The 226064-nt window shown below is 71.1% G+C and carries 214 protein-coding genes, 1 tRNA gene, 3 pseudogenes and 1 riboswitch (1 of these 219 running past the window's edge); of the genes and pseudogenes, 93 read left to right on the top strand and 125 right to left on the bottom strand.

Annotated features, from left to right (window positions below):
- Positions 1 to 182: transposase (locus ACZ7CF_RS00005; protein WP_470368386.1), on the top strand; the 182-nt coding region annotated here is incomplete at its 5' end.
- A 30-nt stretch (positions 183 to 212) separates the two neighbouring features.
- Positions 213 to 893 (top strand): fatty acid desaturase family protein, encoded by a 681-nt coding sequence (locus ACZ7CF_RS00010; protein ID WP_360388174.1) that lies wholly within the window; start codon positions 213 to 215, stop codon positions 891 to 893.
- Here the strand turns inward: ACZ7CF_RS00010 and ACZ7CF_RS00015 are convergent.
- The 5 genes from ACZ7CF_RS00015 to ACZ7CF_RS00035 all read right to left on the bottom strand — a co-directional run bounded on the left by ACZ7CF_RS00015 (position 816) and on the right by ACZ7CF_RS00035 (position 5276).
- Positions 816 to 2324, bottom strand: a complete 1509-nt coding sequence (locus tag ACZ7CF_RS00015; protein ID WP_470368387.1) for a glycoside hydrolase family 130 protein — start codon at positions 2322 to 2324, stop codon at positions 816 to 818. The genes ACZ7CF_RS00010 and ACZ7CF_RS00015 overlap by 78 nt on opposite strands.
- Entirely contained in the window at positions 2321 to 3331 is a 1011-nt protein-coding gene (locus tag ACZ7CF_RS00020; RefSeq protein ID WP_470368388.1) for a hypothetical protein, read from the bottom strand. The genes ACZ7CF_RS00015 and ACZ7CF_RS00020 overlap by 4 nt, the downstream gene beginning before the upstream one ends.
- Positions 3328 to 4275, bottom strand: coding sequence for a glycosyltransferase (locus ACZ7CF_RS00025; RefSeq protein WP_360388166.1), 948 nt, complete (start codon positions 4273 to 4275; stop codon positions 3328 to 3330). The genes ACZ7CF_RS00020 and ACZ7CF_RS00025 overlap by 4 nt, the downstream gene beginning before the upstream one ends.
- 282 nt (positions 4276 to 4557) lie before the next feature.
- A complete protein-coding gene (locus tag ACZ7CF_RS00030; RefSeq protein WP_360388164.1) occupies positions 4558 to 4713 on the bottom strand; it encodes a DUF6307 family protein in 156 nt (51 codons plus the stop codon).
- Entirely contained in the window at positions 4710 to 5276 is a 567-nt protein-coding gene (locus tag ACZ7CF_RS00035) for a DUF5994 family protein (RefSeq protein WP_360388161.1), read from the bottom strand. Before ACZ7CF_RS00035 ends, ACZ7CF_RS00030 begins: the two co-directional genes overlap by 4 nt.
- A gap of 429 nt (positions 5277 to 5705) precedes the next feature.
- Here ACZ7CF_RS00035 and ACZ7CF_RS00040 point away from each other — a divergent pair, with 429 nt between their 5' ends.
- From ACZ7CF_RS00040 to ACZ7CF_RS00085, 10 genes and pseudogenes are all read left to right on the top strand, one after another.
- On the top strand, positions 5706 to 6299 hold the full coding sequence (locus ACZ7CF_RS00040) for a GNAT family N-acetyltransferase (RefSeq protein WP_470368389.1): 594 nt from the start codon (positions 5706 to 5708) through the stop codon (positions 6297 to 6299).
- 529 nt (positions 6300 to 6828) lie between these two features.
- Entirely contained in the window at positions 6829 to 7002 is a 174-nt protein-coding gene (locus tag ACZ7CF_RS00045; RefSeq protein WP_458433053.1) for an RGCVC family protein, read from the top strand.
- Between the two features lie 223 nt (positions 7003 to 7225).
- A complete protein-coding gene (locus ACZ7CF_RS00050) occupies positions 7226 to 7426 on the top strand; it encodes a cold-shock protein (RefSeq protein WP_360388152.1) in 201 nt (66 codons plus the stop codon).
- A gap of 298 nt (positions 7427 to 7724) precedes the next feature.
- Positions 7725 to 8625: pseudogene (locus ACZ7CF_RS00055) on the top strand (acyl-CoA desaturase).
- A 216-nt stretch (positions 8626 to 8841) separates the two neighbouring features.
- A complete protein-coding gene (locus ACZ7CF_RS00060; RefSeq protein WP_360388151.1) occupies positions 8842 to 9879 on the top strand; it encodes a transcriptional regulator in 1038 nt (345 codons plus the stop codon).
- Between the two features lie 123 nt (positions 9880 to 10002).
- Positions 10003 to 10941, top strand: coding sequence for a hypothetical protein (locus ACZ7CF_RS00065; protein WP_470368390.1), 939 nt, complete (start codon positions 10003 to 10005; stop codon positions 10939 to 10941).
- 429 nt (positions 10942 to 11370) lie between these two features.
- Positions 11371 to 11754, top strand: coding sequence for an HPF/RaiA family ribosome-associated protein (locus ACZ7CF_RS00070; protein ID WP_360388145.1), 384 nt, complete (start codon positions 11371 to 11373; stop codon positions 11752 to 11754).
- A gap of 148 nt (positions 11755 to 11902) precedes the next feature.
- Positions 11903 to 12631, top strand: coding sequence for a GAF and ANTAR domain-containing protein (locus tag ACZ7CF_RS00075; protein ID WP_360388387.1), 729 nt, complete (start codon positions 11903 to 11905; stop codon positions 12629 to 12631).
- Complete coding sequence (locus ACZ7CF_RS00080) at positions 12628 to 13365, top strand: GAF and ANTAR domain-containing protein (RefSeq protein ID WP_470368391.1); 738 nt, start codon at positions 12628 to 12630, stop codon at positions 13363 to 13365. Before ACZ7CF_RS00075 ends, ACZ7CF_RS00080 begins: the two co-directional genes overlap by 4 nt.
- 135 nt (positions 13366 to 13500) lie before the next feature.
- Positions 13501 to 14616: an AI-2E family transporter gene (locus tag ACZ7CF_RS00085; protein ID WP_470368392.1), complete on the top strand. Its 1116-nt coding sequence runs from the start codon at positions 13501 to 13503 to the stop codon at positions 14614 to 14616.
- Between the two features lie 40 nt (positions 14617 to 14656).
- On the opposite strand, the gene ACZ7CF_RS00090 is transcribed toward ACZ7CF_RS00085, so the two are convergent.
- Both ACZ7CF_RS00090 and ACZ7CF_RS00095 read right to left on the bottom strand, forming a co-directional pair.
- Entirely contained in the window at positions 14657 to 15688 is a 1032-nt protein-coding gene (locus ACZ7CF_RS00090; RefSeq protein WP_470368393.1) for a magnesium and cobalt transport protein CorA, read from the bottom strand.
- Positions 15685 to 16200, bottom strand: coding sequence for an STAS domain-containing protein (locus ACZ7CF_RS00095; RefSeq protein WP_470368394.1), 516 nt, complete (start codon positions 16198 to 16200; stop codon positions 15685 to 15687). Before ACZ7CF_RS00095 ends, ACZ7CF_RS00090 begins: the two co-directional genes overlap by 4 nt.
- A 695-nt stretch (positions 16201 to 16895) precedes the next feature.
- Here ACZ7CF_RS00095 and ACZ7CF_RS00100 point away from each other — a divergent pair.
- The 3 genes from ACZ7CF_RS00100 to ACZ7CF_RS00110 all read left to right on the top strand — a co-directional run bounded on the left by ACZ7CF_RS00100 (position 16896) and on the right by ACZ7CF_RS00110 (position 18123).
- A complete protein-coding gene (locus ACZ7CF_RS00100) occupies positions 16896 to 17177 on the top strand; it encodes a DUF5994 family protein (RefSeq protein WP_458434427.1) in 282 nt (93 codons plus the stop codon).
- A 112-nt stretch (positions 17178 to 17289) separates the two neighbouring features.
- A complete protein-coding gene (locus ACZ7CF_RS00105) occupies positions 17290 to 17628 on the top strand; it encodes a hypothetical protein (RefSeq protein WP_360388392.1) in 339 nt (112 codons plus the stop codon).
- 69 nt (positions 17629 to 17697) lie between these two features.
- On the top strand, positions 17698 to 18123 hold the full coding sequence (locus ACZ7CF_RS00110) for a hypothetical protein (RefSeq protein ID WP_470368395.1): 426 nt from the start codon (positions 17698 to 17700) through the stop codon (positions 18121 to 18123).
- Between the two features lie 278 nt (positions 18124 to 18401).
- On the opposite strand, the gene ACZ7CF_RS00115 is transcribed toward ACZ7CF_RS00110, so the two are convergent.
- Together ACZ7CF_RS00115 and ACZ7CF_RS00120 are read right to left on the bottom strand one after the other, a co-directional pair.
- A complete protein-coding gene (locus ACZ7CF_RS00115) occupies positions 18402 to 18581 on the bottom strand; it encodes a hypothetical protein (RefSeq protein WP_470368396.1) in 180 nt (59 codons plus the stop codon).
- Complete coding sequence (locus tag ACZ7CF_RS00120; protein WP_470368397.1) at positions 18578 to 18886, bottom strand: transposase; 309 nt, start codon at positions 18884 to 18886, stop codon at positions 18578 to 18580. The genes ACZ7CF_RS00115 and ACZ7CF_RS00120 overlap by 4 nt, the downstream gene beginning before the upstream one ends.
- A 361-nt stretch (positions 18887 to 19247) precedes the next feature.
- Here ACZ7CF_RS00120 and ACZ7CF_RS00125 point away from each other — a divergent pair, with 361 nt between their 5' ends.
- The gene (locus ACZ7CF_RS00125) at positions 19248 to 19817 is read left to right on the top strand and encodes a VanZ family protein (protein ID WP_360388123.1); all 570 of its coding nucleotides are present in this window, start codon (positions 19248 to 19250) and stop codon (positions 19815 to 19817) included.
- On the opposite strand, the gene ACZ7CF_RS00130 is transcribed toward ACZ7CF_RS00125, so the two are convergent.
- The 9 genes from ACZ7CF_RS00130 to ACZ7CF_RS00170 form a co-directional block, all read right to left on the bottom strand.
- A complete protein-coding gene (locus tag ACZ7CF_RS00130) occupies positions 19806 to 20351 on the bottom strand; it encodes an RICIN domain-containing protein (protein WP_470368879.1) in 546 nt (181 codons plus the stop codon). The two genes, ACZ7CF_RS00125 and ACZ7CF_RS00130, sit on opposite strands and share 12 nt — an antisense overlap.
- A gap of 242 nt (positions 20352 to 20593) precedes the next feature.
- The gene (locus ACZ7CF_RS00135) at positions 20594 to 21598 is read right to left on the bottom strand and encodes a ketoacyl-ACP synthase III family protein (RefSeq protein WP_470368398.1); all 1005 of its coding nucleotides are present in this window, start codon (positions 21596 to 21598) and stop codon (positions 20594 to 20596) included.
- Entirely contained in the window at positions 21595 to 22821 is a 1227-nt protein-coding gene (locus ACZ7CF_RS00140) for a cytochrome P450 (RefSeq protein ID WP_470368399.1), read from the bottom strand. The genes ACZ7CF_RS00135 and ACZ7CF_RS00140 overlap by 4 nt, the downstream gene beginning before the upstream one ends.
- 4 nt (positions 22822 to 22825) lie before the next feature.
- Positions 22826 to 24448: an AMP-binding protein gene (locus tag ACZ7CF_RS00145; protein ID WP_470368400.1), complete on the bottom strand. Its 1623-nt coding sequence runs from the start codon at positions 24446 to 24448 to the stop codon at positions 22826 to 22828.
- Between the two features lie 247 nt (positions 24449 to 24695).
- Positions 24696 to 24956: an acyl carrier protein gene (locus ACZ7CF_RS00150; RefSeq protein ID WP_360388099.1), complete on the bottom strand. Its 261-nt coding sequence runs from the start codon at positions 24954 to 24956 to the stop codon at positions 24696 to 24698.
- 215 nt (positions 24957 to 25171) lie between these two features.
- Positions 25172 to 26260 (bottom strand): GRAS family protein, encoded by a 1089-nt coding sequence (locus ACZ7CF_RS00155; protein ID WP_470368401.1) that lies wholly within the window; start codon positions 26258 to 26260, stop codon positions 25172 to 25174.
- Positions 26261 to 26345: 85 nt separating this feature from the next.
- A complete protein-coding gene (locus tag ACZ7CF_RS00160) occupies positions 26346 to 27482 on the bottom strand; it encodes a 2-oxo acid dehydrogenase subunit E2 (protein ID WP_470368402.1) in 1137 nt (378 codons plus the stop codon).
- The gene (locus tag ACZ7CF_RS00165; protein ID WP_360388090.1) at positions 27479 to 28492 is read right to left on the bottom strand and encodes an alpha-ketoacid dehydrogenase subunit beta; all 1014 of its coding nucleotides are present in this window, start codon (positions 28490 to 28492) and stop codon (positions 27479 to 27481) included. The genes ACZ7CF_RS00160 and ACZ7CF_RS00165 overlap by 4 nt, the downstream gene beginning before the upstream one ends.
- The gene (locus tag ACZ7CF_RS00170; RefSeq protein ID WP_470368403.1) at positions 28489 to 29457 is read right to left on the bottom strand and encodes a thiamine pyrophosphate-dependent dehydrogenase E1 component subunit alpha; all 969 of its coding nucleotides are present in this window, start codon (positions 29455 to 29457) and stop codon (positions 28489 to 28491) included. Before ACZ7CF_RS00170 ends, ACZ7CF_RS00165 begins: the two co-directional genes overlap by 4 nt.
- Positions 29458 to 29772: 315 nt before the next feature.
- Here ACZ7CF_RS00170 and ACZ7CF_RS00175 point away from each other — a divergent pair, with 315 nt between their 5' ends.
- Entirely contained in the window at positions 29773 to 30162 is a 390-nt protein-coding gene (locus tag ACZ7CF_RS00175) for a hypothetical protein (protein ID WP_360388084.1), read from the top strand.
- Between the two features lie 103 nt (positions 30163 to 30265).
- On the opposite strand, the gene ACZ7CF_RS00180 is transcribed toward ACZ7CF_RS00175, so the two are convergent.
- Together ACZ7CF_RS00180 and ACZ7CF_RS00185 are read right to left on the bottom strand one after the other, a co-directional pair.
- Entirely contained in the window at positions 30266 to 31459 is a 1194-nt protein-coding gene (locus ACZ7CF_RS00180; RefSeq protein ID WP_360388081.1) for a cytochrome P450 family protein, read from the bottom strand.
- Positions 31460 to 31464: 5 nt separating this feature from the next.
- Positions 31465 to 32295: a TauD/TfdA dioxygenase family protein gene (locus ACZ7CF_RS00185; RefSeq protein WP_360388078.1), complete on the bottom strand. Its 831-nt coding sequence runs from the start codon at positions 32293 to 32295 to the stop codon at positions 31465 to 31467.
- 139 nt (positions 32296 to 32434) lie between these two features.
- On the opposite strand from ACZ7CF_RS00185, the gene ACZ7CF_RS00190 reads away from it, so the two are divergent.
- Positions 32435 to 33439, top strand: a complete 1005-nt coding sequence (locus ACZ7CF_RS00190; RefSeq protein WP_470368404.1) for a methyltransferase — start codon at positions 32435 to 32437, stop codon at positions 33437 to 33439.
- A 2-nt stretch (positions 33440 to 33441) separates the two neighbouring features.
- On the opposite strand, the gene ACZ7CF_RS00195 is transcribed toward ACZ7CF_RS00190, so the two are convergent.
- The 8 genes from ACZ7CF_RS00195 to tatA all read right to left on the bottom strand — a co-directional run bounded on the left by ACZ7CF_RS00195 (position 33442) and on the right by tatA (position 41654).
- Entirely contained in the window at positions 33442 to 34707 is a 1266-nt protein-coding gene (locus tag ACZ7CF_RS00195; RefSeq protein WP_470368405.1) for an FAD-dependent oxidoreductase, read from the bottom strand.
- Positions 34704 to 36371 carry a prenyltransferase/squalene oxidase repeat-containing protein gene (locus ACZ7CF_RS00200; RefSeq protein WP_470368406.1) on the bottom strand — a complete coding sequence of 556 codons (1668 nt, stop codon included), beginning with the start codon at positions 36369 to 36371 and terminating at the stop codon, positions 34704 to 34706. Before ACZ7CF_RS00200 ends, ACZ7CF_RS00195 begins: the two co-directional genes overlap by 4 nt.
- The gene (locus ACZ7CF_RS00205) at positions 36368 to 37372 is read right to left on the bottom strand and encodes a UbiA family prenyltransferase (RefSeq protein ID WP_470368407.1); all 1005 of its coding nucleotides are present in this window, start codon (positions 37370 to 37372) and stop codon (positions 36368 to 36370) included. The genes ACZ7CF_RS00200 and ACZ7CF_RS00205 overlap by 4 nt, the downstream gene beginning before the upstream one ends.
- A complete protein-coding gene (locus tag ACZ7CF_RS00210) occupies positions 37362 to 38363 on the bottom strand; it encodes a polyprenyl synthetase family protein (protein WP_470368408.1) in 1002 nt (333 codons plus the stop codon). Before ACZ7CF_RS00210 ends, ACZ7CF_RS00205 begins: the two co-directional genes overlap by 11 nt.
- On the bottom strand, positions 38360 to 39343 hold the full coding sequence (locus ACZ7CF_RS00215) for an aminotransferase class I/II-fold pyridoxal phosphate-dependent enzyme (RefSeq protein ID WP_470368409.1): 984 nt from the start codon (positions 39341 to 39343) through the stop codon (positions 38360 to 38362). The genes ACZ7CF_RS00210 and ACZ7CF_RS00215 overlap by 4 nt, the downstream gene beginning before the upstream one ends.
- A gap of 498 nt (positions 39344 to 39841) precedes the next feature.
- Entirely contained in the window at positions 39842 to 40624 is a 783-nt protein-coding gene (locus ACZ7CF_RS00220; protein ID WP_360388061.1) for an isocitrate lyase/PEP mutase family protein, read from the bottom strand.
- Positions 40625 to 40644: 20 nt separating this feature from the next.
- Positions 40645 to 41247 carry a flavodoxin family protein gene (locus ACZ7CF_RS00225; protein ID WP_360388059.1) on the bottom strand — a complete coding sequence of 201 codons (603 nt, stop codon included), beginning with the start codon at positions 41245 to 41247 and terminating at the stop codon, positions 40645 to 40647.
- A 107-nt stretch (positions 41248 to 41354) separates the two neighbouring features.
- The gene (tatA, locus tag ACZ7CF_RS00230; protein ID WP_470368410.1) at positions 41355 to 41654 is read right to left on the bottom strand and encodes a Sec-independent protein translocase subunit TatA; all 300 of its coding nucleotides are present in this window, start codon (positions 41652 to 41654) and stop codon (positions 41355 to 41357) included.
- Positions 41655 to 41817: 163 nt separating this feature from the next.
- Between tatA and ACZ7CF_RS00235 the strand changes: the two genes are divergently transcribed.
- Positions 41818 to 42546: a hypothetical protein gene (locus tag ACZ7CF_RS00235; RefSeq protein WP_470368411.1), complete on the top strand. Its 729-nt coding sequence runs from the start codon at positions 41818 to 41820 to the stop codon at positions 42544 to 42546.
- 15 nt (positions 42547 to 42561) lie between these two features.
- Here ACZ7CF_RS00235 and ACZ7CF_RS00240 read toward each other — a convergent pair whose 3' ends face one another.
- Positions 42562 to 43458 carry a DMT family transporter gene (locus ACZ7CF_RS00240; protein ID WP_470368412.1) on the bottom strand — a complete coding sequence of 299 codons (897 nt, stop codon included), beginning with the start codon at positions 43456 to 43458 and terminating at the stop codon, positions 42562 to 42564.
- 70 nt (positions 43459 to 43528) lie between these two features.
- Between ACZ7CF_RS00240 and ACZ7CF_RS00245 the strand changes: the two genes are divergently transcribed.
- From ACZ7CF_RS00245 to ACZ7CF_RS00265, 5 genes are all read left to right on the top strand, one after another.
- Positions 43529 to 44386 carry a LysR family transcriptional regulator gene (locus tag ACZ7CF_RS00245; protein WP_470368413.1) on the top strand — a complete coding sequence of 286 codons (858 nt, stop codon included), beginning with the start codon at positions 43529 to 43531 and terminating at the stop codon, positions 44384 to 44386.
- Positions 44387 to 44519: 133 nt separating this feature from the next.
- Positions 44520 to 45104 carry a DUF4232 domain-containing protein gene (locus tag ACZ7CF_RS00250; protein WP_470368414.1) on the top strand — a complete coding sequence of 195 codons (585 nt, stop codon included), beginning with the start codon at positions 44520 to 44522 and terminating at the stop codon, positions 45102 to 45104.
- Between the two features lie 295 nt (positions 45105 to 45399).
- On the top strand, positions 45400 to 45570 hold the full coding sequence (locus ACZ7CF_RS00255) for a CsbD family protein (protein WP_360388041.1): 171 nt from the start codon (positions 45400 to 45402) through the stop codon (positions 45568 to 45570).
- 82 nt (positions 45571 to 45652) lie between these two features.
- Complete coding sequence (locus ACZ7CF_RS00260; protein ID WP_470368415.1) at positions 45653 to 46747, top strand: alpha/beta hydrolase fold domain-containing protein; 1095 nt, start codon at positions 45653 to 45655, stop codon at positions 46745 to 46747.
- A 286-nt stretch (positions 46748 to 47033) separates the two neighbouring features.
- Positions 47034 to 48722 carry an RICIN domain-containing protein gene (locus tag ACZ7CF_RS00265; protein ID WP_470368416.1) on the top strand — a complete coding sequence of 563 codons (1689 nt, stop codon included), beginning with the start codon at positions 47034 to 47036 and terminating at the stop codon, positions 48720 to 48722.
- A gap of 111 nt (positions 48723 to 48833) precedes the next feature.
- Here ACZ7CF_RS00265 and ACZ7CF_RS00270 read toward each other — a convergent pair whose 3' ends face one another.
- Positions 48834 to 50252: an amidase gene (locus tag ACZ7CF_RS00270; protein ID WP_470368417.1), complete on the bottom strand. Its 1419-nt coding sequence runs from the start codon at positions 50250 to 50252 to the stop codon at positions 48834 to 48836.
- A gap of 79 nt (positions 50253 to 50331) precedes the next feature.
- Between ACZ7CF_RS00270 and ACZ7CF_RS00275 the strand changes: the two genes are divergently transcribed.
- Together ACZ7CF_RS00275 and ACZ7CF_RS00280 are read left to right on the top strand one after the other, a co-directional pair.
- Positions 50332 to 51030, top strand: a complete 699-nt coding sequence (locus tag ACZ7CF_RS00275; protein WP_470368418.1) for a hypothetical protein — start codon at positions 50332 to 50334, stop codon at positions 51028 to 51030.
- 22 nt (positions 51031 to 51052) lie between these two features.
- Positions 51053 to 51637 (top strand): hypothetical protein, encoded by a 585-nt coding sequence (locus ACZ7CF_RS00280; protein ID WP_360388018.1) that lies wholly within the window; start codon positions 51053 to 51055, stop codon positions 51635 to 51637.
- Here ACZ7CF_RS00280 and ACZ7CF_RS00285 read toward each other — a convergent pair.
- The gene (locus ACZ7CF_RS00285) at positions 51628 to 53208 is read right to left on the bottom strand and encodes a GTP-binding protein (RefSeq protein ID WP_470368419.1); all 1581 of its coding nucleotides are present in this window, start codon (positions 53206 to 53208) and stop codon (positions 51628 to 51630) included. The two genes, ACZ7CF_RS00280 and ACZ7CF_RS00285, sit on opposite strands and share 10 nt — an antisense overlap.
- Positions 53209 to 53367: 159 nt before the next feature.
- Between ACZ7CF_RS00285 and ACZ7CF_RS00290 the strand changes: the two genes are divergently transcribed.
- Together ACZ7CF_RS00290 and ACZ7CF_RS00295 are read left to right on the top strand one after the other, a co-directional pair.
- The gene (locus ACZ7CF_RS00290; protein ID WP_470368420.1) at positions 53368 to 54318 is read left to right on the top strand and encodes a threonine ammonia-lyase; all 951 of its coding nucleotides are present in this window, start codon (positions 53368 to 53370) and stop codon (positions 54316 to 54318) included.
- A gap of 1 nt (position 54319) precedes the next feature.
- Positions 54320 to 55279, top strand: a complete 960-nt coding sequence (locus ACZ7CF_RS00295; protein WP_470368421.1) for a hypothetical protein — start codon at positions 54320 to 54322, stop codon at positions 55277 to 55279.
- Positions 55280 to 55360: 81 nt separating this feature from the next.
- Here the strand turns inward: ACZ7CF_RS00295 and ACZ7CF_RS00300 are convergent, their stop codons facing one another.
- The gene (locus ACZ7CF_RS00300; RefSeq protein ID WP_470368422.1) at positions 55361 to 57229 is read right to left on the bottom strand and encodes a DUF1996 domain-containing protein; all 1869 of its coding nucleotides are present in this window, start codon (positions 57227 to 57229) and stop codon (positions 55361 to 55363) included.
- A gap of 428 nt (positions 57230 to 57657) precedes the next feature.
- Between ACZ7CF_RS00300 and ACZ7CF_RS00305 the strand changes: the two are divergent.
- Positions 57658 to 57825 (top strand): annotated as a pseudogene (locus tag ACZ7CF_RS00305) (hypothetical protein); the annotation flags it as partial.
- Positions 57826 to 57974: 149 nt separating this feature from the next.
- Here ACZ7CF_RS00305 and ACZ7CF_RS00310 read toward each other — a convergent pair.
- Positions 57975 to 58613 carry an NAD(P)-dependent oxidoreductase gene (locus tag ACZ7CF_RS00310; protein WP_470368423.1) on the bottom strand — a complete coding sequence of 213 codons (639 nt, stop codon included), beginning with the start codon at positions 58611 to 58613 and terminating at the stop codon, positions 57975 to 57977.
- A gap of 23 nt (positions 58614 to 58636) precedes the next feature.
- The gene (locus ACZ7CF_RS00315) at positions 58637 to 60001 is read right to left on the bottom strand and encodes an MFS transporter (protein WP_470368424.1); all 1365 of its coding nucleotides are present in this window, start codon (positions 59999 to 60001) and stop codon (positions 58637 to 58639) included.
- Positions 60002 to 60149: 148 nt separating this feature from the next.
- Here ACZ7CF_RS00315 and ACZ7CF_RS00320 point away from each other — a divergent pair, with 148 nt between their 5' ends.
- Entirely contained in the window at positions 60150 to 60839 is a 690-nt protein-coding gene (locus ACZ7CF_RS00320; protein ID WP_360387999.1) for a TetR/AcrR family transcriptional regulator, read from the top strand.
- Between the two features lie 47 nt (positions 60840 to 60886).
- On the opposite strand, the gene ACZ7CF_RS00325 is transcribed toward ACZ7CF_RS00320, so the two are convergent.
- Both ACZ7CF_RS00325 and ACZ7CF_RS00330 read right to left on the bottom strand, forming a co-directional pair.
- Positions 60887 to 62614 carry an alpha/beta hydrolase gene (locus ACZ7CF_RS00325; protein WP_470368425.1) on the bottom strand — a complete coding sequence of 576 codons (1728 nt, stop codon included), beginning with the start codon at positions 62612 to 62614 and terminating at the stop codon, positions 60887 to 60889.
- Positions 62615 to 62705: 91 nt separating this feature from the next.
- Entirely contained in the window at positions 62706 to 64793 is a 2088-nt protein-coding gene (locus ACZ7CF_RS00330; protein WP_470368426.1) for a putative bifunctional diguanylate cyclase/phosphodiesterase, read from the bottom strand.
- Between the two features lie 145 nt (positions 64794 to 64938).
- Here ACZ7CF_RS00330 and ACZ7CF_RS00335 point away from each other — a divergent pair, with 145 nt between their 5' ends.
- Complete coding sequence (locus ACZ7CF_RS00335; RefSeq protein ID WP_458434429.1) at positions 64939 to 65463, top strand: mycothiol transferase; 525 nt, start codon at positions 64939 to 64941, stop codon at positions 65461 to 65463.
- On the opposite strand, the gene ACZ7CF_RS00340 is transcribed toward ACZ7CF_RS00335, so the two are convergent.
- Genes ACZ7CF_RS00340 through ACZ7CF_RS00360 form a run of 5 tightly spaced genes read right to left on the bottom strand, consistent with a single transcriptional unit; the run spans position 65442 to position 69764 of the window.
- Positions 65442 to 66242, bottom strand: coding sequence for an NAD(P)H-dependent oxidoreductase (locus ACZ7CF_RS00340; RefSeq protein WP_470368427.1), 801 nt, complete (start codon positions 66240 to 66242; stop codon positions 65442 to 65444). The genes ACZ7CF_RS00335 and ACZ7CF_RS00340 overlap by 22 nt on opposite strands.
- Before the next feature lie 54 nt (positions 66243 to 66296).
- On the bottom strand, positions 66297 to 67151 hold the full coding sequence (locus ACZ7CF_RS00345; RefSeq protein ID WP_360387988.1) for a TauD/TfdA dioxygenase family protein: 855 nt from the start codon (positions 67149 to 67151) through the stop codon (positions 66297 to 66299).
- On the bottom strand, positions 67148 to 67942 hold the full coding sequence (locus ACZ7CF_RS00350; protein WP_470368428.1) for an ABC transporter ATP-binding protein: 795 nt from the start codon (positions 67940 to 67942) through the stop codon (positions 67148 to 67150). Before ACZ7CF_RS00350 ends, ACZ7CF_RS00345 begins: the two co-directional genes overlap by 4 nt.
- Positions 67935 to 68954 carry a taurine ABC transporter substrate-binding protein gene (locus ACZ7CF_RS00355; RefSeq protein ID WP_470368429.1) on the bottom strand — a complete coding sequence of 340 codons (1020 nt, stop codon included), beginning with the start codon at positions 68952 to 68954 and terminating at the stop codon, positions 67935 to 67937. The genes ACZ7CF_RS00350 and ACZ7CF_RS00355 overlap by 8 nt, the downstream gene beginning before the upstream one ends.
- Before the next feature lie 15 nt (positions 68955 to 68969).
- Positions 68970 to 69764 carry an ABC transporter permease gene (locus tag ACZ7CF_RS00360; protein WP_458433111.1) on the bottom strand — a complete coding sequence of 265 codons (795 nt, stop codon included), beginning with the start codon at positions 69762 to 69764 and terminating at the stop codon, positions 68970 to 68972.
- A 107-nt stretch (positions 69765 to 69871) separates the two neighbouring features.
- Between ACZ7CF_RS00360 and ACZ7CF_RS00365 the strand changes: the two genes are divergently transcribed.
- Positions 69872 to 70408, top strand: coding sequence for a TetR/AcrR family transcriptional regulator (locus tag ACZ7CF_RS00365; RefSeq protein WP_470368430.1), 537 nt, complete (start codon positions 69872 to 69874; stop codon positions 70406 to 70408).
- A 9-nt stretch (positions 70409 to 70417) separates the two neighbouring features.
- Here ACZ7CF_RS00365 and ACZ7CF_RS00370 read toward each other — a convergent pair whose 3' ends face one another.
- The 9 genes from ACZ7CF_RS00370 to ACZ7CF_RS00410 form a co-directional block, all read right to left on the bottom strand.
- Positions 70418 to 70879 carry a hypothetical protein gene (locus ACZ7CF_RS00370; protein WP_360387974.1) on the bottom strand — a complete coding sequence of 154 codons (462 nt, stop codon included), beginning with the start codon at positions 70877 to 70879 and terminating at the stop codon, positions 70418 to 70420.
- 23 nt (positions 70880 to 70902) lie between these two features.
- The gene (locus ACZ7CF_RS00375; RefSeq protein WP_360387972.1) at positions 70903 to 71580 is read right to left on the bottom strand and encodes a response regulator; all 678 of its coding nucleotides are present in this window, start codon (positions 71578 to 71580) and stop codon (positions 70903 to 70905) included.
- Positions 71577 to 74075 carry a DUF4118 domain-containing protein gene (locus ACZ7CF_RS00380; RefSeq protein WP_470368431.1) on the bottom strand — a complete coding sequence of 833 codons (2499 nt, stop codon included), beginning with the start codon at positions 74073 to 74075 and terminating at the stop codon, positions 71577 to 71579. The genes ACZ7CF_RS00375 and ACZ7CF_RS00380 overlap by 4 nt, the downstream gene beginning before the upstream one ends.
- Positions 74050 to 74580 carry a potassium-transporting ATPase subunit C gene (locus ACZ7CF_RS00385; protein ID WP_470368432.1) on the bottom strand — a complete coding sequence of 177 codons (531 nt, stop codon included), beginning with the start codon at positions 74578 to 74580 and terminating at the stop codon, positions 74050 to 74052. Before ACZ7CF_RS00385 ends, ACZ7CF_RS00380 begins: the two co-directional genes overlap by 26 nt.
- A gap of 2 nt (positions 74581 to 74582) precedes the next feature.
- Positions 74583 to 76532 (bottom strand): potassium-transporting ATPase subunit KdpB, encoded by a 1950-nt coding sequence (kdpB, locus tag ACZ7CF_RS00390; protein ID WP_470368433.1) that lies wholly within the window; start codon positions 76530 to 76532, stop codon positions 74583 to 74585.
- Positions 76529 to 78151, bottom strand: a complete 1623-nt coding sequence (gene kdpA / locus ACZ7CF_RS00395) for a potassium-transporting ATPase subunit KdpA (RefSeq protein WP_470368434.1) — start codon at positions 78149 to 78151, stop codon at positions 76529 to 76531. The genes kdpB and kdpA overlap by 4 nt, the downstream gene beginning before the upstream one ends.
- A complete protein-coding gene (kdpF, locus tag ACZ7CF_RS00400; RefSeq protein ID WP_065920105.1) occupies positions 78151 to 78249 on the bottom strand; it encodes a K(+)-transporting ATPase subunit F in 99 nt (32 codons plus the stop codon). The genes kdpA and kdpF overlap by 1 nt, the downstream gene beginning before the upstream one ends.
- Before the next feature lie 431 nt (positions 78250 to 78680).
- Positions 78681 to 79799 (bottom strand): winged helix DNA-binding domain-containing protein, encoded by a 1119-nt coding sequence (locus tag ACZ7CF_RS00405; protein WP_470368435.1) that lies wholly within the window; start codon positions 79797 to 79799, stop codon positions 78681 to 78683.
- On the bottom strand, positions 79800 to 81782 hold the full coding sequence (locus ACZ7CF_RS00410; protein ID WP_360387954.1) for an MMPL family transporter: 1983 nt from the start codon (positions 81780 to 81782) through the stop codon (positions 79800 to 79802).
- Positions 81783 to 81839: 57 nt separating this feature from the next.
- Here ACZ7CF_RS00410 and ACZ7CF_RS00415 point away from each other — a divergent pair, with 57 nt between their 5' ends.
- A complete protein-coding gene (locus tag ACZ7CF_RS00415; protein ID WP_360387951.1) occupies positions 81840 to 82301 on the top strand; it encodes a MarR family winged helix-turn-helix transcriptional regulator in 462 nt (153 codons plus the stop codon).
- 3 nt (positions 82302 to 82304) lie between these two features.
- On the opposite strand, the gene ACZ7CF_RS00420 is transcribed toward ACZ7CF_RS00415, so the two are convergent.
- Complete coding sequence (locus ACZ7CF_RS00420; protein WP_360387948.1) at positions 82305 to 82877, bottom strand: maleylpyruvate isomerase family mycothiol-dependent enzyme; 573 nt, start codon at positions 82875 to 82877, stop codon at positions 82305 to 82307.
- A 55-nt stretch (positions 82878 to 82932) separates the two neighbouring features.
- On the opposite strand from ACZ7CF_RS00420, the gene ACZ7CF_RS00425 reads away from it, so the two are divergent.
- The 3 genes from ACZ7CF_RS00425 (at position 82933) to ACZ7CF_RS00435 (ending at position 84589) form a co-directional block, all read left to right on the top strand.
- Complete coding sequence (locus ACZ7CF_RS00425) at positions 82933 to 83859, top strand: RNA polymerase subunit sigma-70 (RefSeq protein WP_470368436.1); 927 nt, start codon at positions 82933 to 82935, stop codon at positions 83857 to 83859.
- Positions 83860 to 83878: 19 nt separating this feature from the next.
- The gene (locus tag ACZ7CF_RS00430; RefSeq protein ID WP_458433121.1) at positions 83879 to 84232 is read left to right on the top strand and encodes a VOC family protein; all 354 of its coding nucleotides are present in this window, start codon (positions 83879 to 83881) and stop codon (positions 84230 to 84232) included.
- A 216-nt stretch (positions 84233 to 84448) separates the two neighbouring features.
- Positions 84449 to 84589 carry a hypothetical protein gene (locus ACZ7CF_RS00435; protein ID WP_360387941.1) on the top strand — a complete coding sequence of 47 codons (141 nt, stop codon included), beginning with the start codon at positions 84449 to 84451 and terminating at the stop codon, positions 84587 to 84589.
- Between the two features lie 6 nt (positions 84590 to 84595).
- Here ACZ7CF_RS00435 and ACZ7CF_RS00440 read toward each other — a convergent pair whose 3' ends face one another.
- The 9 genes from ACZ7CF_RS00440 to ACZ7CF_RS00480 form a co-directional block, all read right to left on the bottom strand.
- A complete protein-coding gene (locus tag ACZ7CF_RS00440) occupies positions 84596 to 85141 on the bottom strand; it encodes a hypothetical protein (RefSeq protein WP_470368437.1) in 546 nt (181 codons plus the stop codon).
- 123 nt (positions 85142 to 85264) lie between these two features.
- A complete protein-coding gene (locus tag ACZ7CF_RS00445) occupies positions 85265 to 86359 on the bottom strand; it encodes a winged helix DNA-binding domain-containing protein (protein ID WP_360387937.1) in 1095 nt (364 codons plus the stop codon).
- 34 nt (positions 86360 to 86393) lie between these two features.
- Positions 86394 to 87569 carry a 4-hydroxybenzoate 3-monooxygenase gene (locus ACZ7CF_RS00450; protein ID WP_470368438.1) on the bottom strand — a complete coding sequence of 392 codons (1176 nt, stop codon included), beginning with the start codon at positions 87567 to 87569 and terminating at the stop codon, positions 86394 to 86396.
- Positions 87566 to 87910 (bottom strand): carboxymuconolactone decarboxylase family protein, encoded by a 345-nt coding sequence (locus ACZ7CF_RS00455; RefSeq protein ID WP_470368880.1) that lies wholly within the window; start codon positions 87908 to 87910, stop codon positions 87566 to 87568. The genes ACZ7CF_RS00450 and ACZ7CF_RS00455 overlap by 4 nt, the downstream gene beginning before the upstream one ends.
- 14 nt (positions 87911 to 87924) lie before the next feature.
- Positions 87925 to 88656, bottom strand: coding sequence for an alpha/beta fold hydrolase (locus ACZ7CF_RS00460; RefSeq protein ID WP_470368439.1), 732 nt, complete (start codon positions 88654 to 88656; stop codon positions 87925 to 87927).
- The gene (locus tag ACZ7CF_RS00465) at positions 88646 to 90292 is read right to left on the bottom strand and encodes a lyase family protein (RefSeq protein WP_470368440.1); all 1647 of its coding nucleotides are present in this window, start codon (positions 90290 to 90292) and stop codon (positions 88646 to 88648) included. Before ACZ7CF_RS00465 ends, ACZ7CF_RS00460 begins: the two co-directional genes overlap by 11 nt.
- A 3-nt stretch (positions 90293 to 90295) precedes the next feature.
- A complete protein-coding gene (pcaG, locus tag ACZ7CF_RS00470) occupies positions 90296 to 90802 on the bottom strand; it encodes a protocatechuate 3,4-dioxygenase subunit alpha (protein ID WP_470368441.1) in 507 nt (168 codons plus the stop codon).
- Positions 90795 to 91532, bottom strand: a complete 738-nt coding sequence (pcaH, locus tag ACZ7CF_RS00475) for a protocatechuate 3,4-dioxygenase subunit beta (RefSeq protein WP_470368442.1) — start codon at positions 91530 to 91532, stop codon at positions 90795 to 90797. The genes pcaG and pcaH overlap by 8 nt, the downstream gene beginning before the upstream one ends.
- 109 nt (positions 91533 to 91641) lie before the next feature.
- Positions 91642 to 92475, bottom strand: a complete 834-nt coding sequence (locus tag ACZ7CF_RS00480) for a cellulose binding domain-containing protein (RefSeq protein WP_470368443.1) — start codon at positions 92473 to 92475, stop codon at positions 91642 to 91644.
- 175 nt (positions 92476 to 92650) lie between these two features.
- Between ACZ7CF_RS00480 and ACZ7CF_RS00485 the strand changes: the two genes are divergently transcribed.
- Positions 92651 to 93055: a ribonuclease domain-containing protein gene (locus ACZ7CF_RS00485; RefSeq protein WP_470368444.1), complete on the top strand. Its 405-nt coding sequence runs from the start codon at positions 92651 to 92653 to the stop codon at positions 93053 to 93055.
- A gap of 794 nt (positions 93056 to 93849) precedes the next feature.
- On the top strand, positions 93850 to 96273 hold the full coding sequence (locus tag ACZ7CF_RS00490) for an NACHT domain-containing protein (protein ID WP_470368445.1): 2424 nt from the start codon (positions 93850 to 93852) through the stop codon (positions 96271 to 96273).
- A 276-nt stretch (positions 96274 to 96549) separates the two neighbouring features.
- Here the strand turns inward: ACZ7CF_RS00490 and ACZ7CF_RS00495 are convergent, their stop codons facing one another.
- Together ACZ7CF_RS00495 and ACZ7CF_RS00500 are read right to left on the bottom strand one after the other, a co-directional pair.
- Positions 96550 to 97104 (bottom strand): P-loop nucleotide/nucleoside kinase family protein, encoded by a 555-nt coding sequence (locus tag ACZ7CF_RS00495; protein WP_470368446.1) that lies wholly within the window; start codon positions 97102 to 97104, stop codon positions 96550 to 96552.
- A gap of 9 nt (positions 97105 to 97113) precedes the next feature.
- Positions 97114 to 99039, bottom strand: a complete 1926-nt coding sequence (locus tag ACZ7CF_RS00500) for a potassium transporter Kup (protein WP_470368447.1) — start codon at positions 99037 to 99039, stop codon at positions 97114 to 97116.
- Between the two features lie 143 nt (positions 99040 to 99182).
- Between ACZ7CF_RS00500 and ACZ7CF_RS00505 the strand changes: the two genes are divergently transcribed.
- The 5 genes from ACZ7CF_RS00505 to ACZ7CF_RS00525 are packed head-to-tail and all read left to right on the top strand — an operon-like array spanning position 99183 to position 103687.
- The gene (locus ACZ7CF_RS00505; RefSeq protein WP_360387911.1) at positions 99183 to 99464 is read left to right on the top strand and encodes a metal-sensitive transcriptional regulator; all 282 of its coding nucleotides are present in this window, start codon (positions 99183 to 99185) and stop codon (positions 99462 to 99464) included.
- A 19-nt stretch (positions 99465 to 99483) separates the two neighbouring features.
- On the top strand, positions 99484 to 99699 hold the full coding sequence (locus ACZ7CF_RS00510; RefSeq protein WP_360387909.1) for a heavy-metal-associated domain-containing protein: 216 nt from the start codon (positions 99484 to 99486) through the stop codon (positions 99697 to 99699).
- A complete protein-coding gene (locus ACZ7CF_RS00515; protein ID WP_470368448.1) occupies positions 99699 to 100598 on the top strand; it encodes a hypothetical protein in 900 nt (299 codons plus the stop codon). Before ACZ7CF_RS00510 ends, ACZ7CF_RS00515 begins: the two co-directional genes overlap by 1 nt.
- Positions 100582 to 102795, top strand: coding sequence for a heavy metal translocating P-type ATPase (locus tag ACZ7CF_RS00520; protein ID WP_470368449.1), 2214 nt, complete (start codon positions 100582 to 100584; stop codon positions 102793 to 102795). The genes ACZ7CF_RS00515 and ACZ7CF_RS00520 overlap by 17 nt, the downstream gene beginning before the upstream one ends.
- Before the next feature lie 34 nt (positions 102796 to 102829).
- The gene (locus tag ACZ7CF_RS00525) at positions 102830 to 103687 is read left to right on the top strand and encodes an SGNH/GDSL hydrolase family protein (protein ID WP_470368450.1); all 858 of its coding nucleotides are present in this window, start codon (positions 102830 to 102832) and stop codon (positions 103685 to 103687) included.
- Positions 103688 to 103729: 42 nt separating this feature from the next.
- Here ACZ7CF_RS00525 and ACZ7CF_RS00530 read toward each other — a convergent pair whose 3' ends face one another.
- The 3 genes from ACZ7CF_RS00530 to ACZ7CF_RS00540 all read right to left on the bottom strand — a co-directional run bounded on the left by ACZ7CF_RS00530 (position 103730) and on the right by ACZ7CF_RS00540 (position 111639).
- Positions 103730 to 105091 (bottom strand): hypothetical protein, encoded by a 1362-nt coding sequence (locus ACZ7CF_RS00530; RefSeq protein WP_360387900.1) that lies wholly within the window; start codon positions 105089 to 105091, stop codon positions 103730 to 103732.
- Positions 105088 to 110535, bottom strand: a complete 5448-nt coding sequence (locus ACZ7CF_RS00535; protein WP_470368451.1) for a hypothetical protein — start codon at positions 110533 to 110535, stop codon at positions 105088 to 105090. The genes ACZ7CF_RS00530 and ACZ7CF_RS00535 overlap by 4 nt, the downstream gene beginning before the upstream one ends.
- Before the next feature lie 492 nt (positions 110536 to 111027).
- Positions 111028 to 111639, bottom strand: coding sequence for a TetR/AcrR family transcriptional regulator (locus tag ACZ7CF_RS00540; RefSeq protein WP_458433138.1), 612 nt, complete (start codon positions 111637 to 111639; stop codon positions 111028 to 111030).
- Positions 111640 to 111817: 178 nt separating this feature from the next.
- Here ACZ7CF_RS00540 and ACZ7CF_RS00545 point away from each other — a divergent pair, with 178 nt between their 5' ends.
- The 3 genes from ACZ7CF_RS00545 to ACZ7CF_RS00555 all read left to right on the top strand — a co-directional run bounded on the left by ACZ7CF_RS00545 (position 111818) and on the right by ACZ7CF_RS00555 (position 114292).
- Positions 111818 to 113437 carry an SDR family oxidoreductase gene (locus tag ACZ7CF_RS00545; RefSeq protein ID WP_470368452.1) on the top strand — a complete coding sequence of 540 codons (1620 nt, stop codon included), beginning with the start codon at positions 111818 to 111820 and terminating at the stop codon, positions 113435 to 113437.
- A 168-nt stretch (positions 113438 to 113605) separates the two neighbouring features.
- Entirely contained in the window at positions 113606 to 113728 is a 123-nt protein-coding gene (locus tag ACZ7CF_RS00550; protein WP_360387889.1) for a hypothetical protein, read from the top strand.
- A 27-nt stretch (positions 113729 to 113755) separates the two neighbouring features.
- Positions 113756 to 114292, top strand: coding sequence for a hypothetical protein (locus ACZ7CF_RS00555; protein ID WP_470368453.1), 537 nt, complete (start codon positions 113756 to 113758; stop codon positions 114290 to 114292).
- Between the two features lie 45 nt (positions 114293 to 114337).
- Here the strand turns inward: ACZ7CF_RS00555 and ACZ7CF_RS00560 are convergent, their stop codons facing one another.
- Positions 114338 to 114751, bottom strand: coding sequence for a tetratricopeptide repeat protein (locus ACZ7CF_RS00560; RefSeq protein ID WP_458433141.1), 414 nt, complete (start codon positions 114749 to 114751; stop codon positions 114338 to 114340).
- Positions 114752 to 114838: 87 nt separating this feature from the next.
- Complete coding sequence (locus tag ACZ7CF_RS00565; protein ID WP_360387881.1) at positions 114839 to 115357, bottom strand: DUF4231 domain-containing protein; 519 nt, start codon at positions 115355 to 115357, stop codon at positions 114839 to 114841.
- A gap of 121 nt (positions 115358 to 115478) precedes the next feature.
- On the opposite strand from ACZ7CF_RS00565, the gene ACZ7CF_RS00570 reads away from it, so the two are divergent.
- Positions 115479 to 116012: a hypothetical protein gene (locus ACZ7CF_RS00570; protein ID WP_360387879.1), complete on the top strand. Its 534-nt coding sequence runs from the start codon at positions 115479 to 115481 to the stop codon at positions 116010 to 116012.
- Between the two features lie 46 nt (positions 116013 to 116058).
- Here ACZ7CF_RS00570 and ACZ7CF_RS00575 read toward each other — a convergent pair whose 3' ends face one another.
- Positions 116059 to 117462, bottom strand: a complete 1404-nt coding sequence (locus tag ACZ7CF_RS00575) for a DNA-3-methyladenine glycosylase 2 family protein (RefSeq protein ID WP_360387876.1) — start codon at positions 117460 to 117462, stop codon at positions 116059 to 116061.
- 122 nt (positions 117463 to 117584) lie between these two features.
- Here ACZ7CF_RS00575 and ACZ7CF_RS00580 point away from each other — a divergent pair, with 122 nt between their 5' ends.
- The 6 genes from ACZ7CF_RS00580 to ACZ7CF_RS00605 all read left to right on the top strand — a co-directional run bounded on the left by ACZ7CF_RS00580 (position 117585) and on the right by ACZ7CF_RS00605 (position 123839).
- Positions 117585 to 118274 carry an SGNH/GDSL hydrolase family protein gene (locus tag ACZ7CF_RS00580; protein WP_360387873.1) on the top strand — a complete coding sequence of 230 codons (690 nt, stop codon included), beginning with the start codon at positions 117585 to 117587 and terminating at the stop codon, positions 118272 to 118274.
- A gap of 137 nt (positions 118275 to 118411) precedes the next feature.
- On the top strand, positions 118412 to 120181 hold the full coding sequence (locus ACZ7CF_RS00585; protein WP_470368454.1) for a carbamoyltransferase family protein: 1770 nt from the start codon (positions 118412 to 118414) through the stop codon (positions 120179 to 120181).
- A 6-nt stretch (positions 120182 to 120187) separates the two neighbouring features.
- Positions 120188 to 120466, top strand: a complete 279-nt coding sequence (locus ACZ7CF_RS00590; protein WP_360387868.1) for a hypothetical protein — start codon at positions 120188 to 120190, stop codon at positions 120464 to 120466.
- Positions 120456 to 121928 (top strand): MmgE/PrpD family protein, encoded by a 1473-nt coding sequence (locus ACZ7CF_RS00595; protein ID WP_360387865.1) that lies wholly within the window; start codon positions 120456 to 120458, stop codon positions 121926 to 121928. Before ACZ7CF_RS00590 ends, ACZ7CF_RS00595 begins: the two co-directional genes overlap by 11 nt.
- A gap of 16 nt (positions 121929 to 121944) precedes the next feature.
- Positions 121945 to 123150: a cytochrome P450 gene (locus tag ACZ7CF_RS00600; RefSeq protein ID WP_470368455.1), complete on the top strand. Its 1206-nt coding sequence runs from the start codon at positions 121945 to 121947 to the stop codon at positions 123148 to 123150.
- On the top strand, positions 123141 to 123839 hold the full coding sequence (locus tag ACZ7CF_RS00605; RefSeq protein WP_470368456.1) for an HAD family hydrolase: 699 nt from the start codon (positions 123141 to 123143) through the stop codon (positions 123837 to 123839). The genes ACZ7CF_RS00600 and ACZ7CF_RS00605 overlap by 10 nt, the downstream gene beginning before the upstream one ends.
- Here the strand turns inward: ACZ7CF_RS00605 and ACZ7CF_RS00610 are convergent.
- The gene (locus ACZ7CF_RS00610; RefSeq protein ID WP_360387858.1) at positions 123785 to 124309 is read right to left on the bottom strand and encodes a methylated-DNA--[protein]-cysteine S-methyltransferase; all 525 of its coding nucleotides are present in this window, start codon (positions 124307 to 124309) and stop codon (positions 123785 to 123787) included. The two genes, ACZ7CF_RS00605 and ACZ7CF_RS00610, sit on opposite strands and share 55 nt — an antisense overlap.
- Positions 124306 to 124431, bottom strand: a complete 126-nt coding sequence (locus ACZ7CF_RS00615; protein ID WP_360387855.1) for a hypothetical protein — start codon at positions 124429 to 124431, stop codon at positions 124306 to 124308. The genes ACZ7CF_RS00610 and ACZ7CF_RS00615 overlap by 4 nt, the downstream gene beginning before the upstream one ends.
- Before the next feature lie 10 nt (positions 124432 to 124441).
- Here ACZ7CF_RS00615 and ACZ7CF_RS00620 point away from each other — a divergent pair, with 10 nt between their 5' ends.
- The 5 genes from ACZ7CF_RS00620 (at position 124442) to ACZ7CF_RS00640 (ending at position 129006) form a co-directional block, all read left to right on the top strand.
- The gene (locus ACZ7CF_RS00620; RefSeq protein ID WP_360387852.1) at positions 124442 to 125830 is read left to right on the top strand and encodes an MFS transporter; all 1389 of its coding nucleotides are present in this window, start codon (positions 124442 to 124444) and stop codon (positions 125828 to 125830) included.
- A 46-nt stretch (positions 125831 to 125876) separates the two neighbouring features.
- A tRNA-OTHER gene (locus ACZ7CF_RS00625) sits at positions 125877 to 125965 on the top strand.
- A 22-nt stretch (positions 125966 to 125987) separates the two neighbouring features.
- Entirely contained in the window at positions 125988 to 126878 is an 891-nt protein-coding gene (locus tag ACZ7CF_RS00630; protein WP_360387850.1) for a diacylglycerol/lipid kinase family protein, read from the top strand.
- On the top strand, positions 126878 to 127948 hold the full coding sequence (locus tag ACZ7CF_RS00635; RefSeq protein ID WP_360387847.1) for a ferritin-like domain-containing protein: 1071 nt from the start codon (positions 126878 to 126880) through the stop codon (positions 127946 to 127948). Before ACZ7CF_RS00630 ends, ACZ7CF_RS00635 begins: the two co-directional genes overlap by 1 nt.
- Complete coding sequence (locus ACZ7CF_RS00640) at positions 127948 to 129006, top strand: Zn-dependent alcohol dehydrogenase (RefSeq protein ID WP_458433147.1); 1059 nt, start codon at positions 127948 to 127950, stop codon at positions 129004 to 129006. Before ACZ7CF_RS00635 ends, ACZ7CF_RS00640 begins: the two co-directional genes overlap by 1 nt.
- A 56-nt stretch (positions 129007 to 129062) precedes the next feature.
- On the opposite strand, the gene ACZ7CF_RS00645 is transcribed toward ACZ7CF_RS00640, so the two are convergent.
- The 11 genes from ACZ7CF_RS00645 to ACZ7CF_RS00695 are packed head-to-tail and all read right to left on the bottom strand — an operon-like array spanning position 129063 to position 138947.
- Positions 129063 to 130295, bottom strand: a complete 1233-nt coding sequence (locus ACZ7CF_RS00645; protein WP_360387842.1) for a beta-ketoacyl-[acyl-carrier-protein] synthase family protein — start codon at positions 130293 to 130295, stop codon at positions 129063 to 129065.
- A complete protein-coding gene (locus tag ACZ7CF_RS00650) occupies positions 130292 to 130531 on the bottom strand; it encodes an acyl carrier protein (protein ID WP_360387840.1) in 240 nt (79 codons plus the stop codon). Before ACZ7CF_RS00650 ends, ACZ7CF_RS00645 begins: the two co-directional genes overlap by 4 nt.
- 16 nt (positions 130532 to 130547) lie before the next feature.
- Positions 130548 to 131507 (bottom strand): beta-ketoacyl-ACP synthase III, encoded by a 960-nt coding sequence (locus ACZ7CF_RS00655; protein WP_360387837.1) that lies wholly within the window; start codon positions 131505 to 131507, stop codon positions 130548 to 130550.
- Positions 131504 to 132535, bottom strand: a complete 1032-nt coding sequence (locus ACZ7CF_RS00660) for a fatty acid desaturase family protein (RefSeq protein ID WP_470368457.1) — start codon at positions 132533 to 132535, stop codon at positions 131504 to 131506. The genes ACZ7CF_RS00655 and ACZ7CF_RS00660 overlap by 4 nt, the downstream gene beginning before the upstream one ends.
- Complete coding sequence (locus tag ACZ7CF_RS00665; RefSeq protein ID WP_360387831.1) at positions 132532 to 133497, bottom strand: VlmB-like protein; 966 nt, start codon at positions 133495 to 133497, stop codon at positions 132532 to 132534. Before ACZ7CF_RS00665 ends, ACZ7CF_RS00660 begins: the two co-directional genes overlap by 4 nt.
- A gap of 2 nt (positions 133498 to 133499) precedes the next feature.
- Positions 133500 to 133943 carry a flavin reductase family protein gene (locus ACZ7CF_RS00670; protein WP_360387828.1) on the bottom strand — a complete coding sequence of 148 codons (444 nt, stop codon included), beginning with the start codon at positions 133941 to 133943 and terminating at the stop codon, positions 133500 to 133502.
- A gap of 11 nt (positions 133944 to 133954) precedes the next feature.
- Complete coding sequence (locus ACZ7CF_RS00675) at positions 133955 to 134431, bottom strand: hypothetical protein (RefSeq protein ID WP_360387826.1); 477 nt, start codon at positions 134429 to 134431, stop codon at positions 133955 to 133957.
- The gene (locus ACZ7CF_RS00680) at positions 134431 to 134910 is read right to left on the bottom strand and encodes a type II toxin-antitoxin system RatA family toxin (RefSeq protein ID WP_470368458.1); all 480 of its coding nucleotides are present in this window, start codon (positions 134908 to 134910) and stop codon (positions 134431 to 134433) included. The genes ACZ7CF_RS00675 and ACZ7CF_RS00680 overlap by 1 nt, the downstream gene beginning before the upstream one ends.
- A complete protein-coding gene (locus tag ACZ7CF_RS00685; RefSeq protein ID WP_360387820.1) occupies positions 134903 to 136183 on the bottom strand; it encodes an aspartate aminotransferase family protein in 1281 nt (426 codons plus the stop codon). The genes ACZ7CF_RS00680 and ACZ7CF_RS00685 overlap by 8 nt, the downstream gene beginning before the upstream one ends.
- Positions 136180 to 137322: an acyl-CoA dehydrogenase family protein gene (locus ACZ7CF_RS00690; RefSeq protein WP_360387818.1), complete on the bottom strand. Its 1143-nt coding sequence runs from the start codon at positions 137320 to 137322 to the stop codon at positions 136180 to 136182. The genes ACZ7CF_RS00685 and ACZ7CF_RS00690 overlap by 4 nt, the downstream gene beginning before the upstream one ends.
- An 11-nt stretch (positions 137323 to 137333) precedes the next feature.
- Positions 137334 to 138947, bottom strand: coding sequence for an aldehyde dehydrogenase family protein (locus ACZ7CF_RS00695; RefSeq protein WP_360387816.1), 1614 nt, complete (start codon positions 138945 to 138947; stop codon positions 137334 to 137336).
- Positions 138948 to 139099: 152 nt separating this feature from the next.
- On the opposite strand from ACZ7CF_RS00695, the gene ACZ7CF_RS00700 reads away from it, so the two are divergent.
- Positions 139100 to 140098, top strand: a complete 999-nt coding sequence (locus ACZ7CF_RS00700) for a bifunctional lysylphosphatidylglycerol flippase/synthetase MprF (RefSeq protein WP_470368459.1) — start codon at positions 139100 to 139102, stop codon at positions 140096 to 140098.
- 4 nt (positions 140099 to 140102) lie between these two features.
- Here the strand turns inward: ACZ7CF_RS00700 and ACZ7CF_RS00705 are convergent, their stop codons facing one another.
- Complete coding sequence (locus ACZ7CF_RS00705; RefSeq protein WP_360387810.1) at positions 140103 to 140867, bottom strand: AfsR/SARP family transcriptional regulator; 765 nt, start codon at positions 140865 to 140867, stop codon at positions 140103 to 140105.
- A 249-nt stretch (positions 140868 to 141116) separates the two neighbouring features.
- On the opposite strand from ACZ7CF_RS00705, the gene ACZ7CF_RS00710 reads away from it, so the two are divergent.
- Positions 141117 to 141632 carry an SGNH/GDSL hydrolase family protein gene (locus tag ACZ7CF_RS00710; protein WP_470368460.1) on the top strand — a complete coding sequence of 172 codons (516 nt, stop codon included), beginning with the start codon at positions 141117 to 141119 and terminating at the stop codon, positions 141630 to 141632.
- Between the two features lie 60 nt (positions 141633 to 141692).
- Here the strand turns inward: ACZ7CF_RS00710 and ACZ7CF_RS00715 are convergent, their stop codons facing one another.
- The gene (locus ACZ7CF_RS00715; protein ID WP_360387805.1) at positions 141693 to 142439 is read right to left on the bottom strand and encodes an SDR family oxidoreductase; all 747 of its coding nucleotides are present in this window, start codon (positions 142437 to 142439) and stop codon (positions 141693 to 141695) included.
- A gap of 91 nt (positions 142440 to 142530) precedes the next feature.
- Complete coding sequence (locus ACZ7CF_RS00720) at positions 142531 to 143394, bottom strand: RNA polymerase sigma-70 factor (RefSeq protein WP_470368461.1); 864 nt, start codon at positions 143392 to 143394, stop codon at positions 142531 to 142533.
- Between the two features lie 86 nt (positions 143395 to 143480).
- Here ACZ7CF_RS00720 and ACZ7CF_RS00725 point away from each other — a divergent pair, with 86 nt between their 5' ends.
- Positions 143481 to 143984 (top strand): DinB family protein, encoded by a 504-nt coding sequence (locus ACZ7CF_RS00725; RefSeq protein WP_470368462.1) that lies wholly within the window; start codon positions 143481 to 143483, stop codon positions 143982 to 143984.
- Positions 143985 to 144157: 173 nt separating this feature from the next.
- Here ACZ7CF_RS00725 and ACZ7CF_RS00730 read toward each other — a convergent pair whose 3' ends face one another.
- Positions 144158 to 144586: a hypothetical protein gene (locus ACZ7CF_RS00730; protein WP_470368463.1), complete on the bottom strand. Its 429-nt coding sequence runs from the start codon at positions 144584 to 144586 to the stop codon at positions 144158 to 144160.
- 156 nt (positions 144587 to 144742) lie between these two features.
- Here ACZ7CF_RS00730 and ACZ7CF_RS00735 point away from each other — a divergent pair, with 156 nt between their 5' ends.
- Positions 144743 to 145030, top strand: coding sequence for a muconolactone Delta-isomerase (locus ACZ7CF_RS00735; protein WP_470368464.1), 288 nt, complete (start codon positions 144743 to 144745; stop codon positions 145028 to 145030).
- Here ACZ7CF_RS00735 and ACZ7CF_RS00740 read toward each other — a convergent pair.
- Both ACZ7CF_RS00740 and ACZ7CF_RS00745 read right to left on the bottom strand, forming a co-directional pair.
- Complete coding sequence (locus ACZ7CF_RS00740; protein ID WP_470368465.1) at positions 145027 to 145653, bottom strand: DUF2238 domain-containing protein; 627 nt, start codon at positions 145651 to 145653, stop codon at positions 145027 to 145029. The two genes, ACZ7CF_RS00735 and ACZ7CF_RS00740, sit on opposite strands and share 4 nt — an antisense overlap.
- A gap of 6 nt (positions 145654 to 145659) precedes the next feature.
- On the bottom strand, positions 145660 to 146793 hold the full coding sequence (locus tag ACZ7CF_RS00745; RefSeq protein WP_470368466.1) for an MFS transporter: 1134 nt from the start codon (positions 146791 to 146793) through the stop codon (positions 145660 to 145662).
- A 45-nt stretch (positions 146794 to 146838) separates the two neighbouring features.
- Here ACZ7CF_RS00745 and ACZ7CF_RS00750 point away from each other — a divergent pair, with 45 nt between their 5' ends.
- Positions 146839 to 147390, top strand: coding sequence for a TetR/AcrR family transcriptional regulator (locus tag ACZ7CF_RS00750; protein WP_470368467.1), 552 nt, complete (start codon positions 146839 to 146841; stop codon positions 147388 to 147390).
- Between the two features lie 10 nt (positions 147391 to 147400).
- Here the strand turns inward: ACZ7CF_RS00750 and ACZ7CF_RS00755 are convergent, their stop codons facing one another.
- Complete coding sequence (locus ACZ7CF_RS00755) at positions 147401 to 147790, bottom strand: VOC family protein (protein ID WP_470368468.1); 390 nt, start codon at positions 147788 to 147790, stop codon at positions 147401 to 147403.
- A 354-nt stretch (positions 147791 to 148144) separates the two neighbouring features.
- Between ACZ7CF_RS00755 and ACZ7CF_RS00760 the strand changes: the two genes are divergently transcribed.
- The gene (locus ACZ7CF_RS00760; RefSeq protein ID WP_360387784.1) at positions 148145 to 149941 is read left to right on the top strand and encodes a S8 family serine peptidase; all 1797 of its coding nucleotides are present in this window, start codon (positions 148145 to 148147) and stop codon (positions 149939 to 149941) included.
- Between the two features lie 74 nt (positions 149942 to 150015).
- Here the strand turns inward: ACZ7CF_RS00760 and ACZ7CF_RS00765 are convergent, their stop codons facing one another.
- Both ACZ7CF_RS00765 and ACZ7CF_RS00770 read right to left on the bottom strand, forming a co-directional pair.
- Positions 150016 to 152862 (bottom strand): helix-turn-helix transcriptional regulator, encoded by a 2847-nt coding sequence (locus ACZ7CF_RS00765; protein ID WP_470368469.1) that lies wholly within the window; start codon positions 152860 to 152862, stop codon positions 150016 to 150018.
- Between the two features lie 582 nt (positions 152863 to 153444).
- A complete protein-coding gene (locus ACZ7CF_RS00770) occupies positions 153445 to 153819 on the bottom strand; it encodes a winged helix-turn-helix transcriptional regulator (protein ID WP_360387778.1) in 375 nt (124 codons plus the stop codon).
- A 96-nt stretch (positions 153820 to 153915) separates the two neighbouring features.
- On the opposite strand from ACZ7CF_RS00770, the gene ACZ7CF_RS00775 reads away from it, so the two are divergent.
- Complete coding sequence (locus tag ACZ7CF_RS00775) at positions 153916 to 154299, top strand: RidA family protein (protein ID WP_360387775.1); 384 nt, start codon at positions 153916 to 153918, stop codon at positions 154297 to 154299.
- 11 nt (positions 154300 to 154310) lie between these two features.
- On the opposite strand, the gene ACZ7CF_RS00780 is transcribed toward ACZ7CF_RS00775, so the two are convergent.
- The gene (locus ACZ7CF_RS00780; RefSeq protein ID WP_470368470.1) at positions 154311 to 154676 is read right to left on the bottom strand and encodes a hypothetical protein; all 366 of its coding nucleotides are present in this window, start codon (positions 154674 to 154676) and stop codon (positions 154311 to 154313) included.
- A 128-nt stretch (positions 154677 to 154804) separates the two neighbouring features.
- On the opposite strand from ACZ7CF_RS00780, the gene ACZ7CF_RS00785 reads away from it, so the two are divergent.
- A complete protein-coding gene (locus tag ACZ7CF_RS00785) occupies positions 154805 to 155836 on the top strand; it encodes an FAD-dependent oxidoreductase (protein ID WP_470368471.1) in 1032 nt (343 codons plus the stop codon).
- Positions 155837 to 155854: 18 nt separating this feature from the next.
- On the opposite strand, the gene ACZ7CF_RS00790 is transcribed toward ACZ7CF_RS00785, so the two are convergent.
- Genes ACZ7CF_RS00790 through ACZ7CF_RS00815 form a run of 6 tightly spaced genes read right to left on the bottom strand, consistent with a single transcriptional unit; the run spans position 155855 to position 164054 of the window.
- Positions 155855 to 156928: a S1 family peptidase gene (locus ACZ7CF_RS00790; protein WP_470368472.1), complete on the bottom strand. Its 1074-nt coding sequence runs from the start codon at positions 156926 to 156928 to the stop codon at positions 155855 to 155857.
- Positions 156929 to 156936: 8 nt separating this feature from the next.
- Positions 156937 to 159648 (bottom strand): AbfB domain-containing protein, encoded by a 2712-nt coding sequence (locus tag ACZ7CF_RS00795; RefSeq protein ID WP_470368473.1) that lies wholly within the window; start codon positions 159646 to 159648, stop codon positions 156937 to 156939.
- Between the two features lie 7 nt (positions 159649 to 159655).
- Positions 159656 to 160606, bottom strand: coding sequence for an ABC transporter permease (locus ACZ7CF_RS00800; RefSeq protein WP_360387761.1), 951 nt, complete (start codon positions 160604 to 160606; stop codon positions 159656 to 159658).
- On the bottom strand, positions 160603 to 161535 hold the full coding sequence (locus tag ACZ7CF_RS00805; protein WP_470368474.1) for an ABC transporter permease: 933 nt from the start codon (positions 161533 to 161535) through the stop codon (positions 160603 to 160605). The genes ACZ7CF_RS00800 and ACZ7CF_RS00805 overlap by 4 nt, the downstream gene beginning before the upstream one ends.
- On the bottom strand, positions 161516 to 163018 hold the full coding sequence (locus ACZ7CF_RS00810) for a sugar ABC transporter ATP-binding protein (protein ID WP_470368475.1): 1503 nt from the start codon (positions 163016 to 163018) through the stop codon (positions 161516 to 161518). Before ACZ7CF_RS00810 ends, ACZ7CF_RS00805 begins: the two co-directional genes overlap by 20 nt.
- Positions 163008 to 164054: an ABC transporter substrate-binding protein gene (locus ACZ7CF_RS00815; RefSeq protein ID WP_360387752.1), complete on the bottom strand. Its 1047-nt coding sequence runs from the start codon at positions 164052 to 164054 to the stop codon at positions 163008 to 163010. Before ACZ7CF_RS00815 ends, ACZ7CF_RS00810 begins: the two co-directional genes overlap by 11 nt.
- A gap of 128 nt (positions 164055 to 164182) precedes the next feature.
- On the opposite strand from ACZ7CF_RS00815, the gene ACZ7CF_RS00820 reads away from it, so the two are divergent.
- Positions 164183 to 165163 (top strand): LacI family DNA-binding transcriptional regulator, encoded by a 981-nt coding sequence (locus ACZ7CF_RS00820; protein ID WP_470368476.1) that lies wholly within the window; start codon positions 164183 to 164185, stop codon positions 165161 to 165163.
- Between the two features lie 21 nt (positions 165164 to 165184).
- On the opposite strand, the gene ACZ7CF_RS00825 is transcribed toward ACZ7CF_RS00820, so the two are convergent.
- From ACZ7CF_RS00825 to ACZ7CF_RS00845, 5 genes are all read right to left on the bottom strand, one after another.
- Positions 165185 to 165682 carry an O-acetyl-ADP-ribose deacetylase gene (locus ACZ7CF_RS00825; protein WP_470368477.1) on the bottom strand — a complete coding sequence of 166 codons (498 nt, stop codon included), beginning with the start codon at positions 165680 to 165682 and terminating at the stop codon, positions 165185 to 165187.
- A 7-nt stretch (positions 165683 to 165689) separates the two neighbouring features.
- A complete protein-coding gene (locus ACZ7CF_RS00830; RefSeq protein WP_470368478.1) occupies positions 165690 to 166940 on the bottom strand; it encodes a prolyl oligopeptidase family serine peptidase in 1251 nt (416 codons plus the stop codon).
- Positions 166941 to 166951: 11 nt separating this feature from the next.
- Complete coding sequence (locus tag ACZ7CF_RS00835; RefSeq protein ID WP_360387743.1) at positions 166952 to 167326, bottom strand: STAS domain-containing protein; 375 nt, start codon at positions 167324 to 167326, stop codon at positions 166952 to 166954.
- An 87-nt stretch (positions 167327 to 167413) separates the two neighbouring features.
- Positions 167414 to 168313, bottom strand: coding sequence for a helix-turn-helix transcriptional regulator (locus ACZ7CF_RS00840; RefSeq protein WP_470368479.1), 900 nt, complete (start codon positions 168311 to 168313; stop codon positions 167414 to 167416).
- Positions 168314 to 168442: 129 nt separating this feature from the next.
- Positions 168443 to 168577: a hypothetical protein gene (locus ACZ7CF_RS00845; RefSeq protein ID WP_470368480.1), complete on the bottom strand. Its 135-nt coding sequence runs from the start codon at positions 168575 to 168577 to the stop codon at positions 168443 to 168445.
- Positions 168578 to 168819: 242 nt separating this feature from the next.
- Between ACZ7CF_RS00845 and ACZ7CF_RS00850 the strand changes: the two are divergent.
- A pseudogene (locus tag ACZ7CF_RS00850) lies at positions 168820 to 168888 on the top strand (nucleotidyltransferase domain-containing protein); the annotation flags it as partial.
- 141 nt (positions 168889 to 169029) lie between these two features.
- On the opposite strand, the gene ACZ7CF_RS00855 reads toward ACZ7CF_RS00850, so the two are convergent.
- Positions 169030 to 169416, bottom strand: a complete 387-nt coding sequence (locus ACZ7CF_RS00855) for a nuclear transport factor 2 family protein (protein WP_458433167.1) — start codon at positions 169414 to 169416, stop codon at positions 169030 to 169032.
- Between the two features lie 68 nt (positions 169417 to 169484).
- Here ACZ7CF_RS00855 and ACZ7CF_RS00860 point away from each other — a divergent pair, with 68 nt between their 5' ends.
- On the top strand, positions 169485 to 169793 hold the full coding sequence (locus ACZ7CF_RS00860; protein WP_360387734.1) for a hypothetical protein: 309 nt from the start codon (positions 169485 to 169487) through the stop codon (positions 169791 to 169793).
- Between the two features lie 12 nt (positions 169794 to 169805).
- Here the strand turns inward: ACZ7CF_RS00860 and ACZ7CF_RS00865 are convergent, their stop codons facing one another.
- Positions 169806 to 170201 carry a GNAT family N-acetyltransferase gene (locus ACZ7CF_RS00865; protein ID WP_360387731.1) on the bottom strand — a complete coding sequence of 132 codons (396 nt, stop codon included), beginning with the start codon at positions 170199 to 170201 and terminating at the stop codon, positions 169806 to 169808.
- Between the two features lie 405 nt (positions 170202 to 170606).
- On the opposite strand from ACZ7CF_RS00865, the gene ACZ7CF_RS00870 reads away from it, so the two are divergent.
- From ACZ7CF_RS00870 to ACZ7CF_RS00890, 5 genes are all read left to right on the top strand, one after another.
- Complete coding sequence (locus ACZ7CF_RS00870; protein WP_470368481.1) at positions 170607 to 173459, top strand: helix-turn-helix transcriptional regulator; 2853 nt, start codon at positions 170607 to 170609, stop codon at positions 173457 to 173459.
- A gap of 208 nt (positions 173460 to 173667) precedes the next feature.
- Positions 173668 to 174192, top strand: coding sequence for a hypothetical protein (locus ACZ7CF_RS00875; protein ID WP_470368482.1), 525 nt, complete (start codon positions 173668 to 173670; stop codon positions 174190 to 174192).
- Between the two features lie 74 nt (positions 174193 to 174266).
- The gene (locus tag ACZ7CF_RS00880) at positions 174267 to 175580 is read left to right on the top strand and encodes a PepSY-associated TM helix domain-containing protein (RefSeq protein ID WP_470368483.1); all 1314 of its coding nucleotides are present in this window, start codon (positions 174267 to 174269) and stop codon (positions 175578 to 175580) included.
- 164 nt (positions 175581 to 175744) lie between these two features.
- A complete protein-coding gene (locus tag ACZ7CF_RS00885) occupies positions 175745 to 176731 on the top strand; it encodes a YbaB/EbfC family nucleoid-associated protein (RefSeq protein ID WP_470368484.1) in 987 nt (328 codons plus the stop codon).
- Between the two features lie 78 nt (positions 176732 to 176809).
- Positions 176810 to 178138 (top strand): M28 family peptidase, encoded by a 1329-nt coding sequence (locus ACZ7CF_RS00890; RefSeq protein WP_470368485.1) that lies wholly within the window; start codon positions 176810 to 176812, stop codon positions 178136 to 178138.
- Between the two features lie 61 nt (positions 178139 to 178199).
- Here the strand turns inward: ACZ7CF_RS00890 and ACZ7CF_RS00895 are convergent, their stop codons facing one another.
- Positions 178200 to 180164: a putative bifunctional diguanylate cyclase/phosphodiesterase gene (locus ACZ7CF_RS00895; protein ID WP_360388371.1), complete on the bottom strand. Its 1965-nt coding sequence runs from the start codon at positions 180162 to 180164 to the stop codon at positions 178200 to 178202.
- Positions 180165 to 180373: 209 nt separating this feature from the next.
- Here ACZ7CF_RS00895 and ACZ7CF_RS00900 point away from each other — a divergent pair, with 209 nt between their 5' ends.
- The gene (locus tag ACZ7CF_RS00900) at positions 180374 to 181378 is read left to right on the top strand and encodes a sugar ABC transporter substrate-binding protein (RefSeq protein ID WP_360387714.1); all 1005 of its coding nucleotides are present in this window, start codon (positions 180374 to 180376) and stop codon (positions 181376 to 181378) included.
- Between the two features lie 132 nt (positions 181379 to 181510).
- Positions 181511 to 182974 (top strand): amidohydrolase family protein, encoded by a 1464-nt coding sequence (locus tag ACZ7CF_RS00905; protein ID WP_360387712.1) that lies wholly within the window; start codon positions 181511 to 181513, stop codon positions 182972 to 182974.
- 192 nt (positions 182975 to 183166) lie between these two features.
- Here ACZ7CF_RS00905 and ACZ7CF_RS00910 read toward each other — a convergent pair whose 3' ends face one another.
- A complete protein-coding gene (locus tag ACZ7CF_RS00910) occupies positions 183167 to 184690 on the bottom strand; it encodes a non-reducing end alpha-L-arabinofuranosidase family hydrolase (RefSeq protein WP_458433176.1) in 1524 nt (507 codons plus the stop codon).
- A 344-nt stretch (positions 184691 to 185034) separates the two neighbouring features.
- The gene (locus tag ACZ7CF_RS00915) at positions 185035 to 185814 is read right to left on the bottom strand and encodes an SDR family NAD(P)-dependent oxidoreductase (RefSeq protein ID WP_360387709.1); all 780 of its coding nucleotides are present in this window, start codon (positions 185812 to 185814) and stop codon (positions 185035 to 185037) included.
- 85 nt (positions 185815 to 185899) lie between these two features.
- Here ACZ7CF_RS00915 and ACZ7CF_RS00920 point away from each other — a divergent pair, with 85 nt between their 5' ends.
- On the top strand, positions 185900 to 186748 hold the full coding sequence (locus ACZ7CF_RS00920; protein WP_458433177.1) for a helix-turn-helix transcriptional regulator: 849 nt from the start codon (positions 185900 to 185902) through the stop codon (positions 186746 to 186748).
- A 4-nt stretch (positions 186749 to 186752) separates the two neighbouring features.
- Here ACZ7CF_RS00920 and ACZ7CF_RS00925 read toward each other — a convergent pair whose 3' ends face one another.
- A complete protein-coding gene (locus ACZ7CF_RS00925) occupies positions 186753 to 187445 on the bottom strand; it encodes a class I SAM-dependent methyltransferase (protein WP_458433178.1) in 693 nt (230 codons plus the stop codon).
- A gap of 85 nt (positions 187446 to 187530) precedes the next feature.
- Positions 187531 to 189135: an FAD-dependent monooxygenase gene (locus ACZ7CF_RS00930; protein ID WP_470368486.1), complete on the bottom strand. Its 1605-nt coding sequence runs from the start codon at positions 189133 to 189135 to the stop codon at positions 187531 to 187533.
- A gap of 203 nt (positions 189136 to 189338) precedes the next feature.
- On the opposite strand from ACZ7CF_RS00930, the gene ACZ7CF_RS00935 reads away from it, so the two are divergent.
- Genes ACZ7CF_RS00935 through ACZ7CF_RS00965 form a run of 7 tightly spaced genes read left to right on the top strand, consistent with a single transcriptional unit; the run spans position 189339 to position 198613 of the window.
- On the top strand, positions 189339 to 190031 hold the full coding sequence (locus tag ACZ7CF_RS00935; RefSeq protein ID WP_360387699.1) for a class I SAM-dependent methyltransferase: 693 nt from the start codon (positions 189339 to 189341) through the stop codon (positions 190029 to 190031).
- Positions 190028 to 193075, top strand: a complete 3048-nt coding sequence (locus tag ACZ7CF_RS00940) for a ferritin-like domain-containing protein (protein ID WP_470368487.1) — start codon at positions 190028 to 190030, stop codon at positions 193073 to 193075. Before ACZ7CF_RS00935 ends, ACZ7CF_RS00940 begins: the two co-directional genes overlap by 4 nt.
- Positions 193075 to 194313 (top strand): FAD-dependent oxidoreductase, encoded by a 1239-nt coding sequence (locus tag ACZ7CF_RS00945; protein WP_360387693.1) that lies wholly within the window; start codon positions 193075 to 193077, stop codon positions 194311 to 194313. The genes ACZ7CF_RS00940 and ACZ7CF_RS00945 overlap by 1 nt, the downstream gene beginning before the upstream one ends.
- Complete coding sequence (locus ACZ7CF_RS00950; protein WP_470368488.1) at positions 194310 to 195320, top strand: methyltransferase; 1011 nt, start codon at positions 194310 to 194312, stop codon at positions 195318 to 195320. Before ACZ7CF_RS00945 ends, ACZ7CF_RS00950 begins: the two co-directional genes overlap by 4 nt.
- A 25-nt stretch (positions 195321 to 195345) precedes the next feature.
- On the top strand, positions 195346 to 196893 hold the full coding sequence (locus ACZ7CF_RS00955; protein WP_360387689.1) for a tryptophan halogenase family protein: 1548 nt from the start codon (positions 195346 to 195348) through the stop codon (positions 196891 to 196893).
- A 5-nt stretch (positions 196894 to 196898) separates the two neighbouring features.
- Positions 196899 to 198134, top strand: coding sequence for a cation:proton antiporter (locus tag ACZ7CF_RS00960; protein WP_470368489.1), 1236 nt, complete (start codon positions 196899 to 196901; stop codon positions 198132 to 198134).
- A complete protein-coding gene (locus ACZ7CF_RS00965) occupies positions 198131 to 198613 on the top strand; it encodes a flavin reductase family protein (RefSeq protein ID WP_360387684.1) in 483 nt (160 codons plus the stop codon). The genes ACZ7CF_RS00960 and ACZ7CF_RS00965 overlap by 4 nt, the downstream gene beginning before the upstream one ends.
- A 42-nt stretch (positions 198614 to 198655) precedes the next feature.
- On the opposite strand, the gene ACZ7CF_RS00970 is transcribed toward ACZ7CF_RS00965, so the two are convergent.
- Positions 198656 to 199450 (bottom strand): alpha/beta hydrolase, encoded by a 795-nt coding sequence (locus tag ACZ7CF_RS00970; RefSeq protein WP_360387681.1) that lies wholly within the window; start codon positions 199448 to 199450, stop codon positions 198656 to 198658.
- A 166-nt stretch (positions 199451 to 199616) separates the two neighbouring features.
- On the opposite strand from ACZ7CF_RS00970, the gene ACZ7CF_RS00975 reads away from it, so the two are divergent.
- Genes ACZ7CF_RS00975 through ACZ7CF_RS00985 form a run of 3 tightly spaced genes read left to right on the top strand, consistent with a single transcriptional unit; the run spans position 199617 to position 204006 of the window.
- Entirely contained in the window at positions 199617 to 201113 is a 1497-nt protein-coding gene (locus tag ACZ7CF_RS00975) for a flavin monoamine oxidase family protein (RefSeq protein ID WP_360387679.1), read from the top strand.
- On the top strand, positions 201110 to 202831 hold the full coding sequence (locus ACZ7CF_RS00980) for an FAD-dependent monooxygenase (protein ID WP_470368490.1): 1722 nt from the start codon (positions 201110 to 201112) through the stop codon (positions 202829 to 202831). Before ACZ7CF_RS00975 ends, ACZ7CF_RS00980 begins: the two co-directional genes overlap by 4 nt.
- A complete protein-coding gene (locus tag ACZ7CF_RS00985) occupies positions 202828 to 204006 on the top strand; it encodes a cytochrome P450 (protein ID WP_470368491.1) in 1179 nt (392 codons plus the stop codon). The genes ACZ7CF_RS00980 and ACZ7CF_RS00985 overlap by 4 nt, the downstream gene beginning before the upstream one ends.
- On the opposite strand, the gene ACZ7CF_RS00990 is transcribed toward ACZ7CF_RS00985, so the two are convergent.
- From ACZ7CF_RS00990 to ACZ7CF_RS01000, 3 genes are all read right to left on the bottom strand, one after another.
- Entirely contained in the window at positions 204007 to 204186 is a 180-nt protein-coding gene (locus ACZ7CF_RS00990) for a hypothetical protein (protein ID WP_360387671.1), read from the bottom strand. It lies immediately after the preceding gene.
- 76 nt (positions 204187 to 204262) lie between these two features.
- Positions 204263 to 204898, bottom strand: coding sequence for a TVP38/TMEM64 family protein (locus ACZ7CF_RS00995; RefSeq protein WP_470368492.1), 636 nt, complete (start codon positions 204896 to 204898; stop codon positions 204263 to 204265).
- A gap of 110 nt (positions 204899 to 205008) precedes the next feature.
- Positions 205009 to 205893: a DUF5829 family protein gene (locus ACZ7CF_RS01000; RefSeq protein ID WP_470368493.1), complete on the bottom strand. Its 885-nt coding sequence runs from the start codon at positions 205891 to 205893 to the stop codon at positions 205009 to 205011.
- A gap of 58 nt (positions 205894 to 205951) precedes the next feature.
- On the opposite strand from ACZ7CF_RS01000, the gene ACZ7CF_RS01005 reads away from it, so the two are divergent.
- Complete coding sequence (locus ACZ7CF_RS01005; RefSeq protein ID WP_470368494.1) at positions 205952 to 207019, top strand: methyltransferase domain-containing protein; 1068 nt, start codon at positions 205952 to 205954, stop codon at positions 207017 to 207019.
- Positions 207020 to 207050: 31 nt separating this feature from the next.
- On the opposite strand, the gene ACZ7CF_RS01010 is transcribed toward ACZ7CF_RS01005, so the two are convergent.
- From ACZ7CF_RS01010 to ACZ7CF_RS01020, 3 genes are all read right to left on the bottom strand, one after another.
- Positions 207051 to 207377, bottom strand: coding sequence for a hypothetical protein (locus ACZ7CF_RS01010; RefSeq protein ID WP_470368495.1), 327 nt, complete (start codon positions 207375 to 207377; stop codon positions 207051 to 207053).
- A gap of 19 nt (positions 207378 to 207396) precedes the next feature.
- The gene (locus ACZ7CF_RS01015) at positions 207397 to 209088 is read right to left on the bottom strand and encodes a glycosyl hydrolase family 8 (protein WP_470368496.1); all 1692 of its coding nucleotides are present in this window, start codon (positions 209086 to 209088) and stop codon (positions 207397 to 207399) included.
- Positions 209089 to 209316: 228 nt separating this feature from the next.
- The gene (locus tag ACZ7CF_RS01020; protein WP_470368497.1) at positions 209317 to 210150 is read right to left on the bottom strand and encodes a patatin-like phospholipase family protein; all 834 of its coding nucleotides are present in this window, start codon (positions 210148 to 210150) and stop codon (positions 209317 to 209319) included.
- Positions 210151 to 210212: 62 nt separating this feature from the next.
- Positions 210213 to 210294: riboswitch (S-adenosyl-L-homocysteine riboswitch) on the top strand.
- 13 nt (positions 210295 to 210307) lie between these two features.
- On the opposite strand from ACZ7CF_RS01020, the gene metH reads away from it, so the two are divergent.
- The 3 genes from metH to ACZ7CF_RS01035 all read left to right on the top strand — a co-directional run bounded on the left by metH (position 210308) and on the right by ACZ7CF_RS01035 (position 217003).
- Positions 210308 to 213889: a methionine synthase gene (gene metH, locus ACZ7CF_RS01025; protein ID WP_470368498.1), complete on the top strand. Its 3582-nt coding sequence runs from the start codon at positions 210308 to 210310 to the stop codon at positions 213887 to 213889.
- 133 nt (positions 213890 to 214022) lie between these two features.
- Positions 214023 to 215081 (top strand): sugar ABC transporter substrate-binding protein, encoded by a 1059-nt coding sequence (locus ACZ7CF_RS01030; protein WP_470368499.1) that lies wholly within the window; start codon positions 214023 to 214025, stop codon positions 215079 to 215081.
- Positions 215078 to 217003, top strand: coding sequence for a putative bifunctional diguanylate cyclase/phosphodiesterase (locus ACZ7CF_RS01035; RefSeq protein WP_360387648.1), 1926 nt, complete (start codon positions 215078 to 215080; stop codon positions 217001 to 217003). The genes ACZ7CF_RS01030 and ACZ7CF_RS01035 overlap by 4 nt, the downstream gene beginning before the upstream one ends.
- 134 nt (positions 217004 to 217137) lie before the next feature.
- On the opposite strand, the gene ACZ7CF_RS01040 is transcribed toward ACZ7CF_RS01035, so the two are convergent.
- Positions 217138 to 218067, bottom strand: a complete 930-nt coding sequence (locus ACZ7CF_RS01040; RefSeq protein WP_470368500.1) for a phosphotransferase — start codon at positions 218065 to 218067, stop codon at positions 217138 to 217140.
- Positions 218068 to 218131: 64 nt separating this feature from the next.
- Between ACZ7CF_RS01040 and ACZ7CF_RS01045 the strand changes: the two genes are divergently transcribed.
- Positions 218132 to 218572 carry an NUDIX hydrolase gene (locus ACZ7CF_RS01045; RefSeq protein ID WP_470368501.1) on the top strand — a complete coding sequence of 147 codons (441 nt, stop codon included), beginning with the start codon at positions 218132 to 218134 and terminating at the stop codon, positions 218570 to 218572.
- Here the strand turns inward: ACZ7CF_RS01045 and ACZ7CF_RS01050 are convergent.
- The 7 genes from ACZ7CF_RS01050 to ACZ7CF_RS01080 all read right to left on the bottom strand — a co-directional run bounded on the left by ACZ7CF_RS01050 (position 218566) and on the right by ACZ7CF_RS01080 (position 225435).
- A complete protein-coding gene (locus ACZ7CF_RS01050) occupies positions 218566 to 221565 on the bottom strand; it encodes a DPP IV N-terminal domain-containing protein (protein WP_470368502.1) in 3000 nt (999 codons plus the stop codon). The two genes, ACZ7CF_RS01045 and ACZ7CF_RS01050, sit on opposite strands and share 7 nt — an antisense overlap.
- An 81-nt stretch (positions 221566 to 221646) precedes the next feature.
- Positions 221647 to 221811, bottom strand: a complete 165-nt coding sequence (locus ACZ7CF_RS01055) for a hypothetical protein (protein ID WP_360387640.1) — start codon at positions 221809 to 221811, stop codon at positions 221647 to 221649.
- Positions 221812 to 221841: 30 nt separating this feature from the next.
- Complete coding sequence (locus ACZ7CF_RS01060; protein WP_470368503.1) at positions 221842 to 222135, bottom strand: hypothetical protein; 294 nt, start codon at positions 222133 to 222135, stop codon at positions 221842 to 221844.
- Positions 222132 to 223313, bottom strand: a complete 1182-nt coding sequence (locus tag ACZ7CF_RS01065) for a cation:proton antiporter (protein ID WP_360387635.1) — start codon at positions 223311 to 223313, stop codon at positions 222132 to 222134. Before ACZ7CF_RS01065 ends, ACZ7CF_RS01060 begins: the two co-directional genes overlap by 4 nt.
- Before the next feature lie 5 nt (positions 223314 to 223318).
- On the bottom strand, positions 223319 to 223792 hold the full coding sequence (locus ACZ7CF_RS01070) for a cation:proton antiporter regulatory subunit (RefSeq protein WP_360387633.1): 474 nt from the start codon (positions 223790 to 223792) through the stop codon (positions 223319 to 223321).
- A gap of 33 nt (positions 223793 to 223825) precedes the next feature.
- Complete coding sequence (locus ACZ7CF_RS01075) at positions 223826 to 224473, bottom strand: response regulator transcription factor (protein ID WP_360387631.1); 648 nt, start codon at positions 224471 to 224473, stop codon at positions 223826 to 223828.
- On the bottom strand, positions 224470 to 225435 hold the full coding sequence (locus ACZ7CF_RS01080; protein WP_470368504.1) for a HAMP domain-containing sensor histidine kinase: 966 nt from the start codon (positions 225433 to 225435) through the stop codon (positions 224470 to 224472). The genes ACZ7CF_RS01075 and ACZ7CF_RS01080 overlap by 4 nt, the downstream gene beginning before the upstream one ends.
- 66 nt (positions 225436 to 225501) lie before the next feature.
- On the opposite strand from ACZ7CF_RS01080, the gene ACZ7CF_RS01085 reads away from it, so the two are divergent.
- The gene (locus ACZ7CF_RS01085) at positions 225502 to 225768 is read left to right on the top strand and encodes a hypothetical protein (protein WP_470368505.1); all 267 of its coding nucleotides are present in this window, start codon (positions 225502 to 225504) and stop codon (positions 225766 to 225768) included.
- A gap of 136 nt (positions 225769 to 225904) precedes the next feature.
- Here ACZ7CF_RS01085 and ACZ7CF_RS01090 read toward each other — a convergent pair whose 3' ends face one another.
- Positions 225905 to 226064, bottom strand: partial view of a hypothetical protein gene (locus ACZ7CF_RS01090; protein WP_458433200.1) — the 3' portion only. 230 nt of this gene lie beyond the right edge of the window; 160 of the gene's 390 nt are visible here — the last part of the coding sequence; its start codon lies beyond the right edge, outside the window; it ends in the stop codon at positions 225905 to 225907.

The following is a 226064-nucleotide window of genomic DNA, read 5'->3' on the forward strand; positions in this document are numbered from 1 at the left end:
GCGGCGAGTCCCACGGCTCCGGCCTGGGGACAGTCCGCTGGGTCGTGGAGCGCACGATCGCCTGGTACCACGGCATGAAACGCCTGCGCATCCGCCGGGAACGCCGCGACGACATCCACGAAGCCTTCCTCGGCCTCGCTACCTGCATCATCTGCTACCGCCACGTCCAACGATTCTGTTAGGACCTCTTAAGCCCCTGTCCACCGTTCGGGGTGAACCTCAACATCGGCTACAGCGCGCTGCGCATCCACCCGGAACAACCGTGGCACCCGATCTACCTGGCGCAGCCGTTCTACAACATGGCGCTCGCGATGTTCTTCGAGTGGGGCATCACGATCTACGACGTCGAGCTGGAACGTGCCTGGCGTGGCGAGAAGAGCTGGCGCGAGGCGCTGACGCAGCTGCGCGGTGTCCTCGGCAAGGCCGGCCGTCAGGTGATCAAGGACTACGTCGCGTTCCCACTGCTGTCAGGCCCGTCGTTCCTGCCGACGTTGCTCGCGAACCTGACCGCGAACACGATCCGCAACGTGTGGACGCACACGATCATCTTCTGCGGCCACTTTCCTGACGGCACGGTGGTCTTCACCGAGGACCAACTCGACGGCGAGACCCGCGGTGAGTGGTACCTGCGTCAACTGGCCGGTTCGGCGAACATCGACGGCGGCACGCTGTTCCACCTCATGACCGGAAACCTCAGCCACCAGATCGAGCATCACCGGTTCCCGGACCTGCCGAGCAACCGGTACGCCGAGATCGCGCCGCGCGTACGTGCGCTCTGCGAACGATTCGGCCTGCCCTACACCACTGGCCCGTTGCTACAACAGACCGCCAGCGTGTGGAAACGCGTGCTGAGGCTCGCTTTCCCCGGTCAGGGCGGCCAGCAGGCCACGTAGTGACGTGGTCGCCAGCCCGATGGAGGCGTCGCTGGCACCGTAGGGGATCACCAGCGTGTCGTCGTGCAACAGGGGACCGCAGGAGTAGACGACGTTGGGTACGTAGCCGTCGCGTTCGGCGGCGGTGGGCAGCAGCAGCGGTTGAGGCAGGGTCGCCAGCACCCGTTCGGGGTGGTCGAGGTCGAGCAGGATCGCGCCCATCGAGTAGACGCGCATCGGGCCGACTCCGTGGGTCAGCACGAGCCAGCCCTCGGAAGTCTCGATGGGCGAACCGCAGTTGCCGACCTGGACGAGGTCCCAGTCCCTGGCGGGCACCTCCACCGGTCGTGGCTCGTTCCAGGTCCTGATGTCGTCGGAGGTCGCCACGGCCGTGCTCTCCCCGTCGCCGCGCGACAACGCCGCGTACCGGCCGCCGATCTTCCTGGGGAACAGGGCCATGCCCTTGTTGCGAGCGGCCGACCCCGTCGTCTGTGTGACGTGGAAGGTGCGGAAATCCTTGGACTGCAACAACTGTGGTGCGACGTCCACACCGTCGTAGGCGGTGTAGGTGGCGTAGTAGGTCTGGTCGCCATCATCGTCGGTGAAGCGCACGAACCTGGCGTCTTCCATGCCCTGGCGTTCGGACGGGCCGGTCGGCCAGAGCACCCGGCCGCTGATGACGGTGTCGTCGGGAAACTCCGAGGTGTAGTTGCACGCGGCGATCCACCGGATCAGCTCCACGGTCCGGTGTGCCTCCTGGCGGGCGACCAGACTCGGGTGCAGATCGGCCAGCACGAGATTCAGGTCGGCGTCGGTGAACCGCTCGGGCAGCCACCGGTTCAGCACGGCGGAGACCTCGTCGTCGTGGCCGAGCTCGGCGAGTTTGCCCAGGAAGAGGCTCTTCTCGTACACCGCCTCCCGATGGAGGCCGGTGGTGATGACGTTCGGGGGCGCGTCGACGGTGAGCACACCGTCAGGACCGACCACCCCGGTCCGGAAACCGATCGACGACAGATGGCCCTCACCGATGCCGCGGACACTCAACGCGAACCGCAGATGTCCCGGTGCCAGCCCGCTCTGATCGGGGTGCGCGACCATGGACGGGTTGCACAGCGCGGCGCCTTCGATAGCGTACTCATGCGTGAAGTACGCGCCGATGAGCAGCCGGCGGGACTCGGACAGCTCGACGCCCTCGGGGAAGCGGTGGCTGACGCTCGCGAAGTGGTCGGCGAAAGTCACGCGGACGTCCCTGTGGCGTCCCGCGAACAGGCCGATGGTGCGGTCGAGCGTGGCGCACGCGGTTTCCTCGTCCAGCGCCATCACTCGCCGGATCACGGCCGCGGACCGCGACTCGTGTTCGGGCCGTTCCTCTCCCGGCACGAACCGTTTGGTGATGACCCGGCGCAGATCCGGCCGCAGCCGCAGCGAGGCGCGAGTGACACGGGCGTTCATCCGGTGCTCCCCAGCAGAGTGCGGCCGTGTTGCAGGGTGGAGATCAGCGCCAGGGTCGACTCGGCGCCCTGGTTGCGGTTGGGTCCTCCGTGCGTGAGTCCGTCGTAGCCGCCGCAGGTCTCCTTGTCGTGCATGGGCACGCCGAGGTCGTTGTCGCCGTCGAACCACGCGACCGCGCGGCGGACACCGGTGAGCCACATCAGGTCGCCGGTGACCTGGTAGGCGCGGGCGCAGGCGTCGGCCAGCGCCGCCACCTCGATGGGTTGCTGGTCGAACGCCGGGCGAGGCTCGCCGAGGTGCCAGCCGCCGGCCGGGGTCGGCGAGAGATGGATCTCGGCGGACTCGACGGTCAGCAGCCAGTCCAGCAGCCGCAGCCCGTCGTCGCGGATCTTGCGTTCCGAGAGGAGATGACCTGCGGCGATCAGCGCCTCGGGCAGCACCGCGTTGGCGTAGAAGAGTCGTGTCTCCGGCCACGGCCAGGTCGGTACGTCGCCGGGTTCGCCGACGTACGAGGCGATGTCACCGAGCAGCTTGGCCGCTAGGGCGTGCTCGGAGTCGGCGCTGAGCACCTCGGCGGCGCCGAGCGCGGCGAAGGCCATCGACCGCACCGACGGAGGCCTGTGGTGGGCGCTTGCCTCGAAGCGGTCCAGAGCAGCCGTGCGCATCCAGGGCACCGGGCAGCGGGCAGCCGCGGTGCCCAGTCCCCACAACGCGCGTCCCCACCAGTCACCCAGCCCCGGCTCGTCCCGCCAGCCGCGGTCGGGTACGAGCCGGTTGTGGAACCGCCCGTCGTCGGCCTGCGCGTGGGCGGTGAAGGCGAGATAGCGCTCCAGCAGGATGACCAGATCGGCGGACAGCTCCGGTTCGCGGCTCAGGACGACCAAGCCTCGGGCGACGTCGTCCAGGCAGTAGCCGTGCTCCCGGCGAGGCAACGGCCCGTCGGCGTGCTCGTACAGGCCCGTGTCGTCGCTGAGCCGGGCCAGGTGGGTGAAACTCGGGCCGGTCACGTCGTCACGGCGACTCGGGCGGCGAGCAGGTGCTCCGCCAGGTCTCGATACCGGCTCGCGACCGCCGGCCAGTTCAGTGCCGGGGCGAGGCTCGCCGAGCGGTCGCTCATCCCGGCCGCGAGTCCCGGTTCGGTCAGCACCCGCCGCAACGCCGCGGTGATGGCGGCAGGGTCGCGGTGGGGCACCAGCAGCCCGGCCCCGTTCGCCAGCAGCTCGGCGGCGTGAGGGAACTCGGTCGCGACCACCGGTTTGCGAGCGGCCAGGGCTTCGACGAGCACACCGGACGTGACCTGCTCGGACGAGTCGTAGGGCAGGAGGATGACGTCGGCCTGGCCGACCAGCTCCGCCAGTGCGTCCACTTCGAGGTAGGTCGAATCGAACTCGACCAGGTCCGCGACGCCGAACGCGGCGGCGCGGTTGCGCAGGTTCCTGCGGTAGGCCTCACCCTCGTGCGCCAGCACCTTGGGATGGGTCTGGCCGGCCACCAGGTAACGCGGCTTCAGATCGCGCAACGCACCCAGTGCGGAGATGCCCCACTCGATGCCCTTGCCACGCCCTAGCAAGCCCCAGGTGAGGATCATCGGCCTGTCTGCGGACGGATCGCGGGCGGGTGGCTCGACGGGGAGCGCGCCGTGCGGAATCACGACGACCTCATCGGGCCGTCCGACGGCGTAGCCGTCCACGAGCCGGCGCCGCGCGGCTTCGGACATGGTCACCACGGCGTCGGCGTAGCCGACTACCTCCTCGAGCACCTGCCGCTGGCCAGGGGTGGGCGTGGTGAGCACCGTGTGCAGCACGATGATCACCGGGACCCGCAGCCGGGCGAGCACACCGAGCACGTCCGCACCATCACGGCCGGCGTAGATCCCGTACTCGTGCTGCACCACCACCATGTCGCAGCGGTTGAGCACGTCGGCCGCGGCCTCGACCGCGCCGGGGATCATCTCGTGCACCACTGATGTTCCCGCTACGGCGGCGGGTTCGTGATCCGGCTCCGCGAGAACACGGACCACCTTGCCCTTGCTGTCCGGCGTCACCGCGGTCAGATGGCTCAGCAGAGAAGCGGTGAACGTGGCGAGTCCGCATTGCGTGGGTGGATACGTACTCAGGAAACCGTACGTGCGAAGCACAAAGGACCTTCCGGGTCGGCTGGAACGTGGGACCGGTGACCACCGGCGCTGAGTCCTCCCGGGGCGCCCGGGCTGTTGGAACGCGCCGGTCGGCGATCAGCGGACGTGCTCCGGGATGTGGTCCAACGCGCCCAGCACGTGCACGGCAAGACCCTGTGCGTCTTTCGCGCTGAGTTCGGTGTGCGCAGCCAGGACTTCTTGGACCAGCTTGACTCTGCGCTCGTACAAGGACAGGTAGGTCGATGTCGTCATGGGGTGTGCTTCCTGTTCTGCTCCGGGATTCGGCCGCCGTCTGCTTCCCAGCCCGCGAGAGCGATCCGGGACAGGTCGGCCGTGCGTTGCGTCGACGCGGTCATGCTGACGCCCGCAGCGAGCAGGTCGTCGACAGTCTGGGTGTTGCCGCGATCGGCGGTGATCATCATGGTCTGCTGCGCGGCGGCCGGGTCGGTGTTCGACGGCACGACGAGCAGCGTGAGCCGGTGCTTGTCCGCCGCGAGCACGTCCACGGTGTGCGGGGGCCTGGAGATGAACCCGTCGAGCCGGATCTGGCGGCCGTCGCCGATGATGCGGCGCGGCGCGGAGTTCCACTCGGTCATGTTGTAGCTCACCCGCAGGATGTCGCCCAGGCGAGCTCCCAGCGCTGCGAGCAACGAGGGCAGCTCGGCGGCGAGGTCGCGGGAACGTGGCCACCAGGCCCCGTCGACGTGTCCCGTCGTGGGCGCCTTCGGCCGCAGCCGCAGTCGTTGCGAGAGCTGAGACTGCTCGGGGATCGCAGTGGCAGGTGAGGCTTCGGAAAGGTGGGGTGCTGACGTCATGTCAGGACTCCCGTCCCCGGCCGGAAAAACAGCCGGTCTAGTTTCGCCGAGCACGGCATGAACTCGATTGCCCATATACGCGCTGTTCTCGGCAACTTCACTCTACACCGATTCAGTCATGATCGACCGAAATGTCGCCAAATTTCTGGATCACCCACCCGCATGTCAGATCGAAGTACGGAAAACGCCTTCAGTGACCCAAACCTGCAGGTCAGATACTCACAGCTGACTCTCAGGATGACGTAGGCCGGATTTTCTGATCACACAGGGCTCGACCACTTGTGCCAGTGGTGCGTGTAGCGTGGAGGAAAAAGTGCCGCTTTTCAACGGCCTCCTCGATCCTTCCCGAAATGGCCTGGCGATCCATATCGGACCATTTGCTCGAACATCACCCGGCCAGCTCGCGCAACCGGGGGACGGAGTACCGATATGAGCACGTCGACATGGACGACCCACCCGCTGACCACAGAGCGCCTGACCTTGCGGCCCTGGCTGGTCGACGACGCGCAGGCCGCGCTGGACGTCTACGGCCACGCCGAGGTGACACGCTGGCTCAGTCCCGACATGGACCGGGTGCCCGACCTCGCGGCCATGCGGCTGTTGCTGCAGCAGTGGAGCGCTGAAGGCGCCCGGTTGCCCGCTCCGGCCGGCCGATGGGCCATCCAGCGCAACACGGACGATCGTGTGATCGGCGGCGCCGTCCTGCTTCCGCTGCCGCCAGGCGACGAGGATCTGGAGATCGGCTGGCAGCTGTGCCCCGACGCCTGGGGCAACGGCTACGCCACCGAGACCACCCACGCGCTGGCCAGCTGGGCGTTCAGCCAGAACGTCCAGGAGATCTTCGCCGTCGTCCGCCCCGGCAACGCCCGCGCCGCGGCCACCGTCCGCAACAACGGCATGCACTGGGTCGGCGAGACCACCAAGTACTTCGGCGTCGAGCTGCAGGTGTTCCGTCTCCGTGCGGCTGACCTCGATCGGGCGGCACCCACGGCGCTGCAGCCACCCAACCTCAGTGGCGACTGACTCTCTGCCGCACAGCGGCCCGTTCGGCGCAGCGTCGACCTGTCTTCGTGAGCCGCGCGGGTCCGCCACCACGGACAGGAGACACGTGGAACAGCTCAGCCTCGGAGTGATCGCGCAGTCCCGCAAGGAGAACGGACCCGGCTTTCCCCGCATCCGTTACACCTGGCCAGGATCCACGCGGACCTCCTCGCAAAACGACAATCTGTCCACTTTGGCCACTGGCGCCCTGGTCGTCGGCGTCTCCTGCGACGCGGGCATGGCTTCGGATGGGCACGCCCACCTCGTTCACGGAGCAGGACTTCCTGGTGGGCGACCACGTGCCTTACCACGGCGAGGACCACAGCCCGTCCTGTCCTGTGGAGCTCGGCGACCTGGGGGATCAGCGAAGCGCTGCTCCCGCACCTGCGTCCGGTGCTCACCGGCGCCTGGGACTCCAGCGAGATCATCCGGCGTGCCATCGAGGTCCGCGAAGGAACCATCCTGAACACCCGCATCCTCTTCTTCCAACACCGATCATCGGAGTACCCGCATGCCCGTGTCTGAGCTGCAAACCGCCGTACTGGCCGACCACTCCGAGCACTCAGGCACCGCAGGCATCTGTGTCGTGTGCCCGCACCCGTGGCACGAGCACGACCCGATCGGTGTTCGCTACTGCACCGCGACCACCGCCTCCGCGCTGTCCCGAGGCTGCATCTGCCGGTGACGTGCGACACCTGATGCCACCACGGGAACTAATTTGCCCGCGGCGGTGTTGCACGAGGTGGTCGTAGAGTTTTGTGTTCGTGGTTCATCACGCTCGCGGAAACGGTGTTGCGGGCGCTTCTTTCTTTTTCCTGCAGGACAAGCTGGAGAAGTCGCCGTCTGAAGCCCGGCCTGGGAATCGCATTCCGCGGTGCCCACCCCAGCCCCTGACAAGGAGAAGGACAATGACACGGGGAACCGTGAAGTGGTTCAACGCGGAGAAGGGCTTCGGCTTCCTCTCCCGCGAGAACGGGCCAGACGTCTTCGTGCACTACTCGGAGATCGACGGTCACGGCTACCGCAGCCTCGAGGACGACCAGCGCGTCGAGTTCGAGGTGACCCAGGGCCCCAAGGGCCCGCAGGCCACCGCCGTCCGCGCCATCTGACCTCACATCGTGCTCCTACCAGCTGACACACGCTGACGGAGACACCAACCCGATGCCCCTCGACCATCCCCCGATCGAGGGGCATCGGCCTCAGCACATCGGTTTTGCCACCGCCACACCACGGGTATCCAGGCGGTGTGACGACCTGACGCGGGTCGCCTGACATCCGGCACCTGCCAAATCCCACACCGATCGCCCTGAACCCCGGCGACGGAGAACGTATGCCGTCCCCGGAGGTACGAGCGTGAGTGCGCAAGTCGAATCGAACGTCCGTCAAGCCGACGCCGCGCCGCAGCCCATGCTGGCCGGAGAGAAGTCCCCGGCCGAGGTGTTCCTGGTCAAGTTGTTCGCCGTCATACCAGCGCTGGCACTGGCGGCAGCGGTTCCGCTGGCGTGGGGCTGGGGTCTGGGCTGGGTCGACGTCGGTCTCGCCGTTTCTTCCACACCCTCACGTGTCTCGGCGTGACGATCGGATTCCACCGCTACTTCACGCACGGTGCTTTCAAAGCCAACCGCGCACTGCGGATCGGGCTCGCGGTGACCGGCAGCATGGCCATGCAGGGCCCGATCATCGGCTGGGTCGCCGACCACCGCCGCCACCACGCCTACGCTGACCGCGAAGGGGACCCGCACTCCCCCTGGTTGTTCGGCACCTCGGCCACCGCGCTGGCCAAGGGGTTCTGGCACGCCCACCTGGGCTGGATGTTCCGCCGGGAACTGACCAATGCCGCACGCTTCGCCCCGACCTGCTCGCCGACCCGGACATCCAGCGCGTCAACCGCTGGTTCCCCGCACTGACCGCCGTGACACTGCTCGCACCCGCGCTGATCGGCGGGCTGGCCACCTGGAGCTGGTGGGGAGCGCTGACCGCGTTCTTCTGGGCCGGTCTCGTCCGCGTCGCCGTGCTGCACCACGTCACCTGGTCGGTCAACTCGATCTGCCACATGATCGGCGACCGGCCGTTCGAGGCGCGCGACAAGTCCGCGAACTTCTGGCCCCTGGCGATCCTGTCCATGGGTGAGTCCTGGCACAACTCCCACCACGCCGATCCCACCTGCGCCCGTCACGGCGTCCGCCGCGGCCAGATCGACATCTCCGCGCGACTGATCTGGGTCTTCGAGAAGCTCGGCTGGGCCACCAAAGTCCGCTGGCCGAGGCCGGAACGACTGGCCCGCAACCTCAAGACCACCACTTCCTGACCCTCACACCCGTTTGGCGTCATCCGCAGCCACACCATTCGGTGGCAGCATTCACGACGCAGCTCGGTTATTTTCGAAAGCAGCCGAGTCCCTTCGGCGAAGGCACAGGTCAAGCTCCAGGCCCGGTGATGACCCGGTCATCGGCGAGAGGGCTGCGTTATCCGCTCCGGCCCCCGGCGGCGCCCACTTCTCAGTCGCGCTGTCAGGAGTGCCGCCATGGCCATCCCGGATTCCTCCCCTGCTCACGAACGTTCACCGCGATCGATTGACGTCTCCGACGTCGTTCGGCTGGAGGCGGACACGCACGCTCTGCGCGCGCTGGACTACCGGCAAGGCGGTGACTCCTGTCTCGACGCGGTCCGCACCCGGATGCGGGAAGGGCTGCTGATGCTCGACGCGTCAGCCACCGAGAAAGTGCGGCGGCGGCTGCATGTCGCGCTGGCCGACCTGCACAACCTCGCCGGCTGGGTGTGCTTCGACGCCGGTCTGGTCAGCAACGCCCGCGTGCAGTTCACCCGAGCACTTGTGTTCGCCGGGTGGGGCCGGCACGACGGGCTGGTCGCCAACATCTGCTATCGGCTCGGCCGCGTGTGCCTGCACCACGAGAGCCTTGACGAGGCGTTGGACTACTTCCGGCTCGGCCAGCTCGCGGCGACGCGGCCGGGCAACGAGATCGCGGCCAGCATTCTGTCGGTGAACTCGGCGTGGACCCATGCCAAGCACGGGGCCGGCGACCAGGCGCTCGCCGAGCTCGACCGTGGCCGGGACCAGTTCGCGGCCGCCGACCACACCCAGGTGCCCGACTGGGCCAGGTTCTTCACAACGACCGATCTGTCAGCCGTCGCCGGCGCCGTGCACACAGATCTCGCCCGAACAGTGAGCCCTCGCCACACCCGAATCGCGATTCCGTTGCTCATCGAAGCGACCGACGACTACGACGACGACATGACCCGCAGCCGTGCGTTCAGCCTCGTCCTGCTGTCGATCAACCACCTGCTCGACCGAGACCTCGACATCGGCGTCGACATCGGATTCCGCGCGCTGGCGTCCGCCGAGACCCTGGCCTCGGCACGAGTCCGCGATCGCATCCGTCCGCTCGGCCGGCAAGCGGAACGGCACGCCTCCCACGCCGGCGCGCAGGAACTAGCCGCGAGCATTGCCACTTACGCCACCACCGGTCCGTCAGCACCACTGCGGTCCGCGCCGACGCCGACCGCCCAGCCACGAGCCCCGCACGACAACGACAAGTACTGATCGACGCGGTCCGTTCACGTATTTTACGCCATGGGGAATCGGTAGGAGATTTTCAAGAGACCGCAATTCACGACAGAACCGTTCGAGTCACCGAGGTGTACAGGAACATCTCGGAGGAGTAGGTTGTGGGTTGTTGCTCAAGACCTCGGTAGCGTGTCAGACGCGAGCCGAGGTTTTTTCGTACAACAATTTGCCCCAGGAATAGAAGTAGTCATGCGAAAGCTCTGCACGACCATCCACGCCCTGATTGGAACCATCGTCGTCATCGGGGGTTTGACAGTCGTCACCCCGGTGGCACAGGCCATCACCATCCCCGTGGCGTGCAGCGAGAACGCTCTCGTTGACGCGGTGAGCCTCGCCAACTCCACGACCGCGACGGACACCCTCGTCCTGACGAGCGGCTGCACCTACGGTCTGACCTCGCCCCATGGCGGCCTGGCCAACGGACTGCCGGTGATCACCACTCGGATCGAGATGATCGGCCCTGCGACGATCACCCGCTCCTCACTGCTGCTCTTCCGCATCGCCGAGGTCAGCACCACCGGCAACCTCACCCTCACCACGTCGGTCGCGATCACCAACGGCAGCGTCGTAGGCCATGGTGGCGGCATCCTCAACCGCGGCGCGGTGACCTTCACCCGCAGCAGCTTGAGCGGCAACACGGCGACACTCAACGGTGGTGGACTGGCCAACGCTGACACCCCTTCCGGCACAGCGCCAGCCGCAACGTTCACCCGAAGCCCGGTGTTCAACAACACGGCTCTGCTGCGCGGCGGCGGCATTTACAACGGTCTCCGAGGCACGCTGACAACCACCGGCGTCTCCGGCAGCCCGATGCCGATCATCGGCAACACCGGCTCACAGGGTGGCGGCATCGCGGCCGTCAGATCCACCGCGACCACCATGACCCAGACCGCCGTGTCCGGGAACCTCGCGCTGCTGACCGCGGGGGGCGTCTACCGCAACGGCGGAACCATGACCACGACCGACTCGCCGATCAGCGCCAACACGCCGAACAACTGCGTCGGCAGCACCCCGGCAGTGCCCAACTGCACCGGGTAGTCAGATCCGGAAAGGACGTGCGGGCTTCCCTCCGGGAAGGCCCGCACGTCGCCTCACCCGTCCGCGGACCTGCCGAGCGAACCGCAGGAGCGCTGGGCCGAGTGCGGCGCGATGGGCACCACCGCGCCATCCACCCACGTGAGGCGTAGTGTGAGGTGTGCAAGCCCCCTGCCTGAAAGGGGGTGTTCATGACCGATACGTGCGCCATCAGGCCCGTACAGTCACAATCCTCCGACACGGCCCCGTCGGCCACTGCCGAGCTCGCTCCTTCAACGGCCGCCCGTTCCCAACCCGTGGCGTGCCCCCGAGCGGGAGTGATGTGCTCCATCGGACGGTGACAAAGGGAGCAGTCCAGGCCAGGCCGGCGCGAATCTTGCACGCGCCACCGTGTCCGTCGAGCACAACCATCCACAAAGGACTGATAGTCGCATGAACAAAACCCCGGACGACACAGCTGTTGTCGCCCAGCGCCTGCACCTCGCCACCGGCTTCCTCGCGTCAGAACGAGGATGGGTCGTGGAACGCCTCGCCGCCCTCGGTTCGCGACTGCGGTCGTTCCGCGACGACCAGATAGACCTGGAAATCAGCGTGAAGGACCGCAAGGGCGTCGAGCAGCGAGTCACCCTCGAATGCTGGATCAACCGCACTCCTCGCCTGCATCTCGTCGCCACGTCGTCGGAGCGCGACCTGCCAGGGGCGCTCAACGAGGTACGCGACGAACTCGTCCGTCAGGTCGACGAGGCCAAGACCCGGACTGAACCACGCAGCAACCGCGCGCTGAGGTCTGTGCCCCGGCTGCCCGAGCACGAATAGCACCCGCGGTCAGGACGCGTTCCTCCTTCCGAGCGCCGGTATCCGTCGAACCACCTACCTGATCTCGGCGCGCGTCCGCCCGTTTGGCAGGCCACCTGGGGGCTAAGCTTTCGTTCGCACGAGATCACAATGGCGAGGAGTGACCAGCATGGGCACGAATCGGCATCTCGACATCCTCGTGGTGATCAATGAGATCGCCAGAGCGGACCAGGAGCCCACGGGTGTCCGTCATGTTTGTCTTGCCTGCCGGGCAGGCCTGAACGCGGCCGGCGTCGGGGTCTACCTGGCCGGTACCGTGCAACCGCTCGAAGTCATCGGGACGGCGGGCGAGGAGATGGCCGAGCTGCAGGTGACGATGGGTGAGGGGCCCGTATCGGAGGCTCTGCGGCAGAACCAGCCGGTGTTGGTGCCCGACCTGGCGAACGGGTGGAGTGCGCAGCGCTGGCCCGTGTTCGCCCCGGCCGCCGTCGCGGCGGGGGTGGCGGCGGTGTTCGTGATCCCCCTGACGATGGGGGCGATCGCGTTGGGCGCGTTGGAGATCTGCCGGGATGTCGACGGCCCGTTGTCGCCGGATGAGCTCGCGGATGCGCTGCTGTTCGCGGACACCGCGACAGCGCTGTTGCTCGGCCGGTCCGCGGCGCCGGCGGCGCTGGACGGCGGTGATCTGTGGGGTACTGAGCCGGAGCGTCGCTGGGGTGTGGTGCACCAGGCCACCGGCATGGTGTCGGTGCAGCTGGACACCGATCTCGGTGAGGCGTTCCTGCGGCTGCGCGCGCACGCGTACCTCACCGGCCTGCGTCTGTCGGAGGTAGCGGCGGACGTGGTCGCGCGCAGACTGAGATTCACCCCGGATACCGACCATGAGAAACAGAGGTGAGTCACGTGTTGGACCGGCGGATCACTCAGACCTTCGTCGAGCTTGCGGACACGCTCGTGTTGCGGTTCGACGCCATCGACTTCCTGCACACCCTGACCGAACGCTGCGTCGAACTGCTCGAGGTGGACGCGGTCGGAATCCTGCTGGCCGACCAGCGAGGTGCGCTGAACCTGGTGGCGGCGTCCACCGAGCAGGCCCGGATGCTGGAGCTGTTCCAGTTGCAGGACGAGGAGGGCCCGTGCCTGGACTGCTTCCACACCGGGCAGCCGGTGGAGTGCGTGGACCTGGCGCAGGAGCCGCAGCGCTGGCCCCGGTTCGCGGGCGCGGCACGTGAGCAGGGGTTCTCCGCCGTTCACGCGGTGCCGATGCGATTGCGTGAGCAGATCATCGGCGCGCTGAACCTGTTCCGGACCTCGCCCGGCGCCATCCCGGAGGACGCGGTCGAGCTGGCGCAGTCCTTCGCCAACGTGGCGACGATCAGCATGCTCCAGGTTCGCGCGCTCCGGCACAGCGAGATGGTCACCGAACAGCTGCAGAACGCGCTCAACAGCCGCATCGTCATCGAACAGGCCAAGGGCATCCTGACCGAGCGCCTGCAGATCGATGTCGCGGACGCGTTCTCCCTGATGCGCACCCATGCCCGCAACAGCAACCAACTGCTGTCGGACATCGCGCAGCAGGTGATCGCGCGATCGCCGGAGGTCGCCGAACTGATGCGGGTCGACAAAGCCTGACGCCCGTAGAGGGGCGCCGCACAGCCCACGGGCGTAGCTCGACGGTACCGAGAGCACTTCGCGGAAGCCGGACCAGCGCCGTTCTCGGCGTTCCCCGTGAACGGTTGTCCGCCGACCGGGACGGGAGTGGTCGGCATGCTGCCGAACCAGCGCGCATACACGGTTCCCGTGCGGACCATCCTCGCGACCATCGGGCTGATCCTGGCCACGGTTGTGGCCGTGGTGTTCGTCATGCACGTCCAACGAGTGCTCGTGTGGATGCTCATCGCGGTCGTCTTCACCGTCGCGCTCTACCCGGCGGTGAACTGGTTGCAGAACCACGTCAGATGGTGCCGCCGCTCGCTGGCGACGCTGGTCGTGTTCCTCGTGTTCCTCGTGGTCTTCCTGGTCTTCGGCGGTGTGCTCACCCTCTTCGCCATACCGCTGGCCGAGCAGGGCACGCAGCTGGCGACCCGGTTGCCGGACATGATCGCGGACGCACGCGGCGGCAGAGGCCCCATCGGGACTTTGTTGGAGCGCACCAACGCGCTGGAGTTCGCCCGTGACAACGAGGAACGCATCCGGCAGTTCGCGACCGGACTCGGCACGCCGGCGCTGAACCTGCTGCGCAGCGCGGTCACCGGAATCGTCGCGACCATCTCCATCTTCGTCCTGTCCTACCTCGCGGTGCTGCAAGGCCCCGAAGTGATCGACGGGACCCTCGCACTGTTCCCGCCGCACCGCGCGGACCGCATTCACCGCGTAGGCCGCGAGTGCACGAAGACCATCACCGGCCACATCTCCGGCAACCTGCTCATCAGCGTCATCTGCGGCGTGCTCACCTACATCGTGCTAAAGATCTTCGGAGTGCCGTTCGCCGAACTGATCGCGGTCTTCGTCGCGATCGCCGACCTGATCCCACTGGTGGGCGCCACCCTCGGCGCGGTGGTCGCCGGCATCGCCGCCCTCATCCGCTCGCTGCCCGCGGCCATCACCGTGATCATCTTCTTCATCGTCTACCAGCAGCTGGAGAACCACCTCCTGCAACCAGTGATCTTCTCCAGGACGGTCAAGCTCAACCCGCTGACCGTGCTCGTCGCCTTGCTGCTGGCGACCGAACTCGCCGGAATACTCGGCGCACTGCTCGCCATCCCGGTCACCGGCGTCATCCAGGTCGTCCTGCGCGACGTCTGGAACCACCGCGGCGGAGAGCCAGACGCTGGATCTGTTGTGGCAGCGGAGAACACGCATCAAGAACCGCTCGCTGACTGATCCACACAGGACGGTCGGCTCCGGCTGCCCGGCGACTGTGTCAAAGCCAGCCGCGGCGCCGGAAAACCAGGTAGAGGCCGGTGCACACCAGCGCCATGAGCAGCAGTGCGAACGGGTATCCCCACAGCCAGCTCAGCTCGGGCATGTGGTGGAAGTTCATCCCGTAGATCGTGCCGATCAGCGTGGGAGCGAACAGGATCGCCGCCCACGAGGAAATCCTCTTGATCTGCTCGTTCTGTGCGTTGCTGGCTTCGGCCAGAAGCCGCATCTCCTCGTTCTGCGCCTGGGTGACCAGAGTGGTGTTGACGGCGAGGACGTCGGCGAGCATACCGCGGAAGCTGTCGGCCTGCTCGACCACGATGGTGGCGTGGTCGGCCACGTCGCGCAGATGGCGCCGCAGTTCCTCGTCGATGCCGTACTTGGCGAACCCGGCCGAGAGGCTGTCGAGGATCGTGAGCAGCGGTCGGGTGGCGCGTTGGAACTCCATCACCTCACGGGACAGCTCGTAGATTCGCCGGGAGGCGTTCGGGTCGCGGCTGAACACCTCGGACTCGATCTCTTCGATGTCGTTGTGCAGGCCGGACACTACGAGTGCGCAGCCGTCGACCACCGCGTCCAGCACGGCGTACAGCACCGCCTCGGGGCCCAGCCGCAACAGGTGGGGCCGAGCCTCCAACCGGCGCCGCACGCCGGCCAGATCCGGTGTCTCGCCGTGCCGCACGGTGAGCACGAAATTGGGACCCACGAACAGGTGCAGCTCACCGAACTCGACCCGCTCGGTGTCATCGCGGTAGTCGGCCGAGCGCAGTACCACGAACAGGGTGTCGTCGTAGCGTTCCAGTTTCGGGCGCTGGTGGGCTGTGATGGCGTCCTCTACCGCCAGTCCGTGCAGCCCGAGCTGGCCGGCGGCGTCCACCAGCTGTGCCTCGGCCGGTCGGTACAGGCCGATCCAGGCCATGCTGCTGGCTTGCCGCTCCAGCATTCGGAAGGTGTCGGCCAGCGTGATCGGGGACGCGGCATGCCGCCCGTCCAGGTAGACGACGTTGTTGATGATGCTGGTTTCTGAGGTCACACCGGGGATGCTGCACGGTGCCCCGTGCGTGGCCGCGGCAGGATGCCGTCATCGTCAACGGATCGACCGATGATCTGCGCGGCGACCTCGGTCATGCGCAGCCGGGCGTGTTCGACGTCGGGGCAGACGTCGAACACGCTGTCCAGTCCGGTGATCGTCAGTGGCCGCAACACCACGCGTGTACATGCGACCAGACACATCCTGATGCCCGCCGTCTCCGCAGCTTCCCTGGCAGCGACCAGGACGGTGATACCGGCTGCACCGAAGAAGGTCACTTCGGTGAGGTCTACCACCAGTTGTGGGCAAGTGGGTCGCACGTGATCGAGGAGACGATCACGCAGCAGCGGGCTGGTGGACGAGTCCACCTCGCCGCACACCGCGAGTACGACCGCATCGGGCGGGGCAGGGCACACCATGACGGTCAGAACCTCCCCATCTGGCTGGAAGTCTGGCCGGACAGCAGCTGCGCGTGCCGGACGGCCCGTCGACACGTGTTGGAGGAGGGGTGTCATGGGGACATCTCCTTGGTCGGGCAACGTTGCGCCTGCCCGGTTGCTTGTGAGGCGGACGGTCGAGCGCACCACGGAGGCCCAGTCACGCTCGTCGAAGATCCAGATCACTCTGGCTGAAATGTCGATCTGACCGTGCAACACGTCGTGCCGGGCACAAGCGGGAGCGGATCGCCAGCGGCCGGACGTTCGCGGACACAGCAGTCACGTGATTGTTCCATTGGGACTGTCTGGAAAGGCCTGCGCTGTGTCCCTGGTCGTGAGCGCGAGGATCCGGTCGATCATCAGGTCGGCTTCCGCCGCGCTGAACAGGCCCAGCCCGACCGTGTGCTGGACGGACGCGACCGTGCTCCGGCGGGGTTCCGCGATCCCCGCGACCGCGCCGTGGTAGCGGGAAGCTGATCAAGACGCGCCATGGGAATTCCCCCGGTCGGATGTCGTCATGCCGGGGTCCAGGGCACTTTCTGGGAACGATACTCCCTTGTCCGGACAACGTTCGATCATCGCGTGCCCCGGTGCCGGCCGGCCGCACACGCGCAAGACGCCCGGCCGTGTGCACGGCACGTCGTGTTCGCCCCCTTACCGGCGCTGCCTGAGGGTTCTCGGCGTGGGCTGAGGGCACCGGAGGCGAAGGAGGGACGGCGGTGTCGTTGGTGCCGCCTCAGGCGCAGGAGCGATCACCGGCGCCCACTCATCGGGTGAACCGGAGACAGGAGCGTCGCGATGGTCTCGGATCAGCTCAGTCCCCCCGCACGGCACCGGCTGACCGACGCGGTCTCGCGTTGCGCTTGCAGTTGAAACCGCCTGGGGCGGCACTCGGGCCCGTCGACGGCGGCTGGTGGCCGTGGTCGGACGAGCTGGCAGCCGAGCTCCCCGTGCTGGTCACCGCGCTCGGCGCACGGCTCGGTCCGGTCAACCGTGTGTCATACCGTCTCGACACCTGGACCACAGTGGCAAGGAAAACACCCGTCGACGGTTGAATGGTCCGGTTCGAAGGCTTCCGATCGATCGATCGACCCGCACACCGTCTGGTGATCGGGTCCGATCACCGGCGGGTCAGCCTGCTCGTCGTGCCGCCTGGCGTCCCGGAGGGTGCGGCACGCGTCCGCCACCGGCCACGACTCGACCGCGAGCGTCGCGGCCATCCTGGCTGGCAACGGCGTGCCGCTGGACGCCCACCACCTCAGCCCTGTGCTCATCCCCAGGACCCGCCAGGCTGAGCCGGCGGAAGAACGCTGGGAAACCGAAGGCGGACATCTGGTGACCAGGAAGCAGCCAGCCGAGAACCGGACGCTGTTCAGGGTGACGATCGGCGGGACTTCCGCTGCGGACTTCGCTCAGCAGACTCGCACCCTGTCGCCGTGGCGATCAGCGACGCGAAACGGTATCGCTACCAGCGTGCTCGGCGTAGGTTCGAGGGTGACCGGGTGACCTCCCGGCTCCACCAGGTGTTGTTACGTTGGCCCGGACCCCGCTGACACGCGCCAGGGTCGACGGGACGTGGACGCCATGCCGAACGCCTTCAGTGCCGCTGACAGCTCGGACGGCCCGCCGCAGGGTGGGTTCCAGTTGCCGTCCGCTGATCTGCCACGCCTGGAGCTGGAGAAACTGCTCGACGAGGTGTCGGCGCGGGCGCAGGACGTGCTCGCCACTCAGGGCCGGTTGCGGCAGCTGTTGCACGCGCACGCCGTAGTGGCCAGTGACCTGAGCCTGCAAGCGGTGCTGCAGCACGTCGTGACCTCGGCACGGGATTTGCTGGAGGCCCGCTGCGCGGCGCTTGGTGTGATCGGCGAACACGGCCTGCTCGACGAGTTCGTCCATGTCGGCATGGACGAGAACACCGTGGAGCGAATCGGGGAGCTACCCTGCGGCAGGGGGAGCGCGGCGACGGCGAGACGGGACTTCATCCGTGAGTCGATGGAGTAGCCCACGATCCGGTTGGAACAGGCGTCCTTGACCGTGCAGAGATACAGCTTTCCTTCGGCGGTGTGGTGTTCGGTGATGTAGGCCAGCCACAACCGGTTCGGCGCGGTGGCGGTGAAGTCGCGGCGGATCAGGTCGTCGTGGACCGGCGGGCCGGTCTTCTTGCCGTTGCGGCCGCGTTGCTTGCCGAACGCACTCCACCAGCCCATGGACGAGCAGATCCGCCACGCGGTCCGATCCGCTGTCGCCAGGCCGGCGTCGCGGGCTTCGTCGGCCAGGAACTAGTAGCCGAACTCCGGGTCGTCGCGGTGGGCGTCGAACAACGCGTTCGCTCGATACGCCCGATCGAGTTCGGTGGCGGTGACCGGCCGGGCACGCCACCGGCAGCACGGCTGTCGGGCGATCTTCAGGACCCGGCACGTCACCGCGACGGGAATCCCGTCGGCGGCGAGCTCGTTCACGAGCGGGTAGAGCCTTTTCCCGGCAGGTTCGCCTGCGACAGATACGCGGTTGCGCGGCGCAGGACCTCGTTCTCCTGCTCAAGCAGCTTGATCCGCTTGCGCGCCTCCCGCGGCTCCGCTGACTCGGCCCTGCTCGCACCGGGCTTGGTGCCTTCCTCGACCTCGGCTTGCCGCAGCCACGTGAACAAGGTCATCGGGTGAACCCCGAAGCCCTTCGCGATCTGCTCGACGGTCACGCCGGGCTCGCGGTCACGGGCGACCCGCACGACATCGTCGCGGAACTCCCGGGGGTGGGGCTTGGACACAGCGACATCTTCCCAGCTCACCATCACGGCAAGCCAACTCAGATGTCACCTGTCGGTGCAGCAGACCCTGTACTGGTGATGACGGGTTCTGCTGTGGACGGGGAGTCGGTGTGCCGGGCGTCGACATTGCGACGCCAGGGGATCTCGTTCTGGCGCGACCAGCTTTCGCACGTCGGACAGCATTTCGACTCGCAGAAAGCACGCGCAACACGATCGGGTGCCCATTCGAGACGGTGGATTTGCTGAAAGGGAGGAAATTGCGCAATGAGGGAGTCGGTGGCAGGATGCGCGGTCGCCCGCAGGGCGATCGTCGCTGATGATCCAAGGCCGTGCGGTGAATCCTGAAAGGACTTGATGCCGGGTGGACGTGTTCGATCCTGTGCCGGTGCTTCCGGTGGTGGTTCCCTTGGCGGCGGTGGCCTTCCTGGCGTTGCTGTGGGTCCTGCACCGCCGTGGCCGTCTCACGGTGCCGCGTGCCGGTGTCGCTCTCGCGCTCTGCGTGTACGTCGCCGGAGTCGTTGCGAACACGGTGTTCCCGATCTACCTGAGCGCGCCGGCGACGGAAGCGCGATGGAAGGTCTACTTCGGACTGGTCGACGGCTACGACGTGGGTGACGCGGTGACGAACATCCTGGTGTTCATGCCTGTGGGCATGATCGTGCCGCTACTTCTGGCCACACCTTCGTGGTGGCGTGTGCTAGTCGCGTCAACGGCATTCAGCGCGGTGATCGAGTTGAGCCAGTTCTTCACCGGCAACCTCTGGGGCGGTGGCCACCTGGCCGACGTGAACGATCTGCTCTTCAACGTGGTCGGCGGTGTGCTGGGTTACGGCGTGTTCTCCCTGCTGACTCGAGTGCCGGCCCTCGCCGCTTTCATCGACCTGTTCCGCTGGAGCGACCCGCGTCCTGTGGTCAGTTCGTCATCGCGGTGACCGGTCGAACCGGCGGCGGATGTCCAGCAGGTGGTGCCGCAGCTCGTGCAACGTGTGCACCGCCGGCCCAGCGCACAGAATGCTCGACCGCTTCCGGGTGCGAAACGGGGAGCATGCGCTCCCAGTCACCGGGCTCGAGCAGGTCCAGCACCCGCGCGAACATCGCGGTGAAGTCCATGAGCCGGTGTGCGACGTCGCCGGAATCCAAGCCCTGGCGCGGCAGGTCCTGGCCGGGTTGCCCGACGACGACCTCTGCGATGTCCTGCAGGTCATCGCAGAGTTGTTGTTGACCAGCTGGTGGTAGCCGCCGTCCACCGGCTTCAGCCGCCACTGCTGGCTCGCCGCGTCAGGGCTGCGCTGCTCCTGCTGAATCCGGACGCCGTCCGCTCCCGCCACGTCCAGCGCGTTGCCGCTGCGCACCGACACGAACCGGTAGTACGCACCGGCGTCGACGGCCACCGGCTCCGAGTCGCCCCACACCACCCCCAGGTACGCACCGGCCGGCGCCGACACCCCCAGCGCCGCGGTGATCACCGTCAACCGGCCGCGGTGGTGCTTGCGTCCCGCGGTCCACCGGCCCGGCGGTCCGCAGTGGACCCGGTCTTGCTCATAGCAGCGCTCCTTGAGTCTGCCGTGCCTTGGCACGGCACCGAGATCGGTGATCGTCTTCCGACCTACGTGCAAGTTGCCGCTGCTGCGGGAAAGGTTTCCGCCGAATCCGGAATCCTCGTGGACCTGCGCACCACGAGACCGGCCAGTCGGTGTCGCCGTCCCGGCTACTCGCGTTCGACGACGATCGCGCAGGCGGTCGCTCCGGCGCCCGTGCCGATCAGGAGCGCGCACTCACCGGCTCCCAGCAGGTCACCCGCCAGGACGTCAGCCAGGTTCGCCGGCAGGTCCCCGGCCCCGAGGTGCCCGGTGTCCGCCCCGAACGCGCGGTAGCGGTCGCGCAGCGCACGTGGCAGGGCACGTCGCACGACCTGGTCCGTCACCTGCGCACCCAGCCGGTTCGACGAGACGAGTGCGATGCGGTCGCGGGCCGTGTCCTCGTCCCCCAGACCGGCGTCGGTCAGTGCGGTGCCGACGGCCTCCTGGATCACCTCGCGGGAGCCCTTCAGGTTCGCCGCGAACCCGAGCGCGTCCTCCTGGGGACCGGAGACCGGCTCGGGCAGCGGGCGGAACGGGTGGAAGGCCGGGAAGGTCTCCTCGAGCTGCGGGCGGCCCGCCGAGCCGACGGAGCGGATGACCAGCGGGCCCTCGTCGCGGCCCAGCAGAACGGCGGTCGCGCCGTCCCCGAAGACGGTGGCGGGGGCCGTTCGCCACCGGTCGTACGGGAGCGCGCTGAAGTTGCCCGCGGTGGTGCACAACGCGTGCCGGACGCTGTCGTCCGCCTGCATGAAGGTGGTGGCCCAGCCGATTCCCGCGGCACCGCCGTTCGACATCTGCGCCAGCCCGATCGCGACGGCCCGGGACGCGCCGAGCACCCTGGCGAGCCGGTGCGCGGGCGACCAGGGGTCTTCCACTCCCGGAGTCATGCCCGCGTAGGTGACGAGGTCGATCTCCGCGGGATCCACGCCGTGGTCGCCGAGGCACTGCCGAGCCGCCTGCCACCCCATCCACCAGGCGGGCACCGCGGCGCCGACCGGCACCTCGGAGCACGCGGCCCCGGCGGCCTGTTCCGCGGTGACCGCTCCCGCTGCGACGGCACTCGCCGCCGGGTAGCGCTCGTCGGGCAGCCACGTCGTCGCAGCGCTGATCCGGACGGTGCGCTCGACCCTCATGCCGGTCGCTCGTCGGGTCGAAGGCGGACCGGGACGGAGAACAGGGTGCGGTCACCCAGGTTCGTCGTCCAGCGCAGGTCTTCGAGCGGGACGGCGAGGGACAGCTGCGGGAACCGCGCGAACAGCGCGGGGAGCGCGGTGTTCGCCGTGGTCAGCGCCAACGGCGCACCCGCGCAGAAGTGCGGGCCGTGCCCGAAGCCGATGTGACCGGTGTTGCCTGCGCGGGGCACGACGAGCTGATCCGCGTCCGGGTAGGCCGACGGATCGCGGTTGGCGGCGGCGACCACCACGAGAACGGTGGCGTCGCGCGGGATCGTGACCCCGCCCACCTCCACGTCCTCGGCGGCGAACCGCCAGGTCGCGCACGGCGTCGGCGGGTACCGGCGCAAGACCTCCGCGAGCACCGCCGAGCACGACGCCGGACCGGCCGTGATCGCTTCGAGCAGGTCTTCCCTGGTGGACGCCAGAGCGGCGGTGTGAGCCAGCAGCGTCGTGGAGGTCGTGGTCCCGGCGAACACGGTCAGGGCGACCATCGACATCACCTCGGCCAGGCTGAGCCTGCCGCCGGGGTGGTAGTCGCGGAAAGCCAGCTTCAGCAACGTGTCGGTGCCGGGGAACCGGTCGTGGTCGTCGATCGCCTCCAGGATGAGCTGTTGCTGCGCGTCCACGGCTTCCCGCGCCTCCGCGCTCCGCGGATCTGCGTCTGCGACGACTGTTCGCACAGCGGGGAGCAACCGGTCGAGGAGGGACTTCTCGATTCCGATGACCTCGCTCATCACCGACGTCAGCACCGGCCCGGCGAACGCGGTCACCAGGTCGGGCGCGGTCGCGGCGGCCAGGGTGTCGAGGCTGGTCGCGACGATCTCGGCGATCCGCTGACGGCGCCGGTCGACGGCCTTCGGGGCCAGGCACCTGGTGAGCAGCTCCCGCAGGCGGCGGTGGTCGGCTCCGTCGGTGTTCAGCACGTGCCGGCCCAGCACCGCGTAGCTGTCCTCGGGGTGCCTGCCCCCGTCGAACAGGTGGGCGGGATCGGACAGCGTCGCCGGGTCCTTCCTCAGCCGGCTGTCCAGCAGGACGGCTTTCGCCTCGGCGTAGCGGGCCACGACCCAGACCCGGAGCCCGGTCGACAGCACGACCTGCTGAACCGCGTCTCCTCGAACCAGCGCGGCCAGCATCGAGTCGTTGTCGGTCTGGTTCGGACTCAGCGCGAAGACGCGGGACACCGGGTCACACCCCGCTGTCGGCGAAGAGCCGCTCGCGCACCTCACCACGACGCCACTTCCCGCTGCTGGTCCGCGGCAGCCACCCCCGCGCGACGAGCCGGACGTCGACGTCGGCCAGCCCGACCTCATCGGCGATCCGGGCACGGATGCCGGCGACCAAGGCGGCCTGGTCGTCGGTCTGCGTCTCCGCCACGACGACCATGCGCTCACGGGACACGTCCGCCACGACGACCACGTGACGCTGGTAGACGCCGTCGAGGTCGCGGACTGCCGTCTCCACGTCGTGGGCGTGGAAGTTCCGGCCGGCCACCACGATCATGTCACTTCGCCGGCCGGAGACGTAGAGCTCACCGCCGAGCACGAACCCGGTGTCCTGCGTGCGGAACCAGCCGTCCCGGATCGCGGCGTCGGTGGCGGCGCGGTCGTCGAGGTAGCCGCGCAGCATGTTCGCCCCCCGTGCTTCGATCTCACCGAAGTGCCCTTCGCCCAGCACCCCGCCCGCGCCGTCAGTGATCCGGAACTCGACGCCGGGGAAGGCGGGACCCTGCGACACGACGGGCACCGCACCGGGTTCTGGGCCGTCGTGGACCACCACCCGGCCACCGTCCCGCAGTGACGCCCGGTCGACGTGGACGACCTTCGCGACACGGCCGGCGGGTTGCAGCGAGATCCCCACGCAGAACTCCGCCGCACCGTAGCCCGGCGTCATGACGGTCGGGCGGGCGCCGAGCGGGCCGAGCAGTTCGTCGAACCGCCGCAGCGTCGAGGAGGCAACGGGTTCACCGGCGTTGATCGCGGCCTTCCACCCGGTGAGGTCGATGCCGTCGAGCCGCCCGGCCGCGGCCGCGTCGAGGATGCGGTCGTAGGCGAAGTTCGGGCCGGTGAAGAACGCGATGCGCTGGTCGGCGAAGTACCGGAGGGTTTCCGCGGTGCGCCGGACGAACGTCACGGGGCTGAACATGTGCAGGTCGCTGCCGGTCACCAGGTGGGTCAGCAGCGTCACGAGCCCGAAGTCGTGGAACAGCGGCACCCACACCATCGCGGCGTCCCCGTCCTCCACACCGCCCCGCTCCGCTGTGCCCAGCACGCTGGCCACCAGGGCACCGTGTTCGATCATCGCCCCCTTGGGCGAGGAGGTGCTCCCGGAGCTGAACTGCACCACGGCCAGGTCCTGCGGTTTCGGTGTCGCGGACCGCGGGACTTCCGGCTGCGGTGCGCAGTCTGCGATGCGCACCACCGCGACGTCCGGGTACCGCTCCTGCACGGCGGCACCGAACTCGTCGAACGGCGGTCCCACCAGGACGCACCGGAGGTCCGCGCTGCGGACCAGCGCGTCCATCCGCTCCAGAGCGGACTCCAGTCCCCCTGCGAACGACGGCACGGGAATCGGCACCGCCGCGACGTTCGCGGCGAACACCCCGAAGAGCGCGGAGACGAACTCCGGCGACGTCGCGGCGAGGATTCCCACCCGGTGGCCGGGCCGGTCGTCCAGACCCGCGCGGCGCAGTTCCGCAGCGACCCCGTACGCCCGTGCCGGGATCTCCCGGTGGGCCAGCGAGGTGTTCAGCTCCGGGAAGACCAGCTCCCCGGCCGTCCGCTGCGCGAGGACCGGCAGCAGGTCGGCCATGGTGCGGAGCTCCCGGGTTTCGGCGAGCCAGCGGAGTCCCGGCTTTTCGTTCCGTGAACCGGGAGGGGTGGCCGTGTCGACTTCCAGCCCCATTGGACTTTCCTCCACCTGGTCCCGATGTGCCGTCACGACGGTGCGAACGCCGGTTCACCGTAGGAAGGACGCAGGGTGTCGACCATCTCCTGTTCCGATAAACGGAACGACCGCGAAGTCCGGGCCCAGATCACGCACGGCGGCCGCGAACCGGTCAGCGCGCCCCGGAGGAGCGGATCCCGGCTTCGACCAGGTTCGCCAGATCGGCCACGGTCCGCACCCGCACCAGGGTGTCGGGGTCCAGTTCGAGGGCGAACTCGTCCTCGATGGCGGTGACCGCGGTGAGCAGCCGCAGCGAGCTGGCGTTCTCGAGGTGGGTGAGCTGTGCGTCGAGGGCGATCTCGGCGACGGGCACGTCGAGCGCGGCCGACAGGTGGCCGACCACCACTCGCGCGAGGTCATCGGGTGACGTCATTCGGACATCCTCTCGGCTGCAACCGGCCGCGCCTGGAAAGGCGGCATCTCCCGAACGACGCTATCAGCGAGGTTCAGCTGTGCAGCTCCGTTCTTCTCGTGCCGCCCTCCACAGCAGATGGTGAACCGCAGGACCCGCAGCGGCTCTTCTCCGGACGTTCAGGTGGACGGCCCTCACCGTCCACACTGGACATCCCGGTCAGGCGCCGGTGTGCCTCATCCGGCAGGACGCGCGCCGATGACCGAGCAGACCGTGGTGCCGCGATAACCGAGCCGGACCTGCTCGGGCAGGACGCGCACCGTGAAGTCCTCGGGGAGCGGGTGTGCCTGGAGCCCCGGGGCGTCACCGTAGGGCTCGAAGCCGCAGCGGCGCAGCCGGGTGATCCAGGTGGCGGCCGGCTCGTGCCGCTCGAAGCGCTGGTCGTCGGTGCGCGAGCCGACGATGTTCATGATCTCGCGGGCGAAGAACGTCTTCATGTGGTCCTTCTCCTGCTGGGTGGCCGGAGCGGCCTCGATGGCGCGCAGGATGGTGCCGAAGAACCGCCACGAGTTGAAGAACCGCTGCGGGAAGGACACCTCGTGGTGGTCGGTGTCGAACTCGTTCAGCACCAGCCCGCACGGGTTCAGCTCGCGCAACCGCTGGAAGAACTCGTCCCTGGCGTCGTGACCCGGGCTCGGGTCCTGCATGTGGTGCAGCGCGAGAGAAGCGTTGACCACCAAGGGGACGTCGATGTGGGACAGGCCCATCCAGTCGGCGTCGTCGAGGTCCTCCGCCACCTTCGCCACGGGGCGGAAGTCCAGCTCGACACCGTGCTCGGCCGCGACCTGCCGCAGGGTGCGCTCGGCCGTGGCCAGGCTCTCCCGGTCGGGGTCGACACCGATGACCGTGCAGCGGCGCAGTCCCGGGTTGCCGGTCGCGAGACCGCGCAGCAGCGCGCTCTCCTGGCGGCCGTGCCCGATGCCGACCGACATCAGGGCGAAGTCCTCGGCGGTGCCCACCTGCCCGGCGAGCAGCTCGTTGACGACCCGGCTCGTGTCCATGAACGGCAGGTGGGTGGTGAGCAGGTAGTACAGGTCGATCTGCGGCTGGTCGTAGTCCTGCCGGTACAGGTTGGTCTCCGAGGGGCTTCCGTGCTCCTCGACCCGGTTGACCAGTGCGGCCCGGTAGAACTCGTACGCCGCGTCCTGCGGCTGCACCTCGGGCCCGAGCAACTTCTGCAGGGTCTCCAGCGCAGGACGGGCCTGCGCGGAGCGGCCGGCGTGGACGTGGGCGACGGCGTCGCACAGCAGGGCGAACTTCTCCATCGGGCAGCAGCTCCTCGGGACTGACCAGAACTTCTCGGCATGGCTGTCATCACCGGCGGCATCCGAATGCCGCCGACGGGCTTCTTCACGGGGTGGCGGCCGCGAGGGCGGCCGGTGCCTCCAGGGCTCGTTTGAGGTCACCGAGGAAGACCATCGCGTCACGGCCGTTGACCACGCGGTGGTCGTAGACCAGACCGAGGTGGGCGAACCGGCGGGCTTCCGGCCTGCCCTGCTGGTCGAGGACGAGCTGTTCGTCGATGCCGCCCAGGGAGAGCGCGCAGGTCTGGCCGGGGAAGACGATGGGGGTGGCGAAGACCACGCCGTCGGTGGTGTGCGGGGCGATCAGGATGTTGGCGCCGGTGAGCTCGTCGGCCCGGAAGGTGCCGCGGGCGGCCTTGTCGCGGAACTCGGTGATCAGGTCGGCGATCCGGGTGACGCTCAACGCGGCGGTGTTGTGCACGACCGGGGTGTACAGGCCCTTTCCGGCGTCCACGGCCACCGCGACGTGCGCGCTGGCGGCGGGCTGGACGGTGCCGTCGTCGAGGAGCCGGGTGAACAGGCTCGGGTGTGCCGGGAGCTGGTCCGCCACCGCCTTGACGAGCAGGCCGACCAGGGAGACGACGCTGCCGGTGCGCCGGCGCAGTTGCCGGGCGAGGTCCTGGGCCTGGCCGACGTCGACCTTGGCGTAGGCGGCGGCGGCCGGGATGGTGCGCATCGACTCGGTGACCACGGCGCTCACCGCCCGTTGCTGCGCCGACAGCCGTTGGCCGGTGGGGGCATCGGCTCGTGCGGGGCTGGGCAGCAGCGCTTCGACGTCGGCTGCGCGGATCACGGTGCGGCCCAGTCCGCGCAGGTCGTCGTCGGTGAGGCCGTGCTGGTCCGCGAGGGCGCGCGCCGCCTTGGTGAGCGTCAGACCGGCACCGGTGGCCGGCTCCGGCGGTGCCGCGGGGGCGGCGGCCGGTGCGGAGAGGTAGGCGCGGTGCTCGTCCGCGGAGGCGAAGAGGTGGGCGACGGTCTGACCGGGGCGGCAGTCCGCGCCGTCCGCGACGAGGGTGTGGAGGATGCCGTCTGCGGTGCTGTCGATCTCCTCCTGGGCCTTGGAGGTCTCGACCACCACCAGCGGCTGCCCCTTCTCGACGCGTGCGCCGTGCTCGGCGAGCCACTCGACCAGGACGTAGCCCGCGTCGTTGGTGTTGAGGGTGGGCAGCTTGACGCTGATCACTGGGAGGCCTCCGTGAGGGCGCGGCGCAGTGCGGGCGCCTGGAGCAGGACGGTGTGCTCCAGGTGGGCGGCGGTGGGGATGACACTCGGCCGGGCGCTGAGCAGCAGCACGGGCTGGGCCAGCCGGTGCCACAGGTGCTGGTGCAGCTGCTGGGCGAGCATCTCGCCCCAGGTGCCACCGGCTGCGCTGTCCTCGGCGACGCAGATGCGGCGGGCGCGGGACAACGTCTCCAGCAGCGGTTCGACGGTGAACGGGTGGAGCCGGGAGGGCACGAGCAGCTCGCAGGTGACCTCTTCCTCCAGCAGCAGGGTGCGCATGGCGGCGACGGCTCGCTCGGTCAGGCCGCCGGGGGCCAGGATGATCCAGTCCGGGTCGGCGCAGTCCACGGGGAACACGCGCGCGGTCCGGCTCGGGTCGTCGAGCAGCTCGTACCGGAACAGGTCGTCGACGATCCCGCCCTGGTGCATCGTGCGGGCGTAGAGCGTCTTGTCCTCGAACAACATGCAGGGCTGCTCGCTGGAGAGCATGGCGGTGAGGACGTCCGCGTTGTCGTGGAACGGCGACATCTCGTGCAGGCTGAGCGCGGGGATGCCGATGAAGTGCTTCTGCAGGCTCTGGCTGTGGGTCGGCCCGTAGCCCCGGTTGCCGCCGGTGGGACAGCGGACCACCATGCTCATCGGAACGGTGCGGCCGTACATCGACACGGACTTGCTGGCGAAGTTCAGGAGCTGGTCGAAGGCGAGCGCGGCGAAGTCGGAGAACATCATCTCCACGACCGGGTGGTTGCCGGTCAGCGCGAGCCCCGCTGCGACGCCCACGATGCCGCCCTCGCTGATCGGCGAGGAGATCACGCGTTCCGGGTGGCGGTCCGACAGGCCGCGGGTGGCCTTGAAGGCGCCGCCGTACGGGTCGGCGACGTCCTCGCCGATGACGTAGGCGCGGGGGTCGTCGTCGAGGAGCGCGTGCAGGGCCCGGTTGAGGTTGCCGATCACCCGTTCCGGCCTGGTCACGAGTGCTCCCAGCGGGACGCGGGGCGGGCCTGGACCTCGCGCACGACCTCGGCGATCGCCTGTCGCTGGTTCCGGTCGGCCACGGCGAACTGCTCCGGGTGCTGCGCTTCGTACCGGCGGTACCAGTCGTGCTCGGCCGCGTGCCGCATCACCTCGGCGGGGCGGGAGTCGTCTCCCTTGCTGTGCGGGCCCACCCGGTTCGTGCTGAACTCCACCACCAGGGGCTGGTGCCGGGTGCGGACGTCGTCGACCAGGCCGGACAGCTCCCGGCGCACCACGGCAACGTCGTGAGAGGTGACGTGGTGGTGGCGGATGCCGAAGGCCGCCGCACGCGCCTGGATGGTGCCGGCCATCTGCTGCTCGGTCGAGGTGGACTGGGCGATCCTGTTGTTCTCGACCACGACCAGCAGGGGCAGCCCCCACAACTGGGCCATGTTCAGCGCCTCGTACACCGCGCCTTCGCCCCACGTGCCGTCGCCGACGTGCACCACCGCGATGCGTCCTGGCTCGGTCCGCCGCAGGTGCAGGGCGACCCCCGCGGCCACCGGCAGGCTCTCGCCCTGCACGCCGGTGGACAGGTAGCGGTCGCGGAGGATGTGCTGGCTGCCGCCCACGCCGTTGCACACAGCGCCCTCGCGTCCCATGATCTCCGCCAGCAGGCCGTGCGGGTCGCGGAAGCGGGCCAGGTAGTGGCCGTGGCCGCGGTGGTTGCTGAAGACGTGGTCGCCCTCGTCCAGCAGTGCGTAGAGCGCGACGGGGATGTACTCCTGCCCCAGGCAGGTGTGCGTGGTGCCGTGCAGCAGACCTTGCGAGAACAGCTCCAGCAGGGCCAGTTCGAAGTGCCGGATCATCAGCAGGGTGTCGAGGTCCTCGGCCGCCAGCCGCGACAGGGGTTCCGCGCCCGCCCGGGGCTGAGGCAGCACGGTGGTGCTGCCGCCGACGAGCGGGGGTGCTGTGCTGGCCACATTCGTCTCCCAGTGCGATTCAACGAACAACAGCATTCGAACAAAAGTGCGGCGACCTCATTTTGACTCATTTTTTCAATGCGAGTCGGGCCTTTCCTCGCAAAGTCTGGCAGGTCGACCCAATTCCACAGAAGCCATCATTCCAACCCGTGGGACAAGCTTTTCTGAACAGCATCCGCGTGTACGGAGCGTCCACTGCGCGCAGTCCAAGTTCACCCTGGTGGCCGTTGCGGTGCGTACATCCGGGCTATCAGCTCGATGACTGGTGACGTCGAATACATAGTTGTTCAGTCAAACGGAGTCCACTGAGGAGTGATGACCTTGCGTCTGTCGCAGAAGTTCGGGGTGTCCGCTGTCGTCGCGGTGGCGGTTGCCGCCGGCATGGCAACGCCCGCGATGGCCGATTCCAGCAGCAACGTGTACGGAACATGGCCGAACCGGCTCGCGCACGCGACATTCACGAGCTACGGCGACTCGTTCACGGTCTGGGACGACGAGGCCGACGGCCGGGCCGCCGTGGTGTTCTGGCAGGCGGGGGCGAGGACCGGTGAGTGCGTGAACAGCAAGGGCGACAACACGTCCAAGACCTGCAACTACGACTTCACCGAAGGCGTGCGGGTCACGTGGAACCTCACGGCGCAGGGGTGGGCGAACCCGGGGTGCTGCACCGCGGTCGTGGGACCCACGCAGTACGACAAGGCCTGACCCACCGCCGCGCCACCGGTTGCGGATGACCGTGCAACCGATGGGCGTGGTCACGACAGGCCGGTGACCGTCCACAGCCGAGGCAGTGGACGGTCACCGGCCGTCAGGCTCCCGAGGACGGCCCGAGCACCACCGGGAACGTCCTCGGCGCGTGCACGTGGACACTGCGCCGGAACGTCAGCTCCTCCTCCACGGCGGCGGCCCGCAGCTTCGGGAAGCGGCCGAACAGCGCGGTCAGCGCGACCTCCGCCTCCAGTCGCACGAGGGCTGCGCCCAGGCAGCGGTGGATGCCGTGGCCGAACGCGACGTGGCCGGTGGTGTCGCGGTCCGGGTCGAGGCGGGCCGCGTCGGGGAAGCGGGTGGTGTCGCGGTTGGCCGCCCCCGTGGAGAGCATGACGGAGGCGCCGCGCGGGATGGTGGTCCCGGCGATCTCCAGGTCCTCGGTGGCGAACCGCAGCGAGGCGTTGAGGGCGGGTGAGACCCACCGGAGCAGTTCCTCGACCAGCTCGGGCGCCGTGTCCGGCTTCAGCCGCTCCAGTGCCGCGGGGTCGGCGAGCAGGGCGCGCACGCTGTTGGTGACGAACACCGCGGTGGTCTCGTGGCCGGCCATCAGCAGGAGCATCGCCATGGCGACGATTTCCAGGTCGGAGAGGCGTTCGCCGTTCTCGGAGGCGGCGATGAGGCCGGAGAGCAGGGCGTCGTCCGGGTCGGCGCGGCGCAGCGCGACCAGACCGCCGAGGTAGTCGGCGAGCTGGGCCGAGGCGCGGACCAGCTCGGGTTCCGGGCACTCGTCGATCAGCACGGTCGACCAGTGCGCGAAGTCCTCGCGGTCCAGCTCGGGCACGCCGATCAGCTCGCAGATCACCTCCATCGGCAACGGGATCGCGAAGCGCGCGACGAGGTCCACCGGCTCGTCGGTGGGCAGCGCGGACAGCAGGTCGTCGGCGAGGGTCTGCACGCGGGGGCGGAGCTCGGCGATGCGGCGGGCGGTGAACGCCTGGGTGACGAGCCTGCGCAACCGGGTGTGGTCGGGCGGGTCGAGCGAGGTGAGCATGTGCGACATGGGCGCGGGCAGACCCGGTGGCGCGGTGGCGCGTTCGTCGGCGGGCAGCGCGGCGCGGTAGTCCTTGGCCAGCCGCGGGTCGGCGAGTCCTTCGCGCACGTCGGCGTACCGGGTGACGAGCCAGGTCGGTCCCGTCTCGAAGGTCAGCTCGCGCACCGGGGTGTGGTCGCGGGCGTGGCGCAGCGCGGCGTGCGGGTCGCGCCAGTACAGGTCCATGAACTCGGTGTCGTCCACGGCGCTCAGTCCTTCACCGCGGTCGCGCTCATGCCGGTGACCTGGTGGTCCGGCCAGCGCGCCCCGTCGCCCTTGGGCTCGTCACCGAGGACGGTGACGCGGTACCCGACCCTGCGCCCGGTGTAGTCGTTGACGGCGTGGTGCTGGGTCGCGCGGTTGTCCCAGACCGCGACCGCGCCCTCGGTCCACCGGTAGCGGCACACCCGCTGCGGGCTCTCCGACACGGTGAACAGGTGCGGCAGCAGCACCGCGCTCTCCTCGGCGGTGAGCTGCGGGATGCGCTTGGTGAACATGCGGTTGACGTACAGGGAGCGCCGGCCGGTCTCCGGGTGCACGCGCACGACCGGGTGCTCCGCCTCGCTGCGGAAGGACCCGAACTCCAGCACGTGGACGGCGGTGAGACCGTCGCACAGCTCCCGGATCGGCGCCGACAACGCCTCGTAGGCCAGGTACTGGTTGCTCCACATCGTGTCGCCGCCGACGGCGGGCGACTGCGCGATCTGCAGGACCGAGGCGATGGGCGGCGACTGGGCGTAGGTGACGTCGGTGTGCCAGACGTCGGCCTTGGCGCCCTGCTCGGAGTCGAGCACGACGACCTCCTCGTGCTCGGGCAGCTTCGGCAGGAGCTGGTGCACCTCCAGCTGCCCGAACCGCCTGCCGAACGCCTTGTGGTCCTCCGGCGTGAGCCCGGCGGCGTCGGGGAAGAACAGCACCAGGTGTTCGAGCAGCAGCCGGTGGATCCGGTCGAACAGGGCGTCGTCGACGTCGGCGAGCGCGATGCCGCGGATTTCGGCACCGAGTGCGCAGGTGAGCGGGCGCACGTCGAGAGAGGTCATTTTCCACCCATTCCTGATAACCATTCCGCACACACGGAACGGATGTGCAAAAAATCTTCCGAACGCTTGCTTCCAACGCTTTTCAGCGGCAATCTTCAGATCAGCACAGAACCTCCAGGGAATTCCCGAAAGGATCGCCGTGACCAGTGACAGCTCCGGTACCACCGCTCTCGCCGCCCTCGTGGACCTCGCCACCCCGTTCGCCGTGCGGACGGCGGTCGCGCTGAGGCTGCCCGAGCTGGTGCGCGACGGGCACACCACCACGGCCGCCCTGGCGCAGGCGTGCGGCGCCGACCGGGACGCGCTGGCCCGCCTGCTGCGCCACCTCGTGGCGGTCGGCCTGTTCGCCGAGCAGGCGCCCGGTGAGCACGCGCTCACGCCGGTGTCGCGGGCGCTGCTCGACGAGAGCAACGCGCTGCTGCGGTCGTGGCTCGACGCGGGAGGACCCGGGCTGAAGATGGACCTGGCCTACAGCGGGATGCTGCACGCCGTGCGCACCGGCCGGTCGGCCTACGGCGTGGTGCACGGCAAGGACTTCTGGTCGGACTACCGCGACGACGAGGCGCTGCGCGTGTTCTTCGGGGCGACGATGGCCGGGTTCGCCTGGCAGACCGGCCCGGAGGTCGCCGCCCGCTACGACTGGAGCTCCGTGTCGAGCGTGGTCGACGTCGGCGGCGGCACCGGCGCGCTGCTGGGCGCCGTGCTGACCGAGCACCCGCACCTGACCGGTGCAGTGCTGGACCTGCCCGAGGTCAGGCCGGAGGCCGAGGAGTTCCTCGCCGGCCTCGGCGGCAGGGCGAAGTTCGTCGGCGGCAGCTTCCTCGACCCGCTGCCCACCGGCTACGACGTGCTGATCGTGTCCCGCGTGCTGACCGACTGGCCCGACGAGGACGCCACCCGCATCCTGCGCCGGTGCGCCGAGGCCGTCCCGGACGAGGGGCGCGTGCTCGTGGTCGAGGTCCTCGCCGGCGAGGAGCACGCGAAGAACAACTCGTCGTTCGACCTGCAGTCGCTGACCCTGCTCGGCGGGCGGGAACGCCGGCCGGAGGACTTCGACGCGCTCGCCGCGCCCGCCGGTCTCGTGCGGCGAGCGCGGATCGACGGGCCGAACGGCCTGGTGGTGCTGGAGTACGCCCGCGGGTGAGCTCACCGTGCCGCCTCCGCGGAGGCGGCACGCACCCAGTCCGGCAGCCGGGACGCGCGCGGGTCGGGCAGCAGCTCCACCTGGTGCAGCCGGTCGAGCGGCGTGAGCCGGCGCACCCCCAGCCCGGACATGGTGTGCATGACCTCGTGGCGGATGCGGTCGTTGCGGCCGGTGCCGGTGAGCGCGCGGGCACCGACCCACGACCGGGTCGTGATCATCCGTGCGGCGTTGTGGCTGGTCCGGCCGATGTGGGCGAGGTTCTCCCTGCGGGCGGCGTCGTAGCGGCGCAACGCGTGGTCGACCACGTCGGGCGCCAGCGTCCCGCCCTGGCGCAGCACCGTCGCCAGCTCGTGCGCGTCGGCGATCGAGCTGTTCATGCCCTGCGCGGCCATCGGGTGCACCGAGTGGCCGCTCTCCCCGACCAGCGCGAAGCCCGACGCGACGAGAGCAGGGGCCGTCGACCGGGACACCGGCAGCACCTGCCTGCGGTCGAGACCGGCGCGGAACGGCCCTGCCAGCGGCGCGAGCCCGGAGCACCCGGCCAGCACCCGGTCCGCCCATCCGGCGAGCCCGTCCCGGTCGAGCCCGCGCAGCTCGTCCGGCGCGACCTGGACGTAGAGCCGGACCCGCCGGCCGGGCAACGGGTAGTGCAGCCGCAACCCGCCGTCGGTGACGTAGGCGGAGAAGTCCGGTTCCACGTCGTCGACGTCGTGCAGCTCGAACGCCGCCAGGCGGTGCGGGTAGTCGTGCCGCGCAGCGGTGAGCCCGGCGGCGGCGCGCAGCCGTGAGGAGATCCCGTCGGCTGCCACGACGAGCGCGGCGGGGACGTCCCCGTCGTCGCACCGCACGCCGCTCACCCGGCCACCGGTGCGCAGCAGGTCGCGGACGTGCACGCCCCGCCGCACCTCCACCGCGGCCGGCAGCGCGTCGGTGAGCGCGTCGAGGATGGCCTGGTAGTCGTGGGCCAGCAGCCACGGGTGCGCGGCCGGGAGCCGGCCGTAGTCGAGCACCATCCGCGGCGTGCCGTCGGAGGAGCGGGCGACCAGGCGCGACAACCGGGTGGCGCCCGCGCGGTCGAGCCGGTCGGTCACGCCCCAGGCCGCCAGGACCGCCAGTGATCCCGGTTGCAGCACCTCGCCCTTCGCCACGGGCGCGGGCGTGGGCCGCTTCTCCAGCACGAGCACGCGGCGGCCCAGCCGCCCCAGGGCGCAGGCGGTGGCGAGGCCGGCCACCCCGGCTCCGCAGACGACGACGTCCGGCCCGCTCATCGGGCGGCCGTCCGGTAGCGGCCCAGCGCGCGCAACGCCATGCCGTGCGTGAAGCCGGGGTTGGCGTACCGGCTCACCCGCCGCACGTACTCGTGCACGGGTTCCGGTGTCCACCCGCCCTCGGCGGTGCGGGCGTCGAGCAGCCAGCGCACCCCCGTCGCGACGGCGGCCGGCTCCTCCCCTGCCGCGAGCAGCGACGACACCGCCCAGCCGGTCTCCTCGACCGTGCCGGGGGCGCCGTGGCCGTCACCCCACGATCCGTCGGCGTTGCGCGTCCCGAGCAGCCACGACCGCGCGCGGACCGCCGTCTCGTCACCGGTGCGGCCGCTGCGGGCGAAGGCCTCCAGCACCGCGGCGGTGCCCATCGTGTGCTCCCGGTACCAGACCGACTCGAAGCTCCCGTCCGGCAGCTGGGCCCGGCCGAGCCACCGCAGCGCCCTGCGGACGCGGGTGTCGCCGGCGAGCACCCCGGCGTCGAGCAGCGCGTCGACGGCCTGCGCGGTCGTCATCGGGCACGGGCCGCTGTTGGCGACCCTGGTGTTGCGCACGCACAGTCCCCACGAGCCGCGGCTGTCCTGGCGGTCGCGCAGCCAGCCCGCCGCGGTGCGCACCGCGCCGGCCTGCCCGCTGCCAGGGAGCTTCGCCAGCACGGACACGATCTCGCTGGTCTCGAGGACCGCGGGCCAGCCGTGCGCGCCGGACCAGCCCCAGAACCCCGGCGGGCAGCCGAAGGCGAGGAACGGCCGGTGCTGTTGCAGGGCGACGAACAGGTCCCGCGACGCCGCGAGCCTGGGGTCGTCGCGGTAGCCCGCCTCGACCAGGCCGCGCACCGCGTACATCGTCCAGGCGGCGTCCAGCGGTGTCGTCGCCCAAGACCCGTCAGCGTGCATCGTGCGCCGGAACCACCCCACGGCGGCGTCGACCATGTCCTGGCCGAGCCCCGCGCGGGCCAGGCCGGTGCAGACGAGACCGGTCACCCACGCGTCCTCCGACCACGACCCGGCCGACCCCTCGTGCTCGAAGGCCTGCCGGACCACCCGCAGCGCGTTCGGTTCGGCCCTGCGGGCCAGCAGCCGCTGCAGGCGGGTCAGCGGCCGGTGCCGGGTCTGGGCGAGCCCGAGCGCGGAGGCCATCGGCAGCCGCAGGTCGAACAGCCGCCGGTACAGGCCGGGCAGCAGCGCGAGCTCCAGCGGGAACCGCCGCATCTCGTGCGGGGCGAGCCAGCCGGCGAACCCGTAGAACTGGCGGCACCACAGCACGACCTCCGGGTGCGGGATCGCCTCCAGTCCCCCGTAGTCGGCCATCCAGCGCCGTCCTGCGGCGACCTCCGCCGCGTTGGAGACCGGGTCGACGAGGTGCAGCGCCGCCGCGGACACCGCCGTCGGCCCCGGTTCGCTCGGCAGGCCCGGCACCATCGCCCAGCCGCCGTCGTCGTTGCGCGTGCGGCGCAACCGGTCGGCGCCCGCCGCGATCAGGTCGGCGGCACCGCCGGGGTCGGCGAAGTGCAGCGCGGTGATCGCGCCGGCGGTCGCGAGCGTGGAGCGCAGGCTGCTCGCCCCGTAGTCGAACACCCCGTCCTGGCGCTGGGCGGCGAACAGCACCCGCGCACCGTCGGCGATGGCGGTCTCCAGCTCCTCAGCGGTGCCGGTGTCGACCGAGGTCATGACCTCTCCCCTCTGTTGTCCGCCCCGTCGGGGAACTCGTGTCGTGAGCGCATCCGGGCCTGCAGGACGAGCGAGAACGCGAGCGCCGGTGCCACGACCAGCACCGCGGTCCACGGGCCGGCCGCACCCGCCACCACGGCGGCGGCGAGCACCAGCCGTTCCGCGACGAGCAGCTCGTGCGAACGCAGCGCGCGCCTCGGGGTCAGCGCCGCGGGCCGGGCCACCCGCAGCGCGCACCCGCCGAGCACGACGGCGACACCGAACAGGGCGAGCTGGGCGCCGGGCCGTGCGGCGACCAGCGCGCTGAGGCCGACCGCCGCGGTTCCGGCCGCCCACAGCACGGTGGCGAGCCGCACCGCCGCGGGCACGCCGTGGCGCACCGGCACCGACCGGTAGCCGCCCGCGCGGTCCCCGTCGACGTCGCGCACCGTGCCGATGAGGTTGGACGCGGTGTCGTGCAACAGGAACCCGAGCGCCACGGGCAGCAGCTGCGGTGGTGGCCAGGGCACCGCGATCATCGCGCCGATCACCAGTGCGAGCGCCGACAGCACGCCGCGGCTGAGGTTCCCGCTGAACCCGAGGCGTTTGAACACGGCGCTGTAGGCGACGATCCCGCCGACCGCCAGCGCGAAGAACGGCAGCACGCGCCAGTTGAACCCGACGACCACGGCCAGCGAGACGACCGCGCAGCCGATGCCGGTGGCCAGAGCCGCGGCGGGTGACAGCCGCCCGGACGGGATGGGCCGCTGCGGTTTCGCGATGGCGTCGAGGTGCCGGTCGAAGTGGTCGCCGAGGTAGTGACCGGCGAGCCAGCCCAGCACGGGGGCCAGCACTGCGGCGGCGATCTCCGCCGGCCGGTCACCGCCCGCGACCAGCACGCCCGCGAGGCCGAGCAGGGCCGGGTAGCACGTCGTGTAGGGCCGCCAGGTCTGCCAGTGCGCCAGTGCCCGCTCCCGCACCGCGTGCCCGGTGGCCTGGAGCGCGCGCACCTCAGCGGTCACGGTCGACCGCGATCTCGGCGATGGCCGCGAGCCGGTCGGTGGCGGCCGCGCCCGGCAGCCCCCGCAGGCAGGCGAGCGCGAGCCGGGACCGGTCGTGTGCGCCGCGGCGGGCCTCGTCCAGCGCACCGCTGTCGGTCACCGCGAACCGCAACAGCTCCAGCGTCTCCTCCGGTTCGAGCGCACCCGACAGCGCGGTCTCCACGGCCGCGCGGTGCTCCGGCCGGCCCTCGCGGTGCGCGAGCAGCACCGGCCACGTGGGACGGAGGTTGGCCGCGTCGCTCGCGTCGGGTTTGCCCGACGTGCCCGCCCCGAGGTACGGCAGCAGGTCGTCGTGCATCTGGAAGGCCACGCCCGTGTGGTGGCCGTAGTCGCCGAGCTGGTCGACCTGCCCCGCGGAGCCGCCGCCGAGCAGCGCGCCCGCCCGGCACGCGGCCCGGAACAGCGCCCCCGTCTTGGCGGCGGCGACGTCGAGGTAGTCCTCCAGCGCGCTGCCGGGCCGGGTGGCGCCGGGCGACACCATCGTGGACTCCAGCACCTGCCCGCGGCACAGGTCACCGCCCGCGTGGGCGAACTCGGCGACGACCGCCATCACCACCCGCGGCGGCGCGGCGCATTCGGCGACCGAGGCGAACAGGTCGAACAACAAGGCGTCACCGGTCACGATGGCGTCCGCGACGCCGTAGCGCGCGTGCACGGAAGGCCGGCCGCGGCGCAGGTCGTCGCCGTCGATGATGTCGTCGTGCACCAGTGACGCCACGTGCAGGTGCTCGACGGCCACGGCGGCGGGCAGCGCGGTCTCGGCGGTGCCGCCGACCGCCTCCGCCGACGCGACGAGCATCAACGGCCGCAACAGCTTCCCCGGCACGGCCATGGCGTAGTGGGTGAGCTCGCCGAACCGGTCACCGGAGCGGGGACGGCGGCGCGCGAGGGCGGCGCGGATCGCCTCGGCGGGGTCGTCGGTGCGCAGCGCCTCGCTCACCGTGCCCGTCATCGCACGGCCCCCTCGACCGGCCGTCCGCTGAACGCGCGGGCCGCCGTGAGCACGGCGTCGTTGGCCTCCGGCACCCCGGTGCTCACGCGCACGCCGCCCGCGACCTCCCGCACCGCGATCCCGTGCTCGGCGAGGTGGGCGATGAACTCCTGGTTGCGCGGCCCGAGCCGCACCCACAGGTAGTTCCCGCCGCTGGGCGGGACGTCGTAGTCGAGCTCCCGCAGCCCCGCGCGGACCCGGTCCCGTTCCGCGGCCACCGCACGGCACTGCTCGCGCATGCGGGCCCCGGCGTCGAGCGCGGCCAGCGCGGCGGCCTGGGCGACGGTGGGCACTCGGTGGAACGGCGCCACCCGCCGCAGCGGTCCCACCACCTCCTGCGCGCCGACGAGGTAACCGACCCGCAGGCCGATCAGGCCGTGCGACTTGGAGAACGTGCGCACCACCGCGAGCCGCGGATCGGCTGACAACGTTGTCGCGTCGGCGATCTCGGCCTGGTCCGCGAACTCGCGGTAGGCCTCGTCGACCAGGACGAGCACGTGTTGCGGCAAGGCGGCGAGCAGCGAGCGCAGCCACTCCTCGCCGAGCACCTCGCCGGTGGGGTTGTTGGGGTTGCAGACCAGCACCACACGGGTGTCGTCGGTGACGGCGGCCGCGACCGCGCGGAAGTCCTGCTGTTCGCCGGGCACCGCAACCGGTTCGGCACCCGCGTTGCGGATCAGCAGCGGGTAGAGGTCGAAGGACGGCCACGCGTGCACCACGGAGGTGCCGGGGGCGCAGTGCGCGGTCAGGAACTGCTGCAGCAGCGCCCCGGAGCCCGCACCGGCGACGACCCGGTCCGGCGTCGTGCCGAGGTCGGCGGCCAGCCTGCGCTCCAGTCCCGCGGCGAGCGCGTCACCGGTCAGGTTGACGTCGGCGAGCGAGTTCACCAGCGCCTCGCGCACACCCGGCAGCGCAGGCCAATGATTTTCGTTCAACGCCAATTGGTGAATGATTCGACTCAATTCGCAAACCTCCCGGAGAGGGCGTGATTTCGAACCTACAATCGCCCTCCTGGCACGTCAACACCACCACCGGGACAAACGTCCGCTTAACGCCGGTGAAACCTTTACGCGCGCACGCGCTTAGAACTCCGCTTCCTGCCGAGTCAAGTGCAGAAAATGCATCCGGCCGGCTGCGCATTTCTCAATTGGGATTCCGGCGACGTGCCGAAACGCGGTCAGGCGTGCCCGCGCGGGCACCATGCGGTGGCTGCGCGGACACGCCTGACGTCGGAAGGGGAGCCGAATGGCCGCCTATCGAGATTTCGCGGACTACCCGGATGCGGGAGCGGGGCGACTACGGTACCGGCCGGTCCATGCGCGGGTAGCGGCTGGATACCGCCGTCCGAATGACTTCCGTTCCGGTTCTCGTCCCGGTCCGTCACCCGGCCGGGGCGCTGCCGGGCAGCATTCGATGGCTGTTCGTCCCGGTGCGGGCACTCAGTTGAGCGGCCGGGTGTCCTCCGGCACACCGCCGCCCTGGTGCACCGCCTCGACCAGCTTCGCCAGCGCGGTCAGGGCGACCCGCTGGGACAGCGGCCCGTAGGACACGCGGGCCACGCCCAGCTCCTGCAGCCGCGCGAGGGCCGGGAGGCCGGGCAGGCCGATCAGGGTGAGCCGCCGGGGGCCGAACGCCTCGACGAGCGTGCCGATCTGGTCCTCGTCCAGCTTGCCGGGCACGAAGACCACCGGTGCGCCGGCGTCGAGGAACGCCCGCCCGCGTTCGACGGCGTCGGCGAGCACCTCGGCGGGGTCGCGGTCACCCGCCTTCACGAACGCGTCCGTGCGCGCGTTGAGCACGAAGTCGGGAACGCCCTCCGCGTTCGCCGCCCTGATCGCGGCCTCGACGGCCGCCACGGCCTCGGGCAGCGGCTTGAGCTGGTCCTCCAGGTTCGCGCCCACCGCGCCGGCGGCGATGGCGCGGCGCACGGTGTCACCGGGGTCGCCGTAGCCGGCCTCCAGGTCGGCGGTCACCGGCAGCTCCGTCGCGGCGGTGATGCGCCCGACCTCGGCGATCATCTCCTCGACCGGGATCTGCTCGCCGTCGGGGTAGCCGCGGCTCGCGGCGATCGAGTGGCTCGCGGTCGCCAGCGCCTTCGTGCCGGGGACGCCGGCGACGACCTCGGCGGTGATGACGTCCCACACGTTGACCACGGTGAGCAGTTCGGGGTCGGTGTGCAGGCGCAGCAGGCGGGTGGCGAGCTCGGACGGGTCGGCGGGCACGGGTTCCTCTCGGAGGACGGTCAGGACACGGCCGGGTAACCGTCGGCGCGCAGCAGCCTGGCCAGGTGCGCGGCGTTGCGCGCGGCCGTGGCGTTGGTCGACTTCACCTCGTCCGGCGTCTCGTCCAGGTCGTTGTAGTCGACGGTCTGCATGGCCTGGCCGTTCCAGTAGGTGCACCCCTGGGCCGGGATCGAGAACCCGACGTCGTTGAGCGCCTGGAACAGGTCGGCGACGATCTTGTGCGCACCGTCCTCGTTGCCGACGACCGCGACCAGCGCGACCTTGCCGAACATCGCGGGCCGCCCTTCGTCGTCGGTCTCCGACAACGCGGCGTCGAGCCGTTCCAGCACGCGGTGCGCCACGCTGGAAGCATGCCCCATCCAGGTCGGGGTGGCGAGGATCAGCACGTCCGCCGCGCCGATCTTCTCCCGCAGCGCGGGCCACGCGTCCCCGTCGCCCATGTCGGCCTCGACACCCGGCTTGACGTCGTGGTCGACCACCCTGACCACCTCGCCGGTCACGTCGTGCGCCCGCAGCTCCGCCAGCAGCTGGTTCGCGATGAGCTCGCTGCTCGACGGGGCGGGCGAGGGCTTCAGGCTGCAGACGAGGGCCAGTGCACGCATCGAGAACCTCCACGTTGGCGCACCTGGTCACCGACGACCGGCGCGTGCCCGCTGAGTCCCCGTGGGACACCGGTCCGAAACGTCCGCCCACACCCCCGCGCGCACGATCAGCCGGTCGGGTCGGCACTCCTTCGTGCGTTCTTCAGCTGCTGCTGGAGGTCGTCGACCTGCTGCTGGAGCCGGGCGACCTGGTGGGGGTCCGGTGTCGGCTCCTCGTGCCGCAGACCGGTGGACTCGGCCTTGAGGATCTTCGCGGAACGCCCGAGCGAGCGTGCCATCTCCGGCAGTTTCTTGCTGCCGAACAACAGCAGGACGACCGCACCGATGATCAGCAGCTCGGTTGCTCCCAGGTTTCCCATGCGCTTCTGCTCCCTCTCGTCGGACCCGTTGTCGAGAGTACGTTGCACCGCAGGAGCATCTGCGTTCGGCGACCACCGTCACACAGTCCAAAACAGACATTCCGCGGGTAGCGCGGAAAACCGGCGCGTCCTCCCCTCGCGCGGCACGTGATGAGCCGCGCCGGTGTGGGTACCCCTCAGCGCACACCATGTGACGATCGCGGGAGTGACCATGCCGGCAACGGTTTCCGACGAGCACCTGACAGCGGTGCTGCGCACCTTCGTCCGCACCGCCTCGCCGGCCCTGGACGCCGTGCGCAGGTCCGGGCCGCGCGAGGTCGTGGCCGACACACCGCTCAGCCTGCCCAGGCGGGTGCTGCGCCGGGTCGTCGTGCTGCGCGTCCCCGGCACCGCGGCCTGGGCGCGGATGGACACCGCGCGGCGTGTCCGCTGGTGGACCGGCCCGTTCGGCAGGCTCACCGCCGCCGTCACCGCCATCCCCGGCCTGGGCGGTGTGCTCGCCAGCCGGTTGCCCGTGCAGGACCTGCTCGGCAGCGCCGCCCAGGGCCTGATCCTCTGCGCCATCGCGGGAGAGTGCGGCGTCACCGACACCGACACCCGCACGCGCCTGCTCGCCGCGGTCCTGTTCGACCGCACGCTCCCCGCGCAGCTCACGAGCGCGGAGACCACCACGGCTCCGCCCAGCCGCGGCAAGGCGGGGCTCGGCGGCGCCCTGTGGCGGCTCGCCCAGGAGCTGCGCGGCATCGACTCGCTGCTGGGCAGCCGGCCCACCGGCGGCCGGCTCCTCGGCGTGCTGGGTTCCCTGCCGCTGCTGGGCTTCGTCGGTCACTACCTGGCCGAACGGGCTGGCACCCGCACCATCCGCAAGCGTGCGCTGACCTGGCTGACCGCGCACCGCGGGACGGCTCGGCACGCGGGAGCCGTTTCGCCGGAGAAGTGATCCGACCGGTGCCGGTCATCCGGCCGTGGTCACCGCACGGGGCCGCCGCGCGGGTCGCCGGGTGAGCAGGATCGCGCCGATCACCACCGCCCCGCCCACGACGGTGTGCCACCCCACCGGTTCGGCCAGCAGCACCGCACCGAGCGCGGTGGACCACAGCGGCGTCACGTAGGTGACCGAGGCCGCGACCGTGGGACCGGCCGCCCGGATCAGGTCGAGGTTGAGCACGTACGCGTAGCCCGTGCCGGCCGCGCCCAGCACCAGCAGTGCGAGCAGCGCGGACCAGCCGGGCCAGGACGGCGGCCCCGACAGCAGCGGCGCGGCCAGTCCCAGCTGGGCGGTGGCGCAGGTGATCTGCACGGCGGACAGGGCGCTCGCCCGGTGCGGCACGCCGGACAGGAACCGCCGGGTGTAGGCGAACCCGGCGCCGTAGCAGGTGGTGGCGCCCAGGCAGGCGAGGCCGCCGGCCAGCACGTCGCCGTCCAGCCCGCGCCACACCCCGAGCAGCACAAGCACACCCGCGAAACCGAGCAGCAGCCCCGCGAGCCGCGTCCTCGTCACCTGCTCCCCCGGTACGACGAGCAACGCGAAGGCCAGCGTCGTCAACGGTGTCGTCGCGTTCAGCACCCCCGCCAGCACCGAGTCCACTGTGGACTCACCGAGGGCGAGCAGCGTGAACGGCACCGAGTTGAGCAGGACCGCGACCACGGCCGCATGTCCCCAGGTGCGCGCGTCACGCGGTACCGTCGCCTTCTGCACCGCGCAGATCAGCCACAGCGCCAGCGCGCCGAACAGACAGCGCGCCAGCGCGACCTGGACCGGCGGCACCCCCGCGTCCACCGCGACCTTGATCAAGGCGAAGCTGCTGCCCCAGATCGCCGACAGCAGCACGAACTTCCCAGTCGATCCCACGGCGGGAGCATCACCCGGCGGGGCATCATGAGTCCAACAAGTGACGATCAGCCGAGCATGAGAGAGGCTCATGACCCTGAACTTCGCCCAGCTCCGGGCGTTCCTCGCGGTGGCAGACGAGGGCGGGTTCGGTGCGGCCGCCGACGCGCTGGGCATCACGCAGTCGGCGGTCTCGCACGCGGTCGCCTCCCTGGAGCGCTCGCTGGGCCACCCGGTCCTGTCCCGGCGCGGAGGGACCACGCCCACCGCGTTCGGCCAGGAGGTCTTGGCCCACGCCCGTGCCGCGGTGACGGCGTCGACCGCGATCACCGACCTGGCCGAACGCCGTCGCGGCGGGGTGCGCGGCACGGTCCGGCTGGCGGCGCCGCCGACCGTCTGCCAGGGCCTGCTGCCGGACCTGCTGACGCGGTGGCGGGCGGAGTTCCCGCAGGTCGCCGTGCGGGTGTTCGAGGGGGAGGACGACGAGGTGGCGGAGTGGCTCGCCGGCGGCACGGTCGAGGCGGCGGTGCTCGTGGACCCGCCACCCGGCCACGGCGCGCAGGTCGGCGAGGACACCTTCCACGCCCTGCTGCGCACCGACCACCCGTTGGCGGGCCAGTCGCACGTCAGCGTCGCGGACCTGGCCGACGACCCGTTCCTGCTCTCCCGCGGCGGCTGCGAACAGCACGTGCGGCAGGCGCACACCGGCCACCCGTTCACCCCGCGGCACCGGGTGCGGGAGCTGGGCACGCTGCTCGCGATGGTCCGCGCGGGCGTCGGCGTGTCGCTGGTGCCGGGCCTGGTGGCGTCGATGCTGCCGGCGGACCTGGTCATGCTGCCGCTGCGGGAGTCCGTCGTGCGCACCCTCGTCCTCAGCGGCCCGGCCGGTCGCGAGTGGCACCCCGCCGTCACGGCCCTGGTGGACTCCGTCCGCGACCACGCCACCTGAGACGAGCGGTGTCCGTTTCGGCCTGCTCCTCCCCGGACGACCGGTGTGGTTGTGACGAGCTTCAACAAATGTGTGCGGCCGATGGCAGGCAGGGCATGCCCCGGCCGATGCACGAAACCGGGAGGAGCCCACCGTGCGCACCATCGCTTTCGCCACCCTCACCGCGACCGCCGCCCTGCTGGCCGGCTGCACCGGACAGAGCGGCGGCTCGGCAGAACCCGCCCCCACCACGTCCGGCACGCCCTCACCGGACGCCCCGGCCCCGCAGACCACCCAGCAGGCCGTCTCCACCGGCCCGGCCGCGTGCCGGTCAGCCGACCTCGGCCTCGCCCTGAACCCGGACCAGGGCGGTGGTGGCATGAACAAGATGCGCTACCTCCTGGCGTTCACGAACAAGGGCGCCGCCGCGTGCACCCTGCAAGGTTTTCCCGGCGTCTCGTTCGTGACCGGTGACACGGGTACTCAGGTCGGCGCACCTGCGACCCGCGAGGGCGCTGAACCGGCGGCCGTGACGCTGCAACCCGGCGCGAGCGCGTCGAGCCTCGTGACGATCACGAACGCCGGCGTCTACGACCCGGCCGAGTGCGCGCCCACCGACGTGCGCGGTCTGCGGATCTACCCGCCGGGTGAGACCGCGGCCCTGTTCGTGCCGAAGGAGCAGCAGGCCTGTTCCGCCGCGGACAAGGCCACCATGTCCGTCGGCCCGGTCCAGTCCTGACCCGGTCCAGTCCTGACTCGACGGTGGTCCTTGCCAGTCGGGACCGCGTCCGTCAGGCTGGCGTGCAGTCCCGCCGCCGAGCACGGAAGCGACCATGAACCAGCGCTGGATCAGGATCACCGCCGTCGTCATCGCCGCAGCCCTCGTGCTGAGCACGCTGTACTACCTGCTGATGAGCCTCTGACCGGTCCACTGGGGACACTCGACCCGAACCGCAGGTGTTTCAAGTCCCGCGGTGCGGGTATCCCCGGAGAGACGTTCAGACGTGAGCTCAGGCAAGGGAAAGAGGGACCTCATGGGCGCCGATGACAAGCTGGAAGCCAAGGGCGACGAGCTCACCGGCAAGGTGAAGGAAGGCGTCGGCAACGTCACCGACGACGAGGGTCTGCGCGCCGAGGGCAAGGCGGACCAGACCAAGGGCCACCTGAAGGAAGCGGTGGAGAAGGTCAAGGACGCCTTCAAGTAGGCCGATGTGCTCGACTGTGTCCCCCGCACGCACGTGCGGGGGACACAGTCGTTTTCGGGCGACGGCGCAGGAAGGCGTGTCGATGACCTCGGACAGCACAGCGGAACGGCCCGGCCGCCTGGGCGATCCCGCACGGAACCTGCTCACCGACCCCCGCACCGACCCGCGGCTCGTCCGAGCGCTGACGTCGCACGGCATGGGCAGGAACGCCGGCCCTGCGCCGTTCGGCCCCGACGCCCCGCGGGAGCAGCTGCTGGCGTTCGTCGCGGCCGCGGAGGCGGACAACGAGCGGTTCCACGCCGTGCTGTTCGGTGACGGGCAACCGGTGCCGGGGCTGGAACACCACACCGAGACGATCACCGGTCCGGCGGGCGACGAGCTCCGGCTGTACGTGACGCGGCCCGCGCACTCCTCCGGTCCGCTGCCCGGTGTCCTGTACCTGCACGGCGGCGCCATGGTGATGCTGCAGGGCTCGTGGCCCGTCTACACCACGTTCTACGACGACCTGGCCGCCACCGGACTCGTCGTCGTCGCCGTCGAGTTCCGCAACGGCGGCGGTGAGCTCGGTGCGCACCCGTTCCCGGCCGGGCTCGACGACTGCGCCGCGGCGCTCGACTGGATGCACGGGCACCGCGCGGAGCTGGGTGTCTCCGCGCTCACCGTGGCGGGCGAGTCGGGCGGCGGCAACCTCGCGCTGGCCACCGTGATCCGCGCCAAGCGCGAAGGGCGGCTCGCCGCGGTCGACGGCGTCTGCGCGATGGTGCCGTTCATCTCGGGCCGGTACGGCGCCCCCGCGCAGGAACGCGAGGCGGAGCTGCCGTCGCTCGTCGAGAACGACGGGTACCTCATCTCCTGCGAGGGCGCCGCGATCCTCGCCGAGGTGTACGACCCCGGCGCCCGGCACAACACCGATCCCCTGTGCTGGCCCTACCGCGCGACCGCCGGCGACCTGGCCGGGCTGCCGCCGCACGCCGTCGTCGTCAACGAGCTCGACCCGCTGCGTGACGAGGGGCTGGCCTATTACCGCATCCTGGTCGAGGCCGGGGTGGAGTCGGCGGTGCGGACGGTGGCGGGTCTGTGCCACGCGGGTGAGCTGCTGTTCCGCGAGGCCGTTCCGGAGCTGTACGCGGAGGTCGTCGGAAGCGTGCACCGCTTCGCCGCCGGTCTCCGGCCGTGACGCCGCGAGAAAAGAACAACGAAAGCACGCAAGATTCACGGTGGTGAACCGAGGAATCAACCATTCTGTTCACGAGTGTGACCAGCGCATATCCACCCGGCGAACAAAGATGATCCATTCGAACGCCGATGACCTGGCCATTCGACGCATTCGACTGGGACACATCGACCTGACCACGCATTTTTGCCGTTGACCGCGCACGGAGAACGCTCCTAGCATCCGACGGGAAACCCGCCGCGCATTCGACCGAAAAATCTTCCTCTCACCGTTGAGAAGTGGAGTTCCCGTGGGAATTTCGGAACAGCCCGCGCGCTTGGCGCGGCAACGCCGGGTCCGTGCCGGACTGGTGTCGGGTGGCGCCGTCGTCGCGCTGGTGACCGCGCTTGCGGCGTGGCCCACCATCGCGGCGAACGCGAACGCCGCGGGCACCTACGTGCTGAAGAACGCAGGCAGCGGTCAGTGCCTCGACGCCGGCACGAGCCCGGCGAGCGGAACGCAGCTGCGCCAACAGGCCTGCGCCGGTCAGGAGTGGGTGCTGACCGAGGTCAGCGGCGGCGTCCGCATCACCGCAGGCGGCCTGTGCGTGGGCGTGCGCGACGCCTCGACCAGCGCGGGCAAGCCCGTCCAGCTGGAGACGTGCACCGGTGCGGCGAGCCAGACGTGGGCGCTGACGCCGAACGGCACCGATCACCGCCTGGTCAACGCCAACGGCGGCAAGTGCCTGAACGTCAAGGACAACGCCACGACGCCGGGTGCGTTGATCCAGACGAACTCGTGCGACGGCGCCACGACCAAGCAGTGGACGCTCTCCCCGACCAGCGGCGGCCCCACCAGCACCACCACGACCACAACCACGACGACGACCACCACCACTACCGGGACGCCACCGGCCAACGCGCTGTACGTGTCACCGACCGGCCGTGACGGCGCGTCCGGCACGATCTCCGACCCGACCACGCTGACCTCCGCGCTCCCCCGCGTGGCCGCGGGCGGCACCATCTTCCTGCGCGGCGGCACGTACAACTTCGCGCAGACGGTGACCATCCCGCCCACCAACAACGGCACCGCCGGTGCCCGCAAGAAGCTGACGGCCTACCAGGGCGAGACGCCGGTGCTGAACTTCTCGGCGCAGACCGAGGACCCGGCCAACCGCGGCCTGGCGGTGAACGGCTCGTACTGGCACGTGTACGGCGTCGTCGTGGAACGCGCCGGCGACAACGGCATCTTCATCGGCGGCAGCTACAACATCTTCGAGCGCACGGTCACCCGCTTCAACCGCGACACCGGCCTGCAGCTGTCCCGGATGCTGTCGACCACGCCGAAGGACCAGTGGCCGTCCCACAACCTGATCCTCAGCGCCGAGTCGCACGACAACGCCGACTCCGACGGCGAGGACGCGGACGGGTTCGCGGCCAAGCTCACCTCCGGGCCCGGCAACGTGTTCCGCTACTCCGTGGCGCACAACAACATCGACGACGGCTGGGACCTCTACACCAAGTCCGACACCGGCCCGATCGGCGCGGTCACCATCGAGGACTCGCTGGCGTTCAAGAACGGCACGCTGAGCAACGGCGGCCAGGCCGGCAACGGCGACCGCAACGGCTTCAAGCTCGGCGGCGAGGACATCGGCGTCAACCACACCATCAGCCGCACGATCGCCTACGACAACGGCAAGCACGGCTTCACCTACAACCGCAACACCGGCTCCATGGCCGTGTCGAGCAACCTCAGCATCGACAACGACGAGCGCAACTTCTCGTTCGACGCGGGCAGCTCGGTGTTCCGCTCCAACACCTCCTGCCGCAGCGGCAGCGGGAGCAACGACAAGGTCGTCGGCAACGCCGACTCCTCCAACCAGTTCTGGTCGGGCAGCAACGGTTCCCGGTGCTCCGCCTACAGCGGGAGCCTCGGCTGGTCGTTCGCCTCCGACGGCAGGCTCGTCGTCACCCTCGGCGGCAGGCCCGTCGTCCTCTGACGCGCCACTCAGCCGGGCCGCGCACCGCGGACGGGACGATCCAGCTCCCTGCGGTGCGCGGCCCGGCGTGCTTGCCCTTGAACCGGAACGCGCGGTCCACCCTGGGGCTGGTCAGTTCTGCTCAAGGAGTTCGGCCAACCGCAACGGCGTGCGGTCCTCGAACGCCGGCCCGATGAGCTGCACCCCGACCGGCAACCTCTCATCAGACCGCCCCGCCGGCACGGCCGTGGCAGGCAACCCGGGCATCGTCGCCACCCCCGCCCACACCAGCTGGTCGAAGTACGGGTGCAACACGCCGTCGATCTCGATGCGCCGCCCCAGCATGTCAGGGTTGTGGTCGTGCGGGAACGCGGGAGTCGGCGTCACCGGGCACACCACGACGTCGAACTCACCGAACAACTGCCGCCACAGGTGCCGATGCCGTTCCCGGCGGTTGTGTGCCGCCAGCCAGTCGTGGTGGCTGAACACCATGGCACGCAGTCGAGTCGCGTCAAGCCCCTGGTCGTCCGCACGCAACCTGGCAACGCGTGCCCTCAGCTGCTCCACGGGAAACCGCGCCACCGCACTCGAGAACATCAACTCCGTGTAGAGCCGCGCGCCCTCCACCAGATCCGGCAGCAACGCACTGTGCCGCGAAACCCGAGCGCCACCAGCGACAAGCGCGTCAGCGACCCGGCCGACACCGGCCCGCACGGCCGCACCGGTCGGGATGAGCGGATGCTCGTCGAGCACCAGCACCCGGAAGTCGCAGAGCCGTTCGTGCCGTGCGGCGGGCAGTTTCACGGTGTGCGCCTTGCCGGAGGTCAGCGGGTCCGGCCCGGCCATCACGTCGAGCAACAGCCCCAGGTCACCGGCGGTGCGTGCCATCGGCCCCACCACGGCGAGGTCGAGCTCGACCGGCAACGCCGGCTCGCCGGGCGCGACCATGCCGCGACTGGCCACCAGCCCCACGGTCGGCTTGTGCGCGTACACACCGCAGAAGTGCGCGGGGGTGCGCAGGGAGCCGGCGAGGTCGGAACCGATGGACAGCGCACCGAACCCGCACGCCAGCGCCGCCGCCGAACCGCCGGAGGAACCGCCCGAGGTGCGGGTGTGGTCCCAGGGGTTGTTGGTGGTGCCGTGGATGGCGTTGAAGCTCTGGATGTCCTGCAGTCCCAGCGGGACGTTGGTCTTGCCGAGCACCACCGCCCCCGCCGCCTTCAACCGCGACACCTGCACCGCGTCCTCCGCGGGTACGTGGTCCCGGTGCTCGGGCATCCCCCACGTCGTGGGCAGACCGGTGACGTTGAAGCACTCCTTGACCGTCACCGGCACACCGAGCAGTGGCCGGTCCTCGCCGCGGGCACGGGCCTGGTCCGCGGCGTGAGCGGCGGCGCGGGCGCGGTCGAAGTCGGGTGCGCAGATCGCGTTGATCGCCGCGTCGTGCCGCTCGATGCGGGTGATCGCCTCGTCGGTCAGGTGCGCGGAGGTCACGTCACCGGCGCGCAGGGCGGCGAGCATTTCTTCGGCCGATCGCAGGTCCCAATCCATGAATTCGACGCTAACCCTCCGCCGGGAAAGCCATAAAACCGGTTTTCGCGCAACGGGTCGGCCATGACAAAGTGTTCACATGGGATCGAACTGGTCGTGGACTTTGGTTCTGCCTGAAGGGACGTGGGACGAGGCGGCAGTGGAACGGCTGCTGGCCCTCGCCGACGGGTTCGGGCTGTCGCCGCTGCGGCCGGGCGGAGGGATCAACGGCTTCGACAAGTCGCCGGGTCGCGAGGGTGACCACCGCGTCGTGGACCGGGCACAGCTCGTGCAGGGCCTCGTCTCGGGATCATTCGCCACCAACCTGTGGACGGCGTCCGAAGTGGACGTGTGGCTGTCCACCGGGCCGGGTGGTGGAGACGACTCCATGTCGATGTCGTTGGACTCGGTGCACTGCCGGCGGACTCCGGTCGCCGACGCCGACCCGTTCCGCGAGCTGCACCGGGCGCTCACCGAGCTGTGGCTCGCCGTCGCGGCCGAGTTCGGTGGGCGGTTCGGGCGCGTGGAGGACGAGTGGTCGCTGGAGCAGATCTGGTCAGAGCTGCGGAAGCCGCTCGACGACACCATCCCGGTGCCGCAATGGCTGAGCTGGTTCACCTACCTCGGCGCCGAACGCCGCCGGGTGCTGGCGCCCGTCCTGGACCGGCTGGGCGTCGACGTGCTGGAGATGCGCGGTGGAGCAGCGCTGGTCAGGTTGCTGGACGACCCGGCAGCGGTCGACCCCGTGCGGTTCGCTCAGCTGCACCACGAGTACCGGCGTGCGGTACGTCGTGGCTGACGCGCTGCGGCACACTCGCGCAATGCCGGAAGAGCTTGCGCTCAGCGACTACCAGTTGGACCTGCGGGCGAGGGTCCTGGCCGCGCCGACCGTGCCCGCGCCCGCACCGTGGCGACCGGCGGACGACCACATGGTCGCCATCGGCGGGCTGCTCGCCGTGGGGTTCGCCACCCACCCCGGCAACGGCCGCGATCTGCTGCTGGTGGCGTCCTCGACCGGGCTCGGTCTGTTCGACACCACCACCGGCGAACGGCTGGCCCGTGACCGCGACGACGAGTCGGGGTGGGTCGAGGACGACCTGACGTGCCAGGGGATCGGGCCGGTCGCGCACCTCCGCGTGCCGATGGCCGGGCTGGACGGCGGCGGCCTGCACACCGGTGCTCCGGGGTGGGCGGTCGACGTCGTCAGCCCGGACTGGCCGAGCCACCGGGTGCTGCTGTCCACCGGGAGCCCCTTCTTCAGCGGGGCGCACGGCGAGTCGTGGTGGCAGGTCTTCCACGCGAACTACTCCGAGCTGCGCGCGGCCGGTTTCTCGCCCTCCGGCGCGACGCTGGTGGTGGCGACGAGCAGCGACATCGGCCTGTGGACCAGGACTCCTCAGGCGTAGTGGTCGAACTCGCTCTCCAGCACACCCTCCCCACGGGTCAGCGCGGGCAGCCGGCGTTGCAGCTCGTGCACCCTCGCCGCCGGGAGGTGTCCTTCGAGGACGGTCGCGGTCGTCGTCAGCGGAACTCCGCCGACCTTGCCCAGCGCGACGAGCACGGCGGCGAGCGCGTCCGGCGGGACCTCCAGCCGGAAGCGGTGCACCGGTTCGCACGTCACGGTTCCCGCGCGCTCCAACGCCTCCCGCAGCACGATCGGCGCGAGGCTGCGGAAGTCGCCCGCCACGCTCACCGGTGAGCAGTACCCGGAGTGCGTCATCGTGACCGTGCAGCCGTGGACGCGGTCGGCGCGCAACGCGTCCCGCACGGCCTCTTCGGTGGCCCTGAAGAAGGCGAGCGGCAACGAGCCCAGCTCCACCTCCAGCCGGAACTCCTCCGGCCCCGGCGCAACCCGGAACCCGATGGTGGCCGCGTACGGGCTCTCACCGAGCACCCGCACCGCCTCCCCCGTGCCGCGAGGACGTTCCACGCGGATCGTCCTCGTGTCGCGGAACCGGACGGCGACGCCGTGCTCCAGGGCGAGCGTGGCCTCGATGACCTCCTTCTGCACCTCGCCGTACAACGACACCACGACGTCGTCGCCGTCGAGCCGCAGGTTGATCAACGGGTCCTGCTCGGCGAGCTGGTGCAGCGCGGAGTGCAGGGCCACCCGGTCGTCCGCCTCCACGACGGTTTCCAGCGTCGGCGGCGCGAAGTGCCGGACGCGGTCGCGGTGAGCCGTGCCGATCGTGTCACCGATGCGGACGTCGAGGCCCCACAGCTTCGCGATCTGCCCCGCCACGGCGGTGGCGCGGCGCGGCGCCGAACCCCTGTCGAACACCGCGATCGACGTGACTTTCCCTTCACGGTCACCGATCCGCACCCGCTCACGCACGCGCACGGTCCCGGAGAACAGCCGCACGAACGCGACCTTCTCCCCCGCCTTGCCGCGTTCGACCTTGAACACCGTGCCGGACAACGGACCGCCGGCCGCGTCGTCGTCCGGCACCGACGACGTGACGGCGGCGACCAGCTCGGCCACGCCGTCACCGGTGATCGCGGACCCGAAGAAGACCGGCGCGTCGGTGGCCAGCTCCTGCGCCACCTCGCGCGCCACGCGGTCGCCGTCGGCGCCGCGGCGGTCCATCTTGTTCACGAACACGACGGTCGGGATCTCCAGGCGCTGCAACGTGCGCATGAGCACGCGGGTCTGCGCCTGCACGCCTTCCACCGCGGACACCACCAGCACGGCGCGGTCGAGCACGTCGAGCACCCGCTCCACCTCGGCGATGAAGTCCGGGTGGCCGGGCGTGTCGATCAGGTTGACCACGACGTCGCCGACGGCGAACGAGGCGACGGCGGACTTGATCGTGATGCCGCGCTGCCGTTCGAGCGCGAGCGAGTCGGTCTGCGTGTTGCCGGCGTCCACGCTGCCGAGTGCGTCGATGACACCGGCGGTGTGCAGCAACCGCTCGGTGAGACTGGTCTTACCGGCGTCGACGTGGGCCAGAACTCCGAGGTTCAGGGTGCGGGACAAGCGTCATGTCCTCTAGATAGGCAACGAATACCTTCTGGGTGAACACGAACGCCTCGCGCATGTGCCTCTCCTCGTCCGGACGACTGGCCACGCGCAGTGGACCAGTCCGCGGCTCGCGGCGCAACGGAATTTGTCAGTCCTGCTCGATACGATCCCGGTGTGCTCAAGACGCGGCTCGACCTCGACCGGATCCGGGCGGCCCGCCGCAGGATCGACCCGGTCTACCTCGACACGCCGCTGTACCGGTGCGAAGCGCTGGGGCGCCGGCTCGGCTGCGCGGTGAGCATCAAGCTGGAGACGGCGAACCCGGTGCGCAGCTTCAAGGGCCGCGGCACCGAGCTCGTCACCGGCCTGCTCGCCGAACAGGGGCGCACGGCCGTGGTGTGCGCCAGCGCGGGCAACCTCGGCCAGGCGCTGGCCTGGTCCGGTCGCCGCCGCGGCCTCGCCGTGACGGTCGTGGCGTCCGTGCGGGCACCTGCCGCCAAGCTCGACCGCATCCGCGCGCTGGGTGCGGAGCTGGAGCTGGTGGACGGTGACTTCGAGCTGGCCCGCGAACGCGCCGCGCACATCGCGGGCGAACGCGGCATCCGGCTGCTCGAGGACAGCCTGGACGTCGAGACGTGCGAGGGCGCCGCGACGATCGGCCTCGAACTGGGCCGGGAGTTCGACGCCGTCCTGCTCGCCCTGGGCGGTGGTGCGCTGGCCACGGGCGTAGGCCACGTCGTGAAGACGCAGGCGCCCGCTGCCGAGGTGGTCTGCGTGCAGCCCGCGGGCGCCCCGGCACTGACCCGGTCGTGGCACGAACGCCGGGTCGTCACGACCGGCTCGACCGACACGATCGCCGACGGCGTCGCGGGCCGGTTCCCCATCCCCGAGGTCCTCGACGACCTCCTCCAGGTGGCTGACGACGCCGTCCTCGTCCGGGAACCCCCGATCATCGAGGGCATGCGACTGCTCCTGGAGCACGCGGGCCTGGTCGTGGAGCCGTCAGCGGCGCTCGGTGTGGCGGCCGTGCTGGAGGACCGCGAGCGGTTCGCGGGCCGTCACGTCGTCATGGTGATCTGCGGCAGCAACGTCGACCCTGACGCCTACCGGGGCTGGGTGGGCTGACGTGGGAGAGCCGGAGCCGGCCCGCTCGGTGCTGCGCGCCGTGGCGTACTTCTGCGGCGCGGTGGCCGGTTGCCTGCTCATCGTCGCGGTGGTGGTGGCGATCGCGCTCACGAGCGACCGGCTCGGCGGCGGCGTGCTGTACTTCGCCGGCCTCGTCGCGGCCCAGCTGATCGCCCAGCCGATCGGCAGGCACGTCGTCGTCAGGTGCTGGACCGGCTACAAGCGGACCATCGCGGCGGACGGGTGGTCGGCGCTCAGCGCGGACTCCCGGCCACCCGTGCTCTACCTGCGCTCGTTCGCGGTCGACGACGTGCTGGCGCGCACCGGCGACACAGCGCTCGACTACTTCCGCACCGAGGAGGAACGGCTCGCGCGCGCCTTCGCGCCGGTCGGGCCGCTGGTGGCGATCGGGCGGCCAGGCGAGGTCCTCCCGCCGGCCGGCGCGCCCCGCGTCCACGTCGGGGACGGGTGGCGGCAGACGGTGCGCGAGCTCCTCGACCGCGCCCGGCTGGTGCTCGTCGGCGCGGGACGGGGCGCGGGGCTGCGGTGGGAGCTGGAGCAGGTGGTGGCGACGGCCGATCCGCGCCGCGTGGTGGTCCTGCTGCCGTTCGACAACTGGCAGTACGACCACTTCCGCTCCGGGGTGGCCGAGGTGTTCCCGCACCCGTTGCCGGACCTCCCGCCCCTGCCGGAGGCGGACGACCACGCGATCAGGGCGGCGCTGGTCTTCGGCGAGGACTGGACCGCGGCACCGGTGCTGTTCGGGATCGACCGGGCCACCAGCCTGGAAATCGCGCTCCTGCACCACCTCGCGCCCGTTTTCGCGCACCTGGAGGACGAACGCGCGCCGATGCGATTACGGCGGCAACGCGACCTGCGGTGGCTTGCGCTCCGCCTGGCGGGCCTGACCCTCCTGCTGACCGTGGTGTGGGGGCTGGCGCGGGTCTTCGTGCTCCGCTGACAGCACCTGCGAGGCGGGTGGTGCTCCGCGGACGTGAAGTCCGGGGAGCACCACCCGCGCGTGGGCGAGCTCAGCCGGAGGTCACTCCCGGCACTTGCGGCCGTCGTTGACGCACTTCACGATCTTGTTCATCGTCTGCTCGGAGTTGACGTTGGCGAAGTCGTTGTGGTCGGAGAACGGGTTGTGGTTCTCCTCGGGGAACGCGTCGAGCTGGTACTGGCCCTTCTGCTGGACGTCGCGGGAGATGTCGTAGGAGATGCTGATCCGCAGCTGCGGGATGGCCTTGAACCCCTGCGGGCACGCACCGGTCTGCTTGTCGGCGAACCGGACGTGGTCGCGGTGGTTGGCGCTGTCGGCGTTCTGACCGTCCCAGCAGCCCGCGAAGTCGTGCACGCGCATGACCTTGCTGCCCTGCGGGCAGACCACGTACTTGTCGGACAGCCGGTCCTCGAAGCCGCTGCAGGTCCACGTCGCGCGCGCGTTGGCCGGGCCGCGGCTGGTCGGCTTGGCGTCACCGGTGACCATCTTCAGGAACTTCGGCATGCCGGTGACCTTGCTGGTGGCGTTGCCGCGGTACTCGATCTTCACCTGGGCCGGTCGGACGATCTTGCCGACGTTGCCGACGAGCTCCAGGTTGCGGCCGGTGGGAGCGGCGAGGGGCGGGGCGGTCGTGGTGGTGGCACCACCGTTGTTGCCCCCGTTGTTGTTGCCGTTGCCGTTGTTCCCGTTGCCGTTGTTGCCACCGTTGTTGTTGCCGCCGTTGTTACCGCCCTGGTCGCCGCCGTTCAGGCCGCACCGGGCGAGGCGGTCGAGCCCCTGCGGGCGTTCGCCGTTGCGGCCGATCGCGATCGCGATCCGGTCGAGCGTGGCGACGCGCTTGTCCTTCAACGGCCCCAGGATGGCGTTGTCGACGAAGTTCGGGCCGCCCTGGCCCTTGGTGGTCACGATCCGCTGGTTGGCCTCGGCGATCTGCTTGTCCAGCAGCGCGAGGTTGCGGTCCACCTCCTCGATCGCCTGGTCGGGCACGCCGGGCAGCGCACCGCGGACCGACGGGCACTTGATCGTCGGCGTGGCGGCGTCCTGCTCCTGCTGTTGTTGCTGCTGCTGGGACATCCCCTGGCCGGAGAACTTGCGCGGCGCGGTCGAGTGCCCGTTGTGGCCGCCGCCACCGTGGTTGCCGTGGCCGAAGCGCACGTCGCAGTCGGCGAGGTTGACCAGGTTGGGCTTGCGCGCGGACCGGCCGATGGCGATGGCGATGCGGTCGAGGGTGGCCACGCGCTTGCTGCGCAGCGGGCCGAGGATCGCGTTGTTGACGAAGTTCGGGTCGCCGGGGTTGTCGGTGCGCGCGACGCGGTCGTTGGCCTCCTTGAGCTGCTGTTCGAGCAGCTGGAGGTTCTTGGTCACCTCGTCGCGGACCCGCTGCGGCACAGCGGGCAGGCGGTCGGCGACACCGGGGCAGGCGACCTCGCCGGGACCCGTTTCCTTGATCTTGTCCGGGCTGGAGCCGGACGAACCCGGGTTGGCCTTGGGGTTGATGCGCACGACCGGCCAGAAGTAGGACGAGCGGTCACCGTTGCGACAGGTGGTCTCCGCGTCCTCCAGGCTCTCGTCGGACGAGTCGGCGCTGATGGACAGGTTGCCCACGAAGTCGTGGACGTGCTGCGCACCGTGCTGCAGACCCGGCTGGGCGACCGGGTTGTCGGCACTGAACTTGCCGTTCTCGTTCGTGCCGCAGTCCACCGTGAACACACCCGCGGCGCCGTTCTGGCCGACCTTGGGGTTCACCACGTTCTTGTTGACCTGCTCGATGGGCACGAACGCACTGCGCGGCGCCGGGTCACCGTCCTTCGCGGCCAGTGCCACGGTCGCGGTGCCCGCAGCGACCACCGCGACCGCTGACAAAGACGCGATCAGGCGGAACTTCCGTCTGTCGGCTTCACGGTGCGTCATGCGTCCTCCTCGATCATGCGGTGCATGACCAGGCATACGTACGGTGGCCCGTCTTGGCTCAACCGTGATTGAACTTCCACAAGCCGGTGACCCGCACCGGCACCTCGGCCCAGCTGCTCGACGGCGAAGGCGTCCTGACGGTCAAGCAGGTGCGCGACGGCCGCGTGCTCGCGGTCGTGCGCGGCACCGGCGCAGCACCCGTGACCACGACCGCCGTCGCCGCACCGACCACCACGACGACGAGCGCGGGCCAGGCCGTGGGTTCCGGCGACTCGGCCGGCAGGTGGGAGCACGGACCAGGCGACCCGAACGGCGCCCGCCTGTGGGACGTCACCGACCCCGCGCACCCCCGCCGGCTCGGCGACCCGCTCGTGCCGCACAGCACCCTGAGCTCCGTCACGGCGCAGTTCGCGCCGTCCGCCGACATCATGGTGACCGGCGGCGTCTCCGGCGGCGTGTTCCTCTGGGACCTCGGCAACCGCATCCTGCCCCAGCAGCTGGGCCCGGCGCTGACGGACAACGGTGGTGCCGTGCACCACCTGGAGTTCTCGACGTCCGGCGACCTGCTGGCGACGGCCGGTCACAACGGCGCGTTCGTGCTGTGGGACCTCGCGCCGACGTTCGAGTTGCGCGGCAGGGTGGACGAGACCGCGTGTGCTGTCACGGGCGGTGGGCTCGACCGTGAGCTGTGGAGCCGGTACGTGCCGGACCTGGAGTTCCAGGAGACGTGCCGAGAGAACGCCCCTCAGTGCGCCAGGGTGGGCCACCGCCGCGACCACCGGTCCTCGGTGGCCGCTCGCACGACGAACCGGGCGAGGTCGTCACGGTTGATGGTGGTGCCACCCCTGGGGTTCTCGGCGTCGCCGACTCGGTGGTTTCCGGCGAGCGGTGTGTCGACGATCCGCGCGGGGCGCACAGCGGTCCACCTCACCGTGCTGCGTTCCAGAACGGTCTCCATCGCTTGCATGTCACCGTAGAGCTCGCGCATGACGGTGCGTGCGACCGCGCGATACCACAGCGGGTGGTGGGGGTCGTCGTGGCGCACACCGCTGGAGGAGAGCACAACGATCCGGTCGACGTCGTGCGCGGTCATCGCGGCCACGAAGTGACGTGCACCGGCGGAGTACAGGCCGTTGGCCCGGTGCCCGGACGGTCCGATCGCGGAGACGACGGCGTCCTGACCGGAGATCGCGGCGTGCACGTCGTCGTACTTGCGCACGTCACCCCTGACGATCTCCAGTTCTGACGCCGTTCCTCCCAGCGCGAGGCGAAAGGCGCCGGGATCGCGCACGACGCACCGGACGCTGTGGCCGGCGTGACGGGCTTGTTCGACGATGGCACGTCCGGTGGCGCCGTTGGCGCCGAAGACGACGATCTTGCTCATGGCGTTTCCTCGCGGTGGTCGGGTCAGTGCTCGGTGTCGGCAGCGGTGCGGGGCAGCAGCGGCACGGCGGCCAGGCAGGCGACGATGACGCCGCCGACGACGAGGAGCGTCGTGGTCATGGCGGAGGTGCTGCCGCTGGTGGTGATCAGCGCGAGGAAGACGCTGGTGACCGTCGCGGAGCCGATGCCGTTGGCGACCTGCTGGACGGCGCTGAGCGAGCCGCTGGCGGCACCGGCGTCCTGTGCTGCCACGTCCCCGAGGGCGAAGGTGAAGATGGTGCTGAAGCAGATGCCGGCGCCGAGGCCGATCACGGCGGTCGCGATGGCGTTGTGCCACCACGTCGCGTTGCCGTCGGCCACGTTCACCACCAGCAGCAGGATTCCCGTGCCGGCGAGGGTGGTGAGCAGTCCGCCGAAGACGAGCTTGCGGCCCAGCTTGGGCAGCAGCGCGGTGCTGATCCCGGAGCCGCCCATGATGCCCGCGGTGAGCGGGATCAGGTTGACCGACGTCGCGGTCGGCGAGAAGCCCAGGGCCAGCTGGAAGAACAGCGAGATGACGTACATCAGGCCGCTGAACGCCGCGAACACCAGCAGTCCCATCACCAGTCCCGAGGTGAAACCGCGGTTGCGCAGCAACGAGCGGGCCAGGAGCGGCTGCTCACCGCGGGCTTGCAGGCGGCAGAAGACGGCGAAGAGGACGACGCCCGCGGCGGTGGTGCCGATCGCGAGGGCGCTCCAGCCGTCCTCGGACCCGGTGATCAGGCCGAAGAGGAAGGCGAAGAGCGAGACGGCGAGCAGCCCGCTCGCGGCCGGGTCGACCCGGGCGGTGCGGTCGGCCTCGACGGCCGGCAGGAAGCGGAACGCCAGCACGAGCGCCACGCCGCCGACCACGACGTTGATCAGGAAGATGGGCCGCCACCGCAGGCCGAACAGGTCGGCGTCGATGAGGACGCCGCCGAGCAACGGGCCGGCGACCGCGAAGACGCCGAGCATCGGCGCGAAGAGGCCGAAGGCCTTGCGCAGCGCGTCCTTCGGGAAGGTCGCGGCGATGATCGCCATGCCCTGCGGGATGAGCAGCGCGCCGAAGACGCCCTGGGCGACCCGTGCGCCGATGAGCATGCCGGGACCGACGGCGAGCCCCGCCACCGCCGAGGCCAGGACGAACCCGGTCAGGCCGACCAGGAACGTCCGGCGCTGCCCGAAGCGGTCGCCGATGCGGCCCCCGACGACCAGGAGGGCGCCCAGCGCGAGGGCGTAGGACGCGCCGAGCCACTTGATCAGGCTCGGCCCGGCACCGAGGTCCGCGACCACGGACGGCGCCGCGACGTTGGCGATGGTCGCGTCGATCAGGTCCATGGCGTCGGCGAGCAGGACGACGAGGAGCGTCATCGCGAGCGTTCGCCTCGACGCCCTGACGGGCGGTGGGACTGCGGAAACAGACATCGGCGTGCAACTCTCGTTCGCAGCGGTACTGACGAACGCGATCGTAACGAACATGTTCGTCACGATCCAGTTCGGCGGTTGCTATGCTGGTCACATGGCCCGAGAGATGCCGGTCAGCCGCCGTGAGCGGCCGGCGAAACCCGCGTTGACCCGTGACGGCATCGTGGACGCCGCGATGGCGATCCTCGCGGCCGAAGGCGCCCAGGCCGTGACGATGCGCAAGGTCGCGGGAGCGCTCGACACCGGTCCGGCATCGCTCTACGTGTACGTGCGGAACGCCACCGAGCTGAGCTCCCTGCTGATCGACCGGCTGATCGCAGCACTCGACCTGACCTGGGACGGGACCGAGCCGTGGCGCGGGCGGCTGCACCGCGTGCTCGCCGACTACTCGACGATGCTGGCGAGCCACGCGGGCATCGCGCGGTCGGCGTTGTTCGTGTGGCCGGACGGACCGCACTACCTCGACCTGATCGAACTGCTGATGCGCCTGCTCACGGCGGCGGGCGTCGAGCCGGAACCGGCGGCTCGGGCGACCGACCTGCTGCTGCAGCAGGCCACCGCGGCGGCCGCGGAGTGGGACGGCCGCCGGGAGAACGGCGGGCAGGACCTCAGCGACCTCGTGAGCACGCTCGAGTCAGCCGACCGGGAACGGCACCCGATGCTCGCCGCGCTCGGTTCGGCGATCTTCGTGCGCGGCAGCAACGAGGAGCGCAGCGCGTGGATCGTCGACACCATGTTGGACGGGATTCTCGCGTCGCAAGGGGCTGACCGGCCCGCGCGGTAGGCCGGGCAGGGCCGCCTCGGCACCGTCCCGCCACGCGCCCACCGCGGTCAGCGCAACGGCCTGTTGACGTCGCTGATCATCGCGCGCACGGACGCGCGCAGCGCCGGGAGCGACGGCCGGGGAGCTGTCGCCGCGGTGACGGCCGGTGCGGAGCCGACCGGGCCGGGGACCGGGTGGACCTCGGTCTCGTTCGGCAGCGGCACGCCGGGGCAGGTGATGTTCCCCGGCCGGGAGCCGCGCAGCAGGAACACGTTCACCGCGCCGTCGACGCAGGGGTCGTCCTCGAAGCCGTACTGGCCGTGGAACGGGCTGTCCGCCACGGACACCAGACTCACGCCGGGTGCCGCGCGCACCGCGGACCTGGCCTGCTCGTACCCGGTCTGCGGGTCGAGCTCGCCCTGCACGACCAGCACCCGGCCGGCCACCTCCGCCGGGAGCACCGGCAGCGGCTGCTGCGGCGCGTCGGACCAGAAGGCGCACGGTTCGCCCAGGCCGTACTGCCAGCCGAAGAGCGGGTACCGCGGTCCCTGCCGGTCGGACAGGCGCCGGTACCAGGCCGCCGAGCGGGTCGGCTGGTCACCGCACGCCACGGCGTAGCGGGTCGCCGGGACGTGCAGGTAGTCGGACGGGTCGTCGGCGAGTGCCGCTGCCACCACCGCTGGGGTCAGCGACTCCAGCAGTGTGCCGAACACCGCGCGGGACTGCGCGTCCAGCTGCGGTGCGAGAGCGGAACCGGTCGCCGCCGGCGTGGTCTCGCCGTTCGCTCCCCGCACGCCCAGCACGAACACCAGCGCGCCCAGGACCCAGCGCAGCGTCGAGCCCATGCCCGTGAAGATCGCGTCGAACTGGTCGGGGCTGGTGCCGGCGCCGGCGTAGAACCGGCGGGCGCGCTCCCAGTTGGCCGCGGCTTCCGCGGGTGTGGTGCCGGCCTCCGGGAACTGCCGCGTCATCCACGGCAGGAACGAACCCTCGAACATCCGCTGGTTGATCTGCGGCCACGCCTCGAACGCGGCCTGCAGGCGGCCCTGGAAGTCGGTGCTGGAGTCGAGCACGACCTTGCCCGCGCTCTTCGGGAACAGCGACGCGTACTTGGCTCCGAGCCACGTGCCGTAGGAGTAGCCCAGGTAGTCCATCTTGGACTCACCGAGCAGCATGCGGAGCAGTTCGACGTCGTGCGCGGTCTGCCAGGTCGTGATGAACGGTGTGATCGCCTCGCTCTGGCAGGCCTCCGCGACGGCACGCGGCTGCTTCAGGTGCTCGGTGGTGCTGTCCGCCGAACGGTCACGCGCGTCGAGGTCCGTGCGCGGCGACAACCGTCCGATCGGCACGTCGCACGTCTCGGGCAGCTCGTCCGGCGCGGTGCCGCCCTCCCTTCCGGTCCCGCGCGGGTCCATGCCGATCAGCGCGTAGCGCTCGTGCAGCCGGGGTTGCAGGGCCGCCAGCGAACCGGGCAGCGACGTGCCCTGCGCGCCGGGGCCACCGGGGTTGAGCAGCAGTGATCCGAGGTGTTCCCCGGACGCGGCGACCCGGCTGATCGAGACGACCAGGTCCCGGCCGGTGTCCGGCGCCGCCCAGTCCCTGGGCACGGTCATGTGCGCGCACTCGGCGGGTAACGCGTCGGGTTGCGCGGTGAACGCGCATTGTCCCCAGCTCAGTTGTTGTCCGGCGTACCGGGAGAACGGGTCGGGTGCGGCGTCGGCGGGCGCGGTCGTGAGGGTGAGGACGAGGGTGGTGACGACGGCGGGCACCACGGCGGCGGTCGAGCTGCTGCGCACGGCAGTCCTTTCGCGACGGGGATTCGGGCGCCACCCATCCGACCAGTCCCCGCGACGCGGCGTCTACGGCACCTCGTACTTTCGGCCGGGCTCAGCGCGCCGGACCCGGTGCCGCACCAGGTCCGCTGTGCGCGGCGGACGTCCGAGCGTCCCAGTCGGCCACGTCGGCCGGCCTGCCGAACAGGTAGCCCTGCGCGTAGGAGCACCCGGCGTCGCGCAGCCAGTCCGCCTGCTCCGGCGTCTCGATCCCCTCGGCGACGGTCTTCGCGTCCAGCACGCCGGCCAGCGCGATGATGCACCGGATCACGCCCTCGGTGCGGCCGTTGTCGCCCAGCTCCCTGGTGAACGTCCGGTCGATCTTCACGACGTCGAACGGGTAGCGCTGCAGGTAGCTCAGCGACGAGTAGCCGGTGCCGAAGTCGTCCAGCGCCACCCGGATGCCCGCCTCGCGCACCGCGACCAGGCTGCGCATGGCCGGTTCGTCGGCCCAGACGCTCTCGGTCACCTCGATGGTCAGCCGGTCCGGCACCAGCCCCGTCGTGGCGACCACCCGGTGCAGCCGCGGCAGGAACCCGGGGGTCGACAGCTCGCGCGTCGAGACGTTGACCGTCACGCCCAGCGCGCGTCCCTCGGCGTTCCACCGCACGGCCTGGGCGCACGCGGCTTCGAGGACCTTCTGACCGAGCGGCACGATGAGCCCGGTCTCCTCGGCCAGCCCGATGAACGCGTCCGGCCCGAGGAGCCCCTGTCCGGGACGCTGCCACCGGACCAGCGCCTCCGCGCTCGTCACCGCGTTCGTCGCGAGGTCGACGATCGGCTGGTAGTGCACGACCAGCTGGTCCTCGTCCACCGCGGTGCGCAGGTCGGCCTTGTCGCGTTGGCGGGCGAGCGCCTGCTCCCCCATCTCCCGCCGGAAGAGGCGGACCCGGTTCCCGCCCTCCCGTTTCGCGACGTACATGGCGGTGTCGGCGTCCCGCAGCAGCTCGTCCGCACCGGCCTGCGACACCGCGACGCCCACGCTCGCCCCGAACGGTTCCGGGGCGCCGTTCAGACCGGTCAGCACGGCTTTCGCGAGCCGCACGGTGTCGCGCACGCCGAACCCCGGCGCGACCACGGCGAACTCGTCGCCGCCGAGCCGTCCAGCGACGGCCTTGGCGGGCAGGGCGGCGCGTATCCGCGCGGCCGCCGCCTTGAGGTACCGGTCGCCCACCTCGTGCCCGTCGGCGTCGTTGACGTCCTTGAACCTGTCCAGGTCCACGACGAGGAGCCCGACGAGGGCGTTGGCCCGCACCGCCTCGCCCACGAGGTGCAGGAAGTGCGCTCGGCTGGCCAGGCCGGTGAGCTCGTCGCGCTCGGCCCTGTCGCGCAACGCCCGTTCCCACAGCCGGCGTTTGCTCACGTCCACGGCGGCCACGACGGTGTGCTCGGCTCCGTTCTCCTGCTCGACCGGTCCGGTGTGCACGGCGAGCACCAGCCCACCGGCCGTCTCGACCTCGACCGGTCCGGCCGCGGTCGCGCACCCGTCCGCGCACCGGGTGATGCCGGCACCGTGCGGGCAGGGCACCGTGCTGCCGCCATCGTCCCAGCCGAACAGCCGGCGGGCGCTTTCGTTGTGCAGCCGCGGTGTTCCGTGCTCGTCGAGGAGGGCCAGCCCGATCGGGGTGGCCTGGAGCAGCGCGTCCACGGTGCGGTTGGCGGCTTCCTGCGCCCGGACGGCGCGAACGGTCTCGTGCAGGGCGAACGCCCCGATCACCAGCCCCAGCAACGGCAACACCGCGGCCAGCACGACACCCGGCTCGGCCCGGCCGGGCCCGGCGAACGACACGCACACCCCGCCCACGTACCCGCCGAGCCCCAGCAGCGACCTCACCGGGTAGCGCCACGGACCGCCGTGCAACGCGCGCCGTGTCGTCGTGCCGAAGAGGAACGCGAGAACGGGCTGCGGGGCGGGGAGGACCACGGCCGCGCCCGCCGTGACGACCCCTTCCACGACCGCGACCACCCAGCCGTCGCGGTGCGGCCGCAGCCACCACGAGCCCAGCACCAGCACGACCAGCGCGGCCAGGGGGAAGCGCACGGCTCCGTCGCCGGCGAACAGCAGGTTGCCGGCCAGCGCGGCGCCACCCAGCCACGCGAACGCGGTGGTGAGGAGTCGAACCGCGCGCAACGGATCTGTCACGCTTGATGCCCCCAGGGGTTCGACTGCCCAGTCCCAGCGGAATGTGCACTATCGGCGGGAAAAAGCTTACGGTGCAACCGCCGTTCGGGTAACCGGGGACAGGTGGAATCGGGTGCCACCGCGGGTATTCGGGGCCATGACCGAGATCAGCCCGATGGACGTGCTGCTGGACGGGTTCGACCGCGTCGAGCAGGCGGTGGCGCGTGTCCTGGAAGATCTGTCCACCGAAGACCTCGCGCACCGCCTCGGCGGCTCCGCCAACTCGATCGCCTGGCTCGTCTGGCACCTGACGCGCGTGCAGGACGACCACGTCGCCGATCTCGCGGGCACCGAGCAGGTGTGGACCGCGGACGGCTGGGTGGAGCGGTTCGGCCTCCCGCTGCCGGAGGAGGACACCGGCTACGGCCACGACGCCGGCCAGGTCGCCGCGGTGGTCGCGACGGCGGAGCTGCTGCTCGGGTACCACCGAGCCGTGCACGAGCGGACGCGGGCCTACCTGCGCGAGCTGGAGCCGGCGGAGCTGTCCGCGGTGGTCGACGAGTCGTGGGACCCGCCGGTGACCCGTGCGGTGCGGTTGGTCAGCGTGGTCGAGGACGACCTGCAGCACGTCGGTCAGGCGGCCTTCGTGCGCGGGCTGCTGGCCGGTGGTCAGTCGCGATCGGCCAGGTGAATCCCGAGGTCGGTGCGACCAGGCGCCAGGTCCTCGCGCAACGCGCGGGTGCCCGCGTACTCCCCGTCCCGCAGCCGCCGGAACAGCCGCGGCCGTTCGTCCTGCACTCCGCCGAGCCTGGTCACCAACCGCTCGACCTCGCGTTCCACCTGCTCGGCGCCGAACGAGTCGGCGTCGTGCACCACGTGCAGGTCCAGTGCCTCGATCCCGATGTACCAGAGCACCCCGTGGGTGATCGGGAACAGCAGGGAGTCGAGGTCGCCGCTGATCCCGCGCGGCCCGATGGAGCGTTCGTCCTCCCCGGCGGTGACCACGACCAGCGCCTTGCGCCCGCCCAGGCCGCCGTCGCCGTACCTGCGGGGCACGCCGAGCTCGGGATCGAGGTCGCCGTAGGCGAAGCCGCTGGTGAGCACGCGGTCGAACCAGCCCTTGAGGATCGCCGGCGGGCCGTACCACCACAGCGGGAACTGCACGACGAGCAGTTCGGCCGCCGCGACCTTGGCCTGTTCCTCCAGGACGTCCGCGGGCAGCCCGCCGTCGGCGTAGACCTGGCCGACCAGCTCGGAGATGTTGCCCGGCCGGTCGGCCAGGTCGCCGAGGTCGCGGCGGGACAGCACCGGGTCGAAGCCCTGGGCGTAGAGGTCGGAGACGGTCACGTCGTACCGCTGGGACAACGCCTTGGTCCCGGCCTGCAGGAGGTGGTCGTTCAGCGAGTCGCGGCGCGGGTGGGCGTACAGCCACAGGGCGGTGTTCGGCGTCGGCGGGTGAGCGATGGTCATGACAGCCAGTGAAGCCGCGGACGACGGGACGCGGAATAGGCGGGCGTCCGGCGCTCATGCGTGCGCGTTCACCCCGGCGGGCCGGTCGCCGCGGAGGGTGATGCGGTGCATGACGCGGTGCTGGTCGCCGTAGTCGTCCACGGCGAGGTGGGCGGTGCTGCGGTTGTCCCACACCACGACGTCGCCGGGCGCCCAGCGGTGCCGGACGCTGTACTCCTGGCGGCCGATCACGGCGAAGAACAGGTCGAGCAGGGCCCGGCTCTCCGCCTCCGACACGTCCTTGAGGTGCGTGGTGAAGCCGGGGTTCACGAAGAGGCTGCGGCGGCCGGTCTCCGGGTGCACGCGCACGACCGGGTGGGTGACGGGGTCGAGCGAACGGACCCGCTCGCCCTCCCACACGTTGCCCTCGCCGGACTGCCGGACGTGCAGGAGCTCCTCGAAGTCCTTGCGGCCGTCGTGGACCGCTTCGAGCCGGTCGGCCAGCTCGCGCACCGGTGGTGACAGCCGGAGGTAAGCGGCTTCCAGGTCCGTCCAGCAGGTGTCGCCACCGGTGGGCGGCAGGTCCACGGCGCGCAGGACGGAGCCCAGCGGCGGGGTGCGGGTGAACGTGACGTCGGTGTGCCACTCCGGGGCCTTGCCGCCGTCACCGCTGTCGAGCACGTAGATCTCGGGGTGCTCGTCGTCGAGGCCGGGGACCACGGGGTGGGCCGGGGTCAGCTCGCCCAGCGACGCCGCGAACGCGCGGTGCGCGGACGGGGTCAGCCGCTGACCGCGGAACACCAGGACCTTGCGGTCCAGCAGGGCCCGGCGGATCGCGGCCACCTGCCCGGCGGTGAGCTCGTCCGCGAGGTCCACGCCGGTCACCTGCGCGCCGATGGCGATCGTCAGCGGTTCGAACGAGAGCGTCATGACTTCTCCACGAGCTGGTCGGACCGGGAGGACAGGGTCGCCCGCACCGCGGCGGACACCTCACCGCGCAGTGCCGCGAAACGGGGTGAGCCGCGCAGGTCGTCGGCCGGCACGCCGTGGCGGGGCAGGTCGACGGGCAGGCTCAGGGCGATCCGGCCAGGCCGGTCGGTGAGGACGAGGACGCGGCTGCCGAGGAACACGGCCTCGTCCACGCTGTGCGTCACGAACACGACCGACCTGCCGTCACCGGCGAGCGCGCGCACGTCCTCCTGCAGCCGTTCCCTCGTCAGGGCGTCGAGCGCGGCGAACGGCTCGTCCATCAGCAGCAGCAGCGGTCGTGCGGCCAGTGCGCGGGCGATGGCGACGCGCTGCTGCTGGCCGCCGGAGATCTCCCAGGTCCGGCGCGGGCCGAGGCCGTCGAGCCCGACCTGCGACAGCAGTTCCGCCGCCCTCGCCCTGCGGTCGGGCTTCGGGACCTTCGCCCACTTCAGCGCCGTGGTGATGTTGCCGGAGACCGTGCTCCACGGGAACAGCCGGGGCTGCTGGAACACCACCCCGACGTCCCTGCCGGGCACCGGCGGGTGGCCGAGCAGTGCCACGTCCCCCGCGGACGGGCGTTCGAAGCCCGCCAGCAGGCGCAGCAACGTGCTCTTGCCCGACCCGGACGGGCCCACGACGACCAGGAACTCCCCTGGTTCCACCGTCAGGTCCAGCGGGCCGAGCGCCGGCACGGGACCGGCCTTGGTCGGGTAGGCGTGCTCGACCCCGCGCAGTTCGCAGATGTCACGCACGTCCGCCTCCCGGCACGCGCAGCGCGGCCTGGAACGCCGCCAGGTCCGGCACCTGCTCGACCTTCTTCTGCCCGCGCAGGAACTCCGCCGTGTCGCGCAGGCGGTTCGCCAGCTGTCCCGGCGCCTGCGCGGTGCCGAAGTAGTCGGGTCCGCGTTGCTCGTCGTGGTCGAGGTAGAGGTTCTGCTCGAGCTGGGCCAGTGCGTCGGCCTCCCCGATGCCGATCTGCCGGCTGACCGCGGCCGCCACCACCGCCGGGTCGGTCTTGACCTGCTTGAGCGCGTCGTTCGTCGCGGCCAGCCACTTGTCGACGACGTCGGGGTTGGCGTCGAGGAACTCCTTGCGCGCCACGGTGAACGTGAGCGTCGGCTTGCCGGCGGCCGCGAGCTTCGCGCTGTCGGTGAGCGTCACGCCGTCCTGTTGCAGCACGCCCAGCACCGGCGTCCAGACGTAGGCGCCGTCGATGTCACCGCGCTGCCACGCGGCCTGGATGTTCTGCGGTTCGAGGTCGACCAGCGTGACCGTTCCCGCGTCCACCCCGGCCAGCTCCAGCGCGGCGAGCAGGCTGTAGTGGGCGGTGGAGCTGAACGGTGCGGCGATCTTGCGGCCGGCCAGCTCGGAGATCTTCGTTATGCCGGTGGCCTTGCGCACCACGAGCGCTTCGCTGTCGCCGATCACGTTCAGCAGCTCGATCACCTGGTACGGGATGCTGAGCGGCGGGCACAGACCGGCGGCCGCGGGGCTGCTGCCGATCACCGCGAGGTCGATCGCACCGCCCAGGAACGCGGTGTTGATGCTCGCACCGGAGTCGAACGCGGTCCAGGTGATCCGGTGGTCCGGCAAGGCCTTCTCCAGCGCCTGCCGGTCCTTCACCAGCAGCGTGCTGTCGGCGAAGTTCTGGAACGCCACCCGCACGCCCTTGCCGCCGGAGGGCGACGAGCCGCCCACACCGCACGAGGCCAGCACCGGGGCGGCGGCGAGCAGGGCGAGCACGCTCCTGCGCGAGATCGACATCGGGACTCCTCGGTCTCAGGCGCGTCCGCGCCACGGGGACAACGCGCGTTGGGCGGCCACGATCAGCGAGTCGATGACCAGGCCGGTGATGCCGATGACGAAGAGACCGAGGACGACCACCGCGGTCTGGTTGAAGCGCTGGGCGTTGAGCACCATCCCGCCGATGCCGTCCGCGCCGTTCACGGTCTCCGCCGCCACCACGGAGCTGTAGGCGATGCCGACGGCGATCCGGACACCGGTGAGGATCTCCGGCCCCGACGCGGGCAGGACCACCGCGCGGACCACGTCGAACGCGCTGGCGCCCAACGCCTGCGCGGCCTCGACGTACTGCCGGTTGACCCCGCTCACCGCGGCCGCGGCGGCCACGGCCACCGGCGGGAACGCGGCGATCATCAGCAGGTAGACCTTGGGTTCCTCGTCGATGCCGAACCAGATCACCAGCAGGCTCAGGTACGCGAGCGGCGGGAGTGCGCGCAGGAACGCCACGGCGGGCTCGGTCAGCGCTCGGACGACCGGGACCAGCCCCATCGCCAGGCCGAGCACGAGCCCGAGCAGCACGCCGTAGAAGCACCCGTAGCCGACGCGGCGCAGGCTGACGCCGAGCCGTTCGGCCAGCGTCGAACCGGCGTAGCCGCCCTGCCCGTTCGTGAAGTCCGAAGTGGACAGCAGCTGGTCCCACACCTGCACGGGACTCGGCAGCACGGCCGCCGGCCAGAGCTGGGCCAGCGCGACGAGCTGCCACACCAGGAACAGCGCGGCGATGGCGATCAGCCGCACCGGCAACCACTGCGACGTCCGGGTCTTGGGCACGCCGTGAATGTACTGACGTACACATCGCCGGTCAGGACCGTTCCGTATCGTGGTCCTCCGCGAGAATGCCCCTTGCGCACGGGCTCGGCGAACCGGTAGGAGCGAGGATGGCACGGCGGCACGACCCCCACCGCCGCGAGCGGATCATCGAGGCCGCGGTCGAGCTGATCTCCGAGCGCGGCCTGCCGGCACTGACCCACCGGGCCGTCGCGGCCCGCGCCGACGTGCCGCTGGGTTCCACGACCTACCACTTCCTGAGCCTCGACGAGCTGCTCGACGCCGCGGTCCGCACCGTGGCCGACCGCAACGTCGCACGCCTGCGCGAGTGGGCGCTCGCGCTGCCCGACGACGCCGACCTGAGCGCCGAGCTCGCGCGCTTCGTCGTCCTGCTGGCGAGCGAGCACCGGCAGACCAGCGTGCTGGCCTACGAGCTGTACGGCGGTGCCCTGCGGCGGCCGGCGCTCCGTGCGGCCAGCACGTCGTGGGACCGGCTGCTGACCGAGGTCTTCGAGTCCACAGTGGACCCGACGACCGCGCGGGCGCTCACCGCGATGTTCACCGGGTTGCTGTACCAGGCGCTGGTGTCGCCGGGGACGCCGAAACCCGCGGACCTCGAAGAGGTGCTGCGCCGCCTGCTGCGGTAGTGCTGGCCGTCATCCACCGGCCAGCCGCTGCTCCAGCCGGTCCAGACCGCCCCGGATGAGCCGCCCGTAGTCGTCGTCGCCGAGCACGCCGATCGTGTCCCGCGCCTGCCGGAGGTGGTCGCGGGCGCGGTCGAGGTCGCCCAGCCTGCGGTGGCAGTCGGCCAGGTTCAGGTGCAGCGACGGGTACAGCCCGGCCACCGGCAGCGCCACCCCGGCCTCCGCTGTGCGCTCGTCGGAGAGCGAGTCGGCGGCGGCCAGCGCCCGCAGGTCCCAGACCAGCTCCTCGTGCACGTCGTCCTGGACGTCGGCCATCGAGTGGGCGAGGACGCACACGTGCAGCGGGTCGCCCCCGGTGCCGCCGATGTCGTCCCAGATCCGGGCGAACAGCTCGCGGGCGGCCTCCCGTTGACCGCGGCGGTGGTGCAGCTCCACGCCTTCGGCGATGCGGGCCATCGTCGGATCTGTGACCATCCGCCGATTCTCCCGCAACCGCGTCAGAGCTCGAAGCGGTAGCCCATCCCGGGTTCGGTGACCAGGTGCCGGGGGTGGGCGGGGTCGGCTTCGAGCTTGCGGCGCAACTGGGCGAAGTAGACGCGCAGGTACTGCGACTCGGTGAGGTGCTTCGGTCCCCACACCTCCCGCAGCAACTGCTTCTGCGACACGAGCCGGCCGGGGTTGCGGGCCAGAACCTCGACCAGGCCCCACTCGGTGGGCGTCAGGTGCACCTCGTGGCCGTCGCGGCGGACCTTCTTCGCGGCCAGGTCCACGACGAACGACGACGTCTCGACCACCGGGTCGGCGACGTCGCGGGTGAGGCCGCGGCGGACGGCCGCACGCAGGCGGGCGAGGAGCTCGTCCATGCCGAACGGCTTGGTCACGTAGTCGTCGGCGCCGGCGTCGAGGGCCTCGACCTTGGCGGCGGAGTCGGTACGGGCGGACAGGACGATGATCGGGACCGAGGACCAGCCGCGCAGGCCCGCGATCACCTCCACGCCGTCGAGGTCGGGCAGGCCCAGGTCCAGCACGACCACGTCGGGTTTGCCCTCCACGGCCACGCCGAGTGCGGACTTGCCGTCGTACGCGGTCATCACGTCGTAGCCGCGGGCGCTGAGGTTGATCCTCAACGCGCGCACGATCTGCGGTTCGTCGTCGACCACCAGAACGGACGTCATGGCGCCTCCTCGTGGACGGGCAGGGAGATCACGATCGTGAGCCCTCCGCCCGGGGTGTCCTCCGCGCTGATCTCCCCGCCCATGGCGGCGGTGAAGCCCTTGGCGACGCTCAGGCCGAGGCCGGCGCCCGGTGTGGCGACACGGCCGCCGAGGCGCTGGAACGACGCGAACACCGTGTGCCCGGCGTTCTTCGGCAGTCCCGGACCGTGGTCGACGACCCGCAGCTCGACGGAGGAGCCGTGGCGGCTGCCGCGGACCGCCACCGGCGACGGGCTGCCGTGCCGCAGCGCGTTGTCGACGACGTTGACCACCACGCGTTCCAGCAGCCCCGGGTCGGCCAGCACGGGCGGCAGGTCCTCCGCCACCGCGACCGACACCTCGCCGCCGAGGCCGGCGAGCGCCCGTGCCACGACCTCGTCGCAGCCGACCGGCCGCAGCACCGGTTCGACCGAGCCGGTCGCGAGGTGCGACGAGTCGAGCAGGTCGTCCACCAGGCCGGTCAACCGGTCGGCGGACTCCGCCACGGTCTCCACCAGGTCGGCGGTGTCCTGTTCGGACAGTGCCGGCGAGGTGTCCCGCAGGCTCGCGGTCGCCGCCTTGATCGACGTCAACGGCGTGCGGAGGTCGTGGCCGACCGCCGACAGCAGTGCCGTGCGCAGCTCGGACGTCTCGGCTTTCCGCCGTGCTTCCAGGGCGTCAGCGGCCATCCGCTGGTGCCGCAGCGCCACGAACGTCTGCCCGGCCGCCGCCTCCAGCACCCGCTGGTCGCTCGCGGGCAGCACCCGTCCGCTCAGCCGCAACCGCACGTCACCGGTGACCGTCACGTCGGTCACGGGACCGGAGTCCCGCCCGGCGCGGTCGACGCAGCACCACTCCCCGTTTCTGCGCTCCACCAGCGCCACCGAGTCCAGGCCGAAGTTCTCCCGGATCTTCTCCAGCAGCCGCGCCAGCGGGAACGGCGCGGTCAGCACGGTCCGCGAGTACGAGGCCAGCAACGCCGCCTCGGTCCGCGCCCGCGCGCCCTGCTCCCCCAGCCGCGCCGCCCGGTCGACGGTCAGCGCCACGACGGTCGCGACGATCACCATGGCGGCCAGCGTGATCACGTTCTCCGGCGTCTGCACGGCCAGGCTGTGGCAGGGCTCGGTGAAGAAGAAGTTGAGCAGCCCGGCGCCGAGCACCGCGCAGAACAGCGCCGGTCCCAGCCCGCCCGCGATGGCGACGACGCAGGCGACGAGCAGGAACGCCACCAGGTCGGTGGAGAAGTCCAGCTCGTCGCGCCACAGCAGGCCCAGCGCGGTGACGCCGGCGGGCAGCACCAGGGCAAGGCCCCAGCCGGTGAGCCTGCGCCGCACCGGCAACGGGTCGGTGCCGACCTGCCAGCGCAGCCCGCGCCGGGCCTCGTCGTGGGTGACCATGTGCACGTCGATCGCGCCGGACTCCTGCACGACAGCGGCACCGATGCCCTCGTCGAACGCCCGCGCGACCCGTGAGCGCCGTGAGGTCCCCAGCACCAGCTGGGTGGCGTTCACACCGCGGGCGAACTCCAGCAACGCCGTCGGAACGTCGTCGCCCACCACCGAGTGGAACGTCGCGCCGACGTCCTCGGCGGTCTTGCGGGAGCGGGCGATGTGCCCGTGCGTCACGCCGGTCAGCCCGTCGCCGCGCAGGACGTGGACGACCAGCAGCTCCGCACCGGCCCGCACCGCGATCCGGCGAGCGCGCCGGATCAGCGTCTCGCTCTCCGGTCCGCCGGTGATTGCGGCGACCACGCGTTCGCGGGTCTCCCAGGTGTCGGTGATGTCCTTCTCGCTGCGGTAGCGCTGCAACGCCACGTCGACCTGGTCGGCCACCCACAGCAGGGCCAGCTCCCGCAACGCCGTGAGGTTGCCGATCCGGAAGTAGTTGCCCAGTGCGGCGTCGATGCGGTGCGCTGGGTAGACGTTGCCGTGGGCGAGCCGGCGGCGCAGCGCCTCCGGGGTGAGGTCGACGAGCTCGACCTGCTCCGCGCGGCGGACCACCTCGTCGGGTACCGTCTCCCGTTGCCGCACACCGGTGATGCGTTCGACGACGTCGTTCACCGACTCCAGGTGCTGCACGTTCACCGTGGACAGCACGTCGATGCCCGCGTCGAGCAGCTCCTCGACGTCCTGCCAGCGCTTCTCGTTGCGGGAGCCGGGCGCGTTGGTGTGGGCGAGCTCGTCGACGACGGCGACCTCGGGCCTGCGTGCGAGGACCGCGTCGACGTCCATCTCCTCGACGTCGAGGCCGCGGTGCCGCACCCGCGTGCGCGGCACCACCTCCAGCCCGTCGAGCAGGGCGGCGGTCTTCTCCCGGCCGTGGGTCTCCACGAGTCCCACGACCACCTCGGTGCCCCGCCCCCGGCGCCGGTGGGCCTCGCCGAGCACGGCGAAGGTCTTGCCGACACCGGGAGCGGCGCCGAGGTGGATCCTCAGCTGACCCCGGCGGCGGTCACCGGGTGGCGGCGTCGATGGCACGGTTGAGCGCCGTCACGTTGACCGCGGTGGTGAAGGTGCCGGAGGTCCCGGCCGCCACCAGCTCCCGCACCCTCTCCTCGGACAGCCCGGACGCGCGTGCCACCCGAGGCACCTGCAGCGCCGCGTACTCCGGGCTGATGTGCGGGTCGAGGCCGGACGCCGACGCGGTCACCGCGTCCTGCGGCACCCGGTCCTCGGACACGCCTTCGCGCTGCGCCACGGCCGTGCGGCGTTCATCGACCACCTTCGTGTAGTCCTCGTTCAGCTCGCCCTTGTTCGAGCCGCCCGAGGCGGGCAGCGTCGCCGCGGAGGGCCGCGGCTGGAAGTACCGGTCGCCCTCGCGTGCGACGGCGACCAGGGTGGTGCCGGTGGCCTCGGCGTTGGCGTGCAGGCCGGGGACGCGCGAGACGCCCCAGACCGCCAGCGGGTACAGCACGCCGAGGAGCACGGTCAGCGCGAGCAGGATCCGCAGACCCGCCCACGACTGCTTCAGGAAGTTCGTCATCGTCAGCCGATCCCGGGGATGAGTCGCACGAGCAGGTCGATCAGCCAGATCCCGGCGAACGGCGTCACGATGCCGCCGAGGCCGTAGACCAGCAGGTTGCGCCGCAGCAGCGCGGAGGCGCTGGACGGCCGGTAGCGGACGCCCCGCAGGGCCAGCGGGATCAGCGCCACGATGACCACCGCGTTGAAGATCACCGCGGACAGGATGGCCGACTGCGGTGTCGCGAGGCGCATGACGTTGAGCTGCCCCAGCGCCGGGTAGATCGCCGCGAACATCGCGGGCAGGATCGCGAAGTACTTCGCCAGGTCGTTGGCGACGGAGAACGTCGTCAGCGCCCCCCGCGTGATCAGCAGCTGCTTGCCGATCTCCACGATCTCGATCAGCTTGGTCGGGTCCGAGTCGAGGTCGACCATGTTGCCGGCCTCCTTCGCGGCCGACGTGCCGGTGTTCATCGCGACGCCGACGTCGGCCTGGGCCAGCGCCGGTGCGTCGTTGGTGCCGTCACCGGTCATCGCGACCAGCCGGCCGCCCTCCTGCTCCTGGCGGATCAGGGCCATCTTGTCCTCGGGCTTGGCCTCGGCGAGGAAGTCGTCCACGCCCGCCTGTTCGGCGATGGCCTTGGCCGTCAACGGGTTGTCGCCGGTGACCATGACCGTGCGGATGCCCATCGCCCGCAGCTCGGCGAAGCGCTCCTTCATGCCGGGCTTCACGACGTCGGACAGGCGGACGATCCCCAGCACCCGGCCGTTCTCGGCCACGACGAGCGGGGTTCCGCCCTGGGCACTGATCTCGTCCACGATCTCGCGTGCGGTGTCGGTCAGCTCGAACGCGGACGCGGCGCCCTTGCGGATGCTGCGGTCGCCCAGGTCGATGCCGGACATCCTGGTCTGCGCCGTGAACGCGACGAACTCGCCGGTCTTCTCGTGGTCGCTCGCCGGTGCACCGCCGGCGAGCTGGAGGATGCTGCGGCCCTCCGGGGTGTCGTCGGCGAGGCTCGCCAGCCGTGCGGCCGCGACCAGTTCCTCCTCGGACGTCGGGCCGACCGGGATGAACTCGGTCGCGCGCCGGTTGCCCCACGTGATCGTGCCGGTCTTGTCGAGCAGCAACGTGTCGATGTCACCGGCGGCCTCCACGGCCTTGCCCGACGTGGCCAGGACGTTGCGCTGCACCAGCCGGTCCATGCCGGCGATGCCGATCGCGGACAGCAGTGCGCCGATCGTCGTCGGGATCAGGCAGACCAGCAACGCGGTCAGCACGACCACCGACTGCTCGCCGCCGGAGTGGATCGCGAACGGCTGCAGCGCGACGACGGCCAGCAGGAAGATGATCGTCAGCGTCGACAGCAGGATCGTCAGCGCGACCTCGTTCGGCGTCTTCTGCCGTTCCGCGCCTTCGACGAGTGCGATCATCCGGTCCACGAAGGACTCGCCCGGCCTGGTCGTGATCCGCACGACGATCCGGTCCGACAGCACCGTCGTGCCACCGGTGACCGCGCACCGGTCGCCGCCGGACTCGCGGATGACGGGTGCGGACTCGCCGGTGATCGCCGACTCGTCCACGGTCGCGATGCCCTCGACCACGTCACCGTCGCCGGGGATGACCTCACCGGCCTCGACGACGACCAGGTCGCCGACCTCCAGTTCGGTGCCGGGCACGACGCCGCCGCTGACGAGCCTCGCGACGGCGTCTTCCTTCGTCTTCCTGAGCGAGTCCGCCTGCGCCTTGCCGCGGCCTTCCGCGACGGCTTCCGCGAGGTTCGCGAACAGCACGGTGAACCACAGCCACGCGGCGACGGCGGTGGTGAACACGCTCGGCTCGGTCACCGCGAACACGGTGACCAGCACCGAACCCACCCACACGACGAACATGACGGGACTGCGCAACTGGTGCCGCGGGTGGAGCTTCTTCAACGCCTCTGGCAGGGCCGCGGCGAGACCGGGTTTCGTGGTCACAGCAGTGCCTCCGCGACGGGACCGAGAGCGAGAGCGGGAACGAACGTGAGCGCGGCGACCAGGACGATCGAGCCGGCCAGCAGGGTCGCGAACAGCGGCCCGGTGGTGGGCAGCGTGCCCGCGGTGACCGGCACCTTCTTCTGCGCCGCCAGCGATCCGGCCAGCGCCAGCACCGCGACGATCGGGACGAGCCGGCCGAAGAGCATGCACAGGCCCAGCGACGACTGGAACCAGTCGCTGGTGACCGTGATGCCGCCGAACGCGCTGCCGTTGTTGTTGGAGGCCGACGCGTAGGCGTAGAGGATCTCTGACAACCCGTGCGAGCCGGGGTTGTTGAGCGCTGCCCGCGTGCTGGGCAGGACCGCGGCGATGCCGGCGCCGACGAGCAGCACCGTGGGCATCGCGAGGATCGAGACCGCCGCGGCCGTGACCTCCCTGCGCCCCAGCTTCTTGCCGAGGTACTCGGGCGTGCGGCCGACCATCAGGCCCGCGAGGAACATCGCGATGACCGCCATGACGAGGATGCTGTAGAGACCGGTGCCGACACCGCCCGGCGTCATCTCGCCGAACAGCATGTTCAGCAGCGCCCCGCCGCCGCCGAGCCCGGTGTAGCTGTCGTGCAACGAGTTCACCGCACCGGTCGAGGTGCCGGTGGTGGCGTCGGCGAAGATCGCGCTGCCGGGGATGCCGAACCGCAGCTCCTTGCCCTCCAACGGCCGGACGCCGTTCGCCTCGGCACCCCAGATGACCGCGAGCATCGCGGTCCAGATGCCGCCCATGACGCCCAGCAGCACGTACCCCTGCTTCTTCTCCCCCACCAGCACGCCGAACGTGCGGGTCAGCGCGACCGGGACCACCAGGATGAGGAAGACCTCGATCAGGTTCGACCACTCGTTCGGGTTCTCGAACGGGTGCGCGGAGTTGGCGTTGAGGATGCCGCCGCCGTTGGTGCCGAGCTCCTTGATGGCCTCCTGACCGGCAACGGGCGCGTTGGCGACCAGCTGACCGTCAACGTCCACTCCGGACTTGAAGCTCATCGTGACACCGAAGGCGATCAGCACGACGGCGAACAGGAACGCGATCGGCAACAGGATGCGGAGCGTGCCGCGCACGAGGTCGACCCAGAAGTTGCCGAGCCGGTCGGTCCGGCTGCGGACGAACCCGCGGACCAGCGCGACGGCGACCGCGAGGCCGACCGCGGCGGACACGAAGTTCTGCACGGTCAGGCCGATCATCTGGACCGTGTGGCCCATGACCGCTTCCGGCACGTACGACTGCCAGTTCGTGTTGGCCACGAAGCTGATGGCGGTGTTGAACGCCATGCCCGGTCCGACGTTGCCTCGGCCGAAGTCGAACGGCAGCAGGGACTGCACGCGCTGGAGCACGTAGAGGAACACGATGCCGACGAACGAGAAGCCCAGCACGCCGTAGGCGTAGGTGCTCCACCTCTGCTCGGCGTCCGGGTCGATCCGCGCGAAGCGGTAGATCGCCGCCTCGGCCCTGGAATGGCCTTCGCGCTGGAAGACGCGGGCCATGTGGTCGCCGAGTGGCCGGTACACGACCGCCAGTGCCGCGAACAGGATGCCGACCTGGGCCAGGCCGGCCACGAGAGGTGACATCAGAACTTCTCCGGCCTCACGAGCGCGACGAACAGGTAGACGATCAGAGCGAGCGCGAGGACGCCGGCGACGGCGTTCGCGACGAGTCCCGTGCTCACAGCTTCTCCAGTCCGCGCACCGTCAGTCCCAGCACGACGAAACTCCCGATCAGCAGCAACGCGTAGGCCAGGTCGGCCATGACGCCGCTCCCTTCAACGACAGGTTTTTCCATGACGAGCGGGAGCGTGCACGAGGAAACACCTGTTCAGGGGAGGCCTGACAGCGTCCTTACGGGGTGGGGGCCGACCTTTACGCGTTCTTGAGGCCGGGGAGACGTGGGTCTCACCCGTCAGGGCCCTTAGGGGTCACGGTGCGTGAGGTTCTCGCGCGGGAGGCGTCACGGCGCGGCCGACGTTGAACGGAACCGGGCCGCGCCCAGGGTGGACGCGGCCCGGTGTCAGCAGGGTCAGCGACCGCTGCGGTACGCCGTCCAGGCGTTCTGCATGCGGGTGTTCTGACCCAATGGAAGTCCTTTGTAGAGGTTGCCGTTTCACACAGTGCGAACGTCGTGGGCCGGAAGGCCGCTCCACCACCTGCCGTAGCGCTTGTAGACCTGGGGTTCGCGGTCACCGAGGAACTCGCGCACCGCCGACGCTTCCACGGCCAGCGCCGCCCAGTCGTCCTCTTTCAGGGCGTGGAAGGCGGTCATCTCAATAGATCCGTCGGCCAGTGGGCGCCACACGCCCGCCACGTACCCGTCCACGAGCAGGGTGGGCAGCGTGTCGCCGTTGTTGCCGATGACGACCTTGCGGTACTGGGGCGGGATGATCCGGCTGCGGTCGGCGTAGGCGAGCAAAGTGCTGTCCCACATCGCCATCAGCCGCGCGGGAGCGGGCGTGTCCTCGTCCGGGACCGTCCGGTTCGGCACGTCGAGGTGCTCGCCGTGCCGTTCCAGCTCCAGCAGCTCCAGGGCGGCGCGGATCGTGCCGCGCGGCAGCATCGTGAACTGGTTGACGTCGGCGACGGTGGCGGGCCCGAAGCCGGTGAGGTAGCGGCGGACGAGCTCGGCCACGCACTCCAGCTGCTCCCTGCGCCCGGTGCGCGCGGCCAGGTAGGACGGGCGCGGCCCGAACGACCACGGCCCGCCGGTCGGTGCGTGCACGAGCCCGCCGTAGGTGCGCAGCGCCCACCAGACACCGGGCTGGCCGACGTCACCGGCGTGCGAGTGCAGCAACTCCTCGATCTCCGCCTTCGCCCGCGGCACCGAGGCGAAAGCGAGCACGTGCTCCAGCAGTGCGTCGGCCTGGTCCACGGTGATGTCCATGGCCTTGAACCGCTTGTCGTACAACCGTGACGCGCGCAGTGCGGGCAGCATCGCGTGGTGGAACACCTCGTGGTCGGCGGCGGTGACCGCGTGCAGGGTGATCCGCATCAGCGTGGCCTTGCGGACCGCGCCGCCGACGAACGCGGCGTCCAGGTCGGCCGGGTCGAAGCCGGCGACGCGGTTCCACAGGGCCAGGTAGGGCGAGGCCGGTTCCTGGGCCTGGATCGCCACGACCCGCTCGACCGCGCTGGGCACGTCCACCGGTTCCCGCCGCAGCAGCAGCTGGCGGTCGAGCGTCGCGCGGTTGAGCTGTCGTGGCGTCGGGGTCATGCGGGTGATCCTCACCTACCTCAGCTTCGAGGGCCACCAGATCCGGCCGCCGATGTCCACCGACAGCGCGGGCACCAGCAGCGACCGCACCAGCAGCGTGTCGAGCAGGACGCCGAACGCCACGATGAACGCGATCTGGGTGAGGAACAGGATCGGCAGCACCGCGAGCGCCGCGAACGTGGCCGCCAGCACCACCCCCGCAGACGTGATCACGCCACCGGTCAGGCTGAGGCCCCTGATGGTGCCCTCGACCGTGCCGAGCTGCTGCGTCTCCTCGCGGACGCGGGTCATGAGGAAGATGTTGTAGTCGATGCCCAGCGCCACCAGGAACACGAACCCGAACAGCGGCACCACCGGGTCCGCGCCGGGGAAGTCGAACAGGTGGTTGAACACCAGCGCCGACACGCCCATGGTGGCCGCGAACGACAGCACGACCGTCCCGATCAGCAGCAACGGCGCCAGCACCGACCGCAGCAGCAGCGCCAGCACCAGGAAGATCACGACGAGCACGATCGGGATGATCAGCAGCCGGTCGCGTTCTGAGGTCGTCCTGGTGTCGAGCAACGTCGCCGTCTGCCCGCCGACCTTCGCGTCCGCGCCCTCGACGCCGTGCACCGCCGCACGGATGCGTTCGACCGTGGCGACCGCCGCGTCGGAGTCCGGCGCGTCGGCGAGCGTGGCCTCGATCCGCACCAGGCCGTCGGCGGTCCCGCTGGGCCGGACGTTCGCCACACCGTCCACAGCGGCCTTCGCGACGACGTCGGCGGTCTTGCCCTCGTTGGCGATGATGACGGTCGGCGAGCCGGTGCCGCCGGGGAAGTGCCGTGACAGCACCTCCTGGCCGGCCACGGACTCGACCTCGGTGAGGAACACGTCGGACTGCGCCGTGCCGGAGGCCTTGAGCTGCGGCAGGAACGCCGCTCCCGCCAGCAGCACCAGCGCGGTGACGATCCAGATGGCCCGCGGCTTGCGGCGCACCAGGGCGGCCACGCGCCCCCACAGCCCGCTGGTCTCCGGGTGCGGGGAGCCCAGCTTCGGCGCGAACGGCCAGAACGCGGCCCGTCCCAGCAGGGCGAGCACCGCCGGCAGGAACGTCATGGCCGTGAGCAGCGCGGCACCGATGCCGATCGCGGCGACCGGGCCGAGGCCCTTGTTGGAGTCGAGGTCGCTGAACAGCAGGCACAGCACGCCGAGGATGACCGTGCCCGCGGAAGCGGCGATGGGTTCGACCGTGCCGCGCCAGGCGGAGCGGATGGCGGTGAACCTGTTCTCCTCGTCCCGCAGCTCCTCGCGGAAGCGGGACACCAGCAGCAGTGCGTAGTCCGTGGCGGCGCCGAAGACCAGGATGGAGAGGATGCCCTGGCTCTGGCCGTTCAACGCGAGCACGTCGTACTTCGCGAGCAGGTAGACGACGAAGCTGGCCAGCCCGAGCGCGAACACGGCGGAGACGAGCACCACGAGCGGCAGCAGCGGGCTGCGGTAGACGACGAGCAGGATGAGCGCGACCACCGCGCCGGCGACCAGCAGCAGCAACCCGTCGATCCCGCCGAACGCCTCGACCAGGTCGGCGACCTGCGCGGCCGGCCCGGTGACCAGCACCGTCAGCCCCTGCGGCGCGCTGCGCGAGCCGTCCCGCAGCTCCGCGACACCGTCCTTGACGTCCTTGGCCGGGTCGAGCAGGACGACGATCTGCGCCGCGTCCCCGTCCTTCTGGGACGGGATGACCGGCGAGGCCTGGAACCCCTTGCCCCGATCGGCGAGGAACCGCGTGTCCTCCGCGGTGAGCCCGCCCTGGCGTTCGGCCACCACGATCGCGGGGATGGCGTTGGTCTGCTGGAACTTCTTCTGCAGCTCCGCGACCTGTGTGGACTCCGCCGAGTTCGGCAGGAACGCGCTGCTGTCGTTCTCGGCGACCTCGGACAGTTTGCCCGCGTACGGCCCGGTGAACCCTCCCACCGCCAGCCACACGACGAGAAGCAACCCGGCGAGCACCCTCATGAGCCTATGTCCTTCGATCGTCGAAAGTTTCGATGACCGAAACAGTATGCTGGCGGGGTGAGCGACGCAAGCGACTACGAACTCAGCATGCTGGTGCGGGCGCTGGTGATGGAGTCGAACCGGTTCCTGGAGATCTTCAGCGCGGCCCACGAGCTGCACTCCACCGACATGACAGCGCTGAACCTGCTCATGACCGCCCACTCCCCCATGACACCGGGCACACTCGCCCGCGCCCTGAACCTCAGCGCCTCCGCCACGACGTCGGTGCTGGACCGCCTGGAACGCGCCGGCCACGTGAGCCGCGACCGCAGCCCCGGCGACCGCCGCCGCGTGGAACTGCGCGTGCACGCGGCGGCGGAGGCACTGGCCTCGACGTTCTTCCAGCCGCTCGCCCGCGAGTTCGCGGCGACGTGGGGCGCCATGACCCCCGAGGACCGGCGGGTGGTGGCCGACTTCCTCGCGTCCACGACGGCGGCGACGGCACGGGTGCGCGCGGAGGTCCTCACCCCGCCCGCCTGACCGTCAGGGCAGCCTGCGCCCGCAGACGAGGAGCAGCAGGTTCTGCGCCTCGTCGCGGACGGGCGTCCCCGCGCCGAACGTCCAGTCCAGGTCGGTGGCGACCAGCTCCCTGCCCTTCACGTCGGACTTGAAGTACCGGACGTGACCGGGCTTCACCCCGTCGAGCACGAGCCGCAGCCGGTCGAGCGGCACCTTCCGGTCGAGTCCGAGCGCGACCGTGACGTCCAGGCCGTGGATGACGTCGTGCGAGAGCGCGCCGACGGGCCCGCCGCCTGGTGGGGTCCAGGGGTGGTGGACGTTGGCCTTCAGGGTGTCGAGGAGCTGCCGCGGGGACAGTTGCGCGGCGTCCTGCCTGGCCATGCGGTCGGAGGCGCGGTTGAAGCTGCCGCCGGCTTTCAGCACCTCCTTGAGGATGCGGCCCGGTGAGCTGCGGTACGGGAGCGTCGTGTGGGCGATGACCTCCTTCACGCGCCAGCCTGCGCACAGGCTTGCGGAGTCCCACTGCTGCTGCGTGAGGGATTCGAGCAGTTCTGCCTGGTCGCGCCGTTCGGCGGCCACCACGTCCTTGATGTCCATGCACGTCGTACGGAAGGGACGACGAGAACTCATCGGTCCGCGTAGGGTCGTGCGCGTGATCGAGGCGCTGGAGCCGTTCCGGGTCGAGCTGACCGGCTACTGCTACCGCATGCTCGGCTCCGGTTTCGAGGCCGAGGACGCCGCGCAGGAGACGCTCGTGCGCGCGTGGAAGGCCTACGACAGCTTCGACGCCTCGCGCGCGTCGTTGCGCACGTGGCTGTACCGGATCGCGACCAACATCTGCATCGACATGCAGCGTTCTCCGCAACGGCGTGCGTTGGCCGTGGACCTGGGACCGGCCGGCGGGGAGCTCGGGGCGCCGTTGCACGAGCGGGTGTTCGTGCAGCCGGTGCCGGACCACAGGGTGTTGCCGGAGGACCAGGCGATCCGCAAGGAGACGGTGCGGCTGGCGTTCGTGGCGGCGTTGCAGCACCTGCCCGCACGGCAGCGCGCGGTGCTGATCCTGCGCGACGTGCTGGCGTGGCAGGCAGCGGAGGTGGCCGAGCTGCTGGACATCTCGGTCGCTGCGGTCAACAGCGCGCTGCAACGGGCGCGGGCGACGGTGCGCACCACCGATCCCGGTGAGGCGGTGGACCCGGCGGACGCGACGCAGAAGGAGCTGCTCCGCCGGTACTGCGATGCGTTCGAACGGCACGACATGCGCGCGTTGGTGGCGTTGTTGCACGAGGACGCCACGATGTCGATGCCGCCGTTCAGCTGGTGGATCCGCGGACGGGACGCCATGGCGGCGGTGCTGCACGCGCCTGGTTCGCCGTGCGAGGGGGCGTGGCTGGTGCCGGTCGCGGCGAACGGGTCGCCGGCGTACTGGCAGCTGCGGCCAGGTCTGGACCGGCCGTTCGGGCTGGTGTTCCTCGACGTGCGCGACGGGCTGGTCACGGGTGCGTGCACGTATCTCAACGTCGAGGACTTCCTGCCGTTGTTCGATGCACCGATGAGTTCCGGCGCGCCGTCCCGTAGGTGAGTGGACGAAAGGAGCTCCCATGACGATCCAGCCCATCATCGTGACGCCGAACCCGGGGCCGATGCAGGCGTTCTACGAGCAGGTCTTCGGTGCGACCGAGGTGGCCAGGTACCCGGCGACCGGTGCGGTGTTCTTCACGACGCTGCGGCTCGGGGACGCCGAGCTCGGACTGGTGGCGGAGGACGCCGACCTGACCGCGGCCCCGCGCATCGTGCTGAGCGTGGGCGTCGAGGACGTCGACGCGCTGCTGCCCGTGGTCGAGGCCGCCGGCGGGCGGGTGCGGGGGCCGTCGAACGACATGCCGTGGGGGCAGCGGGTGGCGCACGTGTTCGATCCGGACGGAAACCCCGTGAACCTGACCCAGCAGCTCTGAGCACCTGATCGGCAGCCTTGCCCTCCTTGCTGCCGAAGGCGTCTGCAAGTACCGCCAACCCTTGATCGGATCGCCGCCAACTACCACCAACATGGTCGTCGCCGTCGAACCGGACCTGGATCTGCAGACGGCCAGCGGTGCTGTTGGTGGTAGCAAAGTGCTTGTCGATGTCGAGTTGGAGGTACTTGCAGGCGCCTGGGCAGCAACGAGGGTGAGATGTACGCTGATCCGGCGTCGCGGGCGAACTCGTTGCGGCTCTACCGCGCGAACTTTGACCGTGGGCTGCACGATCCGGAGCTGGCCCCGTTGGCGAGGGTGTCGGAGCGGACGGCACTGGTGCTGGAGTGGCTGCGGTAGCCGGTGTCAGGCCGCTCCGACGAGGTCCCGGCGCTCGCCCTTCGCCGAGGGCGCCGTCCGCCGGATTCGTCCCCACGGCTTGAACACCGACAGCACGTACGCGACCAGCAGCAACGTCGGTGCCACCACCACCGGGGGCAGCAGGCCGGACGGGAGCACCGCGGCCGGGTCACCGGCCAGCACGCGGGTGCCGATGCGGGCCGCCTCCTGCACTCCCGGTCGCAGGGCGAAGGCGATCAGCAGGCTCATGCCGACGTTCAGCACGAGCTTGACGGCCACCCACCAGTAGCGCACGAGCCCGTACTTGCCGCCCAGGCCGAGGACGGCGCCCGAGACCATGCACACGACGCTGGCGCCCAGCATCGGCCAGATCGCGAACATGTCCACTGCCTGGATGGCGATGCCCGCCGTGGTCGTGTCCGTTGTGGACAGGGCGATCACGATCAGGATGCCCAGTGCCAGGTCGATGCCGAGCCAGGCCGCTGCCGCCAGGGCGTGCACGAGCAGCACGGCTTTGCGGGCACGGCCGCTGAGCTTGCGGGTGGTGATCATCGCGGTGCGCTCCCTCGGTCGTGGTGTCGGCACCCACTCTCGCCGCCCGCGGCGACCGCATCATCCGTTCGTGCTCTGATCCCGTCTACGTCAGTTTGCGTACACCGGCCTCAGCCGGTCACGTCACTTGCGGGACCGCCAGCTGACCTTCGACGACCCGGCCTCCGGTGCGTCGCGCACGACCGTCCGCACCGGCAGCCCGAGGAACTCGCCGAACCGCCGGGTGTGCTCGGCCAGCGCGTCCACGTCGAAGCCGGGCAGCGGCCGCAGCTCCACGTCCACGGAGGTCTTCTTCAGCACCCGCTTCCACAGCCCGGCGATCTGGCCGTCCTCGATGATCGTCGCGTAGAACATGCCGTTGTAGGTGGAGATCGGGATCTCGTCGTAGCGGGTGAAGTACGCGGCGCGGTCCCGGTAGCCGATGACCAGCTCGTCGTAGGCGGGCAGCAGGTAGGTGCCGGTGGCCGGTTCGAGGTCCGGCGGCAGCCAGTACTCCTTGCCGTCGAAGGTCTCCCGCACCAGCTCGCCGCGCACCGGCTCCAGCCCGCGTGCGGCCTGCTTGAGCCCGATGCCTGCCCAGTTCGCGAAGTCGGCGACGGTCGCCGGGCCGTGGCTGGTGAAGAACCGCTGCGCCAGCACGGCGAGCGCCTCGTCGCCGGCGAGCGACCGCTGGTGCGGCGCCCACTCCTCCAGCAGCACGAACGTCTGGTCCTTGCCGCGTGGCGGGCCGGGCACGACCAAGCCCTCCTGGGCGAGGTGGATGAACGTGAAGTAGCTCTGCTGCCGGTCGTCGGGTATGCCCACGCCCGCCATCAGCTCGATCATCTCGCGCCGGGTCAGGCACCCGCCGCCGCTGAGCGCGTTCACGAACGTCTTGCGCGCCAACGCCATCAGCTCGGGCGTCATCCGGTGGTACTGCCACGCCTTGGGGGTCAGCTTGGCGAGGTCGCGCGCGCCGAACAGGTCGAGCATCCAGCCGACGTCCTCGGCCAGCACGTAGTGGATCGTGCCGCGCATCAGCCAGGTGCGGACGATCTTCCCGGCGCGCAGCTCCTCCTCGACGTCGGCGCTCACCCCCGGTTCGGTGCGCAGGCCCAGTGCCCACAGCGACTGGCCGTAGTCCTGGGCCTGGACGGCACCGAGCGCGCGGACGGCGGCCTCGGCCGTGGCGTACGTGCCGATCCGCTGGTTGGCGAGGCGCAGTGCGGCGATGTCCACCGCGGCAGTGTGCGCCTCGCGGCTCCAGTCCCGCTCAAGCCGGCCAGGAGCCGGTGTAGCCCTCGGCCAGCAGCCGCCGTCCCGCCTCGGAGTCGACGATCGACTGCAGCTCCCCGAGCTGGCGGCGCACGTCGAACTCGGCCGCGCCGGGCAGCGTGTGCAGCATCGACGTCATCCAGTAGGAGAAGTGCTGTGCCTTCCACACCCGGCCCAGCGCGCGGGGCCCGTACTCGTCGAGCGCGTCGTCGTCGGCCTTGAGCAGTGCGCGTTCGATCACCTCGGCGAGCACCTTCACGTCGGCGAGCGCCAGGTTGAGGCCCTTGGCACCGGTCGGCGGAACGGTGTGCGCGGCGTCGCCGGCGAGCAGCAGCCTGCCGTGGCGCATGGGTTCCGCGACGAACGACCGGAACTTCAGCACGGTCCGTTCGGTGATCGGCCCCTCCTTGAGGGTGAAGCCGTCCGGCCCGGCGACGCGGGTCTGCAGCTCCTCCCAGATTCGCTCGTCCGACCACGCCGCCGCGTCGGTCTCGGGGTCGCACTGGAAGTACATGCGCTGGTGGGTCTCGGTGCGCTGGCTGATCAACGCGAACCCGCGCGGCGAGTGCGCGTAGACGAGCTCGGGCGCGCTCTTGGGTGCCTCGGTGATGATGCCGAACCAGGCGAAGGGGTACTCACGGAAGTAGTGCGTGCGTTCGGCCTGCGGCACCTGGGCGCGACAGGTCGACCGCGACCCGTCGGCGCCGACGAGCAGGTCGCACCGCACCTCCTGGCGGACGCCGTCGCCGTCGGTGAAGCAGATCGCCGGCTCGTCGACGTCGACGGCCGTGTCGCGCACCCCGAACCGCACGTCGCCGCCGTCGCGTTCGCGGGCGTTCGCGAGGTCGACGAACACGTCGGTCTGCGGGTACAGCCACACCGACTCGCCCACCAGCGCCCGGAAGTCGACGCGGTGGCTCTCCCCGTTGAACCGCAGGTCGATGCCCTCGTGCGGGTGCCCTTCGCGCAGCACCCGGTCGGACACGCCGGAGTCGACGAGCAGCCGCGCGCTGTCGGCCTCCAGGATGCCGGCGCGGACGGTGTTCTCGATCTCCACGCGGGACCTGTTGTCGACGACGACGCTGTCGATCCCGTGCAGCGACAGCAGGTGCGACAACATCAGCCCGGCGGGCCCAGCGCCGACGATGCCGACCTGGGTGCGCGTCACGCTCACATCTCCTCCTGAAGGGCACGCCGCGCGACAGCGAACGCGTGGTTGGCCGACGGGACCCCGCAGTAGATCGCGCTCTGCAGCAGGACTTCCTTGATCTCCTCTGTGGACAGTCCGTTGCGCCGCGCTGCTTTCACGTGCATCGCGAACTCGTCCCAGTGGCCCCTGGCGATGAGCGCGGTGAGCGTGATCGCGCTGCGCATCCGCCGGTCGAGCCCCGGCCGCGTCCACACCTCACCCCAGGCGTAGGTGGTGATGAACTGCTGGAAGTCGGCGGTGAACTCGTCCGGCGCCGACGCCCGGTCGACGTGGACGTCACCGAGCACCTCCCGGCGCACCTTCATGCCGTCGTCGTAGCTCACTTCGCCCACTCCCCGGCCAGCACACCGGCCACCGCTCCCGGCTTCTCGACCGGCGGCAGGTGGCCGCAGTCCTCGATGACGTGGAACGACGCGGCGTTCAGCTGCTCCATCGCCTCGGGCGGCACCACGACGTCGTGCCGTCCGGCGATGGCGTGGACCGACCGTTCCACCTCCTCGGCCTGGAACCCGGCAAGTGCCTCGCAGGCCCAGGCGTAGGAGTCGTCGTCGACCTCGGTGAGGGCACGCAGCATGGCACCCGCCACGGCCGGTTCGCGGTCGATGAAGCCCGGCGCGAACCAGCGCCGTGAAGCGCCCTCGACCAGGACGGAGGTGCCCGCCTTGCGGACGAGCTCGGCGCGCTCGTGCCACATCATGGGGTCGCCGATCCTGGAGGCCGCGGCGATGCAGAAGACCTGGTCGAAGACACCTTTCATGGCGAGTTCGAGCCCCACCGCGCCGCCGAAGGAGACGCCGGCGTAGGCGGTGGGGCGGTCTGGCGTGGGCCTTTCCAGTGCGTTTGCGATGTCCTGCACCGCGAACGGCCCGGTCGCGTTCTTGCCGTTGCCGTGGCCGGGCAGGTCCCAGCCGATCACCTCGACGTCGTCCAGCTGCTCGGCGCAGGTGCGCCAGAGCTGGGACACCGAGGAGCCCAGGGACGGGCCGACGATCAGCAGGCGCTGGGAGTTCTCGGTGCCGGCGAGGCGGGTCAGGGTGAGTTCAACCGCCATTGTTGTCAGACCCCTTTGAGATGATGGGAGTGGGGACTTGCGCGCCCCCTGGAGGGGGACCAGTCGGAATCGATTCGGCTGGGGCCGTGATTGGTGGGGCGGCGTTTGCTGGGATGGCGTCCGCTGAGGCAGCGTCTATCGAGGCCGCGTCCGCTGGAGCTGCGCCCGCAGAGGTTGCGTCCGCCGGAGAAGCATCCGTTGGAGCTGCGCCCGCCGGAGCAGCGTCCGCTGGAGCCGCGCCTGTGGAGGCCACGTCCGCCGCGGCGTCCGCTTGAGCCGCGTCCGCCCGAGCCGCGTCCGCCCTGGCCGCATCCGCTGGAGCTGGCTCCGCCGAAGCCGCACTTGCAGCTACTGGTTCCGGTTCCGTTGGAGCCGCGTCAGCCGACGCCGGTTCTGCCCCAGCCACGCCCGCTCCAACCGGGCCCGCTGGAGCCGCGCTCGCCGACGCCGGTTCCGCCGCAGCCGCGTCAGCCGACGCCGGTTCTGCCCCAACCGCGCTCACCTCAGCCTCGCCCACCGGCAACGCTCCCACCGCCAGCGACTCCGCACACCGCCGCAGCACGTGATCGACGAACACCCCCGCAGCCCCGAGGTAGCCGCCCGGTTCCCCGTCACCACCCCGCTCAGCCAGCAGATCCGCGGCGACCTCCGCCACCCGCCGCGCCATCACCTCGGGGAACACCCGCAACCCCTCGGCCAGCTCCGCCGCCTGCGACGCCGCCACCACGGTCAGCTCCACCAGCCCCAGCAGCGCGGGCCACTCCGCGTGCCAAGCGCCGTCCGGCCGTTCGTCCACCGCCCGCGCGGCGCACAGGTGCAGCTGCGCGCCCAGTCCCGGCGCCCGCAGCGACGCGCTGTTCACCAGCACCGCGAGCACCGGGTTCTGCTTGTGCGGCATGGTCGACGACCCACCGCGACCCGCGACCGGGGCCTCGCGCACCTCGCCGATCTCGGGCCGGCCCAGCGTCAGCACGTCCGCCGCGAACACGCCGAGCGCGTCGGTCACCCGCACCAGTGCGTCACCGATGCGCGTGATCGGTGCCCGTTGCGTGTGCCACGGCAGGCCCGGCCACTCCAGGTCCAGCTCACGCGCGAAAGCCGCGGCGGCCTCGACCGGGTCGGCCCGCAGTGCCGCACGCGACAGCGTTCCGGCCGCTCCCCCGCACTGCACCGGGAACCGCAGCCTCTCCAGGTCCGCGAGCGCGTCCAGCACGGAGTCCAGCCACCGGGCCGCCTTGAGCCCGAACGTGATCGGCACGGCGTGCTGCGTCAGCGTCCGACCGGCCATCACCGAGGACCGGTGCTCGTCCGCGAGCCGTGCCAGTGCCGATGCCACCCGTACGAGGTCCGCCCGCACGCGCGCAACCGCGTCGCGTGCCAGCAGGACCAGCGCGGTGTCCAGGACGTCCTGGCTCGTCAGTCCCGTGTGGACCGGGGCCGGGACCCGTGAGCGCAGTGCGGTGACCAGCGGCAGCACCGGGTTCCCGGCCGCCTCGACCTCGACGGGGTCCAGCTCGGGCGTCCAGTCCCGCAAGGCGGGCTCGATGTCGGAGCCGAGCACGCGCGCCCACGCGACCTCGACCCGCACCATCGCGCGGACGAGGTCGCTGTCCGCCCGGTGGGACCCCGGCAGCACGCGTCAGCTCCGGTGCCGGGGGAACGAGAAGAACACCGTCTCGTTCTCGCCCTGCAGGTGGATGTCGAACCGCAGCCCGCCGTCGTCCTCGCGCCGCGCCACGAGGCCGTCCACCGCGCCGTCGGTGCCGGGCAGGTAGATGCGCGTGAACAGCCGGTCCAGCAGGCCGCGGGCGAACACCGCCACCGCGAAGAACGGTGTCGGGCCACCGGGTTCGACGGTGCTGAACCAGTAGCGGCCCGTCCGGTCGGTGCAGGACCGGCCCCAGCCGGTGAACGCGGAGCCGCGGCGCCGCAGCGACCCTTCGGTCTCGGGCATGGCACCGGTGGCGTCGGCCTGGCGGATCTCGATCATCGCGTCCGGCACGGGGGCGCCCGCGCCGTCGTGGACGTACCCGTGCAGCAGCACCGATCCCGCCGCGCCGAACGGCACCAGCTCGCTGTCACCGGGGTACGCCAGCGCGTGGTGGAAGAACGGCCCGACCGTCTGGCCGGGGGTCGCGCTAGTCATCGGAGGCCTCCAGGTGGGTGGCGTGGCTACCGGTCAACACGATGTCCCACCGGTAGCCGAGCAGCCACTCGTGCTCGGACAGCGAGTGGTCGTAGGAGGCGATGAGCCGGTCGAGGGCGGCGGGGTCGGTGATGGACTGCGCGATCGGGTCCAGCGCCAGCAGCTGGTCGCCGGGGAAGTACATCTGCGTGATCAGCCGCTGGGTGAAGTCCGTGCCGAACAGCGAGAAGTGGATGTGCGCCGGCCGCCAGGCGTTGTGGTGGTTGCGCCACGGGTACGGGCCCGGCTTGATCGTCGTGAAGTCGTACCAGCCGGCGTCGTCGGTGAGGCAGCGGCCGACGCCGGTGAAGTTCGGGTCGAGCGGCGCCGGGTGCAGGTCGCCCTGGTGGGAGTAGCGGCCGGAGGCGTTGGCCTGCCAGATCTCCACGAGCTGACGGCGCACCGGCCGCCCGTCCCCGTCGACGACCCGGCCGTGCACGCGGATGCGCTCCCCGATCGGTTCCCCGCCGCGCTGCACGGTCAGGTCGGCCTCGACCGGCGCCACGTCGGAGTGCCCGAAGACCGGCGCGACCAGCTCGACGCCCTCGGGGTCGGCGTGCCGCGGCTCCTTGGTCGGGTGGCGCAGCAGCGAGCTGCGGTAGGGCGGGTAGTCCAGCAGCGGCGCACCCCCCGGTGAGTCGGCCTTGATCTTCGCGATCTCGTCGCTGATCTCGTGCTGGCTGGTCGTCACCCACTGCACGCTAGAGATCAGCGGCGCTCGTAGTCGAGTCCGGTTTTCCACTCACCGGAAGCCGCTGCGGACTGCGCCGCCTCGTGACGGCCCCCGGTGGGCGGCCCGCTCAGTCGGTGCGGCAGGGCGCGCTGTTGAGCGTGAACGCCGTCGGCGCGCTGTTCGCCCCGGTCGCGGCGCCGTTGAAGCCGATCGAGATCGACCCGTTCGGTGTGATCAGCGCGGCGTAGTCGGCGTTGGTGGCGCTCACGACCGCGCCGTTCTGCACGTGGCTCGCGTTCCACATCTGGCTCACCGTCTGGCCGTCGGTGAAGCGCCACCGCAACGTCCAGCCGTTGATCAGCACACCGCTGACGTTGCGCACGGTCACCTCGGCTTGGAACGCGCCGGGCCACCGGCTGGTCACCCGGTACGTCACCGCGCAGGGCGGAGGCGGCGGGGTCGTCGTGGAGGGTGCGGGAGGCGGCGGCGGGGCGACCGTCGCGCACTCCAGCGCCCACAGGCCGATCTTGCCCTTGGCCGCGTCGCCCTCCGCCTGCGTCAACGGCCCACCGTCCACACCGGTCGTGCGCGCCACGCCGCTGCGCACCGCCAGCAACGCGTAGTCCGTGCCGTCCTCCAGCACCAGGCTGACCTCGCCGGGCGTGATGCTGCTGACCCGGACCTCCTTGTCCTGCAACGTCTTCCTGGCGAACTCCAGGGCCGCCTCGCCGCCGCAGCCGCTCGGTTCCGCGAGGTAGGAGATGCGCGCCTTCGTGCCGTCCGCGAGCTCGACCGTGCGCCCGTCGACGACCGCCACGACCCGGACCGGCGGCTGCTCGTCGCTCACCGACGGACGCGTGTTCGCCGGCGACGCCGCCGGGTGCGGAACGGACGCCACCTCTGCGGTGCAGGCGGCGGTGAGCAGGGCCAACAGCACCAGGAAGTGCTTTCGTGCTGCCATTGGACGACCGTATCGCTGCACGCTGACCATGCAATCACCTGTTCGGACTTGATCGACTGTGGCGATCAGCCGTGGTCACAGCATTAGTTGCACCCCCGGTCGCCCGCCGTTCACCCCGTCTTGATGATCGGTGGACATGATCACGAGGTCCGCACCCCGCTGATGGAGGTCTGAAGTGCACACCCTGCAACCGCACTGGACTCACCGCCTGCTCGCCGCCTTCGCCGTCGTCGCCTCACTGCTGGTCTTCGCCACCCCTGCCGCCGATGCCCGCGTCTACCAGTCCTGCGGCATCTCCGGCTGCGCCGCGGCCCGCTCCGCCGACTCGATCTGGGAGTCGAAGGGCTACCCCTCGACCCGCGGCTGGAACAACTGGCCCGACGGCCGGTGCAACTTCGCCGGCGGCACCTACTACAACCGCGACGGCCAACTGCCGGCCGGGCACCGCTACCAGGAGTTCGACGTGTACCCACGGGCGTGCGGGGCGGCACGGGACGCGGCCCGGATCGTGGTCGACCGCACGAGCGGCCAGGTCTACTTCTCGCCGAACCACTACGCGGACTTCTACCCGGTGTACTGAGGTCCGTGCCGGGCGCTGCGGCGAACACCGCAGCGCCCGTTCGGCCGCTTACGACCCGGTGATCTGCATCTACCGTCTTCCAGGTGTTGCACTTCAACCAGGTCAACGGTGACGTCCCCGGTCTCCTGATCCAGGCTCGCGACGTCCACTTCGCCGGACCTGCCGCGGTGGAGGACACGCCGCTGGTCCGCGCCCTGCACAACGCCACCTTCGAGGTGGTCGAGCCGGGTCGTGGTCGAGGCGTGTGCATTGCACCTGATCGGATCCTCACGGCCGCCGAACTGGCACCAGCCGGGTGCCATCTGCCGGACGCGCCCTCACTCGCGGTGGTGCCGTGGCCCACGCACAACCGGCCGTCACCGTGCCTTCACCCGGCCGTGGCGCCGGAAAGCCTGTGCACCACGCTCGAGGAGCTGCCCGGCACGCCCGTGCTGAACCGGCTCACCGGCGCCGTCTGCGCCATCGTGACCACGTCAGGCCCGATACCGGTGCCGACGCTGGACGTCCCGCTCGACCAGCGGTGGCTGGACCTGCTGACGCCCGAGCAGATTGCCGCCGCCGGCTGGCGACACCTCCCGCCGGACCTGCGGGAGTACCTGCACGCGGTGCGCGAGCAAGGTGATGAGCACGCCTACCGGTTCGACGGGCACAGGCCGCCGAGCCTGCGGTCCGTCTACCTGAACCGGTGGGTGATGCCGAAGAACGACAACGACGAGGAGGAGGCACCGGAACGCGTCAACGCGGAACAGCTGCTCACCGGCTCGCAGGGTGCCCGGATCCAGGGTGAGGCGGGGATGGGCAAGTCCAGCCTCCTCAGGTACTTCGCCGCTGACAGCGCGAACACCTGGCTGACCCGCGGCACCGGCAACGCCGTCCCGGTGCCCGTACCGGCCAGGGCATTCGCACAGGAGCTGCAGTTGCCCGATGCGCTCGCACGCGGCGTGCGCTCGACCATCCTGACCCGGCACGGGCTCGCCGAGATGTTCCGGAAGCAACCGTTGCCCGGGGTCCCCTGGCTGGTCCTCGTCGACGCTCTCGACGAGGCGGTCGGCCTGGACGCCGAGGACGCGATCCGGAGCCTCCTCAAGCGGCCCGACGACGACCTGTACCGGTTCGTGTTCACCAGCAGGCGCTTCGAGGGGACGAGCACGACGGATCACACCCGGCCGATCTACTCCCTGTCCCGGCTGGAGACGGACGAGCTCGAGCAGTTCCTGCTGTCGTGGTTCCGGGAAGAAGGCAGGAGCGAAGAGGACGCACGAGTGCTGTACGAACGGATCCGCGCCGGTGAACTGTTCGAGCTGGCGCTGGTACCGCTCATCGCGACCATGTTGTGCATCTTGTCGTGTGCAGACCGCACCGTCGAACTTCCGATGGACCGCATCGAGGTCTACCAGCGGTATGTCGAGCTGCAGCTGAGCAAGGTGGAGCACAACGGGATCCATGAACTGTTGCAGGAGGTGGCCTGCTCCTCGCTCGGCAACGACAGGAACCTGCTCGACATCGCCCAAGGTCGCCGTGAGCTTTCTCGCAACGCCCTCCGCGAGCTGCTGCTGGCCAGCGGACTCGTCGTGCCCCACGGCGACGAGCTGGTGTTCCGGCACGCGACGATCAAGGAGTTCCTCGCGGCCTGCCACCTGTACACCGACCCTGCGAAAGCCGAGTCGTTGCTGGCGCCCAAGTGGTCCGGGCCGGAGTGGCGCGACCTGAACGTGGTGGTCTTCCTCGCCGGGCTCGTCGCACAGAAGAAGGATCCGAACCCGTTACTGCGGAAGGCGTTGCGCCGACCGTACCGCCAGCACTACCTGAAGTTCGTGGTCACGGTGCTGGCACAGGGGATGTCGGTCGACGACGACGTCCGCGCCAAGGTCGTGCGGCTGCTCAGCAGGACCGTGCGAAGCACCTCGTCCGACGAGGTGTGGCAGCGGAACGTCGACTGGTTGCATCAGATCGCACCAGGAGACGTGGTGCAGCTCCTGCGAGGCCTGGTCGAGACCGCTGGCGCGGCGAACAGGTTCCGGCAGTTCGCGGCCGTGCGCTACCTCATCGAGCTCGACGCAAGTGCGAACGAGCAGGCACTGATGAGCTACTTGCGTTTTCCTGACGCGAAGACCAACGCTTGCAACAGCGTGCACAAGCTCCTCGCGGAGAAGGCCCCGGGGCTCGTCGTACGGGTGTTCACCGATCTGTCCGCAACGGGTGGGAATGACCGCATCCGCCGGCACGCGACGATGATCGTCCTGGAACAGGACCGCGCCTTGGGAGCCAAGCTGCTGGTCGAGCTGGCACGAGATGACTCGGTGGGCGACGAGGACCGGAAAGAGGTGATCGAACTCCTCGACGCCCAGGACCCCGAAGCCGGTTTCGACCTGTGGTGGTCGTTGGTGCGCAACGCGGGTGAACAATCCTATCGGATGGACGCTCTGCGCGTCTGCCTGGACCGGGATGGCGACACGACCGCGAAGCTCCTGGACGACCTCCTGGCCGACAGGAGCGTGCCGCGCCGGTTCGAGTTCGTCCGGTTCTTGGTGGAGCGCGACGTGGTCGATCCGGCTGTCCTGTTCGACCTGGCCGGTGGGCCCGAGGTCACGCTCGACGATCGACTCGCGGTGCTCAAGAAGCATTGGCCCGAGAACCGGGACAAGGCGGTCGTGCTGGTGGAGCCCGTGCTGCGCGAGCTGGATCCGAAACCGGAGCGCCTGTTCGAGGAGATCAGGCTGCTTCACCAGATCGCACCGCACAGGGCGGCAGATGTTCTTGCCGCCATGGCGAGCGACTTCCGCCGCTCGGAAAAGATCCGGTTCGAGGCGGTCGAGAGGCTGTGCGGCCTGTCCCTCGATGCTGGGCTGCGGATCTTGAGGGACGTGGTTCTCAAGCGCAACAGCGACGCGACGGTAGATCTGGTCATCCGGTTGAGCAAGACGACCCGTGTCAGCGTGCTCAGCTTGTTCGGGGGAAGAATCCCAAACACCTTGTCCTACAACGCGCTGAAGAAGCTCGTCCGGCAGTTCGACGAGCATTCGGCCAAGAGACTGCTCCACGAAATGACGAAATCGGGTTCGACTCACCGTCGCGTGAACGCTGCCGAACTCCTGACGAGGAGGTTCGGCAAGGTCGATGGCGCGAAGGCCTACCAGACGATCGCCGACTCCCCCGGCATGTCCGAGCGAACGCGAGCACGCGCACAAGCCAAGGCGGACCGGCTCAACGGCAAGTGACCCACCCCACGTCCACGGACGTGGCGCAGCCCACTGCCCCACGGGAATCTCCCGGCCCGGTCGTCCGTTGTACGGGGTGGTCGGTGCGGTCCGTGTCCCCCGGGCCTCATCTAACCGCCTTCGAGGATTACCGTCCGGCTGGAGCCTCGTTGTGCCTTTCGCCGAGAGGTGACCGCCGCACCGACCCCCGTACTCGCCTCCAGTCGTTCTCGAATCCCCCCGCGGCGACGGCTGGAGGCTGCCTCACCTACCTGCCCAGTGCGGTGAGCGCCTGCTTCAGGCACTCCTGCGCGGTGACGGCGGCCGAGTCGACCACGAGGTGGTCCTCGGGCCAGTCCTCCCACAGGCCGCGCATGCGCTGCACGTGCTCCCACGGAACCGTTGCGCGCCAGCCGGGAATGCCGCGTCGCGGCCTTCGACCCGTTGGCGGTGCACGGTTTCGTCGGAGCACACGCACTCGACGCCGGCGAACACGCCGCCGAGGCGTTCGGTGAGGGTGCGCAGGCGGGCGCGTTCCTCGCGCGTGTGGGCGGTGAGGTCGAGGACCACGTCCACGCCCAGCTGCACCTGCCGGGCCAGCAGCGCGGCGATGCTCGTGTCGACCACGTGCCGGGCGTTGTCGTCGGTCAGCACCTCGAACGGCACCAGGGCGCCGATCACCCAGTCCGCGGAGAACACCGGAGCGCGCAGGTGCCGGGCCAGGCCCTCGGCCAGGGTGCTCTTGCCGGCGCCCGGGATGCCCGCCACCAGCACGACCGTCGGCCGCGCGGTGGTCGGTGGCAGCGCCAGGTACCTCTCCAATGCCCGTTCGGCGATCTCCCCCGGCGTCATGGGGCGACGCTATACCTCGATCCGCGCTCCCATGATCACTGTTCGCTCTCGGGGTAGACCGAAGTGCTCAGCGGCGTCTGCGGTGATGTACGAGGTGGCCACGAACAGGCGTTTGCGCCAGCCCGCCATCGTCGGTGCCGTGCCGCGTTGCAGCTCGATCTTCGACAGGAAGTACGAGGCGCGGTCGAGGTCCAGGGCGCCCTCGGTCTGCTCGGAGGTCAGCAACGCCAGCGCGGCCGGCACGTCCGGGGTCTCCATGTACCCGAAGCGCGCGCTCACGTGGATGATGCCGTCGTCGCCGTGCCCGAGGTCGTCCACGTCGACCCGGCGGTCGGACGGGACGCGCGGCACCGGTTCGGTCTCGATGGACACGATCAGCACGCGTTCGTGCAGCACCTGGTTGTGCTCCACGGTGGCGCGCAACGCCAGCGGGGCGGTCTGCTTGCCGCGGTTGAGGAACACCGCCGTGCCGGGGACGCGGACCAGCGACCGCTCGCGCAGCTCGTCGACGAACTCCTGCAGCGAGCCCTCGGCGTTCTGCCTGGCCTTCGTCACGATGGACCGGCCGCGCTGCCACGTCGTCATGACGGTGAACGCGGTCAGGGCGATCAGCAGCGGCAGCCACGCGCCGTGCAGCAGCTTGGTCAGGTTCGCGGCGAGGAACAGCAGGTCCACGCCCAGCAGCACCACGCAGCCCAGTGCGATCGCCCACACGGGCGCACCGAACTTCCAGCGCGCGAGGAACAGGAACAGCGTCGTGGTGATGGTGATCGTGCCGGTGACCGCCATGCCGAACGCGAACGCCAGCGCCGCCGACGAGCGGAACGCGAACACCAGCGTCAGCACCGACACCATCAGCACCCAGTTGATCCACGGCACGTAGATCTGGCCGATCGTGGACTCCGAGGTGTGCGCGATCCGCAGCCGCGGCAGGTACCCGAGCTGCGCCGCCTGCGAGGCCACCGAGTAGGCGCCGGTGATCACCGCCTGTGACGCGATCACGGTCGCCGCCGTCGCGAGGACCACCATCGGCCACCGGCCCCACTCCGGCACCAGCAGGAAGAACGGGCCGCTGATGTTGGCCGGGTCGGCCAGGACCAGCGCGCCTTGACCCATGTAGCTCAGCACGCACGCCGGGAACACGAGCAGCAGCCAGCCGCGGGCGATCGCGGGCCGCCCGAAGTGCCCCATGTCCGCGTAGAGCGCCTCGGCACCGGTGACCGCGAGCACGACCGCGGCCAGCGCGAAGAACGCGATGTGGAAGTGCCCGAAGAAGAACCCGAGCGCGTACGTCGGTGACAACGCCTTGAGGATCTCCGGGTGGCTCGTGATGCCGACGACGCCCGCGGCGCCGATCGCCGTGAACCACGCGATCATCACCGGCCCGAAGACCCGGCCGACCACCGCCGTTCCCCTGCGCTGCACCAGGAACAGCCCGACGATGATCACCGCCGTGATCGGCACGACGAACTCGCCCAGCTCCGGCTCGACGATCTTCAGCCCCTCGACGGCGGACAGCACCGAGATCGCCGGGGTGATCATGCTGTCGCCGAAGAACAGGGCGGCGCCGAATATGCCGAACGCGGCGAGCGTGGCGGCGGCCTTGCGGCCCTGCTTCGACTTCCACCGGCGCAGCAGCGTGATGAGGGCCATGATGCCGCCCTCGCCGTCGTTGTGGACGCGCATCGCCAGCAGCACGTACGTGACGGTCACGATGATCGTGACCGACCAGAAGATCAGCGACACGACCCCGTAGACGTTGTTCGCGTCCACCGGCACCGGGTGCGGGTCGGCCGGGTTGAACACGGTCTGGATCGTGTAGATCGGGCTCGTGCCGATGTCGCCGAACACGACGCCGAGCGCCCCGACGACCACCGCGAGCCGTGCGGTGTCGTGCGCGAGCCCGGTGCGGGCCGCCACCTGTCGATCACTCACGAGCGGACGATAGCCGTGCGGACCACCGCCTGCCGAACAGAACTTTGACATACCCATACCCCCCTGGGGTATAAATGCGGTGAGCGCTCACCGCGCCCCCGGCAGCACGGCCGGCCGCGCGGTGGCCGGAGAAGGAGCGGGACGTGCACGGCTACACCGAGAACAAGGCTTCCCACCTGCGCCGCCTCAAGAGGATCGAGGGGCAGGTCCGCGGCCTTGCGCGGATGATCGAGAACGACGAGTACTGCATCGACGTGCTCACCCAGATCTCCGCGGCCACTCGGGCGTTGCAGGCGGTCTCACTGGGGCTGCTCGACGAGCACCTCAAGCACTGCGTGAGCCAGGCCATCGCCGAGGGCGGGACGACGGCCGACGCGAAGATCGCGGAGGCCGGCGACGCCATCGCACGCCTGGTTCGCTCCTGACCTGGAACGAGGAGAAACCATGAACGAGTCCGTCACCACCGCGTACACCGTCAAGGGCATGACCTGCGGCCACTGCGCCACCTCGGTCACCGAGGAGGTCAGCGCGATCGACGGCGTCGGCGCCGTGGCGGTCGACCTGCCGACCGGACAGGTCACGGTCACCAGCAGCGCGCCGCTCGCCCTCGACGACGTGCGCGCGGCCGTCACCGAGGCCGGCTACGAGCTGGTGGCCTGATGAGGACCGGGTACGGGGTCGCCGCGTACGGGCTGGCGCTGGCCGCCGTGTTCGGCGGCACCTGGGCAGCGGGCGCGGCGACCGGCACCACACCGCCACCGCCGGAACGGGCGACGGCGCACACCGGCGACGGCACGGACGCCGCCGGTCACGGCAACACCCACGGCAACACCCACGGCAACACCCACGGTGATACGGGTGAGAAGGCACCCGGCGCCGTCCCGCCCGGACTGTCCGTCTCGGACAGCGGGTACACCCTGGTGACGGGTGACCGGAGCTTCCGGATCACCGGGCCGGACGGCAAGCCGGTCACGCGGTTCGCGGTCGAGCACGAGAAGCGGCTGCACCTGGTCGCGGTGCGCCGCGACGGGTCCGGGTTCCGGCACGTGCACCCGGAAATGGCGGCGGACGGCACGTGGTCGTGGCCGCTGCAGCTCACCGAGCCGGGCAGCTACCGCGTGTTCGCCGACTTCCGGCCGGAGGGCGGGCCGAAGCTGACGCTGGGCACGGACGTGCAGGTCGCGGGCGACTACCAGCCGAAGCGGTACGACCACGACAGCAGGACGTTCACGGTCGACGGGTACGAGGTAACCCTGGACGGGACGCTCACCGCGGGTGCGGCGTCCGCGGTGGCCGTCACGGTCGTGAAGGACGGGCGGCCGGTCACCGACCTGCAGCCCTACCTCGGGGCCAGGGGCCACCTGGTCGCGCTGCGGGCCGCGGACCTCGCGTACCTGCACGTGCACCCGGAGGACGGGGAGCGGGTGAGGTTCGCGGTGGAGGTGCCGACGGCCGGGACGTACCGGCTGTTCCTGGACTTCCGGCACGACGGTGTGGTCCGCACCGCCGAGTTCACGATCACGACGGGAGAGGGGGACGGCCATGACCACGGCAACTGAGGCGAACCGGATCGAGCTCTCGATCGGTGGCATGACCTGCGCCTCCTGCGCCGCGCGGATCGAGCGCAAGCTCAACAGGCTCGACGGCGTGCAGGCCTCGGTCAACTACGCGACCGAGAAGGCGCGGGTCAGCTACCCGGACGGGTGCACGCCCGCCGACCTGGTGAAGGTCGTCGAGGCCACCGGGTACACCGCGGAGCTGCCCGCTGCTCCCGCGGACGCGGAGCCGGGCGAGGCGGTGGACCAGCTGGCGCCGCTGCGGCAGCGGCTGGTCACCTCGACCGCGCTGACCGTGCCGGTGGTCGTGCTCGCAATGGTCCCCGCGCTGCAGTTCACCTACTGGCAGTGGCTGTCGCTCGCGCTGGCCGGTCCGGTCGCGGTGTACGCGGCCTGGCCGTTCCACAAGGCGGCGTGGACGAACCTGCGGCACGGCGCGGCGACGATGGACACGTTGATCTCGATCGGTGTGGTCGCGGCGTTCCTGTGGTCGCTGTACGCGTTGTTCCTCGGCACCGCCGGTGTTCCCGGCATGACGCACCCGTTCACCTTCACCGTCGAACGCACCTCGGGTGCGGGCAACATCTACCTCGAGGTGGCGGCGGGCGTCACGACGTTCATCCTGGCCGGCCGCTACTTCGAGGCCCGCTCGAAGCGGCGGGCGGGTGCGGCGCTGAAGGCACTGCTGGAGCTCGGCGCGAAGGACGTCGCGGTGCTGCGCGACGGCCGCGAGGTCCGCGTCCCCACCGACGAGCTGCGGGCCGGTGACCGGTTCGTGGTGCGGCCCGGCGAGAAGATCGCCACCGACGGCGTCGTCGAGGAGGGAAGTTCCGCGGTCGACGCGAGCATGCTCACCGGTGAGTCCGTGCCGGTCGAGGTGCGCCCTGGTGACGCGGTGGTCGGCGCCACGGTCAACGCGGGCGGGCGGCTGGTCGTGCGGGCCACCCGCATCGGCGCGGACACGCAGCTCGCGCAGATGGCGAGGCTGGTCGAGGACGCGCAGAACGGCAAGGCCGAGGTGCAGCGGCTCGCGGACCGGATCTCGGCGGTGTTCGTGCCGATCGTGATCGCGCTGGCCGTGGGCACGCTGGGCTTCTGGCTCGGCACGGGCGGCGGCACCGGTGCGGCGTTCACCGCGGCGGTGGCGGTGCTGATCATCGCCTGCCCGTGCGCGCTGGGCCTGGCCACGCCGACCGCGCTGCTCGTCGGCACCGGTCGCGGCGCCCAGCTCGGCATCCTCATCAAGGGACCGGAGGTGCTGGAGTCGACCCGGCGGGTGGACACGGTGGTGCTGGACAAGACCGGCACCGTCACGACCGGCCGGATGAGCCTGGTGGGCGTGCACGTCGCGGACGGCGAGACCGAGGAGCAGGTGCTGCGGCTGGCCGGAGCGCTGGAGCACGCCTCGGAGCACCCGATCGCGAAGGCCATCGCCGTCGCCGCCGGTGACGTGCCCGCCGTCGAGGACTTCCGCAACCTGGAGGGCCTCGGGGTCCAGGGCGTCGTGGACGGACACGCGGTGCTGGTCGGGCGGTCGCGCCTGCTCGGCGACCGGAGCGTGCGGGTGCCGTCGTCGCTGGCCGACGCCCGGCGCGAGGCCGAGCAGCAGGGCCGCACGGCGGTGCTGGTGGCGTGGGACGGCGAGGCGCGCGGCGTGCTGGTGGTCGCGGACACCGTGAAGCCCACCTCCGCCGCGGCGATCAGGGGCCTGCGCGCGCTCGGGCTGCGGCCGGTGCTGCTGACCGGCGACAACGAGGCCGCGGCCCGTGCCGTGGCGGCCGAGGTGGGCATCGACGAGGTCGTCGCCGAGGTGCTGCCCGCCGACAAGGTCGACGTCGTGAAGAGGTTGCAGGACGAGGGCCGCGTCGTGGCGATGGTCGGCGACGGCGTGAACGACGCCGCCGCACTCGCCCAGGCCGACCTGGGGCTTGCGATGGGCACCGGCACGGACGCGGCGATCGAGGCCGCCGACCTCACGCTGGTCCGCGGCGACCTGACCGCCGCCGTGGACGCGATCCGGTTGTCGCGGCGCACGCTCAGCACGATCAAGGGCAACCTGTTCTGGGCGTTCGCCTACAACGTCGCGGCGCTGCCGCTGGCGGCGTTGGGCCTGCTCAACCCCATGATCGCGGGCGGGGCGATGGCGTTCTCGTCGGTGTTCGTGGTGAGCAACAGCCTGCGGCTGCGCCGGTTCGCGTAGCCTGGGAACCGCCGAACGAGTGGAAGGGGCGGGTGTGCGGAAGCCGGCTTGGGCAGCGGTGGTGCTGGTAGCGCTCACGGCCTGCTCGACTCCCCCACCCGCCCCCTCCCCCACCTCCAGCGCGCCACCACCGTCGTCCGCGTCGGCCTCGGCCTCGGCTGCGGAGAAGGTCCACGTGTCGATCGGCGACTCGTACGCGACCGGCTTCGGCCCCGGCGGCACCACCGGCGAGAGCTTCGCCTCCCTGGTCGCCCGGCAGTCCGGCCTGCAGCTGGTCAACCTCGCCTGCAACGGCGCGACCTCGGCCGACCTCGCCACCAAGCCGGCCTGCGGCCCGGACGCGGGCGGCCGCACCCAGCTCGACGCGGCCGTGGAGACGTTGCGCGGCAAGGAGGTCGACCTGGTGACGGTGGTGATCGGCGGCAACGACCTGATCCCGTGCGCCCTCGACCAGAAACCCCTGGAGTGCGCGAACCGCACCCTCACCGACGTCCGCGCGAACGTCGTCGCCGCGTTGACCAAGCTCCGCACCGCGGCCCCGGACACGACGATCGTGGGCCTGACCTACCCGGACGTGTTCCTCGGCGCGTGGGTGAACCCGTCGTTCCCCGACGGCAAGAACCTCGCCCGCCTGTCGGTGTCGATGTTCGAGCAGTTCAACGGCGTGCTGGCGGCCGAGTACGGGAAGTTCGGGGCGAAGTTCGCGGACGTCACGAAGGCGACCGGGGCCTACCAGCCGCTGACGCAGACGACGCAGGACCCGAAGTACGGGGCGGTTCCGGCGTCCGTGGCGCAGGTGTGCTCGCTGACGTACTTCTGCGACCGGACGGACGTGCACCCGACTCCGGCTGGGCACAAGGCCATCGCGGAGGCGGTCAGCGCGGCCCGCTGAGCTCTCCGGCAGGCACGACGACGGCGGCACAGGCCCGAACGCTCACCACAGCGACTCCGGGAGCACCGCGGCCAGACCGTCGACCTCCTCGTCGGTGAGCGGACAGAGGTGGGCCAGGGCGTTGCGCACGTTCCGGGCTTGGAACAGCAGCGAGGTGTCCGGTTGGGACAGCCGCACCCGGCCCGTGCCGACCGCCCACGCCATGGAGCCCAGCTCCAGCGTGCCGTCCCTGGTACGGCGGCGCTCGGTGAAGTCCTGCCCGCGCTCGATCTCCTCGACGACTGCTTTCGACGCCTTGGAGCGCAACGCCTTCTCCAGCCGCGCCCGGCAGTCGTCCACGATCGGGGTGAGCACACGGCTCTGTCCACGCCAGACCAGTGTCTCGAGGCTGCCGCGTTCGGCGGCGGCCACCTTCGCCGCCGGACTCACCCGCACCCTCCCGTCCCACCTGTCCAGAACACCTCTGCGCCAGGCGGCTCTGAGCGCGTGGGGAGGACGTACGCCGTCCGCGCGGCCGTCCACGGTCACCGGCAGGACGTCGTCGGCCGTGTCGTACGGCAACGCCTCCACCTGTTCCAGGAGGGTGCCCACTCGACCGTCCCACCAGCGGGCCAGGTGGTCGGCCAGCAGCAGGTCAGGTCCGGCGACCTCGACCAGCACCTCTGTGGCGACCTGCTCGCGCAACGCGCGTGCCCTGCCCTTGGAGCTCCGCCAGCGCGACTGCCTGCGCACGGCAGCGGCGACGGTCGCGGTGTCCAGTCGCCCGAACACGTCCCACCACCAGTGCACCCTGGTCGTGAGCGGGTCGGCACCGTTCTGGGCCGACGGGGGAACGTCGTCGGCCTTCACGACCACCAGCAGCCGCGGCCTGAGCTCCGGCGAGACGCCGTGCTCCTTCAGCACGGCGGTGAACCTGGTGACGCAGGTCCCCAGATCCGCCACGTCCCAGCCGTCCCACCCGCACAGGACGAGCACCTTGCCCGCGACCTGGTCGTGCCGCACGAGCCGGGTCAGCGGATCACCCTCGGGCGAGATCTCGAACAGCTCGCACAGCTTGTCCACCACCGTCTCCACCGGCCGGTCCACCTCCGCCGGGACCGCGAACGGCGGCTCGTCGTCGTGTTCCAGCAGTCCCAGGCTCTGCTGAGCCCACGAGGGCAGGTTCGCGACCGGGTCCCTGCGGCGAGCCTCCGGCGGCGGAACGCGGCGCCGCTGCGGCGCCTGCACCCGCACGCTGTCCACCCACCCGCTCAGCAGGTCGACGAGGTCGTCGGCCGCTCCCCTCTCGACCAGCTCGTCCGGCAGCACCCAGACGCAGGTGAACCCGTCGGCCAAGTCGTTCGACACCGCCTCGAGGTGTGCCTGCGGCCCCGGCAACGCCGCCAGCTCCCACGCCGGTCTCATGACGACGCGCACAACGTCGCGAGACAGCGGTGCACCATCCGGTCGAGGGAGACGCCGAAACTGCCCTCGTCGAGCACCTCGAGCTCCGCGAGCTCCTCCAACAGCTCCGTCGTACTGGCGAGATCGATCTCCAGTGCGGCCGCGACGTCCGCGGGCGACACGGAGTCACCGGGGTCGAAGTACTCGACCCACACTCCGATCCGCTCCCGCAGACCGGCGCTCACCCCCGCCCGTTCGAGGAACTTGGCCGCCCAGCCGGGGTCGGCGGCGTTGCGCAGCACGAGCTCCACCGCCTGCTCCCTGGTCCGGCCCCTGCGCACCACGCTGATCAGGTTCTCCACCTGTTCCGGCCAGCCGCCGGTCGCCTCGATCAGCCTCGTCCTGGCGGCCAGCACGTCGAACGGGCACTCCGGCCAACTGCGCAGGCTGCCGGCCGTCCAGCGCGTGAGCCGCACCACGTCGGCGCCGAGCTTCTCCGCCTCGTCCCGTTCCAGCACCAGAACCGCCGTGACCGGTGCCTCGGTCAGCATCTGCTGCGCGCGCTTCACCTCCCCCGGCGACTTGCCCCTGAGGTCCGCGACGACCACCGTGCGGCGCCTGCGACGGGCAACGGCCTGCAGCGTCTTGGTCACGTCGTTGCCGGACCTGCACACGTCCATGTTGAGGCTGCGGACCTCGACGTAGTTCTTGATGGCGTCGGCGACGCGGTCGATCCCGAGCGCAAGGGAGCCCACGACGACCGACACGGCGGTGGCGGGACCGGTCAGCTCCGACAGCTGCCCCTCGGTGAGCGGGCTTCTGAACTCGGTTCCCTGCTCGTCGACCGCGAGCAACCTGCGCGCGTCGCGCGGGTTGTACTGGTAGGGCAGGTCGAAGTCGGTCTCCTCCAGCTCACGGCTCAGGTCCGACTTCGTGCCGAGCATGTTGACCACGTTCGGGCTGCGCACGGCGAACCGGTCCTGCCCGGACAACCGGATGAGCAGCCCGAGTCCCACCATCTCGTCGAGGTGGATCCTGGTCTGGGTGACCGTCATGTCGTCGAAGCCCGCCGGCCAGCGCTCCCTGGCCAGCCCGAGGAGCTCGTCAGCGCCGTAGTTGCTGCTGAACGAGTCCTTCAGGCTCTCCAGGGCGACGATCAGCATCAGGACCCGGTAGCGGTCCTCCAGGTTGATCGTGATGCGCAGCCGTTCGGCGATGCGCGCCCGCACCCGGTCACTCGCGGCGACGGCCTCGACGTCACTTTCCCTGATCTGCACCGGCACGTCCTGCAGCTGCGAACCCCGGCTGTGCAGGGTGCGCACCAGCTCCTCGCAGAAGATCTGGATGAGACCCGCCTGGTAGTTGGTCGCCGCGAGCAGGCGCCACACCAGTTCCGGCTGTTCGAAGGTGTACCCCAGAGCCGCGAGCGGCTCGGTGACCAGCCGCCGCGCGTCGGCGGGAGCGAGCGGACCGACCAGGATGTCCGGTCCGCCGTGCACGAGCGGCACGTTCGACAGGTCGCTGAACCGCTGCACCTGGTGCAGACCGGCGAACACGACCTTGAACCGGCGCTCGGTGGACTCCATCAGGTCCTTGAGCCGCGAGACGTTCGAGAAGGTCGCCACACCGCTCGCCGTCGGCACGCCGCGCGAGTCCGCGGTCAGGAAGGCATCGGCCTCGTCCGCCAGCAGGAGCAGCCGCTTGCCCGGGCTGTGGGCGAGCCACGCCCGCACCTGCGTGACCACGTCGTCCGCGGAGACGTCCGCGGGCACCTTCGACGTCAGCACACCGCGTTCCTTGAGCTCGACGACGATCTCGCGCCAGATCCGTCCCGCCGGCTCCGCCTCGCCGATGCCGCGGCCCTTCAGGTCGAGGTAGATGGCGTGCTGGTCCACCACCGCGTTGAACGTGGCCTCCACCCGGCGCAGCAGGGCGGACTTGCCGAGCTGCCGGCCGCCGTAGACGAACAACCCGCCGTTCGGGTCGATCACCTCGGCCATCTCCTTGGCCCGGCCGACGAACACCTCCGGCGGCACCAGACCCGCGACGAACGGCGTGTAGGGGCTCAGCGCCGTCCAGGGCAGCGTGACGCGTTGCGTGGCCTTCCACGAGCCCGGCGCCGTCGCGGCGACCCAGCCGAACACCGCGGGGTCCACCACCAGCGCCTGCACCGCGGAGTTGACGGCCTGTGCCGCGAGCCGGCGCCGCGCGGACAGGTCCATCGGGTGCAGGTACAGGATGATGTTGGCCCGGCCTGCCTCCTCCGCACCGAGCACGTCGAGGACGGACCGGCCACGGCGTTCCTCGACCACCACGGTCACGGTGAACTCGGAGGCGGCGGACCCGAGCACCGACACGTACGACCCGTCGCTCGGGACGCCCTGCACGCGGAACTTCCGGAAGCCGCGGCTCTGCCGCAGCTGGTACTCGCGCGGCCGGACCGAGGAGTTGAGGCCGAGGGTGCGCAGGATGTCCTTGACGACTCCGGGCAGCGCGTCGTTGCCGTGCCGTCTGCTGTCCGTCAACGAGTCCCACGCCCGCACACCGACCCGGCCGAGCTCGGCGGGCGCACCGTCGCGCACCACCAGCCTGGCCCACGGCGCCGCACCGGTCTGCGGGGCCGCGAGGCCGCGCCCCGCACCGTCCGCCAGCACCGCGGCGAACGACTTCAGGTCGTGACCGATCAGCTCGGCGTGCTCCGGCAGCGGTTTGCCCTCGCGCAGGAACGCCAGGAACTCCGCGGCGGTCACGGTGTCGTCGTCGTCGAGCAACGCGGTCACCCGCCGCTCGTCCTCGTCTGCGAGCTTCAACGCGGCGAGCTCCGCACGCAGCTCGGCGACCCACGACCGCTGCTTCGCCAGCAGGTCGGCGACCAGGTCGCGCACGTGGCGTGCGGCCTCGTCGAACCGGTCGTCGCGCACGGTGCCCAGTGCGACCAAGCGGCCGTGCACCACCGTTTCCTCGTCCTGGTCGAGGAGGTTCTGGGTGCGCACCCTGGCGAACAGCTCCTGCGCCTTCATCAGTTCGCCGCGGAACTGCCGGGTGAGCGTCTCCCTCGCTGCCGCGACCTTCTCGCGCGCTGCGGCCGCCACCTCGCTCTCTCGCCAGAAACCGGCTTCGGCCAGCTCGACCACCTTCAGCGCACTGCGGAGGTCGCCGGTGTCGCAGTAGGACTGGACCACCGCGTCCAGGTCGAGCGGCTCGGCGAGCCTGGCCAGCACGCCTGATGTGCGCGGGTCCTCCTGGTCGGGACGGCCGTTCTGGTCGCGGGGCAGGTCCGGCAGCGGCAGGAGGACGTCGACGCTCGGCTCCGCGATGCGGGGTTCCCCACCGGGCAGCGGTGGCTCGTCGGCGCTGAAACCGGTCCACACCGCGGTCGTGGTCGACTCAAGCCAGCTGCGCAGCAACGAAACCGCAGCGCCCACCATGCCCGGCGGGACCTCCGCGGCACCGGCCGCCGCCGCTTCGCGGAGGACCTTCGCCCCGAGAGCTGCGTCGTCGGCCTCGGCGGCGGTCAGCCGGCGGTTCACCGCGTCCGCCTCCTGGACGACCGCCCTGACCTCCTCGATGGCACGTTGCAGCGTGCGCAAGGCCGTGGCGACGATCGGTACCCGAGCCTGTTTGGGGGTGCGCATCTCGGCGTCGGCGGCCTCGATCATCTGCTCGACGGCGTCCGGTGCGGCGAGCTCGGCGACCAGGTCGGACACCGCCTGCCCGTTCGGCGCTCCCCGTCCCCAGTCGACCACCACCGTGAGTGCGCTCCACAAGGGCTGTCCGGTCACCATCAGCCGCTGCAGCACCCTGGTGGCGCGCTGGTAGTTGTTCTTGCGCCTGGGCAGTTCCTCCAGCAGCACGGCTGCCCGCCTGCCCAGCTCCGCCCGTGCCTCGTGCACGTCCTCCTCGGGCTGCACCAGCCCGACCTCGAAGTCGACCCGGTACTCACGGCGCACAGCGGCGACGCAGGCTTCCACCAGCGTCTTCCACGGCGCGGGCAACGGGAGGTCGTCTTCGAGCTGAGCCAGCAGGGGGTGCCCCCAGCCCGCCACCAGGCCGGCCCGCAGCGCGGCCGTGGTCACGACGACGGCGGCCTCCGGGTCCTCGCTCAGTTCCCGTGCGCCGAGGTCGAGTGCCGCGAGCACCGCTGTGGCCTCGGCGTTGCTCGTCACCGAGTAGGCGGCGGCGGCGAAGCGCAGCGCGGACGCGCGCCGGTCGACCTCACCCGACATGGCCGTCACCCAGTACGCCTCGCCGAGGCGGCCCGCACGCGTCAACGCCACCGCGAGCGGGGGGTCGCCCTCGTCCCACCCGTGAACGAGCTCGTACGGCGACTGGGACGTCTCCTGCTCGATCGCAGGCTGGGGCAGTGGCACGAGCTCCGGCTCGCTCACGGGCTCGGCCACGATCTTCGGCTCGGTCTCGGGCAGCGCCTCGTCGGCCGCCACGGCGACCGGCGTCACGGCGACCGGCGTCATGGCGACCAGGTCCGGCCGCGGTCCCGACGCGGGCTTCTCCTCCGGTGTTCTCACAGGGCCGGCGTCCGTTGTGGTCGTCAACGCCGCGTGGTCCCTGCGCAGCACCGCCAAACTGTTCAGCAGTCCGGCCTTGGCCTCCTCGGGAAGAGTGGCGAGCAGGGCTTCCAAGCCGGCGATCTGACCGCGCAGCTCCTCGGCGCGCGCCGCGACCGAGGCCTCTGCCCGCAGGCGGTCGGCTTCCTCCGCGCGCAGCTCCTCCACCCGCGCCTCGATCTCCACGAACTCCACGTGCTCCGGGAGGTCCAGCGCCAGCACCAACTGTTCCCGCTGGCTCGCGTACTCCTCGAGAGGCGCCGTCAGGACGACCGCTCCTCCCCGGTCGGCGACCTGCGCCGCAGCCCGCAGAGCAGCCGAGACCTCCGCGGCGAGGTCGCGGAGCCCGGTCAGCCGCAGCTCGTTCTCGGCGAGCCGGTAGCCGTCCCCCACGGCGCTCGCACGGTCTGTCACGTGGTGTTCCCCGCTCCCGATGAGGTCTGACAAGGTCTTCCTGGCCGCGCCGCCCACAGCGCGTTCGAGCTCGTCGCGATGACGCGTGGCGGCCGGAGTGGCCCTGGCGTTGCCGAGCAGGAGGCCGTACAGCGTCAGCCGCCCCACCAGCTGTCCGAGGCCAACGAGCATCGCGCTCAACTGCTCGTCGGTCGGATCGGCGACCTCGGCCTCGCTGAACGACAGGTGGTGGATCAGCAAGTGGGCAGCGGGGCTCAGCACGGCCTCCGCGACCAGTGCCAGCTGGTGGGTGTGCGCCTTGGCCAGCCAGGCGCGGACCGCTTTGAGCTCGCGGCGCACCGGCAGGCGTGTGGTGACCGCACCGTGGGAGAGCTTGGCTGCAGCTTGCAGCGGCCCGCTCAACACCACGACGACACCGAGGTCGGCGTCATCGAGCGTCTTGAGCCACCTGCGCAGTTCGTTGGAGACATCGGCGACGACTGTCACGGTGGGTAGTTGTACGCCTCACTCCAACGGAACCGGCCAGGCCGCTACTCAAGATCACCTGAGTGGAGCAGTGCAGTTGGCTCAATTGCGCTCGAACGGCCCAATGCAGCCAGCGGCACAGTCATTTGAATGACGCAAGAAGCGCCGCCGTAACACCACGCAAGGATCACGCGATAGAGGATCAACCACCCGCAGCAAAGTCGGAGTCAGACCGATTCGAACACATAACTCCTGCTCAACATGGCAGGCACGATCTACTCGCGGCACCACGCGTCAAATAAGATGATGTCCAGCTTTTGTCCTTCTACTGTCACTTTTTCGCATCGGGGAAGCACAACTCAATCGACAGCATCCGCCGTACGAGTTGCATGTTGACGAGGAGAATTCCGGTAACTCTCCACGATGACGCAAAGTGACACGCCGCTGCGCCGAAGAGGTCACGGAAAGCAGCCACCTACACCCGCGTGGAGCTGAACGGCTCACACGAGGTTCTCAGCGCAGGCCGTGCGCGATCCGGGTCACGAACGCCACCAGCCGGTCCGGCGTGAACTTCTCCGGATCGGTCAGCACCAGCCGCCCTGACATCTCCGCCAGCGCCAGCATCGCGTGTCCCAGCAGGGCGGAGTCGAGGTCGTCGAGGCCGCCGAGCTCCTCCAGGCCGAGTGCGGCGAGCTCCTCGATCTGCGCCAGCACGCCGGAGCGCACCAGCTCGACCTGTGCGCGGAACTCGCGCGGGGTGCCCTCGGGGGGCAGCAGCACCAGGCGCCAGCGGTCCGGGCAGTCGACGACGGCCTGCACGAACACGCGGACGGCGTCGGCGAAGGCGTCGTCGGGGGCGCGGGTCGCGAAGTCGGTGGGCAGGGCGGCGAGGACCTGATCGGTGGCGCGGGTGGCCTCGCGGTCCAGCAGGGCGGAGATCAGCTCGGCGCGGTTGGCGAACAGGTCGTAGAGCACGGGCTTCGTGACGGCCGCCGCGCGGGCCACCGACTCCATGGTCACCGTGTCGAAGCCGGCGGAGATGAGACCCAGGGCGGTGTCAAGCAGTTGCTCCCGGCGTTCTTCCGGGGGCAGGCGGGGGGCGTACTTCCTGCGCGTTGTGCTCACGGGTCCATATTGCTACGGTGGCGTAGCTTTCACAAAGCTACGCGTGCGTAGTAATCGTCGGGCCGAGGACGGAGCCGGACAACCGTTCGCGGTGGGACCGCACCGCAGCGGGTAACCCTCGACGTGCCGGCACGTGCGGCGTGCGGATCTGCGGCGACTGCCTGGTGTTGGAGGAGATGTGAAGGTTCGCTCCGGAGAACTCGACCTGGCTGTGCAGGTGCGCGGGACGTCGGGACCGATGGTGGTGCTGGTGCACGGCTACCCCGACACGCACGCGGTGTGGGACCGGGTCGCGGCGTTGCTGGAGGGGGACTTCCGGGTCGTCACCTACGACGTGCGCGGCGCGGGTGGGTCCACCGCGCCGTCCACTGAGGACGGTTATCGGCTCGAACACCTGGCGCGGGACCTGTTCGCGGTGGTCGACGCGGTCAGCCCGGACGAGCCGGTGCACCTGGTCGGGCACGACTGGGGGTCGATCCAGTCGTGGGAGGCGGTCACGACACCGGGCGCGCGGATCGCGACGTTCACCTCGATCTCCGGACCGTGCCTCGACCACCTGGGCCACTGGTCGCGGAAGCGGTTGTCGCTCGCCCACGTCAAGCAGTTCCTCCGCTCCTGGTACGTCGCCGCGTTCCAGCTGCCGGTCGTCGCACCCGCGTTCTGGCGCCTGTACCTCGCGCGCCGCTGGGGTGGCGTGCTGCAGCGGCTGGAGGGCGTTGACGCGCGGCCGGCGAGGACCATCGCGTCCGACGCCGTGAACGGCATCTCGTTGTACCGGGCCAACATCCGGCAGGTGATGCGCTCGCCGCGGCAGCGCGTCGCCCCCATGCCGGTGCAGGTCGTGCAGCCGGCCCGCGACCGCTACATCCGCACCGAGCCGCTCGACCTCGAACGCTGGGTGCCGTCCCTGCGCCGGCGCCGCATCGCCGCCGGCCACTGGGCGCCGCTGAGCCACCCGGAGCCGGTGGCGCGGATGATCAGGGAGTTCATCGCGGACTCCACTCCCCCGCGCGAGCTCGTCGTGATCACCGGCGGCGGCAGCGGAATCGGGCGGGCGACGGCTCTCGCCTTCGCCGCGACGGGTGCGCGGGTCGTGGTGTCCGATGTGGACTTCGCGGCGGCTGAGGAGACCGCGGCGCTGGCCGACGGGCACGCCTACGAGGTGGACGTGCGGTCGGAGGAGGCGGTGCGGGCGTGGGCGCGGCAGGTCGCCGACGAGCACGGTGTGCCGGACGTGGTCGTGAACAACGCTGGCATCGGGCACTCGGGGTCGTTCCTGTCGACCTCGACCGAGCAGTGGCAACGGGTGCTGGACGTCAACCTGTGGGGCGTCGTGCACGGGTGCCGCGCGTTCGGCGAGCTGATGGTGGAACGCGGCGAGGGCGGCCACATCGTCAACCTGTCCTCGGCGGCCGCCTACCTGCCGTCGAAGATCCTCTCGGCGTACGCCACCAGCAAGGCGGCGGTGTTCATGCTGTCGGACTGCCTGCGTGCCGAGCTCGCACCGCACGCGATCGGGGTCAGCGCGATCTGCCCAGGGGTGGTGAACACGAACATCACGGCCACCACGACGTTCTCCGGGGTCAGCGCCGACGAGGAGCGGCGCAAGCAGGACCGCGCGTCACGGCTGTACGCGCGGCGCGGGTTCGGGCCGGAGCGGGTGGCGGCGGAGATCGTCACGGCGGTGCGGCGCAACCGGGCGGTGGTGCCGGTGACCGCGGAGGCGAAGGCGGCCCGGCTGGCCAGCCGGGCGGCGCCGGGGTTGTTGCGGGCGTTCGCGAAACTGGACATCGTCTAGGACAACAGGATTCCCCTGGAACGGGAAAGGTTTCCCCGAACAGAGCAACCCGCCGATCCGGTGTAACGAGCTGTCGGCACGCGTCGAAACAGGTGCCGTAATACCTCGACACCAAGCCGGAAAGGTGTGTCCACTATGGCTCCGAAGTGTCCACATTGCGATGTCTCCATGTGGATTTACGAGACCGTGCAGAAGGCCGACGGACCGTACGGCCGCTACGAGTGCAAGACGCAGCACTGCCCGAAGTGCAACGGCAGGTGCACGCACACGGTCGGACAGACGATCTCCTGACCACCGCGTCCCCGACCAGGAGCAGCCATGGGCATTTTCGGCCGTCGCGAGGAAGTTCAGACCGTCGACGTGGACAACGTCCCCGTCGATCCGGGGGTGGCTGAGCGTCTGCCCGACGCGGGCGACTTCCTGCTGCGCAACCTGTCGGACCTCCCGGCGAGCTCGCTGCGCGAACTCGCCGCGGAGATCGAACGGGTCCGGCACCCCAACGGCTCCATCACGAACCGCAACCTCGACGGTGTGGGGGTGCGGGACTGGAGGAGCGGGCCGCTCACGAACCTCGTGTGGATCACCGCCGCGGACTGGATCATCACGGGCGTCTGGGCGTCGTTCGGGCTCAGCGGCCGCGACCGACGCCAGGTCGAGCGCACCGCGGAGACCATCGCCAGGGGACAGGGGGTGGCCGCCGCCGCGACCTGGGCGTTGCGGGCCAGGCCGGAGGGCAGGCTCCGCATCGAGTCGCTCGCGTCGCAGCTCGAGGACTCGCACAGCGAGTGGTACGGCAAGCTCACGAACGGCGACGTCATCAAGTCGTTCAAGAAGTGGCGCCGGCAACCGGGGTGACCGCACCGGCCGCGGTGAACGCGGCCGGTGCGGGACCGGAGGTGCTCAGGCCACCGGTTCGCCGGAGAGGGCGGCAGCCAGGCGGAGCCACGGCGTGGCCTCGTCGGACCGCCCCTGGCGCTCCAGCGTGCGGCCGAGCAGCAGGTGGGCGTAGTGGTCGACCGGGTCGCGGTCGACGAGCACCCGCAGCTGCGCCTCGGCCTTGGTCAGCTGGGCCGAGTGGTAGTAGGCGCGGGCGAGCAGGAGGCAGAGGTCCGCCTGGAACGGCACCTCGTCGACCACCTCGGCCAGCAGCGTCGCGGCCCTGGTGTACTCCTTGGCCTCGAAGAGCAGCTGGGCGCGTTCCCACTTCTCGGCCGCGGTCTCCTCGTGGCCGGTGTCGAACAGGTGCGTCGCGGTCACCCACCGGTCCGGCGACACGTGGCCGTTCGGCAGGTAGTCGGTGAAGTTGTCCTTCATGAAACCTCCTTCCGCCGCCTACAACGCCGCACGGCCGCTGCTATTCCCGGCCGTCGAGCAACGCGAGGACGACCGCCGGCGATCCCGTCACGACTTGGTGCTCGGGAACGCCATGTCCTTGAAGTAGGTGGTCGCCTCGCGTTCCCGCAGCTCCCCCAGCCGGTCGATGAACGCGGCGGCGTTCTTCTCCTGCACCAGCCGCTGTTCTGGCTCCTCGGTCACCGGGAAGTTGCCCGGCGCGGCCTTCCACTCCAGGTAGGCGGCGGTCACCGCCATCTCGGTGTTGCGCAACAGGATCCACGACTGGTCCCACCGGTAGAACGCGCGCAGCCCGGTCAGGCCCGCGACGAGCACACCGGCGAGCGAGATCAGCCAGCTCTTGCCGGGGTACTCCAGGCTGGTCAGCACGGGCAGCGCCGCGCCGACGAAGATCACCGCGACGCCGCTGAGGCGGTAGAACCGCCGGTGCCAGCGGGCGCGGACGTCGTAGAACGTCCTCAGCCACGCGCCGTACGCGTCCGCCGTCGCCACGACACCGTCGTTCAGCGACGCGATCCGAGCGGGAAACGACGGAATCCGCCTCATCTCCAGGCCCCCTCTGAGCATTGTGGCCACACGGTATCCACGACCGAGGCCGGGCCGCTCCCCGGCAACTGCGCGACACCGCTTTCTGATCCTCCACAACGCCTTCACGCTTCGCGCACAACTCGGACCTAGCGTGCGGCACGTGCTGGGGGAACTGGAGCGGTCGCGGGTGGCCGTCGTCGTGCTGGTGGTCGCTGCCGGAACGTCCGCGCTGGTGGCCTGGACGGCCGGGCTGGTGGTGGTCGCCGGCGGGTGGGTCGTCCCGGACTGGGCGGTCACCGGTGCGCTGCTGGTGGCGGCCGGTCTGGTCGTGGTGGTCCGCTGGCGGGGCCGGACCCCGTGGCCGTTCCGGGTGGTCGCCGTGCTGACCGCGCTCGCGACCCTGCTGTCCGGGCTGGGCGACACCCTGGCGACCTACACCGTGCTGCCGCCGGACGGCTGCCGGGTCGTGGTGCGCGAGACGTCGTTCCTGTTCGCGGGCTCCGGTGACGTGTTCCTGACCGGGCCGCTGGGCGTCGGCACCCGCGTCGGCTCCTACCGCACCGACGACGGGTACCTGCCGGTGGCGAGTGGCGACTACTCGTTCCGCTGGGAGTCCGGCACCGGGCGGCTCGGCTTCGCCGGACGTCCTGGCGACCCGGTCCTGAACCTGGAGATCGAGCCGTTGCGCTGCTGACGGCCGCCTCCCCGGACACGGTTCCGGGAACCGCGGCGGGCGGGTGTCAGCGGCCTGCCAGGTGCTGGGCCGCGTACGCCCGCCACGGCCGCCACTGCCCCGTCCGCTGCTCCAGCGCCTCCGCGGACGACGGCAGCCCCAGCTCCCCCGCCGCCTGCCGGACCCGCGTGTCCACCGCGAACGCGTCGGGGTCGCCCAGCGCCCGCATCGCGATCGTCTCCACGGTGGTGCCGCCCATGCCGGTGAGACCGCCCAGCACCGCGCGGGCCTGCGCCCAGTCGCCGCCGACGCTCAGGTCCACCGCACCGGAGACCAGCGCGCCGGCCACCGAGTGGATCGCGGCCGCCCTGCGCGGTGACACGGGCAGGTCCGCCTCGTGCAGCCGGTCCGGGCTCGGGAACAGGTGCGTGAGCCCGCCGCCCGGGTCCACGACGGGGTCGCCGTGCGCGGCCACCAGCTTCGCCGACGACGAGCCCGCGACGGCGCGCACGGCGAACTCGGCGCCGTCCACGGTGCGCGGCACCCGCCGGCCCGGCACCTTGGCCACGAGCGGCGCGAGCACCGGGTCGCGGCCCAGCAGGTCGTCCACGGCCACCGGGTCCGCGTCGAGGTCGAGCAGGAAGCGGCACCGGCTGATCGCGATCGACAGGTCGCGCAGGTCCGTGAGCGTCAGGTGGCAGCTCACGTGGTCGGGCAGGGCCCGCAGCTCGGCGATCGCGGGGCCGTGCGGCAGCCGCAGGGTGCGGCGGTAGGCGCCGTCGCGCCACTCCTCCACACCGGGCACCGCGGTGGCGACCAGCTGCTCGAACAGCTCGTCCGGCGCCAGCGGGGCGCGGAAGGGCAGCCGCAACGTCAGCGCGCCCGCCGTTCCCACCGGGCTCTTCCTCTTGCCGGCGCGCGCCCGCAGTTCCGTGGGAGACAGGGCGAAGACCTCGCGCACGGTGTCGTTGAACGTCCGCACGCTGGAGAACCCGGCCGCCAGCGCCACCTCGACCATCGGCAGGGCGCTGGTCTCGATCAGCAGCCTGGCCGTCTGCGCCCGCTGGGCCCTGGCCAGCGCCAGCGGACCGGCACCGATCTCGGCGAGCAGCTGCCGCTCGACCTGGCGGGTGCTGTACCCGAGGCGCCGGGCCAGCCCGGGAACGCCCTCCCGGTCGACCACCCCGTCGGCGATCAGCCGCATGGCCCGCGCCACCAGGTCCGCGCGCACGTTCCACGCGGGCGAACCGGGGCTCGCGTCCGGCCGGCACCGCTTGCAGGCGCGGAACCCGGCCTGCTGGGCGGCCGCCGCGCTGGGGTAGAACCGCATGTTCTCCACCTTGGGCGGCACCACCGGGCAGCTGGGCCGGCAGTAGATCTTCGTCGTGACGACGGCGGTGAAGAACCACCCGTCGAACCGGGCGTCCTTGGACCGCACGGCACGAAGGCACCGCTCGCTGTCGTTGTGCACACCACGAGCATCACCCCGGCACCCCGGTGCGGTCTAGCAGGAATGCGACACGGTGATCCGTACGGGTGGTGATGTCGCAAAATCGCCAGACGGACCCCTCACCCGGTGGTGGAGTTGCCCGCATGACCAGTTACGCGCGCGAGGAAGCCGACCCCTACTGCGCCTGGCCCGCCGAGGCCGACCTGCTCGTCCGCGCCACCCCGTGGAAGCGGGTCGTGGTGGTCGGCGACAGCGTGGCCGCGGGCATCCGCGAGCCGCTGGAGGGCTACCGCGACCTCGACGGCACCGGCCGGGTGGCGGACGCCTTCGGCTCCTCGGTGGAGTACCTGAACCTGGGGGTGCGCGACCTGCGCATCGCCGAGATCCGCGCCACCCAGCTGGAACCGGCGCTGGAGTTCGCACCGGACCTCGCGATCGTGGCGGCGGGCGGCAACGACGTGCTCGGCCGCAAGTTCGACGAGCAGTACGTGGAGACCGAGCTGACCGCCGTCGTCGGACCGCTGGTGGCGCAGGGCGCGCAGCTGGCGATGATCGGCCTGTTCGACCTCGCCCGCTCCGGGCTCGTGCCCGCGGAGCACGCACCGGCGCTGGCCGAGCGGTTCGACCGCTTCGACGCGCTGACCAAGCGCGTCGCGCAGGCGCACGGCGGTGTGCAGTCGGAGAACCACGCGCACCCGCTGGCCGCCGACCCGAGCATCTTCTCCTCCGACCGGATCCACTGCAACGCCCGCGGCCACGCCATCGCCGCGACCACGTTGCTGGAGGCGTTGCTGGTGCTGTGGAAGCGCCAGGACGAGGAGCGCACCGCCTGACCCCGGTGACCGGAGGCCGGACCGCACGACCGGGGGCGCGGCGCTGAAGTTCGGGTCTCAGCCCGTTCTCAGAGCGATGTCAGCGCCCTCGTGTTGCATGAGTCCAGTTCACGGCCGACCGGTAAGGGAGATCAGCAGTGATCGTCGTCGGTTACAACGGATTCACCCGAGGCGCCGAACTCTTCGCCGGCCTCTACGGGGCCACGGGCAGGGACCGCCACAGCATCCTCGGCCACGACGCCGCGGTGGCGCTGATGATCGACGGCGAGCTGGTCGTGGCCGTGGAGGAGGAACGGCTCAACCGGGAGAAGAAGACCTCGGACTTCCCCATCGAGTCCCTGCGCTACTGCCTGGACCAGGCGGGGGTGGCGATCGACCAGGTGGACAGGTTCGCCTTCCCCTGGTCCTTCCCCTCGTCCACGGTCACCACGATGATCAACGCGATCGCTGCCACCGAGCTGCCGGACACGGCCAAGTTCGACCGGCTGCGCAGGTTCGGCGACCTCCACACCGGAATCCTGAGCCACCAGGCCATCCGGGCCGACCTCGCGGCGAGGACCGGCTTCGACGTGCCTGCGGAGAAGATCGTCACGGTCCCCCACCACCTGGCGCACCTCAGCTGCGGCCGCCACTTCAGCGACGGCGGGGACGCCGCGTTCCTCATCAGCGACGGCCGGGCGGAGATGTGCTCCGCCATCGCAGGCGAGATCCGCGACGGCGAGATCACCGTCTTCGACGACATGACGATCACCGTCACCCACTCGCTCGCGCTGCTGTACGGCGAGATCACCCGCTACCTGGGCTTCATGCCGAACAACGACGAGTACAAGGTGATGGGCCTGTCGGCGTTCGCGGACACCGAGCAGCCCAACCCGCTGATCGAGCACGAGGTCGTGCAGCTGCTGCCGAACGGCCGCTACGCCCTCGCCATCCCGAACGACCCGGCCGGCACCAGGGGCTACTACGCCCTGCTGGACCGGATCTTCGGCGGTTCCGAGGACGTCCGGGAGGAACCGTCCTACCAGGCCAGGGTGGCGCGGGCCGCGCAGGACATGGTGGAGGTCGTGACGGCACACCAGGTCGCGGAGCTCGAACGGCGGACCACCGCGCCGCAGCTGCTGATCGAGGGCGGTCTGGCGCTCAACTGCGTCAACAACACCAAGCTGCTGGAGAACTCCCGGTTCGCCGACGCGCACGTGAGCTTCGGGGCGAGCGACCCCGGCGTCGCGATCGGCGCGGCGGTGTACGCGGGCGGCACCACCACCCGCGACCCCTCCCCCTACCTCGGCCCGCACTACTCCGACGACGAGGTGGAAACCGTTCTGCGGCAGTACACCGACCGCGTCCGCTGGGTCGTGATGGACGACATCGCCGGTGAGACCGCCAAGCTGCTGACGGAGAAGACGGTCATCGGCTGGTTCCACGGCAGGACCGAGTACGGCCCGCGGGCGCTGGGCAACCGCAGCATCCTCGCGAACCCGAGCTTCCCCGACATCAAGGACATCATCAACACCAGGGTGAAGCACCGCGAGCCGTTCCGCCCCTTCGCCCCGATCGTGCTGGAGGACGACGCGGCGAAGGTGTTCGAGCTGGGCAAGAAGAAGTCCTCGCCGTACATGACGTTCGTGTTCCCGGTGAGGCCGGAGTACGTGAGCGTCATCCCCGGTGCCGTGCACGTGGACGGCACGTCGCGCATCCAGACGGTGACCGAGGAGGGCAACCCGCTGCTGGCGGAGCTGCTCGGCCGGTTCACCGAGCTGACCGGCATCCCCTGCCTGGTCAACACCTCGTTCAACGTCGCGGGCGAACCGATCGTGTGCTCCCCGCGCGACGCCGTCGAGTGCTTCCTCAACACCGAGATCGACCACCTGGTGCTCGGCCGGTTCCTGGTCTCGAAACAGGACTGACCCGCCGTGGCCGGGGGGAAGTCGGTGCGGGACATGCTGGAGCACGCGCTGGGCGAGCTCCTGGAGGCAGGCCGCAGGGAGGAAGCACTGGTGGAGGCCAGCATCGCGGCCGTCGAGTGCGCGCTGCGGCTCGTGACGGTCTCCGAGGGGGCGCAGCGGGGCAACCCGAACCTGGTCGAACCCACCAGGGAGGCGCTGGCGTCGGCCAGGGCCTCGGTGGTCGCCACCAGCTGTGCACTGTGGACGATGGACGACGAGCGCAGGGAACGCACGCATGAGCGGTGAGCGCACTCTCGCGACGGAGCTGGCCACCTGGGCCGCCCGGCTGACGTACGCGGACCTCCCCACCCGGATCACCGACTACGCGGTCAGCGCGGTCATCTCGCACCTGGGGGTGCTCCGGGCGGGCATCTCGCACCCGTTGGGGTGGAAGCTGCTGAAGGCGTTCGGCTCACCGCTGGCCGACGACCCGGCACGGGCCGCGCACGTGCTGGCCGGGCTGTCCTCGTGCCTGTACTACGAGGACAGCATGTACGTGGGGCACGTGACGCACTCGACGGTCAACGTGCCGCTGGCCTACCGCAGGCAGTCCGGTCTGGACGGACGCGCGCTGCTCGCCGCCGTGGTGGCGTCGAGCGAGTGCGCCGCGCGGGTCACCGCAGCGGCGGCGCTGGGCACGTTGCGCGGCCAGGGCGCGAGCTACGCGCAGCTGGTCGGCGCGGTGGCCGCGCGCTCCCACGCCCAGGGCGACCCGGTCGAGGCGTGGGTGAACGCGTGGGGCATCGCGCTGAGCGCACCGCCGTGGCCGCTGCGCAGGGCATTCCTGGGCAGCGACGCCAAGGTGCTGTCCGCGGCGGTGCCGGTGCGCATCGCGCTGGACGCCTGCGACGCCGCGGCGGCGGGGCTCACCGGCGCACCGGACCTGTTGGAGCACCCGAACGGGCTGCTGGCCAAGGTCTCCCAGGTCCCCTCGCCCGAGGTGATCACGAGCGGGTTCGGCGAGCGGTGGCACACCGAGACGCTGACGGTGAAGCTGCACCCGGCCGGTGCCTACGTGGACGCCGCGATCGACTGCGCGATGGCGTTGCACGACAAGCTGACCGCGCAGGACGCGGACGACATCGCGGAGGTCGAGGTGCGGGCGGCCGGGCTGACCATCGCCATGGACGCGGACGGCGCGCCGTACCTGGACCGGGAACGTTCGGCGATCATGGCGCTGAACCTCTCCGTCGGGTACAACGTGGCCACCGCGCTGCTCACCGGTGCCGTCACGCCCGCGGACCTGACCGGGCCCGCCACCGCCGACCCGCGCCGCTGGGAGCTCGCCGAGCGGACGCGGCTGCGGTTCGACCCGGAGCTGAGCCGCAACCTGCTGCGGGCGACGGCCCCGCTGGGCGAGGCGGTCAGGCAGGCGGGCGAGCGGGCCCGCGGGTGGCTGGCCGACTTCTCCGGTGGCAGGGCCGCGCCACCGCCCGGTCCGCCCAGCACGACCTTCGAGAACGCGACCAAGGCCGTGGGTGCCGTGGTGACCCTCGTCTTCAAGGACGGCCGCAGGCTCACCGAGGGCCGTGCCCACGCCGCCGGCTCGGCCGGCGAGGAAACCAGGCGCGAGCACCGCGCCATGGCACGGGCGAAGCTGCTCGCGACCGGTGTCCCGCAGGAGGTGGCCGACGAGCTCGACCGGCTCCCCGAGCTCGACGCGCGGCAGCTCGACCACCTGATCCGCACCGCACTGACCGCCCACTGAGGAAGGACGTTCCGCCATGGCCGAACACACTCCGCGGTTCGCCTACCCGTTGCTGCGCACGAGTCCCGTGGACCCGCCGGAGGAGTACGCGCAGCTGCGCAGGGAACAACCGGTGTGCCCGGTCTCGCTCGCGACCGGTGACCCCGGCTGGATCGTCACGAGGCACGACGACGCGCGGGTCGTGCTGAACGACCGCCGGTTCAGCCGCGAGGCGGTGTTCCTGCCGGGCGTGCCCAAGGCGCAGCACGTGCTGCCCGACCCGAACAGCATGCTGAGCATGGACCCGCCGCGGCACACGCGGCTCCGCAAGCTCGCCAACCCCACGCTGACCGCGGCGAAGATCGACGCGATGCGCCCGCACCTGCAGAAGGTCACCGACGAGCTGCTGGACGGGCTGGCCGCGCAACCGCAGCCGGCCGACCTGCTGGAGCACCTGGCGCGGCCGCTGGCGCTGCGGATGATCTGCTCGATCCTCGGCGTGCCGTTCGCCGACCACCACCTGTTCGGCGGCTGGACCGACCGGTTCATGTCGCTGACCAAGTACCCCGGCGAGGAGATCGCCAAGGCCAACGCCGACATGCGCGCGTACTTCGCCAAGCTGATCGAGGACAAGCGGGCGGAGCCGGGCGACGACATGATCAGCTCGCTCGTCGCCAAGCACGACAGCGAGGGCGACGAGACGATCACCGAGACCGAGATCGTGAGCCTCGGCGTGCTGCTGCTGCTCGCCGGGCACGACACGACGGTCACCGTGCTCGGTTCGTCGGTGGTGACGCTGGTGCGCAACCCCGACCAGCTCGCGATGCTGCTCGAGGACCCGTCGCTCTACCCCGCCGCGGTCAACGAGATGGTGCGGCTCAACGGGCTGGGCGGCGGCACGTCCATCCGCGTCACGGTCGACGACGTGGAGCTGAGCGGGGTCAAGATCCCCTCGGGGTCGGCGGTGATCGCGTCGGTGGCGTCCGGCTGCCGCGACGAGTCCGTGATCGAGAACCCGGACACCTGCGACATCACCCGCGCCGAGACCACGCAGCTCGGGTTCGGCTTCGGGCCGCACTTCTGCATCGGCGCGAACCTCGCCAAGGCCGAGCTGGAGATCGCGCTGCGCAGCCTGTTCGACCGGTTCCCCGGCCTGCGGGTCGCGGTGCCGCTGGAGGAGCTGCGGTGGAAGGACTACGCCGCGCTCGGCGGGTGGGAGGAGCTCCCGGTCGCATGGGACTGAGCGCCGCGTTCTTCGACGTCGACGAGACGTTGCTGGCCGTCCGCAGCATGTTCCGCTTCCTGCAGCACCACCGGCCCGACCGGTTCACCGAGGTCACCACCCGGCTGCGCGCGCTCGCCGCGGCCGGGTGGTCGCGGGCGGAGGTGATCGGCGACTACTACCGCGTGTTCGCCGGTGAGGCGGTCGCGGAGCTGGCGGCGGCGGGCAGGGAGTGGTTCTCCGCGTACCCCGACCCGGAGGAGCTGTTCCTGCCCGCCCCGCTGGAGGCGTTCCGGTGGCACCGCGACCGCGGCGACCTCACCGTGCTGGTGTCCGGGTCGTTCGAGGTGTGCCTGGCGCCGATTGCCGCCTGGCTGGGCGCCGACCTCGTGCACGGCACCCGGCTCGCGGTGCGCGACGGGCGCTACACCGGTGAGGTCGTCACGCCGATGATCGGGCCGGACAAGGCCGACGTGGCGAACGCCGTGATGGCGGCGCACGGCCTGGACCCGGCGCTGTGCACCGCCTACGGCGACCACTCGACGGACCTGCCGATGATGCTGGCCGTCGGCACCGCCGTGGTGGTGGGCGACGATCCGGTGCTGGTGGAGCAGGCAGCCGCGCGGGGGTGGACGCGGCTGCCTGCCGCGGCTGCTCAGACGCGTTCCATCTCCAGCAACCGCATCTTGCGCGGTAGCCCGCCGCCGTAACCGGTCAACGAGCCGTTCGCGCCCACGACCCGATGACAGGGCAGGATGATCGAGATCGGGTTGCGCCCGTTGGCGGCACCGACCGCGCGTGACGCGGTCGGCTTGCCGATGGCCAGGGCGATCGCGCCGTACGTCGTGGTGACACCGCACGGCACCGTGCTCAGCTCACGCCACACCTCCAGCTGGAAGGGCGTTCCCCGTGGCGCGAGCGGCACGTCGAACACCTTCAGCTCGCCGGCGAAGTACGCGTCCAGCTGGCGTTCCAGCTCCCCGAACAGGCCGGGGTCGCGCACCCAGTCGTCGGCGATCGCCGGCATGTACATCTGGTCCGGCATCATGTAGATGCCGGTGATCGACTCCCCGTCGCCCAGGAGCAGCAGCTCCCCGATGGGCGTGGGGGTGATGGTGAACCTGCGCGGTCCCCCGAGCGGGACCGCGAACTCCACGGGTGGCAGTGGTGCTGACGTCACCTGATCATGGTGGCGCATTCCCCGGCGCTTGACTGGCAGTTTTGCGACACGATCCGCACCGGGTCACGGCCCGGACGGGTGATGTCGCAAAACCGCCAGAGCCGCCCGGCGATCACTGCCATGGTCGACTCCATGACCCGGCCCGGCTTCACCACCGTCGTGCTGCTCGCGTGCGGAGCGACGTTCCTGTCGCTGCTCGACGCGACCATCACGAACCTCGCCATCACCGACCTGCACCGCACCTTCCCCGACGCCTCCGCCACCGACGTCACCTGGGTGATCTCCCTGTACGCGGTGCTGTTCGCGTCGCTGCTCGCACCCGCCGGCCGGCTCGCCGACGTCGTGGGACGGCGTTCGCTGTACACGTTCGGCGTGGGCCTGTTCACCGCGGCATCGGTGCTGTGCGCCGTCGCCCCGACCCTGCCGGTGCTGCTGATCGCCCGCGGGCTGCAGGGCGTGGGCGCGGCCGCGATGATCCCCGCGTCGCTGGCCGTGGCGCTGGTCGACTCACCGCCGGAACGCCGTGCGGAGGCCATCGGCCTGTGGGCTGCCGCTGCCTCCGCCGCCGCTGCCGCCGGACCCGTGCTGGGCGGCGTGCTGATCGACGCGTTCGGCTGGCGGTCGGTGTTCCTGGTCAACCTGCCGCTGGGCGTCGCGCTGCTGCTCGGCATCCGCAAGACCGAGAAGTCCGCGCGGCACAGCGGGAAGCTGCCCGACCTGCTCGGCACGGCGGTGCTGGCGTGCGGTGTCGGCCTGCTCACCCTGGGCGTGACCGAGGGGCAGACCTGGCGCTGGGACTGGCGGGCGCTCACCGCGCTCGGCGCCGGCGCGGTGCTGCTGGCGGTCGCGATCGTGCGCTCGTGGCGGCACCCGGTGCCCGCGCTCGAGACGAGGCTGTGGCGCACCAGGACGTTCGCGCTGGCCAATGCCGTCTCGCTGTTCTTCGGCGCCTCGCTGTACGCGTGGCTGCTGATCGGCGCGCTGGTGCTGGTGAACGTCTGGCACATCTCGTGGCTGGTCGCCGGTCTGGTGATGAGCCCCGGCGCGGTGGTGTCCGCGATCGTGGCCGCCCGCGTCGGCAAGGTGCTGAGCAAGCGCAACCCGCGGCTGGTGGTGTCGGTCGGCGCCCTGCTGGTCGTGGCCGCCGGGGTGTGGCTCTACCTCGGGCTCTCCGCAGAGCCGCAGCTGTGGTCCCTGTGGCTGCCGGTGGGCCTGGTGGCCGGGCTCGGCATGGGCGCGGTGAGCACCGGTGTGTCGAGCGCGGCGGCGTTGTCCGTGCAGCCGACCCAGTTCGCCGGCGCGACCGGGCTGAACATGGCCGTGCGGCAGATCGGCGGGGCGCTGGGCATCGCCGCGCTGGCCGCGATCCTGCCGGTCGAGGTGTCGTCCGATCCCGTCCCGCACGGCCACGTGGCGCTCTTCTGCTGCGTGACGGCCGCGATCGCGGGTCTGATCAGCCTCGGCCTGTCCATCCACACCGGTGCGCCGGCACCGCGCGCGGAGACCGCGCTGAAGCGGTGATCTCAGTGGAATGTAAGGACCTTCTGGCAGCATCGGTGTCGAACGAGGAGAGATTTCCGTAGTGGCCCAACGGAGGTCGGGCTCGCCCGATCGAGGCCCCCGTGGCTTCCGCAGGTTCGAATCCTGCTCTCTCCGCTGACAGCGAAGGGACCCCCGCATGCCGGTGATCATCACCAATCCCGTTGCCGGACAGGGTGGTCGGTCCCTCGCAGACGAGGTCGCCGGTACGTTCGCCACGGCGGACGTGCTGGTCACCGAGTACCCGGGACACGCGGAGGAGCTCGCCACCAAGGCGGCCGCCGACGGCGCCGACCTCGTCGTCGCGGTCGGCGGTGACGGCACCGTGCGCGAGGTCGCCTCCGGGCTCGTCCGGGCGGCCGGCGAGGCGCCACCGCTGCGGATCGTGCCCGCGGGCACCGGCAACTCCACCTACCGCGAGCTCTGGTCGGACCTGCCGTGGCGGGAGGCGCTGCGGGCGCCGTCGCGGGTCGCCCGGCTCGACGTGGGCTGGGTGCTGGAGACCGACCGCTACTTCCTGCTCGGCGCGTGCACCGGTCTGGTCGCGCAGGCGCTCGTGAGCGCCGCGCGGCTGACGCAGCACCACGGCCGTGAGCGCTACCAGCGGGCCGTCGCCGAGACCATCGCCACCTTCACGCCCTACCCGGGCCGGGTGCTCGTCGACGACCGGCTGGTGCACGACGGCACCGTGGTGCTGGCCAACGTCGGCGGCGGCCGGTTCCGCGGCGGCCGGTTCATGGTGCTCCCCCACTCCCTGCTCGACGACGGGCTGCTCGACGTCTGCGTCGTGAGCGGTGAGCTCGACCCGAAGGCGCTGCCCGGCCTGACCGCCGACGGCAGCCACGTCCACCGTCCCGAGGTGACCTACGTCCGCGGCCGCCGGTTCGTGCTCGAACGCACCGACGGCGAGCCGCTGGTGTTCGAGCACGACGGCGAGCTGCAGACCACGCCCGAGTCGCGGTACACGATCGAGGTCGTGCCCGGCGCGCTGCCCGTGGTCGTCCCCTCCGAACCTGTGGAGAGTTCCTGATGGACAGCACGAACTGGACGTTCCCCGCGGCCGGCGACACCTACTTCAGCTGGGACTACGACTCCGGCCGCGAACGGCTGCTGAGCCTGTACCAGAAGGGCAAGGACAAGCAGTGGGACAGCGTCAAGCGGATCGACTGGGACATCGAGGTCGACCCGTACGACGTGCTCGGCACACCGGAGAACACGCTGGCGCTGTACGGGTCGCGGCAGTACGAGAAGCTGAACGACCAGGAGCGCAAGGTGATGCGCCAGCACATGGCGTCGTGGGAGTTCAGCCAGTTCCTGCACGGTGAGCAGGGCGCGATGATCACCTCGGCGCGGATCGTGCAGTCGGTGCCCGACATCGACGCCAAGTTCTACGCCGCCACGCAGGTGATGGACGAGGCGCGGCACGCGGAGGTGTTCTCCAAGTTCCTCGACGAGAAGATCGGGCTGACCTACCCGATCAACCCGCACCTCAAGTCGTTGCTGGAGGACGCGCTCAACGACTCCCGCTGGGACATGCCCTACCTGGGCATGCAGGTGCTGATCGAGGGGCTCGCGCTGGCCGCGTTCGGCATCCTGCGGGACAAGACGAACAAGCCGCTGCCCAAGCAGATCCTCGCGTACGTCATGCAGGACGAGGCGCGGCACGTGGCGTTCGGCCGGCTCGCGCTGAAGGACTACTACGCCGAGCTGTCGGCGAAGGAACGGGCCGAGCGCGAGGAGTTCGTCATCGAGGGCTGCTACCTGATGCGCGACCGGCTGCGCATGCAGGAGGTGTGGGAGAACCTCGGGTTCGACATGGCCGAGTGCATGGAGCTGATGAACAAGGGCCCGCGCATGCGCGCCTTCCGGTCGTTGCTGTTCGCGCGGATCGTGCCGTGCGTGCGCGACATCGGCCTGTGGGGCCCTGCCGTGCAGAAGGCCTACGACGACATGGGCGTGCTGGACATGGCGAACAAGGACCTGCTGAAGCTCATGGCGGCCGACGAGGACCAGGCGGAGCAGCTCGACCGGGAACGCCGGGAGCTCCAGGAGCGCCAGGCCGAGATCGACGAGACCATCTCGATGGCGGCGGCCGACTGATGCGCGTGCTGGCCGCGGTCACCACCGGTGGCCCGCTGAGCGTGGAGAAGATCTCGCTGCGCGCCCCCGGTCCCGGCGAGGTGCGGGTCCGCCTGACCGCCGCCGGTGTCTGCCACTCGGACCTGTCGCTGGCGCAGCGGACGCTGCCGCACCCGTTGCCCGCCGTGCTGGGGCACGAGGGCACCGGCGTGGTGGCCGAGGTGGGACCGGACGTCACCGGTGTGCGGGTGGGCGACCACGTGGTGCTGAGCTGGCGGCCGGCCTGCCGGTCGTGCCGCTGGTGCCTGCGCGGTCAGCCCTTCCTGTGCACCCGCGGGGACGAGGCGTCACGCCGCCCGCTGGGCACGTGGCAGGACGAACCGGTGTACCCCGGTCTCGGGGTGGCCGCGTTCGCCGAGCAGACCGTGGTGCCCGCGGAGGCCGTGGTCGTGGTGCCGTCCGACCTGCCGCCGGAGACCGCCGCCCTGCTGGGGTGCGCGGCGCTCACGGCGTACGGGGCGGTGCGGCGCAGCGCGCGGGTCGCGCCCGGTGACTCGGTCGCCGTGATCGGCACCGGTGGTGTCGGGCTCATCGCGGTGCAGGCGGCCAGGTTGAGCGGTGCCGAGCGGATCATCGCGGTCGACGCCTCACCGGCCAAGGAGTCCGCCGCCCGCGCCTGCGGTGCCACGGACTTCCTCCTGGCCGGCGAGTCGGCCCGGTCGCTCGTGGACGGCGGTGTCGACCACGCCATCGAGTGCGTGGGCAGCGCGGAGACGATCCGGCAGGCGTGGGACATGACCCGCCGCGGCGGTGTCACCACGGTCGTCGGTGCGGGCGGGAAGAGCCAGCAGGTCACCTTCTCCGCGCTGGAGCTGTTCCACTCCGCGCGCACGCTCGTCGGCTGCCTGCACGGCAACACCGATCCCGCTCGCGACCTGCCGGAGCTGCTGGAGCACGTCCGGGCCGGCGCGATCGACCTCGACGTCGTGGTGACCGACCGGATTCCGCTGGAACGGGTCGGTGAGGCGTTCGAGCGGATGGAGGCCCGCACCGGCGGGCGTTCGCTGATCGTCTGGTAGTCCCCGGGCACCACCCGCCTGGTCCTGGTCGTTCCCGACGACCAGGACCAGTCGCGTCAGGGGCGGGTGAGCACCAGCACGGCGTTCTGGCCGCCGAACCCGAACGAGTTGCTGACCGCCACGTCGACCGTCGCCTCCCTGGCGATCTTCGCGACGACGTCCACCTCGATCTCGGGCGCGATGTTGTCGAGGTTCGCGGTGGGCGGGATGAGCCGGTCGCGCACGGTCAGCGCCGTCGCCACCGCCTCGATCGCCCCCGCTGCGCCCAGGGCGTGGCCGACGACGCCCTTGATGGACGTGACGGCCGGCCGGTCCCCCAGCACGCGGCGGATCATCCTGGCCTCGGCGACGTCGTTCAACGGCGTCGAGGTGCCGTGCGCGTTGACGTGGTCGACCTCGCCGGCACCGATCTGCGCGTCCCGCAACGCCGCGAGCACCGCCAGTTCGGCACCGGCGCCGTCCGGGTCGGGCGCGGTCGGGTGGTGCGCGTCGGCCGAGGCGCCGTACCCGCTGACGCACGCGTGGATGCGCGCGCCGCGGGCACGGGCGTCCGCGACCCGTTCCAGCACCAGCACCGCCGCGCCCTCCGCCGGCACGAAGCCGTCCCGGTCGACGTCGAACGGCCGGGACGCCACGTCCATCTCGTCCCCGCGCGCCGACAGCGCGCCCATCTGGCTGAACCCGGAGATGATCGACGGCACCAGGCACGCCTCGGTGCCGCCGGTGATCACCACGTCGCACCTGTCGTTGCGCAACAGGTCCCTGGCCACACCGACGGCGGTGGTGCCGGAAGCGCACGCCGTGGCGGTCACCAGGCTGGGTCCCTTCGCCCCGCACTGGATCGCGACGTAGCCGGCGGACATGTTCATCGACAGCATCGGGATGAGCATCGGCGACACCTCCAGCGGACCGTTGTCGCGCAGGACGTTGTGCTGCTTCTCCCACGCCGCGGCGCCGCCGATGCCGTTGCCCAGCACCACCGCCACCCGCTCGCCGTTCCACCGCGCCGGGTCGAGACCGGAGTCCGCCAGCGCCTCGGCCGCGGCGGCCATGGCCATCTGGGTGCTGCGGTCCAGCCGCCACGCGGTGCGCTTGCCGAGGGCCGCGATCGCGTCGAAGCCGTCGGCCTGGCAACCGAAGTCCGCCGGGGTGCCCGCGAGCGCGGGCACCTTCGTGGCGGCGGTCGCCGAGCCGAGCAGGATGCGTTCCCACGCGGCGGCCGCGCCGACTCCGGCGGACGTCACCAGCCCGACCCCGGTGATCGCGGCGTCGAACCGGCCGGGCGTCACACCTTCACGCCCTTGCCCACGATCAGCTCCGCGGTCTGGGCGATGGTGAAGTCGGGGCTGACCTCGTCGTCGGCGATCTCGACGCCGAACTCCTTCTGCACCACCAGCACGAGCTCGACCAGGCCGAGCGAGTCGACCTCGAGCTCGTTGAACGTGTGGTGCGGCTGGATCTCGTCCTCCTCCATGCCCATCACGTCCATCAGCATCTTGACCAGCCGGTCGTAGACGTCGTTCATCTGCGTTTCCTTCCACTCAGGTCAGGGACAGGTCCGGCCAGCGCAACGCGCAGGCGCCCCAGGCGAGTCCGCCGCCGAAACCGGTCAGCAGCACGCGGGTGCCCGGCGCGAGCCGCGCGTCGGAGAGGGCGAGCGGGATCGACGCGGCGGCGGTGTTGCCGACCCGGTCGAGGTGCACGGCGCACCGGTCGCGGGACACGCCGAGCTGGCCCGCGACGGCGTGAATGATGCGCAGGTTCGCCTGGTGCGCCACCAGGACGTCCGGTTCGGCCCAGCCGGCGGTCCGCAGGGCGGTGCGCGCCGACTCGGTCATGCGTTCGACCGCGTGCCGGAACACCGCGCTGCCGCGCATCCGGAAGTACGGGTCGGTGCCGAACGGGTCGCGCGCGCCGCCGGACGGGATGGTGATCATGTCGTGGCCGGTGCCGTCGCTGCCGAGCTGCACGGGGCCGAGCGCACCCAGCTCGTCCGGCTCGCCCGCCCGCAGCACGACCGCTCCCGCACCGTCACCGAAGATGACCCGCGTGCTGCGGTCGGCGGGGTCGAGGATGCGCGAGTAGGTCTCCGCGCCGATCAGCAGGACCCGCTCCGCGGCACCGGACGCGATCAGCCCCGCGCTGATGCCGAGCCCGTACAGGAAACCCGTGCACACGGCCTGGACGTCGAACGCCGGCACGGTGCCGAGCCCGAGCCGCGCCGACACCAGCGGTGCCGTCGCCGGGCACCGCTGGTCGGGTGTCGTCGTGGCGAGCACGACGGCGTCCACGGACGCGGCACCCGCCGACTTCAACGCCCGCGCACCGGCCTCGACGGCCAGGTCGGACGTCGCGAGGGACGGGTCGGCGACGTGCCTGCTGCGGATGCCGGTCCTGGTCGTGATCCACTCGTCGGAGGTGTCCAGCTCGGCGGCCAGGTCGTCGTTGGTCACGACCGCGGGTGGCAACCAGGCGCCGAGGCCGCACAGGACGGCGGTCACACCTTCCCCAGATCGCGGACGTCGTCGCTGACCTCGCCCAGGTAGTCGGAGACCTCCAGGTACGAGCGGGCCAGCGACACCTCGACGTAGGGCAGTCCCTGGCGCAGGCAGAACTCCTTCACCAGCGGCTGGGCGCGGTGCAGGTTGCTGCGCGGCATCGACGGGAACAGGTGGTGCTCGATCTGGTAGTTCAGCCCGCCGTAGAAGAAGTTCGTGACCCGGCTCGGCAGCATGTTGCGCGAGGTCACCACCTGGCGGGTCAGCCAGTCGAGCTCCTCGGACTCGCCGTCGCGCACGGGCAGGCCCTTGTGGTTGGGCGCGAACAGCAACCCCATGTAGAAGCCGAAGAGCGCCTGGTGCACCACGATGAACGCGAGCGCCTTCAGCGGCGACATCACCAGGAACACGGCCACGAGGTACACGACCAGGTGCAGCGTGATGACGACGAGCTCCGCGTTGCGGTACCTGGTCAGCGCGCCCTTGCTGGCGGCGACGTAGCCGGACAGGTGCAGCCGCACGCCCTCCATCATGATCAGCACGTAGAACATCCACGACTGGTGGCGCACCACGAACCGGGAGAACGCGCTGGTGCGGCTGGCGCTCTGGCTCTTGTCGAAGATCACCTGCCTGCGCAGGATGTCCGGGTCGAGCGAGAGGTGGTTCGGGAAGTTGTGGTGCTTGGTGTGGTGCCCGACCCACCAGCCGAAGCTGACGCCGGTGAGCACGTTGCCGTGGACGTAGCCGATCACCTCGTTCGGCGTCTTGGTGCGGAAGATCTGCCGGTGGCCGGCGTCGTGGCCGATGAGGTCGGTCTGCGCGAAGCAGAACGCCAGGTAGACCGCGACCGCGAGCTGCCACCACGAGTCGCCGACGAGCACGAACGCCACCCAGCCCGCCGCGAGCAGCACCAGGTTCGAGATGATCTTGATCGTGTAGTAGACGGGCCGGGAGTCCATCAGCCCGGCTTGCTTGACGATCCTGGTGATCTCGGCCAGCGCGGTCGGCGGCTGGCTCTTGATCGAGGTCATGCCGTTCCTCCCTCCAGTCCCATGTAGGCGAGCCGGACGCGCTGCATCTGGTCGGTCCACTCGTGCGCGGTGCCGACCCGTTCCTCGACGGTGGTGTCGGCGAGCCGCCTGCCCGGCCAGATCTCGTAGTCGCCGAGCAGGTGCCCGTGCAGGCGGATGCCCTCCTGGAACAGGGACTCGCGGCGCACCAGCATGTCCTCGGTCGGCAGCTTCGCCCACAGCTCGTAGCCGTGCTGCATCAGCTCCAGCACGCGTCCCCTGGCCTCGGGGTTGTGCCGCAGGTAGTCGCGGGCGATGGCGCTGCCGACGGTGAGGTGGCGGATCTCGTCGATGCCCGCGCCGCGTTCGATCTCCGCGGCGGCCGGGTCGAAGACGCGCCACTTGCGCTCGCTCAGCTCGGCCGCCGGTGCCAGCACGCCCTCGACCAGCACGGTCAGCACGACCACGCCGCCGATGAAGTCGCCCTCGTCGCGCAGCACTCGCAGGCCGAGCTCCTCCAGCGGCACGAGGATGCGGTCGCGGTCGGTCTCGGCGAGCCGGTCGATGGTGGACCACAGGTCCTGCGCGGCGACGCCCAGCTCCAGCAGGTGGTTGCGGAACACCATGGCGTGCCGCGCCTCGTCCATCAGCTGGGTGGCGTAGAACTCCATGGACGCGTTGTCCGGTGCGAGCGCCACCAGGTAGGAGATCGCCCGCGTGGCCTTCTCCTCCGCGATGGAGCGGAACGCGAGCTCCTGGGTGAGCGCGTCGTTGAGCGGGCCGGGTTGCGCGGTGACGTCGAGCGGCACCACGTCCGGCGCGTGCCCAAGCACGTGACCGCGCAACGTTCCCTGCGGCACGTTGCCGAACCAGTACTTCAGGTCGCAGGTCTCGGCCGTGAGGTCGAGGCTCATCGCGCCGTCGACGAGCGAGGGAGCGTTCTCCCAGTCGGCCTCGGCGGGAATCGTCGTGCGGTCGGACACCGTCAGCTCCTCGGGTCGGTTCGAAAGGTGTTCGAGAGCGGGGCACCCGCACCGAGCTCGGCGCGCAGCACGCGGCCCAGCACGAGGACGTGGTCACCGGTGGGCACCACCCGGTCGACCGTGCACTCCAGCCAGCCCGCGGCGTCGGCGAGCAGCGGCACCTCGGTGCCCTCCCGCCACACCTCCGGCTGCCCGCGTCCCCTGGTCGCGCTGGCGAAGTAGCGGGCGAGGTCGGCCTGCCCCTCCGCGAGCCGGTTGACGGCGAACCGCCCGGCCGCCAGCAGGGCGGCGAGGCCGCGGCTGCCCGAGCGCAGCGCGAACGACACCATCGGCGGGTCGACCGAGGCGAGGGCGAGCGTGCTGACCGTGACGCCGTGGACGGACGGCCCGGTGCCACAGCTGAGCACCGCGACACCGTTGGTGAAGTGCCGGCTGAACCTGGGCACCGTGCCGACGCTCACCGCGTGCCCACCAGCTCGGTCACCCCGCGGTCGGCGGCGTCGAGCTCGGCGCGGAACCGCAGCCACGCCGGGTGGGCGACCGGTTCGAACGACAGCACGAACGGCTTGAGCAGGTTGCCGAACAGCGCGCGGTCGCCGAAGAGGTGGATCGGCAGGGCGAGCAACGCCCACTCCGGTCCGATGAGGACGATCCACGCGATGGCGACGAGTCCCTGCGTCACCAGGCTGTGCATGGTGTTGTAGAGGACGTAGTAGACCTTGGGGATCTTCTTGTCGGCGCTGCGGTGGTAGGCGACCGCCCCCGGCAGGTAGCCGATCAGGTCGATGTAGAGGAACAACCCGATCGCGGGCAGCCAGCGCACCTCGCCGATGTGCCAGAAGAACAGCACGACGGCGACGACGAGACCGAGCCCGTACTCCGCGCGCAGCAGGTTGTACGTGGTGCGGGTGGTGAACGTGTTCTTGGCGTCCATCACCGCACCCCCGCCGCGAGTGCGAGGGCGGCGTCGTCGCCCACCACGTCCACCCGGTCGAACAGGCCGGCCACCGCGCGGACGATGGTCTCCTTCAGCACCCGCTCGGCGATCGGGTCGAGCAGTCCGGCGAGGCTCGGGATGCCGAAGTCGAACCCGGCCGTGAACGCGACGGCGCTGCCGGTGCCGTGCGGTGTCACCACCCAGGTGCCCGCGAACTCGGCGAAGTCGCCTTCGAGCTGCTCGAACGTGATCGTCAGCGCGTCCGCGTCGAACCGGTCGACCTCGGTCCAGCGCAGGATGCCGTTGCGGAAGAAGACCTCCCAGTCGCTGTGGTCCTCGCCGGGGCCGACGGACCGGACGCTGACCGAGCGCACGACATCGATCAGGTCCGGGTACGCGGCGAAGTCGGAGATCCGCTCGAACGTGGTCGCCGGGCCGACGTCGGCGACGAGGATCGTCACCTGCGCGTCACGCATGGGTCTGCACCCCTTCCGGGTATCGGGCGGCCTGCACCGCGCACGCGCGGTCCAGCGCCTCGTAGAGGAAGTCGAGCTCGTCGCGGGTCAGCACCGCGGGCGGCGTCAGGCGCAGGACGAGGTGGGAGTTGAGCGAGTGGTTGGCGATCACGCCGTGCTCGACGAGCTCGATCAGCAGGTCGCCGGCGAGACCGGGTTCGGTGAACTCGACGCCCATCAGCAGGCCGCGGCCGCGCACCTCGCGCACCAGGTCGCCGAAGTGGGCGTGCACGATCCTGCGCACCTGCCCGAGGATCTCCTCGCCGAGCACGCGGGACCGTTCGACGAGGTTGTCCTCCTGGATCGCCTCGATCGCGCCGCGGGCCGCCGCCATCGCCAGCGGCACACCGGAGAACGTCGAGGTGTGCAGGAACGGGTCGCGGTCGAGCGCGCGGAACGCCCGTGCGGTGGCCACGACGGCGGCGACCGGGACGACACCGCCGCTGAGCCCCTTGCCGACGAGCAGCAGGTCCGGCGTGACGCCCTCGGTGTCGACGCCCCACCACGAGCCGAGCCGGCCGAGACCGGTCTGGATCTCGTCGACCACGAGCATCGCGCCGTGCGCGCGGCAGGAGTCCGCGACCGCCCGCAGGTAACCCGGCGGTGGCAGCACCACCCCCGCCTCGCCCTGCACCGGTTCGACGAACACGCAGGCCTCGCCCGGCATCGTCGCGAGCAGCGCGTCGAGGGCCTCGGCGTCGCCGTACGGGACGTGCGAGGTGCCGGGCAGCAGCGGCAGGAACGGTTGCTGGAACACGTCCTTGCCGGTGAGGCTCAGCGCGCCCATGGTCTTGCCGTGGTAGCCGGACCCCATCGCGACCAGCCGCCGCTTGCCGTTCGTGCGGGCGATCTTGATGGCGGTCTCGACGGCCTCGGCGCCGGCACCGGAGAAGTGCACGCGTTCCAGTCCCGGCGGTGAGACGGACACCAGGGCGTCGGCCGCGAGCGCCGCCTGCGGTTCGAGGAAGATCCGCGTCGACACCGGGTGCCTGCTGAGCTGCGCGAGCACGTGCCGCAGCACCGTCGGGTGCCGCGCGCCCATCAGGAACACGCCGTAGCCGCCGCAGTTGAGGAACCGGCGGCCCTCCTGCGTGGTGACCCAGGCGCCCTGCGAGCCCACCTCGACGTGCCCGCCGAACATCTCGCCGAGCGTCGCGCGGCCCTTGCTGAGCCTGGACCGGTACAGCCGGCCGAGTGCCTCGCGGTCGGGCGTGGCGGTGTCCAGCACGCTCATGACCCACTTCCCAGTCGCAGCGGCTGCCCGCCGACGTGTGCGAGGAACGGAACGGTGAAGCTGCCGCGCGAGGGCGGGTGGAACGCGAGCGCGTGCGTGACCGCGGCCAGGTAGGCGACCTCGGGCGAGGAGATGAACGCCATGCCGCCCAGCAGCTCGACCGCGCGGTTCACGGTGTCGGTCAGCGCGTCCTGCGCGGCGTACCTCGCGACGAGCGTCTTGCCCAGTGCGACGTCGTCCACCTCACCGGCCATGATCATCCTGGCCATGCCCTCCAGCAGCAGCGTCGCGGACTCCAGCCGCAGCACCACCGCCGCCCGGTCGGACTCGCTGCCCTTGGCCGCGGCGAACACGCGTTCCACCAGCGCGCTCGCCATGCCGAGGTAGGACGAGGAGATCAGCAGCTCGAACCAGATGAAGCCGATGGTCTGCAGGTCGTCCAGCTCGTCGCGGGCCGCGTCGGTGCGCATCAGCAGCTGCTCGTCGGCGAACACGTCGGTGAGCCGGATCTCGTCGCTCTCCGCACCGGCGAGCGCCCAGCTCGACCAGAACGGGTGCACCGTGATGCCCTCGCTCTGGCGGGGCAGCAGCAGCACCGCCATCTCCTGCTGACCGTCGTCGCCGGTCACCGACACGCTGGCGGTCAGCAGGTCGAACGACCGGGACAGGCTGCACGGCTTCTTCGAGCCGTTGATGAGGTACCCGCCCTCGGCCTTGACCGCGGACATCGTCGGCGTGAGGATGCCCTGCCCCGGCTTGCCCTCGGCGAACCCGGAGGCCACCAGCAGGCGTTGCGTGGCAACGCCTTCCAGCAGCGCCCACTCCATCCCGCTCGACTTCACGCTCTCCGCCAGGGTGAACAGCGTCGCCACGGAGAAGTGGTGCATGGTCGTGGCGACTGCCAGCGAGGGCGCGCGGGAGGCCAGGGCGCGGGTGACGGCCATGGCCTGCAACGGGTCCGCGCCGGCGCCCGCGTACGCCCGCGGGATCACCAGCCCCGGCCCGCCGGCCGCGCGGAAGAGCGCGATGGCGGAGGACTCCGGTCCTTCCAGCTCATCGAGCTCCAGCGCGGCGAGCTGGTCCTGCAGGCCGGGGAGGAACGCCTCGCACGTCTCGCGAGCGGCGTCCAGTGCACGCATGGGTGGTCCCTTCAGTTCGCCGTGCCCAGTGCCGCCTGCCACGCGCCGAAGATCGCGTCCCTCGGACGGATGCCGGTGGCGATGCTGACACCCTGCAGGTGGGAGGTGCGCAGGATCGGGTAGTTGGCCTCGCCGAACACGCCGCCGGTGAGCCCGGTGCCGCCGTGGGTCGGGAGGTAGGGCAGGAAGCCGATGTGCGAGTCGTTGACCTTGAGCAGGCCACCGCCGTTGATCCGGTCGACGAACCGTTCGACGACCTCGGGGTCGTTGGCCCACACCGAGTTCCGCAGCCCGTACCGGTTGCTGTTGACGAAGTCGACGAACCGGTCGAGCAGCACCTCGTCGCTCGCGGGCTCGGCCACGACCAGCGGCAGCAGCGGGAAGAACGTCTCCTCGCGCACCGCGTCGACCTCGCGGGCGCCCTCCAGGCCGCGCACGAGCACCACCGTCGGTTCCAGGAAGACGCCGTTGGGGTCCCTGGTCTCGTCGGTCTGCATCGCGTACCCGCCGCACACGAGCTCGGCGCCCTTGTCGAGCGCGTCGGCGAGCACGGCGAAGAACTTGTCGTTGCGCAGCACCGGGGTGAGCAGCACGTCCTCCTCGGAGGCCGGGCCGGGGCGGATGTGCAGCGCGGTGCGGACCAGCAGCCGGACCAGCTCGTCGGCGACGTCCGGGTGGACGAGCACGTGGTTGGGGATCATGCAGAGCTGGCCGGAGCCGAAGAAGCTCTCCGACAGCGCCTCCGCCGCCAGCTCCAGGTCCGCGTCCTTCCAGACCACGACGGCGTCGTTGCCGCCCAGCTCGAGGATCGGCTTCTTGCCGGCGGAGACGCAGCGGTCCTGGAAGCGGATGCCGTTCTCGCTGCTGCCGAAGTACATGATGTCGTCGACGAGGGGGCTGTCCACCCAGACGTTGAGCATCGGCGCCGGGTCGCCGCACACCACGTTCAGCGTGCCGGGCGGTGCGCCGATCTCCTCCAGCGCCGGCACCACGACCTCGTGCAGCACGTACATGACGCCCAGTGGTGCGCTGCGCGGGGCGCGGACGACCAGCGAGTTGCCGGCCATCAGCGACGTGACGCCGAGCAGCGCGCTCGACAACGGCGCGTTCTGCGGCGGGTTCAGGCACACCACGCCGTCGGGCTGGCGGCGCACCAGGATGCGCCGCTCACCGTGCTGGAACTCCTGGCGCATCTGGGACCGGTAGAAGGCCAGCGACTCCGGCCCGTAGCACTCCAGCATCCCGGACACCTGCCAGCGCGCGAGCGCCAGCGGGTGGCCCTCCTGCACGAGGACCTCGGTGATCTCACCGGCCTTCTCGACGAGCCGGGCGTGGATGAGCTTGCCCAGCTCCTCCAGTCTGGTGTCCAACGGGAACGCCGCCCACACCGGTTGCGCGCGGGCCGCGGCCTCGACGGCCCGGTTCACGGTCTCGCGGTCGGCCTTCGCCACCTGCCCGACGATCGAGGCGGGCAACGCGTCGGGGAGGTGCGCGCCGTCTTCCAGCCTGCGCTTCAGCGTCAGGCTGGCGAAGACGTCGTCGAGCAGGCTCGCGGCGTCGACGACGTACACCCAACCGGCGCTGGAGACGTTCCGGCCGTCGACATAGGACAGATATGTGCGCATGGCTCGACGTGGCCCCCTGTTCTGTCGATGTGCCGGTGACTCTTCCAGCCGCCGCTGAGAACCCCCGGAGACAGCGCTGACACCGCGCTTTCAGCACGGTCTCCGGCTCGTCGGCGATGCTGGGCCCCTCCCGGCCACCGAAGGAGATCCGCATGAGCACCGTGGACGACACCGTCCGCTTCGACCTGGCCCGGCACGCGGTGCGCGAGTTCGGTGAGAACCCGAGCGCGTTCCTGGCGCTGAACTCGGGCAACGAGTACTTCACCGCCGCAGGTCACACGGGTGTCATCGCCTACCGCACGGCCGGTCGGTACCTCGTGCAGTTCGGTGGGGTGCTGGCGGCGCCGGAGGACCAGGAGCCGCTGCTGCGGGCGTTCCTCGCACACGCGGATGCGCACAAGCGAAAGGTCGTGTCCATCCAGCTGCAGCCGGCCGATGTCGAAACGTACGTTCGTGCGGGGTGCACGATCAACCAGGTCGGTGCTTCCTACTCCCTGGAATTGTCCGGTTTCTCCCTGCGCGGCACGAAGTTCATGAAGCTGCGCAACAAGATCGCGAAGGCGCGGCGCAGCGGGGTCGAGGTCGCGGAGGTGCCGTACGAGCAGCACCGGGACGACCTGAAGACCATCGACGGCCAGTGGCTGCGGTCGAAGGGGCGGCACGTCAAGGAGATCGAGTTCCTCGTCGGCGAGTGCGGCGGCGCGGTGCAGGAGGACCGCAGGCTCTTCCTCGCGACGATCGGCGGCGAGCCGATCGCCTACGTGTCGTACTCACCGGCGTTCGGCAGCAGGAGCGGGTGGCTGCACGACCTCAGCCGGCGGGTTCCGACGGTTCCGCCGGGGGTGATGGAGCTCGTGAACTCCGTCGCGATCGAACGGTTCCGCGAGGAGGGCGCCGCGTGGCTGCACTTCGGCTTCACGCCGTTCACCGGTCTGTCACCGGATCTCCGCACGTCTACGGCGAGTCCGTTCACCGACCGGCTGATGCGGTTGCTCGCCACGCACGGTGACGCCGTCTACCCCGCCGCGAGCCAGTTGGCGTACAAGGAGAAGTGGGGACCGCAACTCGTTGTGCCGGAGTACCTGGCGTTCCACGGCAAGGCGTCGCTCGGCGCGGTCTGGCAGATACTCCGGATCACCAGGTCGGTGTGACCGTTCAGCGCAGCAGGGCGGGGTCTTGCTGGAGGATCCCGTGGAACTTGTCGCGCAGCGCCTGGCTGGGTTCGAGTCCGAGGTCGACGGCCAGGCGCTGGCGCAGCTGGTGGTAGAGGTCCAGCGCCTCCGCCTGGCGTCCGGCCTGGTAGAGAGCGGTCATCAGCTGCCCGCAGAACCGCTCGCGCAACGGGTGCTGCTGGTGCAGCTGTTCCAGCTCGGTGATCAACGCCCGGTTCTCGCCGAGGGCGAGCTGCGCGTCGAACAACCGCTCATAGGCATTCAGCTTCGTCTCCGCCAATCGGGCGTACGCGAGCCGGGAGATGCGGCCGTGGCCGGTGTCGATGAGTGCCGGACCGCGCCACAGGGACAAGGCCTCGGTAAGGACCGCGATGACGTTCAACGAATCCATGTCCGGTCGCAGGCCGACCTGGTTCACCATTTCACAAAACTTCAGCCCGTCGATATCTTGGGGCGCCAGCGCCAACGCGTAACCGGCATCCGAAGTCTGCACGATATCGCGCAGGGACTCGCGCCCGGTCTCCTCGCCGAGAATCTTGCGCAACCGCGCGACATGCCCCTGCAGGGAGTTCGCCGCATTCCGCGGCGGGGAGTCCGGCCACAACTCGTCGATCAGCTGCTCCTTGGTAGCGGGCCGACCTGCGCAGAGAGCGAGCGCCGCCACCAGTGCCCGCAGCTTCTCGCCCGGCACCCTGAACTTCACGCCGTCCTCGGATAACTCGAGCGGTCCGAGAATGCTGATCTTCACGAATACCCCCGACTACCGTGTGCGGACGTTCGGAGGTTGATTTCGCAGGAAAGCGCGCACGCCAGCGTGCGCCCCCCAACGCGACCCCCCGCAGCCTTGTCAGCAGACTAACCTCACGCAACGTCGTCGTCAAACGTCACAGCGTGATCCAGAGCTGCAATCCGATAGGCAGGATGCAAGAGCCCTGTACCCTCGAAAACCGGTATTGTTCGGCTTGCGTCGCACACGTATTCGGGGTCAGGGGGAAAAATGACTGAGACACGGCTGGCGGGGGTGACGCCCGACGCACCGTGGCGTCGGCTGGTGGCGCTCGGCGACCCCGGTGGCATCGGCCCGTCCTCGCGCAAGGGACTCGCCAGGCACCTGCGCGACACCCACACGAGCCTCGCGTTCCTCGACCTCTGCCGCACCAGGGCGTCCATTTCGGACACCCGCGCCCGGCACCTCACCCGCGCACTGGACTTCCGCTGCGACCTCGCGCTGGTGCTGTGCGGAGGACAGGACGACGCCGCGGACCCGTACGACGCGGAAGTGGAGCTGGGCCGCGTGATCGGGCCGTTGCGCGACGCCGGTGCGGACGTGCTGACGATCGTGCCGCCCACGTCGACCCGTTCCCCGCTGCGCGACCGGTTCGCCGCGGTGTCCATGCGGCACGGGGCGTTGTACCTGCACCTGGAGTCGACGGCGCAGACCTCGGTGCTGGGCGAGGTCGTGCGCACCCTCAACGCGAAGGTCTGGTCTCGCCGGCAACGCGTCTCGTCGTGACAGTCCTCAGCAGACGGTCGTCCGCCTTTTCGGACGGACGACCGTCTGTTGTGGATCGGGTCAGTTCCCTGCGGCGAACCAGTCCTCGATGCTCGTCGCCTGCAGCTGCGCGCCGGCGTTCGGGACGAGCTGCCTTCCGGTCAGCGCCGTGCCGAAGTACTGCGCCCGCGGGTCCGACACGACCTCGCGCTCGTCCTCGCGCCGCGTGAGCACCGTGCGGATCCACCCGTCCATCGTGAACTCCTCGGGCCCGCCGATCTCCAGCACGCCGTTCACCGGCTCGGTCGCCGCCGTCCTGGCCACGACCGCCGCCACGTCCGCCGCGGCGACCGGCTGGACACCGCCGTGCGGGAGCCGCACCACGCCGTCCGCGGTGGCGCTGTTCGCGATGGCGCCGGCGAACTCGAAGAACTGCGTGGCGCGGATGACCGAGTACGTCAGGCCCGACGCCCTGATGAGCTCCTCCTGCGCCACCTTCGCCCGCAGGTAGCCCGAGTCCGGCAGCTCGTCGGCGCCGACGATCGACAGCGCGACGTAGTGGCCGACCCCGGCCTGCCGTGCGGCGTTGACCAGGTTCGTCGTGGCCGTGGTGAAGAAGCGCAGGACGTCCTCGTCGGCGAACGACGGCGAGTTCGACACGTCCACGAGCACGTCGGCGCCCTTCACCACCTCCTCGACGCCTGCGCCGGTGACGGTGTCGACGCCGCTGCTCGGGGAGGCCGCCACCGCCTCGTGGCCGTGCTCCCCCAGCCGCTTCACGACCTGGCTGCCGATCAAGCCGGTGCCGCCGATGACAACGATCCTCATGGTCCATCCCTTTCGTGTGCCCGCTGGTGTGCGGGCGTTCACGAGCTAGGACAAGACAGCCCGCGCGGTTGTGACGCGCTGCGAACGCCTCCTAGGCGAACGCGCCCAGCTTCTCCGGGTTGACCAGCCACATCACCTGGTCGATGCCCTCCTCCGACACCGCTACCGTGATCACGCCGAACACCGTGCCGTCGCGTTCCAGCCGGATCGCCGCCTGCCCGTTCGCCTCCACGTACGAGACGTCCTCGGCCGTCCAGAACGTCGGTGCCCAGGCCGCGAAGATCTTCGCCAGCGCGGTGGCGCCGTACAGCGGGCGGCCGGCGGCGCGGACCTTGCCGTTGGAGTCGGACCAGCTCACCACGTCCGCGGCGAACAGCTTTTCCAGGCCGGCGAGGTCACCTGCCTGGGCGGCGGCGACGAAGGCCTCCAGCAGCTCGCGTTGCCTGGCGGGGGTGGCCGGGGTGCGGCGCGAGTCGGCGAGGTGCTTGCGGGCGCGGCTGACCAGCTGGCGTGCGGCGACCTCACTGGTCTGAACGACCTCGGCGATCTCGCGGTACGGGTAGTCGAACGCCTCGCGCAGCACGTAGGCGGCACGTTCGGTGGGGGTGAGCTTCTCCAGCAGCATCAGCACGGCTAGCTCCAGCACGGCACCCCGCTCGGCGCCCAGCTGCGGGTCGGCGGCCGTGTCGACCGGTTCGGGCAGCCACGGGCCGGCGTAGGTCTCGCGGCGGGCGCGGGCGGTCCGGCTCTCGTTGATGGCGAGGCGGGTGGTGGCCGTGGCCAGGTAAGCCTCGGGGTTCAGCACTGCGGCGCGGTCGGCGGTCTGCCAGCGCAGCCACACCTCCTGCACCAGGTCCTCGGCGTCGGCCACGCTGCCGGTCATCCGGTACGCGATGCCGAAGAGCCTGGGCCGCGCGGCCGCGAACGCCGACTCCGCCTGCTCGAGCTGCGTCATCCGCCACTCCGTTCCGTCTCCGCACCCACCGTAGCGCCGGCCCCCGGCGGCGGTCGCCGCGGTGGCGGATCTCCACAATGGAGGGCGTGACCGACCGACCTGAGCCGCCGCTGACCGGGAACGAGCGCGACACCCTGCGCGCGTTCCTCGACTTCCACCGCGCCACCCTCGCGCTCAAGTGCGCGGGGCTGTCGGACGAGCAGCTGCGCCGCCGGTCGATGCCACCGTCCACGCTCACCCTGCTGGGGCTGGTGCGGCACATGGCCGAGGTCGAGCGCACGTGGTTCCGGCGCGTGATCAACGGCGAGGACGTCACCAACGTGTGGTCCGCCGACAACGACTACCAGGTCGCCTACGACGCGAGCGGCTCGACGCGCACGGAGGCGTTCGCGGCGTGGGAGGCCGAGGTCGCGCACGCCCGCAGGATCGAACGCGCCGCCGAGTCGCTCGACATCACCGGCTACCAGCCCAAGTGGGAGCAGCACGTGTCGTTGCGGCTGGTCATGCACCACCTGTGCCACGAGTACGCACGGCACAACGGCCACGCCGACTTCCTGCGCGAGGCCCTCGACGGCTCGACCGGCACCTGACCCCTGCTCTTCCGGCATCTGCAAGTACCACCAACTCAACATCAACAGGCACTTTTCCACTACCAACAGCGCCGCCGACCGTCCGTGGGTCCGGAGTCTCCTTCGTCAGACGGCGAACATGTTGGTGGTACTTGCAGATGCCTGGGCAGCAACGGGGGTGGCGGTGGTACCGGCTAGAGGGATCGCCAGACGTAGAGGTGCTCCCCGGCGGCGCGTGAGCGCGCGGCCAGTGCGATCAGCTCGTGCAGGTGCGGGGCCAGGTCGAGCGGCTCACCGGTGTGCGTCGCGAGCTCCTCGATGCCCGCCCAGCGCCGCGCCAGTGCGGGCACGTCGGCGGCGGGGATGTCGGCCAGGGTGTCCCTGACGTCATCGGCGAACTCGCAGACCCACGCCTCGAACTCGCTGTCCTCGTCGCTGACCAGCGTGGTGGCGGACAGGCCGGGGTGCCACTCGACGTCGCGCACGAACCCGATCAGCTGGCCCAGCACCACGTCGGGTTCGAGGCCGGCGACGGTGTCCAGGTGGTTCAACGGTCCGCCGTCCACCACGAGCGCCGCCTGCTCGGCGCCGGGTGCGCGGAAGTAGTCGTTCAGAACGCCCACGTGCTCCCCCAAAGATGTCCGGCGGAGCATAACCACACGGGTCCCGGGCCTGGAGGTGTGGTCGTCGCGGCTCGCATCGAACGGGCCCGGCGCGGGTATTCCCCGTGACGGCGGCACCTCGACCTGCGAGGGCCGCCGACCTGCGGAGGTGAACTCGTGCTCTTCCACGTGCGAATGGACGTCTCGCTCCCCCACGACCTGGATTCCGCGCGACGGGCGGAACTGGTCACGGCGGAGAAGGAGCGGGCGCTGGAGCTGCAACGCCTGGGTGTCTGGCCGCACCTGTGGCGGGTCGTGGGGCGCAGCGACGTCATCGGGATCTTCGACGTGCCGACCAACGACGAGCTGCACGCCGTGCTGTCGTCGTTGCCGCTGTGGGAGTTCATGGATGTCGAGGTGACGCCGCTGGCGCAGCACCCGTCCGACCTCGCGGCCCAGGCCTAGGGCCGCAGGCCGAGCTGGCGGTCGTGCAGCCGCCGCCACACCAGCAGGGAGACCACCGCTCCGCACAGGCACAGGAACATGTCCCACTGCGTGTCCCACTGGTCGCCCTGCGTGCCGAGGAAGTCGTCGGCACCGGCTCCCAGGACCACCGCGCTCAGCCACTCGACGAACTCGAAGCACGCGCTGATCGCCAGGCACACGCACGTGCTGAGGAACGCCACCCAGCCGCCCGGCCGCAACGGCGTACGGCGCAGCAGGACCTCCCGCACCGCGACCGCGGGCACGAACCCCTGGACCACGTGGGCGAACCGGTCGTAGTTGTTGCGTTGCATGCCAAGCCATTCCTGTGCCCACTCGCCGAGCGGTGTCTCCGCGTAGGTGTACTGCCCGCCGTAGCAGAGCACCAGCGCGTGCAGCACCAGCAACCAGCACAGCAACCGGGTCAGCGGAAAGCGCTTGCGCAGCAACACCACCAGCGGCAGGCCGACGACCACCCACACGACCTCCAGCGCCCACGTGCCGGGTGACCTCGCCAGCACACCGGTCACCACCAGCGCGGCGACCACCACGCCGACCAGCACCCGCCCCTCGATCCGGCCCGGCCCGTGCACAGTGGACTTCATGCCGGATCACCGTAGTGGTGCGGCGGCACCGGTCTCGGCACCCGGCCGTACCACCGCGCCGAGCAGTCCTGCGGCGGCGGCGCCGAGGAACGCGGTGAGGTGGCCGAAGTGGTCCACCACCACGCCGGCGAGCAGGGCGCCGACGGCCTGCCCGACGGCAATCAGCAGGAACGACGTGCCGACGCCGGTGGCCGGCCGGTCGCCGTGCACGCGCGTGCTCCAGACCAGCAGCAGCCCGCTGAGCGCGATGTAGGAGGCACCGAACAGGCCGGCGGCGGTGAACGACACGGCGACGTCGCCCGGCCACAGCGCGAGTGCGGCGGTGGCAGCGGAGAGCAGGACGAGCACGGCGGTCCAGGCGGTGCGCAGGCCCAGGACGCCGGTCAGGTGACCGCTGACCGCGCCGAACAGCCCGGCCAGTCCGATCAGCGACCACATCAGCGCGGCGGCGGTCGGCCCGGTGTGCACGACGTCGCGGCCGAACGTCCACACCGCCGAACTGGCCAGGCCCAGCAGGAACGCGGCGGTGAGCAGCGGCGCGGCACCGGGCGGCAGCAGCGACCCCGTCTCCCGGCCCGTCGCACCGCGTCCGTGCGGCACCGTCGCCACCACCCACGCCGTGACGGCGACCGACACCACGGCGAACGCCGCCCAGGCGAGCCGCCAGTCGTCCAGCAGGACCAGCGCGACCGGTCCGGACAGCAGCACGCCCACGCCGGTGCCCGCGTTCACCACCGACTGCGCGCGGTCCTGGCGCGCCGCGTCGACCGTGCGGGCGATCGCCTCGGCCAGCGGCGGCGACGCCAGACCGGTGCTCACCCCGGCGACCAGGACACCGGCCGCGAGCAGCACGCCGTTCGCCGAGACGGCGACGAGCGCGGTGCCGGCGGCGGCGAACACCCCCGCGCCCACCGCCACCGGCCGCGGACCGTGCCGGTTGGTCAGCAGGAACCCGGCGACGACCGCGATCCCGTAGCCGGCGTAGCTGCCCGCGCCGATGACGCCGAGCAGCGTGGAGCCCAGCGCGAACTGCTGCTGGAACGCGGGCGCGAACAGGCCGTAGGCGAACCTGGCGAACCCGTAGCACACCCCGACGAGTGCCGTGCCCGCACAGATCAACCCCACCTGCCGCCTGTCCACGATCCTCCCCTGGTAGAATGTCAGTTCTACTCCTAGACTAACGGCGTGGCCCCTTCAGCGCGAGAACGCATCCTCGTCGCCGCCTCCGAGCTGTTCTACGGCGACGGCATCGCGAACACCGGCGTGGACGCCGTGGTGGACCGTGCCGGGGTCGCGCTCGGCTCGGTGTACAAGAACTTCGGCGGCAAGGACGGCCTGGTCGAGGCCTACCTGCGCCGCCGGGACCACTTGTGGCGCGCGACCTGGGAACGGGTGGCCGCCGACGCCGCGACACCGCTGGACCGGGTGCTGTCGGTGTTCGACGCCCTGCTGCTGTGGTGCCGCGACCAGGGCGCCGACCAGGGCTGCGCGCACGTCGCCGGGCTGGTGCAGCTGCCGGCCGGACATCCGGCGGTCGAGGTGGCCCTCGCGCACAAGGACCACCTGGTGCAACGCCTGGCCGAGCTGGCGGCGGGTCTTCCGGCGGTGGACGAGGTCGTCGCGGACGTGGCGATCGTCTATGAGGGCGTTCTCGTGCGGATGCAGCTCGGGGCCGATCCGGAGGAGGTCATCCCGCGAGCCAGGAAGCTGGCGGAGACGGCGATTCTTTCTCGTTAGAACTTTTGTTCTAGTTTGATTCGGTGTAGTTGCAGATCTCCACGAGGTTGCCGTCCGGGTCGCGCACGTAGACGCTGCGCATCTGCCCGAGGGCCCCGTCGCGCTCCCCCGGCCCCTCCTCGACGGGAACGCCGTGGGCGGCGAGGGTCGCGAGCACCTCGTCGAGCGGGTCCTCGGTGACGAAGCACAGGTCGGCGCTGCCGGGCACGACGTGGCGGGCCTTGGGTTCGAACTCGTGGCCTGCCTCGTGCAGGTTGATCTTGCTGTGGCCGAAGGCGAGCGCCTTGCGGTCCTCGCCGAAGGTCATCTCCCGCATGCCGAGCACGGTCACGTAGAAGTCGAGCGTGGCCCGCAGGTCGGTGACGGTGAGGACGAGGTGGTCGAGCCGGTCGATGCGCATCACCCCAGTCTGCCGGTTCGCGGCGTTCAAGGAGGTCCTCGCCGAGGTCGGGCGGACCTGCCGCCACTGAGCGGGCGTTGCCGGCCCTGTGCCGGGTCAGGTGACCGCTCCGCCGGGAACAGCAGGGGGCGGCGGTGGTTGCGATAGGGGTTCGCGTCGTTGCGGTACGGGTTTCCCGGATCGGCGTACCGGTCTTTCCCGATGCCCTCCACCGACGCGAAATTACGTGGTGGCCGGGACGGATGTCGTTCGTAGCGTGGTGAGAGCGCGGGTTGTCTCCGCGTTCTCCCCTGCGAATGAAGGACATGACAGCTCATGGCGAGATGGAAAACCTCAGCGGGTGTGATCGGCTGTGTGATCGCTGCGGCCGGGTCGGCTCTCGTGCTCGCGACGCCGGCGTCGTCGGCGCCTTCGGCCCCCGTCCTCAACGCCGGGTCCGCCGATGCGGTGCCCGGCAGGTACATCGTGGTGCTCAAGGGCACCGCGACCGCGCAGGGCACGGCCTCGGCTGCCTCGTCGGTGGTCCAACGGCACGGCGGTCGCACCCGGCACGTCTTCGACGCGGTGGTCGGTGGCTTCTCCGTGTCGATGTCGCCGGAGCAGGCCGCGCGCACGGCGGCGGACCCGGCCGTCGAGCGGGTGCAGCAGGTCGTGCGCATGCAGGTGCTCGACACCCAGCAGAGCCCGCCGAACTGGGGTGACGACCGCATCGACCAGCGCGACCTGCCGCTGGACAGCAAGTTCACCTATCCCGCCAACGGCGGGGAGGGCGTGCGCGTGTACGTCCTCGACTCCGGCATCAACGCGAACCACCAGGACTTCACCGGCCGGATCGCGGCGGGTTACGACTTCGTCGACAACGACTCCACGCCGCAGGACTGCAACGGTCACGGCACGCACGTCGCCGGCACGGCCGCCGGAACGCGGTACGGCGTGGCCAAGAAGGCCACGATCGTGCCGCTGAAGGTGCTCGACTGCGGTGGGAGCGCCTACGACGACGACCTCATCGCCGCCGCGAACTGGGTGGTGCGCAACGGGTCCGGGCCCGGCGTCGTCAACTACAGCATCGGCTGCCGTCAGCGGTGCCCCAGCAACCCCGCGCTCGAGAACGCCGTCACCGGTGTCGTCAACAGCGGCGTGCAGTGGGTCATGGCGGCGGGCAACTCCAACGACGACGCCTGCCAGTACAGCCCGCAGCACCTGCGGGCGCCGATCACCGTCGGCAACAGCAACCGCTCCGACGCCCGCCGTTCGGACAGCAACTACGGCACCTGCCTGGACATCTTCGCCCCGGGAACGGACATCGTGTCCGCGGCGTACAACAGCAACACCGGCTCCGCCACCATGTCCGGCACGTCGATGGCGTCGCCGCACGTGGCGGGCGTCGCGGCACTGCACCTCGCGCAGAACCCGTCGGCCACCCCGGCGCAGGTGCGCGATGCGCTGGTGAACAACGGTTCCACCGGCAAGCTCAGCGGCATCAACACGGGCTCGCCGAACGTGCTGCTGTACTCCGGCTACCTCAACGGCACCCAGCCCGGTGGGGTCACCGTGGCGAACCCCGGTGACAAGACCGCGACGGTCGGCCAGTCGTTCCAGCTGAACAACAGCGCGAGCGGCGGGTCCTCCCCGTACACCTGGTCGGCCACCGGTCTGCCCGCCGGCCTGTCGATCAGCTCGACGTCCGGTTCGATCACCGGCACGCCGACCACCGCCGGCACGGCGAACGTCACCGTGACCGCTCGCGACAGCGCGGGCAAGACCGGTTCGGCGTCGTTCCGCATCGTCGTCGGCACCACCGGCGGCGGTACCTGCCCGGCCGTGACCAACTCGAACAGCGGCCAGATCCTCGACTACTACACCACGCAGAGCGCCATCACGATCACCTGCTCCGGTGCGGCGTCAGCCACCTCGACGGTCGCGGTGGACATCACCCACACCTACATCGGTGACCTGCGGGTGTACCTGACCGCACCGGACGGCACCACCTACCAGCTGCACAACCAGACCGGTGGCGACACGGACAACCTGGTGCGCACCTACACGGCGAACCTGTCCAGCGAGTCCCGTGCGGGCCGCTGGCTGCTGAACGTCTACGACGGCGGTCCCGGCGACACCGGAACGCTCAACCGGTGGACCCTGACGCTCTGACCTGAGCGAACGGTCCCCGCGCAGGAACAGGGGTGCCCGGCGGTCACCACCGCCGGGCACCCCCTGGCTTCGTCTCAGCCCCGGCCGATGAGGTGGTCGTTGTCCCGCAAGGACTGCCGGGTCACCCCCAGTTTGCGCAACACCTTGGCGACGTGTTGCTCGACCGTGCGCGGCGACAGGAAGAGGACGTCCGCTATCTCGTTGTTGCTGCTGCCCGCGGCCACCAGCCTGGCCACCTCGCGCTCACGAGGTGACAGGTCAGAGCCATAACCCCGGCGACCGGCACGCGAAGGGGTCGCCCTGACCCCGAACTCCCGCAGCAGGTGCCGGCAGCGGGCGGAGTCGTAGGTGGCGCCCAGTGCCTCGTAGTCGTCGATGGTCCGGGTGAACGCCCGCACCGCTGCCGCCGGGTCGCCGGCGAGCAGGGAGGTGTCGGCACGCTCCCGTGCCCCGACGGCCAAGTACGACGCACCCATCTCCTCGTACGCGCGCGCTGCAGCGGTGTGGTGGTCGATCGACGACCGACCGTCGTGGTCGGCGAGCGCGCCGTGACAACTGTGCAACGCGGCCACGGCGAGCGGCGCGTCCATCCCGCTCACCCCGTCCGTCAAGTCCCGCACGACGGCCTCGGCGTCGGCGACCCGGTCCGCCGCCAGGTAGGCGTCCACGGCAGAGGGTGCGACCTCTCCCGCCCACGCCCACACGCCCTTGCTGCGCAGCAGCGCCATGCCCGCGTCCGCCTCGATCCCCGCACGCTCCACGTCACCGTCGCGCAGCGCGATCCGGACCAGACCGGCGGCGCAGCCGAGCGCGACCGGTGCGAACGCGTTGCGCGGAGTGCGGACGTGGGTGCCGGTGAAGTGGGCGACGGCCGCCGCCCGTTCGCCGCGGGCCAGCGCGTACAGGCCGAGCACCATGTTCAGCTCGTCGGTGATCGCGGCGAGCTCGTGGTACTCGGCCAGCAGGGCCCGCGCCCTGGCCGCCAGACCGTCCCAGGCTCCCGTGAACCAGTCGAGGACCAGCGCGGTGCTCCGCGCTCCGCTCAGCACGTACAGGCTGCCGGTCTCCTCCGCCGCCCGGATTCCCGTCCGCAGGTACCGGCGGGCGTCGCCGAACATGCCGATCGTGGTCATCGCGTCGGCCAGGTTGCAGTGAACCCGGGCGACCTGGCGGTGTTCGGCCATCGTCCGGCCCGTCTCCGGCACCGCCGTCAACCGGTCGCGGACCCCGGCGTCGCCGATGACGACCAGCGAGCCGATCACGTTGGCCAGCAACGACATCCGCATCGCGGGGTCGGCGCTGCGGTCGATCGCCTCGTCGGCCTTGCGCAGCCACGGCCTGAGCTCGGTGAGCGGGGTGTCCCCGATGAACGGCTGGGACAGCATGCTCATCGCCCTGGCCGCGAGGTCCGGCCGGCCGGCGAGCTCACCGACGGCGATCTCCATCTGCGCGCGCGCCTTCGCGACGCCTTCCTCCTGCTTGACGAAGAGCATCGCCAGCAGCATGCGCACCTCGCCGCGCGCACCCTCGGACAACCTCGGGTCGACCAGCAGCTTCTCCAGCGCCTCCGCCGGGCCGTACGAGTCGAGCCCGAGCGCCGAGACCTCACCGAGCTTCGTCCCCAGCCGGTCCACCTCGGCACCGGACAGCCACGGCTCGGCCAGCAGGCGCCGCAGCAGCGGGATCGCCGCGGACGCGTCGGACAGCACGAGCGCCTGGTCGGCGGCGGCCTCGCCGTAGCGCAGCCAGTCCTCGCGCCGCCCCACCCTCCTGCAGTGCTCGGCCAACTGCACCAACGGCGGCCGGTCGAGCCCGGCGAGCACCACCACCGCGCGCTCGTGCAGCTCGTACCGCTCCAGCACCCCCACCGCGCGGTAGACGGCCTGCCGGGCCAGCGTGTGCCGGAACTCCAGGACCCCGGCGCCGCCGTCGTGCAGCAACGTGCTCGCCAGCGCCTCGGTGGCGGCGGCACGTACCGCGCTCCCGTCCAGTCCGGCGACCTCGCCGATGAGGTGGACCGTCGCCGGCACGGCCAGGACGGCCGCCGCGCGCACGAACTGCCCGGCCTCCGCGGGCAACGCACCCAGCCGCTCCGCCGCGGACTCCAGCAACAACGCCGGAACCTCGCCACCGCTCGTCAGCCGCCGCACGGCCGCGCTGTTCGCCACCACCTCGTCCGAGCCGCCGCGCAACGAGCGCAGGACCTCCTCGACGACGAGCGGCAGCCCCGCGGTGTGCCCGTGCAGCTCCGCGGTGAACTCATCGCTCACCTCGTCCGTCTCCAGCGCGGCCGCGGCGAGCGCGGCCACCTCGTCCACGGTCAGCGGGGCAGGCCGCACCAGTTCCGTCGTCACGCCCGGTCCAGGCCGGTACGCCGTGCCCAGCGGCATCGCGGTGGGCAGGTCCTCACGCCGGTAGGTCACCACCACCGCCAACCCCGCGGGCGGGTCGGCCATCAGGAACCGGAGCAGCTGCAGCGTCCCGTCGTCGGCCCAGTGCAGGTCCTCGACCACCAGCACGGTCTCCCCCAGCGCCACCAGCACCGCGCGGATCGCCCGGAACAGCAGGTGCCGGTCGAACGAGTGGCTGCCGTTCACGGTCACCGGCTCCGGCAGCACGTCGGCCAGTTCGGGCAGCGCCTCCCGCAGTGCCGCCGTCACCGGGCTCAGCGGCCCGCACCGCTCGATCCGCGCGCGGCACCGGCCGAGCGCCTCCAGCACCGGCCCCAGGATGAACGGCTCGCGCAACTGCTGGCAGTGTCCCGTCAGGACGGTGCGCCCAGCGGCCTCCTCCGACGCGAGCAGCTCACGCACGAGCCGGCTCTTGCCGATCCCCGCTTCCCCCTCCACCTGCACCAGCGCGGGCAGGTTGCGCAGCGCGCGGTCCATCACCTCGAGCTCGTCGCGGCGACCGACGAACACCGAGCTGTCCCGCACGACCAGAGACCGGACCAGGACCCCGTCCCTCCTCTCGGCGGCGAAGACGGGCTCGCTGCCTTCGAATGGGCCAACAGGGTACGTGACGTGCGAAGAAGACGTAAGGGACTACTTCGAAGAGTCATCGGGGCGCCTGACCGGTGTGTCGGCGGGCGGTGGTGTCCTCAGGTCTTTCCGGGCGGATGCGTGGTCGCGGAGGCGCCCGTCTACCCGGAGAAGGACGTCGGGTGACATGCGGGAGGAGTCCATCGGCCAGAAGTGCCACCGCTGGTGTCCAAAGGCCCTTCGAGCACCCGGCTGAAAGTCTCGCCGTTCGTGAGCTCTGGTTGGACGCAGCTCGTTCCCGTCGTCGGACGGTCACCTGTGGACGTGTCCTGCGCGACCAGGCCCCGCAGCGTCACGACTGCCACCCCAACGCCAAGCGCAACGGCAACTCCACAGACCAACGCGACAAGCGGAAGACGGGGTGCGGTGCCGAGCACAGCACGACCATACGGCACGCGTTGTCAGGCGAGACCGCCGAACACCACTGCTCACCGCGCCCGCGGTCGCGGTTGACGCCTGCGCTCAGGCGTCGAACGAACGGCGGGCCGCTTCGATCTCCCGCAGGTGCTTCGTCGTCCACGCGCACATGGCGTCGACGGTCTGGCGCAGCTCCCGGCCCGGTTCCGTCAGCGCGTAGTCGACCCGCGGCGGCACGGTCGGGTGCACGAACCGCGACACCAGCCCGTTGCGCTCCAGCAGCCGCAGGTTCTGCGTGAGCATCTTGTGGCTGATCCCGTCGACCAGGGCGCGCAGCTCCGTGAACCGCCGGGTCTCGTCACCGATCGCCTCGATGATCAGCAGCGCCCACTTGTTGGCGACGTCGGAGAAGATCTCGCGCGCCAGCGAGTCAGCGCGGGCCAGGTCCGCGTCCTGCGGCAGCGTGAACTGCTTGCTCACCTTTAGGTTCCCCAGTCACGATAAAGTGCGTTCTTCCAGGTCAGCGTTCACTCTCCTATGGTTTCCCAGTAACCACAAGAGAGCGAGAACCTGAACATGATCACCCTGGTCAACCCCGACGGCCTGCCGCAGATCGACGTCTACCACCAGGTGGCGGTGGCGAGCGGGAGGACGGTGCACGTCGCCGGGCAGGTCGCCTGGGACGCCGGGCCCGACCTGGCCGAGCAGGTCGCGCAGGCCTACCTCAACGTCCACACGGCGCTGCGGAGCGTCGGCGCGACGTTCGACGACCTCGTCAAGGTCACCGTGTACGTCGTGGACTGGACGCCGGACAAGATGCCGCAGCTGCTCGAAGGCATCGCGAGGGCGGCTGCGGAGGCGGGCAGCACGCCCCGGCCGCCGGCCACGCTCATCGGCGTCCAGGCGCTGGACGTGCCGGAACACCTGGTCGAGATCGAGGCCACGGCGGTCATCGACTGATCCACCGGTGGTCACCGGCGGAGGGTGACCGCCAGCGCCACCGCGGCGGTCAGGGCGATGACCCCGCTCACCACCAGCTGGTTGAGCCACACGACGGAGTTCCAGTCGGAGTCGCGCAGCAGCGCCGCCACTACCAGGGCGAGGGCCAGTGCGATCGTGATCTGGCGCAGCAGCGGCACGTCCAGCGGTGCCATCGCGCGGACCATGCCGAGCAGCATGACCAGCACCGCGAGGCCCATGGACACCCAGTAGGGCTCGAAGGCGTTCACCGCCGCGTCGAAGTGCAGGACCGGTGGCGCCGCGATCAACCACACACCGGCCAGGAACGCGGTGACGCCTGCCCTGCTCTCGACGGTCCGCACGCGCGCATCCCCCACGCGAACGATTCTCACCTCTTGGCGGCGCTGAGGGAATACCCGTGCGGGATGTGCAGGACCTGTGCAGGTTCGGTGAAAGGGCCGCGCACAGCGGGCAACCGCGCGCCGGGCGCGTTCTACCGTCGGGCATGGACACCGTGGACGTGCTCGTCGTGGGCGCGGGACTGGCCGGTCTGCGCACCGCCCGCCTGCTCACCGAGGCCGGGTTGGACGTGGCCGTGTGCGAACGGCGCGGCGACCTCGGCACCGGCATCCGCACCACCGGCATCTTCGTGCGGCGCACGCTGGAGGACTTCGACCTGCCGCACCTGGGGCCGGCGGTGCGCAGGGTGGTGCTGTACCCGCCGAGCCTGACCAGGCCGGTGGAGCTCGTCAGCGGTCGCGATGAGTTCCGCGTCGGGCACATGGAGGGCGTGTACGCGCAGGCGGTCGACGACGCCCGGCGGGCCGGTGCGCAGGTCACCCTCAACGCCGGCTACCCGGCGAAGGCCGTGAAGGCGCGGTTCACGATCGGTGCGGACGGGGCGCGGTCGACGGTCGCGCGGCAGCTCGGGCTCGACGTCAACCGCACGATGATCACCGGTGTCGAGGAGGTCTACCCGGTCGCTCCCGGCGGGACGCCGACGTTCCACTGCGTGCTCGACCCGCGGCTCGCGCCCGGCTACCTGGCCTGGGTGATCGACGACGGCGAGCACGCCCACGTCGGGCTCGCCGGCCGCGCCGACCGGTTCACCGCGCCGCTGCCCCGGCTGCTGCGCAGGTTCAAGGACGGCTTTCCCACCCCCGCACCCACCGGCCCGGTCCGGCGGCGTGGTGGGCCGATCCCGGTGGGCGGGGTGCTGCGCCGGATCGTCAGCACCGAGGGGTTGCTGGTCGGCGACGCGGCGGGGGCGGTGTCGCCGTTGACCGCGGGCGGGCTCGACCCGTGCATGCGGATGTCGGAGCTGGCGGCGTCGGTCACGGCCGACTACCTGCGCAGCGGCAACCGGTACGTGCTGGAGCACTACGACGGGGCGGGGCTGCGGCGGCGGTACGTGGCGCGCGGGGCCATGCGGCGGGGGTTGTCGCTGGTGCGGGGGCCCGGTGTGGCGGAGGCCGCGTTCAGCGGGCTGCGGACGTGGCTGGGACGGGCGGTGGCGGCCAGGATCATGTTCACCTGACCGCCACCGCCCCTGCCGTCAGGCCGTGAGCAGCGTCAGGCCGTAGACCCGCAGGATCTCGTTGACCGGCTGGAACCACGTGCGGCCGCCGCTCGCGCAGTTGCCGTAGCCGCCGGACGTCACGCCCTGGGCCTGGTCACCGGTGATGAACGAGCCGCCGGAGTCGCCCGGCTCCGCGCACACCGACGTGCCGACCATCTCGTAGACCGCGCCCTGCTGGTAGTTCACGGTCTCGTTGCGGCCCTGCACCACACCGCAGTGCCAGTGCGTGGTCGAGCCAGAGCGGCACACGGACGTGCCGGGCGGGGCCTCCCACGAACCGCGCACCAGGGCGTCGCTCACCTGCCCCCAGCCGAGCACGACCGGCACGTTCCACCAGCCGCCGCCGGTGCGCACCCAGCCGTAGTCGTCGGTGGGGAACGACGAGCCGACGAACTCGCCCTGCCAGGAGCGGTCCCAGCCGTGGACGTTCCAGGCGCCGACGTTGCAGTGCCCGGCCGTCACGTAGCCGCCGTGCACGGAGAACCCGATCGAGCACCGGACGTTGCCGGTGTAGAACGGGTCGCCGCCGACGGTTCCCGCGGCGAACGTCTGCGGCTGCCGGACGCCGTCGCGCTGGACCACGACGTCCTCCGGCAGTGCGGAGACGTCCGCAGCGGGCTCGGCCTCGACGACGACCGTGCCGCTCGGCACGTCGACTCTCCACGACGCGATGCCGGACGGGATCTTGCCGGACTTCGACATCCGGTCGATGTCGTTCTTCACCGCGGTCAGCGACGCGAGCGACTTCGCCCGCAGCACCGGTGTCGCACCGGTGGCCCGCACGGCGTCGGCCTTCGCCGGGTCGGTGACGGCGACGTTCAGCTTGCCGTCGGCGAACCAGCTGCCGCCGTAGGCGTCACCGGCCGCCGCCTGCGCGGACGGGTCGATGCGCAGCGCGGTCTTCTCCTGGCCGATCCGCGTCACCGCCTCGGCCTTGCTGATGCCGAAGTCGCGGCTCATGGCGTCGACGACCTCGGCGGAGGCCACGGCGGCGGGGACGACGATGGTGCTGAGTACGAGAGCTGATACGGAAACAACGCGCAGCAACACTTTTCCTCCTAGGGTGCCCAGGGTGAGGTGGCGGCCCAGCTGACGTCCTCGGCATAACCTGCAGGGTTGTCGTAGACGTGTGCGCCGCCGCTCGATGCGACCCAAACCTCCTCTGCGTAGTGCCTGATGTTGGTGCCGAGCTCGTTGAACGACTCCAGCCGCACGCCGCCCCGCCCCGGCTGGGCGCAGAACGTCGCGTCGCGGCGGAACAGGTCGGTGTTGTCGTTCGTGCCGAGCTGGACGCGGAAGTTGGCGTGCCTCAGGAACTGGTTCGGGAAGTTGCGGGCCTCCAGCGAGTAGCACGACGGGTCGGCGAGACCGCGCCGGACCACGAACGTCGCGTCCGCCTTGAGCACCGCGTCGCTGCCGCCGGCGACGACGTCCGTGCGGGCCAGGCCGTCCCGGTGCCGCAGGTAGCGGTCGGTGAAGCCGGGCGTGGTCACCCGGAACGACCGGGCCTGGTCCAGCGGCAGGTCCGCGCCGCTGCGCCACAGCGCACCCGCCACCGCCCACGTGGTGTCCGCGGCGAACGAGCTCGCGGTGTCCCACGGGTTCGGGCCGCCGGAACGCGCCAGGTAGACGTTCTCGCCGTAGTGCCGGATGAACGCACCGCGCTGGTTGTACGACTCCAGCGCGGTGCCGCCGGAACCCGCGCGGGCGCAGAACGTCGCGTCGCCCGCGGCCGGGTTCGCCGCCGTGCCGATCCGCGCGCCGCTGTGCCGCAGGTACCGGCCGGGGAAGTTGCGCGACTCGAACGACAGGCACGAGGCGTCCGCGAGACCGGGCCGCGCGAAGAACGTGGCGTCCAGGCGGTCCAGGTCGGAGGACGGCACGTCGGTGCGCGCCAGGCCGTCGCGGTGGCGCAGGTAGCGGTCGGTGTGGCCGGAGGTGGTGACCCGCAACGAGACCACGTCGTCCGGGCCGACCGCCGTGCCGTTCGCGATCGCCAGGACGCGCAGGTTGATCTCGCGCACCCGTGCCTCGGTCATCTTCAGCACCTGGCGGTCGTAGGTGTAGAAGCCGTTGACCTCGTTCTCCACGTCGTACGGTTCGGTGTAGACCGAGCCGGACAGGCCGCGCGTGTGCACCATGCGGGCGACCTGCTTGGTGATCTCCACGTACCGCGTGGTCAGCGACGTCTCGTCCGGGTACAGGGCGCCGTAGGCGAACCCGCGGCCGGGCTGCCACTCGTGACCGGTGATCCGGCGGCCGAGACCGCCGAACTCGCCGAGCACCGCCACCCGGCGCGCGTCGGGTGTCCTGGTGGCCGTGGTGATCTGGTAGTGGTGGTCGTCGATGACGTCGCCGTTGCCGGGGTCCGGGTCGGAGACGCAGCAGTTGGCGCCGGAGTTGTGGTTGACGAGCCTGGTGCCGTCGATCGACCGCACCAGGTCGGTGATGCGGCCGGCGTCGTACTCGCCCCAGCCCTCGTTGAACGGCACCCACTGCACGATCGACGTGATGCCCTTGAGCTGGTCGATCACCCGGCGCAGCTCGGACTCGAACGCGGTGTGGCCGTTCGGGACCTCGTCGACGGCGTCGAGCGACGGCATGTCCTGCCACACCAGCAGGCCCAGCCGGTCGGCGTGGTAGAACCAGCGGGCCGGCTCGACCTTGATGTGCTTGCGGACCATGTTGAACCCCAGTGCCTTCTGGCGTTCGAGGTCCCACCGCAGGGCCGCGTCGGTCGGGGCGGTGTAGATGCCGTCGGGCCAGTAGCCCTGGTCGAGCGTGCCGAGCTGGAACACGAACTTCCCGTTGAGCAACGGCCGCATGACACCGCCGACCAGCGCCTTGCCGAGCGAGCGCATGCCGAAGTAGCCGGTGACCGCGTCACCGCTGCTCGACGTCACCCGCAGGTCGTAGAGGAACGGGTCGTCCGGCGACCACAGCCGCGCGTTCGGCACCGGGACCCGCAGGCGCGCACCGGTCTGCCCGGTCGTCGTGCCCACGACCTGGCCGCCGCTGAGCACCTGGGCGGTCACGGTCTGGCCCGCGGTGCCCTGCACGACCAGGTCGAGCGCGCCGCCGGGCACGTCCGGTGTGGTGTCGAGGCGGGTGATGTGCTGCGCCCGCACGGGTTCCAGCCAGACGGTCTGCCAGATCCCGGACGCGGCGGTGTAGAAGATGCCGTCCGGGGTGCGGCGCTGCTTGCCGATCGGGTAGCGGCTGCCGTCGACCGGCGAGTGCACGCCGACGATGACCTCGTTGCTGCCCGCGCGCAGGGCGGGCGTGATGTCGAACGAGAACGCGTCGAAGCCACCGGTGTGCGTGCCGACCTGGGTGCCGTTGACCCAGACCCTGGTCTCCCAGGTGACCGCGCCGAAGTTGAGCTTCACCCTGCGACCGTCCCAGGTGGACGGAATGGCGAAGGTCCGGCGGTAGAACATGGTGTCCTCGTGCCGTTTGATGCCCGACAGGGCGGACTCGACCGGGTACGGCACGAGGACCCCTTCGGCCAGCGGCCTGCCGAAGGGCGGTGAGCTGAGGTCGGGAGCACCCGTGAACTCCCAGACCCCGTTGAGGTTCTGCCACTCCTGCCGGACCAGCTGCGGTCGCGGGTACTCGGGCAGGGCGTTGGCCGGTGACACCTGGCTGGTCCACGGTGTCGTGAGGGGTGCGGGTTTCGGTTGCCACTCGGCGGCCTGCGCGGCCGTCGGTGTGACGGTTGTTGCTGCGACGAGGAATCCGACCAATACGCCCAGGACGCGTCTGGTCATGGCTCTCCTATCTCCGGAGTGTTCGTTGCAGGACGACGACGATGAGCAGGAAGACGCCGCTGACGACGGACTGGAAGTTGCTGTCGAGCGTGCCGATCTGGTTGATGACGTTCTGGATCACCGTGCGCAGGCCGACACCGATCATGGTGCCGAGCACGGTGCCCGCGCCGCCGGTCAGCAGCGTGCCGCCGATGACGACCACGGAGATCGCGTCCAGCTCGGTGCCGACGCCGATGACCGTGACACCGGACTGCAGGTAGGCGGCGGTGAGCGCGCCGGCCAGTCCCGACAGCACGCCGCTCATGGTGTAGACGAGGACCTTGGTGCGCGCGACGGGGACGCCCATCAAGATCGCCGAGGACTCCGCGCCGCCGGTGGCGAACACGTTCTGGCCGAAGTTGGTGCGGTTGAGCAGCAGACCGCCGAGCGCGGCCAGCACGAGCGCAATGAACACCGGGTGTCCGAAGCCGAACACCGTGCCGCGGCCCAGCTCGACGAACGCCGAGTCCGGTGCGATCCGGTAGGTCGTCGCCCCCTCGTCGGTGATCACCAGCAGCAGGCCGCGGGCGAACAGCAGCGAGGCCAGCGTGACGATGAACGGCGCCATGCTCGTGCGGGCGATGAGCAGGCCGTTGACCACGCCGATGAGCCCGCAGACCAGCAACGGCAGCAGCAGGGCGCCGAAGAAGCCCCACTGCGAGCCGTACGCCGCGAGCACGCCGCCCAGCGCGTAGAGCGAGCCGACGGACAGGTCGATGCCGCCGGTGATGATCACGAACGTCATGCCGATCGCGATCACGGCCAGGAACGATCCCTGCAGCGCGAGGTCGCGGACGTTGTCGAGGCTGCCGAAGCGCGGGAACACCAGCCACGCCACGACGACCATCAGCACGAGCGCGACGGCCGCGCCCTGGCGTTGCAGGACCTTCGTGCGGGCGGAGGCGAGGGTGGTCGTCATCGGCGCTCCCTCGCGACGTAGACGGCGGCCACGATGATCGCGGCCTGGATCATCTGCGCGATGGAGTCGGGCAGGTCGTGCTTGATCAGGGTGGCCCGCACGAGCTGCATCAGCACCACGCCCATGACCGTGCCGAGGACGCGGACCTTCCCGCCGGTCAACGGGGTTCCGCCGACGACGACGGCGGTGATCGCGGACAGCTCCATCAGCAGGCCGATGTCGGCGGGGTCGCTCGCGGCGAGCCGGGACGTGGCGAGCACGCCCGCGACGGCGGCGAGCACGCCGGTGATCGCGTAGACCCCGACCAGCACCCGGCTGACCGGCAGCCCCGCCAGGTGCGCGGCCCTGCGGTTGCCGCCGACCGCGACGAGCTGGCGCCCGAACGTGGTGCGGTTGACCAGTCCCGCCACGAGGATCGCGAGGACGACGGCGACGAGCACGCTGATCGGCAGGCCGAACACGTCGTCGGTGCCCAGCGCCAGGAACGCCGGGTCGTGCAGCTGGACCAGCTGACCGTTGGCGATCACCAGGGCGAGACCGCGCCCGGCGACCAGCAGCGCGAGCGTCGCCACGATGGGCTGGATGCCCACCCGTGCGACCAGGAAGCCGTTGAACCCGCCCGCCGCCAGGCCGACCGCGAGCGCGATCAGGACGGCGGGCACCGGGCCGTACCCCAGGTACAGCGGGATGAGCGCGGCGGCCAGTGCCATGACGGCGCCGACGGACAGGTCGACGCCCTCGGTGCCGATCACCAGTGCCATGCCCAGCGCGACGACCAGCACCGGCGCGGCTTGGACCAGCTGGGTGCGGAAGTTGCCCGCGGTCAGGAAGTTCGCCGTGAACAGCACGTTGAACAGCAGCAGGGCGGCAACGGCGACGTGGACACCGTTGTCCTGGAGCCAGCGCGTCCTAGTGGCGGTCAGCGTCATCGGTCACCTCCGCCGGTTCCGCCGCGATGGCCGCGAGGACGTGCTCGCGGGTCAGCTCACCGCCGGTCAGCTCGCCCGCGACGTGGCCGTCGCGCAGCACGACGAGCCGGTCGGCGCCGTCGAGCAGCTCGTCCAGCTCGGAGCTGATCAGCAGCACCGCGAGTCCCTCCTTCGCCAGCTCGTCGATCAGCGCCTGCACCTCGGCCTTGGCGCCGACGTCGATGCCGCGGGTGGGCTCGTCGAGCAGCAGCACCCTGGGCTCCGCGCAGAGCCAGCGGGCCAGCAGCACCTTCTGCTGGTTGCCGCCGGACAGCTCGGCGACCCGCTGCTCCGGGCTGGAGACCTTGATGCGCAGCCGCGTGATGAACAGGTCCACGATCCGGTCCTGCTTCGCCCGGCTGACCAGTCCGAACCGGCTGAGTCCCGGCAGCGCGGCCAGCACGATGTTCTCCCGCACGGACAGGTGCGGAATGATCCCCTCGGCCTTGCGGTCCTCGGCGAGCATGCTGATGCCGGCGCGCATCGCGGCCTTGACGTTGCCGCGCGGCACGGGCTTCCCGCCGACGAGCACGGTGCCGTGCTGGGTGGGGATGGCACCGATGATCGCCTTCGCGGTCTCCGTGCGGCCGGAGCCGAGCAACCCGGCCAGTCCCACCACCTCCCCCGGCCTGATGGTCACGTTCACCCCGTTGAGCCTGGGCCTGCTGGTCAGGTCGCTCGCCTCCAGGACGGGCTCCTTCCCGGCGTGGTGGTCCTCGCCGAACGCCGTCGTCCCACCCGCTCTGATGTCGCTGACCGATCGGCCGAGCATGAGCGACACCAGCTCGATCCTGGGCAGGGCGGCCAGTGGTCCGCTGTGGACCTTCCGGCCGTCGCGCAGCACCGTGACGGTGTCGCAGAGCCGGTACAGCTCGTCCATGCGGTGGCTGACGTAGACGATCGCGATGCCGCGCTCGTGCAGCCGTTCCACGACCGCGAACAGCGTCTCCACCTCGCGCGGCTCGAGCGACGACGTGGGCTCGTCCATGATCACGACGTCCGCGTCGGCCTCGACCGCGCGGGCCAGTGCGACCATCTGCTGCTCACCGACCGACAGCGAACCCAGCGGCTGCGCCACGTCGGCGGTGATCCCGTAACCGCTCAAGATCCGCCGCGCGTCGGCGATGGCCTTCGCGCGGTCGATCAGGCCCAACCGCGTGCGCGGCTCGCGGCCGAGGAACAGGTTGCCGGCCACGCTCATCAGCGGGATGAGGTTGACCTCCTGGTAGATCGTGGAGATGCGACCGGCACGCCGGACCTCGCCGCCGTCGGGCTGGTGGATGCCGGTCAGCACCTTGATGAGCGTCGACTTGCCGGCGCCGTTCTCCCCCACCAGGGCGTGGATCGAGCCCCGGTGGAGGGTGAAGTCGACGCCGTCGAGCGCCTTGACGCCCGCGAACGCCTTCGTGACGCCCGCGACCTCGATGACGGGTTCAGTAGGCATTGGCGAGCTTCTGCGCGGCGTTGGTGGCGTCGTACTCGTCGTCGGAGATCACGATGTTCTGCGGGATCTCCTGGCCGGCCGCGAACTTCTCCAGCGTGTCGAACGCGAGCGGGCCGAAGCGCGGGTTGGACTCGACCACGGCGGTGTAGCTGCCGTCCGCGATGAGCTGCACGGCGGTGCGCGTGCCGTCGACCGACACGATCTTCACGTCCTTGCCCGGCTGCTTGCCCGCGGCCTTGAGCGCGGTCACGGCACCGACGCCCATCTCGTCGTTCTCCGCGTAGACGGCGGTGATGTCCGGGTTGCTCTGGATCAGCTGCTCCATCACGGCCTGGCCCTTGGAGCGGTCGAACTCACCGGTCTGCTCGGCGACGACGGTCAGCCCGGTGCCGGCGATGCCGTCCTTGAAGCCCTTGGTGCGGTCGACCGTGACGTTGTTGCCCGACGCGCCGAGCAGGATCGCGACCTTGCCGTTGCCGCCGGTCGCCTTGAGCATCGCCTGGGCCGCCCGCTTGCCCTGCTCGACGAAGTCGGAGCCGATGAACGTGAGGTAGTCGGTGCAGGGTTGCGACGTCACCTTGCGGTCGATCGTCACCACCGGCACCTTCTTGGCCTTCGCCGCGTCGAACGCGGGCTGCAGGCCGTCGGAGTTCAGCGGTGCCACGATCAGCAGCTTCGCGCCGCGGTCCAGCAACGACTTGATGTCGCTGATCTGCTTGTTGAGGTCGCTCTGCGCGTTCGTGGTGAGCAGCTCGACCCCGCGCTCGGCCGCCTCGTCCTTGATCGACTGGGTCTCGGCGGTGCGGAACGGGTTCGCCTCCTTCTCCGACTGCGAGAAGCCGACGACCGCGCCCTTGAGCTCGACCTGCGGGTACCCGGTCCTGTCCCGGCCGCAGCCGGGGCCGCCGCTCTGGTTCGCGGCGGCGCTCGCGGCCGGCCCACCGCTGGTCGTCGTCTGCTGGCCCTCCCTGGCCGTGCAGCTCGCGAGGAGCGCCACGGCGGCGAGGGCGATCGGCAGGGTGCGACTGAGGGACATCGTTGGCTCTCCTACGCGGTGCGGGTGCGTGGTCGCGCTCTCAGGGGCTAGATTTGCATCGTTGTTCCAACGATGTAAAGACCGCGGACTTCCCGGTACCTTTCCCGGTACCTCTTCAGGAGGCTGAGTTGGCCACGCTCAAGGACGTCGCGCGCCTGGCAGGCGTGTCGGTGAAGACCGTCTCGAACGTGGTCAACGGCTACTCGTTCGTCAAACCCGACAACCGCCGCCGGGTGGAGGAGGCGCTGGCCGCCACCGGCTACCGCCCCAACCTCGGCGCCCGCAACCTGCGCCGCGGCCGCACCGGCTTCATCGGCCTGGTGCTGCCGGAGCTCTCCATCCCCTACTTCGCCGAGCTCGCCGGCCTGGTGATCGCCGCCGCCCAGGAGCACGAGTGGAACGTGCTGATCGAGCAGACCTTCGGCACGCTGGCCGGCGAACGCGCGGCGCTGGAGGCACTGGGCCCGCACCTGGTCGACGCGGCGATCGTGAGCCCGGAGGCGGTCAGCGACTTCCAGCTGGAGGTCCCGACGGTGCTGCTCGGCGAGCACGAGGTGGACGTGCCGATCTCCCGCGTGGGCATCGACAACGTGCTCGCCGCCTCCACCGCCGTGCGGCACCTGATCTCGCTGGGCCGCACCCGCATCGCCGCGATCGGCGCCCACCCGCAGCGCGGCACGGCGGCGCTGCGCCTGGAGGGCTACCGGACCGCCCTGGAGGTGGAGGGCATCGAGTTCGACCCGGCCCTGGTCGTGCCGGCGTTGAACTACCACCGCGCGGACGGCGCGGCGGCGATGAACTCGTTGCTGGACCTGGAGAACCCGCCGGACGCGGTGTTCTGCTTCAACGACCTGCTGGCCGCCGGCGCCATGCGGGCCGCCGCGGAGCGGTTCGTGCGGGTGCCGCAGGACCTGGCCGTGGTCGGGTTCGACAACAACGAGGAGAGCGCTTACAGCTCGCCCTCGCTGACGTCGGTCGCACCGGACAAGGGCGCTATCGCCCGTGCCGCGGTGGACCTGCTGCACCGGCGGGTGGGTGCGGACGCCGTGACGGTCGAGAACGTGCAGACACCGTTCTCGTTGCGAGTGCGGGAGAGCACGGCGTCGTGAGGCCCGCCGTGCCGGTGCTCGCTACGGCCGCGCGTAGGCCTCGTAGGCCTTCCGGTCGAACAGCACGAACCGCACCAGCTCCACCGGCGCGTCCCTGACCGCCGCCAGCGCGATCTCCGCCGCCGACTCCACCGGCCAGCCGTAGATGCCCGTCGAGATCGCCGGGAACGCGACCGACACCGCCCCGAGCTCCGCCGCGACCCGCAGCGAGTTGCGGTGGCAGTCGGCGAGCAGCTCGGAGCGGTCCTCGGTGGCCGACCACACCGGGCCGACCGTGTGGACGACCCAGCGCGCGGGCAGGCGCCCCGCCGTGGTGGCCACCGCCTGACCGGTCTTGAGGCCGCCGCCGTAGTGGCCGGCGCGCAGTGCGCGGCACTCGGCGAGGATCTCCGGACCACCTCGGCGGTGGATCGCGCCGTCCACTCCCCCGCCGCCGAGCAGGGAGGAGTTGGCGGCGTTCACGACCACGTCGACGTGCTGTTCGGTGATGTCGCCCTGGACGAACTCGACGGTGCTCATCCTCAGATCATGACAGCGGGCACGTCGAGACGTCGGCCGGGCGCGGGAGGGTCGCCGAAGCGGGTGGCGTGACGCCGTCGAGCCAGCGTTCCAGCGCCACGAACGCCGAGCGGTGGCACGGGGCCAGCGGGCGCAGGCGGTCGGGGTAGGCGTCCACCAGGCCGTCGACGTGGGTGCCCTGCTCGACGCGGAAGTAGCGGTGCAGGCGGTCCGGGGTCATCGCGGCGTAGACGTCGGAGTCCTGGGAGATGGGCAGCAGCACGTCGTGGGTGCCGTGGACCGTGATCAGCGGGCGGTGGATCTTGCCGGTCAGGGCGACCGGGGCGATGGCGGGGCCGACGATGCGCCGGCGTGCGGCGTAGTCGTAGTCGGCGTCGCAGGCCGGGGTGCCGGACGCGCAGAACGGGGTGCCCGCTTCGAGAGCGCCGTCGAAGGACGGGTCGAACTCCTCGCGGTAGATGCGCTGGGTCAGGTCCCAGTAGTAGCGGTGGTGGTAGTCCCACAGGAACTCCGTGCCCGCGGGGAAGCCCGCGGCGACGATGGCGGCGTGGGCCTGCGGGTCACCGGCCAGGTAGGCGGGATAGGCCCTCAGCACCGGCGGCAGGAACGTCAGCGGGTTCGGCCCCTTGACCGTCCACAGCGTGCCCTCCCAGTCGACGCCGCCGTCGTAGAGGTGCGGGCGGTTCTCCAGCTGCCAGCGCACGAGGTAGCCGCCGTTGGAGATGCCGGTGGCGATGGTGCGCCTGGCGGGGCGGCCGTACCGCTGCGCGACGACGGACTTGGCGGCGATGGTGAGCTGGGTGAGGCGGTGGTTCCACTCGACCATGCCGTCGCGGTAGAACTGCGCGCCGGTGTTGCCCTTGTCGGTGGCGGCGAAGGCGTAGCCGCGGGCGAGGACCCAGTCGGAGATGGCCCTGTCGTTGGCGTACTGCTCCCGCACACCGGGTGAGCCGGCGACGACCAGGCCGCCGTTCCAGCGGTCGGGCAGCCTCACCACGAACTGCGAGTCGTGGTTCCAGCCGTGGTTGGTGTTGGTGCGCGAGCTGTCCGGGAAGTAGCCGTCGACCTGGATGCCGGCGACGGGGGTGGGAGCCGGCAGCGCGGCGCTGGTCAGACCTGCCCAGTCGGCGGGGTCGGTGATGCCCCCCGCCGTGCTGAGGTCGGCCAGCCTGACCAGTTGCTGGTGTTCGGCGCCGGGGACGTGCAGCGCCGGGGCCGGTACGAGCAGCGACGCGACGAGCGCCAGGGGCAGCAACATAGCTGGTCAAGCTAGCTGCGGCCGGTCCTCGGCGACATGGTTGCCTCCCACACAAGCCCGGCTTTGAAAGTGGTGAAGCCGAACAGGTCGAGCACCCGCCGCACCCGCGGCTGGGCGCGGCGCAGGGTGAGGTCCTTGCCGTTGTGGTTCGCCGCGCACAACAGCAGGAGCAGGATGCGCAGCCCGCTGGCGGACAGGAACGTCACCTCGGCCAGGTCGATCGTCACGCTCTCCACGGCGCCGTCGGCGATCCCGGGCAGCACCGCGGCGAAGAACTCGTCACAGGTGGTCACGTCGACCTCGCCCCGGCAGGTCGCGACGAAGTGCGCGCCCGTGCGGCTGGTGCTGATCGCGAACGGGCTCGGTTCACAGGCTTCTGCGGACATCGGTCCTCCTCCCGCACCACTGCACCGCAGCGGCGGGTGCGGCGCTAGCAGCGGAAGCGAAGGCGCCGACTGCCAAAACGAAGGACGTCAGCCCGACCTCAGCGTCTGCGACGGCGACACCCCGTACGCGGACCGGTAGTGCGCCGCGAAGACACTCGGCCGGGCATACCCCCACCTGGCGGCGATCTCGGTGACCGTGCCCTGCCGCCGCTGCAGGTCGAGGTGGGCCTGCGCGAGCCGCACCCGCCGGACGTACGCCGTGGGCGTGGTGTCGAGGTGCCGCCGGAAGGCGAGCTGGATCGCCCGGAGCGACACGCGGGCCGCACGTGCGATGTCGGCGGCGGTGATGTCCTTCTCCGCCTCGGACTCGATGTACGCGATGGCGCGTTTCAGCGCGTGCGGACGGGCCTGGCCCGGCCCGTAGTCCACGAGGGAGACGTTCGGGAACGTCGCGAGGGTGGTCGCGATGAGCAGGCGTGTCGCGTTCTCCACGACGAGCGGTTCGTCCTCGAACGCCGGCAGCACCTCGTCGCGCAGGTGCACGCACGTCGACCGCCACGCCGCCGCGGCCCGCGCCGACACCGCCGTGCAGCTGGTGAACCGCACGCCACCGGCGAACCGGTCGACCACGGCCCGGTCCACGACCACGAGCGTGGCCTTGGGGTCCTCGGCCACGACGGAGTACGGGAACTCGGGCTGCCCGGTCAGCAGCAGGTGTCCCGGCAGCACGTTCTGGTAGTCACCGCTCGTGCGGTACCGCGCCCGCCCACCGTCGAGGTACCCGAAGATGTAGGCGCTCTGCGGCCCGCTGGTGGCCTCGAAGCCGATGGAGCTGTCGATGACGTCGAACCGGACCGGCCCGAACCGGCGGGAGCGCAACCGCAGCCACGACCGCCCATCGCCGCCGTGGATGCGCATCTTGCCGTAGGCGACGCTGAGGGCCGCCTGCATCTCGTCCAGATCTGTCAGCTCGACGACCTGTTCCACGCGCTGAACAATCCTCGCCCGCGCCGGTCGTGTCCATGACCCGCCCGGATGCCGGTGCTGGTGCTTCGAACGCAACGCCCGGCGACTGAACGGACCAGCGGGCGACGCGGTGCGCGACAGCGGCCGCGCTCAGGCGGCGGCGAGGACCGCTGCGATCTCGTTCAGCAGCAGGGTCTTCCGGCTGTTCGGCAGGAACGAGGCCAGCACAGCGTTCTCGGCCAGCCGCGCGACCTCCGCGCGACTGAGGTCCACTGTGGACGCCACGGCCAAGTGCTCGCCCTCCAGCGTGGCACCGAAGAACGGGGGGCAGGAGAACGCGTGCGACTCAGGGAGCGAGGTCGCCGCGTTCGGTGTCAGCGCCGTAGAGCGGCAGCTTGCGGTCCAGCACGCGCTCCACGCCAGCGGATCACGCGGGAGTCCGGCGAGGTCCCGCTGCTTGCTCTGCCGGCGTCCGCAAGGAGAGGGAGGGGGCGGCAAGACTTCTGGCCAGGGCCTGGACGCGCTGCGTGGCCTTGGCGTGTGGTATCGGTGGCGGCTGGGGGATCGACGCTTTGGTCGGCCGGCGGACGCGGCCGCACGGGACCTGCACGACCTGGAGCTGCTCAGGGTGGCGTTCGGCGACGTCGGCTGAGACCGGAACACCACCGGGAGGTCCACATCAGACCGGGCGGCGCTGGTCGCACGGGCCGGGACCGCCCTCGACGCGACCCGGCAGCTCACGCGGACATGGCCTCCGCTTTGATCTGCTCGAACTGCGCCGCCATGGCCGCGGACAGCGCCTGGGCCGCGGACAGCGGGCGGACCATGACGGTGAACTCGTCGATCAGGCCGTCGGCGTTGAGGTGCAGGAAGTCGCAGCCCTGGATCTCCCTGCCGCCGACCTCGGCGCGGAACACCAGCGCGGAGTTCTCGCCGTCGACGATCTCGCGTTCGTAGCGGAAGTTCTCGAAGACCCGCAGGACGCCGCGCAGGATCGCCGCGGTCAGCGGCTTGCCGGGGTACGGGGAGAACGCGACGGGGCTCGTGAACACCACGTCGTCGGCCAGGCAGGCCGCCATGGCGTCGGTGTCGCGGGCCTCGACGGCCGCTCGGAAAGCCTTCATGAACGGCACCGTACCCCGGACGGCGTGGTTCACGTGCGCGCACGGGCGAGTGAGGTTGAATCGAACGCATGAACGGAATGTCCGCGTTGCAGGAGGCATTGGCAGAGCCCGCGGCGCAGGCGCGCGACCGGTTCGCGGGACGGCTCAACGGTTATCTCGACGGATCCGGCGTGGTGCACGCGGTGCGGTTGCAGGGGTGGCTCGGGCTGGAGGTGCCCGGTCCCGGTTGTCACGTCGGGACCGGCAGCTGGGACTTCACCCGGTTCAAGCCGACCACCTCGCCGGTCTCGTGCGGGCGGTGCCGGTCGGCGGGGCTGCTCGCGAGCTCGTTCACCGGCGGGCCGCACCAGCAGGTGCTGGACCTGGACGGGATCTGAGCGGCGCGGGGCTCACCCGCAGGCGTCGCGGTTGCGCAGGATCATCCCGGTGACCGCGGTCATGCCGAGGCGTTCGTAGTACGGCCGCAGCTCCTCGTCGCAGACGAGGTCGATCGAGTACAGGTGCGCGCCCTCGGCCACGACCCGGCGCACCAGCTCGGCACCGATCCCCCGGCCCTGGTGCTGCGGCAGCACCTCCAGCCACGGGACGAACCCGGTCAGCACGCCGTCGCTGATCAGGTTCACGAAGCCGGCGACCTGCCGGTCCACGCGTGCGACGACGGCACGGTAGCTGCCGCGCAGCACCGCGAGGTGCTGCGCGGGGCTCGGCGGCTTCGGCCAGCCGGCGAAGAACCCCGTCAGGTCGGCTTCGGTCAGATCTTCGACGTCGGTGCTGTACGTGATCACGACAGCAGCCTGCCACCGCGCCGATCAGAAACGTTCACCCGATGCCGGTGGCTCGTGCGCGAATTCCACGCGAAAACCTTCAGAACAGGTCCGGTTTCTGCCCGTTCCGTCTTGATTGGCATACCTGCCCCGACGTGCCAGAAAACGGTTGCAGCCCGAATTCCGGATTACTGATCCCTTTAGGTCGTTATGGTCTCAAGCGGCAGTTTCGGTTCTTTGACATTTTTCTTTACACAGTCCTGAGCTGCAGATATGATGCAGAAAAGGGACGACAACCACCCGTCTGGCGGAATGATGAGCCGTTGGCGTACTGAGACACGTGCTAGCCGACTGACATTTGTCGTCCCTATCCTCTATTTGCACACGCCGCACCTGAGGTGATCTGCGCAGTCGGGGAGGAAGAGTGTGGAGCGTCGGATTCTCGAAGAGCTCGCGGACGGGGTGGCGCCGGACAGCGCAGGCCCCCAGTGGGCCCTGCACGGCCGGACGGCGGAGGTCGGCCGCGTCGAGCTGCTGATGCGCGAGAGCGCCGAGCAGCAGCGGGCGCACGTCGTCGTGCTGGAGTCCGGCGCGGGAACCGGCAAGACCCGGCTGCTGCTGGAGCTGATGTCGGCCGCGGCCAGGCGCGGCTTCGCGGTCGTCAACGGTGCGGCGGAGCAGACCGGTCACGGCAGGGCCGTCACCCTGGTCAACGCGCGCGGCGGGCGGGCGGAGGAAGACCGGGTCGGCGTGCTCGCCGGGCGGTTCGAGGCCCAGCTCGCCGGTCACCTGCGGCGCGGACCGGTGCTGGTGGCCGTGGACGACGCGCAGTGGACCGACTCCACGCTGCTGCAGGCGCTGGGGGCCGTGATGTCCAAACTAGACAAGGCGCCGGTGCTGTGGCTCTTCGCCGTGCACACCGACCACGCCGAGTCCCCCAACGGGATCGCGTTGCGGGTGCTGGCGCGCAGGCACCGCACCGAGTGGCTCGGGCCGTTGCCGCCGCTGAGCGGTGCGGCGGTCGCGGGCATCGCGGGCGACCTGCTCGACGCGACGCCGAGCGACGACCTGGTGGCGTTGTGCGAGAGCGTCGGCGGCACCCCGCAGGCGGTCGTCGACCTGGTGCTCGACCTGCGCCGCGAGGGGTGCGTGGTGGCCGGCGACCACGTGGCGCGGCTCGTGGGCGGGCCGTGGGCGACGGGGGTCTCCGCGGCGGTCGAGGCCGAGCCGGACGCACCGCTGCCGCGGCCGTTCGTGCGGCTGGCGCAGGCGCGGCTGTGGGAGCTCTCCACCCGTGCGCAGGAGGTGCTGCAGGTCGCCGCCGTGCTGGGCAGCAGGTTCACGCCGCAGGACCTGGCCGAGATGCTCGGCGAACGCCCCGCACAGCTCCTGGGGCCGTTGCAGGAGGCGCTGGCCGCGGGGCTGATCGGCAGCGAGGCCGACGAGTTCGTGTTCCACCGCGAGCCGGTGTGGCGCGCGGTCCTCGGCACCGTGCCCGAGCTGCTGCGCTCGATGCTGCACCACCAGGCCGCCACGATGCTGCTGGCCCGCCCGCGCGCCAGGGCCGAGGCGGCCGCGGTGCACCTGGTGCACTGCACGGTGCCCGGCGACACCGCGGCGATCGCCACGATCCGCGAGGCGGCGCACCGGATGCTCGCCTCCTCACCGCAGGCGGCGTCGGCCCTCGCGACCCGCGGGCTGCGGATCGCGACCCCCGGCAGCGCCGACCACGCGGCGCTGGCCACCACCGCCACGGCCGCGCTGGTCCGGCTCGGGTGCCTGAGCGAAGCCGTGGACCTGGCCCGCGAGCAGCTGGGCGAGCACCTGCACGGCGGTCCCGAGTTCACCCGGCCGTTGCGGACCTGGCTCGCCACGGCGTTGCTGCTGCGCGGCGACACCACGGCCGCCTACGACCTGTCGAACCAGGCCGTGTCGGTCACCCGGCCGGGCACGGACCTGCGCGACCCCGCCACCGAGCCGTGCCCGGAGCTGCTGCTGCTCAACGCGTTGTCGCACAACGACCAGAGCAAGGTCACGCTCGTCGCGGACCGGGTGCTCGACCTGCCGGAGCCGCACAGCGACGACGTCCGGGCCGCCGCTCTCAACGTGCGGGCGATGTCGCACTGGCGGGAGGGCCGGCTCGACGCGGCGATCAGCGCCGTCGACGAGGCGGTGCGGCTGCGCGGCCCGCTCACCCGCGCGTGGCAGAGCGATCCGCTGTGGACCAGGGCGTGGCTGCTCACCAGGGTCCGCAAGCTCGACGAGGCGCTCGCCGCCGCCGAGACCGCCCGCGCGGCCATCGACGCCGAGCACAACGGCGTGCTCAGCCCGGTCCCGCTCGCCCTGCGCGCCACGATCCTGCTCGCCAAGGGCGAGCTGGCGGCGGCGGAAGCGGACGCGCGCGCCGGGCTGGCGGCCTCCGAACGCGCGGAGATGCCGTTGTACCAACCGCAGCTGCGCGCGGTGCTGGTGATCTCGGCGCTGCGCCGCGGTGATCTGGCCATGGCGGCGGACAGCCTGCGGCGGCTGGAGGAACGCGCACCGGCCGAGCGCGCGCAACCGTGGACGGCGCTCATCCGCGTGCTCGCCGCCGTGGTCACCTCCGCACGCCGTGGCGCACATGCCGCCATGGACGAGCTGCGCGGGGCGATCACGGACACCGAGCAGTGCCGCCAGATCCTGCTGGAGGACCCGTCGATGACGGCGTGGGCGGTCCGCACGGCGCTGTCCGCCGGTGAACGGCAACTGGCCGGGAACGTCGTGACCGCCGCCGAGCGGATCGCGGCCGAGAACCCCGGCTTCGACACGGTCCTCGCGGCCGCACGGCACGGAAGAGCGTTGTACGACAACGATGTCAGCGCCTTGGCGGGTCTGGAGGACGGTTACGGCGACCCGTGGGCGGCGGCGTCGGTCATCGAGGACACCGGGACGTTGCTGCGCGAGCAGGACCGCGACCGCGCCATCGCCGGGCTGAACCGGGCGATGGCCGCCTACGACGAGCTGGGAGCGGAGTGGGACTCGGCCCGCGTGCGGCGCAAGCTGCGCAGGCTGGGCGTGCGGCGGCGGCACTGGAACCACGAGGCGCGGCCGGAGACGGGCTGGGACAGCCTCACCAGCACCGAGGCGAAGGTGGCCCGGCTGGTGGCGCAGGGGCTGACCAACCGGCAGGTGGCGAGCGAGATGTTCGTGTCGCCGCACACCGTCGGGTTCCACCTGCGGCAGATCTACCGCAAGCTTTCCATCCAGTCGCGCGTGGACCTCGCCCGCATCGCGCCCTAGAGGCGCCTGCGGGGGTGTCGAAGCGTCGAATCCCACGCCGGCCACAGCCGGGTGGCCCGCGTCGAACGGGGCTTCGACACCGCGGTTGCCCTGATGGGGATACGGACGCGCAGGCGGTCCGGTTCACTGTGGACCGGTCCGTGTGCACGTTCTCACCTGGGGCCGATCGGAGGTCCTCCCCCCGCGTTCCGGCCACTATTCTGCCTGCATGGCCCTGCCTTCCGCTCCTCTGCGCCGTGCGCGCTGCGGAGCTGTCGGCGTGACCACGGGCGCCTTGGCCGTCCTCGCGCACTCCAGCGCCGACGGCCACCTGCCCGATGCCGGGCTGGTCTTCTCCCTCGTCGCGTTGCTGACGTGGGCGGTGGGCGGGCTGGCACGGCGCGAGCTCACACCGGCGCGGCTGCTGGCGCTCGTCGGCGGCGGACAGCTCGCGATGCACCTCGTGCTGGAGCTCGCCTCGTCCCGGCACGACCACGTCAGCGCCGGGTACGTCAGCACCGAACGCATGACCGCGGCCCACGTCGTGGCCACGGCGGTCGTCGTCGGCGCGCTGGCGGTCGCCGAGCGCACGGTCCTCGGGCTGGCGCGCACGCTCGCCTCGCTGCTGCCCCGCAAGCTGACGCCGTTCGTGGCGACGGCTCCCCTCTCCGTGCCCGTGTACCGGCACGTCCCGGCCGCCCCGGTGGTCCTGGACGTGCTGTCGTGGCGCGGTCCCCCGGCTGAACAGGCCTGACTCCTCCTCACCCCCCGAGGCCGGCGCGCTCGTGCGCCGGCCGGTGCCTGTTCACGCCCACTTGGAGCTCTGCCATGTCCACCACGGAAACACCGCCGGCCACCGCGCCCGCGACCAGGACCTCGTTCGCCTGGCGCGGACTGTTCCTGCGCCTGCACTTCTACGCCGGCGTGCTCGTCGGCCCGTTCATCCTCGTCGCCGCGCTGACCGGTGTCCTCTACGCGCTGACCCCGCAGCTGGAGTCGTGGGTCTACTCGGACCAGCTGCGCGTTCCCGCGTCCGCGCAACAGCTCCCGTTGTCCGAACAGGTCAGCGCGGCGATGGCGACCGCGCCCGCCGGTGACCTCGTCGCGGTACGCCCGGCCGCCGAACCCGGTGACACGACCCGCGTGCTGTTCGCCGAGGAGGGCCTGGGCGAGTCCGAGCGCCGCGCCGTCTTCGTCGACCCCGGCACCGGGAAGGTGACCGGCGACCTCGTCGTCTACGGGTCCAGCGGCGTGCTGCCGTTGCGCACCACGCTCGACCAGCTGCACCGCAACCTGGCGCTCGGCGAGCCCGGCCGCCTCTACAGCGAGCTGGCCGCCTCCTGGCTGTGGGTGATCGCGCTGGGCGGTCTCGTCCTGTGGCTCACGCGGGCCCGCGGCAGCAAGCGCATCCGCAAGCACGGCCTGCTCGGCGTGTGGGTGCTGGCGGGCGCGCTGTTCCTGTCCGCGACCGGTCTCACCTGGTCGGCCTACGCCGGCGAGAACATCGGCACGCTGCGCGAGGCGTTCGGCTGGTCCACCCCGGCGCTGCAGGTCCCCGGCGGTGGTGAGCACTCCGGTCACGGCGAGCACACCGAGGCGCCGGCCGCCGACCCCGCGGACGTCGACGCCGTCCTGGCCACCGCGCGCGGGTGGGGCATCGACGCGGGCCAGGTCGAGATCGGGCTGCCCGCGGAGGGCGTGTGGAAGGTCACCGAGATCGAGAAGGGCCTCGCGAGCCACGGCGACGCGGTGGCCGTGCGGGACGGCTCGGTCGTGAGCTCGGTGCGGTTCGCCGACTTCCCGTTCATGGCGAAGATGACGCGGTGGGGCATCGACGCGCACATGGGCGTGCTGTTCGGCTGGCCCAACCAGCTGCTCCTGCTGCTGCTCGGCGGCGGGCTCGTCGCGCTGGTCGTCATGGGCTACCGGATGTGGTGGAAGCGCAGGCCGACCCGCGGGTTCGGCCGCCCGACGCCGCGCGGGCAGTGGCGCAAGGCGCCGCCGGTGGCGCTCGTGGCGCTCGGCGTGGGCGCGGTCGTGGTCGGGTGGTTCGCGCCGTTGCTCGGGATCAGCCTCGTGGCGTTCCTCGTGGTGGACGCGCTGCTCGGGTTGCGGGGCGAGGAGAAGACCGCGGCGAGCTGACCCGCGGGACGGTGTGGTGCGCACCGGCACCACACCGTCCACAGTGGACAAAGCTTGCTTGATCTGGACATTTGCGGCATATTTGTCCCCAGGTGCGCCGGGAAGCCTGGTCGGCCCGCACGTCACAGCAGGTGGCGGCGGAGAGCTGACGAGGGGTGCGCACGATGACTCTGATCCCGCACGCCGTCCCCCTGAGCAACGACCCGCAGGTCGTGCGCGCGCTGGCCGGGCGCTGGCGGCGGACCCGGACGTTGCTGCTGTTCTCCGCGGGTGTGCTGCCCGCCGCGATCGGTGTCGTGTGCGTCGTGCTGGCCGGGATGACGTCGGCCGGGCAGCGGATCATGCCGTGGTGGTCGGCGATCCCGGCGGTGGCGGCGGCCGCGTGCGCTTGGGCGTTGCTGTCGTGGTTGCGGCGCAACGGGTTGAGCGACCCGCACTCGTGGTTGCCCGCGACCACGCTGATGACCGGGGCGCAGGTGGTGCTCGGCGTGCTGCCGGGATCGGGGATCGCGTTGCGGCTCAGCCCGGGTGCGGCGGTCGCGGTGAAGGCGCTGTGCGCGGCGGGCGTGCTCGGGGCGGGCTCGGCCGGGTGGCTGGCGCGGCTGGCGAAGCGGTCGTTGCTCGCGACACCGGTCGTGGAGCTCGGTGCGACGGCGTTCCCGCTCGTGCTGACCGGCGGCGGGACGCGGGTCGTGATCGGCACCGACCGGCTCGACTGGCGGGCAGCGGGAGTCGACGCCGGCGTGGCGTTCGCCCGGATCGACGAGGTCACCGCGCGGGACGACGCGCTCGTGCTGCGGACGGCGTCCGGGACGTGGAGGGTCCCGGTGCCGGACCCGGTGGGCGCGCGGGACCTGCTGCTGCGGCGGATGGCGTGGTGGCGGGAGCAGACCGAGGCGGCCGCGCAGCAGGAACGCGAGCGGTACCACGAGCTGTTGCGCGACCTCGGCGCGGTCGTCGGACGCGCGTCGACCGGACCCGTCAGCGTCACCGTGGACGCGAACGGTGTCACCACCGGCATCGCGCTCGACCCGGCCGCACGCGACCAGGACCCCGACGTGTTGTCGGCGTTGCTGATGGCGTGCATCGGCAAGGCACGCGCGGATGCCCGCAAACGGGTGCAGGACCTCGTGCTCGACCACGCCGCGTGACCCACCGGAAGTCGGTTGTCCTCCACGCCGGCGTCTCCGTACGTTCACGTCGACAACGGGAGATGGGGGCGACGCACCATGCGCAGACGTGACTTCCTCGCAGCGGCGGCCGGTGTTGCGGTCGTGGCGGCCAACCCGGCGAGCGCGTGGGCCGCGACGCGGCAGCGGCCGGGCGCCTCGCACCTGCCCGACCTCCACCTCGGCGACTTCCCCGTGGTGGCACAGGTCAAGGCCCGCAAGGCGCTCGAGCACCTGCGGGTGCTGAGCGACCGGATCGGCCCGCGCATCGGCGGCACCGCCTCCGAGCACCAGGCGCGCGACTACCTCGTGAAGGTGCTCAGGCAGCTGCGGTACCAGGTGACCACGCAGCCGTTCACCGTGCCGGACAAGTACCTCGCCGACGTCGTGGTGGACCGCGCGCGCTGGCAGGCGGGCGCGTCCCGGTTCGGGGCGCTCGGCGTCACGGTCACGGCACCGGTCGCCGACGTCGGCGACGGCAGCGCGTTGCCCGACCTGACCGGCAAGATCGCGCTGTTCGTCAACGCCCCCACCGGTTCCGCGCCGACGCTGGCCGCGATCGAGAAGGGCGCGGTCGCCGTTCTGCTCGGCCGCGTCTCGACGACCGCGAGCAAGCTGAGCGCGTTCTCCCCCACCCTCACCCAGAACGTCGCCGTGCCGGTGGTCGGCCTCGCCCAGGTGCACACCGAACGCCTGCGCGGCAGCACGGCCGAGCTGACGATCACCACGACCCACCACGCGAACCTGACGTCCTACAACGTGATCGCCGAACGCCCGGCCACGTTCCCGTGGCGCGACAACGGGGTCGTGATGGTCACCGCGCACTACGACAGCGTTCCGGGCTCGCCGGGCGCCAACGACGACGGCAGCGGCACGGTGCTGTGCCTGGAGCTCGCGCGGGTGCTGCGCCACCTGCCGACGAGCAGGACGCTGCGCTTCGCGTTGTGGGGCTCGGAGGAACAGGGCCTGCTCGGCTCCCGCCACTACGTCTCGCAGCTCACGCCGGAGGAGATCGCCCGCATCTCGGGCGTGTTCCAGAACGACATGGTCGCCACCAGCCACGACCCGGCCACGGCGTACTGGCTGCTGTCCGTCGACGGCGCCGACAACAACACCACGCGCGAGGTCCGCGCCGCCGCTCAGCGACTCGGCTACGACCCGCGCGTGCACGGCCCGGTGGCCCGCGGGTCCAGCGACCACGTGCCGTTCCACGAGAAGGGCATGGCGTCGGCGAACTTCAGCTGGCGCGGCGAGGGCGGTCCGCAGCTGCTGGAGCCGATCTACCACACGCCGGAGGACACGATCGCGGCCAACGTGAGCCTCGAACGCCTCCAGGTGTCGATGGAGCTGATCGGCGCGGCGGCGTACCGGCTCGCCACCCAGCGCTGAACGGTCCCGCCGCTGAGGCGGCACGGGGGCGCGCACCTCACGCCGGGGTGCGCGCCCGCGGTCATCCGCTCGGAACGGTCAGCCCGGTGGGCGTCCGCTCGCGCAGCCAGGCCGCGAACTCGTCGGCGGGCAGCGGGCGGCTCAGGCAGTAGCCCTGCACGATGTCGCACCCCAGCGCGGCCAGCGCGGACCAGGTCTCCTCGTCCTCCACGCCCTCGGCCACGACCTCGAGCTCCAGGTTGTGCGCGAGGCCGAGCAGCGAGCGGGTGATCGCCCCGCTGCTGGGGTCGGTGCGCATGTTCGTGGTGAACGACCGGTCGATCTTCATCTCGTGCACCGGCATCGTGCGCAGGTAGGCGATCGACGAGTAGCCGGTGCCGAAGTCGTCGATGGACAGCCGCACGCCGAGCTCGCGCAGCCGGCCGAGCACCTCGGTGGCGCGGTGCGGGTCGGCGATGATGGCGCTCTCGGTGATCTCCAGGGTGAGCGCGCCCGGCCGGCGGTCGTGCCGTGCGAGCAGGTCGAGGACCTGGTCGGGGAACGTGAGGTCGTGCAGGCACTGGGCGCCGACGTTGACCGAGACCGGCACCTCCTGCCCGGCCGCGTGCCACCGCCGGCACTGGTCGAGCGCGTGGTCGAGGACGTAGCGGGTGAGCGGTTCGATCAGGCCGGTCTCCTCGGCAGCGGGGATGAACCGGTCGGGGCCGAGCAGGCCCAGCCGCGGGTGCTGCCAGCGGCACAGCACCTCGGCGCCGCAGATCGTGCCGCTGCGCACGTCGGCCTTCGGCTGGTAGTGCAGCACCAGCTCGCGCTGGTCGATCGCCCGGCGCAGGTCGCTGATCACGGTCAGCTGGGCGGCGCTGTGCTCGTCCAGGCCCGGTTCGTAGGCCGTGGTGCCCAGGCGGTTGCGCTTGGCCGCGTACATGGCGATGTCGGCGTGTTTGAGCAGGTCGTGCGCATCGGTCGAGTCGCTCGGGTACAGGGCGACGCCGATGCTGCAGCCGACCTCCACCGACAGGCCGTCGAGGTCGACGGCCTCCTCCAGGGCCCGGTGCACCTTGCCCGCCACGGCCAGCGCGTTCGCCGTGCTGCCGACGGCGGGCAGCAGCACCGCGAACTCGTCGCCGCCCAGCCGCGCCACGGTGTCGTCCCCGCGCACGGCGCTCGTCAGCCGGGTCGCGACGTGCTGGAGCAACCGGTCGCCGAACGCGTGGCCGAGGGTGTCGTTGATCGGTTTGAAGCGGTTGAGGTCGATCAGGAACAACCCGAGCGGGTCACCGGAGACCGCTGCCCTGCTGATCGCCTGTTCGGTCCGCTGCGTCAGCAACGTGCGGTTGGCGAGGCCGGTCAGCGCGTCGTGCGAGGCCTCGTGCTCGCTCTTGGCGGCCTGGCGCAGGATCTTGCGGCGGTGGCCGAGCAGCACGACCGCGCAGAGCGCGACCAGCCCCAGGTCGACCACGAACGCGACCAGCGCCGCGATCCGCAGCTGCCCGTTGTGGTGTTCGGCGTGCTTGAGGTACTCGGAGGTCTCCAGGCGCTTGAGCTGCACCACGGTCGAGAGCTGTTTGCGCAGCGAGACGACGGTGAGCTCGGCCTGGTCGGCCTTCAGCGCGGCACCGGTCGCGTCACCGCCGTCACCCAGGGCCACGACGTCGCGCAGCAGCGTCGTGTAGTCGCCGTACAGGTCGCCGACGATCCCGGCGGCGCGCACGTCGGCCGCGCCGCCGTTGTCGCCCAGCCACCGCAGGCTCTCCCCCGCCGCACCGGCCGCGCTGACCAGCGGCTGCCGCATCACCGGCGTGCCGGAACGCAGGTAGTCGGACATGGCGTGGTCGGCCACGTCGACGTTCTGCACGACCTGGCCCCAGCGGTCGCTGGTCTCGTTGAGCTCGTGCAGGTGCGCGGCGGCGCGCTGGGCGCTCAGGCTCATCCACAGCGCGATCCCCGCGAGCGTGGCCAGGCCGATCACCAGGCTCACGACCGTCGTGTGCGCGGTCGTGCGGGCCTCGACCCAGGTGGACAGCATCACCGCGCCTCACGATCGGAACTCGTGCGAAGTGCTCATTGGTACGCAGCCAAAGGATGGCACGCAACCCGCGGACGGTGCTTTCCGGACCACTGGCGGTGATCGGCACCGACCCACTACCGTCTGGCGCTCGGCACACCCGACGATGGGGCTCACCAATGCTTTCGCCTGCCCGTGCCCTGCCGGCAGCGGTTCTCACCCTCGCACTGGTGGTGAGCGGGTGCACGACCGGGCAGACGTCCGATGATCCGCCGACCATCGGTTTCCTGTCGCAGAACACCTCGCGCGACTTCTCCCGCGAGATGAGCGACGGGTTCACCGCGGGCGCGCAGCTGGTCGGTGGCGTGCGGACCGAGACCACCGGCCCGGCCACGCACGACGGCCTGCGCCAGGTCGAGCTGCTCAGGGACCTCGCCACGCGGGCCAGGGGCGGCATCGGGGTGTCCGCGGTGGCACCGGAGCTGCTCGCGGGGCCGATGGCGCGGCTGGTCGAGCAGGACATCCCGGTGATCGCGGTCGCCGGCGGCCAGATCGCGCCGGGCGCCGACGTCGAGCTGCTCATCGAGAACGACAGCTACGACATGGGCCAGCTGCTCGCCGACGCCGCCGTGGAGCGGCTCCCGCCCGACGCCGCGGGCACCGTGGTGATCGGCAGCAACTCCCCCGCGATGCCCGCGCTGGACCAGCGGTCGGCCGGCATGCGGGCCCGGCTCACCGAACGGCTGCCGAAGCTGCGGGTGATGGGCCCGCTCGACACCGGCAGGGACGCGCAGGCGAACCTCGCGACCTGGCAGCGGGTCGTGGACGCGAACCCGGACGCGCTCGCGTTCCTCGGCGCCGGCGACGTCGACGCGGTGAACCTCGCCGCCGTGCACGCCGCCAGGGGCGCGCGGTGGCTGGCCGGTGCGTTCAGCGTGGACCCGAAGGCGCTGCAGGGCGTCAAGGACGGGCACCTGTTCGCGTCGGTGTCGGCGGAGCACTTCGTGAAGGGCGCGGTGGCCGGCTGGCTGCTCGCCGCGCACGCGAAGAACGGCCGCCCGCTGCCGGAGGGCTGGTTCGTGGCGCCGGGGCTGCTGGTGACGCGGGCCAACGTGGACCAGATCATCGCCCGCCAGTCGAGTCCCGAGGCGCGGCTCGACGCGGCACGGCCCCAGGTGGAGGCGTTGACCGCCCACGCCGAACGGCACATCCGGCCGCTGCACGAGGCTCGGTGAGCGGGGCACGCCGGCTGGACCAGGCGCGGTAAGCGCCTTCCACCGCCTGGTCCAGCGGCCGCGGCAGCACGGTGACAGGGGCGGAAGTCCCAGGTGAGCATGACTCGTCCGAGTCCCAGCCCTGGAGGTCCCATGATCAACCGCAGGACGCTCACCAAGTCCCTGGGTGCCGCACTCGCCATGTCCGCGACGGCTTCCGCGACGGGTTCCGCGACGGCAGCGGCCACCGAGCCGGCGACAACACCCGCCGGCCCCGGCCCGCACCGGGGCCGCCTGCTGATCAGGGGCGGCGCGGTGGTCACCGTCGACCCCGCGCTCGGCGTGCTGCCCCGCGGTGACGTGCTCGTCGAGAACGGCCGGATCGCCGCGGTCGGCCTCGGCCTGAAGGCACCGGACGCGCAGGTCGTCGACGCGACCGGCATGATCGTCGCGCCGGGGTTCGTCAACACCCACCACCACATGTGGAGCGCGCTGGGCCGCAACTTCGTGGCCGACGGCTTCCCGTACTTCGCGGCGAAGCGGGCCACGTCGGCGCTGTACGAACCGGCCGACCACTACCGCAGCGTGCTGCTCGGGCTCGCCGAGCTGGCGAACGCGGGCGTCACCACCGTCCACAACTGGTGCAACAACACGCGTTCCCCCGCGCACGCCGACGCCGAGCTGCGGGCGCACCGCGACGGGCTGCTGCGCGCTCGGTTCTCCTACGGCCACGTGGACCAGATGCCGCGGGACGTGCCGGTGGACCTGACCGACGTGGACCGCGTGCGGCAGCAGTACTTCGCGGGTGGCACCGCGTTCGACGGGCGCGTGCACCTCGGGGTCAGCGTGCGCGGGCTGTCGCAGAGCGATGAGAGCGCTTTCTTCGCCGACATGGACGCGGTGCTGGGCCGCGGGCTGCCGGTGTCGGTGCACGCGGGCCAGTCGCCGCCGCGGATCGTGGACGCCGCCGACTACGAGCGGCGCGGGTGGCTGGGGCCGAAGACGTTGCTGTGCCACTACGTCACGGCGCTCGACAGCGACATCGAGGTCCTGGTGCGCACCGCCACGCCGCTGAGCTGGGCGCCGCACTCGGAGTTCCGCCTCGGCGCGGCCGGTGACCCGAGGGCGGCGCTGCTGCGCATGAACGCGGCCGGGCTGCCGGTGTCGCTGTCGTCGGACGCCACGTCCATCGCGCCGCCGGACCCGTTCGAGACGATGCGGGTGGCCTGGACGACGGGAATCCCGTGGCAGGGCACGCCCACCGCGGACCTGCCGGAGATCGGGTTCCGCCGGGTGATCGAGATGGCGACGGTCAACGGCGCCCGCGCGCTGGGCCTGGGCGACGTCACCGGGTCGATCACCGTCGGCAAGCGCGCCGACCTCGTCCTGGTGCGCACCACCGACGTCAACATCGCGCCGGGTGGGCTGCCCGAGACCGCGCTCGTGCAGTCGGCCACACCCGCCAACGTGGACACCGTGCTCGTCGACGGGGAGTTCGTGAAGCGCGGCGGCCGGTTGGCCGGCTACGACGTGGACCGGATCGTGCGCGACGCCACGGCCTCGTCGCTGCGGATCCGCGCGGCGGCGGGCGGGGTGCTCACGCCTCCCGCCGGCTGACGCGGGGGCACGGAGGCGTTCACAGGGCGAGCACGACGCGGGTGAACGCCTCCGGTGCGGACGTACCGGAACCGCGGACCGATTCCGGTATGTGAACGGAATGAGCCATGAATAGCGAGAACGGTTTCCCCGCCGGACTCAGGAAGCCCGGCGGAGAAACCATTCAGGTGTTCAGATTCGTGAAGAGGTCGGTCAGCGCTGCAGCGTCAGCACACCCGGCCGGTACGGCAGCTTGCCGTAGTCGCCACCCGAGCTCGGGTTGCGGCCCTGGTACAGCAGCTGCAGGTTGCAGGGGTCGATCGTCTTGGTCTGGTCGGGGTTGGTGCGGATCAGGTCACCGTGGCTGATGTCGTTGGTCCAGGTGGCACCGCTGTTCGCCTTGCCGGCGAACGGACGGCTCTCGGTGGCCGCCTGCGGCGTCCAGGAACCGCTGAGGCTGCTGGAGGTGAACGACCGGAAGTAGCGGCCGTTGGCACCGATCGCCTCGACGATCATCAGGTACTGGTTCTGGCCCTGGACCTTGTAGACCTCGGGCGCCTCGAACAGGTTGTTCGTCGTGTCGCTCATGACGGTCGTGTAGGAGGAGCCGAAGCTGCCGGGGAAGTTCCCGATGGGCATGACCTGGCGGTAGATCTTGCCGTTGTCGCCGGCGAAGAACAGGTACATGTTCTGGCCGTCACCGATGAGCGTCTGGTCGATGGGTCCCGTGCCGGAGCCGCTGATGCTCGCCGTGGAGAGCACCTGCGGCGACGACCACCCGTTCGGGTTGGTGGGGTCGCTCGACGTCCGGTAGGTGAACGCGGTGCCGCCCCACTGGTAGGCGAGCACCCAGATGTTCTTCGGGGCGAAGTAGATCAGCGTGGGCGCGACGGTGCCGGAGTTCATCGCGTTCTGGCTCGCCGACCCCATGTCCGACCAGTTGGTGAACGGGGTGAAGTTCATCGAGCCCCAGCTGGTCCCGGTGTCGTGCGTGGTGCTGTAGACCAAGTGCTTGCCGTTGATCATGACGTGGGTGAAGTCCTTGAGGGACACCCAGCCCTGCCGCGGCTGCGCCAGCGCGCCGGTCGAGGACCAGCGGTAGGTCGACGGCAGGGAGCACTGGCCGGGGTTGTTGCTCGTCGTGGTGGTGGGGCCGGTGTCGCCACCGACGCGCACGAGCTGCCACTGCTGGTTGGTGCCGCCCCAGTCGCTGTACTGGACGACGTTGCCGCCGTCGGCGGTGGAGGCGCCCTGGACCTCGACGGCCTTGCCGCTGTTGCGGTTGATCAGCCGCACGTGGCCGCCGTCGGAGTCAGCGAGGCGGAACTGCTGGTTGGTGCCGTTGAGGTCCGACCACTGGACGACGTTGCCGCCGTCCGCGGTCGAGAAGTTGTGGACGTCGAGCACCTTGCTCGACAGGCGGGACTTCACCCGGTAGTAGCCGTCGCCGGAGTCGACGAACTGCCACTGCTGCTGGTTGCCGTCGTTGCGGCTCCACTGGGTGATGCGCGCGCCGTCACCGGTGGCGAGGTTGTAGACGTCCAGCGCCTTGCCGCTGTTGCGGTTGACCAGCACGTACCAGGCGGTGGTGTCGACGGTCGCAGCCGACACGGGCGCCGCGTTGACCGCCACCAGCAACCCGCCGAGCAGCACGCCGATCACGGCGGTGACGCCGGCGGCACGGCGCCTGCGGGTCTGGGGAAGTGCGGTGGGCGGGTGATGGTCTGTCCTGACCACGGGCGTGCTCCTCTTCGTCGAGGTGTGGGCGAACTGCGGCACGGGCAACGTCCGAGCGACCTCTTGCGCCGAGTGGTCATCGCGCGCCCTGTGATGAAAGTGCCTCTATGTGAGCGTTCGACAATTCGACGACGACCCCGGAGACCGGGCTGTCTTCACCGCAGATGTCGAACGCACACAGCAAACTCTGAGGCACGATCTGCGACTGGTCAAGAACCAATGTGAACGCTAACACGATCAAGCCCGCCACATCCTGCTGCTTTTAGCGGAAGCTAAAAGAACCCGCATTCCTTTAGCTTCCGCTAAAAGCGCGGAACCGCGAGGTGCGCGCAATTGCGCGGTGGCTACGCGCCCGCACCGCCGTCGACCGGCACCAGCGCACCGGTCACCATCGCGGCCCGGTCGCTCAGCAGCCACGCCGCCACCTCGGCGACCTCGCGGGGCTGCGCCATCCGGCCCACCGGGATCGTGGCGGTGAGCTGCTCGACGACGCCGGGGGTCGCCGCCTCCCACTCGTCGATCATCGCCGTCTCGGTGCCACCGGGCGTGATGCCGTTGACCCGGATGCCCTCCCGGCCCCACGTCACGGCCGCGCTCTCGGTGAGGCTGTTGAGCGCGCGCTTCATGGCGCCGTAGGCGGGCAGCACGGGGTTCGCGCGGCGGCTGCCGATGCTGGAGGTGTTCACGATCGCGCCGCCGCCGTTCTTGCGCATGAGGGCGGCTTCGGCGGTCATCGCGGTCCAGTGGCCGCGGAAGTTGACCACGAACTGCTCGTCGATCGTCTCGTCGCTGGTCGTGTCGAGCGGGCCGGGCTGCTGCACCACCGCACCGTTGTTGAAGGCGCCGTCGAGCCGTCCGTGCAGCTGCTCGACCCGGTCGACGGCGGCGCGGATGCTGTCGCGGTCGGCGAGGTCCACCACGACCGCGTCGGCGACACCGCCCTCGGCGCGGATGCCGGTGACGACGCGGTCCAGGGCGTCGGCTCCGCGGGCGGCCAGCACGACGGCGGCACCCTCACGGGAGAACAGCCGGGCCGCTGCCTCGCCGATGCCGCGGCTGGCGCCGGTGATGAGCACGACCTTGCCGGTGAGCAGCCCGGCCGGAGTGGTGTCGGAGTTCGTCATGGCTCCAGCGTCGAGCCGCCGGCGCACCGGAGGCAGGCACAGGCTGTACCACCCTGGGCCCGTTCGCGGCGCGGATACTCGGGGCATGGACAAGCAGCAGCTCGGCACGTTCCTGCGCAGCCGGCGCGCCCGGCTCCGGCCGCAGGACGTCGGTCTTCCGTCCGGCCCGCGCCGCAGGACCGCGGGCCTGCGGCGCGAGGAGGTGGCGGTGCTCGCGCACATCTCCACCGAGTACTACGTCCGCCTGGAGCAGGGACGGGCCCCGCGCCCGTCGGCCGAGGTGCTCGCCGGGATCGCGGGCGCGCTGCGGCTGACCGGCGCCGAGTCCGACCACCTGCACGTCCTCGCGGGCACCGCGCCCAGCCGCACGGCGGTGCACCGGCGCGACGTCCGGCCGAGCGTCCTCGCGTTGCTCGACCGGCTGCCGCAGACGGCCGGGATGGTGGTCTCGGCGGCGTTCGAGGTGCTCGCGTGCAACGACCTGATGGCCGCGCTGATGGAGGACTTCCGCGTCCTGGCCCCGCGGGACCGCAACCTCGCGCGCCGCGCGTTCCTCACACCGGGGCCCGCGCTGTACGGGGTCTCCGACGCGACGGAGTTCCGCCACCACGTCGTCATGCAGCTGCGCGCCACCCTCGCCCGGTACCCGGCCGACGTGGTGATCTCCGATCTGGTCGGTGAGCTGTGCGAGGGCAGCGCCGAGTTCGCGCGGCGGTGGGAACGCCACGACGTGCAGTCGCCGACCGTGCTCAGCAAGAGCTTCCGGCACCCGCTGGTCGGGAGGATCACCGTCGACTGCGACTCGCTGGCGCTCACCGACAGCGACCAGCACCTCGTGCTCTACAGCGCACCGGCCGGGTCACCCGACGCCGAGGCGCTGGCGCTGCTGAACGTGGTGGCGGCACAGGGTTTCGACACCAGCGACAGGGCCTGACCGGTCACAGCCTGCGGACCCGGCCGAGCCACGCCGCCAGCTCGACGGGCCCGTGCGCGGGCAGGCCGCGCTGCACGGCCACCGCGGAGATCTGCTCGGTGATGAACCCCTGGTAGCTCGCGGCCTCGACGCTCTCGACCACCCAGCCGTCGGTGAACGCCGCGGGGATCACGCCCTCGCCGATGCTGGAGCTCAGCCCCGGCGCGGCGTTGGAGTGGGCGAGGATGTGCACGAGCGCGCCGGGGTTCGTCAGCGAGTGCAGCACCTGTGCGTACGCCTGTGCGTGGTCCGAGTCGCCGTAGGCGCCGAACCCGTGGAACAGCGCCACGTCCACGACCGTGTCGAACCCGCCCGACAGGAACGGGTGGTCCTGCGGCCGCAGCATGTTCGCGACCTCGAACCGCGCCTCGGGCACGCCGCGTTCGGCCGCGGTGCGGCGGGCGTAGGCGATGGCGCTCGGGGACAGGTCGACGCCGAGGGAGTCGTAGCCGAGCTTCGTGAAGAGGGTGGTGTGCTCACCGGAGCCGCAGCCCGGTTCGAGGACGCGGCCGCGGACCAGGCCCTGCCGCTCCAGCTCGACGATCGCGGGCTGCGGCCCGCCGATGAGCCACGGCGCGGTCCCCTCGTCGTACATGAAGTTCCAGTACTCGGGGTCCGTGAAGCCGCGGGACTCGTCGGTCTTCTCGCTCTGTGTCATGGGCACAGTCTGATGAGCAGGACGGACCGGGAACACCAGGTGGAAACGATCCCACGCGGTTGCGCAGCATGGACCCCGCGCGGGGTCAGACCGCGGACCGCACGCGGGTCAGCACGGTGTCGAGGTGGTCCACCACGCCCTGCACCGACGACGGGTCCGCGACCGCGGCGACGTGCCCGTCCGGCCGGACCAGCACCAGCAGCGGGCCGTTCACCTGGTACCCGCGGTGGGCGGCCTCCTCCTCCGGCGGGATGACGTGGGTGGTGATCGCGGCGGTGTACCGGTCGTCGAGCCGTGCGGCCAGCCCGTCGGTGTCGAGGCCCTGCGCGCCGAACAGCAGCACGTGGTACCCGGCGCCGTGGGTCAGGTCCAGCACGCTGCTCGCCCCGTCCGGGGTGGGCCGGATCTCGGCGTACGGCGCGCGGTCGCCCGGCCGCAGCGGCCCGGTGCCGGGGCCGACCGCGGCCGAGCCCCGGTAGCTGATCCACAGCTGCGAGAACATGTGGAAGAACATCCGGCGGATCGGCGCCAGCCGGGACACCACGCCGACCACGCGGGTCGCCACGTGCGTGCGCATCCACACCGCCACCGCGCTGTTCCCGGTCTCCAGCTTGAACCCGAGGTCGGTGCGCTTGAGGACGGTCCGCGCGATGGGGCGGCGTTCCGACTCGTAGGTGTCGAGCAGCGACTCGGGCGCCTCGCCGTTGACGACCTGCGCGAGCTTCCAGGCGAGGTTGACCGCGTCGCCGACACCGAGGTTGAGGCCCTGGCCACCGGCCGGGTTGTGGATGTGCGCGGCGTCGCCCGCGAGGAACACGTTGTCGACGCGGAACTTCGAGGCGATCCGGCTGTGGAACCGGAACATCGACGCCCACACGACGTCCTTGAGCCGGGCGTCGACCTTGAAGTAGTTCTCGAACCACTGCTGCAGGTCCGCGGGCGGCAGCGGCGCGTAGGCCTCGTGCGTGGGGTTCTTCTGCGCAGGCGCCTGGCTCAGCTCCGGCGGCACCACGCCGAAGAGCCGGCAGCGCCCGGACGCCAGCGGCAGGATGCCGACGAAACCGCCGCGGGTCAGGTTGAGCCGCATCCCCCGCACGCCCAGGTCGACGTCGAGCGTGACGTCGGCGAGCATGCCCGCCTGGGCGTAGGTCTCGCCGTCGAACGACTGGCCGACGAGCCCGCGCACCACGCTGCTCGCCCCGTCCGCGCCGACCAGCCAGCGGGCCGTGATCGTGCGCCCCTGCACGGTGGTCACGGCGACCTCGGTGCCGGAGTCGGCCAGGTCCGCCACGGCGGTGTTCCACTCGACCTCGACGTGGTGCTCCTTCAACGCCTCCACGAGCACCCGCTCGGTCTCGAACTGCTCCAGCGCGAGCGCGTAGGGGAACCGGGTCTGGTCCGCGCTGCCCTCACCGGCGAGCGGCATGTCGCCCACGTGCCGGCCGGCCTCGTGGATCGCGACGTCGGTGATCGGCAGGCCGCGGGCGACGGCCGCCTCCGCGACCCCGAGCCGGTCGAAGTGCTCCAGGGTGCGGGCGTGCACGATCGCGGCACGCGCCTGTTCCACCGGGCCCGACCCGGCGTCGACCACCCGCACCCGCACGCCGTGCTGGGCGAGCATGAGGGCGGCGCAGAGACCGGTCGGTCCCGCGCCCGCCACCAGGACGTCGCAGTCGCGTTCGTCGCGCATCGGCTTCCTCGTTCACGTCGGCGAATGTGCGATCGCAGTATTGCGAGCTGCGCGGACGCACCACATCGCCCGCCGTGGAACGGGATCGGGGGGCCACCCTGCGCGAGCGCGCAGGTTCTCCGGCAGGTCCTTATCAGCGGACCGCCCGACGTCCGATGGTGGAGGCCGTCACGTCGTGGACCGCCGGAAGTCGAGGAACCTCAATGAGCGCCCCGGAAGCGTACTTTGATGACCTGGCCGAGCTCTACGAGCGGTTCACGGTGATCCGTGACGCCGCCACGAGCCCGGTGCGGTCGTGGCTCGTCGAGCAGCTGCCGGGAGGTCGCCGCGCGCTCGACGCCGGGTGCGGCAGCGGCAACAACTGCGGCCTGCTCGCGAGCCGGTACGACGAGGTGGTCGGCGTCGACCTGTCGCAGAAGATGCTCGACATCGCCGCCACCAAGCGGACGCGGGTGCCGGTGCGCTACGAGTGCCGCAACGCCGTCGACCTCACGCCCGAGCGCGACGGGCAGTTCGACTTGGTGATGTCGGTCAACGCGGTGTTCCACATGGGACCCGCCGACGAGGTGCTGCCCGTGCTGCGCGCCCTCGTCGCCCCCGGCGGCCGGCTCGTGGTGGTCGACGTGACCCAGCCCGACGGTGCCGCGGCGCCGAGCGAGCAGAGCGCCTACGCGTTCGAGACCGGCAAGATCATCTACGACGTGTCCGGTGACGTCGACGCCGCGTGCGACTCGGTGCGGATGATGCTGCACCCGCGCTGGCTGGAGATGAGTGCCGCCGCGATGCCGCTCACGGACACGGAGTTCCGCCTGCAGTACGAGAAGGCGCTGCCCGGCGTGCGGATCACGAAGGACCTCATCCCGACGATGAGCGCGGTCGTCTGGGACAACGCATGAGCGTCTTCGACCTGCCCCGCCTGCACTTCGCGGGCTCCGCCGTCACCCGCCTGCCCACCGGGCCGCGCGCGGGGTGGCTGGACCTGGAGAGCAACCGGGCCATCGACGCCGACGGCGTGTTCGACACCGACCGCCCGGTGCAGGACTACTACGACTTCCTGGGCGAGTCGAAGGGCCACAACTTCGAGGGCAACGGCCACTTCTGGGTCGACGCGGAGGTCGTCGGCACGGAGCTGGCCGCCGGTGAGGTGGGCGCGGACGACCTCGTCGTCGGCCGGCAGCTCGACTTCTGGGGCCACTTCTGCGACTACACGGCGGGCACGGCGAACCGCTCGCGGGTCTTCGACGTCGACCCCGCCTCCAACTGGACCACCACGCTGATGGTCGGCCAGCTCGCACTCGGCCGGTCGGGGCGCTCGCACGACGTCCCGTACCTGGTGACCGGTGACGTGAACGGCCTGTGCCCGCCGCGCTGGAACCAGTTCCACACCGTGCTGCACCAGTTCGTGGTGGACAAGACCGAGGGCCTGCACTGGCTCGACGGCGCAGCGGACTCCCCCGCGCTCGCCCGGTTGCGCGCGGTGGCCGAGGACGACGCCGACGGCCTCGTGGTGCAGTTCTCGATCACCGACATGAAACCCACCGGGGTGGGCCAGCCGGACGTCTGGCGGCTGCGCGGGACGATCGCGCCCTGGCGCCGCCACGAGCTGCGCACCTCCCCCGCCGGGCGGCTGCTCACCGCGCGCACCACCGGGTCCGCGCTGCCCAACGCCTCCGTGCACCTCACCGAGTCCCACGTCACCGCGAACCTGGTCACCGCGTGGTCGCGGACCGGCCTGGAGGTGCGCACGGCGTCGGGCACGCTGCTCGCCACGATTCCCCCCGCCGAGGACGCGCGCACGTCCGGCGTGGTCGTCGTGTCCAGGGTGGACGGTGGCACCGGCGACCCGGCCGAACCGCTCGTGCTCACCGCGCCCGACGGCACCGTCCTGTCCCGCGAGGAGGAGGTCGTCGTCGAGTCCGACGAGGCCGCGCTGTTCCTGGAGCACGAGAACACCGGGACCGGCGAGGACCACGCGGTCGAGATCCCGGTCCGCTCCTACGTGCGCGGCGCACCGGCCCGCGTCGACCGCATCCACGTCGGGCAGCACGTCAACCCGGCCGCGCTGCCGTTGGCGCAGGACCGCGACACCGCGCAGCTCGTCGCGTTCCTGCCGGCCGGCCAGTCCGAGTACCGGCCCGACCTGGTGCTCTCGACCGACGAGCACGGTCGCGGCACCATCACGCTCAAGGGCGTGCGCGGCGGTGCGACGAGGGTGCTGCTGCGCCCGGAGACCACGCCGGAACCGCGCGGCACCACGGCGGCCGAGCGCTACGACAACGACGACGAGCAGGGCTACTGGTCGGCGGTCGGGTCCGTGGCCGTGCGGGTGCTGCCGGACCACTGGCATCTCGACGACCTGCCCGACGAGGAGATCACCTTCCCCACGCTGTACCGGGAGGCGCTCGCCTACTACGAGCTGCAGTACTCGTTCATGCGCTCGGAGGTGCTGAGCCTCGCCGACGAGTTCAAGGTCGAGCCCTACGCCCGGCTGATCTGGCACGTGTCCGCGCCCGAGCACAAGGGCAAGACGTTCTACATGCCGCCGACGCGGGACATGAGCGCGCCGCAGATCCGCCTGATGCTGCGCTACCTGCTCGCCGACGACGACCGGCGGCAGACACCGCCCACCTTCGTCCCCCAGCAGCGCAAGCTCGGCACCATCACGACCAAGGACCAGCTGCTGCACGCTCTCCACCAGGCCGCGGCGATCGAGCTGGCCACCATGGTCCAGTACCTCTACGCGGCCTACAGCGTGCCCACGCACGGTGCCGGCCGGAAGCTGGTCGAACGCGGTGAGTGGACCGAGGAGCACCTGCTCACCGCGTGCGGCGAGGGCACCGAGACGTGGAACAACGGCATCCGCGGCAGCCTGATGTCCGTCGCCCGCGAGGAGATGATGCACTTCCTCGCGATCAACAACATCCTGATGGCGATGGGCCGGCCGTTCCACCTGCCCAAGCTCGACTTCGGCACGTTCAACAGCCAGGTGTGCGTGCCGCTGGAGTTCTCGCTGGAGCCGTTGAACCTCGCGAGCGTGCAGCGGTTCGTGGCACTGGAACAGCCGCACGACCTGATCGACGACATCGAGGGCAACGACTCCGCGGTCCTGCGCGCGGACGGCGAGCCGTACCAGTACGGGTCGCTGAGCGAGCTGTACGCGGCGATCCGCGAGGGCGTCCAGGCCGTTCCCGGCGTGTTCCTGGTGAAGAAGGGCCGCGGCGGCGGTGCGCACCACCTGTTCATGCGCGAGTCGGTCAACGCGGTGCACCCGGACTACCAGCTGGAGGTCGACGACGTCGCGAGCGCCGTGTTCGCCATCGACTTCGTCACCGAGCACGGCGAGGGCGGGCACATCCCCTCGACGCTGCCGGAGGAGGAGTCGCACTTCGACACGTTCCTGCGGATCTCGGAGCTGCTGATCGCGGAACGCGCGAAGGGCCCCAACGGCCGCAAGATCCCGTGGAACCCGGCCTACCCGGTGATGCGCAACCCCACGCTGAAGCCCGGCAACCCGGCGATGGACCACATCACCCACGAGCCGGCCCGCATCGCGGTGAAGGCGTTCAACCGGTCGTACTTCCTCGCGATGCAGCTGATGGTGCAGCACTTCGGCTACAGCCCGGACAAGTCGCTGCGCCGCTCGCGGCTGATGAACTGGTCGCTGGACATCATGACCGGTGTGCTGCGGCCGCTGGGCGAGCTGGTCGTCACGCTGCCGTCCGGGCGGCCCGGCCGCACCGCGGGACCGTCGTTCGAGCTCGACTCCACCCCGGAGTACATCTCCCGGCCCGACGTCGCTGTCGAGTGGATGGCCCGCGAGTTCCACGAGGTGGCCGACCTCGCCCGCAAGTGCGTCGGCTTCGGCCTCACCCCGACCGTCGCCGACCTGCTCGCCTTCATCGGCGACTCGTTGCGCACCATGGACCTGAAGGACCTGTGATGGCCGAGACGACGACCGTGTGCATCGCGGGCGGAGGCCCGGCCGGTGCCGTGCTCGGGCTGCTGCTCGCCCGGTCCGGTGTGGACGTCGTGGTGCTGGAGAAGCACGCCGACTTCCACCGTGACTTCCGCGGTGACACCGTGCACCCCGCCACGTTGCAGATCCTCGACGAGCTCGGCTTGATCGAGAGGTTCCACGAGCTGCCGCACCAGAAGGTCAGCACGATCGGCGTGGTGCAGGACGGCAAGCGGATCGACATCGCCGACTTCCGCCGGCTCCGGGTCCCCTACCCGTACATGGCCTTCGTGCCGCAGTGGGACTTCCTCGACCTCATCACCGCAGAGGCCAAGCGGTACCCGGGGTTCCGGTTGCTGATGAAGACCGAGGCGCTGGGCGTGGTGCGGTGCGACGGCCGGGTGGCGGGCCTGCGCGTGCGCGGCCCCGAGGGCGAGCGGGAGATCCGTTCGACGCTCGTGGTCGCGGCCGACGGGCGGCACTCGGTGATCAGGCGGGACGCGGGGTTCGAGCCCACGCTGATCGGCCGCTCGCTCGACGTCATCTTCTTCCGGATCTCCCGCAGGGACACCGATCCGGACGAGGGCATCTGCGTGCGGATCGGCAACGGCAAGATCTTCGGCGCCACCGACCGCCGCACCTACTGGCAGATGTCCTACGAGACGTCCACCGGCGGCATGGACAAGGTGCGCCGCGAAGGCCTCGACAAGTTCCGCGCGGACCTCGCCGAGCTGGTGCCGTTCCTCGCCGACCGGGCGCACGAGGTGTCCTCCCTGGACCAGCTGAGCCCGCTGGAGGCGCGGATCGACCGGCTGGAGCGCTGGCACGAGCCCGGTCTGCTGTTCATCGGCGACGCCGCGCACGCCATGTCCCCGGTCGCGGGCTTCGGCGTGAACCTCGCCGTGCAGGACGCGGTCGCCACCGCCAACATCCTCACGGAGGCGTTGCTGCGCAAGCAGAACGGAGAGCCCTTCGACGACGGGCTGCTCGCGCGGGTGCGCAAACGACGCAAACGCGCCGTCGCGTTGTCGCAGGGACTGCAGCGCGCCACCCAGAAGTTCGGCATCGACGAGGCGCTCGACGGGTCGGGCCAGCCGCCCGCCCCGAAGGTCTTCGAGAAGCTCGGCGTCGCCCAATGGCTGATGAGCCGCGTCATCGGGCTCGGATTCCGGCCAGAACACGTTCGCACCCAAGCCGCAGCGCCGGAGGAGACCGCCCGATGACCGCACCGGGAATGCCACCGCAGGCACGGATGATGCAGATGATCACCGGGTACTGGGTCACCCAGATCGTGCACGCCGTCGCCGACCTCAAGCTCGCCGACCACCTCGCCGACGGTCCGCTGACCGGCGCGGAGATCGCGGAGCTGATCGGCGTCGACGCGGGCACGACCACCAGGTTGCTGCGCGCCTGCGCAGCGCAGGGGCTCGTGACCTACGACAACGGCAAGTTCCTCAGCACCCCGTTGCTGGAGACGCTGCGCGAAGGGGCGCCGGGGTCGTTCCGCGACATCGCGATCGTGCACGGCTCACCGGGGCACTGGCTGTCCTGGGGCCGGTTCCCGGACGCCGTGCGCGCCGGCGAGCCGCAGACCGGTGCCGCGCTGGGCAGTGACATCTGGACCTACTTCCAGGCGAACCCGCGGGAGTGGGAACGGTTCTCCAGCTCCATGTCCGAGCTGACCGACGGGCTGTCGCGGGAGATCGGCGACCTGCTCGACACCACCGGTCTGACCACGGCGGTCGACGTCGGCGGCGCGAACGGCGCGTTGCTGCACCCGCTGCTGAGGGCGAACCCGGAACTGCGGGGCGTCGTCTTCGACCTGCCGACGGTGGAGCCGACCGCGGTGGCCGAGGCGGAGAAGGCCGGTCTCGCCGACCGCTGCACGTTCGCCGGCGGCTCGTTCTTCGACGCCGTCCCGGAGGGCGACCTGTTCCTGCTCAAGGCCGTCCTGCACAACTGGGACGACGACGCGTGCGTCGAGATCCTCACCAACTGCCGCAGGGCGTTGCGCCCCGGCGGCCGGGTGGTCGTCGTCGAGATGCCGCTCGGGCCGATGGGCGAACCGGGCTTCGCCCCGCTGCTCGACCTCGGGATGCTCGCCGTCAACTCCGGCCGCGAGCGCGACCTCGACCACTACGACGCGTTGCTGCGGCGGTCGGGCCTGCGCCGGGTCGAGGTCACGCCGACCTCGTCACCGCAGAGCCTGATCCACGCCGTCGCCCAGTAACCACGAACCGGAGGACTGACCGAAGATGTTGAAGAACGTAGTTGTCGTCGGTGGCGGCACGGCCGGCTGGATGACCGCCTCCTACCTCACGGCCGCCTTCGGCGACCGGGTCGACGTCACGCTCGTCGAGTCGGCCCGCGTCGGCTCGATCGGCGTGGGCGAGGCGACGTTCAGCACGGTCCGGCACTTCTTCGAGTACCTCGGCCTGGAGGAGAAGGAGTGGATGCCCGCGTGCAACGCGACCTACAAGCTCGCCATCCGGTTCGAGAACTGGCGTGAGCCCGGACACCACTTCTACCACCCGTTCGAGCGGCAGCGCGTCGTGGACGGCTTCCCGCTGACGGACTGGTGGCTGCGCGAGCGGAAGTCGGACCGCTTCGACAAGGACTGCTTCCTGGTCGGCACGCTGTGCGACGACCTGAAGTCGCCGCGGCACCTCGACGGCGAGCTGTTCGAGGGCGGCTTGGGCGAGCGCAGCACGTACCGCACGACCCTCGCCGAGCAGACCACGCAGTTCCCGTACGCCTACCACTTCGACGCCACGCTGGTCGCGAACTACCTGCGCGACTACGCGGTCGCGCGGGGTGTGAAGCACGTGCTGGACGACGTGCAGGACGTGGCGCTGGACGACCGCGGCTGGATCAGCCACGTCGTCACCAGGGACAACGGGAACCTCACCGGCGACCTGTTCATCGACTGCACCGGTTTCCGCAGCCTGTTGCTGGGCAAGGCGTTGCAGGAGCCGTTCGAGTCCTACCAGTCCTCGCTGCCCAACGACAGCGCGGTCGCGTTGCGCGTGCCGCAGGACATGGAGAACCGCGGGCTGCGGCCGTGCACGACGGCCACCGCGCAGGAGGCGGGCTGGATCTGGACGATCCCGCTGTTCGACCGCATCGGCACGGGTTACGTCTACGCCAGCGACTACACCACGCCCGAGGAGGCCGAGCGGACGCTGCGCGCGTTCGTCGGCCCGGCCGCGCAGGACGCCGAGGCCAACCACATCAGGATGCGCATCGGCCGCAGCCGCCGCCACTGGGTGAACAACTGCGTCGCGATCGGGCTGTCCAGCGGGTTCGTCGAGCCGCTGGAGTCCACCGGCATCTTCTTCATCCAGCACGGCATCGAGCAGCTGGTGAAGCACTTCCCGGACGCGCGCTGGGACGACGGTCTGCGCACCGCCTACAACAGGCTGGTCAACAACGTGATGGACGGCGTGCGCGAGTTCCTCGTCGTGCACTACTACGCCGCCAAGCGCCAGGACAACCAGTACTGGAAGGACACCAAGACCCGGCCGCTGCCCGACGGGCTGGCCGAGCGGCTGGAGCGCTGGCAGACCCGGTTGCCGGACAACGAGTCCGTGTTCCCGCATTACCACGGGTTCGAGTCCTACTCCTACGTGTGCATGCTGCTCGGCTTGGGCGGTCTTCCGCTGAAGTCCTCCCCCGCGCTGGGCCTGATGGACCCGTCGTCGGCCCAGCACGAGCTCAAGCTCGTCGCGGAACAGGCCGCGGAGCTCGCACGGACGTTGCCCACGCAGTACGAGTACTTCGCGCAGCTGCACCAGGCGAGGTGACGGCGGTGGTGCAGAACGGGATCCACCTGCTCGTGCTGCTGGCCGCGGTGTTCGCGGTCGCGTGGCTGGGCCGGCGCCTCGCGCGGCTGCTGCGGATGCCCACCGTGGTCGGGGAGATCGCGCTGAGCATCCTGCTCGGACCGGTGCTGCTGGCCGCGTTCGGCAGGGGCGTGTTCACCGCCGTGCTGCCCGCGGCCGTCACCGGTCCGCTGAAGCAGGTCGGTGAGGCGGGGCTGGTGCTGTTCCTCGTCGGCGTCGTGCACCACCTCGACCGAGGTGCGGGCGGGTGGCGCGGCCGGGCGCTGGGCCGGATCAGCCTCAGTGCGTTCGCGGTGCCGCTGCTGACCGGTCTCGTCTTCGCCGCCTGGGCGGTCTGGCTGGCACCAGCGGACGTGCGCGGCACCGCACCTGCCACCGCGCTGGTGATCATGCTCGCGGTCGCCATGTCCGTGACCGCGGTGCCGGTGCTCGCGCGCATCCTGGAGGAGCGCTCGGACCTGGGGCGGGCCTCAGCGCTGTCGATGATGGCGTCGGTGCTGATCGACACGCCGGCCTGGTTGCTGCTGACCGTCGCGCTCGGGCTCGCCGCCGGTGGTCTCGGCGGCGTGTGGCTCGCGTTCGCGACCATCGCCGCCGGCGGCCTCGTCGCGTGGGCCGGGCACCGGGCGCTCGGCTCGGCACCGGCCGAGGCGTTCGCCGCCGCACGGCCGCGCACGACCGCGCTCGTCCTCGCCGTCGTGGCGCTCGGTGCGGGAACGGCGGTGCACTCGCTCGGCCTCACGGCCATCTTCGGCGCGTTCCTCGTCGGTCTCACGGTGCCGGGGACCGAGGCGTGGTCGCGGGTCGTCACGCTGGTCAGCGGCGTGGGCCGGGCGTTCGTGCCGGTGTTCTTCGTGGTGGCCGGCGCGACGCTGTCCACCAGCGGGGTCTCCGCGTTCCCGTGGGTCGGCGTGGTGCTGGCGGTCGTGCTCGGCGTCGCGGGCAAGGTCGGCGGCGGGTACGCCGGTGCGCGCTGGGGCGGCGAGGACCGGGTCACCGCTCTGCGGGTGGGCGTGCTGGTGAACACCCGCGGGCTGACCGAGATCGTGGTGCTGCAGGTCGGTTTCACCGCCGGCCTGCTCACGCCCGGCCTGTTCGTCGCCCTGCTGGTGATGGCGCTGGTGACCACCGCGCTCACCGGCCCGCTGCTCGACCTCGTCACCCGGCGGGTCGGCGCGGCCCGAGAGGAGGTCCCGTTGTGAGCACCCAGTTCCGCTCGCTGATGGCGGCGTTCCCGACCGGTGTCGCGGTGGTGACCGCCTTCGACCGGGACGGCACGCCGTGGGGCATGACGGTGTCGTCGTTGTCGAGCGTGTCGCTGGACCCGCCGACGTTGCTGGTGTGCCTGCGGTACCTCAGCCCGACGCTGGACGCGTTGGTGCACAACGGTTCCTTCAGCGTGAACCTGCTGCACGACGGTGCCAGGCCGGCCGCGGAGCTGTTCTCGTCGGGCGACCCGTCGCGGTTCGAGCGGATCTCCTGGGAACGCCCGGAGTCCGTCGGCGGGCCGCACCTGGTCGACGACGCGCACGCCGCGGCGGACTGCGAGGTCGACCACATGCACCGCACCGGCACGCACGTGGTGGTGTTCGGCAGGGTGGCGCGGGTCGTGCACCGGTCGGCCGCGCAGCCGCTGCTCTACGGCCTGCGGCAGTACGCCTCCTGGCCGCAGATGGCGTGAGGAAGGGCCCCTGCCGCGGCAGGGGCCCTTCCTCGTCGTGCGTCAGTGCGAGCCGAGCAGCCACTCCGCGGTCACCCGGATCGCCGGGGCCTGCCAGTGCGCGTCGACCGGCGGGCTGATCTCGACCAGCCGGCTCGGGCAGGTGAGCGCCTCCACCGCGGTGCGCGACGAGGACACCGGCACCGCGGTCGGGCCGGTGCCGTGCACGACGAGGGTCGGGGCGGTGACCACCGGCAGCACGCCGCGCGGCTGCAACCAGAAGACCTCGTTCAGCATCGCCCTGCCGACGACGAACGTGTCGGAGACCCGCAGGTGCCCGTCGGCGAGCAGCGCGCGTGCCGCCTCCTCGCCCAGGAAACCGCGCGACCACGCGGGGTGGGCGTCGGCGAAGTGCTCCTGGTAGTCGATGAGCGGGTTGTACAGCACGACCTTCGCGACCTCGTCACCGCGCCGTGCGGCGTACCCGGCGGCGACACCGCCGGTCAGGCCGGTCGCGACGAGCGCGGCCGGACCCGCACCCACGTGGTCGCGCAGGTGTGCCAGCGCGGCGCTGATGACGTTGAGCAGACCGGACAGGCTGAGCTCCTGCTGGGTGCCCTCGCTGGCGCCGTGGCCGGGCAGGTCGACGCGCAGGGTGGCGACGCCGAGCTGGGCCAGTTCGGTGGCGAGCCGCAGGTAGAACCCGCCCTGGTCGCGGTCGGAGCCCTCGCCGTGCAGCAGCAGGGCCGTGCACCGCAGCTCTCCGGCGGGCAGGACGGTGGTCGCGGCCAACCGCAGGCCGTCGTGTCCGCGCACAGTGGTCGTGCGCTGGTCGAGATCAGCGGTGCGCACTGGCATGCCAGGCCTCCTCACGAGAGTTTGCCCCAGTGTCGGCGGTGGACGGAGCACCGCGCGCCCGTGACCGCGGAAACCGTTGTGTCGTGCGGTATGAACGGGTGAGGCCGGGGTGCGCTGGGGGATGTGGGGCCGTCCGCGGGAGCGCGACGATTCAGCCATGAGTCCGGTGCACACGAACGTACTGTCGGGCGTACCCCACTGGCAGCAGCGGCCCAAGCGCGTCACCGTGCTCGGCGCGGGGGTCGCCGGCCTGGTCGCGGCGCACGAGCTGGAGCGGCTGGGCCACAGCGTCCAGGTCCTGGAGGCACGGCTCGCGGTCGGCGGCCGGGTGCGCACGCACGGTTTCGTCGGCAGGGGCCCGCTCGCCGAGCTGGGTGCCATGCGCATCCCCGCCTCGCACCACCGGACCATGCAGTGGATCGACCTGCTCGGGCTGAGCGACCGGGTGCGGCAGTTCCGCACGCTGTTCTCCGACGACGCCAGCTACCTGGAGACCCGCTCCGGGCACTTCCGGGTGCGCGAGGCCACGAAGGTGCTGGTCGAGGAGTTCCGCGAGGGCCTGCCGCCCGGCGAGTACCGGGAGGAGTCCGTGCTCGCGGCGGCCTGGCTGACCGCCAGCGTCAACGCCGTCGCGCCCGGCGCGTTCCGCACCACCGTGCACAGCGACCTGAACCTCGAGCTGCTGGACCTGCTCGACGGCATCGACGTGCGGCCGTTCCTCGCGAGCACCGGCGGGGTGGAGCGGGTCGACGTCAACCGGTTCTTCGCGGGCAACCCGAAGTTCGCCGCGCGCAGCCGGCTCGCGCACTTCTTCGACGACATCACCGTCGAGACGTCCTCCGCGCTGTTCCGGCTGGAGGGCGGCATGGACCAGATCCCCGTGCGGCTGGCCGAACGCCTGCGCGGCCCGGTGCACCGCGGCCGCGAGGTGGTCGGCCTGCACGTGCGCCCGGACGGCGTGGTCGTGGAGACCCGGCGCGGCCTGGACGTCGTCGCGAGCCAGTGCGACTACGTGCTGTGCACCGTGCCGTTCTCGGTGGTGCGGCGGATGCGGCTGAGCGGGCTCGACGACGACAAGCTCGCGACCGTGCACGACATGCAGTACTGGCCGGCCACCAAGGTCGCGGTGCACTGCCGGGAACCGTTCTGGGAGAGCGACGGCATCAGCGGCGGCGGCTCGTTCACCGGCGGCCTGGTCCGCCAGACCTACTACCCGCCGGTCGAGAGCGACCCGCGGCTCGGCGCGGCCCTGCTCGCCAGCTACACCATCGGCCCGGACGCGGACGCGCTGGGGCAACTGCCCGCACAGCAACGCGAACGCGTGGTGCTGGACGAGCTGAGCCGCATCCACCCCGAGCTCAAGGCGCCGGGGATGGTGCTCGACGTGGTGACCCAGGCGTGGGGCGAGGACTTCTCCAGCATGGGCGCCGCGTCGGTGCGGTGGAGCAAGGACGTCGCGACCTCCGAGGAGGAACGGGCGCTGGCGGCCGCACCGCAGGGCACGCTGTTCTTCGCCGGTGAGCACTGCTCCACCTACCCGGCCTGGATCGAGGGCGCGATCGAGTCCGGTCTGGCCGCGGCGCAGGAGATCCACGCGGCCACCCCGCTCGAACGCCCGCTGGCGGCGTCCGGCTACCGCCGCATGCGCGGTGGTGCGGCATGAACGACGGCACGAGCCACGACGCGAACCGCGGCATGAACGACGGAACGGACCACGGCGTGAGCCGCGGCATGAACGACGGCACGAACCGCGGCGCGCACCACGGCACGAGTCACAGCACGAACATCGAGGAGAACACCGTGCTCGACACCGAGGTCGTCATCGTCGGCGGCGGTCCGACCGGCATGGCCACCGCGCTGGAGCTGCGGTCCCGCGGCGTGGACTTCGTCCTCGTGGAAGCCGGTGACGGCAGCGTCAGCCACCCCAAGGTCTCCAGCATCGGGCCGCGGTCCATGGAGTTCTTCCGCCGCTGGGGCATCGCCGACGACATCCGCCACTCGGGCTGGCCGGAGGACCACCCGCTGGACTGCGTGTGGACCACCCGCATCGGCGGCCACGAGCTGTTCCGGCTGGACCGCCACACGATGGGCACCCGCCCCGACTTCCGGCACACCCCGGAACCGGACGCGATCTGCCCGCAGCACTGGCTCGGTCCGTTGCTGCGCAAGGCGGTCGGCGTGCACCCGGACGGACCGGTGCGGATGAGCACGCGGCTGGAGTCGTTCACCCAGGACCCGGCCGGTGTCCTCGCGGTGCTGAGCGACGGCACGTCGGTGCGGTCGCGGTACCTGGTCGCGTGTGACGGCGCGAGCTCGCCGATCCGCAAGCAGCTCGGGATCGCCGCCCCGCCGGTGCACGACACGCTCGTGTTCCGCAACATCCTGTTCCAGGCGCCGGAACTGCGTGAGCGGCTGGGGTCCGCGGTCGCGAACTTCTACTACCTGATGATCTCCTCGGCGCTGCGGTTCCCGGTCCGCGCGCTGGACGGGCGCGGGCTGTACCGGCTGACCGTCGGCCTGCAGGGGTCGCCGGAGTCGACGCAGGACGCCGAGACGCTGGTGCGCACGGCGATCGCGTTCGACACGCCGGTGGAGGTGTTGTCCGACAACGAATGGCACCTCGTGCACCGGGTGGCGGAGAACTTCCGCTCCGGGCGCGTCTTCCTCGTCGGCGACTCGGCGCACACGCTGTCGCCGTCGGGCGGTTTCGGCATGAACACCGGCATCTGCGGTGCCGCCGACCTCGGCTGGAAGCTCGCAGCGGAACTGCGCGGCTGGGCCGGACCGGGTCTGCTCGACAGCTACGCGCTGGAACGTCAGCCCGTGGCGTTCGAGGGACTGGAGGAGGCCAACCGCAACCTGGAACGGGCGATGCGGCGCGAGGTCCCGCCCTTCCTGAACGACGACACCCCGCAGGGCGCGGCGATGCGGGCGAAGATCAGCGAGGGCCTTCAGCGCGGCGGCGTGGCCCGCGAGTTCGACGCGCCGGAGATCCACCTCGGCTTCACCTACGCCGGGTCACCGCTCGTGATCGACGACCCCACGGCCGAGAACGTCGAGGACCGCAGGCCCAACACCCGGCCGGGTTCCCGCGCACCGCACGCGTGGGTGAAGGAGTCGATGTCCACATTGGACCTGTTCGGGGACGGGTTCGTGCTCGTGCACTTCGCAGACTCCGACCGGCTCGGCGAGTTCACGGCGGCGTTCGAGTCGCGCGGAATCCCGTTCAGCGCGGTGCGGCTGGACCAGCCGGAGATCGCGCAGGCCTACGAGCGGCCGTTCGTCCTGGTGCGGCCGGACGGGCACGTGGCGTGGCGCGGCACCGAGCTGCCCGCGGACGCCGGTTCCGTGGCGGACGTCGTGCGCGGAGGTGCGCGGTGAAGCCGTTCTCGTTGCGGGACTGGTCGGACGCCGACCTGCGCGACCCGTTCCCGGTGTTCGCGCGGTACCTGGCCGCCGGACCCGTGCACTTCGCGGACGGCACCTGCTACGTGTTCGGCCACGACGCCGCCGTGCAGGTGCTGACCTCCTCCGCGTTCGGCCGCCGTTCCCCCTCGGGCGGGGGCAGTCCGGTGACGCGGTCGTCGGCGTTGCGCACGATGGTCGAGAACTGGCTGGTGTTCCTCGACCCGCCGCGGCACACCGAGCTGAGGTCGGTGCTGACCAAGGAGTTCTCGCCCTCGGTCGTCACGAACCTCCGGCCGCGGATCGCCGCCATCGCCGAAGAGCTCCTGACCGGCCTGCCGATGACGTTCGACCTGGTGGAGCGGTTCGCAGCCCCGCTGCCGATCCTGGTGATCTCCGAGCTGCTCGGCGTACCGCGCGCGGACTGGGGGTGGCTGCGCGCGATGGCCGTCGACCTCCAGCAGGCCAGCAGCGTCCGCGCGGCGGCCAACCCGGACGCGCACGCCGTCGCCGACCGCGCCGCCCAGGAGCTGCGCGACTACTTCCTGACACTGGTGGAGAAACGCCGGTCCGACCCCGGCGACGACCTGGTGTCGCTGCTGGTGTCGGCCCAGACGCGCGGCGAACCGCTGTCCTCGGACGAGATCGTCGGCACCTGCGTGCACCTGATGACCGCCGGGCACGAGACCACGACCAACGTCCTGGCCAAGTCCGTGCTGGCACTGGCCGCCCGCCCGGCCGCGCTGGCCGAGCTGCGCCGCGGCGTGACCCCGGCGGCCGTCGAGGAGCTGGTCCGGTTCGACCCGCCCGTGCAGGCGGTCGGCCGCTGGGCCCACGAGGACGCCGTCGTCGCGGGCTACCCCATCCCGGCCGGCGCCAAGGTGATGGTGGTGCTCGGTGCGGCCAACCGCGACCCCGCACGGTTCACCGCACCCGACTCGCTGCTGTTCGACCGCCCCGGCGGCCGCAACACCGGCTTCGGCCTCGGCATCCACTACTGCCTCGGCGCCACCCTCGCCCGCGCCGAGCTGGAGATCGGCCTCGGCCTGCTCCTGCCCGCGCTGGGCGGCTTCAGCACGGGCGAGGTGGAGTTCCCGCACGACATCGTGTTCCACGGCCCGCACCGCGTGGTCGTGACGCGGCGCGGCTGATCACCTCCTGCGGCCGGCGACCAGGGCGGCGCCGGCCAGCAGGGTCAGCACGCCGAAGGCGATGGTGACGGCGATGCCGAGGCCGAGGACCTGCGAGCCCACGTTGCCGATCAGGAAGAAGACGAGTGCGGTCCAGAGCAGGGCACGGGTCGCGCTGTTGTTCGTTCGGGTGTTCGTCATGCCGGAAACGCTAGTGACCAGGGGGTTCCGTGAGGATCCCGCCAGCTGCCGGGTTCGGGGTGGAGCAGGCTCCACCTCACCCCGGCTGCCGGAGCAACCTGCGCCCCCACACCACCCCGGCCGCCGCCAGCACCAGCCAGGCCGCCCCGGCTGCGACCGACCGGGGTGAGCCGAGGTCGAGCACGGCGTCACCGAGGAACGCGGCCACCAGCGTCGTGGGCACCAGCCCGATCGCGGTGCCCAGCCCGAACGACACCGGCCGCACCGCCGTGACGCCGGCGCCGTAGTTCGACGCGGCGAACGGCACGACGGGCAGCAGCCGCAGCACGACCGTGGCCGCGAGCCCGTTCGTGGCGAACACCTCGTCCAGCACCCGCAACCGCCCGCTGCCCAGCCTGCGCGCCACCGCCTCGCGTCCCAGCAGGCGACCGGCCCAGAAGGAGATCAGGGCACCCGCGGTGAACGCGACGACCGCCAGCGCCGCACCGGTGACGACCCCGAACAGCAGCCCGGACACCGTGGCCAGGACGGGTTTGGGGAAGAACAGCGGCGTGCCGAGTGCCCCGAACGCCAGGAACGCGAGCGGTGCCCACGGGCCCAGCGCCCGCATCGACGTGCGCAGCTCGGCCACGTCGGGCAGGTCGGCCAGCGCGGCGGTGACGACGAGGGCGACGACCAGGACCGCCAGCACCAGGGCACGCACGTCACGCATGGAGGCTCTTCTCACCCGGTGCCGATCTCCTCGTCGGTCAGCCCGGCCACCACGGCCTCGGCCGGCGCGACCAGCTGCTCCTGCCCGACCGGCGACATGGCCCAACTGTGTCAGAACGTCCAGACCGCGTGCCTGCCCGGGCCCACGACCAGCGTGGAGTTGCCGATGCGCTCCTCGTGCCGCGCGACGCCGCGGTTCAGCGCGAACTCGATCCGCTTGAGCCCGGTCTGGCCCATCCGCACCTTGTCGAACCGCATGGTGGTGCCGCCGCGCAACGCCGTGACGCCACCGGCGTCGGCCTTGAGCTTGAACCCCCCTGCCCGCAGCAGCGGCACGGTGCTCGCGAAGTCCCGTTCGGTGACGGCGAGCCGGACGAACGTGATGTCGCGCATCAGGCGGTCGCGGTAGTTGTCCGGCAGGTAGCGCTCGCGGCCGACGTCACCGGGATAGCGGGCGGGCTGGGTCTGGCCGCGCGGGTCGGCGAAGTACTCGTCGCGGTACTCCATCGCCCACGCGCCGAAGCGGTCGTACTGCTCGAAGCCGAGCACCGCGTCGAACCACGGCACCGGCACGTGGTCGCCGAAGTCGCGGGTCTGCACGAACTCGAACGGCGGCACACCGGAGGCGGCCAGGCGGGAGCGCACGGCCGTGATGTCGCCGTCGTGCTCGGTCGACAGGCCCAGGCCCGCCGAGCCGAGCAGGCCGTCCTGGCCGGGGACGTCGCCGACGCCGAAGATCTCCAGGTAGGTCTCGCGGCCGCGCAGGTAGCGGCCGGTCCACACCTCACCGCCCGCGCCGGTCGTGGTCCGGACCTCGAAGTCGGCGAACGCCCTCAGGTAGGCGGAGTGCTCGACCGCGTCGGCCGTGACGCGGTCGTAGGTGCCCCACGCGTGGTTGTAGAAGAGCAGCTGCCGCTCCCCCGCCTGTGCGGTCCCGCCGGACACCACCGCGAGCAGTGCGGCCAAGATCATGGATACCGTGCGCCGAATCCCCATGGTGGGATCGTAGGAAGACCCGCTCGACCCGGACTCAAGTCAAACCAAGGGGGAACAGTTGCCGGACGCCAGCTGGCCGGTCCTCGCTCCGCTGCTCCAGGCCGCGACCGCGGGACGTGACCTGCTCGACGACACCCTCCGCCGCCTCGGGCCGGACGCGGTCACCGCGGCGCTGCTGGCCGAGATCGGCGAGGTGGAGCACGACGTCCGCCTGGACCTGCACTTCGACGGCGTCACGACGAGCCACTTGCGCACCGGCGCCGACCTCGTCGTCTCCCTGGACCTCGCCGACGCCGTCCGCACCCTCTACGGCACCGAGCGGCGGTGGCCGAGCCTCGCGGTCAGCACCCCCTCCGCCGGGCTCGACGAGGGCGGCGTGGGCGCGTGGTTCCGCGGCCGCCGCGACTACCCGGCGGCCGTCGAGGCGGTGCTCACCGCGCTGCGCCCGCCGCAGGAGGACCTCGGCGCGCTGGCCGTGCGGTTCGGCTCGGACAAGTGGGGCGACCTGCACTGGTACACCCAGCACTACGAACGCCACTTCGCCCGCCTGCGCACCGAACCGGTGCGGGTGCTGGAGATCGGCATCGGCGGCTACGACGACCCGGACAGCGGCGGTGCCTCGCTGCGGATGTGGCAGCGCTACTTCCGGCGCGGCCTGGTCCACGGCCTCGACATCACGGCGAAACCCGGCGTGACCGGCCCGCGGATCACGACCGTGCAGGGCGACCAGTCCGACGCGGCGTTCCTCGACGCGCTGGGCACGCGGCTCGGCCCGTTCGACGTGGTGATCGACGACGGCAGCCACCTCAACGACCACGTGCGGACGTCGTTCCACGCCCTGTTCCCGCACGTGCGCGCCGGCGGGCTGTACGTGGTCGAGGACCTGCAGACCGCGTACTGGCCGAGCTGGGGCGGCGCTCCCGACGGCGGCGTCGGCACGTCGATCGGGATGCTGAAGTCCTTCGTGGACGGCCTGAACCTGGCCGAGGTGGCCGACCCGCGGGTGAACGGCGGGTACGTGCAGCGCAACATCAGCGGGATCTCGTTCCACCACAACATCGCGTTCGTCGAGAAAGGACTCAACGCGGAAGAGGGCGGTCCGGAGTTCCTGCGGACGCTCTGCTGACCGACGGCGGGTACCACGCGCTTCGGCGTGCTCACCGGCGGGTGCCAGCGCCGGTCGGCCCGCAGCACCTGGTGCACCAGCACCACGTCCGGGCGGGCACGGGTGCGGCCCACCGGTGCTCCGGTTGCAGCGCCTCCACCACCCGGAGCACCCGCCAGGACAGGTCCTGGCGGGTGAGGTCCACCCCGGTGCCGGGTACGGCGTGCAGCCACACCGCCTGCCGGGCCACTCCTCCGCCGCCGCGTTCGGCGACGGTCCTGGCGAGCCGCTCCAGCCGGTCGACGAACAGCCCGCCGCCGTCCGTCAGCTGTCCCCGATGTGCCCTCAGCGCGATCCGGCGCGCCTTCGCGATCCCCACCGGGACAGTGAACCCCGGATCACGGGATCCAGTGGTTGCCGCTCACCGTGATCATCACCTGCAGCTGGATGCTCGCGCCGAAGTAGGTGTCGGTGTTGATCGGCGTGGCGAGCATCTTGGCCCACAGCGCGTCCAGCCACGCCTGGCTGCCGGGGTCCGTGGTGGCCGCGACCGCGAACGGCGCCACGAACGCCGCGTCGCTGCCGCTGTTGATCTGCGTGCCGCTGAGCTGGTAGCCGATCGCGATCCTGCCGGGGTCGCCACCGGTCTTGCCCTTGATCCACGAGTTGAGCTTGCGGGCCGCTGCCAGCGACTTCGCGTCACCGGTCAGCGCCGCGTCCGCGCCGATGCGCCACGGGTCGCGGCACGCGTTGTACCAGTACTTGCCGTCGGTCGCCGCCTCCTCCAGCATCTCGCCGACGGCGGGCTTGGCCGTGGAGTTCGTGTCCTGCACGAAGTCCGGCAGCAGACCGGTGCCCGCCGCGTAGTTGGCCTGCAGGTTCGCGATCAGGTCCTGGTGCTTCGCGCGGATCGTGTCCCACGCCGCGTCACCGGTCGCCTTGCGGAACGCCCGGAAGTGGTCGCTCATCCAGTCCGACGACCGGGAACCGTAGTACTGCCTGCTGTTGCCCGAGGTGGACCAGTCGCCCATGAGCAGCAGGTTCGTGTTCGGGTTGACCAGGCTCTTCTTGATGGCGCCGATGTTCTTCAGCGCGATCTGCCGGTAGTTGTAGGTGCCCGCGCTGCCCCACTGCCGGTCGGCGAGCAGCAGGCCGTAGGCGGTGTCCATGTCGCCGTCGGTCGCGCTGTCGCTGCCGTTGACGCTGCGGCAGGCGGTGTCCTGTTCGGACGCGAGCAGGTCGGGGTTGTTCGCCGACGGGTGCGCGAGCTTGTACTTCAGCAGGCCGTCGAAGATCTTCTTCGCGTCCGGGTCGGCGCCGGCCATGGTCGCGGTGATGACCATGCCGTAGCCCTGGGCCTCGGCCACGTACGGGAACGCCGCGTCCGGCGAGATGACCTGGTACCAGCCGTTGCCGCAGTTCTGCTTCACGAACGCCGACTTCCAGCGCTGGTAGTAGTCGACGATCTTCGCGTCCAGCGCCGACGTGCTGCCGGAGGGCCGCAGCACCCCGGCCGCGTACGGGGTCTGCCTGCTGCCGAACGGGTAGCCGAGCCCGGACGACGGCGGTGACGTGGTGGTGGTCGGCGGTGTCGTCGGCGGGGTGGTGCCGTCCGCGCTGCCGTAGACCTCCAGCTCCCACAACGAGTAGCCGTACGCCGTGCCGCGGGCCGTGCCGTAGACCCGCACGTACCGGCCGGAGCCGGACACGGTCAGGTCGTCGGTGCCGCCGTCACCGGAGCTCGTCGAGTAGACGTCGCTCCACGCCGAGCCGTCCGGTGAGGTCTGCACGCGGTACGCCCTGGCGTACGCGGCCTCCCAGCTCAGCCTGACCCGGCTGATGGCGTGGGTGGAGCCGAGGTCGACCCGCAACCACTCCGGGTCGTGCCCTTCCACCGACGCCCAGCGGGTCGACGTGCTGCCGTCGACCGCCTTCGCCGCCTCGAACCCGGTCCCCTCGGTCGAGGAGGCCAGCACCGCCTTGCCGCGGGAGACCAGCGGGTCCGCCGCCGACGCACTGGTCACCCCCGCGATGAGGAGACCGAGCACGAGCCCGACCGCCCCGACTGCCGTCGTCGTCCTGCCGCCCACGACCGCCTCCAGCAAATGGTTAACAAAGCTGACAATGCGAGTGGTTGGCGACGCTAGGCAGGTCAGCGGCCTCGGACAAGGGTCAGGACCGGTTGTTGCGCGTTCGGACAGTGCTCAGCCTCTGGCGCTCAGCCTCTGGCGCCCAAGTCCCAGACCCGCCACCCTTCGACGCCGGCCGCAGACGCCCGACCGCCGAGCAGCCGACTCCGAACGTCCGGCCCCGGACGTTCAGCCCGCCCAGACCGCCCGCACGGCTTCGGCGACCGACTCCGCCTGGGCGTACCCCGCCTCGGCCGCGGGTCGCCGCCGGGCCGGGTCCAGCAGGTTCTTCCCGATCGCCGCGAGCGCCGCGGCGTCGGGGCTGAGCACGATCGACGGCACGCCCAGCCGCTCGGCCTGCGCCTGCGGGGTCGCCGCCTTCGACATGGCCCGCGCCAGCGGCGCCACCACGACCACCCGCTCGCACCCGGCGGCGAGGTCCACGTTGGCCACCGACCGCATCCCGCCGTCCATGTACCGGCGGCCACCGATCGTGACCGGCGGCCACACCAGCGGCACCGCGCAGGAGGAGGCCACCGCGTCCACCAGCGGCACCCCGCTGTCCCGGTCGAAGGCGACGAACCGGCCGTCGGCGGTGTCCACGGCGGTCACCTTCAACGCGCGTTCGGGCCACTCCCTGGTGGACAGCCGGCTCTCGAACACCGCGCGCCGCGACTCCTCCGACGGCGTCGACGCGCGCAGCGCCGCCCTGCCCAGCCGGGCGCGTTTGACGGCGCCGGAACCGGGTAGCGCGTGGGAAAGCGCGTACCGCGCGATCATCCAGCCGGTCAGCCTCGCCGGCAGCTCCCCGTCCGGCGGCAGCAGCTGGCTCGCGTACAGCTCGTCCGGCGCGACCCCTCCGGCCAGCTGGGTGGCGACGACCGAACCGGCCGACGTCCCCACGAGCAGGTCCGCCGCCGCCAGGTCGATCCCCCGCTCGGCGAGGCCGTGCAGAAGGCCTGTCTCCCAAGCGATCCCGGTGACACCGCCACCGCCGAGCACCAACGCGCGTCCGCCAGTCATCCGACCATCTTATTTGGTGGGACGGTTTCCTGACCCGTGGTCGGCCACGGTAGACTTCCGGCGATGTCGAGAAGCGCTGCAACGGGCCTCGCGGCCTGCCACGCTCGGCGTCGAGTCACCACGCAACAAGGGCGCTTCCGACTACTCGGGAGCGCGCGTGAGTGATCTCAGGGCCCTGCTGAACCAGCGGATCGCAGTCCTCGACGGGGCCTGGGGCACGATGTTCCAGCAGGCGGGTCTCACGCCGGCGGACTACCGCGGCACCGAGTTCGGCGACCACCACATGGACGTCACCGGCGACCCGGACCTGCTCAACCTCACCCGCCCCGACCTGGTGCTCGACGTGCACCGGCAGTACCTCGCGGCGGGCGCGGACATCACGACGACGAACACGTTCACCGCCACCTCGATCGGCCAGGCCGACTACGGGCTGCAGGACCGGGTGCGCGACATGAACCTCGCCGGCGCCCGGCTCGCGCGGCAGGCGGCGGAGGAGTTCGGCGGGAGGTTCGTGGCCGGCTCGGTCGGCCCGCTCAACGTCACGCTCAGCCTGTCGCCCAAGGTCGAGGACCCCGCCTACCGGGCCGTCAGCTACCAGCAGGTCGAGGACTCCTACGCCGAGCAGATCGCGGCGCTGCGCGACGGCGGCGTCGACCTGCTGCTCATCGAGACGATCTTCGACACGCTCAACTGCAAGGCCGCCATCACCGCCGCCCGCAAGGTCGCCCCCGAGCTGCCGCTGTGGATCTCGGTGACGATCGTCGACCTGAGCGGCCGGACCCTGTCCGGGCAGACCGTCGAGGCGTTCTGGAGCTCGGTCGAGCACGCGGAGCCGCTGGTCGTGGGCGTGAACTGCTCGCTGGGCGCCGCCGAGATGCGCCCGCACGTGGCCGAGCTCGCGCAGAAGGCCGGCACGTTCGTGGCCTCGCACCCCAACGCCGGCCTGCCCAACGCGTTCGGCGGCTACGACGAGACGCCTGAGCAGACCGCGGCCCTGCTCGGCGAGTTCGCGCGGGCGGGCATCGTCAACGTCGTCGGCGGCTGCTGCGGCACCTCCCCCGACCACATCAGGGCCATCGCCGGCGCCGTGCGGGACCAGGCGCCGCGCGCGGTGCCCGAGGCGCGTCACACCACCCGCTTCAGCGGCCTGGAGACGTTCGAGATCGGCGCCGACACCGGGTTCGTCATGATCGGTGAGCGCACGAACGTCACCGGCTCGGCGAAGTTCCGCAGGCTGATCGAGGCCGACGACCACCAGTCGGCCCTCGCGGTGGCGCTGGACCAGGTCCGCGGCGGCGCGAACCTCCTCGACGTGAACATGGACGCCGACCTGCTCGACGGTGAGCAGGCGATGACGACGTTCCTGAACCTCATCGCCACCGAGCCGGAGATCGCGCGGATCCCGGTCATGATCGACAGCTCCCGCTGGGACGTGCTGCAGGCAGGTCTGCGGTGTGTGCAGGGCAAGGGCGTGGTCAACTCGATCAGCCTCAAGGAGGGCGAGGAGCCGTTCCTGGCGCAGGCCCGCGTCATCCGCGACTTCGGCGCCGGCGTCGTGGTCATGGCGTTCGACGAGCAGGGCCAGGCCGACACGACCGAGCGCAAGGTCGAGATCTGCGCCCGCGCCTACGACCTGCTCACCCGCGAGGCCGGCTTCCCGGCGCAGGACATCATCTTCGACCCGAACGTGCTCGCGGTCGCGACCGGCATCGAGGAGCACAACGGCTACGCCAGGGCGTTCATCGACGCCCTGCCGCTGATCAAGGAGCGCTGTCCGGGCGCGCGCACCAGCGGTGGCATCTCGAACCTGTCGTTCTCCTTCCGCGGCAACGACGTCGTCCGCGAGGCGATGCACTCCGCGTTCCTGTTCCACGCCGTCAAGGCGGGCCTGGACATGGGCATCGTCAACGCGGGCCAGCTCGTCGTCTACGAGGACATCCCCGCCGACCTGCTGGAGCTGGTCGAGGACGTCATCTTCAACCGCCGCGAGGACGCCACCGACCGGCTCGTCACGCACGCGGAGACGGTCAAGGGCCCCGGTCAGAAGCGCGTCGTCGACCTGTCGTGGCGCGAGGCCCCGGTCGCCAAGCGGCTGGAGCACGCGATCCTGCACGGCGTCGTCGACTTCGTCGAGGAGGACACCGAGGAGGCCCGCCAGGCCCTGCCCCGGCCGCTCGACGTGATCGAGGGCCCGCTGATGGACGGCATGAAGGTCGTCGGCGACCTGTTCGGCGCGGGCAAGATGTTCCTGCCGCAGGTGGTGAAGAGCGCGCGGGTGATGAAGCGCGCGGTCGCCTACCTGGAGCCGTTCATGGAGAACGAGCCGTCGTCGTCCGCGGGTGGCAACGGCAAGGTCGTGCTCGCCACCGTCAAGGGCGACGTGCACGACATCGGCAAGAACATCGTCGGCGTCGTGCTGGGCTGCAACAACTACGACGTCATCGACCTCGGCGTGATGGTGCCGGCCGCCAAGATCCTCGACACCGCGATCAAGGAGCACGCCGACGTCATCGGCCTGTCCGGGCTGATCACGCCGTCGCTGGACGAGATGGTCGCCGTGGCCGAGGAGATGCAGCGGCGCGGCATGAAGCTGCCGCTGCTGATCGGCGGCGCCACGACCTCCCGGCAGCACACCGCCGTGAAGATCGCCCCGGTCTACGACGAGCCGGTCGTGCACGTGCTGGACGCCTCACGGGTCGTCGGCGTGGTGTCCGACCTGCGCGACGACCGCCGCGGGCACGAGCTGAACCTCGCCAACCGCGCCGAGCAGGCCCGGTTGCGCGAGCAGCACGAGAACCGCAGGCAGGTGCCGCTGCTCGCCATCGCCGACGCGCGCGCCAACGCCGAGCGGGTCGACTTCTCCGAGCTGCCCGCCCCCGCGTTCACCGGCACCCGCGTGCTGACGCCGTCGGTGGCGGAGCTGCGCGAGTACGTCGACTGGACGTTCCTGTTCCTGGCCTGGGAGCTCAAGGGCAAGTTCCCGGCGATCCTGGAGCAGCCGGTCGCCCGCGAGCTCTACGACGACGCCACGGCGCTGCTCGACGAGATCATCGCGAACGACTCGTTCCAGCCGCGCGGTGTGCACGGCTTCTGGCCGGCGCACTCCGAGGGCGACGACATCGTCGTGGAGGTCGGCGCGGAGACCGTGACGTGGCCGATGCTGCGCCAGCAGACGCAGAAGCCGCTCTCCCGCCCGAATCGCTGCCTGGCCGACTACGTGGCGCCTCAGGGCGACCACGTCGGCGGGTTCGCGGTGACCGTGCTCGGCGCGGACGAGCTGGCCGCGACCTACGAGGCGAAGAACGACGACTACCGGGCGATCATGGTCAAGGCGCTGGCCGACCGGCTCGCCGAGGCGTTCGCCGAGTGGATCCACCTGCGGGCGCGCCGCGACTGGTTCGAGCCGGACGCGGCGCCCGAGCTCGCCGACCTGCACGCCGAGCGCTTCCGCGGCATCCGGCCCGCGCTGGGCTACCCGGCCTGCCCTGACCACACCGTCAAGCGCGAGCTGTTCGACCTGCTCGACGCCGGGCGGATCGGCGTGAGCCTCACCGAGTCGTTCGCCATGAACCCCGCCGCCAGCGTGAGCGGGATGATCTTCCAGCACCCGGAGGCGAAGTACTTCACCGTCGGGCGGCTGGGCCGCGACCAGGTCGAGGACTACGCGCTGCGGCGCGGCCGGCCGGTGGCCGAGGTGGAGCAGTGGCTGCGCCCGAACCTGGGTTATGACCCGTCCTGACGGAAAGGCGCACCGGTAATGTGAAAGCGCTTCCCGTCCAGGAGTGCGCTGTCCCCATTTCACATCGGTCGAGGTAGCATCGGCCGCTCTGGAGATCAACCGTTCCGTCGGTCGAGCGAGCCCGAGGTCTGCGATGCGTACTGCGGGGCTGGTGGCGGGCCTGCTGGGCCTGGTGGCCGCCGGCACCGTCGCCACCACCGGCTGCGGTGCCGCCGCGAGCTCGTCGGCGTTGCCGCACGTCGGGTTCGTGGTCAAGCGCACGGGCGGGTCGTTCGCACAGGAGATGACCAGCGGGTTCCACGAGGGCGTCGGCCGGGTCGGCGGGGTGAGCGCGACCGTCACGGGACCCTCCGGCCACGACGGGCACAGGGAAGTCGAGTTGTTCCGGGATCTGTCACGGACGGCGAAAGGCGGTGTCGCCGTCGCCACGTCCGAACCCGCGCTGATGGCGCCGTCCATCACCGCGGCCTTGCGCGAACACCTCTCCGTCGTCGGTGTGGACATGCGACTCGGGTCGAGCTCCGGGGTGGGGCTCCACATCGGTAACGACAACTACGAGCTCGGCGAAAAGCTGGCTGACGAGTTGATGCGCCGATTGCCCTCGGACGCGACCGGTTCGGTGGTGCTGGGAAACGCCACTCCGGGACTGGCCGGGTTCGACGACCGGGCCGACGGAATCCGTGGGCGGTTCGCCGAGAAACTACCGGGAGTGCGGGTGCTGGGGCCGTTCGACACGCAGCGCGACGACGAGGCGAACCTCGACGCGTGGCGACGGCTCGCGGCGGCCAACCCCGGCGCACTGGCTTTCGTGGGGACCGGAGACTGCGACGGGTTCAACCTCGCCGCGATCAAGACCGAGAAGTCGGCGAGGTGGCTGGTGGGCGGGTTCGGGGTCGACCCTCGGACGTTGCAGGCGGTGCGGGACGGCGTCGTGGTGGCGTCGGTCTCGCCGGAGCACTACCTCAAGGGCGCGGTCGCCGGGTGGCTGCTCGCCCGGCAGGCCAGAGGCGGCGCGGAGTTACCCGAGGGGTGGGTGTTCACCCCGGGACTGGCGGTCACGACGGCGAACCTCGACGAGGTCCTGCACCGGCAGGAGTCGGAGCAGGCGCGCGAGCAGTGGTTCCGGCCCCAGCTCGACGCCTTCGTCGAGGACCCCGCGAGCTGGTTGCGACCGTTGGAGCAGGCACGGTGAGGCTTTGGGAGAGCCGCGCCACCGCACGGGTGGCGACGGTGGGGCTGACGGCCGGGCTGCTGGCACTGGCCGGGCTGGCGTTGTGGAGCAGCATCAGCGCGCAGATCACGACCGCGCAGGTGCGCCAGTTCAACGAGACCAGCGAGCGCTGGAGCCGGGTGCTCGAACACATCAACATCACCGACAACGCGCTGCGCGACCTGCAGCTCAAGCGCACCGAGCTGACCGTCGAGCCGTTGCGGAACTCGGTCGGCGCCGCCCGCGGCGAGCTGGAGTGGCTGCAGGCCAACGGAACCCCGTCGGACGTCGCGGTGGCCACGCGCCTGCTGCCGCTGTACGACACGACGACGGAGACGCTGCGCAAGGTGCTCGCCGGTGACGACCCCGCGCAGGTCGACCAGGCCGGGTTCGCGCACTCCTCGCTGCGCCGCCAGGTCTCCACGACGATCGGTGCCAAGCAGCTCGACACCACCGACTACCTGCGCGCGGCGGACGAGAAGAACACCCGGCTGCGGGTCGCGCAGATCGCGGCGTTCGCGCTGGACGCGTTCCTGGTGGGCCTGTTCGGCATGGTGCTGCTCGGCCACCGCCGCAAGATCCTGCGCCAGGCCGCGAAGAACGAGCACGAGGCGCACCACGACGCGTTGACCGGTCTCGCGAACCGGACGCTGCTGGCGCGCCGGATGGAGCAGGTCGTCGCCAAGGCGCACAAGAAGAACGAGCCGCTGGCGTTGCTGATCGTGGACCTCGACCGGTTCAAGGAGGTCAACGACTCGCTCGGGCACCACGTCGGTGACCTGCTGCTGCGCCAGGTGGCCAACCGGCTGTCGTGGGCGGTGCGCGACACCGACCTCGTGGCCCGCCTGGGCGGCGACGAGTTCGCGGTGCTGCTGCCCGGCGTCGGCTCGGCGGACAACGCGCGGATGGTCGCGGACAAGATCCTCACGGCGCTGGCGATGCCGGTGATCCTGGAGGGCCTGGAGCTGGAGATCGCGGGCAGCGTCGGCGTGGCCCTGTGCCCGGACGACTCCCTGGACGGCCACGAGCTGCTGCGGCACGCGGACATCGCGATGTACGCGGCCAAGCGCGACAAGTCCGGTGTGGCCGTGTACGACGCCCGCCTGCACGAGCGCGGTGCCTCGCAGCTCACGGCCGTGACGGAGCTGCGGCACGCGATCGACCGCGGTGAGCTGTTCCTGCACTACCAGCCCAAGGCGCTGGCCGACACGGGCGCGGTGTGCGGCGTCGAGGCGCTGGCGCGCTGGCAGCACCCGACCCGCGGCCTGGTGCGCCCGGACGAGTTCATCCCGGTCGCCGAGGAGAACGGCCTGATCGAGCCGCTGACCCGGTACGTGATCGACGCGGCGCTGCGCCAGTGCCGCACCTGGTCGGACGCGGGCTGGGAGGTGCCGGTGTCGGTGAACGTGGGCGCCGCCTGCCTGCTGCACACCGAGTTCCCCGGCGACGTGGCCGACCTGATCAAGCGCCACGGCCTGCCCGCCAGGCTGCTGACGCTGGAGATCACCGAGTCCGCGATCATCTCCGACCCGGACCGCGCCGTGGACGTGCTGCGCGGCCTGACCGAGCTGGGCGTGCGGCTGTCGATCGACGACTTCGGCACCGGCTACTCGTCGATCTCCTACCTGCGCAGCATGCGGGTGCACGAGATGAAGCTCGACCGTTCGTTCGTCACGCACATGTGCACCGACGCCGGTGACTCGGCGATCGTGCACGCCCTGGTCGCCCTGGCCCGCAACTTCGGCCTGCAGGCCGTGGCGGAGGGCGTGGAGGACCAGGACACCTGGACGGCGCTGGCCGAGGCCGGCTGCGACGTGGTGCAGGGCTACTTCCTCAGCGAGCCGTTGCCCGCCGAGGACGTGGTGGCCTGGCTGGGCGACCGAGCCGCAGCCGCCCACGCTTAGCCCGCATCTGCGAGTACCACCAACTCAAGATCATCCAGCACTTTTCCACTGCCAACCTGTTCGGTGTTCGACGAACGGGTTGGCAGTGGAAAAGTGCGGTTTGCGGGGTGGTTGGTGGTACTTGCAGATGCCGGTCAGGCGCGGGAGCGCCAGGTGTCGATCAACGGCTTCATGAAGTCGACGATCTGCGGCAGCTGCGGCGCGACCACGAGGTAGGCGACGGCGCGCAGAGCGGCGACGGCGTTGACGAACGCCAGCACGTCGGCGTCCAGCTCGCGGAGGCCGTGGGTGCGGGCGCCGCGGTTGTAGGCGGCTTCGAGGTCGGGGCCGAGGGAGGCGAGGTCCCACTCGACCGGCCCGTACGTGACGAGCTCGAAGTCGGAGAACAACGGGCCGGTCGTGCTCGCGAAGATGTTCGCGGGCGGGCAGTCGCCGTGGATCGGCTGCAGTTCTACGCCGGGAAAGCGCTTCTCGAACTCGGCCTGGGAACGCACCACCGGTTCGAGCTCCGCCCATTCACGCCGGGCGCGGTCGAGATCGGCCGCGTCGAGCAGGTCCGGGTGCTTTTCCAGGAGGCGGAACGCGTCGGTGATGAATGCGGGGTCCGCTGTTCCCAGGAATGGGAGCTCGCCCGGATACCCTTTCAGCGCCGCGTGCAGTTCGGCCGCCTTTTCCGAGTTCACGACGTAATCCGGTTCACCGCTCTTGTCCTCCGGGACGAACGGCCAGAACGTGATGGAGAACCCGTCGCGCTGCACGGGTTCGGCCGGCACGTCGGGGCTCGGCGGGATCACCGGGACGCCCTGGTCCGCGAGCCACCGCGCCACGTCCAGCTCGCGCCGCTGGCGGGCGCCGGTGGCGTCGAGGTCCTCGGTGTGCGGCAGGACGACCGGCACGCGGGCCACGACCGGGCTCGGTGCCAGGTGCACGACCACCGAGAACAGCTCGTAGAGCACCACGGGCTCGGTCACGGTGAGGCCGAGGTCGCGCCCCGCCGCCACGGCCGCGTCCCTGGCCGCGGTGGTGCGCCGGACGATGTCGTCGGGGGTCGCGAAGGCTGTCATGGCACGATCGTGTCACGACAGCCCGCGCGGCCGCAGATCATTTTCGCGTCCCTGGGAGGACCCGGTGCCCGACCGCCACCTGATCGACGTCCACGTCCTGCTGCTGCGCGCCGGGCAGGTCCTGCTCTCGCTGCGCAGGGACACCGACCCGCGCTTCGACGGGGTGTGGCACCTGCCGTCGGGCAAGCTCGACCGCGGCGAGTCGGTGCCGGCCGCCGCGGTCAGGGAGGCCCGCGAGGAGGTCGGTGTCGAGATCGACCCGGCCGACCTGCGGCACGTGCACACCGCGCACGTCACCGCGGCCGGTGTGGAACCGCGGCTAGGTCTGTTCTTCACGACCACGCGGTGGGCCGGGGAGCCGGTCAACCGCGAGCCCGGCAAGTGCTCGGCGCTGCGCTGGTTCGGGCTGGACGCGCTGCCGGAGGAGCTGATCGCCTACTCCGCCGCCGGGATCCGCGGTCACCTCGCCGGCACGCCGTTCAGCGTGCTCGGCTGGGATCAGTGACCGCAGCAGGCGTGGTCGGCCCACTCCGGTTCGTGCCACCAGTGCCTGTTCCGCGCTGACGGCAACGGCGGCAGCGCGTCGTCCGTCGCCGTCCGCTGCTGCGCCCGGTAGGGCTTGAGCAAGTCGGCGACGGTGTGCAGGCGCCCGCCCACCATCACCTGGCGCACGTCGGCCGCCGCCCTGATGTCCGCGAGCGGGTTGCCGGAGACGAACGCGATGTCGGCCGGGGCACCGGGCCGCAGCGACCCGATCGGCAGGCCCAGCCACGTCGCCGGGTTGCGGGTGGCGGTGATCAGCGCCTCCCGCGGTGTGAAGCCGAACTTGACCATGGCGCGCAGGTTCATGTGCGTGGCGGTGGCGGGCGCGTCGAGTGGCGCGTCGGTGCCGCAGATCACGAGGCCACCGCCGCGGTGCACGGCCAGCGCGAACTCGACCCAGCCGCGCAAGATGTGCAACGACGAGGAGGCACCACCGGTGTTCGCCTCGGCGAGGTAGCGCTCGTACTCCCACGGCGGGAACAGCACGCGGGTGCGTTCGTCCAAGACCAGCGACCTGTCCTCGGCGAACAGGGCGCGGTTGTGGAACAGGGTCGGGGTCATGGACATGCCGGTGCGGGTGAACAGCGCGACCACGTCCTGGTAGGCGCGGCCCTGGCGGGAGATCGTGTGCGAGTAGCCCAGGCGGTTGGTGGCGCCGACGTGCTCCATGCCGTTCATGCCGATGTTCGCGGCCGGGTAGAGGTAGTGCGACGACAACGGGACGCGGGACCGTTGCACGGCAGCGCGTTGCAGCTCGACGGGGAGCCGGACGTAGGTCTTGAGCATGTCGTAGTCGAGCTCGTGGGCGCGGCGCAGTTCGAGGTCGAGCTGGGCGCGCGACAGGGTCGGGCGCATGAAGTTGTAGTAGACGCGGGAACCGTCGACGGCCTCGCCGGTCGCGTAGAACCGGGGCCCGGTCAGGGTTCCTGCGGCGAGCGCCTCGCGGGTCTCGACCATCTGGTAGACCGGGTCACCGGGTGAGCGGACGGTGGTGATGCCGTAGGCGAGCCACACGTTGCCCTGGCGCGCTCCCCACGCCCGTCCGCGCAGGTGCCAGTGGTTGTGGGCGTCGATGAGGCCGGGGATGGCGGTCAGCGTGCTCGCGTCCACGTCGGCACGACCGCGGTGCGGGCGGACGTCCGCGATCCGGCCGTGGTCGACCACGAGGTCGACGTTCTCGCGCAGCTCGTGCGCCTCGCCGTCCCAGTAAGCCTTGACGTGCACGACTTCGCGCTCGGGTGAACGCTGCTTGCGCCAGGTGAGGCCGACCCGGATGGTGCTGGCCTTGCCGTCCAGTGTGGACTTCCGAAGACGGCCGTTGTTGAGGTACACCAACGCGTCGTCGCCGTGCCACGCCAGCGAGTCGGTGACCTCGCGGGTGACCTGCCGCGGCGTGCCGAGGAACCGGCCCTTGCCGTCGACGGCCACGACGAAGGCGAGGCTCTCGACGACGAACGCGAGGTGCCGGCCGTCGGGCGACCACACCGGGCCGTCGTCGCCGCGGGTCGCGATCGACCGGAACGGCATCGGCTCGGTGTACCGCAGCTCGCCGCTGACGAGGTCGATGGTGAGGACCTGGCTGGTGCCCTCGCGGAACCGCCGGGAGAACGGCTTCACCGCGGCCAGCGCGACCACCGTGCCATCGGCGGACCAGGTGGGACGGCCGGGCTGGAACAGCGTCGGGGTGATCTGGCGGCGACCGGCCACGTCGACCACCCACACCTGGCCGTCCTGGTCGACGTAGGCGACCTTGGTGCCGTCCGGGGAGAACCGGGGCGTGGTCTGCGCGTGCGGCGCGGGCGCGTGGGCCTCGTCGGTGCCGGTCCGCAGGTCCCGCACGCGCAGCTGGGCGATGCCGGTGCGGTCGCTCGCGTACAGCAGCCGGGTGCCGTCGGGCGAGAAGTCCGGGTCGGAGTCGAAGTACGCGCCGTCGGTCAGCTTCGTGGTGCGGCCGTCGGCCAGCAGGTGCAGCGCGTTCAGCGCCCAGAAGGCGATCTTCGTGCCGTCGCGCGACACGACCGGGCTCGCGATGCCCCTGACCTGACCGCCGGTGGGGGTGCGCGCGCGGTGCTGCCGCGGGGTGCGCACGGGAACCGTTGCGCTGAAGGGGATGTCCTTCGTGGACCTGCCGTCGAACAGCCGGATCTTGCCGTCGGCGGTGTAGAGCACGCTGCCGCCGTCCCACAGCGGCGCGAACCCGAAGACGTCCTGCCCGGTGACGACGGCCCGGTCACCGAGCATCAGGTCGGCCTGGCCCGGTCGCATCAGCGTGTAGCTCGGCTGACCGCCCGGCCCGCAGCTCGCGCCGAACAGCTGCGCGCCCGCCGGTGCGGTGACCAGGCGTTCGCGGGTGCCGTCGAGCGCCACGGCGTCCACGGCCGCGTTGCCGACGGTGAAGACCAGCCGGCGGCCGTCGGGTGACCACTGCGGTGCGGCGGCCTCGTCCGGCAGGCCGGTGAGCTGGGTGACGGCACCGGAGGCGACGTCCAGCACGTGCACGCCGTAGCTGCCGCCCCTGTCGCTGGTGAACGCGATCTTCGTGCCGTCGGGCGAGAACGCGGGCTCGCGGTGGTCGTACCGGCCGCTGGTGAGCTGCCGGGGCGTGCTCCCGGCGAGGTCGGTGACGTAGAGGTGGTAGTTGCCGTCCCGGTAGGACTGGAACGCGATCCGGCCGCCCGGACCGAACGACGGCAGCGACGCGTCCTGCAGCTCGTCGGTCAGCCTGCGGGCGGTGCCACCGGTCGCGGGCAGCACCCAGATGGCGGTGACGAGGTCGATCGCGAGCCACCTGCCGTCCCGTGACCGGGTGACGGAGATGTTGGTGCCCTGGGTGAGCGTGACGACGGTGCCCGGTCCGGCCTGCGCCGCACCGGTGGTGGTGAGCGCGGAGGTGGCCGTGGCCAGGGCGGCGGCCTGGCCGGTGCGGGTCAGCAGCTCACGACGAGACAGGTCCATGCGTGGCACTCCCCCAGCGTTGACGCCCTGGAAGAACCACACTGCCACCGCACCGGGCCGGCACCATCCACCGATCGGCGGTCAGGCCACCGCCGTGTACACCAACGCGAGGATCGCGCTGGGGCAGCAGATCGTGACGAGACCGACCACCCCGTAGAACGGCTCCTTCTTGGTGATCATCGCCGCCAGCGCGGCGACCCCCACCCCGACAGTGATCAACAACAACGCCAGCACCAGGTACGACACGGTCTTCTTCCTTCGCAACGGGAGTTCGGGTCACAGGCACGCGGATGTGCGTGGCGGTGCCCGGCACGAAGGTGTGGCCGGTGTCGTGGAGGTCGTGGTGCCGCAGTCGACGTCGTCGCGCTGCGTCGGCGGTTCACCCGTCCCGCTGACGGCGGCGGGCCGCCACGCCCACCCGGTGTCCGGTGCGGCGGGCGTGGCGGTGGCACCGTGCGAGACCGACACCCTGCTGGGCAGGTGCCGGTCCCCCAGGTCCTGGTGCTCCCGCTGGGCGGGCAGCAGCGCCAGCAGCAGGGCGAGCAGCAGCGCCGGCGCGGCGCGGTTCACGGTGCGGTGGCCCCTGCCCGCCTGCGCGCGAAGAACTCCGCGACCGGCTCGACGTAGCGGGCCGCGATCGGGCCGATGACCGCCATCAGCAGCACGTACGCCGTGGACAGCGCCGCGAGCTGCGCGCTGACCATGCCGGAGGCCACCGCGAGACCGGCGATGACGATGGAGAACTCACCGCGGGCCACCAGTGCGGCACCCGCGCGGGCCCGGCCCATCGGCCCGACGCCCTGCCTGCGCGCCGCCCACCAGCCGGTCGCGAGCTTGGTCAGCGTCGTCACCACGGCCAGCGCCACGGCGACGCCGAGCACCGGCGGGATGGAGCGCGGGTCGGTGTTGAGGCCGAACACCACGAAGAACATGGCGGCGAAGAGATCGCGCAACGGCTCCAGCAGGCGGGTGGCGTTCTCCGCGGTGGAGCCGGAGATCGCGATGCCGAGCAGGAACGCGCCGACCGCGGCCGAGACCTGCAGCTGCGAGGCGACACCGGCGACGAGCAGCGCGGAGCCGAGCAGCTTGAGCAGGAACACCTCGTGGTCGGGGCTGTCGACGACGGCGGAGATGTAGCGCCCGTACTTCAGCGCCACGACGAGCACGACGGTGATGGCGAGCAACGAGATGCCGACGGAGGTGAGGCCGCCCAGGAAGCTGACACCGGCCAGCAGCGCCGTGAGCACCGGCAGGTAGACCGCCATGGCCAGGTCCTCGAACACCAGCACCGACAGGACCACCGGTGTCTCGCGGTTGCCGAGCCGGCCGAGATCGCCGAGGACCTTCGCGACGATGCCGGACGAGGAGATGTAGGTGACGCCGGCCATCGCGAGCGCGCCGACCGGTCCCCAGCCCAGCAGCAGCGCGACGACGGCGCCGGGGGTCGCGTTGAGGACGATGTCGAGCAGTCCGGCGGTCCAGGACTTCTTCAGCCCGGTCGTGAGCTCGGAGGCCGAGTACTCCAGCCCCAGGAACAACAACAGCAGCACCACGCCGATCTCACTGGCGAGGTGCGCGAACTCCTCGATGCCGTGCAGCGGGACGATGCCGCCCGCGCCGAACGCGAGGCCGCCGATCAGGTAGAGCGGGATGGGCGAGATGCCGAATCTCCAGGCCAGTCGCCCGAGCAGGCCCAGCCCGAAGAAGACCGCACCCAGTTCGATCAGCGCGATCGTGGTGTCGTGCACTGCGCTCAGCCGCCCGTCAGGATCTCGGCGGCGGTGTCGAGGCCGTCCGCGGTGCCCACGACGACAGCGAGGTCGCCGTTGGAGAACAGGAACTCCGGGCCCGGCGAGGGGTGCGCGGTGCCCTCCCGCACGACGGCGACGACCGACGCGCCGGTGCGGGTGCGCAGCGCGGTGTCGCCGAGCGTGCGGTGCGCGAACGCCGTGACCAGCAGCTGGCGCGTGGTGATGCCGGTGATGTCGCGGTGCTGCTTGCTCAGCTGCGTCACCAGCTGCGGCGCGCCGAGCAGCCCGGCGAGCGTGCCCGCCTCCTCCGGCGCGAGCGGGATCGAGGCGGCCGTCGCGTCCGGGTCGTCCTGTTTGGACAATATGAGCTCGAACTTGCCGTCGCGGTAGGAGATCACGCCGATCCGGCGGCCGGAGCGGATGCTGAAGTCCTGCCTGACCCCGATGCCGGGCAGGGGCGTCACTTCGACGTTCACTGGCGTGCTTCCTGACTTGGGTTCTTGGGTTTTCTAGGGTTCGATCAGCCCGGCGCGGATCGCGTACCGGGTGAGTTCGAGGCGGTCCTTGAGACCGAGCTTCTGCAGCAGGTTGGCGCGGTGGCGCTCGACCGTCTTGACGCTGATGAAGAGCAGGTCGCCGATCTCCTTCGACGAGTGGCCTTCCGCGACCAGCTTGAGGATCTCCTCCTCGCGGTCGGTGATCGCCCGCGACGGGATGCCGCCGCCGTCCTTGGCGCGGTCGAGGTAGTTGCGGATCAACGAGTTCACCGCGCCGGGGTAGAGGAACGGCTCGCCGCGCATCGCCGCCCGGCACGCCTCCACGAGGTCGCGGTCGGCCACCGACTTGAGCACGTACCCGGAGGCACCGGACTTGAGCGCCTCGAAGAAGTACTGCTCGTTGTCGTACATGGTGAGGATCAAGATCCGCAGGTCCGGCAGCAGCCGCGACAGCTCACGCGCGGCCTGCAACCCGGTGAGCCGCGGCATGGCGATGTCGAGGATCGCGAGGTCGGGCTTCTCGGCACGGGCCTTCGTGACGGCCTCCGCGCCGTCGCCGGCCTCGGCCACGACGGTCAGGTCGGGTTCGTTGTCCAGGATCAGCCGGACGCCGCGGCGCACCAGCGCGTGGTCGTCGGCCAGCAGGATGCGCGTCTTCACCGGGCCGGCACCACCAGACGCACCTCGGTGCCCCTGGCCAGGGCGGTGATCTCGACCTCGGCGTGCACGAGCAGCGCCCGCTCCCGCATGCCGCGGATGCCGGCGCCCTCCTCGGCGTCGCCGATGCCCCGTCCGTCGTCGCGGATGCGCAGCTCGACCCCGGCGGGGTGGTTCTGCAGCGCGAGCTCGACCGAGGTCGCGCCGGCGTGCCGGACGGTGTTGGTCAGCCCCTCCTGCGCCACCCGGTAGACCACCAGCTCGGTCTCGGCGTCGAGCTCGGGCAGGTCCTTCGCGAACCGCTTGGTGACCGTGAGCCCGGTGGTGATCTCCGCGGTCAACGCCTTGAGCGCGCTGACCAGCCCCAGCTCCTCCAGCACCCCCGGCCGCAGCCGCCGTGCGATGCGCCGGATCTCGTCGAGCGTGCTGCGGGTGGTCTCCTGCACCTGCCGCAGCTCCTCGCGCATGTGCGCGGGCGCTTGGTCGGCCACCCGCTTCAGCTCCAGCAGCACCACGGTCAACGACTGCCCCACCTCGTCGTGCAGCTCCTGCGCCACCCTCCTGCGTTCCGCCTCCTGCGCGCTGAGCGCCCGCGCCGAGCTGAACCCGCGTTCGGCCTCCAGCCGGTCGATCATCGCGTTGAACGTCGTGATCAGCTCCGCGATCTCCCCGTGCCCCTTGGCGGTCAGTCGCGGCCCCGGTTTGAGCAGGTCGATCGTGGTCATGGCCTTGGTGAGCCGGTCCAGCGGCGCCAGCCCGACCCTGATCAGCACCGCGTTGGCGACCAGCATGGCCACGAGCCCGGCCCCGAGCACGACCATCTCCCCGGACACCGCCCGCGTCGACACCGTCACCGGGCTGAACGCCAGCACGGCCGTGGCGATGATCAGGACCAGGGCGTTGAGCAGGAAGATCCGCCCGAACAACGACACGCGCGCCGCCTTTCCGCGATCACTTCCCGCCACGCCTTGCGAGGCTGACGGGCGCACCCACCACGTGTCCATCCGTGGCAACACCCATGTTCGGTCTGCATGGGGGTCAGCGCTGGCCGGATCTGCGTGCCCGCCCGGATCGTTTTCCCCGGCAGCGCGGGAGAAGGTGGAGACGTCTCGACCGCACGGCGACGGGAGGCGGAGATGGAGACCACACGACGACCGCGCAGACCCGCACTGAAACGGGCCCCGAGGTGGACGCTGCTGGCCGTGGCGTTCTCGTCGGTGGCGGCGGGGCTGGTGCTGCCGCACACGCTGCTGATCGCGGCCGGCCTGCTGCTGGCCGGGTGCGTGGCACTGCCCTAGCGGGCGCGCCGACACGAGGACCACGCCGGCGGAGGCCGCCGCTGTCAGGCAGAAGCTGACGGCGGCGGCCTGGTCTTCCCGGTCTTACCGGTTTTCCTGGTCTTGCTGGTCCGGGTCTACCCGGACGTGGGCTTGCTCAGAGCGCCAGCGCGCCTTCGATGCGCGCGAGCATCGCGTCCTCGGCGTCGACGACCACGCCGTCGGCCTCGGCCACCTCGCGCGCGATCGTCAGCACCGCGGCGGGAAACGACCTCGCGTCCTCCGGCGAGCGCGTGGTGAGGATCTTCATCGAGCCG

This window comes from Lentzea sp. NPDC036955, assembly GCF_055608005.1.

What these genes read in the sequence shown, in the direction of transcription:
- ACZ7CF_RS00015 (WP_470368387.1), bottom strand. Translation starts at nt 2,324, where the DNA reads ATGAACGCCCGTGTCACTCGCGCCTCGCTGCGGCTGCGGCCGGATCTG.
- ACZ7CF_RS00025 (WP_360388166.1), bottom strand. Translation starts at nt 4,275, where the DNA reads ATGATCCCCGGCGCGGTCGAGGCCGCGGCCGACGTGCTCAACCGCTGC.
- ACZ7CF_RS00030 (WP_360388164.1), bottom strand. Translation starts at nt 4,713, where the DNA reads ATGACGACATCGACCTACCTGTCCTTGTACGAGCGCAGAGTCAAGCTG.
- ACZ7CF_RS00035 (WP_360388161.1), bottom strand. Translation starts at nt 5,276, where the DNA reads ATGACGTCAGCACCCCACCTTTCCGAAGCCTCACCTGCCACTGCGATC.
- ACZ7CF_RS00040 (WP_470368389.1), top strand. Translation starts at nt 5,706, where the DNA reads ATGAGCACGTCGACATGGACGACCCACCCGCTGACCACAGAGCGCCTG.
- ACZ7CF_RS00045 (WP_458433053.1), top strand. Translation starts at nt 6,829, where the DNA reads ATGCCCGTGTCTGAGCTGCAAACCGCCGTACTGGCCGACCACTCCGAG.
- ACZ7CF_RS00050 (WP_360388152.1), top strand. Translation starts at nt 7,226, where the DNA reads ATGACACGGGGAACCGTGAAGTGGTTCAACGCGGAGAAGGGCTTCGGC.
- ACZ7CF_RS00060 (WP_360388151.1), top strand. Translation starts at nt 8,842, where the DNA reads ATGGCCATCCCGGATTCCTCCCCTGCTCACGAACGTTCACCGCGATCG.
- ACZ7CF_RS00070 (WP_360388145.1), top strand. Translation starts at nt 11,371, where the DNA reads ATGAACAAAACCCCGGACGACACAGCTGTTGTCGCCCAGCGCCTGCAC.
- ACZ7CF_RS00075 (WP_360388387.1), top strand. Translation starts at nt 11,903, where the DNA reads ATGGGCACGAATCGGCATCTCGACATCCTCGTGGTGATCAATGAGATC.
- ACZ7CF_RS00085 (WP_470368392.1), top strand. Translation starts at nt 13,501, where the DNA reads ATGCTGCCGAACCAGCGCGCATACACGGTTCCCGTGCGGACCATCCTC.
- ACZ7CF_RS00095 (WP_470368394.1), bottom strand. Translation starts at nt 16,200, where the DNA reads ATGACACCCCTCCTCCAACACGTGTCGACGGGCCGTCCGGCACGCGCA.
- ACZ7CF_RS00135 (WP_470368398.1), bottom strand. Translation starts at nt 21,598, where the DNA reads ATGAGGGTCGAGCGCACCGTCCGGATCAGCGCTGCGACGACGTGGCTG.
- ACZ7CF_RS00145 (WP_470368400.1), bottom strand. Translation starts at nt 24,448, where the DNA reads ATGGCCGACCTGCTGCCGGTCCTCGCGCAGCGGACGGCCGGGGAGCTG.
- ACZ7CF_RS00150 (WP_360388099.1), bottom strand. Translation starts at nt 24,956, where the DNA reads ATGACGTCACCCGATGACCTCGCGCGAGTGGTGGTCGGCCACCTGTCG.
- ACZ7CF_RS00155 (WP_470368401.1), bottom strand. Translation starts at nt 26,260, where the DNA reads ATGGAGAAGTTCGCCCTGCTGTGCGACGCCGTCGCCCACGTCCACGCC.
- ACZ7CF_RS00175 (WP_360388084.1), top strand. Translation starts at nt 29,773, where the DNA reads ATGACCTTGCGTCTGTCGCAGAAGTTCGGGGTGTCCGCTGTCGTCGCG.
- ACZ7CF_RS00185 (WP_360388078.1), bottom strand. Translation starts at nt 32,295, where the DNA reads ATGACCTCTCTCGACGTGCGCCCGCTCACCTGCGCACTCGGTGCCGAA.
- ACZ7CF_RS00195 (WP_470368405.1), bottom strand. Translation starts at nt 34,707, where the DNA reads ATGAGCGGGCCGGACGTCGTCGTCTGCGGAGCCGGGGTGGCCGGCCTC.
- ACZ7CF_RS00200 (WP_470368406.1), bottom strand. Translation starts at nt 36,371, where the DNA reads ATGACCTCGGTCGACACCGGCACCGCTGAGGAGCTGGAGACCGCCATC.
- ACZ7CF_RS00210 (WP_470368408.1), bottom strand. Translation starts at nt 38,363, where the DNA reads ATGACGGGCACGGTGAGCGAGGCGCTGCGCACCGACGACCCCGCCGAG.
- ACZ7CF_RS00225 (WP_360388059.1), bottom strand. Translation starts at nt 41,247, where the DNA reads ATGCGTGCACTGGCCCTCGTCTGCAGCCTGAAGCCCTCGCCCGCCCCG.
- ACZ7CF_RS00235 (WP_470368411.1), top strand. Translation starts at nt 41,818, where the DNA reads ATGCCGGCAACGGTTTCCGACGAGCACCTGACAGCGGTGCTGCGCACC.
- ACZ7CF_RS00245 (WP_470368413.1), top strand. Translation starts at nt 43,529, where the DNA reads ATGACCCTGAACTTCGCCCAGCTCCGGGCGTTCCTCGCGGTGGCAGAC.
- ACZ7CF_RS00255 (WP_360388041.1), top strand. Translation starts at nt 45,400, where the DNA reads ATGGGCGCCGATGACAAGCTGGAAGCCAAGGGCGACGAGCTCACCGGC.
- ACZ7CF_RS00260 (WP_470368415.1), top strand. Translation starts at nt 45,653, where the DNA reads ATGACCTCGGACAGCACAGCGGAACGGCCCGGCCGCCTGGGCGATCCC.
- ACZ7CF_RS00270 (WP_470368417.1), bottom strand. Translation starts at nt 50,252, where the DNA reads ATGGATTGGGACCTGCGATCGGCCGAAGAAATGCTCGCCGCCCTGCGC.
- ACZ7CF_RS00275 (WP_470368418.1), top strand. Translation starts at nt 50,332, where the DNA reads ATGGGATCGAACTGGTCGTGGACTTTGGTTCTGCCTGAAGGGACGTGG.
- ACZ7CF_RS00280 (WP_360388018.1), top strand. Translation starts at nt 51,053, where the DNA reads ATGCCGGAAGAGCTTGCGCTCAGCGACTACCAGTTGGACCTGCGGGCG.
- ACZ7CF_RS00300 (WP_470368422.1), bottom strand. Translation starts at nt 57,229, where the DNA reads ATGACGCACCGTGAAGCCGACAGACGGAAGTTCCGCCTGATCGCGTCT.
- ACZ7CF_RS00310 (WP_470368423.1), bottom strand. Translation starts at nt 58,613, where the DNA reads ATGAGCAAGATCGTCGTCTTCGGCGCCAACGGCGCCACCGGACGTGCC.
- ACZ7CF_RS00315 (WP_470368424.1), bottom strand. Translation starts at nt 60,001, where the DNA reads ATGACGCTCCTCGTCGTCCTGCTCGCCGACGCCATGGACCTGATCGAC.
- ACZ7CF_RS00320 (WP_360387999.1), top strand. Translation starts at nt 60,150, where the DNA reads ATGGCCCGAGAGATGCCGGTCAGCCGCCGTGAGCGGCCGGCGAAACCC.
- ACZ7CF_RS00340 (WP_470368427.1), bottom strand. Translation starts at nt 66,242, where the DNA reads ATGACCATCGCTCACCCGCCGACGCCGAACACCGCCCTGTGGCTGTAC.
- ACZ7CF_RS00345 (WP_360387988.1), bottom strand. Translation starts at nt 67,151, where the DNA reads ATGACGCTCTCGTTCGAACCGCTGACGATCGCCATCGGCGCGCAGGTG.
- ACZ7CF_RS00355 (WP_470368429.1), bottom strand. Translation starts at nt 68,954, where the DNA reads ATGTCGATCTCGCGCAGGAGCGTGCTCGCCCTGCTCGCCGCCGCCCCG.
- ACZ7CF_RS00365 (WP_470368430.1), top strand. Translation starts at nt 69,872, where the DNA reads ATGGCACGGCGGCACGACCCCCACCGCCGCGAGCGGATCATCGAGGCC.
- ACZ7CF_RS00370 (WP_360387974.1), bottom strand. Translation starts at nt 70,879, where the DNA reads ATGGTCACAGATCCGACGATGGCCCGCATCGCCGAAGGCGTGGAGCTG.
- ACZ7CF_RS00375 (WP_360387972.1), bottom strand. Translation starts at nt 71,580, where the DNA reads ATGACGTCCGTTCTGGTGGTCGACGACGAACCGCAGATCGTGCGCGCG.
- ACZ7CF_RS00385 (WP_470368432.1), bottom strand. Translation starts at nt 74,580, where the DNA reads ATGACGAACTTCCTGAAGCAGTCGTGGGCGGGTCTGCGGATCCTGCTC.
- kdpA (WP_470368434.1), bottom strand. Translation starts at nt 78,151, where the DNA reads ATGTCACCTCTCGTGGCCGGCCTGGCCCAGGTCGGCATCCTGTTCGCG.
- ACZ7CF_RS00410 (WP_360387954.1), bottom strand. Translation starts at nt 81,782, where the DNA reads ATGAGGGTGCTCGCCGGGTTGCTTCTCGTCGTGTGGCTGGCGGTGGGA.
- ACZ7CF_RS00420 (WP_360387948.1), bottom strand. Translation starts at nt 82,877, where the DNA reads ATGGACATCAAGGACGTGGTGGCCGCCGAACGGCGCGACCAGGCAGAA.
- ACZ7CF_RS00430 (WP_458433121.1), top strand. Translation starts at nt 83,879, where the DNA reads ATGACGATCCAGCCCATCATCGTGACGCCGAACCCGGGGCCGATGCAG.
- ACZ7CF_RS00435 (WP_360387941.1), top strand. Translation starts at nt 84,449, where the DNA reads ATGTACGCTGATCCGGCGTCGCGGGCGAACTCGTTGCGGCTCTACCGC.
- ACZ7CF_RS00440 (WP_470368437.1), bottom strand. Translation starts at nt 85,141, where the DNA reads ATGATCACCACCCGCAAGCTCAGCGGCCGTGCCCGCAAAGCCGTGCTG.
- ACZ7CF_RS00455 (WP_470368880.1), bottom strand. Translation starts at nt 87,910, where the DNA reads ATGAAGGTGCGCCGGGAGGTGCTCGGTGACGTCCACGTCGACCGGGCG.
- ACZ7CF_RS00460 (WP_470368439.1), bottom strand. Translation starts at nt 88,656, where the DNA reads ATGGCGGTTGAACTCACCCTGACCCGCCTCGCCGGCACCGAGAACTCC.
- pcaG (WP_470368441.1), bottom strand. Translation starts at nt 90,802, where the DNA reads ATGACTAGCGCGACCCCCGGCCAGACGGTCGGGCCGTTCTTCCACCAC.
- ACZ7CF_RS00480 (WP_470368443.1), bottom strand. Translation starts at nt 92,475, where the DNA reads ATGGCAGCACGAAAGCACTTCCTGGTGCTGTTGGCCCTGCTCACCGCC.
- ACZ7CF_RS00490 (WP_470368445.1), top strand. Translation starts at nt 93,850, where the DNA reads ATGGGCAAGTCCAGCCTCCTCAGGTACTTCGCCGCTGACAGCGCGAAC.
- ACZ7CF_RS00495 (WP_470368446.1), bottom strand. Translation starts at nt 97,104, where the DNA reads ATGACGCCGGGGGAGATCGCCGAACGGGCATTGGAGAGGTACCTGGCG.
- ACZ7CF_RS00510 (WP_360387909.1), top strand. Translation starts at nt 99,484, where the DNA reads ATGAACGAGTCCGTCACCACCGCGTACACCGTCAAGGGCATGACCTGC.
- ACZ7CF_RS00515 (WP_470368448.1), top strand. Translation starts at nt 99,699, where the DNA reads ATGAGGACCGGGTACGGGGTCGCCGCGTACGGGCTGGCGCTGGCCGCC.
- ACZ7CF_RS00520 (WP_470368449.1), top strand. Translation starts at nt 100,582, where the DNA reads ATGACCACGGCAACTGAGGCGAACCGGATCGAGCTCTCGATCGGTGGC.
- ACZ7CF_RS00530 (WP_360387900.1), bottom strand. Translation starts at nt 105,091, where the DNA reads ATGAGACCGGCGTGGGAGCTGGCGGCGTTGCCGGGGCCGCAGGCACAC.
- ACZ7CF_RS00550 (WP_360387889.1), top strand. Translation starts at nt 113,606, where the DNA reads ATGTGGATTTACGAGACCGTGCAGAAGGCCGACGGACCGTACGGCCGC.
- ACZ7CF_RS00555 (WP_470368453.1), top strand. Translation starts at nt 113,756, where the DNA reads ATGGGCATTTTCGGCCGTCGCGAGGAAGTTCAGACCGTCGACGTGGAC.
- ACZ7CF_RS00560 (WP_458433141.1), bottom strand. Translation starts at nt 114,751, where the DNA reads ATGAAGGACAACTTCACCGACTACCTGCCGAACGGCCACGTGTCGCCG.
- ACZ7CF_RS00565 (WP_360387881.1), bottom strand. Translation starts at nt 115,357, where the DNA reads ATGCTCAGAGGGGGCCTGGAGATGAGGCGGATTCCGTCGTTTCCCGCT.
- ACZ7CF_RS00580 (WP_360387873.1), top strand. Translation starts at nt 117,585, where the DNA reads ATGACCAGTTACGCGCGCGAGGAAGCCGACCCCTACTGCGCCTGGCCC.
- ACZ7CF_RS00595 (WP_360387865.1), top strand. Translation starts at nt 120,456, where the DNA reads ATGAGCGGTGAGCGCACTCTCGCGACGGAGCTGGCCACCTGGGCCGCC.
- ACZ7CF_RS00600 (WP_470368455.1), top strand. Translation starts at nt 121,945, where the DNA reads ATGGCCGAACACACTCCGCGGTTCGCCTACCCGTTGCTGCGCACGAGT.
- ACZ7CF_RS00605 (WP_470368456.1), top strand. Translation starts at nt 123,141, where the DNA reads ATGGGACTGAGCGCCGCGTTCTTCGACGTCGACGAGACGTTGCTGGCC.
- ACZ7CF_RS00615 (WP_360387855.1), bottom strand. Translation starts at nt 124,431, where the DNA reads ATGGCAGTGATCGCCGGGCGGCTCTGGCGGTTTTGCGACATCACCCGT.
- ACZ7CF_RS00620 (WP_360387852.1), top strand. Translation starts at nt 124,442, where the DNA reads ATGACCCGGCCCGGCTTCACCACCGTCGTGCTGCTCGCGTGCGGAGCG.
- ACZ7CF_RS00630 (WP_360387850.1), top strand. Translation starts at nt 125,988, where the DNA reads ATGCCGGTGATCATCACCAATCCCGTTGCCGGACAGGGTGGTCGGTCC.
- ACZ7CF_RS00635 (WP_360387847.1), top strand. Translation starts at nt 126,878, where the DNA reads ATGGACAGCACGAACTGGACGTTCCCCGCGGCCGGCGACACCTACTTC.
- ACZ7CF_RS00640 (WP_458433147.1), top strand. Translation starts at nt 127,948, where the DNA reads ATGCGCGTGCTGGCCGCGGTCACCACCGGTGGCCCGCTGAGCGTGGAG.
- ACZ7CF_RS00650 (WP_360387840.1), bottom strand. Translation starts at nt 130,531, where the DNA reads ATGAACGACGTCTACGACCGGCTGGTCAAGATGCTGATGGACGTGATG.
- ACZ7CF_RS00660 (WP_470368457.1), bottom strand. Translation starts at nt 132,535, where the DNA reads ATGACCTCGATCAAGAGCCAGCCGCCGACCGCGCTGGCCGAGATCACC.
- ACZ7CF_RS00675 (WP_360387826.1), bottom strand. Translation starts at nt 134,431, where the DNA reads ATGGACGCCAAGAACACGTTCACCACCCGCACCACGTACAACCTGCTG.
- ACZ7CF_RS00680 (WP_470368458.1), bottom strand. Translation starts at nt 134,910, where the DNA reads ATGCGTGACGCGCAGGTGACGATCCTCGTCGCCGACGTCGGCCCGGCG.
- ACZ7CF_RS00685 (WP_360387820.1), bottom strand. Translation starts at nt 136,183, where the DNA reads ATGAGCGTGCTGGACACCGCCACGCCCGACCGCGAGGCACTCGGCCGG.
- ACZ7CF_RS00690 (WP_360387818.1), bottom strand. Translation starts at nt 137,322, where the DNA reads ATGCGTGCACTGGACGCCGCTCGCGAGACGTGCGAGGCGTTCCTCCCC.
- ACZ7CF_RS00695 (WP_360387816.1), bottom strand. Translation starts at nt 138,947, where the DNA reads ATGCGCACATATCTGTCCTATGTCGACGGCCGGAACGTCTCCAGCGCC.
- ACZ7CF_RS00700 (WP_470368459.1), top strand. Translation starts at nt 139,100, where the DNA reads ATGAGCACCGTGGACGACACCGTCCGCTTCGACCTGGCCCGGCACGCG.
- ACZ7CF_RS00710 (WP_470368460.1), top strand. Translation starts at nt 141,117, where the DNA reads ATGACTGAGACACGGCTGGCGGGGGTGACGCCCGACGCACCGTGGCGT.
- ACZ7CF_RS00715 (WP_360387805.1), bottom strand. Translation starts at nt 142,439, where the DNA reads ATGAGGATCGTTGTCATCGGCGGCACCGGCTTGATCGGCAGCCAGGTC.
- ACZ7CF_RS00720 (WP_470368461.1), bottom strand. Translation starts at nt 143,394, where the DNA reads ATGACGCAGCTCGAGCAGGCGGAGTCGGCGTTCGCGGCCGCGCGGCCC.
- ACZ7CF_RS00740 (WP_470368465.1), bottom strand. Translation starts at nt 145,653, where the DNA reads ATGAAGTCCACTGTGCACGGGCCGGGCCGGATCGAGGGGCGGGTGCTG.
- ACZ7CF_RS00755 (WP_470368468.1), bottom strand. Translation starts at nt 147,790, where the DNA reads ATGCGCATCGACCGGCTCGACCACCTCGTCCTCACCGTCACCGACCTG.
- ACZ7CF_RS00775 (WP_360387775.1), top strand. Translation starts at nt 153,916, where the DNA reads ATGATCACCCTGGTCAACCCCGACGGCCTGCCGCAGATCGACGTCTAC.
- ACZ7CF_RS00785 (WP_470368471.1), top strand. Translation starts at nt 154,805, where the DNA reads ATGGACACCGTGGACGTGCTCGTCGTGGGCGCGGGACTGGCCGGTCTG.
- ACZ7CF_RS00795 (WP_470368473.1), bottom strand. Translation starts at nt 159,648, where the DNA reads ATGACCAGACGCGTCCTGGGCGTATTGGTCGGATTCCTCGTCGCAGCA.
- ACZ7CF_RS00800 (WP_360387761.1), bottom strand. Translation starts at nt 160,606, where the DNA reads ATGACGACCACCCTCGCCTCCGCCCGCACGAAGGTCCTGCAACGCCAG.
- ACZ7CF_RS00805 (WP_470368474.1), bottom strand. Translation starts at nt 161,535, where the DNA reads ATGACGCTGACCGCCACTAGGACGCGCTGGCTCCAGGACAACGGTGTC.
- ACZ7CF_RS00810 (WP_470368475.1), bottom strand. Translation starts at nt 163,018, where the DNA reads ATGCCTACTGAACCCGTCATCGAGGTCGCGGGCGTCACGAAGGCGTTC.
- ACZ7CF_RS00815 (WP_360387752.1), bottom strand. Translation starts at nt 164,054, where the DNA reads ATGTCCCTCAGTCGCACCCTGCCGATCGCCCTCGCCGCCGTGGCGCTC.
- ACZ7CF_RS00825 (WP_470368477.1), bottom strand. Translation starts at nt 165,682, where the DNA reads ATGAGCACCGTCGAGTTCGTCCAGGGCGACATCACCGAACAGCACGTC.
- ACZ7CF_RS00830 (WP_470368478.1), bottom strand. Translation starts at nt 166,940, where the DNA reads ATGTTGCTGCCCCTGGCGCTCGTCGCGTCGCTGCTCGTACCGGCCCCG.
- ACZ7CF_RS00835 (WP_360387743.1), bottom strand. Translation starts at nt 167,326, where the DNA reads ATGTCCGCAGAAGCCTGTGAACCGAGCCCGTTCGCGATCAGCACCAGC.
- ACZ7CF_RS00855 (WP_458433167.1), bottom strand. Translation starts at nt 169,416, where the DNA reads ATGAAGGCTTTCCGAGCGGCCGTCGAGGCCCGCGACACCGACGCCATG.
- ACZ7CF_RS00860 (WP_360387734.1), top strand. Translation starts at nt 169,485, where the DNA reads ATGAACGGAATGTCCGCGTTGCAGGAGGCATTGGCAGAGCCCGCGGCG.
- ACZ7CF_RS00875 (WP_470368482.1), top strand. Translation starts at nt 173,668, where the DNA reads ATGGCCCTGCCTTCCGCTCCTCTGCGCCGTGCGCGCTGCGGAGCTGTC.
- ACZ7CF_RS00880 (WP_470368483.1), top strand. Translation starts at nt 174,267, where the DNA reads ATGTCCACCACGGAAACACCGCCGGCCACCGCGCCCGCGACCAGGACC.
- ACZ7CF_RS00885 (WP_470368484.1), top strand. Translation starts at nt 175,745, where the DNA reads ATGACTCTGATCCCGCACGCCGTCCCCCTGAGCAACGACCCGCAGGTC.
- ACZ7CF_RS00890 (WP_470368485.1), top strand. Translation starts at nt 176,810, where the DNA reads ATGCGCAGACGTGACTTCCTCGCAGCGGCGGCCGGTGTTGCGGTCGTG.
- ACZ7CF_RS00895 (WP_360388371.1), bottom strand. Translation starts at nt 180,164, where the DNA reads ATGCTGTCCACCTGGGTCGAGGCCCGCACGACCGCGCACACGACGGTC.
- ACZ7CF_RS00905 (WP_360387712.1), top strand. Translation starts at nt 181,511, where the DNA reads ATGATCAACCGCAGGACGCTCACCAAGTCCCTGGGTGCCGCACTCGCC.
- ACZ7CF_RS00915 (WP_360387709.1), bottom strand. Translation starts at nt 185,814, where the DNA reads ATGACGAACTCCGACACCACTCCGGCCGGGCTGCTCACCGGCAAGGTC.
- ACZ7CF_RS00920 (WP_458433177.1), top strand. Translation starts at nt 185,900, where the DNA reads ATGGACAAGCAGCAGCTCGGCACGTTCCTGCGCAGCCGGCGCGCCCGG.
- ACZ7CF_RS00925 (WP_458433178.1), bottom strand. Translation starts at nt 187,445, where the DNA reads ATGACACAGAGCGAGAAGACCGACGAGTCCCGCGGCTTCACGGACCCC.
- ACZ7CF_RS00930 (WP_470368486.1), bottom strand. Translation starts at nt 189,135, where the DNA reads ATGCGCGACGAACGCGACTGCGACGTCCTGGTGGCGGGCGCGGGACCG.
- ACZ7CF_RS00935 (WP_360387699.1), top strand. Translation starts at nt 189,339, where the DNA reads ATGAGCGCCCCGGAAGCGTACTTTGATGACCTGGCCGAGCTCTACGAG.
- ACZ7CF_RS00940 (WP_470368487.1), top strand. Translation starts at nt 190,028, where the DNA reads ATGAGCGTCTTCGACCTGCCCCGCCTGCACTTCGCGGGCTCCGCCGTC.
- ACZ7CF_RS00945 (WP_360387693.1), top strand. Translation starts at nt 193,075, where the DNA reads ATGGCCGAGACGACGACCGTGTGCATCGCGGGCGGAGGCCCGGCCGGT.
- ACZ7CF_RS00950 (WP_470368488.1), top strand. Translation starts at nt 194,310, where the DNA reads ATGACCGCACCGGGAATGCCACCGCAGGCACGGATGATGCAGATGATC.
- ACZ7CF_RS00955 (WP_360387689.1), top strand. Translation starts at nt 195,346, where the DNA reads ATGTTGAAGAACGTAGTTGTCGTCGGTGGCGGCACGGCCGGCTGGATG.
- ACZ7CF_RS00970 (WP_360387681.1), bottom strand. Translation starts at nt 199,450, where the DNA reads ATGCCAGTGCGCACCGCTGATCTCGACCAGCGCACGACCACTGTGCGC.
- ACZ7CF_RS00980 (WP_470368490.1), top strand. Translation starts at nt 201,110, where the DNA reads ATGAACGACGGCACGAGCCACGACGCGAACCGCGGCATGAACGACGGA.
- ACZ7CF_RS00990 (WP_360387671.1), bottom strand. Translation starts at nt 204,186, where the DNA reads ATGACGAACACCCGAACGAACAACAGCGCGACCCGTGCCCTGCTCTGG.
- ACZ7CF_RS00995 (WP_470368492.1), bottom strand. Translation starts at nt 204,898, where the DNA reads ATGCGTGACGTGCGTGCCCTGGTGCTGGCGGTCCTGGTCGTCGCCCTC.
- ACZ7CF_RS01000 (WP_470368493.1), bottom strand. Translation starts at nt 205,893, where the DNA reads ATGGGGATTCGGCGCACGGTATCCATGATCTTGGCCGCACTGCTCGCG.
- ACZ7CF_RS01020 (WP_470368497.1), bottom strand. Translation starts at nt 210,150, where the DNA reads ATGACTGGCGGACGCGCGTTGGTGCTCGGCGGTGGCGGTGTCACCGGG.
- ACZ7CF_RS01030 (WP_470368499.1), top strand. Translation starts at nt 214,023, where the DNA reads ATGCGTACTGCGGGGCTGGTGGCGGGCCTGCTGGGCCTGGTGGCCGCC.
- ACZ7CF_RS01040 (WP_470368500.1), bottom strand. Translation starts at nt 218,067, where the DNA reads ATGACAGCCTTCGCGACCCCCGACGACATCGTCCGGCGCACCACCGCG.
- ACZ7CF_RS01050 (WP_470368502.1), bottom strand. Translation starts at nt 221,565, where the DNA reads ATGGACCTGTCTCGTCGTGAGCTGCTGACCCGCACCGGCCAGGCCGCC.
- ACZ7CF_RS01085 (WP_470368505.1), top strand. Translation starts at nt 225,502, where the DNA reads ATGGGGGTCAGCGCTGGCCGGATCTGCGTGCCCGCCCGGATCGTTTTC.